The organism is Hansschlegelia beijingensis, assembly GCF_014196425.1.
GTDB lineage: Bacteria > Pseudomonadota > Alphaproteobacteria > Rhizobiales > Methylopilaceae > Methylopila > Methylopila beijingensis.
Genome location: NZ_JACIDR010000002.1, coordinates 279,622 through 498,516, shown reverse-complemented (window position 1 = coordinate 498,516; position 218,895 = coordinate 279,622). Strand labels below are relative to the sequence as shown.

Below are 218,895 nucleotides of genomic sequence, written 5' to 3'. Positions count from 1 at the left end.
CGGACATCCTCGTGAACAATGTCGGGATCTTCAATCCGCAGGACTTCTTCGAGGTCCCGGACGAGGAATGGACGCGGTTCTTCGAGGTCAACGTGATGTCCGGCGTGCGCCTGTCGCGCGCCTATGCGCAGGGCATGGCGGAGCGCGGCTGGGGCCGCATCGTGTTCATCTCCTCGGAGTCGGCGATCAACATCCCGGTCGAGATGGTGCATTACGGCTTCACCAAGACCGCGCAGCTCGCGGTCGCGCGCGGCCTCGCCAAGCGCATGGCGGGGACCGGCGTGACGGTGAACTCGGTGCTGCCCGGCCCGACGCTGTCGGAAGGCGTCGCCGAGATGCTGAAGGACGAGGTGGCGAAGACCGGCCACAGCCTTGAGGAGGCCGGCGCGGCCTTCGTGAAGGCCCACCGGCCGAGCTCGATCATCCAGCGGGCCGCGACCGTCGAGGAGGTCGCCAACATGGTCGTCTATGTCTGCTCGAAGGAGGCCTCGGCGACCACCGGCGCAGCCCTGAGGGTCGACGGCGGCGTCGTGGACACGATCTGACAGGCGCCTTTCGCGCGCCCTCCCTGCTAGTCTGCCGCCCGCCTGATTCAGCCCAAGGACGAACCATTGACCGGACCCCATCGCGCGCCGATCGACGACGCCGCCCTCGACACGCTGTTCCGCGCCGCCCGCACGCACAATTCGTTCCGGCCGGAGCCGGTCTCGGACACGACGCTCCGGGCGTTGTTCGAGCTGGTGAAGATGGGGCCCACCAGCGCCAACGGCCTGCCGGGCCGCTTCGTGTTCGTGACCTCGCAGGAGGGCAAGGAGAAGCTCAAGCCCGCGCTGTCGGCCAACAACCGTGACAAGACCATGGCCGCGCCCGTCACGGCGATCGTCGCCCATGACATGCGGTGGCTCGACAATCTGCCGCGCTTCTTCCCGCATGTGGACGCCAAGAGCTGGTTCGAGGGCGACCAGGCGCTGATCGAGGAGACCGCCTTCCGCAACGGCTCGCTGATGGGCGGCTACCTGATCCTCGCGGCGCGGGCGCTGGGGCTCGACTGCGGCCCGATGTCGGGCTTCGACAAGCAGAAGGTCGACGAGGCCTTCTTCGCCGGCACGACGTTCCGGACGAACTTCCTCGTCAACCTGGGCTATGGCGACGGACAGGGCTTCAAGGACCGCCTGCCGCGGCCCGACTTCGATGAGTTCTGCAAGATCGTCTGAGGCGAAGCGGCGCGGCGGCTTCTGCTCCGCCCGAAACCTGCTACTCAGCCGACATGCGCGTGCTAGCGATCGACACCGCCCTCGGAGCCTGCTCGGCCGCCGTCGTTGATACGGCGAGCGGCGCGGGCCATGTCGCCTCGCTTCCGATGGAGCGCGGCCACGCCGAGGCGCTGATGCCGGAGGTGAAGCGCGTTCTGGACGCCGCCGGCGGCCTCGCCGGGGTCGAACGCGTCGTGGTGACCGTCGGCCCGGGCAGCTTCACGGGGCTGAGGGTGGGGCTCGCCTGCGCGCGGGCGATCGGCCTCGGCGCGGACCTGCCGGTGGTCGGCGTCACCACGCTGTCGGCGCTCGCCGCGCCCGTGCTCGACGGCGGCGACGGCGCGACGCCGGTCGCGGCCGCGATCGACGCCCGGCACGGCCGGGTGTTCTTCCAGGCTTTCGCGGGCGACGGCCGCTCCCTCGTCTCGCCCCGGCTGATCGACGCGCGCGAGGCCGCCCGCGCGCTCGGAGAGGGTCCGGCCCTGGTGGTCGGCTCCGGCGCGGACCTCGTGATCGCCGCCGCGCAGGACCCCCTGATCCGAAAGGCTCATGCGCGACACGAGGCGCCGGAGCCGGTCTGGGTCGCGCGACTCGGAGCCGCGTGCGATCCTGCCGACCAGCCGCCGCGTCCGCTTTACCTCAAGGCGGCGGACGCGCATCCGCAGCAGGGGGGCCGGATCGCGCGCCGGTGAACGGGACGTCGATGTACTGGTGGTTCTGGGACGCCTACCTGTCACGCTCCGCCGCCTGGGCGGTCGAGGACGCCGACGCCGGCGACGCTGACGAGCTGTCGGAGCTTCATCGGGCGGCCTTCGCCCGCGGCTGGACCGTCGACGAGATGGACGCGCTGCTGAACGACCGCGCGGTGGTCGGCTGCGTGCTTCGGCGGGAGGGCCGCGAGCGCGCCTACGGCTTCGCGCTGTCCAGGGTGGCGGAGGACGAGGCCGAGGTGCTGTCGATCGCGGTCGCGGAGGCGCGGCGCGGCGCCGGCGGCGGCGCGACGCTTCTCAGCCACCATCTCGGCAGGCTCTGCGGCCGCGGGGTGCGCCGCATCGTGCTCGAGGTCGACGAGGACAACGCCGCCGCGCTCGCCCTCTACCGGCGCTTCGGGTTCGAACAGGTCGGCCGCCGGCCGGCCTATTACGCGCGCGCCGACGGAACGCGCGGCGCCGCCAAGGTGCTCGCGCTCGAGCTGCCCTGAGCACGTGTTTACGCCGCGGCGCGCCGCTCCTATAAGCGACCCGATGGCCATGTCGCCCTTGAGGGCCGCAAGACGACCGGGGACGAGGCCCGAAGTGTCCACGCCGAAAACCGAATCGATCGAGCAGCTCTGCGCCGCCAAGGGCATGCGGATGACCGAGCAGCGCCGCGTCATCGCCCGCGTGGTGGGCGAGGCGGACGACCACCCGGACGTCGAGGAGCTCTATCGCCGCGCCTCCGCGATCGACGCGCGGATCTCGATCTCGACCGTCTATCGCACCGTGAAGCTGTTCGAGGACGCAGGCATCATCGCGCGCCTCGACTTCCGCGACGGCCGCTCGCGCTACGAGCCGCAGCCGGACGAGCACCACGACCATCTGATCGACCTCAGAAGCGGCAAGATCATCGAGTTCCGCGACGAGGGCATCGAGGAGCTGCAGGCCGAGATCGCCCGCCGGCTGGGCTACCGGCTCGTCGATCACCGGCTCGAGCTTTACGCCATCCCGCTCGACGACGAGGGCTGAGCTTGGCGCACAGGCGGCTCCGCGCGGCGGCTTCGGCGGTCGCGCTCATCGTGGCGGTCGTGGCGCTCGCCCCCGTCCAGATGCTGATGCTGCGCCTCGGCCGGCCATCGGCGGAGACCATCCCGCTCCGGTTCCACCGCCTCGCCCTCCGCATCGTGGGGATGCGGGTGCGGGTGATCGGCGCGCCCGCCAGCGCCCGGCCGCTGCTCATCGCCTCGAACCACTGCTCCTGGCTCGACATCCCGGTGCTCGGCTCGGTCTGCCGCATGTGCTTCGTGGCGAAGTCCGAGATCGCGGACTGGCCGGTGTTCGGCCAGCTCGCCAAGCTGCAGCGCTCGATCTTCGTCGACCGCTCCCGCCGCACCGCGACCGCCGCCGTCAACCGCCAGATGGCGGAGCGCATGGCGGCCGGGCAGCCCGTCGTGCTGTTCGCCGAGGGCACGTCCAGCGACGGCAACCGCGTGCTGCCGTTCCGGACCGCGCTGCTCGGCGCCACCCGGAACGCGCTGGCGGCGAGCGGCGAGGCCGCCGTCGTCTGGGTCCAGCCGGTCTCGATCGCCTACACCCATCGCAACGGCCTGCCGCTCGGCCGGCTCGGGCGCCCGTTCGTGGCCTGGTATGGCGACATGGGCTTTCCGCGCCACCTGTGGTCGATCCTGCGCGACGGCGCGATCGACGCGACCGTCACCTTCGGCGAGCCGATCGCGGCGGAGCAGGCGACCGACCGCAAGCGGCTCGCCGCCACGATCGAGCGCGAGGTGCGCCGGCTGACCAACGCCGCCCTGCTGGGACGGCCGGAGGAGCCCGCCCGCCCCGCTGAAGACGTGGCCTGAGGGCGGCGCGATGTGGGACGCGGCGATCAAGGCGGCGCGGCAGACCTTCTCGCCCGAGTTCCGCGCGGTTCTGTGGAAGTCGATCGGCATCACGCTCGCGCTGCTGGTGCTCGGCTGGTTCGGGCTTCAGGCCGCCGCCGACCGCCTCGTCACGCTGCCGAACCCGACCGCGAACTGGATCGCGCATCTGGTCGCGGGGCTCGGGGCCGCGTTCGGGCTGCTGTTCCTGGTGACGCCCGTGACCGCCATGGTGGCGGGTCTGTTCCTCGACGACATCGCCGCCCACGTCGAGCGCACGCACTACCCGAACGATCCGCCGGGCGTCGCCCTGCCGTTCTGGCGCGGCCTGCTGCTGTCGGCGCGCTTCGCGCTGCTCGTGCTCGGCATGAACCTGCTGCTGCTGGTGCTGCTGTTCGTGCCGGGGGTGAACCTCGTCGCCTGGCTCGGCGTGAACGGCTACCTGCTCAGCCGCGAGTATTTTTCGCTCGCCGCGCTGCGCTTCCGCGACGAGGCGGAGGCGACGGCGTTGCGCCGCCGTCACAGGGGCAAGGTGTTCGTCGGGGGGCTGATGGTGGCCGGGCTCGCGGTCATTCCGTTCGCGAACCTGCTCACGCCTCTGTTCGCAACGGCTTTCTTCGTCCACCTGCACAAGCAGGCGGCCGCGAGCGACGCCAAACGCCTCGGAACCCAAGGGGTCCGCGGACGTTTGGGCCCGTAACGGCCCTTAAACCTGCCGCATTCAAAGTCCAACCGATGGAACATGGGACGGTCGCTCTCCGGGAGCGGCCGCGGCGTGCGGCGTGACGAGGTTCTGGCGACATGGGCATTGGACGGGGGCGGGAGGAACGACGCGAGCCGCGTTTCGACGTCCGGCCCGACGCCCCGGACCTGCGTCTGTCGCCGGAGGATCGCCCGACCGGCGGACCCGCTCCGCGAGCGGAGGCGAACGCCCGGCGCGACGAGCCGCTGTTCGACGCGCGTCCCGGGGACGGCCGCCGCGAGCCCGGCTTCGGGGCGCCGGACGATGACGCGCCGCGAGACCCTCCGCGTGAGAAAACCTCGTACTGGGACTGGGTGATGGGCCGCAGCCGCCCTTCGCGCAAGCGCCGCGAGCCGAGCCGTCGGCCCCGTCGCCGGGGGAGCTTCCTCGGCCGCTTCGCGGCCCTCGCCCTGACGCTCTGCCTGTTCGGCGCGGTCGGGGCGGGCGGCGTCGTGGCCTATTACACGTCCCGCCTGCCGCCGATCCAGAACCTCGAGATCCCGAAGCGGCCGCCGAACGTCCAGATCGTCTCGCTGGACGGCAAGCCGATCGCCAACCGCGGCGAGACCGGCGGCGCCAACGTGCCGCTGTCGGAGATGCCGAAATTCGTGCCCCAGGCGTTCATCGCCATCGAGGACAGGCGCTTCTACGACCACTGGGGCGTCGACGTCTTCGGACTGGCGCGCGCGCTCAAGGCCAACATCGAGCGCGGCGGGGTCGCCCAGGGCGGCTCGACGCTGACCCAGCAGCTCGCCAAGAACCTGTTCCTGACGCCCGCGCGCTCGCTCGAGCGCAAGGTGCAGGAGGCCGTGCTGGCGTTCTGGCTGGAGCGCAAGTTCGGCAAGCAGAAGATCCTTGAGATGTACCTCAACCGCGTCTATTTCGGCGCGGGCGCCTATGGCGTGGAGGCGGCGTCCCAGCGCTATTTCGGCAAGTCGATCCGCAAGGTGAACATCACCGAGGCGGCCATCCTGGCCGGCCTCGTGAAGGCGCCGTCGCGGCTCTCGCCGAGCCACGATCCGGAGGCCGCGCGGGCGCGCGCCGACCTCGTGCTGCAGGCGATGGCGGACGAGGGCTACATCACCCGCGACCAGGCCCAGACGGCCTTCCGCACCTCGCCCCCCGCGCCGCTGCCCAAGCCCGAGGGGGCGGTCGGCTATGTGGCCGACTGGGTGATGGACCAGCTCGACTCGCTGGTCGGCCTCTATGACGAGGACCTCGTGGTCGAGACCACGATCGACACCGCCCTCGAGGCCGAGGCGGAGCGCGATCTCGCCGAGGGCATCGCCAAGCGCGGCGGCAAGCTCAAGGTCAGCCAGGGCGTTCTGGTGGCGATGGAGCCGGACGGCGCGGTGCGCGCGCTCGTCGGCGGCAAATCCTACGCCGAGAGCCAGTTCAACCGGGCCGTCGAGGCCAGGCGTCAGCCGGGCTCTGCGTTCAAGCCCTTCGTGTACCTCACGGCGCTCGAGCTCGGACTGACCCCCGACTCCATCCGGGTCGACGAGCCGGTCCAGCTCAAGGGCTGGAACCCCGAGAATTACACGCGCCGCTACGAAGGCCCGATGACGCTGACCCGCGCGCTGTCGCAGTCGATCAACACGGTCGCGGTGCGGCTCGGCGTCGAGGTCGGTCCCGAGAACGTCGTGAACACCGCGCATCGCGTCGGCATCACCTCGCAGCTCGCGCCCAACCCGTCGATCGCGCTCGGCACCTCGGAGGTCAGCCCGCTCGAGCTTGCGGCCGCCTACGCCCCCTTCGCGAACGGCGGCTTCGAGGCCAAGCCCTATGTGGTGCGCTCGGTCAGGACGACCGACGGCGAGTCGCTTTACCAGCGCCGCGTCGAGCCGCCGAAGGAGATCGTCGATCCGGAGCGGGTCGGCATGATGAACGCGATGCTGCAGGAGACGGTGCGCTCCGGCACGGCGCGTTCGGCGAAGCTCGCCGGCTGGCCCGCCGCCGGCAAGACGGGCACCAGCCAGGAGTTCCGCGACGCCTGGTTCGTCGGCTACACGTCCCGCATGGTCACGGTCGTCTGGCTCGGCAATGACGACAACAGCCCGACCCGGCACGCCTCCGGCGGCGGATTGCCGGTCGAGATCTGGAGCCGCTTCATGACGCGCGCCCATGAGGGCGCGGAGGTCGCGGCGCTGCCGGGCGACTGGAGCCCGCGCGTCGCCGGCTATGACGATCGCCAGCCCGGCGACGTCTACCAGACCGGCCCCGGCCAGGGCCCGCCGCGCGACGAGGAGCCCTACGCCGGCTCCTACCCGCGCGAGGAATATGTGGTCCGCGAGCGCCGCGCCCCGAACCCGATCCGCGAGCCGCTCGGCTTCCTGAAGAAGCTGTTTGGCGGCTGAGCCGGCGCGCCCGCAGAGACGCCGCCGGCAGGATCCCGCCCGCCCCGCTTGCCTCCGAGGCCTTCATGGCTAGAGTGCGCCGCGCTCGCTCACCCCTCTTCCGGACTCCCCGATGACCGAACCCAAATCCGTCAAGAAGGTCGTTCTCGCCTATTCGGGCGGCCTCGACACTTCGGTGATCCTGAAGTGGCTGCAGACCACCTATGGCTGCGAGGTCGTGACCTTCACGGCCGATCTCGGCCAGGGCGAAGAGCTGGAGCCGGCCCGCAAGAAGGCCGAGCTGCTCGGGGTCAAGCCGGACAACATCTATGTCGACGACCTGCGCGAGGAGTTCGTCCGCGACTACGTGTTCCCGATGTTCCGGGCGAACACGGTCTATGAGGGCCAGTACCTGCTCGGCACCTCGATCGCGCGGCCGCTGATCGCCAAGCGGCAGATCGAGATCCTGCGGGCCACCGGCGCGGACGCCGTCTGCCACGGCGCCACCGGCAAGGGCAACGACCAGGTCCGCTTCGAGCTTTCCTATTATGCGCTCGAGCCGGACGTCACCGTGATCGCCCCGTGGCGCGAATGGGACCTGACCTCGCGCACCAGGCTCATCGAGTTCGCCGAGCAGCACCAGATCCCGATCGCCAAGGACAAGCGCGGCGAGGCGCCGTTCTCGGTCGACGCCAACCTGCTGCACTCCTCCTCGGAGGGGAAGGTGCTGGAGGATCCGAGCCTGCCGGCGCCGGAAGACGTCCACATGCGCACCATCGCGCCCGAGGACGCGCCCGACGAGCCGACGCTGATGTCGATCGACTTCGAGCAGGGCGACGCGGTGGCGATCGACGGCGAGAAGCTGTCCCCGGCCACGCTGCTGGCGCGCCTCAACGAACTCGGCCGCGCCAACGGCATCGGCCGGCTCGACCTCGTCGAGAACCGCTTCGTCGGCATGAAGTCGCGCGGCGTCTACGAGACGCCCGGCGGCACGATCCTGCTCGCGGCGCACCGCGCGATCGAATCCATCACGCTCGACCGCGGCGCGGCGCACCTCAAGGACGAGCTGATGCCGCGCTATGCGGAGCTGATCTACAACGGCTTCTGGTTCTCGCCCGAGCGCGAGATGCTGCAGGCCGCGATCGACCTCAGCCAGAAGGAAGTCTCGGGCCGCGTACGGCTCAAGCTCTACAAGGGCAACGTCATCGTCACCGGCCGGGAGAGCCCGAACTCGCTCTACGACCAGGAGCTCGTGACGTTCGAGGACGGCGCGGTGGCCTATGACCACCGCGACGCGGCCGGCTTCATCAAGCTCAACGCGCTCCGCCTGCGCACGCTGGGCGCCCGGCGTCGTCGCGGCGCCTGAGCCGCGACGTTCTCGACCGATGATCCTCGACCTGCTCCGCCGTAAGGCGCCCCGCACGGCGGAGCGGGTCTGCTACCTGCATATCGGGCCGCACAAGACCGGCTCGACCTCGATCCAGCACGCGCTTTACGTGAACGCGAAGCGGCTGGCGCGGCTCGGGCTGTACTATCCCACGACGCTGAGCGCCGAGGGCAGGCGGCGGCGCAACCACTCGCCGCTCGCGCGCAAGACCTATCTGCGGCTGCCGGGCGAGCTTCGAGATGCGCCGGCGTGGAGCGAATTCAGCGCGCTGCTCGACACGACGCCCGGCTCGATCGTGGTGTCGAGCGAGCACTTCGCGATCCTGTTGCGGCGTGACCGCTGGTTCGAGCGCATCATCGGCTTCTTCGAGGAGCACGGATTCCGGGTGGAGATCGTCGCCTTCGTGCGCGACCAGCCGATCTGGATGAACTCCTGGTACACGCAGGATCAGAAGAACTTCGCCTCGCGCCGCAGCTTCGCGGAGTTCGAGGCGCATGTGATCAAGCGCGGCTACATGGACCCGTGGGTCTTCCTGAAGCGCGCCATGGACCATCCGAGGATCGCCGTGCGTCCGATCTCGTTCGAGCGCGCGGTGAAGCATGGCCTCGCGCGCAGCGTGCTGGACGTGATCGGGGTGCCGCCAAGCTTCAAGCTGGAGGAGCCGCCCCGGATCAACCCGAACTTCGGCGTGAAGGGCATGTTCGCCGCGCAGGAGATCATGCGCCGGGTCGACGTGCGCATCCGCTCGCTGCCGAACTACATCGATCTCTACGAGCACTTCCTGAAGCTGATGGAGGGCCGCAACTGGGAGGCCCAGCCCTATGTGGGCCTGACCCAGGAGGGCTACCGGGCGATCCGCGAGCGCTTCGCGCCCGCGAACGAAGCTTTCGCCCAGGCCTATTTCGGCGTCCCGTGGACCGAGCTCTGCCCCGAACGCCGCTACGAGCCGTCCGTGTTCGACTTCGAGACGGCGTCCCCGGAGGACCGCGCGGACGTCCTCGAGGTGGTCGAGGAGATGGTCGCGCGGGTGCAGGAGAGCCCGAAAGCCTCCGCCGCCTGAGGCCGATTGACCGCCTACCCCTTGCGTTTTGCGGGGTTCTCCCGCATCTGTTGCGCCGCACATCAGACAATCAGATCGAAGGGCGGCCCGCGCGGCTCGCGGGCCTAGAGGCACGTCTTTTCCATGAAGCTTCGCAACATCGCGATCATCGCGCACGTCGACCACGGCAAAACGACCCTGGTGGACAAGCTCCTGCAGCAATCCGGCTCGTTCCGCGAGAACCAGCGCGTCGCTGAACGCGTCATGGATTCCAACGACCTGGAGAAGGAGCGCGGCATCACGATCCTGGCCAAGGCGACCTCGGTCGTCTGGAAGGACACCCGCATCAACATCGTCGACACGCCCGGCCACGCCGACTTCGGCGGCGAGGTGGAGCGCATCCTGTCGATGGTCGACGGCGTGATCGTGCTGGTGGACGCGGCCGAAGGCCCGATGCCGCAGACCAAGTTCGTGGTGTCGAAGGCGCTGAAGATCGGCCTCAAGCCGATCGTCGCGGTCAACAAGGTCGACCGTCCCGACGCCCGCGCCTCCGAGGTCATCAACGAGGTGTTCGACCTGTTCGCGGCGCTCGACGCCAATGACGAGCAGCTCGACTTCCCGATCCTCTACGGCTCGGGCCGCGACGGCTGGCTCGCGGCCTCCCCGGAAGGCCCGAAGGACGAGGGCCTCGCGCCGCTGTTCGACCTGATCCTCAAGCACGTGCCGGAGGCGAAGGTCGAGGAAGGCCCGTTCCGGATGCTCGGCACGCTGCTCGAGGCCAACCAGTTCCTCGGCCGCATCATCACCGGCCGCATCGCGTCCGGCACCGTGAAGCCGAACCAGACGGTCAAGGTGCTCGACCGCGAGGGCAACCTCGTCGAGACCGGCCGCGTCTCCAAGATCCTCGCCTTCCGGGGCATCGAGCGGCAGCCGATCGACGTCGGCGAGGCGGGCGACATCGTCTCGATCGCCGGCCTGGTGAAGGCCTCGGTCGCCGACACCTTCTGCGACCCGGCCGTCACCGAGCCGATCCAGGCGCAGCCGATCGACCCGCCCACCGTGTCGATGACCTTCCTCGTCAACGACAGCCCGCTCGCCGGCACCGAAGGCGACAAGGTGACGAGCCGCGTCATCCGCGACCGCCTGCTCAAGGAGGCCGAGGGCAACGTCGCGCTCAAGGTCGAGGAGACGGCCGAGAAGGACAGCTTCATCGTCTCCGGCCGCGGCGAGCTGCAGCTTGCGATCCTGATCGAGACCATGCGCCGCGAGGGCTTCGAGCTCGGCGTGTCGCGTCCGCGCGTCGTGATGCAGCGGAACGAGGCCGGCGAGCTGGTCGAGCCGATCGAAGAGGTCGTGATCGACGTCGACGAGGAGCACTCCGGCATCGTCGTGCAGAAGATGTCGGAGCGTAAGGCCGAGATGCTCGAGATGCGGCCTTCGGGCGGCAATCGGCTGCGGCTGGTGTTCCACGCCCCGACCCGCGGCCTGATCGGCTACCAGGGCGAGCTGCTGACCGACACCAAGGGCACGGCGATCATGAACCGCCTATTCCACTCCTACGGCCCGTACAAGGGCGAGATCGCCGGCCGCAACAACGGCGTGCTGATCGCCAACGAGCCGGGCGAGGCGGTGGCCTACGCGCTCTGGAACCTCGAGGACCGCGGCCCGATGATCATCGAGCCGGGCTGGAAGGTCTATCAGGGCATGCTGATCGGCATCCACAGCCGCGACAACGACCTCGAGGTCAACGTCCTCAAGGGCAAGAAGCTCACCAACATCCGCACCCAGTCGAAGGACGAGGCCGTCCGGCTCACGCCTCCGATCCGGATGACGCTGGAGCGGTCGCTCGCCTGGATCCAGGACGACGAGCTGGTCGAGGTGACGCCGAAGTCGATCCGGCTGCGCAAGCGCCTGCTCGACCCGAACGATCGCAAGCGCGAGAGCCGCAAGGCCGAAGCCGAGGTGGCCTGAGGCCCCTCAGGCCTCGCTCGCCAGCTCCCCGACGGGGATGACGTCGACCGAGTGGCTCGTCTTCTGCGAGCCGGCGGTCAGCACCACCCCGTCGATCGGCGCGACGTCCGAATAGTCGCGCCCGACCGCGACGACCACGTGGTCGTCCAGCACCGTGACGCCGTTGGTGGGATCGAAGCCCCGCCAGCCGAGATCCGGCCCCAGCCAGACGTCGACCCAGGCGTGCATCGCGTCTGCGCCCTGGAGGCGCGGGCGGCCCGGCGGCGGCGACGTCCTGAGGAAGCCGCTCACATAGGCGGCCGGCACTCCGACGCCGCGCAGCGCGGCGATCATCACATGCGCGAAGTCCTGGCAGACGCCCTCGCGCCGGGCGAACGCCTCCTCGAGCGGGGTGTCGACCGTGGTCGCGCCCGGCGCGAACTGGAAATCCGCCTTCATGCTGCAGGCGAAGGCCAGCACCGCCTCGCCCGCGGGCGAGGCCGGATCGATCAGATCCCGCGCATAGGCCGTGACGGCCTCGCTCTTCCGCGCCATCCGGCTGTCGCCGAGGAAATGCATCGGCCCTGCCGGCCCGCAGTCGCGCGCCGTGGCGGCGGCGGCGGCCAGCTCGGCGACCGTCGGGGTCGCCTCCAGGTCGGGAAGCGCGCGGCGGACCTCGACCCGCGCCTGCATGGCCACCGAGAAGGCGTCGTGCCCCGGCAGGATCAGCAGCTGGTCGAGCGCGTTGCCGAAGAAGTCGAGCTCGCGCCAGGCCTCGTCCGGCTGCGGCGTCACCGTCACGCGCGTCGACCGCACGCTCTGGCCCTCGAGCTCGCGCGGGCGGACCCGCAGGACGTGGCGGGCCTCCTTCACGGCGGCCGGGTAGTCGTAGGCGATGTTGAGCGAGAGGTCGTAGATCATTCGCTTTCCGACCGCTCCGTCTGGACGCCCGGCGCCGCACTGAAGAACTGCTGGGCGAGAAGGTCGGAGATGTCGCCGAGATCGGTCGCGACGCGCTGCAGGAACAGCTCGTTGACCTCGGTCAGGTCGCCGGTCGCGAGCCGCACCTGAAGCCGGGCGGCGCGGCGCACCACGTCGGCGGGCGTCTCGCCGCGCCGCATGCCGGGCAGTTCGTCCAGCAGGGTCTTGAAGCCGTTCACCTGGAACGCGATCGAGCGCGGGTTGAGCGGATCGAGCACGGTCAGGTCGACCACCGTCTCGCGCGACAGGGTGACGGAGTAGCGCCGCCGGTAGGTGATGCGGCTGTCGGCGAATTCGAGCAGCGCCTCCAGCGCGCCCTCGGGCGGCTCGTCGCGGGTCAGGGCCGCCGCGATCCGGGCCGTCAGCTGGCCGCGCTCCAGCAGCCGGCCGGCCTGCAGGAAGCGCCAGCCGGTGAACTGGTACATGTTCTCGCGGACGAGCCCGGTGAATCCCGACAGCCGGATCAGCACCTCGCTCGCGAGCCCCGGCAGGTCCTCGGGCTCGTCCTGCGCGAGCCGCCGCTCCATCAGGTCAACCAGATCGCCCAGCACGCGCCAGCCGTCGGGCGAGAAACGGTCGCGGATGCGCGAGGCGGTCTCGAAAGCCGCGCGCACCCGCCTGAGCAGCCCCTCGGCCGGGTCGCCCAGCGCCACCTCCACCCCGATCCCGGCGAGCAGCTCCGCCACTTCGGCCTCGAGGGGGCCGCGCCGTTCGCCCTCGGCGAGCCGCGCGGCGTGCAGCCGGACGAGCCGGGTCGCCGCCTCGGCGCGCTCCACATAGCGGCCGAGCCAGAACAGATTGTCCGCCGCGCGGGCCGGGGGAGCGCTGGGCAGCCGGCGGGCGAAGCCCTGCGCGGTCCCGAGCAGGGAGACCGGCCGCTCCGGCCGGTCCGACGTCACCCACACGTCCACCGAGCGGCCGCCGGACTGCATCGTGACCGCGAGCGGGTCCGTCGAGCTCGACACCCGGGCGAAGCCGCCCGGCATCACGCTCCAGCCATCCGCGTGGCGCGCGAGGTAAACCCGCAGCGTCACCGGCCGCGGCTCAAGCCTGCCTTCGGAGAACATCGGCGCCGTCGAGAGCCCGACGAGCTCCTGCGCGACGACGTTTCCGGGATCGTTCGCAAGGTCGTCGAGCAGCCGTTCGGACGGCGTGCGCCGCATGCCGAGATCGAGCGGGCGACGATGCTCCTCGTCCTCCACCGTCTGCGGAAAGGCGCGCGCGATCGACAGCCGCTCGAGATGCGTCTTGACGTAGTCCCGCTCGGCCTCCTGGCCGCACCACCAGGTCGCGACCGTGGGCAGCCGGAGCTCCTCGCCCAGCAGGGCCTGCGCGAGCGCCGGCTGGAACGCGAGCAGCGCGCGCGTCTCGAGGATTCCCGATCCGAGCGCGTTGACCATCTCGACCGCGCCGTCCCGCACGGCCCGCGCGAGGCCGGGCGTTCCGATGCGCGAACGCGGGTGCAGTTCGAGCGGGTCGGCGAAATCCGCGTCGAGGCGGCGCCACAGCACCCGGATGGGCTTGGCGCCGTCGACCGTCCTGACGACCACCGAGGAGCCGTGGACCGCCAAGTCGCCGCCCTCGAGCAGCAGGAAGCCGAGATAGCGGGCGAGATAGGCGTGCTCGAAATAGGTCTCGTTGTGCGGCCCGGGCGAGAGCACGCCGACGCGCGCGCCGCGGCCGTCATCGAGCGCGTTCAGGGTCTCGCGGAACTTCTGGAAGAAGCGGGCGAGCCGCTGGACCTTCAGGTCGCGGATCAGCTCCGGGAAGGCGCGCGCGGTCGCGACGCGGTTCTCCAGCGCGAAGCCCGCGCCGGAGGGCGCCTGGGCGCGGTCGCCGAGCACCCACCAGCGGCCGTCGGGACCGCGGCCGAGATCGACCGCGATGAAGCGGATCAGCGGCGATCCGGATGCGGCCTGGTTCGCGAGCGGCCGCAGGAATTCGGGATTCCGCCCGAGCAGCGCCGGGGGCAGGACGCCGTCCGTGAGCAGCCGGCGCTCGCCATAAAGGTCCGCGATCAGCCTTTCCAGCAGGAGCGCGCGCTGCGCGAGGCCGGCGGCGAGCTCGGTCCATTCCTGCTGCGCGATGATCAGCGGCGGCTGCGCCAGCGGCCAGGCCCGGACGTCCTCGCCGCCGCGCTCCGGGCCGCCATAGACCCGATAGTAGACGCCGGCCTCGCGCAGATATTGCGCGGCGCTGGAGAAGCGCCGCTCCCGCTCCGGCTCGTCCATCGCGGCGAGCGCGGCGATCAGCGGGCGGTAGTGCGGCCGCACGCCGCCCATGTCGTCGACCGCCTCGTCGAAGACGCCCGCCGGCGGCCGGTAGCCGCGGAGCAGGCCCGCGGACGGCCGTTCGTCGTGAACGGATGGCGTCGGCGCGTCGGCGGTTGACGATCGGGGCACCGGCTGGGGCTCCAGGGCGAGCGGACGGCGTCATGCCGCCCGCCGGCGAAACTTGGCGACCGCGAGCGGTCAGCCCGTGAGGCCCGCCGGCCGCCTCAGATCGAGCGTGAGCGGGAATTGGGCGTTGAGCGGCTCGCGCGCCGGCTCGAAGGCCCCGGGCGTATGCCCGATGTCCTGGAAGCGGGCAAGCCGGCGCGCCTCCGCCTCGTATGAATTCACCGGGAACGAGTCGTAGTTCCGGCCGCCCGGATGGGCGACGTGGTAGACGCAGCCGCCGATCGAGCGCTTCGACCAGCGATCGTAGATGTCGAAGGTCAGCGGCGCGTGCACCGGCGTGGTGGGATGCAGGCCCGTCGCGGGCTGCCACGCCTTGAAGCGCACCCCGGCGACCAGTTCGCCGCTGACGCCCGTGGGAGCGAGCGGCACGAGGCGGCCGTTGCAGGTGACGGCGTGGCGCGCCGGATCGGCGTTCTGGAGCTTCACCTGCAGCCGCTCGACGGACGAGTCGACGAACCGGACCGTGCCGCCGATCGCGCCGGTCTCGCCCATCACGTGCCACGGCTCGAGCGCCTGCCGCAGCTCCAGCGCAAGCCCTTCGCGCTCGATCCGCCCGCAGAACGGGAAGCGGAACTCGGCCTGCGCCTCGAACCATTCGGGCCGCAGCGGATAGCCGGCCCAGCCGAGGTCCGCGAGGACGTCGAGGAAGTCCGCCCACACGAAGGCCGGCAGCATGAAGCGGTCGTGCAGCTGCGTGCCCCAGCGGGCGAAGCAGCCTTCCGCCGGCTTCTTCCAGAAGCGGGCGATCAGCGCCCGGATCAGCAGCTGCTGCGCGAGGCTCATGCGCGCGTCCGGCGGCATCTCGAAGCCGCGGAACTCGACCAGCCCGAGCCGGCCGGTGGGCCCGTCCGGGGAATAGAGCTTGTCGATGCAGATCTCGGAGCGGTGGGTGTTGCCGGTGACGTCGATCAGCAGGTTGCGGAACAGCCGGTCGACCAGCCAGGGCGGCGGCGGCGCGCCGGCGCCCGGCGGCGGCACGTTCGCCATCGCGATCTCGAGCTCGTAGAGCCCGTCATGGCGGGCCTCGTCGACGCGGGGCGCCTGGCTGGTCGGTCCGATGAACAGGCCGGAGAACAGGTAGGACAGCGACGGATGGCGCTGCCAGTGCAGGATCAGCGACTTCAGCAGGTCCGGCCGGCGCAGGAAAGGGCTGTCGAGCGGCGTCGCGCCGCCCACGACGACGTGGTTCCCGCCGCCGGTGCCGGAATGCTTGCCGTCGATCATGAACTTGTCGGCGCCGAGCCGCGACAGCCGCGCCTCCTGATAGACGCCGGTGGTGATCGCCACCGCCTCGCGCCATGAGCCGGCGGGATGCACGTTGACCTCGATGACGCCCGGATCAGGCGCGACCCGGATGACGTTGACGCGGGGGTCGGGCGGCGGCGCGTAGCCCTCGATCTGGATCGGCAGCCCCTGCGCCTCGGCGGCGCCCTCGATCGCCGTCAGCAGATCGAGATAGGCCTCGATCGACTCCATCGGCGGGATGAACACCGAAAGCTTGCCGTCGCGCGGCTCGACGGTCAGGGCCGTGCGCACATAGCCGACGATCTCGTCCTGCGCGGCCGGCAGCGCCGCGGCGGTCGAGGGCTGCTCCGGAACGTGGATCTGCCGCTGCTCGTGGCCAAGCGCGATCTGGTCCGGGTCCGGCAGCGGGACGAGCGGCCCCGTCGGATCGGCCGGGAAGAAGTAGGGGAACTCGGACTTCGTCAGATAGGAGAGCGAGCCGAGCGGCAGGCGGTAGCCGACCGGACTGTCGCCGGGGGTGAGGAACAGCTTGTCGCGGCGCGTCGACCAGCGCTCCGACACCCAGCGGATCGCCGGCTCGGCCTGCCAGGGCTGGATCGGCAGCACGTAGCCGGTCGGCGCATTGAGCCCGCGGTCGAACACGCGGGCGATGCGGGCGCGCTCCTCCGGGTCGGCGAGCCTGGAATTGCTGGGGTCCACGTTCTCCGGAAGCTGCGCCTCGCGCGTCAGCCAGTACGCCGGATCCTCATAGGCCGCCGTGACGTTCGCGGCCGGCACGCCGAGCCGCGTGGCGACGTCGGTCGCGAGCGCCTCGGCGGCGCGGGCGTCCGCGGCGTTCGAGGCGCGCTCGCGGGCGATCAGCTCGGCGTTCCGCCAGATCGGCTTGCCGTCCTTCCGCCAGTACAGCGAGAAGGTCCAGCGCGGCAGGGTCTCGCCCGGATACCACTTGCCCTGGCCGTAATGCAGGAAGCCGCCGGGCGCGAAGCGGTCGCGCAGCCGGCGGATCAGCTCGTCCGCCAGCGCCCGCTTCTGCGGTCCCGTGGCGTCCGCGTTCCACTCGGGCGACTGGAAGTCGTCGATCGACACGAAGGTCGGCTCGCCGCCCATGGTGAGCCGCACGTCGTTGCGCACGAGCTCGGCGTCGACCGCCTCGCCCAGCCGGTCGAGCTCCTTCCAGCTTTCCTCGGAGAACGGATAGGAGACGCGCGGCCGCTCCGCGATGCGGGCGACCGACATGGAGAAGTCGAAATCGACCTCCGCATAGCCGGCGGCGCCCGAGATCGGCGCGGCCGAGCGGTAGTGCGGGGTCGCCGCGAGCGGCACATGGCTTTCGCCGGTCAGCAGGCCGGAGGTGGGGTCGAGCCCGATCCAGCCGGCGCCCGGCAGATAGACCTCCGTCCAGGCGTGCAGGTCGGTGAAGTCGTGGTCGGTGCCGGCCGGCCCGTCGAGGGCGACGAGGTCGGGCTTCAGCTGGATCAGGTAGCCGGAGACGAAGCGCGCCGCGAAGCCGAGATTGCGCAGCACATGGACCAGCAGCCAGGTGGAGTCGCGGCAGGAGCCCGACGCCTTCCGGAGCGTCTCGTCGGGCGTCTGCACGCCGGGCTCCATGCGGATCAGGTAGCGGACCGCCTGCGAGACGGTCCGGTTGAGGCCGACCAGAAAGTCGATGGTGCGCGGCTCGCTGCGGTCGAGGCCGGAGAGGAAGGCCTGCAGCTCCGGCCCGGCCGGCGGCGTCTCGAGATAGGGCGCGAGGTCGGTCCGCAACGTCTCCTCATATGCGAGGGGCCAGGTCTCCGCGCCCTCCTCCAGGAAGAAGTCGAACGGGTTGTAGACCGTCATGTCGGCGAGAAGATCGACCTCGATCTTCAGCTCCGTGGTCGTCTCGGGGAAGACGACCCGGGCGAGGTAGTTGCCGAACGGGTCCTGCTGCCAGTTGATGAAGTGGTTCGCGGGCGAGATTTTCAGCGAGAAGGACGGCACGCGGGTGCGCGAATGCGGCGCCGGCCGCAGCCGGATGACCTGCGGCCCGAGAACCACCGGGCGATCGTATTTGTAGTGCGTGACATGGTGGAGAGCTGCGAGGATCGACATGCGTAGCGCGGCGCTCCGGGTTGGCGGCGTGCAGCTTAGTGGGCTTTCGCGGCGCAGCAAGGCGGATCGCCGCGGCCGGCGCGGGATGTCCGGAACTGTTTAACGTCCCGCGGCATTGTCGGGCGCCGGACACAAACCGCCGCGTGCAAAGGACGTTCGATGAAACTGTTTTCCTGCCCGTCCTGCGACCAGGTGGTGTTCTTCGAGAACGTCCTGTGCGAGCGCTGCAACCACGCGCTCGGCTATGAGCCGGAGACCAACGCGATGCTGGCGCTGGAGCCGGCCGACGACGGCGGCTGGATCTCGGTCGGCCGCCACGCGGACGGCAGGCCCTGGCGGTATTGCGAGAACTATACGCACGGCGCCTGCAACTGGCTGGTGCCGGGCGAGGGCGAGGGCGGCTTCTGCCTCGCCTGCCGGCACAACCTCGTCGTGCCCAATCTGGGCGAGGCCTCCAACGTCGCGCTCTGGCAGAAGATGGAGATCGCCAAGCGGCGGCTGTTCTACACGCTGCTGCGCCTGAAGCTCCCGCTGGTGACGCGCGAAGAAGATCCCGAAGGGCTCGGCTTCGAGTTCCTCAGCCACGATCCCGAGAATGGCGGCCACGTCATGACCGGGCACGACAACGGCCTGATCACCATCGCGCTCGCCGAGGCCGACGACGCCGAGCGCGAGCGCCGGCGCACCGCGATGGGCGAGCCCTACCGCACGCTGCTCGGCCATTTCCGGCACGAGATCGGCCACTGGTACTGGGACCGGCTGGTGCGCGACGGCGGCAGGCTGTCGGCGTGCCGGGCCGTGTTCGGCGACGACTCGCAGGATTACGGCGAGGCGCTGAAGCGGCACTACGCCAACGGGCCCAAGCCCGACTGGCAGCTGCACTTCGTGTCGTCCTACGCGGCCGCGCATCCGTGGGAGGGCTTCGCCGAGACCTGGGCGCACTACTTCCACATCACCGACACGCTCGACACCGGGCGGGCCTGGGGCTTCGTGGTCAACCCGCGCGAGGACCGCGACGACCTCCTCACCGCGATGATCAATTTCGACGTCTATTCGCCGAACACCACCATGGCGAACATCGCCGAGTCCTGGCTCGCCCTGTCGGCGGCGCTGAACGCGCTGAACAGGTCGATGGGCGCGCCCGACCCGTACCCGTTCGTCCTGACCGAGCCTGTGATCCACAAGCTCGGCTTCATCCACGACCTCGTCCACGGCCGCGTGCCTCAGGATGAGTCCGCGGGCTGAACCGAGGCCGCGTCACCCCGCCGCTGGCCCGCCCCGCGGGAGCCAGGCGTCCCGCAAACCGACGGGCGGCGAGAGACCAGCTCAGGCCGTAGGCGGCGAGCAGCGGGAAGTAGTAGCGGGGATAAAGATCGCCGAGCCAGCCATGCTCGGCGTAGCGCTGGTAGGCGAAGGCGAGGTGGACCGCGAGCGTCGCGACCGTCGCCAGCGTCGCGGCCCGCACCAGCGTCGTCGCCGCCGGCCGCGCCTCCCTCTCGCCGGGCAGAAAGGCCACGATCGCCGTCGCGCACATCGCCATCAGCAGCGCGAGGTGAGCGAAGCTCCGCCCGAGCTGCACCGCGAACAGCGACGGCGCGTCGGCCAGATAGGCGGCGAGGCCCACGCGCGGGACTTTTTCCCAGCCGAATTCGGCGATGTAGTCCCGGAGCATCTGCGTCTGGCCGGCGGTGCTCGGCGCCGGCGAGCCGTAGCTTCGCCACAGGATCAGGTAGGGAACCGCCAGGATCACGCCGGCCGCCGCCAGCGCGGCGAGTCCCTTCAGGTCCGGCTTCCGGCCGGGCGCAAGCAGCAGGCAGAGGACCGCGAAGCCGCCCGCCAGCATCAGCGCCGTGAGCTTCACCGAACAGAGCGCGACGCCGGCCAGCAGCAGCGCGAGGCCTGCGCGGTCCGTGCTCGACGAGACCCGCCGCGCCGCCCCGAGGCAGGCGAGCGCGCCGCCCAGCATCGCCATCTGGTCGTTGCTGAAGGCGCCCGCGAGCGCCGCGAAATCCAGGAACGCCGCGCCGGCGAACAGCACGGCGAAGCCCGCGGCGCCGATCCGCATGCGCAGCCCGAAGGCTGCGATCGCCGCGAAGGCCGCGGTCGCGAGCGCCGCCGGATAGACCCTCAACCACCCGAAGTCCGCATGGCGCGCCGCGAGCGCGTCATGGAGCGGCAGCGCGGTCCAGTAGAACAGGGGCGGATGATTGATGAAGTTCGCCCGCCCGGTCGGCGCGCCGGCCGGATCGTAGAGCGGCATGGCGCCAAGGTCGGGCCACAGGCGGTCGCTCCGGGAGAGGTGGGCCACATAGGAGAAGTGGCCCTGCTCGTCCGCCCCGCGAAACGGAAACGGCTTGTCGGCGATGGAGACCAGCATGAGCGCCGTCAGCGCGGCGACGAACAGCGCCGCCGCCGCCCGTTCCAGCCGCCTGCCGCGCCTCTCGCCGACCTCAGCGGCCATGCCGCCCCCCTGCCTGTTCGGGGCAGCGTGAGGCGGCCGCGTTGACAGGCGGTTAGCGGGCCTGCGCTGCGCTCTGCGCTGCCACCGCGTCGGCGATCTGGTCGATGTTGTGGCGCATCATCGCCAGATAGGTCGACGCCGGCCCGTCCGGTCCCGACAGGGCCTCCGGGTAGAGCTCGCCGCCCGGCCGCGCGCCGGTCGCCTCGGCGATCTGGCGCATCAGCCGCGGATCGTTGGAGTTCTCCAGGAAGTAGACCTTCACGCCCTCGCTCCTGATCTGCCGGATCAGGGCCGCGACGCCGCCGGCCGACGGTTCGGCTTCGGTCGAGATCCCCTGCGGCGACAGGAAGGTCACGCCGTATTCGCGCCCGAGATAGCCGAACGCCTCATGGCTGGTCAGCACCCTGCGCTTCTCCGGCGGCACGGCGTCGAAGCGCGAATGGCCATAGGCGTTGAGCGCCCTCAGCTCCTCCGAATAGCGCGCCGCATTGGCCTTGAAGGCGGCGGCGTTCTCCGGATCGGCCGCGGCCAGCGCCTTCTCGATGTTGGCGACCCAGACCAGCACGTTGGACGGGCTGTTCCAGACATGCGGGTCGGTGACCGTCTCGCCGTGCTCCTCCATGGTCGCGGTCTTCACCCCGGCCGAGACCGCGACCGGCCGGCCCTTGTAGCCGGCGGCCTTGGCGAGCCGCTCGAACCAGCCCTCGAGCCCGTCGCCCGCCACGAAGGCGACGTCGGCGTTCTTGAGCGCGCGGGCATGGTCGGGGGCCGGCTCGAACTCGTGCGGATCGCCGTTCGGCGGCACCAGGCTGCGGACCTCGACATGCGCGCCGCCGACGTTCTTCACGACGTCGGCCAGCACCGTGAAGCTCACCACCGCCTTCAGCGGCTCGGCGGAGGCGGCGGCCGGGGCGCACAGCGCCGCGACCGCCAGGAGGGCTGCGGACAGCCTCGACACTGCGTTCATGGAAAGCGTCCTCTCAGGCGGAGAGATGGGGCCGACGGACGAGCCGGCGCAGCGCGCTCGAGGGCCCGGCGAGCAACGACGCGGCGTAGATCACGCTCGCGGTCAGGATGATGGTCGGGCCGGAGGCGACCCCGAGATGGAACGAGACGATCAGCCCGACGAGGCCCGAGACCGCGCCCACCGCGACCGCCACCGCGAACATCGCCGGAAGCGTCTGCGCCCAGAGCCGCGCCACCACGGCCGGAAGCGTCATCATGCCGACCGCCATCAGGGTGCCGAGCGCCTGGAAGCCGGCGACGAGATTGATCACCACCAGGAACATGAAGAGCAGGTGGTAGACGGGCCCGCGGCCGCCGACCGCACGCAGGAAACCGGGATCGAAGCACTCCGCCACCAGCGGCCGGTACACAACCGCGAGCGTGAGCAGGGTGAGCGAGGCGATGCCGCCGACCAGGCAGAGCGACTCCGCGTCGATCGCGAGGATCGTGCCGAACAGCACGTGCAGCAGGTCGACGTTCGAGCCGCGCAGCGAGACGATCAGCACGCCGAGCGCGAGCGACGACAGGTAGAAGCTCGCGAAGCTCGCGTCCTCGCTGAGCGCGGTCGTCCGGCTGACGAGACCCGACAGCAGCGCGACGCTGAGGCCCGCCACCAGGCCGCCGAGCCCCATCATTGGCAGCGACAGGCCGCCGGCGATCAGGAAGCCGATCGCGGCCCCGGGCAGCACGGCGTGCGCCATGGCGTCGCCCACGAGGCTCATCCGGCGCAGCATCAGCAGCACGCCGATCGGCGCGGAGCCGAGGCTGAGCGCGAGCGTCGCGACCAGCGCGCGGCGCATGAAGCCGTAGTCCACGAACGGCTCCAGGAGCGCGGAATAGAGCGTCATGCGTGGTCGTGCGCGCGGGCGTGGGCGTGACCGTGCGCATGGGCGTCCGGCCGGCAGGGCTGCGCGCCCTCGTCCCAGCTTTCCGCCATCGCGCGGGCGCGCAGCAGGTTCGCGGGGGACAGGGCGGAGGCGGTCGCGCCCCATTCGATCGGCTCGCGGGCGAGCAGCAGCGTCTCGGGGAAATGCGCCCGCACCTGCTCGAAATCGTGCAGCACCGCGATCACGGTGCGGCCGTCGCTGCGCCAGCGCCGGATGATCTCCAGCAGGTCGCGCGTGGTGCGGGCGTCGATCGCCGTGAAGGGCTCGTCGAGCAGGATGACCTTGGCGTCCTGCATCAGCAGGCGCGCGAACAGCACGCGCTGGAACTGCCCGGCGGAGAGCGAACCGACATGGCGCCGCTCGAAGCCCTCGAGGCCGACCGCGCTCAGCGCCCGCCGCGCTTCTTCGGCGATCCCGCGCGTCATGCCCCCGAACGCGCCGGTGCGCCGCCAGGCGCCGAGCGTCACCGCGTCCGCGACCGAGATCGGAAAACGCCGCTCGATCTCCGCGGCCTGCGGCAGATAGCCGAACTCCCGCACGGAGAGCTGGCCGCGGTCGATCGCGCCCTCGCTCACCGGCAGCTCACCCATCAGGGCCTTGAGCAGCGTCGACTTGCCGGCCCCGTTGGGCCCGGCGATCGCGGTCAGGCTGCCGGGCGCGAACGAGCCCGAAAGATGATGCACGGCCGGGTGGCGGTCGTAGGCGACGGTGACGTCGCGCAGGCTGATCGCGCCGACGCTCATGGCAGCGCGATCGCCCATGCGATCGCCCCCCACAGCAGCACGAGGACAGCCGCCGCGGCCGCGACGCGGCGCGCCGCCGGCTGGGCCAGCATCGAAGACAGGAACGGATCGCGAGACGCCATGCGGGCTCCTTCTCCACGACCGATATATGTAACATTATAACATTACAAGCCGTGGACCCCGCCGGGCGGCCGCGGCGCGGCGCCGCGGCCGGCCCCCGCGGCTCAGCCCGGCGTCGGCGCGTCCCTGGGCAACAGGCCGGCGTCCTTGAGGTCGCTCCACAGCGCGGCCGGGATCGGCTCGCGCATCAGCCGGGCGTTCTCGCGCACCTTCGCGGCGCGCTTGGCGCCCGGAATGACCGCCGCCACCGCCGGATGCGCGGCGCAGAACTGCAGCGCGGCCGCCCGGATGTCGACGCCGTGCCGTTCGCAGAGCTCCGCGATCCTGTCGCGTCGGGCGATCATCTCGGACGGCGCGTCGGCGTATTCGAAGGTGTCGCCGCCGGCCAGCAGGCCGGAATTGTATGGCCCGCCCACGACGACATGGACCCCGCGCTCGAGGCACATCGGGAACAGCCGGCCGAGCGCCGGCTGGTTCAGCAGGCTGTAGCGGCCGGCGAGCAGGAAGACGTCCGGGTCGGACTGTTCGAGCGCCAGCACGCAGGGCTCGACCCGGTTCACCCCGAGCCCCCAGGCCTTGATCACGCCCTGGTCGCGCAGCGCCATCAGCGCCCGCGCCGCGCCCGTCATGGCCTCCGCGAACACCTCTTCCCACGCCGCGCCGTGATGGTCCTCCGCGACGTCGTGGATATAGGCGACGTCGATCCGGGCGAGGCCGAGTCGCTGGCAGCTGTCCTCGATCGACCGCATCGTCCCGTCATAGGAGTAGTCGTGCTCCACCCGGAACGGGAGGCCCTGCACGAAGGGCGGGTTCTCGGGCCGGCCCGGGTCCGGCAGCAGCAGCCGGCCCACCTTGGTGGACAGGGTGAACTCCTCGCGCGGCCGGGCGCGGAGCATGTTCCCGAAGCGATGCTCCGAGAGGCCGCTGCCGTAATGCGGCGCGGTGTCGAAATAGCGCACGCCCGTGTCCCAGGCGGCCGCGAGCGCCTCCTCGGCGGTGGCGTCGTCCACGACGTCGAACATGTTGCCGAGCGGCGCGCCGCCGAAGCCGAGCGGGCCGGGGGGCGCGAAGCGGGAATCGGTCATGGGCGTTCTCCCTGGAAGGCGTCCGTCAGCCCGGCGCGGCCGCGCCGCACGACCGGACGCGACGGCGCAGTACCCCTGCTCGCCTCACCGACGGCCGAGCGAGCCCGGGCGGTCACCGACGGATATCTGTCGGAGCCGAGCGTCTTCCAGTCCGGACGGCCGCAGGCGCAGGCCGGCGCGCAGCGCGGACGGCTTCCGGAAGCTCTCGATTTTCGAGGAAGAGAATGGCGCGCCCGAAAGGATTCGAACCTCTGACCCCCAGATTCGTAGTCTGGTGCTCTATCCAGCTGAGCTACGGGCGCGCGTCCGGGACGGCCTCAATGGCCGCGGCGGAGGCGACGTGTTAGCCGCTCGGCGGCGGCTTGGCAAGGGGCTGGCGAGCGCCTCGAGAGCGCCCGCGTCACGCTCGCGCGCGTTCGCGGGCGCGCGCCTGCAGATCGATGGGGCGGTCCGGGATGGTGATGCGGAAGGTCGCGCCCATCGTGCCCTCCACGAGCGCGATCGAGCCGCCATGGGCGCGCACGAGCTCCGCCGCGATCGCCAGTCCGAGGCCCGAGCCGCCCGGCCGGGTCGAGCCCTGGAACGGCTCGAACAGGTGTTCGCGCGCCTTGGACGGCAGGCCGGGGCCGGTGTCCGAGACCTCGATCACCACCACCGCGCCCTCGCGGCGGCCGGAGATGCGGATCTGGTCGCGCGCCGGGTCCGGCGTGCCGCGGTTCTCGAAGGCCTGCGTCGCGTTGCGGCCGAGATTGAGCAGGATCCGGAAGATGTGATCGGGGTCGGCGTCGATCAGCAGGCCGCGCTCCACCGCGGTCGTGAAGCCGATCTGCGCGTCCTCGGTCGCGAGCCCGAGCGCCGTGCGGGTCTCCTCGACGATGTCGGCGAGCGACGCCATGCGGCGGGCCGGCGGCGTCTCCTGCGCGGCGCCGTAGGACAGCGTCGACTGGCAGAAGCTGATGGCGCGGTCGAGGGTGGCGACCAGCTTCGGCGCGAGCTTCTGAACGGTCGGGTCGGAGACCGTGCCGAGCCGGTCGGACATCAGCTGGGCCGCCGCCAGCAGGTTGCGGAGGTCGTGATTGATCTTGCTGACCGCGAGGCCGAGCGCGGCCAGCCGCGACTTCTGCTGGAGCTGGCCGTGGATCTCGCTCTGCATCCGCTCGAGCTCGCTCTCCGCGACGCCGATCTCGTCGGCGCGGCCCGAGGCCACCACGATGCGGCTCGCGTCCTCCGGCGCCTCGGCGAAGCCCACCATGGTGGCGGTGAGCCGCCGCACCGGCCGCACGATCATCAGGTCGAGCGCGAGATAGACGAGCGCCGCGGTGACGAGGGAGATCACCAGCGCCACCAGCAGCACGTTGCGGGCGAAGCCCAGCATCGCGTTGCGCAGCGCGGTCTCGTCGACCACGATTTCGATGAAGTCGCCCTGCTCGGGGGCCTCGGCGACGACGCGCGCCAGCCGCTTCTTGCCGTTCAGCATGACGTCGAAGGCGTCGAGGATCGCGCTGACGCCCGCCGGCTCGCGCCGGTCGATGGTGATCGCGACCTCGGGCGGCATGTCGGCGACCGCGAGCAGCCGGCGGGCCTCCCCGGATTTCAGCACGAGCGCGCGCGCGCCGATGCTCGCGAGCAGCTTGCGCGCCAGCGGCTCGGCCACCGCGCCGTCCGGCGCCGCGTCGAGCGCGAGCGCGGCGGTGCGGGCGCGGTTCATCTCGTCGTCGATGTAGTTCAGCCGGAAATTCGCGACCGACGGCACGAAGATCATGATTTCCGACACCATGACGAACAGCGCCGTCAGCGCGAGCAGCTTGCCGGAGAGGCCGAGGCGTCCGGTGGTGGCTTCCGCGTTGGTCGACTGGTCTGTCATGATCTTGTTGGCGCGACGAAGCGCGTGCGCGCGGCCGGATGATGCGGCTCCGGGCCCGCTTCGTCAACGGCGCGCCCGGGAGCGCCGCGGGCCTTCCGCCGCCCCCCGGGGCCGACGCGCCGTTGACTTGCGACGCCGCGCTCCCGTATAAGCCGGCCGTGATCGCGCCCGCGTCCGCCGCGGGCTTTTTCGTTTTGGCCGCGCCGCAAGCCTGTCGCCCTCGGGGCGTCCGGCGGTTCGGCGACCGGAGACTACGTTCGTGAAACGGACCTATCAGCCCAGCAAGCTCGTCCGCAAGCGCCGCCACGGCTTCCGCGCGCGCATGGCGACGGTCGGCGGCCGCAAGGTCATCGCCGCGCGTCGCGCCAAGGGCCGCAAGCGGCTGAGCGCCTGACGCGCGAGCTCGCAGGCGCACCGAACGGCGCGCCCATGCCGGCTCCGCTCGAGACCATCCGCCAGAGGCGCGACTTCGTCGCCGCCTCGCATGACGGCGTCAAGATCGGCGGCCCGATCATCGGGCTGCAGATGCGCGATCGTGGAGAGCCGGGCGCCCAGGCGCGCGTCGGCTTCACGGCCACCAAGCGCGTCGGCGGCGCCGTCGAACGGAACCGAATGAAACGGCGGCTGCGCGCCGCCGCCCGCGCCGTCCTCACGGACGTGGCGCGACCAGGCTGCGACTACGTGCTGATCGCCCGCCGCGCTGTTCTCGACGTTCCGTTCGAGCGCATCCTGCGGGACATCCAAGAAGCGGCGAAGCGCGCCCATGGGCGCAGCCGACCCGCCGGCCCGGCGGACGCCGGGTCTTCTCCGGCGCCGGGCGGCCGGCGCGAAAGCGGACGGTGATGGACACTCGCAACACGATTATCGCGGTCGCCCTGTCGATCTGCGTCCTCATCGGCTGGCAGTATTTCTTCGCGCGACCCCAACTCGAAGCGCAGCGCCAGCAACAGGCGACCCAGCAGGCGCTCAGCGCCGACACGCGCGACCTCGGGCCGATGATCGGCGAGCAGGCCGCGCCGCGGCCGGACGCGCCGGCCGCCGCCGCGACCACGGCCGCCCCCCGCTCCCGCGAGGACATCCTCAAGCAGGGCGTCCGGGTGGCGATCGACAGCGAGCGCCTGAACGGCTCGATCTCGCTCACCGGCGCCCGGATCGACGACGTTTCGCTCAAGGACTACCGCGAGACCGTCAACCCCAAGAGCCCCGAGATCGTGCTGTTCGCGCCGCTCGGCAGCCCGCAGCCCTATTACGCCGAGTTCGGCTTCGTGAACGCCCCGGGCGGCACGGTGAAGCTGCCGGACGGCCAGACCGAGTGGAAGGCCGAGACGACCGGCGCGCTCACCTCCACCACGCCCGTGGTGCTGAGCTGGGACAATGGCGAGGGCCTGACGTTCCGGCGCACGATCTCGCTCGACGACGACTACATGTTCACGGTCAAGGACACGGTGTCGAACGCCGGCGCCGCGGCCCAGACGCTTTATCCCTACGCGCTGATCTCGCGGCGCGGCGAGCCGCACGTCGAGGGCTACTACATCCTGCATGAAGGCCTGATCGGCTTCCTGGGCGACGAGGGGCTGCAGGAGCTGTCCTACAAGAAGGTCTCCGAGGGCGCCCGCACCTTCAAGGTGACCGGCGGCTGGCTCGGCATCACGGACAAGTACTGGGCCTCGGCGCTGATCCCGCCGCAGGACAAGCCCTATACGGGCCGCTTCGCCGCCACCACCGAGGGCGGCAAGGCCTACCAGAGCGACTATCTGCTCGAGCCCGTCACGCTCGCGCCCGGCGCGACCGCCGAGACCTCGAACCGGCTGTTCGCCGGCGCCAAGCAGGTCTCGGTGCTCGACCGCTACGAGAAGGAAGGCGGCGTCGAGCGCTTCGAGCTGCTGATCGACTGGGGCTGGTTCCACTTCATCACCCGGCCGATGTTCTATGCGCTCGACTTCTTCTACAAGCTCGTGGGCAATTTCGGCGTCTCGATCCTGATCGTGACGGTGATCGTGAAGCTGCTGTTCTTCCCGCTCGCCAACAAGTCCTACGTCTCGATGTCGAAGATGAAGCTGGTGCAGCCCGAGATGCAGCGGCTGCGCGAGCAGTACAAGGACGACAGGGCGAAGCAGCAGCAGGAGCTGATGGAGCTCTACAAGCGGGAGAAGATCAATCCGCTGGCGGGCTGCCTGCCGGTGCTGGTGCAGATCCCGGTGTTCTTCTCGCTCTACAAGGTGCTGTTCATCACCATCGAGATGCGGCATGCGCCGTTCTTCGGCTGGATCCACGACCTGGCGGCGCCCGATCCCACCACGCTGTTCAACCTGTTCGGCCTGATCCCCTGGGACCCGCCGCACTTCCTGATGATCGGCATCTGGCCGCTGATCATGGGCGTGACGATGTTCGTGCAGATGCGGCTCAACCCCGCGCCGGCGGACCCGGCCCAGCAGTTCGTGTTCAACTGGATGCCGGTGTTCTTCACCTTCCTGCTGGCGTCGTTCCCGGCGGGTCTGGTGATCTACTGGTCGTGGAACAACACGCTGTCGATCATCCAGCAGTCCATCATCATGAAGCGCCAGGGCGTGAAGGTGGACCTGTTCGGCAACATCCGGGACGCGTTCCGGAAGAAGCCGGCGGACGCCACGAAGAGCTAGGCGCGGCGCGCCGTCCTCCCGGACCGCCGCACGGGCGGGTCCGGGACAGTCCCGCTTCGTCATGGTCCGGCCGCAGGCCGGACCATTCGCGTTCGACGTCGAGCCCGACGCTCAGGCCGGAGGACGACGGCGCAGGTTCCGGCCGCGCAGCCGGAAAGGAGAGCCGTCCATGGCCGACGAGATCGAAGTCCCCGAAGATCCTTATCCGGAGATCGGCCGAAAGCTGTTCGCCGGCCGCTGCGATTTCGTGATGGGCGCCGCGAAGCTCGCGCAGCTGCCCGAGATGGACCGGCCGGAGATCGCCTTCGCGGGCCGCTCCAATGTCGGCAAGTCGAGCCTCGTCAACGCGCTCACCGGCCGCAAGACGCTCGCCAAGACCTCGAACACGCCGGGCCGCACGCAGCAGCTCAACTATTTCGACCTCGGCGGGCGCGCCTACATGGTCGACATGCCGGGCTATGGCTACGCCCAGGCCCCCGTCGAGCAGGTGCGCGCCTGGACCTATCTGGTGAAGTCCTATCTGCGCGGCCGCGCGAGCCTCGCGCGGGTGTTCGTGCTGATTGACTCCCGGCACGGGCTGAAGGAGGTCGACCGCGAGGCGCTCGACCTGCTCGACCAGGCCGCGACCTCCTACCAGATCGTGCTCACCAAGCTCGACCAGCTGAAGCTTCCCGAGCAGGCGGAGCGCATCGAGCAGACCGCCGCCGCCCTCATCCGCCGCCCGGCCGCCTTCCCGGTGGTGCTGGCGACGTCGAGCCGCGAGGGAACCGGCGTCGCCGACCTCCGCGCCGCGATCGCGCGCCTGATCGACGAGCGCAGCTGAGCCGCCGCGCCTCGGACGAACGGCGCTCTTTCCCTCCCTCGCAGAGGGGAGGGTGGACGGCGCAGCCGGCCGGGTGGGGTGATCACAGGACAGAGCGCTACGCCGGAGAACCCCACCCGACCCTTCGCTGCGCGAAGGGCCACCCTCCCCACGCTGCGCGCGAGGAGGGAGAGGAGGCGTCGCGCCTCGAATGAAGGGCGCTCTTCTCCCTCCCTCGCAGAGGGGAGGGTGGACGGCGAAGCCGGCCGGGTGGGGTGGGGCGGGAGCGCTCGCCCGAACCTCTCCGCGTCATGCCCGGCCGCAGGCCGGGTATCCACGACTTGGACGTCGAGCGGCGCGGCTGGAGGTAAGTCGTGGATGCCCGCGAAGGCGGGCATGACGGCTGGGGAGGTTATAGGCTTTTATTCCTTGACATTCCGTCTCCCTCATGCTCTCCTTCCGCTGTCCTTCCCCGACAGGAAGGCGTGTCCGGACCGGCCGGCCATGCGGGGGAGGAGCGGCGCCTGCGCCTGCGAGCACCGGAGCTTGCGGTCCCGGGACGTCGGCTGCGGGCCTGGTGGGGAGCTTGCTTCCCAACGGGATTACAGGCCGCCCGCCCCGCACTAGGACGGGGCCGCGCCGTCGAGCGCCTTAAGGCGCGGGATGGGTTTTGGGCCACGGCGCTTCTTCGGAGGCGGCGAACTCCAAAATCCGCAAAGGGACCGACCCCGAAAGGGGCTGCGGGCCGCCCGCGGCCGGAGCGCGGCTTCCGCGACCGATGAACAAGCCGCCGCGCGTGGAGCGCCGGGCGACCGGCAAAGATTACGCGTAAAACCACGGTGGCCCGGCGCTCCGCGCCTTCCGCTGTCGCTGTTTGAACCGGATGAGGATTTTGCGCCGTGCGACCCGGCGGATGGCGCGCGTCTGCGGCGTTGCGCTCTACGCCCAACGGCCCCACCCGGCCGCGCTGCGCGCGTCCACCCTCCCCACGGCTTCGCCGTGAGGAGGGAGAAGAAGAGGCGGGGCCGGCGCGAAGGGCGCTCTGTCCCTCCCTCGCAGAGGGGAGGGTGGACGCGCGCAGCGCGGCCGGGTGGGGTGGTCTCAGGACAGCGCCCCACGCCCGAAGACCCCACCCGACCTCGGCCTGTCGGCCGAGGCCACCCTCCCCACGGCTGCGCCGTGAGGAGGGAGAAGAGCCGGCCGCCGGCGGGACTAGGCCCGTCTGAGCCGGCGGGACTAGGCCCGTCTGAAAAGTCCGATGATCAACAGCAGCACGACCGCGCCGATGGTGGCGCCGACGATCGCTCCCAGGACGCCGTTGCCGACGAAGATGCCGAGCCGGCCGAGCAGCCAGGCGCCGATGAAGGCGCCGACGACGCCGACCGCGATGTTGCCGATGATGCCGAGGCCGTAGCCGCGGACGATCAGGCCCGCGAGCCAGCCCGCGATGCCGCCGATGATCAGGATCGCGATGATGCCGAAGCCTGCGAAAGGTTCCATGTGCGCCTCAATCTCCGCGGAGAGCGGCCTATCCCGCCTCCGCGGATGGAGATAAGGCGGCCGGCCGCGGCGGCCATGCCGCAGCGCGGCGCCCGGCTATGGTCGCATTGCGCGGGCCTCCGGGCGAAGCATATTGCCTTGCACATCGCCCCCTGACGGAGAGCAGCGCATGACCGCGTCCGCCGAGCGCAAAGACCTCTATGACCTCGGCGAGATGCCGCCGCTCGGCCATGTGCCCGCGAACATGCACGCCTGGGTGGTCCGCAAGGAGCGCCACGGCCCGCCCGAGAGCGCGAACGAGCTCGAGGTGGTGCCGACCTGGCCGCTCGGCGACGAGGACGTGCTGGTCTACGTCATGGCCGCCGGCGTCAACTACAACCACGTCTGGGCGTCGCTCGGCGAGCCGATCTCGCCGATCGACCGGCACGGCTCGCCGTTCCACATCGGCGGCTCGGACGCCTCCGGGATCGTGTGGGCGGTCGGCGGCAAGGTGAAGCGCTGGAAGGTCGGCGACGAGGTCGTCATCCACTGCAACCAGGATGACGGCGACGACGAGGAGTGCAACGGCGGCGACCCGATGTTCTCCAACTCCCAGCGGATCTGGGGCTACGAGACGCCGGACGGCTCCTTCGCGCAGTTCTGCCGGGTGCAGTCGCGCCAGCTGATGGAGCGGCCGAAGCACCTGACCTGGGAGGAGGCGGCCTGCTACACGCTGACGCTCGCCACCGCATACCGGATGCTGTTCGGGCACGCGCCGCACGCGCTGAAGCCGAACGACAACGTGCTGGTGTGGGGCGCCTCGGGCGGCCTCGGCGTGTTCGCGGTGCAGCTGATCGCGGCCTCGGGCGGCAACGCGATCGGGGTGATCTCGGACGAGTCGAAGCGCGACTACGTCATGAGCCTCGGCGCCAAGGGCGTGATCAACCGCAAGGATTTCGACTGCTGGGGCCAGATGCCCAAGGTCAACAGCCCCGAATACAATGTGTGGGTGAAGAACGCCCGCGCCTTCGGCAAGGCGATCTGGGAGATCACCGGCAAGGGCGTCGACGTCGACATGGTGTTCGAGCATCCGGGCGAGTCGACCTTCCCGGTCTCCTGCCTGGTGGTGAAGCGCGGCGGCATGGTGGTGTTCTGCGCCGGCACCACCGGCTACAACATCACCTTCGACGCCCGCTATGTCTGGATGCGGCAGAAGCGCATCCAGGGCTCGCACTTCGCCCATCTCAAGCAGGCCTCCGCGGCCAACAGGTTCGTGCTCGAGCAGCGCGTCGATCCCTGCATGTCCGAGGTGTTCGCGTTCAAGGACATCCCGGCCGCGCACACCAAGATGTGGAAGAACCAGCACGCGCCCGGCAACATGGCCGTGCTGGTGAACGCGCCGCGGGCCGGGCTGCGCACCGTAGAGGACGTGGTCGAGGCTTATCAGGCGTCGAAATCCGCGGCTGCGGCGTGATGCAGCGTTTCGTCCGCGCCAAGCTGCACGGCCTGCGGGTCACCGGGGCCGACCTGAACTACCATGGCTCGATCACGCTCGACCCGGAGATCTGCCGGCGGGCCGGCCTCGACCCGCTGGAGTTCGTGGAGATCTGGAACAAGAACTCGGGCGCGCGGATCTCGACCTATGTGCTCTACGGCGTCGCCGGCTCGCGCTGCTGCATCCTGAACGGCGCGGCGGCGCGCACCTGCCAGATCGGCGACGAGGTGATCATCGCCTCCGCCACCTATGGCGCGGTCGACGACGTGATCGCGGCGCAGCCCACGGTGCTGACCTTCCGGCCCGACAACGAGGTGGCGGAGGAGATCGCCTATCGGGTCTTCCGCAATGAGGCGGGCGAGCTCGACATGACGATCGAGAGCGACGGCGCAGTCGTGCCGATCCGCGCGCTGGTCGGCTGATGGCGGCTTGACGGTCGGCCGCCGCGACCGCACGGTCCGGCCATGGTCGCCATCAAAGCCTCCGCGGTCGACGCCTTCCTGGCGCGGCCCCAGCCTGACGTGTTCGCCGTGCTGCTCTACGGTCCCGACGCGGGGCTGGTGGCCGAGCGCGCGGAGCGTCTCGCGGTCAGGGCGCTCGAGGGTTCGGACGATCCGTTCGGGCTGATCCGGCTGGAGGGCGACGAACTCGCCTCCGATCCGGGCCGCCTCGCGGACGAAGCCCGCACCATCGCGCTGTTCGGCGGCAAGCGAGTCATACGCGTCCGCGCCGGCGGCCGCGCGATCACGGCCGCCGTCGACGGCCTCCTCAACGGTCCCGCGCCGGAATCGCTGATCATTCTGGAGGCCGGCGACCTGAAGAAGAGCGCGCCGCTGAGGGCGCTGTTCGAGAAGAGCCCGCGCGGCGCGGCCCTGCCCTGCTACCCGGACGAGGCCGCCGGGCGGGACCGCCTGATCGATGACGAGATGCGCGCCGCGGGATTGTCGATCGCCCCGGAGGCCCGCGCCCTGCTCGTCGCCCACCTCGCGGGCGACCGGATGGCGGCGCGCGAAGAGGTCCGGAAGCTCTGCCTCTATGCGATGGACCAGGGACGCATCGAGCCGGACGACGTCGCCGCCGTCATCGCCGACGCCGGCGATGTCGGAATGGACCAGGCGGTGGACGCGGCCTTCACGGGCAGGACGGCCGAGACCGCGGCGCTGCTGCGCTCGCTCAAGATCGGCGGCACGCCCGCCTCCGTGGTGGTCGGCGCGGCGCTGCGGCACGCCCTGTCGCTTCACCGCATGCGCGGCGACGTCGACGGCGGGCGCACCGCCCGCTCGGTGGTCGAGGGCGCAGGCGGGGCGATCCACTTCCGCCGCAAGGAGGCGGTGGAGCGCGCGCTGTCACGCTGGACCTCGGAGCGGCTGCTGGGCGCCGTGTCCCGGTTCGCCGACGCGGTGGCGCTGACCCGCAGACATCCGACCCTCGGCGAGGCGGCGTCGGAACGCGCCTTGCTCGCCGCCGCCGCCGAGGCAGCCCGAGCCAATCGATAACTCTCGCTGTGGTTGTGCGGCCGGCCGGGACAACCGCCTCACAGAGACTCGCTGGCGGCGATTTTGACCCCGCGCGGTGTGATCGGACCTCCGCGGCGCCGACGCCGCCAGCGGCCCCTCCAGAGGCCGATGGAGTCAAACGCCCCTTCTGCGGCCCCCGCCCCTGCCCGGAAAACCCGAAAACGACCTAACCGCGCAGGCGCCTGACGATCAGGTCGAGCTGATCGAGGCTGCGATAGCGGATTGCGATCTCGCCGCCGACGGCGCGCGCCGTCAGCGTCACATCGAGACCCAAAGCCTCGCCGAGCTCGGCCTCAAGGGCGCGGACGTCCGCGTCCTTCTCCGCGGCGCGCGGCTTCCTGGCGGAGCCCTTGACCTCCGGCGCGCGGGCCATGGCCTCCACCTCGCGCACCGACAGGCCCTTCGCCACCACCTTGGCCGCCGCAGCCTCCGGGTCCGGCAGAGCGAGCAGCGCCCGGGCGTGGCCGGCGGTGAGCGCGCCGTTCGCCAGATGCTCCTTCACCGCGTCAGGCAGCTTGAGCAGACGCAGCGTGTTGGCGATGTGGCTGCGGCTCTTTCCGATGACGCGCGCGAGGTCCTCCTGGGTGTAGGAGAACTGCCCCATCAGCTGGTCGTAACCGGCGGCCTCATCCACCGCGTTGAGATCGGCGCGCTGCACGTTTTCGACGATCGCGATCTCGAGCGCCTCGCGCTCCGTGACGTCGAGCACCACGATCGGAGCGTCGTGCACGCCCGCCCGCTGAGCGGCCCGCCATCTGCGTTCGCCGGCGATGATCTCGTAGGTCTCGCGCTCTTCCGGCACGCGGCGCACGAGGATCGGCTGGATCACGCCCTTCTCGCGGACCGAGGCCGTCAGCTCCTCAAGGTCCTCCTCGCGGAAGCTGCGGCGCGGGTTGGCCTTGCTGGGGCGGAGCTGCGCGATCGGCGCGCGGCGCTGGGGGCGAGACCGCTCCATCACCGCGGACTCGTCGCCGACGTCCCCGATCAGAGCCGCGAGCCCCCGGCCCAGCCTAGAGCGCTGAGGCTCTTCCATCTTGGTCTCCGCCATCGCCGTCTCCTCAGGCCGCCCGCAGGACGCGCTCGCGCTGGATGACCTCCGAAGCGAGCTTCAGATAGGCCTGCGACCCCATGCACTTGAAGTCGTAGAGCAGCACCGGCTTGCCATAGGACGGCGCCTCGGAGACCCGAACGTTGCGGGGGATCATGGTCTCGTAGACCTTGTCGCCCATGAAGCGGCGGACGTCCTCCACCACCTGGCTGGACAGGTTGTTGCGCGGGTCGAACATGGTCAGCACCACGCCATGGATGGCGAGCTTCGGATTGAGCGAGCCGCGCACCTGCTCGACCGTCCGGAGGAGCTGACTAAGTCCCTCCAGCGCGAAGAACTCGCACTGCAGCGGCACCACGATCGCGTTCGCGGCCGCCATGGCGTTGATCGTCAGAAGATTGAGCGAAGGCGGGCAGTCGACCAGCACATAGGTGAAGCGCGGCTCGCCTTCGGATGCGTGCAGCGCCGCGATCGCGTCCCGCAGCCGAAAGGCGCGATCCTTGGCGGAGGCGATCTCCAGCTCGACGCCAAGCAGATCCATGGTCGACGGCGCGACATGCAGCCGGGGCACCGCGGTGTCGTGGATCGCCTCGCGCAAGCCGGCGTCGCCGACCAGCACGTCGTAGGTCGACAGCTTGCGAGCCTTGCGGTCGATGCCGAGCCCGGTCGAGGCGTTGCCCTGCGGATCAAGATCGACGATCAGCACGGTCTCGCCGATCGCCGCGAGCGCCGTGCCCAGATTGATCGCCGTCGTGGTCTTCCCGACGCCGCCCTTCTGGTTGGCGAGCGTGAGCACGCGTGGCGCGCCCGGAGGAAAATTGCTGGAGAGCATGAGCGACGACTCCGGCGCGAGGTTGTGCGCCAAGCCTCTATCTAGGCCCTTCGAACCCGTCGATCCGCACGATGCAGGCTGCGGGGTCCGTGAGGCTCGGATGGAGCGAGGCTTTGAATCTCCAGGATTCCTGCGCCTGGGTCAATTCGGCTTCGGCCTCCTTCCCCTTGGGGAACAGGCCGAGCGCCCCTGTTTTCAACAGCGGCGCGGCGAGGCCCAGCAACTGGACGAGCGGCGCGAGCGCGCGTGCGCTCACGACATCGGCCGTCGTCACTGTCTGACCGAGCACGTCTTCGGCCCGTTGGGCGTGGATCACCGTGCGCGCTGAAAGCGTGCGGGCGACCTCTCGCAGGAAGGCGGCCTTTTTCAGATTGCTCTCGACAAGATGGACCTCGCTCTCAGGCCCGAGCGTGGCGGCGACCACCAGTCCGGGGAACCCGCCGCCCGAGCCCATGTCGAGCCATGTCCGAGGGGCTGACGGCCCGAGACGCAACAGCTGCAGACTGTCTGCGACGTGGCGGGTCCAGATCACCGGAAGCGTCGCAGGCGAGACCAGATTGGTCTTCGCCTGCCAGCGGTCGAGCGCCGCCACGAGGCTCTCCAGCCGCGCCCATGTTTCACGTGGAACATCGACGAGCCGTCTGGCGGCTGCGAGGTCTTCGGTTCTATCCAACGGCCTGACGCTCCCGCCGAAGGCGCGACGCCACGAGCGCCAGAGCGGCCGGGGTCATGCCCTCGATGCGCCCGGCCTGCCCAAGCGTGCGCGGCGCGACTGCCACGAGTTTCTCGCGAAGCTCAGCGGACAGCCCCGGGATGCTTCGGTAGTCGATGTCCGCCGGCAGCGCGGCCTCCTCCTCGGCCGCGCGGCGACGGATGTCAGCCTCCTGTCGGTCGAGATAGAGGGCATACCCGGCTTCGATCTCAAGCTGGGCGAGCGTGGCGTCGTCCACGCTTGCGAAGGCCGGCCACAGGCGTCGCAGATCCGCTGCGTCGAAACCCGGCAGCGAGAGCAGATCGAAGGCCGTCCGCCGGCGGCCGTCCTGGTTCACGGCGACGCCGGCGCGCTGGGCCTCGTTGGGAGTGAGGCTGAGCGAGCGTGCGAGCTTCTCCGCCGCCGCAAGCCTCTCGGCCCTGATCGTGAAGGCCTGAGCCCGGCCAGCGCCGACACAACCGAGCGCCATTCCCTTTCGCGTCAGCCGGAGATCGGCGTTGTCGGCTCGCAGCGACAGCCGGTACTCCGCGCGCGACGTGAACATCCGGTAGGGCTCGGTCACTCCGAGCGTCACCAGATCGTCCACCATCACGCCGAGATAGGCCTCGGATCGACGCAGAACGACGCCTTCCCCGTCGCCCGCCCGACGGGCCGCGTTCAGTCCGGCGAGCAACCCTTGCGCCGCCGCTTCCTCATAACCGGTCGTGCCGTTGATCTGGCCGGCCAGGAACAAACCGCGGAGCCGCTTGAGCTCGAGCGTCGGGTCCAGCTCGCGCGGATCCACATAATCATACTCGATCGCATAGCCGGGCCGGAGGATCTCCGCACGGCTCAGGCCCGGCATGGTCCGGACAAGCGCGAGCTGCGTCGCCTCGGGCAGCGAGGTCGAGATGCCGTTCGGATAGATCGTGGGGTCGTCGAGTCCCTCGGGCTCAAGAAAGACCTGGTGGCTCTCGCGGTCCGCGAAGCGGACCACCTTGTCCTCAATCGAGGGACAGTATCGCGGACCGCGGCTTTCGATGCGGCCGGAGTAGAGCGGCGAGCGACCGAGATCGGCACGAATGAGCGCGTGGGTCTCAGCCGTCGTGCGCGTGACATGACAGGCGACCTGCGGGCGATCGATCGCAGCCGTCAGGGTCGAGAACGGCTCCGGCGGGGCGTCGCCGGGCTGCGCCTCCAGCGCGGCGAAGTCGATGGTGCGGCCGTCGAGCCGGGGAGGCGTGCCGGTCTTCAGACGGCCGAGCCGCAGGCCGAGCGCCAGCAGACGATCCGACAGGCCGAGGGCCGGGGCCTCTCCGGCGCGACCGCCGGACATTGTGGTTTCCCCGATGTGGATCAGTCCCCGCAGGAACGTTCCCGTCGTGAGGACGACCGCCCCGGCCGCGATCCGACGGCCATCCTTCAGCGTCACGCCCTCGACGTGTCCGTCGCGAACGCGGAGATCGTCGACTTCGCCCTCGACCAGATCGAGGCCGGAATGTTCCGCGAGCGCGCGGCGCACCGCCGCGGCGTAGAGCGCGCGGTCCTGCTGCGCGCGCGGTCCGCGCACCGCCGCACCCTTGCTGCGGTTCAGGACGCGGAACTGGATGCCGCCTTCATCGGCGCAACGGCCCATCAGGCCGTCGAGCGCATCAATCTCGCGGACGAGATGCCCCTTGCCGAGACCGCCGATGGCCGGGTTGCACGACATGGCGCCGACGGTGGCGACGCGATGCGTCACGAGCGCGGTCGACGCGCCCATGCGCGCCGCGGCGGCGGCGGCCTCACAGCCGGCGTGGCCGCCGCCGACGACGACGACGTCATAGCGCGCCGCCGGGGCGGCAGGAGCGATCTCGGTCATGGGCGCTGCTTTAGGTTCTCCGGCCCGGGACGGCAATGTTTCACGTGAAACAGCCGCTCACTTGCCGATGCAGAAGCTTGCGAACAGCCGGTCGAGCACGTCCTCGACGCCCACCTTGCCGGTGATGCGGCCGAGTTCCCCTGCGGCCCGCCGGAGCAACTCGGCCGCCAGTTCCTCCGGGAGCGGGTGGTCAAGGCACTCGCGGAGGGCGGCGACGGCCGCGCTCAGGGCGTCCCGGTGCCGAGCGCGCGTCAGCCCGATCGCCTCGCCTGAGGCGCCCGCTCGCGCAGCTTCGGTGAGCGCAGCGATCAACTCCTCGACGCCAAGCCCGGAGCGCACCGATATCAGATGATCGGCCTCTCCCTTCTTGGCCCCGGCGAGATCCGCCTTGTTCGCCACCCGCCACAGCGCGCTTGAAGCCTCGATGGAGGGCTGGGTCGGGTCCGCTGCGTCCTCCAGCCAGATGACGAGATCGGCTGCACGGGCCTGGAGCGTGGAGCGCCGCACCCCCTCCTGTTCGGCGGCGTCGGCGGTCTCGCGCAGGCCCGCCGTGTCGGCCACGATCACCGGCACGCCCCCCAGGTCGAGATGCGTCTCGATGACGTCCCGGGTCGTGCCGGGAGCGTCCGCGACGATCGCGGCCTCGCGTCGGGCGAGCAGGTTGAGCAGGGATGACTTGCCCGCATTGGGCGGCCCGACGAGCGCCACCCGGAAGCCGTCACGCAAACGCTCGGCCCGCGTGTCCGCGAGCGCCGCCGAAAGATCCTGGGCGAGCCGGCCGATCTCCTCCTGGGCCCGCTCCCGCAACCCGGCTGGGACATCGTCCTCGTCGGAAAAGTCGATCGCGGCCTCCAGCAGCGCCATCGCGCCGATCAGGCGCTCGCGCCAGGCCTCCACGCGGGCCGAGAGTTCGCCGGAACTCTGCCTCAACGCCTGGCGGCGCTGCGCCTCCGTTTCAGCCTCGATGAGATCGGCGAGACCTTCGACCTCCGCGAGGTCCATGCGCCCTGCGAGAAAGGCGCGCCGGGTAAACTCTCCGGGCTCCGCCATCCGCACCCCGGGAACGCTGAGCGCCGCCTCGAGAGCGGCGGCCACCACAGCCCGCCCACCATGGATATGCAGTTCGGCGATATCCTCTCCGGTGGCGCTGCCGGGGCCGGGAAGCCAGAGAGCCAATCCCCTGTCGATCACCTCCCCGCCGGTCGGGCTCCGAAAGGTCCTGTAGGATGCGCGGCGAGGCGCGGGACGGGCCCCCGCGATCGCGTCGAGCGCCGGCCCCGCGCGCGACCCCGACAGCCGGACGACCGCCACCGCCGCGCGGCCGGCGGCCGTCGAGAGCGCCACGATCGTGTCGCGCGGCTCACCCGCGCTAGGTGAACCGTCGTCCCGATCACGGAAGAGCGCCGTCTCCGTCATGCCAAACCGCCTCGCCAACTCGGCAAGCCCCTATCTGCTCCAGCACGCGGAGAACCCGGTGGATTGGTGGGAATGGTCACCCGAAGCCTTTGCGGAAGCCAAGCGGCTGAACCGGCCCGTTCTTCTGTCGATCGGCTACGCGGCCTGCCACTGGTGCCATGTCATGGCGCATGAGAACTTCGAGGACGAAGCTGTCGCGGCCGTGATGAACGAGCATGTCGTCTCGATCAAGGTCGACAGGGAGGAGCGACCGGACGTCGACCAGATCTACATGGCGGCGCTCCATGCGCTCGGGCAGCAAGGCGGCTGGCCCCTGACCATGTTCCTGACGCCGGACGGCGAGCCTTTCTGGGGCGGGACCTACTTCCCCAAGACGGCGCAATATGGCCGCCCCGGCTTTCCCGATGTCGTGCGAACCGTCGCGGAGGTCTTCGCGAAGGAGCCCGAAACGGTCGCGCAGAACCGGACCGCCATCGCGGAGAGGCTGAAGCCGAAGGCGGCCCCCGCCGGCGTCGCCTTCGGGGCGACGGAGCTGGACGGCCTCGCGCGGCGGATCGCGGACGTCCTCGACCCCCAGAACGGCGGTTTCCAGGGGGCGCCGAAATTTCCGCAGCCGGGCGTGCTCGAGCTACTGCTGCGCGCGTCGCGGCGCGCCGGTCAGCCCGAGCTCGCCGCTCCCGTCGCGCTCACGCTCCGCCAGATGGCTAAGGGCGGCGTTCACGACCAGGTCGGCGGGGGCTTCGCGCGCTACTCGGTGGACGAGCGCTGGCTGGTCCCGCATTTCGAGAAGATGCTCTATGACAACGCTCAGCTCCTGCCGCTGCTCGCGGACGTCGGGAGCGCCGCCGGCGATGCGTGGATGCTGGACGCCGCCCACGGGATCATCGACTGGGCGGCGCGCGAGATGCGCGTGGAGGACGCCTTCGCGTCGAGCCTCGACGCCGACAGCGAGGGCGTCGAAGGCAGGTTCTACCTCTGGCGCCCTGAGGAGCTGGCGGAGGCGCTCGATCCCGCCGACGCGGCGTTCGCGGCCGAGAGCCTGGGAATTTCGCCATCCGGCAACTGGGAAGGCGTCTCGATCCCGAACCGCCTTCACCAGAGCGACGGAGCCCCGGTCGACGAGGAACGGCTGCGGCGCGTCAAAGACCGGATGCTGGCCTATCGCGAGGGGCGGGTCCGACCCGGCCGCGACGACAAGATCCTCGCCGACTGGAACGGGCTGATGATCGCGGCTCTCGCGGAGACGGCCTCGGCCCTGCGACGCCCGGACGCTCTGGCGCTCGCCCGCTCAGCCTTTGACGCCGTGGTCGCCCGAATGGCTCGCGAGGATCGCCTCGGACACGCGTGGCGGCAGGGCCGCCTCGTCTTTCCAGGCTTCGCGACCGACCATGGCGCAATGGCGCTGGCCGGAATGGCGCTCGCCGGCGCCACAGGGGAGCAGGCCTACCGCGACCTCGCCGCCCGCTGGATCGACGCGGCCTGGGCCAATTACCGCAATCCGAATGGTCCGGGTCTCGCCATGGACGCCGACGACGCGCCGCAGCTTGTGGTGCGCCCCGAGGCGATCGTCGACGAGGCGCTTCCGAGCGGCACGGCGCTGTTGCTGAACGCGGCGCTCCGCCTCGCGGCGTTCGACGCGGACGATGAACGGCTCGCCCGGCTCGACGGCGAACTGGCCGCCCTGATGGGCAGGATGGCGCAGAACCCGATCGGGCATGCCGGGCTGCTGAACGCGCTCGACATGCGGATGCGGCTGGCGTCGATCGTGGTCGTCGGAGACGACGAGGTCGCTGAAGCGCTTCATCAGGAAGCGCTCGCGCTTCCCTGGACGGAGCGGGTGGTGCGGCGCGCACCCACGCCCGCCGCCCTTCCGGAGCGTCATCCGGTGCGCGCGGCGCGCCTCTCCGGCTCCGCAGCCTTCGTGTGCGCCGGAGCTCGCTGTTCGGCTCCGGTCAACGAGGCCAGCCGGCTGGCGACGACGGTGGCCGAGACGGTCGGCTCCTGAACTAGCGGATATCCGCGCGACGGTCCCGGAGCATGGGGATGCGGGCCGGCTCCGGAGCATATTCGGGGTCGGCGGTCTCCGCGGAAAGCGGCGCAGGCTCCAGCGCCTGAACGGGCGGCTGTTCGGCCAGCACCGGCGCCGAGGCGCCTTCCGGATCCTGGAAGTCGACCGGCACGCCTGGCTGGACCAGACCGGCGAGTTCGCGCGCGTCCCAGTTGGTCAGCCGGACGCAGCCGTGACTGTTGGTCTTGTCGATCTTCGACGGCTCCGGCGTGCCGTGGAGTCCATAGGTGGGCTTGTCCAGACCGATCCAGGTCGCGCCGACCGGGCCGTTCGGCCCCGGCGGCAGGCGAAGCGCCTTGGTGTTGGAGCCCTGAACGAAATTGACCTTTGGCCGGTACCAGTAGTCGGGGTTCACGGCGATCGCCTTGACGGCGTGGACGCCGCTCGGCGACGGCAGATCGGAGCTGCCGATCGTGGCCGGATAGGCGACGATGAGCCGCCCCGCGGCGTCATAACCTCGCAGCTGCTTGCGGCCCTTGTCGGCGACGATGTTCGCCACCTTGGCCTTCAGCGGCTTCCCGACATTCGCGACCACGATCTCGGCGCCCGCCTCGGTGAAGCTGACCTCGGGGTTGAGGCGGCGGAGAAAAGCCTCGTCCATGTGGAAGCGCTCGGCCAGCATCTCAGCCGCATCCCTGTAGGATAGGCCCGGAAGCTCGGCCTGAAGCGCGTAGTCCTGGGGCAACTCGGGAATAAACGGGCCAGCCACGTCCTCGGGCGTGATGGTGTAGGCCACAAGCACCGGCTCGGCCGAGGTCTTTTCGAGCGCGGCCCAAAGCTCGGCGTCGAGCTGACCGTCGACCTTGTGGCCGACCATCTCCTCGAACGCCATGACGGCCTTCACGACGTTGTCGCCGAACAGCCCGTCGATAACGCCCGGCGAGGCGTTGTTGCGGTCCAGCAGAACCTGAAGCTTGATCATCCGCGGATCGGACCGCCGGCCCTTGGGGTAGGGGTCCGGCGTGAAGACGGCGTCGTTGGCGAGGGAGATCAGAAGGTCGACCGGGTAGGCGTCCGACGCCTCGCGCGCAGCCGCTGGCGCGCGCGGCGCAGGAGCGACGGCGATCGGGGGCGGAGCGAGCGGCGGCGTCGACGGCGATTGATCTCCGTCCACGGAGCCGGTGGTCTCGGGCTCGGCCAGTTGCGCCTGGCCGACGATCAGCCGCCCGATGTCGTCATCCTGCGCCGCCTGGACGCCGCCGCTCATCGCCAGAGCAGCGATAACGACCGCTACGCCTCGCACTATGTCCGTCACGTCTCGACCTCGCCTCTGCGCCGAGGCCGATGCTTGTCGAACAAGGTAAACAATCGGCGCCAAACCCGCCCAAAACGCAGAGCAGGCGCCTGATCGCGAAAGCATGTCGACAGCGCGCGGCGCGCTGCCTACTTATGACCGAACCGTTCGGTCAATAGGGCCGAGCTATCGGAATGTAGCCGCCATGCCTGTCCCTTTCGGCGATTGCGCAACCCCTCGCGCTAGGCGAGGGTCCGGGGCCAGCTCCCCATCCGGGTCGGCTGGGGCAGGATCGAACACCGACAGGACCATGCAGCCCACCCCCGCGGAAACCTCGCTGCACGCCGCGCTCGACAGCGCGAAGCGGCGTCAGATCGTCGACGGCGCCCGGCAAGTCTTCCTCGCGCAGGGGTTCGACGCGGCCAGCATGGGCGAGATCGCACGGGCCGCGGGCGTGTCCAAGGGCACCCTCTACGTCTACTTCGAGAGCAAGGAGGAGCTGTTCGCCGCTCTGGTGAAGAGCCAGTGCGCCCTGACGGCGGAGCGCCTTTTCGAGCTCGACGTCGACAATCATGACCTCCGCGATGTGTTGACCCGTCTGGGCCTCAGCTTCGTCAACGCGATGATCGAGCCGAGGCACGTCGCGACCATCCGGATGGTGATCGGTTCCGCCGACCGGAAGCCCGAGATCGGCCGGCTGTTCGTCGAGGCGGGCCCGCGGGCTGGCGTGCGGCGGCTTTCCAAGTGGATCGAGGCCAAGATCGCGCAAGGCGAACTCGACTGCCGGGACCCGGAACTCGCCGCCTGGCAGTTCCTGACGATGTGCCATACGGCGGTGACGATGCCGGTCCTGGTCGGCGGCGAGGCGCCGCCGCCGCAGGAGCGGATCGCCTATGTGGTCGATTCCGCGGTCGAGACGTTTCTCCGGGCCTTCACGCCACCCGCATCCTGAGTCGCGCGGTCGATTTGCAAGCCGCTTCGTGCTAGAAGCCGCGGACTCCAGAAGCCAAACGAACGCTCCCGCAGCCGATGACCACGATCGAGCTTCCCTCACGCGCATCCGCGGCGCCGCCTCCGGCGCCCGCCCCCGCAAAGCCGTCGCTTGTCGGGCTGACCCGGGAGCGGCTGGCCGAGGCCCTGTCCGAAGCAGGCGTGCCGGAACGGCAGCTGAAGATGCGCTCGGCTCAGCTCAATCACTGGCTGCACAACCGCGGCGCGGCCTCGTTCGATGCGATGACGAACGTCTCGAAGGACCTGCGGGGGGCGCTCGCCGAGCGCTTCACGCTGGCTCGGCCCGAGATCGTCTCCGAACAGATCTCGGTGGACGGGACGCGGAAGTGGCTGCTCCGGCTGCCGGCGCAGGGGCCGCGCGCCCGCCCCGCCGAAATCGAGACCGTCTACATCCCCGAAGAGGGCCGCGGCACGCTCTGCGTTTCGAGTCAGGTCGGCTGCACCCTGACCTGCAGCTTCTGCCACACCGGTACGCAGACGCTGGTTCGCAACCTCACCGCGGCCGAAATCGTCGGCCAGTTGGTTCTGGCGCGCGACCGCCTCGGAGACTGGTCGGGCGGAGCCGCGCCTGAAGGCGCGGTCGTGCCCGGAGACGGCGGTCGTTTCGTCACCAACATCGTGTTCATGGGAATGGGCGAGCCGCTCTACAATCTCGACGCCGTCCGCGACGCCGTCGAGGTGATGGCGGATGGCGAGGGGCTCGGGGTGGGCCGCCGAAAGATCACCGTCTCGACCTCCGGCGTCGTGCCTGAGATGCGCCGGCTTGGCGAGGAGACCGGCGCGCAGCTGGCGATCTCGCTGCACGCGGTTCGGGACGAACTGCGCGACGTCCTGGTGCCGATCAACCGCAAATATCCGATCGCGGAGTTGCTCGAGGCCTGCCGGACCTACCCGGGCGCCTCGAACGCGCGCCGCATCACGTTCGAATACGTCATGCTGAAGGGCGTCAACGACAGTCCCGCCGAGGCGCGGGAGCTGGTGCGGCTGCTCAAGGGAATTCCCGCGAAGATCAACCTGATCCCGTTCAACCCCTGGCCGGCGAGCCCCTATGAGTGCTCGGACTGGGAGACGATCGAGAAGTTCTCCGAGATCGTGTTCCGTGCAGGCTACGCCAGTCCGGTTCGCACGCCTCGTGGCCGGGACATCTCGGCCGCCTGCGGCCAGCTGAAATCCGAGACGCAGCGGATGAGAGCGAAAGAGCGTCTCGCGCTCGCGGCCGAGTGATCGACCGCTCCGGCGCAACGGAGCAGGGCGGCGGACGTTCTGAGTTCATGCTCGCACGTCTCGCAGCCCGCCTTCTGCTCGCGCCTCTCGGCTTCGCCTGCGCCGTGCTGGCGGGATTCGCGACGCTGGCGATCCTGACGACCAGGGCTCTTACGCCGATGATCGAGCTGCCGGACGAGATCGTCCTGCTCGGCTACGACATGTCGGTGAACGCGGCGACCGCCCTCTTTCTGCTCGCCCCGCTGATGGCGGCGCCGGCGATCGTGGCGGTTCTGATCGCCGAAATGTTCTCGATCCGCTCCTGGGCCTACCATGTGGTCGCGGGGGCTGTGACCGCCACGCTGCCCTGGGCGCTCAGCCCGGGCGGTTTCGACGGCCCGATCTTCACCGCGCCTGACATCATCGCCTGCGGCGTGGTCGCGGGCTTTGTCCACTGGCTGATCGCAGGCCGAAGCTCCGGCCTGGCGCCGCGGCAGAGCTAGCCGACCGTCCGGAAAGCAAAAAGGGCGCGGCCGAAGCCGCGCCCTTTGGCGTCTCTGGCCCGAAGGCCGCGGATCACTTCGCGGCGGCGGCCGCGCCCTTGTTCTTCGCGGCCACAGCCTTCTGGCTGCGATCCTGCTTTTCCACGATGCGCGCCGACTTGCCGCGACGCTCGCGCAGATAATAGAGCTTGGCGCGGCGGACCTTGCCGCGACGCACCACCTTCACGCTGTCGATCAGCGGCGAATAAAGCGGGAAGACGCGCTCGACGCCCTCGCCATAGGAGATCTTCCGAACCGTGAAGCTCTCGTTCAGGCCGCCGCCCGAGCGCGCGATCACCACGCCCTCGTAGGCCTGCACGCGCACGCGCTCGCCTTCCTTGACCTTCACGTTGACCGTGACGGTGTCTCCGGGCGCAAACTCCGGAATCTGCCGCTTCTCCGCGACAGCCTGCATCTGCTCGCGATCGAGCTGTTCGATAATGTTCATGGCGTGGTCTCCGCGTCACCCGCATGGCGGGGCGCACGAGAGTTTTGAGGATCTCGTGATGTGGCGCGGCTATTACTCGGTTTGAGCGGGTTTGTCGACGGTCTCGGCGACATATTTCGCCCAGAGGTCGGGCCGGCGGAGGCGCGTGTCCCGCAGCGCGGCCGCCCGCCGCCATCGGCGCACCGCTGCGTGGTCGCCTCCAAGAAGGTCCTGCGGGATCGACCGGCCTTCGAACTCGCGCGGCCGGGTGTATTGCGGGTGCTCCAGCAGCCCGGCCTCAAAACTCTCTTCATCGCCCGACTCGGCGTGGCCCATCACGCCCGGCAGCAGCCGCACGCAGGCGTCGAGCAGCAGCAAGGCCGCCGCCTCGCCGCCCGACAGAACCACGTCCCCAACCGCGACCTCTTCGAGCCGGCGCGCGTCGATCACCCGCTGGTCTACGCCTTCGAACCGACCGCAGACGAGCGTCACGCCCGGACCGGCGGCGAGTTCTCGGACCCGCGCCTGATCGAGCGGCCTGCCGCGCGGCGTCAGGAGGATCGTGGGCCGCGGGCCGGTCTCCTTCTCTGCGGCGTCGATCGCGGCCGCGACCACGTCCGGCCGCATGACCATGCCCGGGCCGCCGCCCGCCGGCGTGTCATCCACCGATCCATGGCGATCGAGCGCGTGCGCCCGGATGTCGCGCGTCTCCAGCCGCCAAAGGCGGCCGAGCGCCCGGCCCGCGAGGGCATGCCCCAGAGGACCCGGAAACATCTCGGGATAGAGGGTGAGGACGGTCGCGCGCCACATCGGGAGACACAGCTTTTCTGATGGTTTCCCGTCCCTATTCAGCTCTTTCAACGATGGCGTCCACACTTTCGGGCGAGAAGCGTCGAGCGGCGCGTTTCCGTGCTTGTCCGGATGCGAAACCGCGGCTTACTCTCATCGGGTGAGCACAGTCGCCATCGAGATCAGGCCTGCGCATACGGAAGACGCCGCTTCGATCGCCGGCGTTCATGACTCGGCTTGGCGCAACGCCTACCGCGGCCTGATCCCGGGCCGCGAGTTGGAGCGAATGATCGAGCGTCGCGGTCCATCGTGGTGGGCGGGCGCCATCCGCCGCGGCAGCCGCGTCAGTCTGCTGATCTTCGCCGGCGAGACCGTCGGCTATGCGAGCTCCGGCCGCAACCGCGCCTCGTCCCTCGCAGTCGGCGGAGAGATTTACGAGCTCTATCTGAAGCCCGAGTATCAGGGGCTCGGCCTCGGTCGGCGCCTGTTCTCGGCCGCGCGCAGCGAGCTGGCGGCGCGGGGGCTCTCCGGCGCTTCGGCATGGTCCCTCGCCGGCAACGAGCCCGCCTGCGGCTTTTACGCCAGGCTCGGCGGCAAGCTCGCCGCGCGAGGCGTCGAGCACTTCGGCGACATCACCCTGGAGAAGTTCGCCTACGTCTGGCGGTGAGCTCGCCGGACGGCCGGAGTCTTTGCGGGCCGGCTCCCGGCGCGCTAGAGGTGGCGCGAACCGCTACGTCTCTGGAGAGCCTCCATGTTCGTCGCCATGAACCGCTTCAAGGTGTTCGCCAAGGACGCCGAGGCTTTCGAGGCCGTGTGGCGCGACCGCGATCGGCGCCTTGACGAGGTGCCCGGCTTCGTCGAGTTCGCGCTCCTGAAGGGCCCTGAGGCCGAGGACACCGTGCTTTATGCGAGCCACACGATCTGGCGTTCGCGCGCGGACTTCGAGGCGTGGACCCGGTCTGAGGCGTTCCGGGCCGCCCACCGCAACGCGGGCGACAACAAGCCGATGTACGCCGGCCATCCCCAGTTCGAGGGTTTCGAGTCCGTGCTCGTCGAGAAGAAGCAGAAAGACGCCGCGTGAACGAGAATTTTTATCGGATCGGCCGCATGAACGAGCCTTCGCTTCCTTCCCGTGACGACATCGGCCGCCGCGTCGCCCGCATGATGCTCGAGGTGGGCGCCATCCATGTGCGGCCCGAAGAGCCCTTCATCTTCACGTCGGGCTGGGCGAGCCCCGTCTACACCGACTGCCGCAAGCTGATCTCCTACCCCCGCCTGCGCCGCCAGCTGATGGACGACGCGGCCGCCACCATCCTGCGTGAGGTCGGCTATGAGAGCCTCGACGCGGTCGCGGGCGGCGAGACCGCGGGCATTCCGTTCGCGGCGTGGATCGCGGAGCGGCTGATGCTGCCGATGCTGTATGTGCGGAAGAAGCCGAAGGGTTTTGGCCGCAACGCCAGAATCGAAGGGGCGGTCACCGAGGGCGCCCGCACGCTGCTGATCGAGGATCTCGCGACTGACGGCCGCTCGAAGGTCGCGTTCTGCGAGGCCCTGCGCGAGGCCGGACAGATCGTGGAGCACGCCTTCGTGGTCTTCCACTACGGCATCTTCCCGGAAAGCCGCGCCACGATGGAGCGGATCGGGGTCAAGTTCCACGAGCTCGCGACCTTCTGGGACGTGCTCGCGGTGGCGAAGGAGGATGGCCGGATCGACTCGGGCAAGCTGGCCGAGGTCGAGGCCTTCCTGAATGAGCCCGCCCAGTGGTCGGCCGCCCATGGCGGCGCCTCGACCTTTGGCGCGAGCTGAGGCCCATCAGGCGGCGGGCTTGGGCTTCGCCGCCTTGGCGGCCTTCGCGGCCAGCGCCGGATCGCCGCGCTTGAGGCTCAGCACCAGCGCGAGGTTCGCCCGCACGGCGGCGTCGGCCTTGGGGCTCGAGGCGGCCTGCTGCAGCGTCGCCTCGGCCTTGGCCAGATCCTTCGTCAACGCATAGGACAGGCCCAGATTGGACAGGATGGAGGGTTCTCCGGGAGCGATCTTGAGCGCCGCCGCATAGTAGCCCCGGGCGTCGCCGCTCCGGCCAAGTTGGTCGAGGATCGCGCCCTGCGCGTTCAGGATGCGCCAGTCCGGATTGTCGGGCGTATGGGCGCGCTCGAGCACGGAGAGCGCCTCGTCCAGCCGTCCCACATCGGCCAGGGCGCGGCCATAGGCGGCGAGGATCTGCTTCTGCTGAGGATGCTTGATGCTGGCGGACTCAAGCACCGCGACAGCCTGCGCCCTCTGGCCGAGCGCCCGCAGCGCCAGTCCGTAGCCATAGGCCGTCGCCGCGTCGGCCGGGTTCTTCTGGTAGGCCGCGCCATAGGAGACGGCGAGCTTCCGCCAGCGGGCCTCCCGCTGCTCGGGCGTCACCTCGTGCGAGGGGCTGGTCTTCATGATCGAGCCGGTGACGTCCCGGTCCGCCATGCAGCCGCCGAGCGCCGCCGCAAGGGCCACGACGCCAAGGCCGCGGATCAGGAATGACGTGCGGATCGGCATCAGCGGGCTCCCGTCTCGGACGCGCGGGTGAACAAGAGGGTGATATTTCGTTAACCCTAACACCGGGTTAACGGGTGGGCTGCGTTGCGGCCGTCGGCCGCCGCGCCCACATCGCCGACGCCAGGACGGAGACGCCATGCACCGCCGGATCATCCTTGGACTGGTCTTCGCGCTGTCGGTTCAGGCCGCGGTCGGCCAGGAGGCTCCTCAAACCTCCGCCCGGCTCCCGCCGGAGATCGCGACCGGCTTTACGCCCAAGCCGCTGGTCGAGGCCAAACGCTGGATGGCGGCGGTCGCCAATCCGTATGCCGCCGCGGCCGCCGCCGAGATGCTGCGGGAAGGCGGGAGCGCGGTCGACGCGGCGATCGCGGCGCAGCTTGTGCTGGGTCTGGTCGAGCCACAATCCTCCGGCCTGGGCGGCGGCGCCTTCCTGGTCGCCTGGGATGCGGCGGGCAAGGAGCTGACGACCTTCGACGGGCGGGAGACCGCCCCGGCGGCCGCGACCGCGTCGCTGTTTCAGGACGAGCGCGGCGAGCCGCTCGCTTTCATGGAAGCAGTGGTCGGCGGCCGCTCGGTTGGGACGCCGGGGGCCCCGCGCCTGCTCGAGGCGGCGCATCGCCGCTTCGGCAAGCTCCCCTGGGCCCGCCTGTTCGGCCCGGCGGTGACGCTTGCGGAGAATGGCTTCGACGTGTCGCCGCGGCTCGCCGCCCAGATCGCGGCGGATGCGCCGCGGCTGGCCCGCGACCCGGCGGCGCGCGCTTACTTCCTGCCGGAAGGCCGCCCCCTGGAAGCGGGTCAGCGCCTGAACAACCCGGCCTACGCGGAAACCCTCAGGACGCTTCGCGACCTTGGCGCCGACGCCTTCTACGAGGGCCCGATCGCCGCCGACGTCGTCGCGACCGTGCGCGGCGCGCAAAACCCCGGGGCGCTGTCAGCCGCGGATCTTGCAAATTATCGCGCGATCGAACGACCAGCTGTCTGCGGCGCCTACCGGGTCTATCAGATCTGCGGCATGGGGCCGCCCTCCTCCGGGGGCGTCGCGGTCGCCGAGATCCTCGGCCTTCTCGAACCGACGAACATCGCCGCGCTCGGGCCGAACAGCCCTCAGGCCTGGCGGCTGATCGGCGACGCCTCCCGACTCGCCTTCGCGGATCGCGACCGTTATCTCGCGGACCCCGCCTTCGCGCCGCAGCCCACAGCCGGCTTGCTGGCCCGGGATTACCTGGAGTCGAGGAGCCGCCTTCTCGACGGCTCGCGGGCCCTGCCCGCCGTCGAGCCAGGCTCTCCCAAGGGCACGCGCGCCGAGAACTTCACGCCGGACGCGGCGATCGAGTTCCCGGGCACGAGCCATCTCTCGATCGCGGACGCCGACGGCAATGTCGTCTCGATGACGACGACCATCGAGGCCGGCTTCGGCTCGCGGCTGATGACGCGAGGCTTCCTGCTCAACAACGAACTGACCGACTTCTCCTTTCTGGCCGAAAAGGACGGCCGTCCCGTCCTGAACCGGGTGGAGCCGGGGAAGCGGCCGCGCTCCTCGATGGCGCCCACCATCGTGCTGAAGGACGGCCGCCCCGTCCTTGCGATCGGTTCCCCCGGAGGCAGCCAGATCATCGGCTTCGTGGTGAAGGCGCTGATCGCGCATCTGGATTGGGGCATGGACATCGCAGCCGCCGTCGCGCTGCCGAACATGCTGAACCGGAACGGCCCGTTCGAGCTCGAAAGAGGGACGTCGGCCGAAGCCATGGCGGCGCCGCTGCGGGACCTCGGCTACGAGATCCGCCTCACCGATCTCACCTCGGGACTCCAGGCGGTCGCGATAGGCCCCGACGGCCTCGCGGGCGCCGCCGATCCGCGGCGCGAGGGCGTCGCGGTCGGCGAATAGGCGCTCACGGCGCCAGCAACCGCTCCAGATAGTCCAGCTCCTCGCGCGAACGATCGGTGTCCCCGAGGCGGCGGCGCAACTCGTCCAGCACCCGCCGCGCCCGCTGAGCGTCGATCTCGCCCGGAACCCGGGTGGTCGCGCCGTCGCTTTCGCGACGCCGGGAGGGCCGGCCGAGCGGATCGTCGTCGCCATTGCCCTCCTCGCCGTTCTGCGCGCCCTGCTGGCCTTGCCGCCCCTTCTGTCCGGGCTGCTGGCCTTCGCCCTCCATCGCCTGCGCCATGGCTTGCGCGCCCTTGCGCATGTTCTCCAGAGCCTGCTGCTGCTGATCCAGCGCCTCGCCGCTCTCGCCCTGCCCGAGCGCGCCCTGGGCCTGGCCCATGCTCTCCCCGGCCTGCCCCAGCGCCTCCGAGCCCGGTTGCTCTCCGGGCGCGCCCGGCTGCTTGCCCGGCCCCTTCTGCTGACCTTTCTGCTGGCCCTGCTCGCGCTGCTGCTGCTGCCCCTGCTGCATCTCCTTCGTCATCTGCTCAAGCTTCTGCCGGAGCCGCCGCTGCTGCTCGGCGAGATCCCGCATCGCCTTCTCGCCTTCCTTGGCCTGCTCCTTCCGCCGCTGTTGCGGCTGGCCCCACATGTTGCGTTCGGTCTGCTGGTTCTGCCGGTACTGCTGGAACGTCTTGTCGCGCAGCTTGCTCTGCTCGCGGATCATGTCCTGCAGCTTGTCGAGCCGCTCCTGCTGGGCCTGAGCGTTCGGATCGGGCTGCTGCTGCCCGTTCTGCAGGTTGTCGAGCATGTTGCGCAGGTCGGCGAGCGCCTGCTTGGCGGCGTCGCGGGAGCCCTGCTGCGCGAGCCTTTCCATGCGATCGATCATGCTGCGGAGGTCCTGCGGCCGGATCTGCTGCGCGCCCCTCTGAGCATCGCGCCGCGGGCTTTGCGGCTGCTGCCGCGCCTGCTGGGCCATCTCCTGCATGAACTTCTCGAGCGCCTGCCGGAGATCCTGCGTGAGCTTCTGGATCTCCTGCTCGGAGGCGTTGTTCTCGAGCGCCTTCCGCAGCGCCTCCTCGGCGGCGCGAAGCGCGCGCTCCGCGTCCGGCAGGTCGCCGTCCTCGATCCGGAGCGCGATCTCCCAGAGGTAGTCGGCAGCGCCGCGGAGCTCATCGTCGCTGAGCGCGTTCTCGAGCCGCCGGTAAGCCGTGGTCAGGCCGAGATAGACGCCCGCCTGCGGGGTGAACTCCTCCGGGAACATCATCAGCGCGCGCAGCGCCTGCAGAACCTCCGGCTTCGCGTTGGCGTCAGACGCCAGCAGCCGGCGCTGCTCGACGAGCGCCCGCGCGAGCGGCTTCTTGAAGCTGCGCGCCGGCAGCCGGACCTGCAGCGGTTCGCTGCTCCCTTCCTGGCCGGCCTCGTCGCGGGCGTAGAGCGTCATCGTCGCGTCCGCGCCCGCGAACGGGTGCTCCATGACGTCGAGTGGAGTCTCGGCGCGACCCTCGCGCGCCTTGGCGCGCGGCAGCGCCAGCGCGACCTTCGGAGCTTCATAGAGAGGCCGAGGCGCAGCCGCGGGCGGAGCTTCCTCAGCCGCAGCGGCCGCTCGCGGCGGCGGAGGCGCGCGCCTGAGTTCGAATCGGGCCTCGGCGGCCGCGACGCCGTAGTCGTCCTTGACCTCATAAGCGACCGTCGCGGTGCCGCGCGCGTTCGGCTGAGGCGGACCATCGAGCTTGATCGAGGGCGGCGCGTCCGGGATCGCCGCGAACCGCCAGGTCCGGTCGGGCGTTCCGGCCGCAGCGACGGCAAGCTCGCCCTCGCCCGCCAGCCTGAAACGGCGCTCCGTCACGCCCTCGGGCTGCTTCTCGTCGGCTTCCACCGGCTCGAATCGGCCCGTCGTCGCGATGTCCGCGGTTCCGCCGGCGACCCGCACCACGACCACCGAGTTCTGCGGCGCCCGGATGACCTCGACGGCCGTAGGCGCGGCCGCCGGTCCGTCCGGCGCAGCCTGGCGCGAGGTCAGGAAGATCGGCGGACGTCCGGTGTAACCGGGGGGCGCGAGCCAGGCGTCGATGCGAACGGGCGTGACATCGGCGGCGGGGTCGCGCCAGTCGAACGCCGCCAGCACGCGGTCGCCGCGGTCCGCGCCCGCGAAGGCGAACGCTGCCACCGCCACGAGACCGAGCAGGAAGCGCAGCGCGTAGGGATCCCGGGCGGCGAGCCGCGGAGTCGGGGCGCCGGCCCGCAGGCGATCGGCCTCCTGCGCCTTCCTCTGCTGGTGCGCGCCCCACAGGGCGCGCGTGAGGGGGTCCTCCGACGCGGCGGCCAGCGAGTCGTCGAGGCTCGTGGCCGGCCGGTGAGGCACGCCGCTTTCGCGATCGACCCTGCTCAGCGCTGCGCGGCGGTCAGGCGCGGCGGCGCGGACGAGCGGCGCCAGCGCGGCCGCCAGGGCGAGAGCGAACAGCGCGACGCCCGCCATCCGCCCTATGGGTGGGAGCGCGTCCCACAGCCCGAGCCACGACACGGTGAGAAACAGGACGACCACCGCCAGGGCGGCGGCGAGCCAAGGCCAGGCGCTCTCCCAGAACAGAGCGAAGCGCGCTCGCCAGATGAGCGCCTCCAGCCTGGTTTCGCGCGGCGCGCCGCGCTCTTCGATCGCCAATCGCCGGTCTCCGACCCCCGCCGAGAACGCCCCGAGGAGACATTAACACGGACCGTCGGGCGGCCACCACTGGCGCCCTGGCCGGGCGCCGCCGGTCAGGCGAGCCAGTCGGGCACGCGGTCCAAGGCGATCAGATCCTCGACCGAGGGGCGCGGCCGGATCAGCGCGTAATTCGCCCCGTCGACGAGCGTTTCCGCCACCAGAGGGCGCGAATTGTAGGTCGACGCCTGGACGGAGCCGTAGGCCCCCGCCGTCATCACCGCCAGCAGGTCGCCCGGCTTCGGCAGCGGCATCTCGCGGTCGAGGGCGAGATAGTCGCCCGTCTCGCAGACGGGTCCCACCACGTCGACGCGCGCGCGCGGGGCGTCGGGAGCAGCCTCGGAGACCGGCCAAATCTCATGATGGGCTTCGTACAGCGTCGGCCGGATCAGGTCGTTCATGCCCGCGTCGACGATCACGAAGGTCTTCTGCGCGCCCTGCTTCACGTAGATCACGCGAGTGAGCAGGATCCCCGCATTGCCGACGATCAGCCGGCCCGGCTCGAAAATGAGCTTGGCGTCGATTCCGGCCGTAAGCCGCTTCACCATCTCCGCATAGGCCGCCGGCAGCGGCGGCGGCTCGTTGCTGAGGCGGTAGGGAATGCCCAGGCCGCCGCCCAAATCCACGTGATGGATCGCGTGACCGTCGGACCGGAGCTCGCCCACGAAAGCTACGAGCCGCGCGATCGCCTTCTCGAACGGCTCGAGGTCGGTGATCTGGCTGCCGATATGCATGTCGACGCCCGCGACCGTCACGCCCCGCATCGCCGCCGCCTCGGCGTAGACCCTGCGGGCGACGTCGATCGGAACGCCGAACTTGGTCTCCGCCGATCCCGTGGAGATCTTGGCGTGGCTCTTGGCGTCGACGTCCGGATTCACGCGCAGCGCCACGGGAGCCCGGACGCCCTTCTGCTCGGCGATCTGCGACAGCAGCCGCAATTCGGGCTCGCTCTCGACGTTGAAGCAGAGGATGCCGGCGTCGAGCGCGGCCGCGAGCTCCTCCGCCGTCTTGCCGACGCCCGAGAAGGTGATCCGGTCTGCGGGCGCGCCGGCCCGAAGGGCGCGGGTGAGTTCGCCGCCCGAGACCACGTCCATGCCGGCCCCGAGGCGCGCAATGGTGGTCAGCACCGCCTGATTGGAGTTCGCCTTCACGGCGTAGCAGACGAGGTGGTCGACCCCTGCGAACGCCTCGTCGAAAACCCGAACGTGTCGGGTCAGGGTCGCGGTCGAATAGACATAGGTCGGCGTGCCGGCCTCTTCGGCGATACGCGCGAGCGGCACGCCTTCGGCGCTGAGCGCGCCGTCCTGATAGTCGAAATGATGCATTCGGTCGGCCGTCCGGCGATCAGTTCAGCAGGCCGTCGAGGGCGAAAGGCCGCTGCGGCTTCTTCGGGCGCTTCTCGAGTTTCCCCTGCGCGTTCGGGACGGTCTCGAACTGCGTTCCAGGCGGAAACTCCGGATCGCCCTTCTTGCCGCAGGCGGAAAGCGCCAGCGCGGCGGCCAGCGCGGCGGCGACAGCTATGGTGCGGCTCGGCAAGGCTTTCCCCCTTACGCGCTTCACGCAGCCTTCAGCGCGCGAACGCTACGCCTTCTTTTCCAGCCCGGAGAGCTGTTTCGCAAGCGTGCGGCGCCAGCGCGCCGCCTGACGGCGGACATTCGCCGGCGCGGTGCCGCCGTAGCTGGTGCGGCTGCGCACCGAATTCCTGACCCCGAGCACGCCGAACACCTCCTCGGTGATCCGCGGCTCGATCTCCTGCATGACCTCGAGCGGCAGCTTCTCCAGGGCGACCTTGCGTTCGGCGGCGGCCGCGACCACCCGGCCGGTGACGTGATGCGCCTCGCGGAACGGCATGCCGAGCGCCCGCACCAGCCAGTCCGCCAGGTCGGTCGCAGTGGCGTAGCCTGCGCCCGCGGCGCGCCGCATGGCGGCCACGTCGGGCGTCATGTCCGTCACCATGCCGGCGGTCGCCGCGATGCAGAGGTCGAGCGTGTCGAGCGCATCGAACAGGCCCTCCTTGTCCTCCTGCATATCCTTCGAATAGGCGAGCGGCAGACCCTTCATGACCGTGAGCAGTCCCACGAGCGCGCCGACTACGCGGCCGGTCTTGCCGCGAACGAGCTCGGCCGCATCCGGATTGCGCTTCTGCGGCATGATGGACGAACCGGTGGAGAACCGGTCGGACAGGCGGATGAAGCCGAACTGCGGCGTCGACCACAGCACGATCTCCTCCGCGAAGCGCGACAGGTGGCCGGCGCAGATCGAGGCGGCGGCCAGCGTCTCCAGCGCGAAATCGCGGTCGGCGACCGCGTCGAGCGAATTCGCGGTCGGGCGGTCGAAACCGAGCGCCTTCGCGGTCATCTCGCGATCGATCGGGAAGGAGGTGCCCGCCAGCGCGGCGGAGCCGAGCGGCGACTCGTTGAGGCGCTTGCGGGCGTCCGCAAGCCGGCCTCGGTCGCGGCCGATCATCTCGACATAGGCCAGCAGGTGGTGACCGAACGTCACCGGCTGCGCGCTCTGCAGATGGGTGAAGCCCGGCATGACGTCGCCGGCGTGCTTCTCCGCCTTCTCGACCAGCGCCTGCTGCAGCCGCAGCAGGGATAAGCCGAGCGCGTCGAGCGCGTCGCGGACGAACAGGCGGAAGTCGGTCGCCACCTGGTCGTTGCGGGAGCGCGCGGTGTGCAACCGCCCCGCCGCCGGGCCGACGATCTCGGCCAGCCGGCTCTCGACATTCATATGGATGTCTTCGAGGGCTCGCGAGAAGGTGAAGCGGCCGCTCTCGATCTCGCCCAATACCTGGTCCAGACCCTCGGCGATCGCGGCGGCGTCCTCCTGAGAAACCACGCCGGTCGCGGCGAGCATGGCGACGTGAGCCTTTGAGCCGCGGATGTCCTGGGCATAGAAACGGCGGTCGAAATCGATCGACGCGTTGATCGCCTCGAGGACCGCATCCGGCCCCTCGGCGAAACGGCCGCCCCACATCGCGTTGCTCATTGTCTGTCGCGTTCCTGGCCGGCTCCGGCGCCGCGCCGATCGAGGTTGAAGCCTATGTCCGAACCGCCGGTCCGCCCGCGCCGCTCCTCTGCCCGCTGGGGCGCAGTCGCGGTCGTTCTCGCTCTTGGAGCAGGCGCGTTCGCCCTATACGGGATCGGCGGCCGGGACAAGGCCGCGGCCTGCGAAGCGCGGCCCGAGACGCTGGCGGCGATCCGCGCCGCCGCGGTCGGTGAACTCGCGGGAGTGGTGACGCCCTCCGCTCCGCGGCCGTTGCCCGCGGTGTCATTCAAGGACGAGAACGGCGCGGATGTGGGCCTTGACCGGTTCCGAGGCAAGATCGTGCTGCTGAACCTCTGGGCGACCTGGTGCGCGCCGTGCCGCCGCGAAATGCCGGCTCTGGACGCGCTCGAGCAGCAGAAAGGCGGGGCGGACTTCGCCGTCGTGCCGGTGTCTTTCGACCTCGGTTCTGCGGACAAGCCCAAGGCCTTCCTCAAGGAGATCGGGGCGCAAAACCTGCCGCTCTACGCCGACCCCTCGGGCAAGATGCTTCAGACGATGAAATCGGTCGGGCGCGGCAGCGGCCTTCCCACCACCCTGATCCTCGACCGTTCCGGTTGCGAGATCGCCTATCTGCCGGGTCCCGCCGAATGGGCGAGCGCCGAGGGAATGAAGCTCATCGACGCCGCGCTCGGCAGGTAGCTCCTCACGGCCTGACCAGGATCTTGCCGCGCGCCTCGCGCCTCGCGATGCGAGCGATCGCCTCGGGCGTCTCGGCTAGCGGCAGCACGGCGTCGACATGGGCGGAAATCTGATCGTCGACCGCCCAGTCGAACAGCCGCGCGAGTTCGGCCGCGTGCGCCTGCGGCTCCCGCCGCGCGTGCTCGCTCCAGAACACGCCGCGAATGTCGGCGCCTTTCAGCATCGGCAGGTTGAGCGGCAGTCTGGGTATGTCGCCGGCGGCGAAACCGATCACCAGCAGACGTCCCCGCCACGCGAGCGCGCGAACCGCCTGCTCGGTGAACGCGCCGCCGACCGGATCGTAGACCACGTCCGCGCCCGCGCCTCCGGTCAGTTCCTTCAGCCGCGTCTTCAGGTCCTCGGACGCGTAATCGATGGTCTCGTCGGCGCCGCGTTCGCGCGCGAAGGCCAGCCTGTCGGCTGACGAGGCGCAGGCGATGACCCGCGCGCCGAGGAGCTTGCCGATCTCGACCGCCGCGAGCCCGACCCCGCCGCTCGCGCCCAGCACCGCCAGCGTCTCGCCCGGCCGAAGCTCGCCGCGATCCGCAAGCGCATGCAGCGTCGTTCCATAGGCGATGATAAGCCCGGCGGCCCGGTCGAGATCGAGCTCCTCGGGCACCAGCGTCAGCGCCTCGGGACGCGCCACGACCTTCTCGCGGCAGCCGCCATAGCCCAGATAGCCCGCGACGCGGTCTCCGACGACCAGTCCCTCGACCCTGGAGCCGACCGCGGAGATCCAGCCCGAAACCTCGCCTCCAGGCGAGAATGGCAGCGTCGGCTTCGTCTGGTACTTGCCCTGGATGATCAGGGTGTCGAAGAAATTCAGCGCCGCGTAGGCGACGTCGATCACCACCTCGTCTGGGCCGGGCTCCGGGTCCGGCAACTCGACCAGTTGGAGACGCTCAGGCGGACCGAGTTCGACGCAGGCGACGGCTTTCACGGGTGATCCTTCAGACAGGGGGCGGGAAGGCCGCCGAGTTCAGGCTTCCGGCGCAAGCGCCGGGACGCGACGCCGGCACTTCGTGATCCGTGCAGGACCCGATCGCCTCCTCGGCGGTGTCGGCCTCCCGCCGCAGCCGGCGTCGCCTCCTGCCCTATCTCGGAGAAGCGGGCCGACCATCACGGCTTCGCGAAACCGTCCTCCAGCGCCGGACGCTCTGCGGAGCGGCACTAAAGCACGACCTTTTCGCCGAGGCTAACCTGCGCCGCATGGTCGAATTTTCTAAACTTTTCGACGTAATCTCATGCGCGACATGGGGCTTCAGCGCCGAATGCGCCTTCGCAGCGCGCCCACTCTTCAATGCCCCGGCGGCCTAGCGCGCCGGGCGCCTGAAACGAAAGCGACGCCATGACAGACCGCCTCCGTCCTGCTCTCCTGCTCGCCGCTGGCCTGGCCGTCTGCGGCGTCGGCGGCGCCCTGGCTCAGGGCGCGCCAGCCGGCGTTCAGCCGACGCTGCTCGGTGAATTCAAGGACTGGAACGCCTACGCGGCGCCCGTGAAGGGCGGCAAGGTCTGCTACGCGCTCGCCACGCCCGAAAAAGGCCGGCGCAGATCGGCCAATCCGCCCGCCGGCGCGTACTTCTTCATCTCGAACCGCCCGCAGGACGGCGTAGTCAACGAGGTCAGCGTGATGCCCGGCTTCGCGCTGAAGCCCGACAGCCAGGTGGAGCTCGACGTCGACGACGCGAAGTTCACGCTGTTCGTGCGCGGCGACGGCGCCTTCATGAGCTCGAACGAGGAGCAGCAGGCGCTGGTGAAAGCCATGCGCGAGGGCCGCAAGGACATGACCGTGAAGGCGGTTCCGGCGCGCGGGCGGCAGGCGACGCAGAGCTACTCGCTGGCGGGCATCTCGGCGGCTCTCGACAAGATCAACGCGGAGTGCCGGCCGACGGCGCTCAAGGCGCGCTAGGTCGGGGAAGCCTCACCCGCATCCGGATAATCGACCTGCACGAGCGTCAGCCCGTCGGGCGGCGCGACGGGGCCGCAGGCGGAGCGGTCCGCCCGGGCGAGCGCGGTCGCCAGGTCGTCGGCGCTCCAGCGGCCAAGCCCGACCTGGACCAGAGAACCCGCCATCGACCGCACCTGATTGTGCAAGAACGAGCGCGCGTTGGTGCTGATCAGCACGGCGTCGCCCGAGCGCTCCACGTCGAGCCGGTCGAGGGTTCGCAGCGGGCTCGAGGCCTGGCAGGCCGCCGATCGGAAGGTCGTGAAGTCGTGACGGCCGAGAAGCCTCTTGGCCGCGGCGTCCATCGCGGCGACGTCGAGCCGCTTCGGGACCCGCCAGGCGCGCCCGAGATCGAGCGCGAGCGGCGGCCTGCGATCCACGATGCGATAGACGTAATGCCGGCGGATCGCCGAGAAGCGGGCGTCGAACGCCTCAGGGACGGCGGACGCCTCGAGCACCGCCACCGGGTGCGGGCGAAGATGCGCATTGGCGGCGTCCCGCAGCACGTCCGGGCGCACGTCACGGGCGAGATCGACATGCGCCACCTGGCCCGAGGCATGAACGCCCGCATCGGTGCGGCCGGCGCCTTTTACGGTCACGGTCTCATGCGTGAACGCCGCGATCGCCGCTTCCAGCGCGCCTTGCACGGAGAGGCCGTTCGCCTGACGCTGCCATCCGACGAACGGGCGTCCGTCATATTCGATGACCATGCGGTAGCGCGGCATCGCGTCAGCCGAGCCGTGCGCCCGGCCCGAGACGCGCGCCGTTCAGGAACGCGCCTGCGTCCACGGGGGCCTTGCCGGCGCGTTGCAGCAGCAGAAGCCGCACCGCGCCCTCCCCGCAGGCCACGGTCAGCCGGTCGTCGATGAGCTCGCCCGGTTGGCCTGAGCCTTCCGCGCGCGTTGCGCGCAAAACCTTCACCCGCTCCGGGCCGCGCGGTCCCGGCGCCTCGAACCACGCGCCCGGGAACGGCGAAAGCCCGCGGATCTGGTTATGGACCACGCTGGCCGGGCGGCTCCAGTCGATCCGGGCCTCCGCCTTCTCGATCTTCGCCGCGTAGGTGACGCCGTCCTGGTCCTGCGGTTGAAAGGCGAGCCCGCCGCGCTCCAGCGCGCCGACGGCGCGCCCCATCAGGTCGGCGCCGAGCCGGCTGAGCCGGTCGTGCAGTTCTCCGGCCGTTTCGTCCGGTCCGATCGGAAGGCGCTCCGCAGCCGCGACAGGCCCGGTGTCCAGCCCTTCCTCCATGCGCATCACCATCACGCCCGTCTCCGTGTCCCCGGCCATGACAGCCCGCTGGATCGGCGCAGCGCCGCGCCAGCGCGGCAGCAGGGAGGCGTGCAGATTCAGGCAGCCGAGCCGCGGCGCTTCGAGCGCCGCCTTCGGCAGGATCAGCCCGTAGGCGACCACCACGGCCGCGTCCGCTTGGTGCGCTGAGAAGACGTCGAGCGTGTCCTCCTCGCGCAGCGTCCGCGGCGTGTGGACCGGGAGACCGCAGCTCTCGGCGAACAGGTGGACGGGAGTCTTGGTGAGCTCCATGCCGCGGCGGCCTGCGGCCTTCGGCGCCCGCGTGTAGACGGCCGCGATCTCGTGTCCCTGGCCGACGAGTTCCGACAGCGTCGGGACGGCGAAGTCCGGCGTCCCCATGAAGACGAGACGCAGCGTCATCCCTGCGCGCCCCGACCGCTCAGGACGCGACGGGCTCCGGCTCGCGCCGGTCGCGCTCCCGCTTCGGGAAAGAAGGCAGCTCCCCGACCGCGCGCGCCTTCTCGAACTTGCGGGTCACGCGATCCCGCTTGAGGCGCGAGATGTGGTCGATGAACAGCACGCCGTTCAGATGGTCGATCTCGTGCTGCACGCAGACCGCCAGCAGGCCGTCGGCCTCGAGCTCCTGCGGCTTCGCCTCGACGTCGAGATAACGCACCGTGACGCGGGCCGGGCGCTCGACCTCCTCGAAATACTCCGGGATCGAGAGGCAGCCCTCGTCATAGACCTGCCGCTCATCCGAGGCCCTGACGATCTCGGGATTGATCAGCACGAGCGGCTTCGGCTCCTCGTCCTGGCCTGCGAGGTCGATCGTCACCACGCGCTTCTGCACGCCGATCTGGATCGCCGCGAGCCCGATCCCGGCCGAATCGTACATCGTGTCGAACATGGTCTGGACGAGCGCCCGCACCTCGGCGTCGCTGCGCTCGACGGGAGCGCTGACGAGCCTGAGCTTCGGGTCGGGCAGATAAACGAGCGGCGCGACTGCCATGTCTCAACGGGGGTGCGTGCGGGAAGGTTGAAGACCGCCGATAGGGCCTTGCGTCCTGCGCGTCAACATGTTCATTATTTGTTCCGCATTCAAGGTCCGACATGGCTGAACAGGTCCTCTTCGTAGTCGCTGGCCGCCCGGTGTCGTCCGGCGAGGCGCTGGCGGGGCTCGCCGCCGCCGCAGTGGCCGCGCTGTGCCTGCTGCTGATCATTCTGCTGCGGGCCGGAGCCGCCCGGCGGGCGGAGGCGCGGGAGGCCGCGTTCCGGGCCGAGGAGGCCGACCGACGGCTCGCCGCAGTCGAACGGCTGCAGTCCGAGGCGATGGGGCGCCTGCAGGCGTTCGCCTCGGCCCTCGGCGCGCGTCAGGCCGATCTCGCGCGCGGCGTCGCCGAACGGCTGGACGCCGTAGGCGCGCGCGTCGGAGACGGACTTGCGGCGAACGGCCAGGCCACGGCCGAACAGCTTTCGAGGCTGGAGGCCCGGCTCGCGGTGATCGACGCCGCAGGCGCCAGCATCGGGGCGCTCGCAGGCCAGGTGACGGACCTCAAGGCGATCCTGGCCAACAAGCCGGCGCGCGGCGCCTTCGGCCAGGGCCGCATGGAGGCCATCCTGAAGGACGCGCTTCCGCCCTCCGCCTACGCGTTCCAGCCTCAGCTCTCGACCGGCGTCAGGCCGGACGCGCTCATCCGGCTGCCGGGCGACGACCGGCCGCTCGTGATCGACGCAAAGTTCCCGCTCGAAGGTTTCGAGCGGCTTCGCTCAGCGGACGGGCCCGACGCCCAGAAGGCGGCGGAAGCGCGAGTGCGCGGCGACGTCGGCAAGCACGTCTCGGACGTGGCCGCCAAATATCTCCTGCCGGGGGAAACCCAGGACGTCGCGCTGCTTTTCGTGCCCTCGGAGCAGATCCACGCGGAGCTCGCCGAACGGTTCGAGGACATGGTCGGGCGCGCGCACCGGGCCCGCGTGCTGATCGTCTCGCCTTCGCTGCTGATGCTGGCCGTTCAGGTCGTGCAGGGGCTGACCCGCGACGCCGCGATGCGCGATCAGGCGCATCTCCTGCAGGCGGAGGTCGGCCGCCTGCTCGACGACGTCAGGCGCATTGGCGAACGCGTCGAGAAGCTCAAAGGGCATTTTGGGCAGACGGTCGCCGACCTCGACCAGATCGCGATCTCGGCCGAGAAAATCTCGCGGCGAGGGGCGCGGCTCGAGCAACTGGAGCTGGGCGCCGCTGCGCCCGCCGAAACCCTGCCGAACCCGCTCCGGAGAGAGGCGGCGGAATAGCGCGAGGATCGCCTCTGCGGCCTCGCAGCTTCAGAACGCCGTCCGGCTCCGGATCGCGGCCGCCAGCGTGCCGTCGTCCAGGTAATCGAGCTCGCCGCCGACCGGCACGCCATGGGCGAGCCGGGTGACCTTGACGTCGGCCCCGGCGAGCAGATCGGTGACGTAATGCGCCGTGGTCTGTCCCTCGACGGTGGCGTTCACCGCGAGAATCACCTCGCGCACCTCCGGAGCCGCCGCGCGACCGGGCAGGGTCGCGAGATTCAGGTCCTCCGGTCCCCGTCCGTCGAGCGGCGACAGCGTGCCGCCGAGCACATGATAGCGCGCCGAAACCGCGCCGGACCGCTCGAGCGCCCAGAGGTCCGAGACGTCCTCGACCACCACGATCGTCGCCCCGTCGCGGCGCGGGTCGCGGCAGATCGCGCACGGATCCTGGGTGTCGACATTGCCGCACGCCGAGCAGGTCGTGACGCGCTCGCAGGCGAGCCGCATCGCGTCCGACAGCGGCGCGAGCAGCTTGTCCTTGCGCGTGAGCAGGTGCAGCGCCGCCCTCCGGGCGGAGCGAGGGCCCAGCCCCGGCAACTTGCCCAGAAGCTGGATCAGGCGCTCGATCTCGGGGCCGGCGGCGGAGCGGGACATCAGGGCGAGGGGCTTATCCGTCCCGCGAGGTTCGGGAGGGACAGAGGGGCTCAGAACAGCTTCATGCCGGGCGGAATCGGAAGACCGGCGGTGAGGCCCTGCATCTTCTCCTGAGCGGCGGCCTCGGCCTTGCCGCGCGCATCCGAATGGGCTGCGACCAGAAGGTCCTCGAGGATTTCGGCCTCTTCGGGCTTCAGCAGGCTGGGTTCGATCTTGACGCTGCGCAGGTCGCCCTTCGCGGACAGGGTGACGCGGACCGCGCCGCCGCCGGACGCGCCCTCGACCTCGATGCGCTCGAGTTCGGCCTGGGCGTCCTGCATCTTCTGCTGGAGCTCCTTGGCCTTCGCCATCATCCCCATGAGGTCGCGCATCGGCGCTCCTTCCGCGTCAGAATTCGTCGTCGTCTTCGATCGCAGGTAGGGCGTCGCTTTCCGCCGCGTCAAGCTCCGCGTCCGCAGCCCGAGCGCGTGGCCGCACGTCGACGATCACGGCGCCGGGCATGCGGTCGAGGATCGCCCGGACGTCCGGATGCGCCTGGACCCCGGCCAGCCGCGCCGCGGCCTCGGCGTCGGCGCGTTCGCGCAGCGTGGGCGCGCCTTCGCCGGCCGCGACGGCGACCATCCAGCGGGCGCCGGTCCATTCCTGCAGCTTCTTCGAGATGGCTCCGGCGAGATCCGGCTGCGCATCAGCGGTCGGCTGGAACTCGAGTATCTCGTCCTCGAACCGGATGACGCGCACCTGCCGCATCAGGGCGTCCTGCATGAGGATGTCGCGGTTCTTGGCCGCGAGCGCCACGAGATCCTCGAAGCGTTGCAGCCGCACCGTGGGCTGCGCCTCGGCGCGCGGCGGCGCCTGGGCGGCCTCCGGAGCGCGGGCGAAGTCGCGCGCGGCGGCGAGCGCAGGACCGCCGCGGCTCGGCGCCATCGGCTCGGGCGCGCGGTGGCCGCCCGAAGGCCCGCTCGGCCCCGGATCGCGCGGCGTGGCCGGCTCGCTTTCGGCGAGCGTGCGGAGCAGTTCGTCCGGCGTCGGCAGATCCGCCGCATAGGCGAGCCGCACGAGCACCATGTCGGCCGCCTGCGCGGGCTTCGGCGCCGCCTGCACCTCGGGCACGCCCTTGAGCAGCATCTGCCAGGCCCGCGACAGCGACCGCATCGACAGCCGCTCGGCGAACTCGCGTCCCCGCTTGCGCTCGCTTTCGCTCAGCGCCGGGTCGTCCGCGGTCTTGGGCGCGATCTTGATCCGCGTGACGAGATGCGTCGTCTCGGCGAGGTCCGCCAGCACGGAAGCCGGGTCGGCGCCGGCCGCATGCTGGGCGTGGAACGCATCGAGCGCCGCGCCGGCGTCGCCGCTCATCACCGCCTCGAACAGGTCGAGCACGCCGGCGCGGTCGGCGAGTCCGAGCATGCCGCGCACCGCGGCTGCCTCGACCCGGCCCTCTCCATGCGCCATCGCCTGGTCGAGCAGCGACAGGGCGTCGCGCACCGAGCCCTCCGAGGCGCGCGCGATCACGGCGAGCGCCTCGTCCTCGATCGCGACCTCTTCGGCCGCGCAGATGCGTGTCAGATGTGCGGACATCTCGTCGGCCGCGACGCGCCGCAGAGCGAAGCTCTGGCAGCGCGACATGACCGTCACCGGCACCTTGCGGATCTCGGTCGTGGCGAAGATGAACTTGACGTGCGGCGGCGGCTCTTCGAGCGTCTTCAGAAACGCGTTGAACGCGCTCGTCGAGAGCATGTGCACTTCGTCGATGATGAACACCTTGTACCGCGCCGTGACGGGCGCGTAGTGCACCGTCTCGAGGATCGCGCGCACATCCGCGACCCCGGTGTGGGACGCCGCGTCCATCTCGACGACGTCGACGTGGCGCGACTCCATGATCGCTTCGCAATGCACGCCGAGTTCGGAGAGATCGGTGGTCGGGCCGCCGGTCCCGTCCGCGCGTTCGTAATTCAGGGCCCGCGCCAGGATGCGCGCCGTGGTCGTCTTGCCGACGCCGCGGACGCCGGTGAGGATCCAGGCTTGGGCGATGCGGCCGGACGCGAAGCCGTTGCGCAGCGTGCGGACCATCGGCTCCTGCCCGATCAGGTCCTCGAAACGCTGCGGGCGATATTTGCGGGCAAGGACGCGGTAGGGAACAGCGCTCATGCGGCCCGGCGCTCCGGGTCGGCGGCGGAGAGAGAGGCGCCGGCCGTCGCCGTCATCACGCAGGGGCCTCGTCGCAGAGAGGGGTGGGAGGTCGGACGACGACCCGTATCGGTCTCGTTGGGGCTGCTTCCTTTCGGACCTGACCCGGTTGGCGAGGGACACGTCCACCGCCAACCTCCCGGCCCTATATGGGCCACCGCGCGGGTCAGATGCAAGCCGCGCGACCCTCATCCGGAACTTTGCCGCTCATGGTCCACGAAGACTCCCCGGGCGATCACCCTGATCTCGGCTATGCGGGCTTCGCGCTCGACCGCCTGGGCGACCGCCGCAACGATCCCGCGGTCATCGCCGCCGAAGCCCTGAACCCGGCGCGCCGGACAGCGCTGTTCTCCGGCGACAGGGTGGCGCTGCGCCCGGATGCGGCCGGCGTTCCCCGCCTGCTGTTCGGGACCGCGGAGGCCGCCCGGTTCGGCGCAGGCGAGCCGCAGGTCTTTCTGGGCCGCTCGCCCGAGGGGCCCGTCTTCGCCACGACGGTTGCGAAGGACGCCGTCGCCGACGGCGCCGCGCTGGAGGACCTGCGGGCGCTCGCAAATGACGGCCGCCTCGCGGGCGCGGACCTCGCGCTCGCAGGGTGCGGCAAGGGGCTGCTCTCGTGGCACGCGCGTAATGGCTTCTGCGCCAATTGCGGATCGGCCACAGGGCAGGCCGCGGGCGGCTGGCGGCGCGATTGCCCGGTCTGCGGGGCGCATCATTTTCCGCGCGTCGACCCGGTGGTGATCATGCTGGTGACGCGCGGCGAGCGCTGCCTGCTCGGGCGGCAGCCGCGTTTCCCGGCGGGCATGTGGTCGTGCCTCGCGGGCTTCGTGGAGCCCGGAGAGACGCTGGAGGAGGCGGTGCGGCGCGAGACGCTCGAGGAGGCCGGGGTCGCGATCGGCCGCGTGCGCTACGAACTGTCGCAGCCATGGCCGTTCCCGTCGCAGCTGATGGTCGGAATGCGAGCCGAGGCGCTCGGCGAGGAGCTACGCCCGGACGACGCGGAGCTCGACGACGCCCGCTGGTTCGACCGGGCGGAAGCGGCGGCGATGCTGGAGCGCCGCCACCCGCAAGGCTGGTTCGCGCCGCCCGCGGCGGCGATCGCGCATCACCTGCTGCGCCGGTTCGTGAGCGGCTAGCGCCCGCGCTTCGCCTGCGCCTTCTCGGCCTCGGCGCGGCGCGCCGCGATCCGGAAGTCGTGGGCGCGATAGACGCCCAGGATCGTGAGTTCGGTCGAGAAGAAGGCGAGCTCGTCGAGCGCCCGCTTCAGCGCCGGATCGTCCGGATGGCCCTCGACGTCGGCGTAGAACTGGGTGGCCACGAAGGCGCCGTCGAGCTGGTAGCTCTCGAGCTTCGTCATGTTGACGCCGTTCGTCGCGAAACCGCCCAGCGCCTTGTAGAGCGCGGCCGGGATGTTGCGCACCTTGAACACGAAGGTGGTGACCGTCAGCCCGCCCTCGGGCGCCGCCCACGCCTGCTCGGGCGAGAGGATGAGGAAGCGCGTCGTGTTGTTGGCGAAATCCTCGATGTCGGCGGCGAGGATCTCCAGCCCGTACTCCTGCGCGGCGAGCGGCGAGGCGATCGCCGCCCGGCTCGGATCGCGCGCCTGAGCGATCTCGCGCGCCGAGCCCGCCGTGTCGGCCCCGATGACCGGCGTCAGCCCGAGCTCGCGGAGCTTGCGGCGGCACTGTCCGAGGGCCTGCACATGGCTCTGCGCGGTCCTGACCGAGGCCAGCGTCGCGCCCGGCGCGGCCAGCAGCTGGTGGTGGATCGGCATGAAATATTCGCCGACGATGTGCAGCCGCGCGGTCGGCATCAGGTGATGGACGTCAGCCACCCGGCCGTTCGCCGAATTTTCGATCGGGATCATGCCGAGCGCCGCCTCGCCGGAGGCGACAGCGTCGAGCGCATCCTCGAAGCTCGCGCACGGAACCGCCTCCATCTCGGGAAAGACGGCGGCGCAGGCCATGTGGGAGTTCGCGCCCGGCTCGCCCTGATAGGCGATCCTGCCCTGCCCGTTCATCGTCCGGCTCCCGCCATGATCTCGCGCGCCCGTTCGAGGTCCTCTGGCGTGTCGACGCCGAGCGGGACGACGTCCACCGCGACGGCGTCGATGCGCATGCCGGCCTCGAGCGCCCGCAGCTGCTCGAGCTTCTCGCGCAGCTCGAGCGGCGACGGCTTGAGCCGCACGAAGCGCTCCAGCGCCTCGCGCCGGTAACAGTAGAGGCCGATGTGGTGATAGAGCGCCCCGGGCCCGGCGGGCGCGGTCGCGCGCGTGAAATACAGGCAGCGGAAGCGGCCGGGCGCGATCTCCGCGCCCACCATCTTGACCACGCTCGGGGCGGTCTTCTCCTCCTCGCGGCGGATCTCGGCGACCAGCGTGGCGACCTCGACCTCCGGATCCTCGAGCGGGACGAGGCTCCTGCGGATCGCCTCGGGGTCGAGCGTCGGCAGGTCGCCCTGGACGTTGACCACGAGGTTGAAGTCGCGGTCCGGGTCGATCGCCGTCAGGGCCTCGTGGATGCGGTCGGAGCCCGAGGCGTGGTCGGCGCGGGTCAGCACGGCCTGGCCGCCGACGCGGGAGACGGCCTCGGCGACTTCCGGCGAATCGGTCGCCACCACCACCGGCCCGACGCCGGCCTCGCTCGCCCGGCGCCAGACATGGGCGATCATCGGCTCCCCGGCGATCTCCGCCAGCGGCTTGTTCGGCAGCCGGGTCGCCCCAAGCCGCGCAGGAATCAGCACGAGAGGCCGCAACGGCCCGCGCAGGCTGGGCATCGGGATGCACTCCGGAGGGCCCGGCCGCGCCCGTCCGGACCGTCATGGCGCCAAGGTTTAAAGCGCCGCGGTCATAGCCGAGTTGCGGGCGTTCGGCAAAAGCGGCTAGCGTCGCGCGCCTTTGGGGAAAGCCCTGCGGTTTGACTATGTCGATCAGCCTTTTTGGAGGAAGCCTAACCGCGCGGAGCAGCGGGGGCTTTGTCCGGAGACCGATAAGCCGGAGCCGATATGAACGCGTATGAACTGAACAAAATCGCAGGCGCGATTCTGGGGACGCTGACCGTCATTCTGGGCGTGAATGCGATAGCCCATGGGCTCTTCCATGAGGAAAAGCCCGAGAAGCCCGGCTACGAAGTGGCTGTGAAGGACGAAAAGAGCGGCGGCGACGCCGCTGCGGCGGGCGGCGCCGGCGCCGGGGGCGGCGACTTCCACGCCCTGCTGGCGTCCGCAGACCCGGTCAAGGGCGAGCAGGTCGCGAAGCGCTGCGGCGCCTGCCATTCCTTCGGCAAGGGCGAAGCGCCCAAGATGGGGCCGAATCTCTACGGCGTCGTCGGGGCCAAGCACGCCCACGAGGAAGGCTTCGCTTATTCGGACCCGATGAAGAAGTCGGGCGGGAACTGGGACTTCGATTCGCTGAACAAGTGGCTCGAGAACCCCAAGGGCTACATCCCCGGCACCACGATGGCCTTCGCGGGCATCAAGAGCCCGCAGGAGCGGGCCGACCTCGTGGCCTATATGAACAAGAACTCGGACAGCCCCCAGCCGCTGCCGAAGGATTCCGGCAGCAAGCCGGATGACAACACGCCCGGCGGCCAGAAGGCGCCCGGCGACCAGGCCGGCGCGGCAGGATCCGACAAGGCGGTCGCCAAGGCGAGCGGCGCCGGCGACCTCGACGCCAAGGTCGCGGCGGCCGATCCGGCCAAGGGCCAGCAGATCGCCAAGCGCTGCTCCGCCTGCCACTCCTTCGGCAAGGGCGAGCCGGCCAAGGCGGGTCCGAACCTCTACGGCGTCGTCGGCGCCAAGCACGCCCACCAGGACGGCTTCGCCTATTCGGAGCCGATGAAGAAGTCGGGCGGCAACTGGGACATCGCCTCGCTCGACAAGTGGCTCGAGAACCCGAAGGGCTACATCCCCGGGACCACGATGGCGTTCGCGGGCATCAAGAGCGCCGACGAACGCGCGGCCCTGATCGCCTATATGAACAAGAACTCGGACAGCCCCCTGCAGCTCTCCGGCGGCGTGAGCCCGGAACCGGCCGCTCCGGCCGCTCCGGCAGCGTCGACCGAGCCGGCGACCCCCGAGGCCCCAAAGCCGGCCAATGAGCAGGCCGGCGGCGACCAGGAGCAGGCCAAGCCCGCTCCGGCGCCTGCGCCCGAGGGTCAGCCCGCTCCGGAAGCCCAGCCGGCTCCGGAGGCTCAGCCGGCCCCGGCGCCCTCCGCCGAACCGGCTCCTCAGGCGCCGGCCGCGCCGGATGCGCCGCCTGCGGACGCCCCGAAGCAGCCGTGAGCCCCGGCGACTGACGTCACGGAAAGGCCGGGCCGAGCGCCCGGCCTTTTCACATGATGAGGACGTGATCCCGGCGAGCGGCCGATCTGCCTGGAAGCCGCCGCCTTTAACGACATAATGGCGCCGCGACACGCCTCCGAGGATCAGCCCGCTGACGATGACCTTCCGCGCCGCAGCTCTCGCCGCCGTTCTTGCCTTCGCCACGCCAGCGGCGGCCCAGCAGACGCCTCAGGCGGACGGCTGGCGGCACGGCCTGTCGCTTCTCGGCGACGTGAAGTACCCGGCCGACTTCAAGCATTTCGACTACGTCAATCCGGACGCGCCGAAGGGCGGCTCCGTGCGGCTCGGGGCGTTCGGCACCTTCGACAGCTTCAACGGGTTCATACCGAAGGGCAGCGAGGCCGCGGGCCTGAGCCTGCTCTACGACACGCTTCTGACGGAGTCGGCGGACGAGCCCGCGACCGAATACGGCCTGGTGGCCGAGAGCGTCCGCTATCCGGCGGACTTCTCCTCCGTCACTTATCGCCTCCGGCCGGAGGCCCGTTTCAACGACGGCTCTCCCATCACGGTCGAAGACGTCATCTGGTCGTTCGAGACGCTGAAGCGCATCAGCCCGCTGCGCGCGCGCTACTACCACGACGTCGTCAGGGCGGAGCAGACCGGCGACCGGGAGGTCACCTTCACCTTCTCGGGCCCGGGCAACCGCGAGCTCCCCCAGATCACCGGCCAGTTCCCGATCCTGCCGAAGCGCTGGTGGGAAGGCGTCGACGCGCAGGGCAGGAAGCGCAACATCGAGGAGGGGACGCTCGAGAAGCCGCTCGGCTCCGGCCCCTACCGGATCAAGGACTTCGCGCCCGGCCGCTGGATCTCCTACGAGCGGGCCCCGGACTACTGGGCGGCGAAGCTGCCGGTCCGGGTGGGGACGAACAATTTCGACGAGATGCGCTGGGACTATTTCCGCGACACGACCGTCCTGCTCGAAGCGTTCAAGGGCGACCAGATCGACTACCGCATGGAGAACAGCGCCAAGAACTGGGCGACCGCATATGACTTCCCGGCGGTCCGGCAGAAGCGCGTGATCCTGGAGAAGTTCGCGGACAGCCAGTCCGGCCGGATGCAGGCCTATGCGTTCAACATCCGCCGCGACAAGTTCAAGGACCCGAGGGTTCGCCGAGCGTTCAACCTCGCCTTCGACTTCGAGGAGATCAACAAGACGATCATGTTCGGACAGTATGTCCGGATCGACAGCTTCTTCTTCGGAACGGATCTGGCGGCGCCCAAGGCGCCCCCGGAGGGGCTGGAGAAGGAGATCCTCGAAAGCGTGAGGGACAAGGTTCCGCCGGAGGTCTTCACGACGCCCTACCGCAACCCCGTCGGCGGGTCTCCGGAGGCGGCGCGCGCCAATCTGCGCGAGGCGTTCGACCTGCTGAAGCAGGCCGGCTGGACCGTGTCACGGGGCCCCGGGGGCAAGCCCGCGCTGCGCAACGCCAAGGGCGAGACGTTCACGGTCGAGTTCATCTACGGCGATCCGAGCGCGGAGCGCATCCTGAGCTTCTATGCGCCCGCTCTCGAACGGCTCGGGGTGCAGGTGACCCAGCGGCTGCTCGACGACAGCCAGTACGTCAATCGCGTGCGCTCCTTCGACTTCGACGTCATCACCATGGGCTGGGGCCAGTCCCTGTCGCCCGGCAACGAGCAGCGCGACCAATGGGGTTCGCAGGCCGCGGACACGCCGGGCTCGCAGAACGTGGTCGGCATCAAGGACCCCGGGGTCGACGCCCTGATCGACCGGGTGATCTACGCGAAGAGCCGGGAGGAGCTCACCGCGGCGACCCACGCCCTCGACCGCGTGCTGCTCGCGCACGACTATGTCGTTCCGCAGTTCACCAGCCTCGAGGACCGCACCGCGCGCTGGAACCGGTTCTCGCGGCCCGACAAGCTGCCGCCGCGCGGCTCGATGTTCCCCACGGTGTGGTGGTGGGACGCGGAGAAGGCCAAGGCCGCCGGAGGCCGGTCTTGAGCGATTTTCGGGACGACGCGGGTTCGCCGCGACTGACGCGCCGCCGCGCGCTGGTCTGTGTCGGCGCGGCGGCCGCCGCCGGGGCGCTCTGGTCCGTCAAGGCCCGTGGCGAGCAACAGGCGGCGGCGCCCTCGCCCGGCGCGGGCGCGGCGTTCGGACCCGAGCGGCATGGCCTCTCGGCCTTCGGCGACCTGAAATACGGCCCGGACTTCCCCCATTTCGGCTACGTGAACCCCGCCGCCCCCAAGGGCGGAACGTTCAGCCAGATTCCGCCGACGCGGGAGCTCAATCAGAGCTTCACCACCTTCAACACGCTCAACGCCTACATCCTGAAGGGCGACGGGGCCCAGGGCATGGGGCTCACCTTCGACACGCTGATGGCGCGCGCCACCGACGAGCCCGACGCGCTCTATGGCCTGGTCGCGCGCTCCGTGGCCGTGTCCGACGACGGCCTCGCCTATCGCTTCCGGCTGCGGCCCGAGGCGCGCTTCCACGACGGCTCCAGGCTCACCGCCGGGGACGTCAAATGGTCGCTCGATACGCTGAAGCAGAAGGGCCATCCGCTGGTCGCGCAGGCGATCCGCGATCTTCAGGCCGTGGAGGCGGAGTCGGAAGACTCCGTCGTGCTGCGCCTCGCGCCGAGCCGCACGCGCGACCTGCCGCTGACGCTCGCGGCGCTGCCGATCTTCTCGAGCAAGTATTACGCCGGCAAACCTTTCGACGCCGCGACGCTCGAGCCGCCGCTCGGCTCCGGTCCCTACCGGGTCGGCCGCTTCGAGCAGGGCCGCTTCATCGAGTTCGAGCGGGTCGCGGACTACTGGGCGAAGGACCTGCCGGTGAATGTCGGGCAGAACAATTTCGACAAGGTCCGCTTCGAGTTCTTCCGGGACCGGGACGTCGGGTTCGAGGCCTTCAAGGCCCGGGCCTACCTGTTCCGCGAGGAGTTCACCTCCCGGACCTGGGCGACCGGCTATGATTTCCCGGGCGTGCGCGACGGCAGGGTCAAGCGGGAGACGCTGGCGGACCTGACGCCCTCGGGCGGCCAGGGCTGGTTCTTCAATCTGCGCCGCCGGAAGTTCCAGGATCCGCGAGTGCGCGAGGCGCTGAACCTCGCCTTCGATTTCGAGTGGATGAACAGGAACCTGATGTTCGGCGCCTACAAGCGCACGTCGTCGGTGTTCCAGGGCGCGCCGGAGATGATGGCCGCGGGCAGGCCCGAAGGGGCGGAGCTCGCGCTGCTGGAGCCGTTCCGCGGCCGGATCCCCGACGAGGCGTTCGGCGAGCCCTATGTTCCGCCGGTCAGCGACGGGTCGGGGCAGGACCGCGCTCTGCTTCGCCAGGCGATGAAGCTGCTGCGCGAGGCGGGCTTCGTGAGCAGGAACGGCCGCGCGACCAACGCCGACGGCGAGACGCTGACGATCGAGTTCCTGGAGTTCGATCCGGGACTCGATCCGCACGTCTCGGCCTACATCAAAAACCTGAAGGTGATCGGCGTCGAAGCCACGATCCGGCTGGTCGACGCCGCCCAGTTCCAGCAGCGCGTCAACGCCTTCGACTTCGACGTCGTCAGCCAGCGGATGAGCATGTCGGCGACCCCCGGCGAAGGGCTGCGACAGGCCTATTCGTCGAGCTCCGCGGAGCTGCCCGGGTCCAACAACCTGTCCGGCGTCGCCAATCCGGCGGTCGACGCGCTGGTCGAGGCGATCGTGGCGGCGAAGTCGCGCGACGAGCTCAACGTCGCCTGCCGCGCGCTCGACCGGGTGCTGCGCTCGCTGCGCAACTGGATTCCCGCCTGGTACAAGGACACGCACACGCTCGCGTACTGGGACGCGTTCGGTCGCCCCGCCGAGAAGCCGCGCTACGTCCGCGGCGCTCCGGAGACCTGGTGGTGGGACGCGGCGAAGGCCGAGGCGTCGGGGGTCAAGGCATGACAGGCCGCGTCGCCCTGAGCCGCTCGGGAGCGCCCTAGGCCGTGCTGGTCTATATCGCGCGCCGCGTGCTGCTGATGATCCCGACGCTGGTCGGGATCATGCTCGTCTCCTTCGTGATCATCCAGTTCGCGCCCGGCGGGCCGATCGAGCGCATCATCGCGCAGGTCACCGGCCAGGGCACCAACGCCACCGACCGGTTCTCGGGCGGCTCGGGCAACGATCTCGCGAACTCGCTGCAGAGCCAGCGGGCGGCCTCGAACGACCCGGTCTCCTCGAAATACCGCGGCGCCCAGGGCCTCGACCCCGAATTCATCAAGCAGCTCGAGAAGCAGTTCGGCTTCGACAAGCCGGCGCCCGAGCGGTTCGCGAAGATGATGTGGGACTACGCCCGGTTCGATTTCGGCCGGAGCTATTTCCGCGACATCGACGTCGTCGACCTCATCCTGGAGAAGATGCCGGTCTCGATCTCGCTCGGTCTGTGGATGACGCTGATCTCCTACGCGATCTCGATCCCGCTGGGCATCGCCAAGGCGGTGCGGGACGGCTCCCGTTTCGACGTCTGGACCTCGACCGTGATCGTCGTCGGCTATGCGATCCCGAGCTTCCTGTTCGCCATCCTGCTCATCGTGCTGTTCGCGGGCGGCACCTTCGTGGACTGGTTTCCGCTGCGCGGGCTCACATCCGACAACTGGGCCGAGCTTTCGCTGTGGGGCAAGATCGTCGACTACGCCTGGCACATGGCCCTGCCGCTCGCCGCCCTGGCGATCAGCGCGTTCGCGACCACGACCCTGCTGACCAAGAACTCGTTCCTCGACGAGATCCGGAAGCAGTACGTCCAGACGGCGCGCATGAAGGGCCTGACCGAGCGGCAGGTGCTCTACGGCCATGTCTTCCGCAACGCGATGCTGATCCTGATCGCCGGCTTCCCGGGCGCGTTCATCGGCGCCTTCTTCAGCGGCGCCTTGCTGATCGAGACGATCTTCTCGCTCGACGGCCTCGGGCTGCTGGGCTTCGAGTCGATCGTCAACCGCGACTACGCGGTGGTGTTCGCGAACCTCTACATCTTCTCCCTGCTCGGCCTCGTCGTCACGCTGATCTCCGACCTCAGCTACATGTGGGTCGACCCCCGCATCGACTTCGAGACCCGGGAGGTCTGATGGCCGTGGCTGTCGCCTCCAGCGCCGCCGACCTGCCCGCAGGCGTCCCCGAATGACGGAGGCCCTCGTCGTTCCTCCGCCGTCTCCGGGAGCAGCGCCCATGCCCCCGCCGCGGCGACGGCTGAGCCCGATCAACCGCCGGCGGTGGGCCAACTTCCGCGCGAACAGCCGCGGCTACTGGTCGTTCCTGGTGTTCTCCGTCCTGTTCGTGCTGAGCCTGTTCGCGGAGTTCATCGCCAACGACAAGCCCTTCCTGGTGAAGTACGACGGCGCGTTCTATGTCCCTGCCCTGAATTACTATCCGGAGACGACCTTCGGCGGAGACTTCGAGACCGAGGCCGATTACCGGGACCCCTATCTGCAGGACCTCATCAAGAAGTCGAGCGGCTACATGATCTGGCCGCCGGTGCGCTACAGCTACGACACCATCAACTACAATCTGCCGACGCCGGCGCCGTCTCCGCCGACCTGGCTGCTCGACGACGCGACCTGCGAGAAGGCCGCCGCGGCGCGCACCCCCGCAGGGGACGCCACGCGCGTCGACGCCGCCGCGCCGCGGGCCAAGACCTGCAGCGACGTCGAATGGAACTGGCTCGGCACGGACGACCAGGGCCGCGACGTCTTCGCCCGCCTGCTCTACGGCTTCCGTCTCTCGGTGCTGTTCGGGCTCGCGCTCGCGGTGCTGTCCTCGATCATCGGCGTGATGGCGGGCGCAGTGCAGGGCTATTTCGGCGGCTGGACCGACCTGCTGTTCCAGCGCTTCATCGAAATCTGGACCTCCGTACCGACGCTCTACCTGCTGATCATCCTGTCCGCGGTTCTGGCGCCGAGCGTCTGGGTGCTGCTCGGCATTCTGCTGCTGTTCTCGTGGACCGCGCTGGTCGGGGTGGTGCGGGCGGAGTTCCTGAGAGGCCGCAACTTCGAATATGTCCGGGCGGCGCGGGCGCTCGGCGCCTCGAACGGGGCGATCATGTTCCGCCACCTGCTGCCCAACGCCATGGTGGCGACGCTGACCTTCATGCCCTTCATCCTGTCGGGATCGATCACCACCCTGACCGCGCTCGACTTCCTGGGCTTCGGCCTGCCGCCCGGCTCGCCGTCGCTGGGCGAGCTGCTCGCTCAGGGCAAGTCGAACCTTCAGGCGCCCTGGCTCGGCATCTCGGGCTTCCTGGTGATCGCCGTGATGCTGTCGCTGCTGATCTTCATCGGCGAGGCCGTGCGCGACGCCTTCGACCCGCGGAAGACGTTCCGGTGAGCCCGCTGCTCTCGGTGCGCGATCTCTCCGTCGCCTTCATGGGCGAGGGCGGAGCCATGCGCGCGGTCGAGGGCGCCTCCTTCGATCTGGCCAAGGGCGAGACCCTGGCGCTCGTCGGGGAAAGCGGGTCGGGCAAGTCCGTGACCGCGCTCTCGATCGTTCGGCTGCTGCCCTATCCGGCCGCTAGCCACCCGTCGGGCGAGATCCTGTTCGGCGGCAAGGACCTCCTGAAGGCGCCGGAGCGCGAGCTTCGGAAGGTCCGCGGCGCCGACATCTCCATGGTGTTCCAGGAGCCGATGACCTCGCTCAACCCGCTGCACACCATCGAGCGGCAGGTCGGCGAGATTCTGGCGGTCCACCGCGGCTGGTCGGCCCCCAGGCGCCGGGCGCGGGTCCTCGAGCTTCTGGAGCAGGTCGGAATTCCGCGGCCCGAGGAGCGGCTCGACGCCTTTCCTCATCAGCTTTCCGGCGGCCAGCGCCAGCGCGTGATGATCGCGATGGCGCTCGCCAACGAGCCCGACCTGCTGATCGCGGACGAGCCCACGACTGCGCTCGACGTGACCGTGCAGGCGCAGATTCTGGCGCTTCTGAAGGAGCTGCAGAGCAGGCTCGGCATGGCGATGCTGTTCATCACCCATGACCTCGGCATCGTCCGGAAGATCGCCGACCGCGTCTGCGTCATGACGGGCGGCAAGATCGTCGAGCAGGGCGCGACGCAGGACGTCTTCCTCCGGCCGCAGCACGCCTACACGAAGAAGCTTCTGGCGGCCGAGCCCAAGGGCGCGCCCCCGGCGTTCGACGGCGCGGCGCGGCCGCTCGTCGAGGTCGAGGACCTGAAGGTCTGGTTTCCGATCAAGAGGGGCTTCTTTCGCAAGACGGTGGGCCATGTGAAAGCCGTCGACGGCGTCAGCGTGACGGTGCGCGAGGGTCAGACCGTCGGCGTCGTGGGTGAATCCGGGTCCGGAAAGACGACCCTGGGGCTGGCCATCCTGCGGCTGATCGCGAGCGAGGGCCGGATCGCCTTCCTGGGCAAGCCTCTCCAGGGTCTCGGCTTCTCCGCCATGCGGCCGATCCGCAAGGAGATGCAGATCGTCTTCCAGGATCCCTATGGTTCGCTCAGCCCCCGGATGCCGGTGCTGGACATCGTTTCGGAGGGCCTCCGCATTCAGGGCGCGCGGCTGACGACCGCCGAGCGGCGCGACGCGGTGGCGCGCGCGCTGAGCGACGTCGGCCTCGACCCCTCCGTCATGGATCGCTATCCGCACGAGTTCTCCGGGGGCCAGCGGCAGCGCATCGCGATCGCCCGGGCGCTCGCTCTGGAGCCGCGCTTCATCGTGCTCGACGAGCCGACGAGCGCGCTCGACATGTCCGTCCAGGCGCAGATCGTCGACCTCCTGCGCGCCGTGCAGGCGCGCCGGAAGCTGTCCTTCCTGTTCATCAGCCACGACCTCAAGGTCGTCCGGGCGCTCGCGAACGAGGTGGTGGTGATGCGCGAAGGCAAGGTGGTGGAGCAGGGCCCGGCGAGCGAGGTGCTGAGCGCGCCCCGGACCGACTACACCAAGGCGCTGCTGGCCGCGGCTTTCGACCTCGACGCGCGGCAGCCGGCCGCGGTCCGTCAATGAGCGGCGGCCGCGATGACCGGCTGGCCGACGCCGAGGCCGCGGCGGAGCTCGAAGGGCCCGAGCTCATCCATGCGGGCTACCGCCGCCTCGAGCGCTGGCGCGTGACGCTGCCGGAAGCCGCCGGGCGCGGCCGCATCGTGCAGGAGCGCGAAGTGCTGCGCGCGGGACCCTGCGTGGCCGCGCTGGCGGTCGACGTCGAGCGCGACCTGCTGGTGCTGATCCGGCAGTTCCGGCTCCCGGCGGCGCTCGCCACCGGAAAGGGCGATCTCGTCGAGGTCGTGGCCGGCCGGGTCGAGCCCGGCGAGGCGGCCGAGGCCGCCGTGGTCCGGGAGATCGAGGAGGAGGCCGGGATCACGGCCCGAAAGATCGTCCGCCTGTTCGACTTCCTGCCGACGCCCGGCATCGTCGACGAGAGCGCGACCCTGTTCCTCGTCTCGGTGGACGCCGCCGACCTGCCGGACCATTCCGGCGCCGCGGCCGAAAACGAGCTCACGCGCCCGTTCGCCGTCACCATAGACGAGGCGATCGAAAGCCTTTCGAATCCGGCGCCTCGGAACGGCTATCTGCTGCTCGCCCTGCAATGGCTCGCGCTCAACCGAGGCCAGCTCCGGCGGCTGCTCGCGGCCTGAACGGGACGCGCTTGCGCCGTTCCGGTTTCGTGCCATACTAGAACGTATGCAGAACGCCATCACCACCTTGCAGGACGGACCGGGGCCCAGAACGGGGTCGCTTGCGGGCGTGTCCGCCGGAATCGCGCGCGGCGTGTGCCGCTACCTTGCGGCCGCCGGCTATGGCTGCCTGCTGGAGACGCCGCTGAGGTCCGGCCGCCGAGCGGACGTGATGGCTATCGGTCCGCAGGGCGAGATCGTCATCGTCGAGATAAAGTCGGGCCCGCAGGACTTCCGCACCGATCGCAAATGGCCGGACTACCGCGAGTTCTGCGACCGTTTCTACTTCGCGGTCGACCAGGCCTTTCCGGTGGCGCTGATACCGGAGGAGGTCGGGCTGCTGATCGCCGACCGCTACGGCGCCGCCGAGCTGCGAGCGAGCGCCCGACACCCTCTCCCGGGCGCCAGACGCAAGGCCGTGTCGCTCGGTTTCGCGCGGCTCGCCGCGCTTCGACTGCAGGCGACGCTGGATCCTCAGGCGCCGCATGGCCTGCTTTGAGGCTCTGATGAGCCGCCACAATTCGCGCACCTTGCGGTCTCAATTCGGAACAATCTGCGCCCGACCTTCGTATTCGGGTGATTCGCAAAGGTGATCTGAAATCTGCTCTCTCGAGGCGCGAACCAACAGCCCCGCGCCGGACGTCCTGCGCGTTGGAGATTTCGATGTCGAACGATGACGTGAACGCGGTGATCCTGCGTCTCGCGCGCACGCTTCAGCGCTGCGGCGAGGACCCGAGGGTGATTTTCTCCGCCCTGATCGGCGCCGCGGCCACGATCTCGGCGGACTTCGGCGTCGACCTCGACCGGCCGGAGGATCTTCGCCGCGCGATCGACGCCGTCATCGAATTCGGCGAGATCAGAGAGCCCGGCGAGGCCAAGGCCACGCTCGGCGCGTCCGTGATCCCGTTCCGGCCCGCGCGCGTCGCCTGACTTCGGCGCGACCCGAGGCATGATCATCCGCGGGGACGGAATCCCGGCGGCCCAAGGCTCCAGTGATGTTTTGACGCCGATGCGCGACGTCGACCATGCGGCCGACGTCGCCGTCGTTCAGCGCGGCGCGCGCTTCGCCAGAATGCGCTGAAGCGTCCGGCGGTGCATGTTCAGCCGGCGCGCCGTCTCCGAGACGTTCCGTCCGCACAGCTCGTAGACGCGCTGGATGTGCTCCCACCGCACGCGATCGGCCGACATCGGGTTCTCGGGCGGCTCGGGCTTGTGATCGCCCGCGCTGAGCGCGCTGTGGATCTCGTCCGCGTCGGCGGGCTTCGCCAGATAGTCGACCGCGCCCAGCTTCACCGCCGTGACGGCCGTCGCGATGTTCCCGTAGCCCGTGAGCACGATGCCCCGGGCCTCGGGCCGCCGGGTCTTCAGGGCCTGGATCACGTCGAGGCCGGAGCCGTCGCCGAGCCGCATGTCGACCACGGCGAAGGCCGGCGGCTTCTTCTCGACAGCCTCCAGCCCGTCCCGGATCGTCTCGGCCACGGTCACGGCGTAGCCGCGCGCCTCCATCGCCCGTCCAAGCCGTTGAACGAATGCGCGGTCGTCGTCGACGATGAGGAGGCTCATCTCCTCGACGGGCTGCGGCGCCGAGGCCGCCACCTGATCAACCATCATCTGCATCGCGTCACTCCGCGATCCGCCGTCCAGTTTGCCAGTCGCGTAGGCGGGCCGCGACCAATCGAAGCACTATACCCCGCGATATGCCGGATCAACCGCGCCGGGCGCAGCCCAGCCGCCCGGCTGCTGCGGACCGCGGGCATAGCGCGCGCGCCCCGCCTCAACGCGGGGCGAGCACCATGGTCATCTGCCGCCCTTCGAGGGACGGATCGCTCTCGACCTTCGCGAGCTCGCCGACTTCCTCGCGGACCTTCACCAGAAGCTTCAGGCCGAGATCCTGGTGCGCCATCTCGCGGCCGCGGAACCGCAAGGTCACCTTGACCTTGTCGCCTTCCTCGAAGAAACGCCGCATCGCCCGGAGCTTCACGTCGTAGTCATGATCATCGATGTTCGGCCGCATCTTGATCTCTTTGACTTCGACGATCTTCTGGTTCTTGCGCGCCTCGGCGGCCTTCTTCTGATTCTGATACTTGTACTTGCCGTAGTCGAGCAGCTTGCAGACCGGCGGGACGGAGTTCGGCGCGATTTCGACGAGATCGAGCCCTGCGTCCTCGGCCGCCTGGAGCGCATCGTTGATCTTCGTGGGGCCGAGATTGCGCCCCTCAGCATCGATGAGCTGAACTTCGAGGACGCGGATCTCCTTGTTGACGCGCGGACCGTCCTTCTGGACCGGCGCGAGAGGCCTCATGGGTCGACGAATGGCGGAATTCTCCTCTGAAGACAAAACAGCGACGGATTTCCAACGCAAATGGCCCCGTGGTCCAGGCACGAGGCTGACGCGTCGCCGGCGCAGCACACGCCGCCCGTCAATCGCCAAGATCGTGACAAACTCTTGCGAAGTCAACGTCAGCCGGGCATCCCGCCGCTGATCGTCGTCCAGAGGAGACCCGCGCCCCTTGAGCCAGTCACCCCCGCTTCCGACGGTGTTCATCGACGGGGACGCCTGCCCGGTGAAGTCCGAAGTCTACCGGGTCGCCGAACGCCACGGGCTGCAGACGGTGGTGGTCGCGAACCGCTTCATCTTCACCCCGCGCGACGCGAAGGTGCGCCTTGAGGTGGTGCCGGCCGGCCCGGACGTCGCCGATGACTGGATCGCCGAGAACGCGAAGGCTCACGACATCGTGGTCACCGCGGACGTGCCGCTCGCCGCGCGCTGCCTGGCCAAGGGCGCGGCGGCGCTCGGTCCGTCCGGCCGCGCCTTCACCGAGGCGAACATCGGAGCCGCGCTCGCGAGCCGCGAACTGATGAGCCATCTGCGGGAGGTCGGGGAGATCACCGGCGGCCCGGGCGCCTTCCGGCCGCAGGACCGTTCGCGCTTCCTGCAGCAGCTGGAGCACGCGGTGGTCCGCGCGCGGCGCGCGCTCGAAGCGCAGGACGGCGCATGACCCGTCGTCGTCTGCTGGCTCTTCTGGGGGCGGCGCCGCTCGCCGCGGCCGGCTGGTTCGGCTGGGCCCGCGGGCGCAACCCGTATTATGACGGGCCGCCTTCGGACCACTTCGACGGCCTGCGCTTCTTCCACCCGGAACAGCCGCCGGACAAGTCGCCGATCCAGGCGTTCCGGGCGCTCCGTCTCGCCGAGAAGGCGCCCTGGCCGGAAAACTGGCCGAGCCCCTTCGCCGACCGGCCGCCGCCGGAAGTCACGGGCCCCGGGCTGCGGGTGGTCTCGATCGGCCACGCCACCCACCTGATCCAGGCCGCGGGCCTCAACATACTGACCGACCCGGTCTGGTCCGAGCGGTGCTCGCCGGTCAGCTTCGCAGGCCCCAAGAGGGTCTGTCCGCCGGGCGTCGCGTTCGAAGACCTGCCCAGGATCGACGTCGTGCTGCTGTCGCACAATCACTACGACCACCTCGACACGGCGACGCTCGCGCGGCTGGTCGCTCGCGACGATCCGCGGATCGTGACCGCGCTCGGCAACGACGTGATCGTGCGGGCGGACGCCCCGCGCGCCCGGGTCGAGGCCCATGACTGGGGCGATCGGGTCGAGCTCGGCCACGGCGTGACCGCTTCGCTCGTCACCGCCTGCCACTGGTCGGCGCGCGGCGTGACCGATCGGCGGAAGGCGCTGTGGACGGCGTTCGCGATCGATGCGGGGGAGGCTGGCCGCGTCTATTTCGCGGGCGACACGGGGTTCTTCAGCGGAGCGCATTTCCGCAAGGCGGCCGCCGAGCATGGCCCGTTCCGCCTCGCGATCCTTCCGATCGGCGCCTATGAGCCGCGCTGGTTCATGAAGGACCAGCACCTGAACCCCGCCGAGGCCGTGGAGGCCTTCAGGCTGCTCGGCGCGGAGCACGCGATCGGCTGTCACTGGGGCGTCTTCCGCCTGACCGCGGAGGCGATCGACGCCCCGGCGGCGGAACTCGCGACCGCGCTTCGTGCGCGCGGCGTCCCGCCTGAGCGCTTCCGCGCGCTCAGGCCAGGAGAGGCATGGGAGGCCTGAGGCTCAGAGGCCTTCGAACAGAGCCGTCGACAGATAGCGTTCGGCGAAGCTCGGGATGATCGTCACGATCGTCTTGCCCGCGGCCTCGGGCCGTCCGCCGACCTCGAGCGCCGCCGCAAGCGCCGCGCCGGACGAGATGCCCACCGGAACGCCTTCAAGCCGCGCGACCAGCCGCGCGGTCTCGAACGACGTCTGGTTTCCGACGGTCACGACCTCGTCGATGACGGACCGATCCAGCACGCCGGGCACGAAGCCGGCGCCGATGCCCTGGATCTTGTGCGGGCCCGGCTGGCCGCCGGAGAGAACCGGAGAATCCTCGGGCTCGACCGCCACGATCCTGAGCGAAGGCTTCCGCGGCTTCAGAACCTGGCCGACGCCCGTGATGGTGCCCCCGGTGCCGACGCCGGACACGACGTAGTCGACCTCGCCGGCGGTGTCGTTCCAGATCTCCTCCGCCGTCGTCCGACGGTGGATCTCGGGATTGGCCGGGTTCTCGAACTGCTGAGGTATGATGGCGTTCGGGATCTCACGCACCAGTTCCTGGGCGCGCGCGACGGCGCCCTTCATGCCTTTGGCGCCCTCGGTCAGGACGAGTTCCGCGCCGAGAAGCGCCAGCATCTTGCGGCGCTCGAGCGACATGGTCTCGGGCATGACCAGGATCAGGCGATAGCCGCGCGCGGCGGCCACGAAGGCCAGCGCGATGCCGGTGTTGCCCGAGGTCGGCTCGATCAGCACGCTGTCCGGCCGCAGGATGCCGTCACGCTCCAGCGCGTCGACCATCGCGACGCCGATGCGGTCCTTCACGCTCGCGATCGGATTGAAGAACTCGAGCTTCGCCAGGATGGTGGCCTTTGCGCCCTTGTGGGCCGCGAGCCGGTCCAGCCGCACCAGAGGCGTGTCGCCGATCGTGTCGGTGATCGAATCGTAGATGCGGCCGCGACCCGGCGCATGCGCGGCGGGCTCGGAAAGTTTGAAAGCGGGCTCGCTCATGCGGATCATCCTCCAGGAACGTCGCGCCGCTCTAGGGCGCGGCGGTTCGGGTCACCGCAAGATAGGCATGACACAGAGGAATGTCGATAAAAGCTAGATTGCCATAATCAGATTGTAAAATCATAGGTCGGGCGGCTGTCCTCGAAGACCGATCGGCGTTCGGCCTCCAGGCAGAGATCCTCCACGGTGATCTCGTCCAGCCGCTCCAGGAAGCTTTCGGAGGCCGACCGGATCATCGGCGTGACGACGTCGGAAACGAGCGGCGAGGGGATGATCTTGCCGTCCGGTTCGCGTCCGCGCCCGTCCGGCTCATCCTCCGGCTCCCCGAGCGCGCCCCGGACGATGTCGGCGATCGAGATGCGGCGGCGTTCGCGGGCAAGCTCGTAGCCGCCGCGAGGGCCGCGCACGCCCTTGAGAATGCCGGCGCGAACCAGAACCTGAAGCAGTGTCTCGAGGTGGCGGGGCGGCAGGCCGTGGCGCGCAGCGAGCGTCTTGGCGGCGATCGGAGTCGGGCGCGCGTGATACGCGATGTCCACGACGGCGGCGACAGCCAACAGACTCCGACGCGGCAGCAAGTTCATGACGTCTCCTCGCGGGATCACCGCCCCGTTGAGCCGAATCCGCCTTCTCCCCTCGCGGTGGGATCGAGCGTCTCGGCCGTCACCACCTTCGCCTGAACGACCGGAGCGACGACAAGTTGCGCGATCCGGGCCCCCCGCGCGACGGCGAACGGCTCGCTTCCAAGATTGACCAGAAGAACTCCGACCTCGCCGCGATAGTCCGCATCCACCGTCCCGGGAGCATTCAGAACCGTAATCCCGTGTCGGAGCGCCAGCCCCGAACGCGGCCGGATCTGGGCCTCAAACCCAAGCGGGAATTGGAGCGCTAGCCCTGTCGGGACAAGAGCGCGGCCCCCGGGAGAAATCACGATCGGCTCCGACTCCGGAACGGCCGCGCGCAGATCCATGCCGGCGGCCGCCGCGGTCTCGTAGGCCGGCGCAGGCAGCCCCTCGGCGTGCGGCAGCATCAGGACGCGCAGCTCCATCACGCCGGCCCAAGCAGCGCGGCCAGACGGTCGACGAGCCGTTCCGCCACCGCGGCCTTGGAAAGCGCCGGCCAGTCCTCGACGCCGTCGGCGGTGACGATGTGCACCCGGTTGTCGTCGCCGCCCATCACGCCGCTGCCCGTGGAGACATCGTTCGCGACGATCATGTCGGCGCGTTTCCGGATGAGCTTGGCGCGGGCGTGCTCGACCACGTTCTCGGTCTCGGCCGCGAAGCCGACGACCAGCGCCGGCCGTCGCAGGCCGTGGGCGACCGTCGCCAGCACGTCAGGGTTCTCGACGAGCGTCAGGGCCGGCGGGCCGCCAGCGCCTTTCTTGATCTTCTGAGCCGCGCCGTCCGCGACCCGCCAGTCGGCGACCGCCGCGGCGAAGACGGCGAGATCGACCGGCAGCGCGGCCTCGACCGCGTTCAGCATCTCTCGCGCCGTCTCGACCCTGACGACCGTCACGCCGGCGGGATCCGGGATCGCCACCGGGCCGGACACCAGCGTGACCTCCGCGCCGGCGCGGGCGGCCGCGGCCGCGATGGCGTGGCCCTGGCGGCCCGAGGACCGGTTCGCCAGCACGCGCACGGGGTCGATCGGCTCATGGGTCGGTCCGGAGGTGACAAGCACCCGGCGGCCGGCGAGCGGGCCGGCCGTGTTCGCGGGGCGCAGCAGCGCTTCGACGGCGGCCACGATCTCCAGCGGCTCGCTCATGCGGCCGAGCCCGCTTTCTCCACGCTCGGCCATCAGGCCGGTCCCCGGCCCGACGAAACGGACGCCGTCGGCTTCGAGGCGCGCCACGTTCCGGCGGGTGGCCGGATGCGCCCACATCGTGGGGTTCATGGCCGGCGCGGCCAGCACCGGAGCCGTGGTGGCGATCAGCGCGGTGGAGGCGAGATCGTTGGCGAGCCCGTTCGCCATCCTGGCCAGAAGATCGGCGGTGGCGGGCGCGACCACCACCAGATCGGCGTCGCGCGCCAGCCGGATGTGGCCGACGTCGTGTTCGTCGGTCAGGTCGAACAGGTTCTGGAAGGCGCGCTCGCCCGTGAGCGTCGCGACCGACAGCGGCGTCACGAACTCGGCGGCGGCCGAAGTCGGGATCGCCCGGACCGAGCAGCCGCGCTCTTTCAGCCGGCGGATCAGGTCGAGCGACTTATAGGCCGCGATGCCGCCGCCGATGATGAGAAGAATGCGCGTCTCGCGCGCGGCGCCGCCCAAGCCTGTCACGGTGAACTCCGGGGTCACCCGAACACATAGAACACGAACGTGATGGCGATCACCCACAGCGCGAGATCGCCCCAGAACGCGCGGCGCTGGACGGCGTGAGCGATCGCCTGGATGCTTTCGTCCGAGAAGGTGAAGCCCCCGCGCACGACGTCCTCGAGCTCCACCGAGGTGCGGTTGACCCGCAGCAGCAGATCCGGGAGGCCCGAGACGCCCCTCGCCAGCTTCCGCAGCTCGTCCGTGGCGCGCTCCGCGATCCCGACGGGGCCGAGATTGCGCTCGATCCATTCCCGCACCACGGGGTCCGCGGTGCGCCACATGTCGAGCTTCGGGTCCAGCGTGCGCGCGACGCCCTCGACCACCACCATGGTTTTCTGAAGCATCAGGAGCTCCGGCCGCGTCTGCATCCGGAACAGTTCGGTGACCTCGAACAGCAGCGTCAGCAGGCGCGCCATGGAGATCTGGTCGGCGGTGCGCGAATAGATCGGCTCCCCGATGGCCCGGAGCGCCCGCGCGAACTCGTCGACGGACTCGTCCGCCGGGACATAGCCCGCCTCGAAATGGACCTCGGCGATCCGCCGGTAGTCCCGCACGATGAAGCCGTAGAGGATCTCCGCGAGGAACCTGCGTTCCTTCATGCCGAGCCGGCCCGTGATGCCGAAGTCCACCGCGATCAGGGTGCCGGCGGAATCCACGAACAGATTTCCCGGATGCATGTCGGCGTGGAAGAAGCCGTCCCGCATCGCGTGGCGCAGGAAAGTCTGCATCAGGTGGCGTCCGAGCGCGGGCAGGTCGTGCCCCGCAGCCGCCAGGCCGGCGCGGTCGGAGAGCTTCACGCCGTCGATCCACTCCAGCGTCAGCACGCCGCGGGTGGTCCTCTCCCAGTCGACCGCCGGCACGCGGAAGCCGGGATCGCCGGCGGTGTTTTCGGCGATCTCCGAGAGCGCGGCCGCCTCCAGACGCAGATCCATCTCGATCGCGACGGAGCGCGCCAGCGTCCGGACCACCTCGAGCGGCCTCAGCCGGCGGGTCTTGGGGACCCAGCGCTCCAGCAGGCGCGCGACGGCGAAGACGGCCGACAGGTCGCGGGAGAAGCGGCGCGCCACATCGGGCCGCACGATCTTGACAGCGACCGCGCGCTCGCCGCCATCCTCGGTCCGCACCACCGCGCGGTGCACCTGGGCGATCGACGCCGCCGCGACCGCCGGCCCGAGCGAGACGAAGCTTGCGGAGAGCGGCGCCCCGAGCGCCTCCACGATGGCCGCCTCAGCGACCTCGTGCGGGAAGGGCGGCACGCTGTCATGCAGCCGTTCGAGGTCGCGCGCGGTCTTGAACCCGACCACGTCGGGCCGCGTGGCGAGGAACTGGCCGAGCTTCACATAGGACGGCCCGAGCCGCTCCAGCGCGTTGGCGAGACCTTCGCCGCCATCCTTGGCGGAGCGTTTCTCGATCAGCCTGCCGAGGCGCAGCAGGGTGCGGGCGAGGGGCGGAAGCTCGAGCGGATCAGCGAGCCGCAGCGCGCCTTCGCGCGCCATGACGAAGCCCCCGCGGGCGAGCCGGAACAGATTCGGGACGGCGCTCAGAACGGGCATCGTCGCGGCCTAGGCGCCCGAACCGGCGCGGAGTGTCCTGAAGCAGGCCACGTCTAGATCCTGAAGCCGACATGGAGCGCCGCGACGCCGCCCGTCATGGGCGTCGCGGCGACCTGCTCGAATCCGGCCTCGCGCATCATGTCCGCGAAGGTCTCGGCGTCCGGAAACTTGCGGATCGACTCGACGAGATAGCGATAAGGCTCGGCGTCGCCCGCCACCATCCGGCCAAGCTGCGGGATGACCCTGAACGAGAACGCGTCGTAGATCCGGTCGAAGCCGGGCACGTCCACCTTCGAGAACTCGAGCACCAGCAGGCGCCCGCCGGGCTTGAGCACGCGGCGCATCTCCTTCAGCGCAAGCGGGACGCGGGGGACGTTCCGGATGCCGAAGGCGATCGTCACGGCGTCGAAGGAGCGGTCGGGAAAAGGCAGGTCCTCGGCGTTCCCCTGGATGAAGGTGACGCGATCGGAGAGCCGCTTCTTGGCCGCGCGCGCGGCGCCGACCTCGAGCATGGCGCCGTTGATGTCCAGCACCGTGACGGCCACCCCCGCCCCGCCGGCGTCGATCGCCCGGAAGGCGATGTCGCCCGTGCCGCCGGCGACGTCCAGCAGGTCGAACCTGCGCGGGCCGCGCGGCAGTCCGATCGACGTGGTCATCACGGACTTCCAGGCCCGATGCAGCCCGCCCGACATCAGGTCGTTCATCAGGTCGTAGCGGGACGCCACCTTGTGGAAGACGTCGTCGACCAGGCCCTGCTTCTCGCTGAGCGGAACGTCGGTGAATCCGAAATGGGTGTCGGTCCCGGCGTCGGGGCCGTGCTGTCGGTCCATGGGCGTCGCAATCCTCGGGCGGGGCGCGCGGACCCTAGCGCGGGGGCGGAGGCGGCGCCAGTCGCGAACGGCCGGACTTGAGCCGCGAGCCCTGCGGCCCGACATTCAGCGCCCCGCCCGCCGCGCCTCCCGAAAGCATCCCGTCATGCCTGAACTTCCCGAAGTCGAGACTGTGCGCCGCGGGCTCGCGCCCGTCATGGAAGGCCGCCGGATCGAGCGGGTGGAGGCCCGTCGGCCGGATCTGCGCTTCCCGTTCCCCGAGCGCTTCGCCGAGCGGCTCGCCGGCCGCACCGTCACCTCGCTCGGCCGACGCGCCAAATATCTGCTGGCCGATCTCGACGACGGCGAGACGCTGGTGATGCATCTCGGCATGTCCGGATCGTTCCGCGTCACCCTGCCGGAGGCCGAGCAGGCGCCTGGCGCGTTCCATCATCCGCGCTCGAAGGCGGCGGCGCACGATCATGTGGCGTTCGCCCTGTCGGGCGGCGCGACCGTGACCTACAACGATCCGCGGCGCTTCGGCTTCATGGCGCTGATCCCGCGAGCCGGCCTCGAGGCGCACCCGCTGTTCCGGCATGTCGGGATCGAACCCCTGGGCAACGAACTCGACGGCGCCCTGCTGGCGCGGCTGTTTCACCGCAGACAGACCAGCCTGAAGGCTGCGCTGCTCGACCAGCGCCTGATCGCAGGGCTCGGCAACATCTATGTCTGCGAGGCGCTGCACCGCGCCCGGCTGTCCCCAAAGCGCCTCGCGGGCTCGATCGCCAGCAAGAACGGCGGCCCCACGGCGCGTTCGGAGCGGCTGGCGCTTGCGATCCGCGAGGTGCTGCAGGCCGCGATCGCGGCCGGCGGCTCGACCTTGCGCGACTTCTCCCACGCTGATGGCGAGCTCGGCTATTTCCAGCATTCGTTCCGGGTCTATGACCGGGAGGATGAGCCCTGCCCGACGCCGGGCTGCCGCGGCGTCGTGAGGCGGATCACGCAGACGGGACGTTCGACCTTCTTCTGCCCCGTCTGCCAGAAATGACGCGACGTCGCCGGCGCCCGCCCCGACAAGCCGCGACGCGGAACCTGATCGTCATCGGGACGGAGCGCCCTATGCTGCCCCGATGATCCGGGCGAGCTCCGGCCGGATGACGCCTGTCGCCCAAGAGGTCTCATGACGCCATCTTTCGAAACCGTCCTGGTCGAGACCCGCGGCGCGGTCGGCCTCGTCACTCTCAACCGACCGAAGGCGATGAACGCGCTCAACGCCCAGCTCGTCCGCGAACTCGGCGATGCGGTGGCGGCGTTCGACGCCGACGACGCCATCGGCGCCGTGGTGATCCGGGGCGGCGAAAAGGCCTTCGCGGCGGGCGCGGACATCCGCGAGATGGCGGAGCAGAGCTTTTCGGACGTCTACCTCGCCGATCTCGGGGCCGCCTGGCGCAGGCTGCTCGACTGCCGCAAGCCGCTGGTCGCCGCGGTTTCGGGTTACGCGCTCGGCGGCGGCTGCGAACTGGCGATGATGTGCGACATCATCATCGCGGCGGAGGACGCCAGGTTCGGCCAGCCCGAGATCACGCTCGGGATCATTCCGGGGTTTGGCGGAACGCAGCGCCTGGCGCGCGCGGTCGGCAAGGCGAAGGCCATGGACCTCGTCCTGACGGGCCGGATGATGGACGCGCAGGAAGCGGAGCGTTCGGGGCTGGTCGCTCGCCTCGTTCCGGCCGAGCGCCTGACCGAGGAGGCGATCGCGATCGCGGACCGCATCGCCTCGCTGCCGCGGGTCGCGACGCTCTCCGCCAAGGAGGCCGTCAACGCCGCCTTCGAGAGCCCTCTGTCCGAGGGCGCCCGCGCCGAGCGCCGCTCGTTCCAGGCGCTGTTCGCGACCGAGGACCAGAAAGAGGGAATGGCGGCGTTCCTGGAGAAGCGGAAGCCGCAGTTCAGGAACCGGTGACGCTCAGCGCGTCACGGGTTCATTGGGCAGTTCGTCCCCGAGGCCGGGCTGCGGCGGCAGGACGTCGGCGAGCGCGTCGCCGCAGCGCTCCACCGCCGCCACGATCCCGTCCGCCAGCCGCCCCTGTTTCGCAGCCGCCACGATCGCCATGACGGTCTCGCGCCAGGTCTCGGGCGCGACGGCGGTGTGCACTCCCTGGTCCGCGATGACCTCGACATGTCTTTCGGCCAGCGCCACGTGGATCAGCACTCCCGTGCGCTCCTTGGTGCGGCCGAGCTTAAGCTCCAGAAAGGCGCGCTCCGCAGCGCGGCGCGCGGCCGACGCCGGCAGCCTGTCCAGGCGCAGAGCGGCCCGCACCCTCGGCGCCGCCGCAAGGGCGGCGAGCGCGGCGAAGATCGCGGCCTGTCCGATGACGATCGACTCCAGCCGCAGGTTGAGCAGCGACAGCGGCCCGGCCGCGAGGATCGCGAGAAAGCCCGCGATGATCAGCGCGACGGCGACGTCGCGCTCCTCGCAAGGCTCGGTCTCGATCACCACCACGATCTCGCCCGCGGTGCGGGCTTCGGCCGCCATCACGGCCTCCGTGATGCGCTTCCGGTCGGCGTCCGTCAGGGCCGACTCATCCTGAGCGCAAGGCGTTTCTCTCACCATCCGCCGGAAGCTCCGCCGCCGCCCGAAGAGCCGCCCCCGCCGCCCCCGAAACCGCCTCCGCCGCCTCCGGACCAGCCCCCGCCGTAACCGCCGGGGCCGCCGATGACCCAGGGGCCATGGCGCCTCGAACTCCCGCCGCCGCCACGCATCGAGCGCCAGAGCACATAGAGGAAGAACAACAGGAACAGGATCATGAAGATGTCGACGACGACCGGAGGCTCTTCCTCCTCGCTCAACTGCGCCGCGCGGGCCTTGTAGTCTTCGGCCTGCCCGGAGAACACCGCCATCACGTCGTCGGCGCCGCGCTCGATGCCGCGCGGTATGTCGCCGGCGCGGAACCGCGGCAGGATCGCGTTCTCGATGATCAGTCGTGAAACGGCATCCGTCAGGTCGCCCTCGAGGCCATAGCCGACCTCGACCCTCACCTTGCGGTCAGCGGGCGCGACGAGCAGGAGCGCCCCGTCATTGCGCTTGGCGTCGCCGAGCTTCCAGGCGCGGAACAGGCGGTTGGCGAAATCCTCGACGCTGGTTCCCTGCAGGGACGGCACCGTCGCGATCGCGAACTGGTGGCCCGTGCGTTCCTGAAAGGATTTGAGCCTGGCGATCAGCGCCTGTTCTTCGGCCGGCGGCAGCACGTCCGCCGCATCCACCACATAATTGGTGAAGGCCGGGAAGGAGAGATCCGCGCGGACGGGCCCGATCGCCGCCAGCACGAGAAGCGTGAGCGCAAGCAGCCTGCCGAGAACGCGCGTTGGCATCATGGCGCAAGCTTAGCCCAAGGGGCCGCCGTCCTCCGGGTCATCCGAAGGACGCGACCAAAGGGAAACGCTCGGCGCCTGAGGCGTCGAGCGGCCCGGTTCAGGTGTTCATCGACTCGAAGAAGTCGGCGTTGGTCTTGGTGGAGCGCAGCTTGTCCAGCAGGAACTCGATCGCGTCGACCGTGCCCATCGGGTTCAGGATGCGGCGCAGAACGTACATCTTCTTGAGCTGGTCGGCCGGGACGATGAGCTCTTCCTTGCGGGTGCCGGACCGCGTGATGTCCATCGACGGGAACACGCGCTTGTCCGAGACCTTGCGGTCCAGGATGATCTCGGAATTGCCGGTGCCCTTGAACTCCTCGAAGATGACCTCGTCCATGCGCGAGCCGGTGTCGATCAGCGCCGAGGCGATGATCGTGAGCGAGCCGCCTTCCTCGATGTTGCGGGCCGCGCCGAAGAAGCGCTTCGGCCGCTGCAGGGCGTTGGCGTCGACGCCGCCTGTCAGCACCTTGCCGGACGACGGCACCACGGTGTTGTAGGCGCGGCCGAGGCGGGTGATCGAGTCGAGCAGGATGACGACGTCGCGCCCGTGCTCCACGAGGCGCTTGGCCTTCTCGATCACCATCTCGGCGACCTGGACGTGGCGCTGCGCCGGCTCGTCGAAGGTCGAGGAGATGACCTCGCCCTTCACGGAGCGCTGCATGTCCGTGACTTCCTCGGGCCGCTCGTCGATCAGCAGGACGATGAGGTAGCACTCGGGATGGTTGGCGGCGATCGCGGTCGCGATGTTCTGCATCATGACCGTCTTGCCCGTCCGGGGCGGCGCGACGATCAGCGCGCGCTGGCCCTTTCCGAGCGGGGCGACGATGTCGATCACGCGGGTCGACATGTCCTTCTTGGTCGGGTTCTCGATCTCCATCCTGAGCCGCTCGTCGGGATAGAGCGGGGTCAGGTTGTCGAAATGGACCTTGTGGCGCGCCTTGTCCGGGTCCTCGAAGTTGATCGTGTTGACCTTGAGCAGAGCGAAGTAACGCTCGCTCTCCTTCGGGCTGCGGATCTGGCCCTCGACGGTGTCGCCGGTGCGCAGCGAGAAGCGCCTGATCTGCGAAGGCGAGATGTAGATGTCGTCGGGGCCCGGCAGGTAGTTCGCGTCCGGCGACCTCAGGAAGCCGAAGCCGTCCTGGAGAACCTCCACGACGCCGCCGCCGATGATGTCGACGTCGCGCGCAGCGAGCTGCTTCAGGATGGCGAACAGCAGTTCCTGCTTGCGCAGGGTGCTCGCGTTCTCGACCTCGAGCTCCTCGGCCTGGGCGAGAATTTCGGTCGGCGACTTGGCCTTGAGATCGAAGAGCCTGACTTCTGGCATCGGTGGCCTTTGGCAGTGGGGTCCGGCGCAGGTCGCCGGGCGGAAGGAAGGAGAGAGGAGACGGACGATCGCCGGGCGGCGCGTCGGCGGAGGACCGGCCGGTCTTCCGTGGTCGTGGCGTCGGAGGGCCTTGGCCCCGCTTACGGGACGTGACGAGCTCTGAGCTGAACCCGCGCGCCGACAACCGACTCTTGAGAGGAATTCCTCTTACCGGGAGACGGGCCGCTCCACAAGGGGCATGCGCGCGGTCACGAGGAATTGGACCGTCAGAAAGGCTTCACGATCACGAGGATGACGATCGCCAGCATCAGCACCGCCGGAACCTCGTTGATGATCCGGTAGAAGCGTGCGGAGCGGACGTTCCGGTCATTCGCGAAATCGCGCGTGTAGCGGGCCAGCATCCCATGGATCCCCGAGAGGATCAGAACCAGCAGCAACTTGGCGTGCAGCCAGCCCGACGTCATCCAGCCGCCCTGCCAGACCAGCGTGAGGCCGGCGAGCCAGGTGACGATCATCGAGGGCGTGGCGATGCCTCTCAGCAGCCGCCGCTCCATGACCTTGAAGGTCTCGGAGGTCTCGGAGCCGGCCGCGGCGCCGACGTGATAGACGAACAGGCGCGGCAGATAGAGCATCGCCGCCATCCAAGCGATCACCGCGGCGACGTGCAGCGCCTTGATCCAGAGATAGACGTCCATCTGCCCTCGAATCGGACCGCGCGCGGAAACGGCGTGCGCAGCGGCAGCCTACCGGTTTCGCCGGACGCGCGCCACGAGCTGGCCGACATGCTCCGGCGGCGTGTGCTGCCGCACCCCGTGCCCGAGATTGACCACGAGCGGCGCGCCGCCGAGCTCCTCGAGCACCCGGTCCACCGCCCGATCGAGCGCGGCGCCGCCTGCCATCAGGGCCAAGGGATCGATCGCCCCCTGCAGCGCGACCCCGGCGGGAACGGCCGCGCGGGCGGCCCGCAGGTCCTCGGAGGTCGCGAGCCCGAAGGCGTTGGCCGGAACGGCGCGGGCGAAGCCGGCGAGCTTCGCCCCTGCGCCGCGCGGAAACGCGAGGATCTTCGCGTCCGGAACCCTGGCCCTGACCCGTTCGCAGAGCGCCCTGATCGGCTCGGTCGACCAGCGGGTGAACTCGTCGGGCGGCAGGTCGCCGCTCCAGCTGTCGAAGATCTGGACGGCGTCGGCGCCGGCCTCGAGCTGCGCGACCAAGTGAGCCGCGGAGGCTTCGACGAGACGATCGATGAGTTCGCTGAAGGCCTCCGGATCACGATAGGCGAGCAGCCGGGCGGGCGCCTGCTCGTCGCCGCCGCGGCCGGCGACCATGTAGGTCGCGACCGTGTAGGGCGCGCCGCAGAAGCCGATCAGCGCCTTCTCCGGCGCGAGCTCGGAGCGGACGCGGCTCACCGTCTCGTAGACCGGGGCCAGCATCGCCAGATCGATCTCGTCCCGCAGGCGTCCGAACTCGGCGCGCGACGTCACCGGCTCGAGCCGCGGACCTTCGCCTTCGACGAAACCGACGTGCTGCCCGAGCGCGTGCGGGACGACGAGGATGTCGGAGAACAGGATGGCGGCGTCGAAGCCGAACCGGCGGATCGGCTGCAGCGTCACTTCGGTCGCGAGAGCGGGCGTGTAGCAGAGATCGAGGAAGCCGCCGGCCCTGGCCCTGAGCTCCCGGTACTCCGGCAGGTAGCGCCCCGCCTGCCGCATCAGCCAGACCGGAGGCGTCGGGAGCGCTTCGCCGGAGAGCGTCCTGAGGAAGAGGGACCCGTCTCTCGGAGGCGTTTCTCTTCTCTCGACCACAGGCGCGCTCACTCGAGCCTCTCTTCCAGACTCTAAGATTCGAGTCTTTCTGCTTCTTTTTCTAGGCAGGCGGATTACAGCCGTTACGAGCCCTCCACAACCCGTCCACAGCCAAGCGCGCGTTAACCATCCGTTAACGCCTGTGGCGAGCCGTGCTTCGCCGGGCGGTTAAGGAGTTGTTCACCATTTCCACGGCGCCGCCTTTCACGGCTCTCCCGCCGCGCAGGGGTGTTGATGAAAATGGCCGCCTCGGCGACAGTACGGTCTCGCCTCGCGGAAGCGGCTCAGTTCATCCACAGCCGTCCACCGCCTCCTCGACAGCCTTTCGCTAGGCCGTCCCTCCGCGCTGCAGCCTCCATGTCGTCGCCGAACTCCTTCCACTTCCATCTCGTATCCGACGCGACGGGCGAGACGCTCGTCGCGGTCGCGCGCGCCGCCGCCTCGCAATATGCGGGGATCTCGAGCGTCGAGCATGTCTACCCGCTGGTGCGCTCGGTCCGTCAGCTCGAGCGGGTGCTGGACGAGATCCAGTCGGAGCCCGGCATCGTGCTCTACACGCTGGTCGAGGCCGAGCTGATCGAGATGCTGGAGAGCCGCTGCCGCGATCTCGGCTGTCCGTGCCTGTCCGTGCTCGCGCCGGTGTTCCAGATGTTGCGGTCCTATCTGGGAGCCGAGCAGGCCAACACGCCGGGCGCCCAGCACGCGCTGAACGCGGGCTACTTCCAGCGAATCGAGGCGCTCAACTACACCATGGCGCATGACGACGGTCAGGAGGCCGGCGGTCTCGCCGAAGCCGACGTCGTGCTTCTCGGGGTGAGCCGCACCTCCAAGACGCCGACCTCGATCTACCTCGCCAATCGCGGCGTGAAGACCGCCAACATCCCGCTGGTGCCCAACCTGCCGCCGCCCTTCGGCCTCGACAAGCTCAAGGGTCCGCTGATCGTGGGGCTTGTGGCGACGCCCGAGCGGATCGTCGCGATGCGCCACAATCGCATTCTCGGCCTCGAGGGCCAGGCCGCCGGCGTTCTGGGGGACGGCGCCTATGTGGATCCGGAGGCCGTGGCGTCCGAGGTGATGGAGTCGCGCCGGTTCTGCGCCCGCCATGGCTGGCCGACCATCGACGTCACCCGCCGTTCGATCGAGGAGACCGCCGCGTCCGTGATCGCGATGCTGACCGAACACCGGGCGAAGCGCGCGGCGGAAGCGCGATGAGCGGGCTTTGGCTCGAGCAGGCGCCGCCGGCGCTTGCCTCGAAGAGCGAGATAAGAGCGCACATCCTGCGGGAAGCAGGGCTCGCGCCCGAGGTCCGTCCCTCCCAGGTCGACGAGCGTGACGTGGAGGCGCGCCTGGGCGCCGCGGAGACGACGCCGCCCGGCGTCGCGCGCGCCCTCGCGGGCGCCAAGGCCGCGGAGGTGTCCGGGCGCTATCCCGACCGGCTGGTGATCGGCGCCGACCAGACGCTCGCGCTTGGCGCCGAACGCTTCACCAAGCCGGTCGATGCGGCGGCCGGACGCGAGCAGCTTCGGCGGCTCTCCGGGCGCACCCACAGCCTGTTCTCCGGGGTCGCGCTGGCCCGGAAGGGTCAGGTGCTGTGGAGCTTCGTGGACGAGGCGCGGCTGACCATGAGGCCGCTGTCCGGCGATTTCATCGAGGCCTACCTCGCGGCGGCCGGCCCGGACATCCTGAAGAGCGTCGGCGGGTATCAGTTCGAAGGGCTCGGGGCCCATCTTTTCGATCATGTCTCGGGGGACTTCCGGACCATTCTCGGACTGCCTCTCCTGCCGCTGTTGTCCGCCTTGCGTGACCTGGGAGCGATACGGGCGTGAGCGGTCCGAAAGCCTGCGTGATCGGCTGGCCGGTGCGGCAGTCGCGCTCTCCGATGATTCACCGGTACTGGCTGCGGCTCTATGGCGTCGCAGGGGCCTATGAGCTCGCCGAAGTCCCGCCGGAAGAGTTCGAGAGCTTCGTGGGGAACCTGGCCGACCGGGGCTTCGTCGGCGGCAACGTGACGGTCCCGCACAAGGAGGCGGCGTTCCGCGCTCTCGGGGCGTCCGAGCCCAGCGCCTCGGCGCTCGAGGCGGCGAACACCCTCTGGCTGCAGAACGGGGTTCTCTGTGGCGCGAACACCGACGGCTTCGGGTTCCTCGCCAATCTGGACGCCGCGGCCGCCGGCTGGGAAGGCCGCCGCCGCCTCGCCGTGGTTCTCGGCGCAGGGGGCGCGGCCCGCGCGGTCGCGGCCGCGCTCGCCGAGCGGGATTTCGCGCGCGTCACGGTGGTGAACAGGACCGCGTCCCGCGCCTTCGAGGTCGCGCGCCTCGCGGGCCGGGCCGGCGAGGCCTATGGGCCGGACGATCTGCCCGAGCTGCTGGCGGAGGCGGACCTTCTGGTCAACGCGACGTCGCTCGGCATGACGGGCAAGCCGCCGCTGGAGATCGAGCTCGCGCCGCTTTCCCGCACGGCCGTGGTGACCGATCTGGTCTATGCGCCGCTCGAGACCGATCTGCTCGCTGCCGCCCGCGCCCGAGGAAACGTGGTGGTCGACGGCCTCGGCATGTTGCTCCATCAGGCCGCGCCGGGCTTCGAGCGCTGGTTCGGCGTCCGGCCGGAGGTGACCGACGAACTGCGCCGGATCGTCGTCGACGACCTGCTCGGCCGATGATCGGGGCGAATGACGCCTCCCCGGACATGCTCGTCATCGGCCTGACAGGCTCGATCGGCATGGGCAAGACCACCACCGCCCGGCTGTTCGCGGAGGAGGGCGCCGCCGTGCATGACGCCGACGCGGCGGTCCACGCGCTCTACAGGGGAAAGGCTGCGCCGCTGATCGAGGCCGCGTTCCCGGGCACGACGCGCGCCGGCGAGGTGGACCGAAAGGAACTGGGGAAGAGAGTGCTGGGCGACGCGGCGGCCCTCGCGAAACTGGAGGCGATCGTCCATCCTCTGGTGCGCGAGGCGGAGGCCGAGTTCCTGCGCGACGCCCGCGCAAGAGGCGTGCGGGTGGCGGTGCTGGACATCCCGCTGCTGTTCGAGAGCGGTCGCGCCCGGCAGATGGACGCGGTCGTGGTGGTGAGCGCCGGCGAGGCGGAGCAGCGACGCCGGGTGATGGAAAGACCGGGAATGACGGAAGAGACCTTCCGGCGCGTGCTCTCGCGGCAGATGCCGGACGCCGAGAAGCGCGCCCGCGCGGACATCGTCATCGACACTTCGGGCGGCGTCGAGGACGCGCGCGCTCAGGTTCGCGCGGCTCTCGCGCGCCTTCTGGGGCGCTGACGCATGCGGGAGATCGTGCTCGACACCGAGACGACCGGGCTCGATCCGCTGACCGGCGATCGGGTGGTCGAGATCGGCTGCGTGGAGCTCCTCAACCGCATCCCGACGGGCGCGACGTTCCACGTCTACCTCAACCCCGAGCGCGACATGCCCGAGGAGGCCTTTCGCGTTCACGGGCTGTCAGCCGAGTTCCTGTCGGACAAGCCGCGTTTTGCGGACGTGGCGGATGAGTTCCTGGCGTTCGTGGCCGAAGGCGCGCTGGTCATCCACAACGCCTCGTTCGACATGGCCTTCCTGGACGCCGAACTGAAGCGCCTGGGCCGCGCGCCGATCGGTCGGGAGCGCGTCGTCGACACGCTGATGCTGGCGCGCAGGAAGAATCCGGGCGGCGCGAACTCGCTCGACGCCTTGTGCCAGCGTTACGGGATCGACAATTCGCGCCGGACCAAGCACGGCGCGCTGCTCGACAGCGAGATCCTCGCCGAGGTCTATCTCGAGCTGCTGGGAGGCCGGCAGGCGTCCCTTGGGCTGTCGCATCTCGCCGGCCGGGCGCTTGCGCGCGGCGCTGGCGTGGCGGCCCGGCCGACGCCGCTCGCTCCACGTCTGACGGAGGCCGAGGTCGCGGAGCATCTCGCCTTCGTGGCGACGCTCGGCGGCGAACCGATCTGGCGGGAATACATGGCCGCCGCCGAGGCGGCGGCCTGAGGCCCGAAGCTCAGGCGTTGCCCTGAGCTTCTTCGGCGCGTGCGCGGTAGAGAGCCGCGAAGTCGACCGGATCGATCATCAGCGGCGGGAAACCGCCGTTGCGGACGGCGTCGGCGACGATCTGGCGCGCGAACGGGAACAGCAGGCGCGGGCACTCGATCATCACCACCGGATGCAGCTGCTCCTCCGGGATGTTGATGACCCGGAACACGCCGCCGTAGGAGAGGTCGACGCGGAAGACGAGGCTGTCGTCATCCTTGGCCTGGCCTTCGATCGCGAGCTCGACGTCGAAATCCGCCTCGCCGACCTGGCGCGCGTTGACGTTGACCTTGATCTCGATCTGCGGCGCGGTCGTGCGCGGCGCGAGCGAGCGGGGGGCGTTCGGGTTCTCGAACGACAGATCCTTGACGTACTGCGCCAGGACGTTGATGGCGGGGGCGTTGTTCTCGCCCGCGGGCGCGCCGTTGTTGCTGGCCATGCGTCTCGTCTCTATCGGCTCGAGGGAACGTCGGGCGCATCACATGAGGCCGCGACGGTGGCGCGGCGTAGCATGACGTTCGCGCGCGTCGCAAGGCGGTCAACCGTGTCCCGACGAAGAGCCTGTCAGACTTCCCGCCTGCCGGTGGGCTGCACTTCGCGCCACTCCTGCCGGTCGAGGTCGAGCATCTCGGCCTGGGCGCGGCCCGCCTCGCGGCGCGGCGCCCGCGGCGGCACGGGCTCCGCGCCGCCGATCAGCCGACGCAGCCGCTCCCGGACTTCCGGCACCAGAGCCAGAACCCCGAGCGCGTCCGTGATGAAGCCCGGGATGGTGAACAGCAGACCTGCGAGGCCGCGGAGACTGTGGGATTTGTCGAGCGCGATCGACATCAGTCCGCCGCCGCTTCGGGCGCGGACCTTCGCCTCGCTGAACAGGGAGCCGAGCATTGCGACCCCGATCAGCGAGATGCCGAGCTGAAGCAGGACCGCCTTGCCGAAGCCGATGGCGCTCGCGACCAGCACGAACGCGATCAGCTCCGCGACCGGCAGGATGAGTATCATAGCGAGGATGCGAGGCATGACGTGTCCGTGAAGATCCTTGATGCCGAACGACTTAGGTCATCATGTGGGAGCTGATGTGCGTGTGATTCAAGCGCTGCCGCGATAGCGTGACTGGAATCGGGCGCCGCGTTCATCACATATAGGGTGCTACGGCGAAAATCGCCGTAAGCACGGCCCGACAGACTGCGAGACGAGATGAGCGACGGCTTCGACATCTACACTGTGATCATTCTCGTGCTGGCGGTGTTCATCTTCCTCCGGCTGCGGTCGGTGCTGGGCACCCGGACCGGCAACGAGCGGAGGCCGAGCGACCCCTTCGTGGGCCGCCCGCAAGCCAAGCCCGAGCCGGCGAACGACAAGGTGATTCCGCTGCCGCAGCGGAACTCCGAGCCGCAGCGGCCAGCCGCGGAAGCGGTGGAGCCAGAGCCTGGACCGCGCTGGGAGGGCCTCGTCGAGGCCGACAGCCCCGCGGCCGGCGGCCTCGACCAGATCGCCCAGGAGGAGAACGGCTTCGACGCCCGTGGTTTCGTGGCCGGAGCGCGCAGCGCCTATGAGATGATCGTGACGGCCTTCGCGGCCGGTGACCGCAAGACCCTGAAGCCGCTGCTGGCCCGCGACGTCTTCGAGAGCTTCTCGAACGCGATCGCCGAGCGCGAGAATCGCGGCGAGACGATGGAGTCGAACTTCGTCTCGATCGACAAGTCCGAGATCACGGGGGCCGAGGTGGTCGGGCGGACGGCGCAGATCACCCTGCGCTTCGTCTCGAAGCTCATCACCGTGACCCGCGACCGCAGCGGCGCGGTGATCGACGGAAGCCCGACCGAGATCGTCGATCTCGTGGATGTGTGGACCTTCGCGCGGGAGCTCAACTCCCGCGACCCGAACTGGCGCCTGGTGGCCACCGGCTCCTGACGGCGGCGCATCCGGTGCGCGGCTGGCGCGCCGCGATCGCGGCCTGCGTTGCGCTGGCCGCGGCGTCCGGGGCGGAGGCGGCGTCGCCTCCGCTCACCCCCCTCTCATTCTCCGAACTCAACGGCTGGGCGCAGGACGACCACGCGGCCGCCTTCGCGACTTTCGCCGCGTCGTGCCGGGCGATCCGTGACAAGGTCTCGCCGTCGCGGGCCGCGCTTCCGCCGAGCGCCGCGCTTCAGCAGACCTGCGAGGAGGCGATCTCGCTCGGCGAGCCGGACGCGGCTGGCGCGCGCGCCTTCTTCGAGCGGGCGTTCCGGCCTTTCCTCGTGGGCGAGGGGATGCTCACCGGATATTACGAGCCGGAGGTCGCCGGCTCGAGGACGCCGGTCGGGAGACTGGACACGCCCCTCCTGGCGCGGCCAGCAGATCTCGTCACGATCCCGGACGGAGAAACCCTGCCCGGCGTCCCGGCAGGGCTGGGGGGCGCGCGCAAGACCAGCGGCGGCGGCTTCGAGCCTTATCCGGATCGCGCGGCGATCGAGGACGGCGCTCTGGCGGGCCAGGGCCTCGAACTGGTGTATCTGGACCGGATCGACGCATTCTTCGTCCACATCCAGGGTTCGACCCGCGTGCGGCTTCCGGACGGCTCCTCCGTCAGGCTGGCGTTCGATGGCCGCAACGGGCGCAAGTTCAGCGGGATCGGTCGACTCCTGGTCGAACGGGGCGCGATGACGAAAGCCGGCGCGTCGATGGCCGGGATCCGGGCATGGCTTGCGGCCAACCCGCAGCAAGGCCGTGAACTGATGCGCCAGAACGCCTCCTACATCTTCTTCCGCATCGACGACGCGCTCCAGGACAGCGACGGCCCGCGCGGCGCCCAGAACGTGCCGCTGACTCCGGAGCGCAGCATCGCGGTCGATCGCGGCCTGTGGTCGTACGGGCTGCCTTTCTGGCTCGACAGCCGCTTCCCCGACGGCAAGCCGATCCGCAGGCTGACGGTCGCCCAGGACACGGGGTCGGCGATCCTGGGCGCCGCGCGCGCGGATTATTTCGCCGGGACCGGAGACACGGCCGGCGCGGTCGCGGGCGGCATGAAGCAACAGACCCGCTTTGTCGTGCTGCTGCCGCGTGGCGACGCGGCTGCGGGACAATGAGCGGCGGAAGGCGCCGCCGGGTCGTCTCCGAGGCCGAGCTCGCGCTGTGGATGAAGGTCGCCGAGACGGTCGAGCCGCTCCCCGGCCGCGCTCTCCCCGAACCTGCGGCGCAGCCAGCCGCGCCCAAGCCGATCGAAGAGCGTCCCGCCCCGCCGCCATCGGCTCCTGTCGTCGCGCCAAGATCCGTCCGCCAGCCTGCGCCGCCGCCGCTGGCGCCCCTTGAGGCGAGGCTGCGGCGGAGGCTGGCGCGCGGCGTGGTCGACATCGACGCTCGCGTCGACCTCCACGGCCTGAGGCAGGACGAGGCGCACCGGCGGCTCGCCTCGTTCCTGATCCGCGCCCAGGCGCAGGGTCACAGGGTGGTGCTGGTGATCACCGGCAAAGGCCGCCCGGGCGCCGAAGACGCCTTCGGCTCCGAACGCGGCGTGCTTCGCCGGTCCGTGCCGCACTGGCTGAGCTCTCCGGCCGCCCGTGACGTCGTGATCGGCTTCGAGCCCGCCGACCCCGTCCATGGCGGCGCCGGCGCGCTCTATGTCCGGATCAGGAAGAGCGGCCGGCGCTGAAGCCGCCTCACAGGATGAAGCGGCTCAGGTCGGCGTTCTTGGCGAGGTCGCCGACATATTTGCGGACGTAGTCGCCGTCGACCACGACCGTCTCGCCGCCGCGGTCGGCGGCGGTGAAGCTGATCTCGTCCAGCACCCGCTCCATCACGGTCTGCAGCCGGCGCGCGCCGATGTTCTCGACGCTGGCGTTGACCTCGACCGCGATGTCGGCGAGCGCCGCGACGCCGTCCTCGGTGATGTCGAGCGTCACGCCTTCCGTCGCCATCAGGGCCACGTACTGCTTGACGAGGCTCGCCTCGGTGTCGGTCAGGATCCGGACGAAGTCCTCGCGGGTGAGCGCGTTGAGCTCGACGCGGATCGGCAGCCGCCCCTGCAGTTCCGGCAGCAGGTCGGAGGGCTTGGCGACGTGGAAGGCGCCCGACGCGATGAACAGGATGTGGTCGGTCTTCACCGGCCCGTGCTTGGTCGCGACCGTGGTGCCCTCGATCAGCGGCAGCAGGTCGCGCTGCACGCCTTCGCGGCTGACGTCGCCGGCGCGGCCCTCGCGGGCGCAGATCTTGTCGATTTCGTCGAGGAACACGATGCCGGCGTTCTCGACGGCCTTGATGGCCTCCGCCGTGAGCTGCTCCTGGTCGAGCAGCTTGTCGGACTCGTCGGCGATGAGCTGGTCGCGCGCGTCCCTGACGAGCACGCGCCGCGCCTTTTTCTGGCCCTGGAAGGCTTTGCCCATGAGGTCGCCGAGCGAGATCATGCCGACCTGTCCGGGCATGCCGGGGATCTCCATCATGGCCGGCCCGGAGGACGCGACCTCGATCTCGATCTCCTTGTCCTCCATCTCGCCCGCCATCAGCTTCCGGCGGAAAGACTCGCGGGTCGCGGGGCTCGCGGCGGGCCCGACCAGCGCCACCAGGATGCGCTCCTCGGCGGCGAGCTCCGCCTTCGCGCGGACGTCCTTGCGCCGGGTCTCGCGCACCAGGCCGATCGCCACTTCGACCAGGTCGCGGACGATCTGCTCGACGTCGCGGCCGACATAGCCGACCTCGGTGAACTTGGTGGCCTCGACCTTCAGGAAGGGGGCGTTGGCGAGCCGGGCGAGCCTGCGCGAGATCTCGGTCTTCCCGACGCCGGTCGGGCCGATCATCAGGATGTTCTTCGGCAGCACCTCTTCCCGCAGCGCGCCCGTCAGCTGCAGGCGACGCCAGCGATTCCTGAGCGCGATCGCGACGGCGCGCTTGGCGTCGCGCTGGCCGACGATGTGGCGGTCGAGCTCGGAAACGATTTCACGGGGGGAAAGATCGGTCATGCGGGTGTTCGGGATCTCAGGACGATGAGGGAACGGCGGCGCGCAGCGAAGGCGGCAGCGGCGCCAGCGCGAGGCGACGGGCGGGACGCCATCCGGCGCCGAGCGCCACGACGACGACGCCCAGGATGACGAGCGTCAGAGCGAAGATCGTGGCCGAATCGAACTGCGCGCGGGTGATCAGCGCTCCGATCGCCGCGCCGAAATAGATCAGGCCCGACATCAGCAGGGCGCGGCGGTCGACGACCAGCGCGACCAGCGCCAGCGCCGCCAGGATCGCGACCGCGACAGCCGCCTCCGACGGCGTGGGGCTGGCCGGGTCGGCGACCACGAAGCTCAGCAGCGCGTGCACGATCATCGGCGCCGCCAGCAGATGCAGCCAGAAGCCGTTGTCGCTCGCGAGCGTCCGCCGCTCCGGGTCGCGCAGGTCGAAGGTCATGGCGGCGCCGAACACGAGCAGGCCAAGGACCAGCAGCAGCTCGCGCCAGCGTTGCTCCAGAAGCGCCTCGGCGTGCAGCCCCAGCAGGGCGAGCCCGAGCCCGATCGCGCTGGCCGCGACCAGAAGCGTCGAGAACGGCAGCCGGAAGCGCAGGCGGAACGCCGCCGCGGCCGCGAGGGCCGCCGTCGCGACCCAGGGCGCCTGCGCGCTCAGCGGATCGTCGAGCTCGCGCCCTTCCAGCGCCAGCGACGCGCTCATGGCGGCGTAGATCGAGAACGCCGTGGCGAGGACGATGCTCGGCAGCACCAGACGCTGCCGGCGCGTGAAAACCTCCGCGAGCGCCCAGATGAGCGCTGCGCCCGCGGCCATCCCGGCCGCCATCGCCTGCGGCGGCAGGAGCGCGGACATGGCGAGCTGAAGCCCCGCCAGCAGGGCGACGAGTCCGACGCTCATGAAGACGTCGTGGAAGCCGCGCACGAAGCGCACGTCCTCGCGGTCGGGCGCGTCCAGCGCGTCCGGCGCCGCCTCGGCCCGACCGGCGAGGAAGGCCCGCAGCCGCTCCGCCTGGCCGGCGTCGATCACGCCCGCCGCCACGGCGGAGTCCAGATCGTCAGCCGACGGTCTCAAGGCTCTCAACAGTCAGGTTGTCGTTGGTGTAGACGCAGATCTCGGCGGCGATCTTCATCGCCTTGCGCACGATGGTTTCGGCGTCGGCCTCGGTGTCGATCAGCGCGCGCGCGGCGGACAGCGCGTAGTTGCCGCCGGAGCCGATCGCCGCGACGCCGTTCTCGGGCTCCAGCACGTCGCCATTGCCGGTGATGACTAGCGCCGTGTTCTTGTCGGCGACCAGCATCATCGCCTCGAGATGGCGGAGATAGCGGTCGGTCCGCCAGTCCTTGGCGAGTTCGACCGCGGCGCGCAGCAACTGTCCGGGATACTGTTCGAGCTTCGCCTCGAGCCGTTCGAACAGCGTGAAGGCGTCGGCGGTGGCGCCCGCGAAGCCTGCGATGACCTCGCCCTTGGCGATCCTGCGGACCTTTCGCGCAGTGGCCTTCATCACGGTCTGGCCGAGGCTGACCTGGCCGTCGCCGCCGATCACGACACGGCCGCCCTTGCGCACGAGCAGGATCGTCGTGCCATGCATCTGATTGTCGGACATTGAGGCTCCGGAGGAGAATTCGGAGCCTCAAGTAATCATTCGCGAGCGGTTCGCAACTTGGCCGTACGGGCCCGGGCGGGAGCCGGGCCCGGCGCCCCGGGACGGTGGAACCCGGACGCCGGGCGGCAGCGATCGATTGGTGCGGTCAGTGGCCGCTCGACAGGCCCCGCGAGGCCTCGAACAGGAACCAGGCGCGACGCTCGGCGTCGTCGATCCAGTTCTCGAGCAGGCTCTCGCTCGCGACGTCGTCATGATCGTCGCAGAGGTCATGGACCTCCTTCATGCGCACCACCATGTCGAGATTGTCCTGGCGGAGCTCGGCCAGCATGTCGAGCGGCTCCACGAAGTCCGCGTCGTTGTCGGCGAGCCGCTGCAGCCGGGCGATGTGGCCGATCGAGCGGAGCGTCGTGCCGCCGATCTTGCGCACGCGCTCCGCCATGTCGTCGGTGGTCGCGAGGATCTGCGCCGCCTGCTCGTCCAGCATCAGATGGTAGTCGCGGAAGTGCGGTCCGCTGACGTGCCAGTGGAAGTTCTTGGTCTTGAGGTACAGCGCGAAGGTGTCGGCGAGCAGCGCGTTCATCGCGCCTTCGATGTCGCGCGTGGCGTTCGAGCCGAGCCGCGTCGGGGTGGCGAGCGGCGCCTTCCGACGGGTCTTGGCGTCCTGGACCTCGGTTTCGGGCGTCTTGGCGCCGGCGGCCTTGCCGCTCGCGCTTTTGCTCTGCGTGTTCTTCGCCATTGGAGGCGGCTCCGGATTGAAAGCCCGTCGCGCCGAGGGGGCCTTGGGGTCGAGCATGAGGAGGGCCGCGGCGCCGGCTTCAGGCGAGGTATGTTTTGCGTCGGCGATGTCGAGGGTCCCGGACGCCTTGATTTTCGAGGGGCCGGCGGGCATTGGGTCCGTCTGGGCGTCGGACCATGGCTCTGACGCGCAGGCCGTGATAGTCACGCGCCGTTCCGATCCCAGACATGCGCGCCAGACGCGCCCGGAGACGCGCCCATGCGACGGGGCGAAGTGACGAGGAAAACCGCCGAGACCGAGATCGAGCTGTCGCTCGACCTCGATGGCGTCGGCGCGTCGAAGATCTCGACGGGCGTCGGCTTCCTCGACCACATGCTCGAGCTTCTCTCGCGCCACGCGATGATCGATCTCGAGGTTCGGGCGCAGGGCGACACGCATGTCGACTTTCACCACACCACCGAGGATGTCGGCATCGCGCTCGGACAGGCGGTGCGGCAGGCGCTCGGCGACATGAAGGGCCTGACGCGCTACGCGGACGTCCACATGCCGATGGACGAGACGCTGACGCGCGTCGCGATCGACGTCTCGGGCCGGCCGTTCCTGGTCTGGCGGACGGAGTTCACCGCCCCCAAGATCGGCGAGTTCGACACCGAACTGGTGCGGGAGTTCTTCCAGGCTTTCGCCAGCCATGCGGCTGTGACGTTGCATGTCGAGACGCTCTATGGCGTCAACGCCCATCACATCGCGGAGTCCTGCTTCAAGGGGCTTGCGCGCTGCCTGAAGGCGGCGCTTGCGATCGATCCTCGCGCCGGCGACCGGCTGCCCTCGACCAAGGGCCGGATCGGCGACTGACAAGGTTTTCGGAATGCGGAACTGGCTGATCTATGAACCGCCGGGCGGCGTGCGGCCGACGCTTGAGGGCGTCGAGGCGTTCGTCACCGTCCGGGAGGGCTTCTCCAAATTCGCGTTCCTGGTCCCGCTGGTCTGGCTCGTCTGGCGCAGGTGCTGGGCGGCCCTCGTGATCTACGTGCTGGTCGAGATCGCCCTCGCCTTCATCGTCCGATGGGCGGGCGTCGGACCCGGCGGGACGATCGTGCTCGCCTTCCTGCCGAATCTGGCGGTGGGCCTGGAAGCCGCATGGCTGCGCGCGCGTTCCCTCGAGCGGCGCGGCTACCGGCTCGCAGGGTCCGCCCTCGCCCGCACCCAGGAGGAGGCGGAAGCGCACTTCTTCCAGGAGTGGCTCGGCGAGACGGCGCATGAGCGCGCGACCCCGCCGCGTGACGCCGGCGGCTACCGGCCGCATCCCTCCATGGTCCTTGGGCTCTTCCCGCAGCCGGGCGGCGCGCGGTGACGACCGCCATCGTCGACTACGGAGCCGGCAATCTCCGCTCGGTGGAGAAGGCCCTGGAGCGCGCAGGCGCGCGCGACATCCGGATCACCAGCGATCCTGAGGCGATCGCCGGCGCCGACCGCATCGTCCTGCCCGGCGACGGGGCCTTCCCGGACTGCCGCGCTGCGCTCGGCGACGTGTCGGGGCTGGGAGACGCCCTGCATGAGGCGGTGAAGGTCCGGGGGCGTCCTTTCCTCGGCATCTGTATCGGCATGCAGATGCTCGCCACCGAAGGCGAGGAGTACCGGCCGACGCCGGGCCTCGGCTGGATTCCCGGCCGGGTGATGCGGATCGAGCCGGGCGAAGCCGATCTGAAGGTCCCGCATATGGGCTGGAACACGCTAGAGGCGCGCCGGCCGCATCCGCTGCTCGACGGCCTCGCGCTTGGGCCGCAGGGCCTGCACGCCTATTTCCTGCACGCCTACCACCTTGTTCCCGACGATCCTGCGGACGTGGTGGCTACGGCGTCCTATGGCGGTCCGGTGACCGCTCTGGTCGCGCGCGACAATGTCGCTGGCGTCCAGTTCCATCCCGAGAAGAGCCAGCGCCTCGGCCTGGCCCTGCTCGAAGCATTTCTGCGGTGGCGTCCGTGATCCTTTATCCTGCGATCGATCTGAAGGGCGGCTCCGTGGTGCGCCTCAAGGAAGGCGACATGGAGCGGGCCACCGTCTACGGCCGCGATCCCGGCCAGCAGGCGCGCGCCTTCGCCGAGATTGGCTTCTCCTGGGTGCATGTCGTCGACCTCGACGGCGCTTTCGCCGGCGCGAGCGTCAACGCCGCGGCGGTGGACGCGATCCTGGACGCGGTGGAACTCCCCGTGCAGCTCGGCGGCGGCATCCGCGACATGAAGGCCGTGGAGGCCTGGCTGAACCGCGGCGTGCGGCGGGTGATTCTGGGCACCGCCGCGGTCCGCAATCCGGACTTCGTGAAACAGGCCGCGAAGGCGCATCCGGGCCGGGTCGCGGTCGGGATCGACGCCCGTGACGGCCGGGTCGCGGTTCAGGGCTGGGCCGAAGTCTCGGACATGACCGCGCTCGACCTGGCGCGTCGCTTCGAGGACGCGGGCGTCGCCGCGATCATCTACACCGACATCGCGCGCGACGGTCTGCTCAAGGGTCTGAACCTCGAGTCAACCCGCGAGCTCGCGGCCGCCGTCACGATCCCGGTGATCGCCTCCGGCGGCCTCGCCGACATCGAGGACGTGCGCAGGCTGCTCGCCCCCGAGAACGCGGCCATCGCGGGCGCGATCACCGGCCGCGCGCTCTACGACGGCCGCCTCGACGGCCGCGAGGCCCTCGCCTTCGTCAAGGCGGCGGGAGCGGCGTGACATGCTGAAGGTCCGCGTCATCCCCTGCCTCGACGTCAAGGACGGCCGGGTCGTGAAGGGCGTGCGGTTCGTCGACCTGCGCGACGCCGGCGATCCGGTCGAGGCCGCGATCGCCTATGACGCGGCGGGCGCAGACGAGCTCTGCTTCCTCGACATCACCGCGAGCCATGAGGAGCGGGCGATCCTGCTCGACGTCGTGGCCCGCACAGCCGAGAACTGCTTCATGCCGGTGACGGTCGGCGGCGGCGTGCGCTCGGTCGCGGACGTGCGGGCGCTGATGCTCGCCGGGGCCGACAAGGTGTCGATCATGTCGGCGGCGGTGAACGACCGCGCGGTCGTGGCGCGCGCGGCGGAAAAGTTCGGATCGCAGGCGATCACGGTCGCGGTCGACGCCAAGAAGGTCTCCGGGCCCGACGAGGCCGACCGCTGGGAGGTCTTCACCCATGGCGGCCGGCGGCCGACCGGGCTCGACGCCGTGGCCTATGCGGCGGAGGTCGCAAGCCTCGGGGCCGGCGAGATTCTTCTGACCTCGATGGACCGCGACGGCACCCGTGACGGTTACGATCTGGCGCTCACCCGCGCCGTCGCGGACGCGGTGCCGGTGCCGGTGGTCGCCTCCGGAGGCGTCGGCTCGCTCGACCATCTGGTGGAAGGCGTAAGGGACGGAGGCGCCAGCGCGGTGCTGGCGGCCTCGATCTTCCATTTCGGCGAGCACACCATCGGCGAGGCGAAAGCCCGCATGGCCGCCGCAGGTCTGCCGGTCCGGCTCGATCCGGGCGTCTGACAGCGCCGGGCCGCAAGCAGAAGAGGCTGCCGCATGACAGGCTTCACCCTCGAGGATCTCGAACGCATCGTGGGGACGCGCGCCTCGGCCGCGGCCACCGATTCCTACACGCGCGCCCTTGTCGACGCAGGACCGGCGCGCTGCGCCAAGAAGCTGGGGGAGGAGGGCGTCGAGGCGGCGCTCGCGACGGTCGCCGGCACGAAGGTCGAACTCGCCTCCGAGGCCGCCGACGTGCTCTACCACCTGCTGGTGGCGCTCAAGGTCCGCGGCGTCACCCTTGCCGAGGTGATGCGCGTGCTTGAACAGCGTACCGGGCAGTCAGGTCTGGCGGAGAAGGCGTCCCGGAAGGAGCCCTGATGGACGACGCGCCGCGCCTCGGGAGCCCTTCGCCCTACGCGACCTTCCGGCGCCGTGACTGGGCCGCCCTGCGCGCCGACACGCCGATGACGCTCGACGACGCCGACATCGATCGGCTCGCCTCCGTCGGCGATCCGATCGACATGGACGAGGTCGAGGAGATCTATCTCCCGATCTCGCGTCTGCTGGCGTTCTATGTCGCGGCCCGCCAGGAGCTGTACCGCGCCACCCAGCGCTTCCTCGGCCACAGCGAGACCCGCGTGCCCTTCCTGGTGGCGGTCGCGGGCTCCGTTGCGGTCGGCAAGTCGACCACCGCGCGCGTGCTGCGCGCGCTGCTGGCGCGCTGGCCCGACATGCCGAAGGTCGATCTCGTCACCACAGACGGCTTCCTGCTGCCCAACGCGATCCTGGCCCGGGAGAACCTGATGGGCCGCAAGGGATTTCCGGAGAGCTACGACGTCCAGGGCCTGCTGCGCTTCGTCTCCGACATCAAGGCCGGCAAGCCGCGCGTGACCGCCCCGGTGTACAGCCACCTCGTCTATGACGTGGTGCCGGGCGAGGAGACCGTGATCGAGAAGCCGGACATCGTCATTCTGGAGGGGCTCAACGTTCTCCAGGTCGGCGACAAGCCGAGGAACGGCCGGGTCCAGCCATTCGTCTCCGACTTTATCGACTTCGGCATCTATCTCGACGCCGACGAGGCGCTGCTGCGGCGCTGGTACGTCGAGCGCTTCATGCGCCTGCGCGAAACGGCGTTCCGCGATCCGCAGTCCTACTTCCGCAAATATGCGCAGGTTTCGCAGGAAGAGGCGCTCGAGACGGCCGAGACGCTGTGGAGCGACATCAACCTTCCGAACCTGCGCGAGAACATCCGCCCCACGCGGCCCCGCGCGGATCTCATCCTGATGAAGGGCGAGAGCCACCGCATCGAAGAGGTGCGGCTCCGCAAGATCTGAGGGCCGCCGTCAGAGCGTCTCCGCCCGGGCCAGAACGTTCTCGTAGATGCGGGTCAGCCGCTCGAGATCCGCGACCGCCACGCGCTCGTCCACCTGGTGCATGGTGCGGCCGACGAGGCCGAACTCCACCACCGGGCAGTAGGACTTGATGAAGCGCGCGTCCGACGTGCCGCCGCTGGTCGAAAGCTCCGGGCGGCGACCGGTCTCGGCCTCGATCGCCGCCGACACCAGCTCGACGAACGCACCCGGAGGGGTCAGGAAGGCGTCCCCGCTGGGCGGCTCGAAAGCGAGCTGGTAGGCGGCCGGGCCGATCGCGGCGTCGAGCCGGGCGGCGATGAGCGCCATCAGCTCCTGCGCCGTGTGGCGGTCGTTGTAGCGGATGTTGAACCTGACCCGGACCTCTCCGGGGATGACGTTGAAGGCGCCCGCGCCGCTTTCCAGCCCCACGATCTCGAGGTTCGACGGCTGGAAGCGCTCGGCGCCATGGTCCAGCGGCTCGTCCAGCAGCGCCGCAAGCGCCTCGGGCAGCTTTCGGATGGGGTTGTCGGCGAGCTGCGGGTAGGCGACGTGGCCCTGGACGCCGCGGATCGTGAAAGTTCCCGACAGGCTGCCGCGGCGGCCGACTTTCACGGCGTCTCCGAGGGCCTCCGGATTGGTCGGCTCGCCCAGCAGGCAGGCCGAGAAGCGCTCGCCGCGCCCCGCCGCCCATTCGAGCAGCGCCCTGGTGCCGTTGACCGCAGGTCCTTCCTCGTCGCCGGTGATCAGGAAAACCACCGGCGTCCGGAGATCGGGCCGGCGCGCCACGGCCGCGACCATGCAGGCGATCGCGCCCTTCATGTCGACCGCTCCGCGGCCGAAGAGCTCGCCGTCGACGACCTCGCCCGAAAACGGCCCGCGGCTCCAGCGTCCGGCGTCGCCGGGCGGCACCACGTCGGTGTGGCCGGCGAACACGAAGGCGTCGCCCTCGCCCCTGCGCGCGAAGAGGTTCTCCACGTCGGGCGTCCCGTCGGCGGAGAACACCGGGCGGTGAACCTCGAACCCGAGCGGCCGGAGCAGGCCTTCAAGCAGCGCGAGCGCGCCGCCTTCCTCGGGCGTGACGCTCGGGCAGGCGATCAGCGCCTGCGCGACGGCGACGGGATCGCGAGGATCGAGGCTCATCGCGGTCATCCTCGTGGTGGCGGGCGGCGCGCCCTCTTCAGTCTCTGAGCAGCTCGTTGATGCCGGTCTTGGAGCGGGTCTTTTCGTCGACCCGCTTGACGATCACGGCGCAGGACAGCGCCGGCCCCGGCGAGCCGTCCTTCAGCGGCTTGCCGGGCAGCGCGCCCGGAACCACGACAGAGTATTCAGGCACCTCTCCGACGAAAACCTCGCCGGTGGCGCGATCGACGATCTTGGTCGAGGCGCCGAGGAAGACGCCCATCGAAAGCACGGAGCCCTTCCGGACGATCACGCCTTCGGCGACCTCCGAGCGCGCCCCGATGAAGCAGTTGTCCTCGATGATCACCGGACCGGCCTGCAGCGGCTCCAGCACCCCGCCGATGCCGACGCCGCCGGAGATGTGGCAGTCCTTGCCGATCTGCGCGCAGGAGCCAATCGTCACCCAGGTGTCGACCATGGTGCCGCTGTCCACATAGGCGCCCACGTTCACGAAGGACGGCATCAGCACCACGCCCGGCGCCACATAGGCCGAGCGCCGCACGATCGAGCCCGGCACGGCCCTGAAGCCCGCCTGCCTGAAGCGGGCCTCGTCCCAGCCGTCGAACTTCGAGGCGACCTTGTCCCACCAGGCGGCCTGGCCGGGTCCGCCGGGGATGCGCTCCATGTCGTTCAGGCGGAACGACAGCAGCACGGCCTTCTTGAGCCACTGGCGCACCGTCCATTCGCCGTTCTCGGACGTCGCCACGCGCAGTTCGCCGGCGTCCATCGCGGCGAGCGCGGCCTCGACGGCGTCGCGTTCCGGGCCGGTGGTCGACGGACCGATTTCGGCGCGGCGCTCCCAGGCGGCCTCGATGACGGAGGCGAGATCGGCGTGGCTCATGGGCGCATACTCCTGACGTGCGGGCGCGGGACGTTTGCGGTCCCGCGGAGGAGCTTGTCAATCACGGGCGGCGGCTTCGGGCAGATTGGCCGGACCGAAGCTCTCCGGCAGCAGCTCGCCAAGCGTGAAGCGGGCCCGTACGCCCTCCGGCCCCGCGACGAGGACGGGCGCGGCCGGTTCGGCGAATTCCCGGATGCGCTGCCGGCAGGCGCCGCAGGGCGTGCAGAGCGCCTCGCCGCCGGCCATGACGACGATCGCCAGGATCTTGCGGCCCCCTGAGGCGGCCAGCGCCGAGATCGCCCCGGCCTCGGCGCAGACCCCCACCGGATAGGCGGCGTTCTCGACGTTGCAGCCGGCGTGGATCGAGCCGTCCGCGGCCAGCAGGGCGGCGCCGACCGCAAACCCCGAATAGGGCGCATAGGCGCGGTCGCGAGCGAGCGAGGCCGCGTCGAACAACGCCCCGATAACCTCTTCGTCGATCATTCCGCCTCCGGCCGCAGCAACGGGCCAACGGTAGCGCGCGCCGCGCAGAGCGACAGCGACAATCTCCCCTACCTGACGCCGGGGTTCGCCGGTGCTATCAGCAATGCCTCCCGCCTCGGCCCCGGTCCCGGATGTCGATCCCGCCCGAAACCCTGCTCCTGTTCGCGCTTTCGGGCGTCGTCTCCGGCACTGTCGACGCCATCGCAGGCGGCGGGGGGCTGATCGCGCTCCCCGTGCTGATCCTCGGCGGCCTCGACCCTGCGGCCGCGGTCGCCACCAACAAGCTGCAGGGCACGCTCGGAACCGCGACCGCCACCACCCGGTTCGCGCGCGCCGGCCTGCTCGACTTCCGCGCCGCCGAGACCTGGGGGCTCGCGGCGTCGTCCTTCGCCGGCTCCATCCTTGGCGCGCTCTGCATCGCCTTCGCGCCGATCGACGTGATGCGGGTGGGGCTGCCTTTCCTGCTGATCGCGGTCGCGCTGTATTTCGCCTTCGGCCCCCGGATGTCGGACATCGACGTGTCCGCCCGTCTGTCGCCGCGCGCTTTCGCGCTATGCGCGGCCTTCCCCATCGGGTTCTACGACGGTCTGTTCGGCCCCGGCGCCGGATCCTTCTTCATGATCGCGATCGTGGCTCTTGCGGGCCTCGGCGCCCTTCGCGCCGTGGCGCGGACCAAGCTCCTCAACCTCGCCTCCAACGTCGCGAGCCTGCTCGTCTTCCTGGCCGCTGGCGCCATCGTCTGGTCGGCGGGACTGGCGATGGCGGCCGGCGCCTTCGTGGGCGCGCGCCTCGGCTCGGCGCTGGCGCTGAAGCATGGCGTCACCCTCGTGAAGCCCCTGCTGGTCGTCGTCGCGCTTGCCCTCGCGCTCAGGCTGATGTTGGATTCGAGCCACCCGGTCGGGGCGGCCCTCGGCGCCATGCTCGGCGCGTCCTCCTGAACCGACGGCCGCAGGTGGCCGAAAGGAAGGCGTCACATCCCGTGAAGACCCTTCGACCAGGCTTCCAGATCATCGTCGGCCTCGCAGGCATCCTGCTCGCCGCGCCGGCCGGCGCGGCCCAGACCGGGGGCTGCGGCGCTTTCGCTTGGCCGATCGCGGCCGACCTCGAACTGCTCGCGCAGCCGCGCTGGGTGAAGAGCGGCGCGACCGCCGACGTCGCAGGCCCGGTCGGATTTCGCCTCGAGCTGAAGGAGGACGCCTCGGCGGATTTCGTCCTTCCGCCGCAGCGGCGGTCTGCGCCCCGATCGCAGGGCGGGACGCTGCGCTTCGAGGCGCGGCCCGGCGTCTATCAGATCACCCTGACCGAAACCGCCTGGACCGATCTGGTGCAGGGCGGGCAGGCGCTTCAGCCGACCGAGTTCTCCGGCGTCACGGATTGCGAGGGCGCGCGCAAGACGCTGCGTTACGAGCTTTCGGCCGGTCCGGCGACGCTGCAGATCAGCAATGCGCCCGGGCGCAGCATCGGCCTCGCGCTGACGCCGCCCAGATAGCCGCCGGAGAGAGGCGGCTGCGCGCTCTCGACCGTTGCAAATCGGCGGGCTGCGGCCTATAAGCCCCGCTTCCGCGCGGGCCCGGCCAGTATGGGCTGCCGTGGCGCGCCCCATGCTCGAGGCTTTGCGCCTGATTTCTCCGTCTCCGGTTCGCTGGCGGCGGCGCGATCGTTCAGCGAGGCCTCTCCTCACTTCGGAGAGCGAAATGCCCAAGATCAAGTCGAAGTCGGCGGCGAAGAAACGCTTCCGCTTCACCGGGACCGGCAAGGTCATCTCTGCCCAGGCTGGCAAGCGCCACGGCATGATCAAGCGCACCAACAAGCAGATCCGCAATCAGCGGGGCACCACCATCCTGACGCCGCAGGACGCGCGGATCGTCAGGACGTTCCTGCCCTACGGCTGACGCTGCTTCCCGCCACAGACGCTTGAGAGATTAGACCATGGCTCGCGTGAAACGGGGCGTTACGTCCCACGCAAAACACAAGAAGACCCTCGCCGCCGCGAAGGGCTTCTACGGCCGCCGCAAGAACACGATCCGCGCCGCCAAGGCGGCCGTCGATCGGTCGATGCAGTACGCCTACCGGGACCGCAAGAACAAGAAGCGGACCTTCCGGGCGCTCTGGATCCAGCGCATCAACGCCGCCGTGCGCGAGCACGGCCTGACCTATTCGCGCTTCATCGACGGCCTCTCCAGGGCCGGCATCGAGATGGACCGCCGGACGATGTCGGAGCTCGCGATCGCCGAGCCGGCCGCGTTCGCCGCGCTCGCCGAGAAGGCGAAGGCCGCGCTTCCGGCGTGAGGCCCTGAGGCCGGCTCCGCGCCGGCCTTCCCCCATAGAGCTCGTCATCCTCCGGCTCGTCCGGAGGATCCATCTCAGGCGTAGAGCTCCGGACCCGACATGGGTCCTCCGGTCGGACCGGAGGACGACGCCGCGGGTGGAGGCGCCGTTGTCGCGAACACGGCGCCGTATCGGGATCCGGCGCCCTCCATGTCCGACATCGACAGCCTGAACTCCCTCGAAGCCGAAATCCTTGCGTCTGTCGGCGCGGCGTCCGACGAGGCCGCGCTCGAAGCCGTGCGCGTCGCGGCGCTCGGCAAGAAGGGCTCCGTCTCCGAGAAGATGAAGACGCTCGGCGGCATGGACCCCGAGCAGCGCAAGACCGTGGGCCCGGCGCTGAACGCGCTGCGCGACCGCGTCGCCGCCGCCATCGCGGAGAAGAAGACGGCGCTCGCGGACGCCGCGCTCGAGGCGCGGCTCGCCGCCGAAACGCTCGACGTCTCGCTCCCGGTGCGCGAGAGCCCGCTCGAGACCGGCCGCATCCATCCGGTCAGCCAGGTCACCGACGAGCTCGTGGCGATCTTCTCCGCGATGGGGTTCTCGGTCGCCGAAGGTCCGGACATCGAGACCGACGATCTCAACTTCACCAAGCTGAACTTCCCCGTCGGGCATCCGGCGCGCGAGATGCACGACACCTTCTTCCTGCCGGAGAAGGAGAACGGCGAACGTCTGCTGCTGCGGACGCACACCAGCCCGGTGCAGATCCGCACGATGCAGTCCCAGGAGCCGCCGATCCGGGTGATCTGCCCCGGCCGCACCTACCGCTTCGACATGGACCAGACGCACACGCCGATGTTCCATCAGGTCGAGGGGCTGGTGATCGACCGCGGCGCCCATCTCGGCCACCTGAAGTGGGTTCTGGAGGAGTTCCTCAAGACCTTCTTCGAGGTGCCGTCGGTCGAGCTGCGCTTCCGCCCGTCCTTCTTCCCCTTCACCGAACCCTCGATGGAAGTCGACGTCCGCTGCCGCAAGCTGCCGAACGAGATCCGCATCGGCGAGGGCGACGACTGGCTCGAGATTCTCGGTTGCGGCATGGTGCACCCCAACGTGCTCAGGAACTGTGGTCTCGACCCTGACGTCTGGCAGGGCTTCGCCTGGGGCATCGGCATCGACCGCATCGCGATGCTGAAATACGGCATGCCCGATCTGCGCGACCTGTTCGGCGCCGACGCCCGCTGGCTCTCGCATTACGGGTTCCGTGCGCTCGACTTCCCGACGCTCGCGGGAGGGCTGTCGTCGTGAAGTTCTCCCTCTCCTGGCTGAAAGAGCACCTTGGCGGCGACGCTGACCTCAAGACGGTCACCGACACGCTGACGCGCGTCGGGCTCGAGGTCGAGGACGTCGAGGACAAGGCGGGCGATCTGTCGGCCTTCATCGTCGGCCACATCCTGGAGGCCAGGCGGCACCCGAACGCCGACAAGCTCCAGGTCTGCATGGTCGACGTCGGCAAGGGCGCGCCGTTGCAGGTGGTGTGCGGCGCTCCGAACGCGCGGCAGGGCCTCAAGGTGGTGTTCGCCGCGCCCGGCACGGTGATCCCGGCGAGCGGCGTCAAGCTCGGCGCGTCCGAGATCCGCGGCGTCGCCTCGGGCGGCATGCTGTGCTCCTCGCGCGAGCTCGGCCTCGGCGACGACCATGACGGCATCATGGAGCTGCCCGAGAACGCGCCGGTCGGCCGACCCTTCGCGCCCATGGTGGGGCTGGACGATCCGGTGATCGAGATCGCCGTCACGCCGAACCGGCCGGACTGCCTCGGCGTCCACGGCGTCGCGCGTGACCTCGCGGCCGCCGAGATCGGCGAACTGCGCGACCCCGTCATCAAGCCGGTCGCGGGCGCCTTCCCGTGCCCGACCGCTGTGCGCTTCGATTTCGGCGACGCGGAGCCGCTGTCGCCGTTCTTCGCCCTACGCCTGGTGCGCGGGGTCCGGAACGGCCAGTCGCCCGAGTGGTTGCGCCGACGCCTCAAGGCGATCGGCCAGAAGCCTATCAACGCGCTGGTGGACGTCACCAACTACATGACGTTCGACCGCAACCGGCCGCTGCACGTGTTCGACGCCGCCAAGGTGAAGGGCGACCTCGTGGTGCGCCGTGGCCGCCGCGGCGAAAGCTTCCTCGCGCTCGACGGCAAGACCTATGCGGTCGACGAGACGATGTGCGTCATCGCCGACGACAACGGCGTGCAGTCGCTCGCGGGCGTCATCGGCGGCGCCGCCACCGGCTGTGACCAGGACACGACCGACGTCCTGATCGAGAGCGCCCTCTGGGACCCGCTCAACATCGCCCGCACCGGCCGCGCGCTGAACGTCAATTCCGACGCCCGCTACCGCTTCGAGCGCGGCGTCGATCCGGCCTTCGCGCTGCCCGGCCTCGAGCTCGCGACCCAGCTTGTGCTGGAGTTCTGCGGCGGAGAGGCCTCCGAGATCGTCTCGGCCGGCGCCGTTCCCGAGCGGAACCTGATCATCGACTTCCCCGTCTCCGAGGTGCGACGGCTCGCCGGTCTCGATCTCGCTCCGGCGGAGATCAAGGCGACGCTCAGCATGCTGGGCTTCTGGGTCACCGGCCAGGGGGACCGCCTCAAGGTCGCCGTTCCGAGCTGGCGGCCCGACGTCGAGGGCAAGGCTGACCTGGTCGAGGAGGTCGTGCGGATCATCGGGCTCGACCGCGTGGCCGCGACGCCGCTGCCGGCGGGCGCCAGCGTTTCGGGCGCAAGGCTCAGCCTGATCCAGCGCCGCGCGCGCAACGCCCGGCGCACGCTTGCGGCCCGCGGCCTGGTCGAGGCCGTGACGTGGTCCTTCGTGTCGCGCAAGGAGGCGGAAGCCTTCGGGGGCGGCAGGGCGGAGCTCGCGCTCGCCAATCCCATCTCGGCGGACCTCTCGGACATGCGGCCGAGCCTGCTGCCGGCCCTGATCGCGGCGGCGCAGCGCAACGCCGACCGCGGCGTCGGAGACGTGGCGCTGTTCGAGGTCGGCCAGACCTTCCTGGGCGACCGTCCCGAGGACCAGCGCATGTCGGCGGCCGGCGTCCGCCGCGGGACCGCGAAGGCGCGCGGCGCCGGCAGGCATTGGGGCGAGGCGACGCTGCCCGTCGACGCGTTCGACGCCAAGGGCGACGCGCTTGCGGCGCTCGCGGCGCTCGGCGTGTCTCCCACGGCGGTCCAGATCGCGCAGGGCGCGGCGCCGGCCTGGTTCCACCCGGGCCGCTCGGCAGCCTTGCAGCTGGGGCCAAAGGTCGTTCTCGGCGCTTTCGGTGAGCTCCACCCGCGCGCTCTTCAGGCCCTTGGCGCTTCAGGACCGCTGGTCGGCTTCGAGCTCATCCTTGACGCGCTTCCGCAGCCGAAGGCGAAGCCGACGCGCGCCAAGCCGCCCTTCGAGGGCTCGGCGCTGCAGCCGCTTTCGCGCGACTTCGCCTTCCTCGCCGACCGCGACACGCCAGCCGCCGAGCTGATCCGCGCCGCCCAGGCCGCGGACCGCAAGCTCGTCACGCGGGTCGATCTGTTCGATCGCTACGAGGGACCGGGGGTGCCGGAGGGCAAGGTCTCGCTCGCGCTCGCGGTCACCCTGCAGCCGCGCGAGAAGACGCTGACCGACGCCGAGATCGAAGCGGTCGCGGAGCGCATCGTGGCGCAGGTCGCCAAGGCCACCGGCGCGACGCTTCGCGGCTGAGACGAGCAGGGCCAGAGTCCTGAGGCGCGGCCCGAGAGTATTCGGGCGATCGACGAGGCGCGTCGCTGAGTCTCCGGCGCCGTCGTGCCCGGCGGCTCAGAGTCGAATCACGATTCGTTCCATGAAGAACGAATCGCGGACGAATCGCTGATTCCCGATTCGTTCGCATCTCGACTCGGCGCGGGCCTCATACTGCAAGGCATTGTTAACCACGGTCTTTGAAAGACTCCGGTCCGGGCGAGATGAACGCCCGGGCCGGACGAGGTCAAAGCTCACTCGGCGGCCAGCATCAGCCCGAGTTCCGACGCTTTGGCGTGGACGTCGGATTGCGACCTGCGCAGGCGCATGGCGATCAGGGCGGCCGGCGCCTTTTCCCGCGCGAGCTCCTGCAGCTGCTGCACGTTTTCGAGCGTCCAGGGATGATCCTGCTCGACGGAGTCGTTCATTGCACCCTCCCTTGCCCATGTGGACCACAGGGAGCTAAGGGCGCGCCCGCAGCGCGTCGACCGGTAGGCACGCCTAAATTATCGGCGCACGCGCGGGCGAGGCCGACCAGCGGGGCGGGTCTCGTCCGGCTCCAGGCTGCTCAGAACTGCCGCGCGACCATCAGCTGCTTGATCTGCGCGATCGCCTTCGCGGGGTTCAGGCCCTTCGGACAGGTCTTGGCGCAGTTCATGATGGTGTGGCAGCGGTAGAGGCGGAACGGGTCCTCGAGCTCGTCCAGGCGTTGGCCGGTGCGCTCGTCGCGGCTGTCGACCAGCCAGCGATAGGCCTGCAGCAGCGCCGCGGGGCCCAGATAGCGGTCGCCGTTCCACCAGTAGCTCGGGCACGACGTGGTGCAGCAGGCGCACAGGATGCACTCGTAAAGGCCGTCGAGCTTCGCCCGGTCCTCGCGCGACTGCCGCCACTCGGCGCCCGGCTCGCGGGTGTCGGTCTTGAGCCAGGGCTCGATCGAGGCGTGCTGGGCGTAGAACTGGGTGAGGTCGGGGACGAGGTCCTTGACCACCGGCATGTGCGGCAGCGGGTAGATCTTGACGATCTTGCCGCCTGCGCAGTCGTCCATGCCCTTGGTGCATGCGAGCGTGTTGGTCCCGTCGATGTTCATCGCGCAGGAGCCGCAGATGCCCTCACGGCAGGAGCGCCGGAAGGTCAGCGTCGAGTCGACGTTCGACTTGATCCAGATGAGGCCGTCCAGAACCATCGGGCCGCAGTCGTCCCGGTCGACCCAGAAGGTGTCGACGCGCGGGTTCATGCCGTCGTCCGGGTTCCAGCGATAGACCTTGAACGGCGTGACGTTCTTGGCCTGAGGCTTCGGCCAGGTCTTGCCTTCGGTGATCCGCGAATTCTTCGGGAGGGTGAGCTGGACCATGTTCCTTCAGGCCCCGACCGGGATCGGAGCGCCTCTCGATGCGCCGGCCGACGCGGACGCGCTCAATAAACCCGCGCCTTCGGCTCGATGTACTGGATGTCGTTCGTCATCGTGTAGGTATGCACGGGCCGGTAGTCGATCGAGACCTCACGGGTCTCCATGTCGGCCCAGGCCAGCGTATGCTTCATCCACTGCTTGTCGTCGCGGTCCGGGAAGTCCTCGCGGGCGTGGGCGCCGCGGCTTTCCTGACGGTTCGCGGCGCTCTCCATCGTCACGACGGCCTGCGCGATCAGATTGTCGAATTCCAGCGTCTCGATCAGGTCCGAGTTCCAGATCAGCGAGCGGTCCGTGATGCCGACGTCGTCGGAGCCGGACCAGACGTCGTGGATCAGGCCGCGGCCTTCCTCCAGCACCTCGCCGGTGCGGAAGACGGCGCAGTTCGACTGCATCACCTTCTGCATCTTCAGGCGGAGCTGGGCCGTCGGCGTGCCGCCGGAGGCGTGCCGCAGCCGGTCCAGCCGGGCGAGCGCGGGGTCCGACGCCCCGCGCGGCAGCTCCGGATGCCGGCTGTTCGGCTCGACCAGCTCGGCGCAGCGGTCGGCCGTCGCGCGGCCGAACACCACGAGGTCGATCAGCGAGTTGGAGCCAAGCCGGTTCGCGCCGTGCACCGACACGCAGGCCGCCTCGCCGATCGCCATCAGGCCCTGCACCACCGAATCCGGATCGCCGTCGACCTTGGTCAGCACCTCGCCGTGGAAGTTCGTCGGGATGCCGCCCATGTTGTAGTGCACCGTCGGCAGCACCGGGATCGGCTCCCGCGTCAGGTCCACGCCGGCGAAGATCTGGGCGCTCTCGGAGATGCCCGGCAGCCGCTCGTGCAGGATCGCGGGATCGAGGTGGTCGAGGTGCAGGTAGATGTGGTCCTTGTTCTTGCCGACCCCACGGCCTTCGCGGATCTCGATGGTCATCGAGCGCGAGACCACGTCGCGTGAGGCGAGGTCCTTGGCCGACGGCGCGTAGCGCTCCATGAAGCGCTCGCCCTCGGAATTGGTCAGGTAGCCGCCTTCGCCGCGCGCGCCTTCGGTGATCAGGCAGCCCGCGCCATAGATGCCGGTCGGGTGGAACTGCACGAACTCCATGTCCTGCAGCGGCAGGCCGGCGCGCAGCACCATGGCGTTGCCGTCGCCCGTGCAGGTGTGGGCGGAGGTCGCGGAGAAGTAGGCGCGGCCGTAGCCGCCGGTCGCCAGAATCGTGCGCTTCGCCTGGAAGCGGTGCAGCGTCCCGTCATCCATCCTGAGGGCCACGACGCCGACGCAGGCGCCTTCCTCGTCCATCATCAGGTCGATCGCGAAGTACTCGATGAAGAACTGCGCGTTCGCCTTCAGAGCCGCGCCGTAAAGCGTGTGCAGGATGGCGTGGCCGGTGCGGTCGGCGGCCGCGCAGGTGCGCTGCGCGGTGCCCTTGCCGTAATGGGTCGTCATGCCGCCGAACGGCCGCTGGTAGATCTTGCCGTCCTCGGTGCGCGAGAACGGCACGCCCCAGTGCTCGAGCTCGTAGACGGCGGCCGGCGCGTTGCGGACGAGGTACTCGATCGCGTCCTGGTCCCCGAGCCAGTCGGAGCCCTTGACGGTGTCGTACATGTGGAAGCGCCAGTCGTCCTCGCCCATGTTGCCGAGCGCGGCCGAGATGCCGCCCTGCGCGGCCACCGTGTGGCTGCGCGTCGGAAACACCTTGGTGATGCAGCCGGTCTTGAGCCCCGCCTCCGAGCAGCCGACGACGGCCCGCAGGCCGGCGCCGCCGGCGCCCACCACCAGAACGTCGAACATGTGGTCGGTGAACGGATAGGCGCGGCCGTTCACGGCCGGCGCGGCGACATTCCTGAAGGAGCTTGCGGGTCCGGCCACGGCTCAGACCCCGAAACTGATCTTGAGCAGCGCGAACACGCTGGCGAGCCCGACAGCCACGGCGAAGAAGCTGTTCGCCATGATGGCGATCGGCTTCAGCAGCTCGTCATGCACGTAATCCTCGATGATGACCTGCATGCCGATGCGCATGTGGAAGGTCACCGAGAGGGTGAGGAGCAGCATCGGGATCGCGATCCAGGGCGAGCCGAGCATCGCGGTCGCGCCCGCGTGGCTCGACCCGGACAGGGCGACCACGACGGCCACGAAGAGGAGCGTCAGCGGGAGGTTCGCCACCGCGGTCATGCGCTGCATCCAGAAATGCTCGGTGCCGGCCTTCGCGGCGCCGAGTCCGCGGACGTGGCCGAGGGGCGTCCTCATGAGCGTCTCCTTCAGCCTGCGCCGCCGCGGACCAGGTAGCCGACCGTCCAGATCAACAGCGTCAGCGCGACCGAGCCGCCGAGCGTCAGCCGATAGAGCAGTTCGCGCTCCCGGGGCTCGAAGCCGTGGCCGGTGTCCCAGATCAGGTGCCGCACGCCGCCGAGCGCATGATGGATAAGCGCCCAGGTGTAGAAAAACAGGACCAGCAGACCGGGTATCGACCCGTAGATCCCCTGGACGGTGGCGAACGCGGAAGGTCCCGAGGCCGCCGCGACCAGCCAGATCGCGATCAGAGCGGTTCCGAAGTAAAGCGCGCCTCCGGTGATGCGATGCACGATCGACATCATCATCGACAGCATCGGCCGATAGATCTGCAGATGCGGAGACAGCGGCCGGGCCCCCGTAGGAGCCGCTTTCGGCGAGTCCATCTGTTTTGGACCTTCTCGAAGTGCGCGGACAGCAACTAACCGATGGTGCGGCGCAGCGCAACGCTCCCGCCTCGGCGCAGAGGGCCTCTTTGGTAGAAGGCGAATCGCCGGCGCGCCCCACGAAAGGAAAATTTCATCGGACCTGCGTCATAGTGTCGCTAAGGGGCGGCCCTAACTGTTACGCCGGTTCGACTTCCTTTCTCTTCAAGCTGCGGGCGCACTCGGACGCGGGAGTAGACATGACGGTCACGGCGATCATGGGCCGCGACGAACCGGCTGCCCGGCCCCGGGCCGCACGGCTCGCCGGCGACGTGCGACGGGCGCAGATCATCGCGGCCGCCTGTCAGTTCTTCGCAGAAAACGGCTTCAGCGGACCGACCCGCGACCTGGCCGCCTCGATCGGGGTGACGCAGGCGCTGCTTTACCGCTATTTCGGCAGCAAGAACGAGCTGATCGACGCCGTGTTCGTCGAGGTGTTCCAGGAGCACTGGAGCGTCGGCGCGCTCGAGCGTTTCGAGGAGTCGGCCGGCGCGCCCATGGTGGACCGCGTCGCGGAGGTCTACGGCCACATGCTGCCGCGCATGACGCCGACCGCCACCCGTCTGTTCTTCCGCGCCGGGCTCGACGCCTATCCGGAGCCGATCCACCTCAGCGCGAGGAAGAGCCTGCCGCTCTGGACCGCCATGCTGGCCGAGTGGCGCCGGGAGGAGGGCCTCCCGACGCTGGCCGGCAAGCCGATGCTGGAGGGCGAGCGCATGCTGATGATCGCCCTGCAGAACGCGATGACCATGATCCGGGTGCGCGAGCATGTCTTCCGCACGCCGCGCTGGCTCAGCGACGCCGACGAGATCCGGCAGATCGCGGAGACGCAGGATGCGGGGGTCCGCGCCGTGCTCCGCCGGCTGCATTCGGGGGACGGCAGCGAACGACGCCGCGCCCCGGCCAGCGATCCCGCGCTGGAGGCAGCCTGAGCCGCTAGCGCGGGATCAGGAGCCAGAGATCCAGATCGAGCACCACCGCCGGATGATCCTTCCCGTCCGGCGTGGCGCGCGGGAAATCCGTCGGCGGGCAGTCCTTCAGGCCGGTGACGCGCACCCGCAAGGCCCCGACGTCGTCGCGGCCCGGAAGGGGCTGCTTGTCGACGATCTCGGACCAGGCGTAGAGCGTGTCTCCGGCGAAGATCGGCGCGACGTGCCGGCCGCCATTGACGCCGGCGATGTGAAACGCGTTCTCCAGGCCGTTGAAGCTCAGGCTCCGGGCCAGGCTGATGACGTGGCCGCCATAGACCAGCCGGCGGCCCAGCTTGCTGTTCTTCTGCGCGTAGCCGTCGAAATGCACCCGGGCCGTGTTCTGCCACAGCCGGGTCGCGAGCTGGTGCTCGGCCTCTTCGATCGTCATGCCGTCGACATGGTCGATCTTCTCGCCGACCGCGTAGTCGTCGAAGCGCCGCGCGCCGCCCGCCTGGACGTCGTCCCACGCGGCGCGGTCGATGCGCGGGCACGCCCCGCCGAGCTCTGACGGATCGACCGCGCTCGGGAGGGTCGGGACGACGGGCTCCGGCAGCGGCCGGCCGCCCTGCACGCGGACCAGAACCCAGCGGACATATTCCAGCACCGGCGCGCCGTCGGCGCGGGCGCCCCTCGTGCGGACCCAGACGACGCCCGCGTCCCCCTTGGACGTCGGCCGCACGCCGATCACCTCCGAGGTCGAGACGAGCGTGTCGCCCGGAAACACCGGCGCCAGGAAGCGGCCGGCGGCGTAGCCCAGATTGGCGAAGGCGTTCAGCGACACGTCCGGGACGGTCTTGCCGAACACCACATGGAAGGCGATCAGGTCGTCGACCGGGCTGCGCGGATAACCGACCGCCTGCGCGAACGCGTCGGAGGACTGCACCACGAAGCGGTTGCCGTAGAGCGCCTGGTTGAGCGCGACGTCGCCGACCGTGACGGTCCGCGGGGTGGCGTGCCTGATCACGTCGCCGACCACGAAGTCCTCGAAGAAACGACCTGCTCCGGCCATGCCCCGCTCCGTCCTGGTTGCGGCGCGGTATGTGGCACGGCCCGTCCGTCGAGGCGACATCGACATTCGTCGTCGCAACTGCCTTTCCGGACGGTGAAGAGGATCGGGCGATTGCGACCCGTTCGCTTCACGCGGCTTTCAAGCCGGGTGCGCCAATGTCTGCCGACCGGCGGGGAGCCGCCGTTCGACGACACAATGAGGATGCGAGATGGCGCGCGACGCAGCAGAACGGCCCGTACCGACCGGGGCGCAGTCGCCGATCGCCGCCCTGGCGCGTCTGGCGCTCGCCCATGAGCGGGCCGGCCGGTACCGCGACGCCTGGGCGGCCTGGGAAGAATTGCGGTCCTCCCACCCGGAGCGCTCCGACTGGAACGCCCCGCTCGCCGCGAGCTATCTGCGGTTCGCGCTGGAGTGGACCGCCGACGCCGAGGAGGGCTCGCTGCGCGAGGCCGAGGAGGCGCTGGTGCGCGGCGTCGCGATCCTGACCGTGGATCTCGCCGCCCAGTCCGACGACGTGGCGCGGCTGATGCTGGTGGCCCGCGCCTGCGAGCAGCGCTGCATCCTGCGCGCCTTCGGGGAGGGCTGGACCCGCTCGGTCCGGGACGCTCTCGACGCCGGCGCTCCGGTCAGCGCGACCGGCGACCGGCGGCAGGTGTCGGCGGCCGGCGCCGCCGCGACCGTGGCGCTCGACCTCGTGGCGATCTCGGCGCCGTCGCTCGCGCCGCTCGCGCCCGAACTCGCCCAGAGCTGCCTGCGGCTCGCCGCCACTCTTCAGGCGGTGGGGTCGCAGACCCAGGCCAAGGAGCTGCTGCTGCGCGCCGAGACCGTGCTGCGCGGCCCGCGGCCCGCGCCCTCGCGGCCGAAGCTGGTCGCGATCGACGGGGACCTTCAGGAGGGCGACGACAGGACCCCGCCGCGCCGGCCGGCCCTGTCGATCGTCACCAGTCTGACAGCTTGATCTCGTCCGACCATTCCACGCCGACGATCTCCTTGGTGATCGCCTGGCCGCAGATCACCGTCTTCTTCTCCGGATCGTAGGTCAGGGTCGGATCGCCCTGCAGCGTCCAGCCCTTGTTGATCGCGTCCGAGACGCGCCGGCAGAACGCGGCGTCGTCCGGACCGGTGAGCAGACGGTAGAGCTTCATCGCGCCCTCACGCCGCCTGCTTGAGCAGGCCGCGATTGGCGAGGCATTCGGCGATCTGGACCGCGTTGAGCGCCGCGCCCTTGCGCAGATTGTCCGAGACGATCCACATCGCCAGCCCGTTGTCGACCGTCGGATCCTCGCGGATGCGGCTGACGAAGGTCGCGAAATCGCCGACGCACTCGACCGGGGTCACGTAGCCGCCGGGCTCGCGCTTGTCGACGACCAGCAGCCCCGGCGCCTCGCGCAGGATGTCCCGGGCCTCGTCGGCCGAGAGCGGGTTCTCGAACTCGATGTTCACGGCCTCGGAATGGCCGACGAACACCGGCACGCGCACGGCGGTCGCGGTCAGCTTGATCTTCGGGTCGAGGATCTTCTTGGTCTCCGCGACCATCTTCCATTCCTCCTTCGTGTAGCCGTCCTCCATGAAGACGTCGATGTGAGGAATGACGTTGAACGCGATCTGCTTCGGGAACTTGCCGCCTTCGTGCTCGGGCGCCTGGTTCACGTAGATGCCCTTGGTCTGGTTCCAGAGCTCGTCCATCGCGTCCTTGCCGGCGCCCGAGACCGACTGGTAGGTCGAGACCACGACGCGCTTGATCTTGGCCGCGTCGTGCAGCGGCTTGAGCGCCACCACGAGCTGGGCGGTCGAGCAGTTCGGATTGGCGATGATGCCCTTCTTGGCGTAGCCGCCGACCGCGTCGGCGTTGACCTCGGGCACCACCAGCGGCACGTCCGGGTCCATGCGCCAGACCGAGGAATTGTCGATCACGATCGCGCCCTGGGCGGCGATCTTCGGCGACCATTCCTTGGAGATCGCGCCGCCGGCCGACATCAGGCAGATGTCGGTCTTCGAGAAGTCGAACATCTCGAGCGTCTGGCACTTCAGGGTGCGGTCGCCGAAGGACACTTCCGTGCCCTGGCTGCGGCGCGAGGCGAGCGCGACGATCTCGTCGACCGGGAACTCCCGCTCGTCGAGGATGCTCAGCATTTCGCGGCCCACATTGCCCGTGGCGCCCACGACGGCGATCCGATAACCCATTTTCCGCTCCATGGGCCGCGCGCCGGCGGCCCCTCACTTCCGCAGCGTCAAGCCGCGGGGTTCCAATGCCGCGAAACGCGGGAGAATTCAACGGCGGCCGGCGACGCGCCGCAACCAAATCGCCTCGACCGCGTTCAGGGATTGTGGCACTCAGGCGCCGGAGCCAGACATGTCCTTTCCCCTGACGCGTTCATTCATCTTCGCCGCGGCGATCGCAGCGGTCCCGCTGATCGCGTCCTTCGCGTCGGCCGAGCCCTGGGAGCCCGCCCGCGACGGCGGCGTGTCCGTCACGATCACCCGGCAGCCGAGCTATCTGAACACCCGGACCACGCCGGACAGCCCGCCCTCCGCCGCCAAATACAACACGTCCGCTGTCTATCAGCCGACCTACCAGGCCCGGAACAGCATCAGCTTCAGCCGCTCGCCGCTGCCCTCGAGCCTCGACCTCCCCGGCTACTGAGCCGGCTCGACCTCTCCCCTATCTCGTGACGGCGTCCGCCGGCGTCAACCGCTCGGCCGGGTGCGAAGCTCAGCCTCTTCTTCTCCCTCCTCACGCTTGGCGCGGGGAGGGCGGCTCTTCGCGCAGCGAAGGGTCGGGTGGGGTCTTCGGGCGTAGAGCTCCGTCCTGAGACCACCCCACCCGGCCGGCTGCGCCGTCCACCCTCCCCTCTGCGAGGGAGGGAAAGAGCGCCCTTCGTCCGAGGCGCGACGCCTCTTCTCCCTCCTCGCGCGCAGCGCGGGGAGGGTGGCCCTTCGCGCAGCGAAGGGTCGGGTGGGGCTCTTGGGCGTAGCGCTCTGTCCTGAGAACACCCCACCCGGCCGGCTGCGCCGTCCACCCTCCCCTCTGCGAGGGAGGGAAAGAGCGCCCTTCGTCCGAGGCGCGACGCCTCCCCTCCCTCCTCACGCGCAGCGTGGGGAGGGTGGCCCTCCGCGCAGCGGAGGGTCGGGTGGGGTCTTCGAGCGTAGCGCTCTGTCCTGCGGCCACCCCACCCGGCCGGCTTCGCCGTCCACCCTCCCCTCTGCGAGGGAGGGAAAGGGCGCCCTTCGTTCGAGGCCGGCTCTCTTCTTCGTCCGAGGAGGACGGGGCGACGAAAAGAAAAGGCCCGGCGGGGGGCGCCGGGCCTTCTTCATGCGGCGGACCTGCGGTCGTCTCAGGCGGACAGCAGGGTCTCGAACTTCTTGAGCACGGCGCCGCCCATCTCGGAGGTGCCGACCTTGGTCATGCCCTCGGTCCAGATGTCGCCGGTGCGCAGGCCGTCGGCCAGGACTTCGGAGATCGCCCGATCGAGCACGTTGGCGAGCTCCGGCTTGCCGAGCGAATATTTGAGCGCCATCGCGAGGCTCGCGATCATCGCGATCGGGTTGGCGAGGCCCTTGCCGGCGATGTCCGGGGCCGAACCGTGCACCGGCTCGTAGAGCGCCTTGCGCTTGCCGGTCGCCGGATCCTCGGCGCCGAGCGAGGCGGAGGGCAGCATGCCGAGCGAGCCGGTCAGCATCGAGGCGACGTCGGACAGGATGTCGCCGAACAGATTGTCGGTGACGATGACGTCGAACTGCTTGGGCGCGCGCACCAGCTGCATGCCGAGCGCGTCCGCCAGCATGTGGTCGAGCTTGACGTCCTCGTAGCCGGCCTTGTGGGTCGCGGTGACGACCTGGTTCCACAGCAGGCCGGACTTCATGACGTTGCGCTTCTCGGCGGAGGTCACGCGGTTCGAGCGCACGCGGGCGAGCTCGAACGCCACCTTGGCGATGCGCTCGATCTCGTAGGTCTCGTAGACCTGGGTGTCGACGGCGCGCTTCTGGCCGTTCGGGAGATCGGTGATCTCCTTCGGCTCGCCGAAATAGACGCCGCCGGTGAGTTCGCGGACGATGACGATGTCGAGGCCGTCGACCAGCTCGCGCTTCAGCGCGGAGGCGTCGGCGAGCGCCGGATAGCAGATCGCCGGGCGCAGATTGGCGAACAGCTCGAGCTCCTTGCGCAGCCGCAGCAGGCCGGCTTCCGGCCGCACGTCGTAGGGCACGCCGTCCCACTGCGGGCCGCCGACCGCGCCGAACAGGATCGCGTCCGCGGCCTTGGCCTTCTGCATGGCGGCGTCCGTGATCGCCACGCCATGCGCGTCATAGGCGGCGCCGCCCACGAGGTCTTCCTCAATCTCGAAGGAGAGGATCCCCTTCTGCTCGATGAAGGCGAGGATGCGACGAACCTCGGCGAGAACTTCGACGCCGATGCCGTCGCCGGGCAGAAGAAGAAGTTTATGGGCCGCCATTAGGATCCTCGTCATCTGTGTATGCCAGAGAGCCGCCCGGGTTTTGAACCCGGCGCCGCCCGGTGGCAAGCGTCTTGGCCGAGAACGGGAGGGAACCGGAGTGTCGCAGCTCGCAGCAAATCACGAAGCCTTCGTGCACGTCCGGATGATCGTGGGCGTGGTGGTCGGACTGGGCGTCGGGCGTCTGCTGACGGGGCTCGCGCGCTTCGTGCAGCATCCCTCGCGCGAGACGATCTACCCCGTGCACCTCGGCTGGGCGCTGTTCGTCCTGCTCGGCATCGCGCATTTCTGGTGGTTCGAGTACCGGCTGTCGGCCGCGCCGGTGTGGTCGTTCCAGCTCTACCTGTTCCTGATCTTCTACGCCTGCCTGCTGTTCCTGGCGACCACGCTGCTGTTCCCGGACAAGATGGACGAGTACGCCGGCTACCGGGACTACTTCATGTCCCGGCGGGCGTGGTTCTTCGGGCTGCTGGCGCTGATCTTCATCGTCGACTTCGCCGACACCAGCCTCAAGGGCGGCGCCTATCTGGACACGCTGGGGCCGGTCTACCCGTACAGGAACGCGGGCTTCATCCTGGCCTTCGCGCTGGGCGCCTTCTCCAGCGACCGGCGCCTGCACGCGGCGCTGGTCTCCCTGGCGCTCGCGGCGCAGCTGTCCTGGATCTTCTGGCTCTACGACGTGCTCTGAGGCGTCACTGGAAGCGGCCGCCGCGCTCCAGCACCTCGATCTTGTAGCCGTCCGGATCGGACACGAAGAAGAACCGCGCGAAGGGCTCGCCGTCGCGCTCCATGGTCTTGAGCGGGTTCGGCTTCAGCCCCGCGGCCTCGAACCGGGCGTGCTCGGCCGCGAGGTCGTCGACCGAGACCGCGAGATGGCCGTAGCCGTCGCCGAGATCGTAAGCGGCGTCGCGGCCGGCGTTGACGGTGAGCTCAAGCTCGAAGCCCGTCTCGGGATTGGCCATGTAGATCAGCGTGAAGCCGTCGAACGGGTAGCGGTCCGCCACCTCGAGCCCGAACGCGGTCCGGTAGAACGCGACGGAGCGTTCCTCGTCGCGCACGCGGATCATCGTGTGGATCATCTTCGCCATGGCGGCCTCCTGCAGTCCTGTCGCGCCGGAAGATGCAGCCTCCCGGGCGGGACGCAAGCGGCCGACATGAAAAAGGCCCCGACGTCTCCGCCGGGGCCTTGGTTCCGTCCGTCCGGCCGGGGCCGGAAGGCTTGGCTTACTCGCGGTTGCTGCCGAACAGCGACAGCAGCATCGTGAACAGGTTGATGAAGTCGAGGTAGAGCGACAGCGCGCCGAGGATGGCCTTGCGGCTCATCGTGTCGCTGTCGTCGAGCTCGTAATACATCTCCTTGATGCGCTGCGTGTCGTAGGCGGTCAGACCCGAGAAGATCAGCACGCCGAGCACCGACACGACGAACTGCACCATGCTCGAGCCGAGGAAGATGTTCACCAGGCTGGCGATGATGATGCCGAACAGGCCCATCACCAGGAACGAGCCCATGCCGGTCAGGTCGCGCTTCGTGGTGTAGCCCCACAGGCTGAGCGCGCCGAACGCCGCCGCGGTGATGAAGAACACCCGCCCGATCGACGCCCCGGTGTAGACCAGGAAGATCGACGACAGCGAGAGGCCCATCAGGCCGGCGAATACGTAGAACGCGATCTGGCCGCCCGCCGCGCTCATCTTGTGGATGCGCGCGGAGAGGAAGAACACCATGCCGAGCGGAGCGAGCAGCACCACCCACTTCAGCGGGCTCGCGAACAGCGCGTAGCCGAACTGGGTCAGGTGCATGCCGCGCGCGGTGGCGACCGCGGAGGCGGGATCGCTCGTCACGGCCATCATGAAGGCGCCGATCGCGGCGAAGCCCGTGATGGCGAGGCCGAGCGACATGTAGTTGTAGACGCTCAGCATGTAGGACCGGAGGCCCGGGTCGATCGCAGCGCTCGGCGCAGCGACCCCGCCGAAGCCGGCTCGGCCGTAAGCGTTGCGGTTAAAGTCGGACATCGTCTGCAATCCTCGCGAATTGTCCCGTCGCGGCCGCCGCGGCGCGGCGGTCCCTTTGGGCACGAAGGATATGGGGATCGCGGCCGCTCGCACAAGTTCGCGAGGGTCGGCGATTGCTGACATCTTCGTCAGAGCAGCCGGCTGATCAGGAAGTATTAAGCGCGATCGCGCCGCAGCTTACGCGGCCGCGGTCCGATCCGCAGCAGGGTTTGCGGCCCGAGCCGCGCGATCAGCCGGCGCAGCGCGGCCGGCGCGAGCGCCACGCAGCCGGCGGTCGGGGCGAAGCCCGGCCGGGCGGCGTGCATGAAGATCGCGCTGCCGCGGCCCGGACGCGGCGGCCGGTCGTTCCAGCCGAGCTCGACCACCAGATCGTAGAGGCCGTCCTCGCGCCACATTCGCTCGTGCGACGCCCGGAAGGGCGACCGGACCGGGCGGTTGTAGCACGGGCTCTCCGGCGCGTCGCACCAGCCGTCGTCCGGCCGCGTGGTCCGCACCGCGAGCGCGGTCGCCGGCCGGGGGCCGCGGTCGGCGCGCCGCCACACCCTGCGGAGCGGCAGGTCGGCGCGCGGGGTCGCGCCGTCGCCCTCGCGCTTGCGCGTCACGATCCCGGCCGGGCCGAGCGCACACCGAAGCGTGAGCGGGCCCGCCAGAAGCCGTCCTCCGCCGCGATCGCCGGGCGATTGCAACACCCGGACCGCGTTCAAAACACGCTTCTTGCAGGCGCGACGATTGGCCAAATTGCGTCTCTGACTTGCGGAATGAGGGAACGGCGCCCTACTTGAAAGGCGCCTGCGCCGTCTTGACGGCTTGACCCTCAGAGATTGCTGAATGCCCACGAAGCGCAAGATCCTTCTCGTCGAAGACGACGCCGACCTCCGCACCGAACTCGCCGAGCAGCTCGACCTTCACGAGGAATTCGAGGCCTCCCAGGCAGCCACCGCGTCCGAGGGCGTCGAAGCGGTCAAGACCGATCACGTCGACCTCGTGCTGATGGATGTCGGCCTGCCGGACATGGACGGCCGCGAGGCGGTCAGGATCATGCGCCGCAACGGCTTCCGCGGGCCGGTGATCATGCTGACCGGGCAGGATTCGGATTCCGACACGATCCTCGGGCTCGAGGCGGGCGCCAACGACTACGTCGCCAAGCCGGTGCGGTTCGCGGTGCTGCTGGCGCGCGTCCGGGCGCAGCTGCGCAGCCACGAGGCGAGCGAGGACGCGATCTTCTCGATCGGGCCCTATACGTTCCGGCCCGGCGCGAAGATGCTGCTGACCGAGAAGAACGCCAAGATCCGCCTCACCGAGAAGGAGACGGCGATCCTGCGGTATCTGTACCGCGCCGGCTCGTCCGTGGTCGGGCGCGAAACGCTTCTTCAGGAAGTGTGGGGGTATAATTCGGGCGTGACGACTCACACGCTCGAGACGCACGTCTATCGACTTCGCCAGAAGATCGAGGCCGATCCGTCCAATGCGCGTCTGCTGGTCACGGAGGCAGGTGGCTACAAGCTCGTCCCATAGGGCGGCGTAGCAATGGCGAAGGCGGGGGTGCGTGGCGCTCGAGGACGACATCCGGACGCTGGGCAAGACGCCGCTGTTCGACGAACTCGGGCGTGACGCGTTGCGGCTGGTCGCGTTCTCGGCCGACCGGCTGCGCCTCGGCGCGGGCGACGTGCTGTTTCGCGAGGGCGAGGCGGCGGATTCCGGGTTCGTGGTGGTCTCGGGCGCGCTTACCGTGGCGCGCGCGGGCGGCCCCGAGCGTGCGGTCGGCTCCGGCGCGCTGCTCGGCGAGCTCGCGCTGATCTGCGACACCACAAGGCCCGCGACCGCCACCGCTCAGGAACCCTCCGAGGTCCTGAGGATCGCGCGCGGGCTGTTTTCGCGCCTGTTCGACGAGTATCCGGACCTCGCCCGGAAGCTGCACGGCCGGCTTGCGGCGCGCGTGCAGGCCGATATCGCCGAGCTCAGATCCGTCGAGGCGCTGCTGCGGAGATAGCCCGCGTCAGGCGATCGTGACCACGACCGGGACGTGGTCCGAGGGCCGCTCCCAGCCGCGGGCTTCCCGCACCGTCCGCACGTCGATCAACCGGTCCGCGACGTCGGCGCTGCCCCAGACGTGATCGAGGCGCCGGCCGCGGTCCGAGGCCTGCCAGTCCGCCGCCCGGTAGCTCCACCACGAGAACAGTTTTTCGGGGTGCGGCGTGCGCCGGCGGACAAGGTCGACCCAGCGCCCGGCCGCCTGCATCCGGTTCATCCCCTCGGTCTCGACCGGCGTGTGGCTGACCACGCGAAGCAGCTGCTTGTGGCTCCAGACGTCGCTCTCATGCGGCGCCACGTTGAGGTCGCCGACCATGATGCGTGCGCCGGTCGCGGCGATGCGGCCGGACCACTGCGTCAGCTCGTCGAGGAACTGCAGCTTGTGCGCGAATTTCGGGTTGATGGCCGGGTCCGGCTCGTCGCCGCCTGCGGGCACGTAGAAATTGTGCAGCGTCACCCCGGCGAGCGGCCCGTCGGCGAAGGTGGTGGCGAGGTGGCGGGCGTCGTCCTTGTCCGCCCAGCGCTCCCGGACAGTCTCGGCGAACGGGAAGCGGGAGAAGGTCGCCACGCCGTGGTAGCCCTTCTGGCCGTGGATCGCGACGTGCTCATAGCCGAGCTTGCGCACCGCGCTCAGCGGGAAGCAGTCGTCGGCGCATTTGGTTTCCTGCAGGCACAGGACGTCGGGCGCATGCTCGTCGACGAGCTTCGCCACGAGGCCGATGCGCAGGCGCACGGAATTGATGTTCCAGGTGGCGAGACGGACAGGCATTGGCGACCGGGGAGGAGAGGGCAGGCCGCTCGCTCTAGCGCGGATCAGCGCCGCCGGGGAAGCCGTCGGGGCGAGAAGCCAAGACAGCCATGCCCGGAACGCAAGACGCCCGGCCTCCGGGGGGAAAGGCCGGGCGTCCGCGCGCTGGGCGCTCCGCCGATCGGAGGAACGGCGGAAACGAGGCGCCTTGGCCAAGGCCGCGACGGGGGAACGCAGCCTGTTTGGCGACGCCTCGCTCGCAATCCGAGATGGGGGGTCGCGCGCGGGAGTTCAAGCGCACGACTGCGTGAGCGCGCGCGAGACGTTCGTCAGGGCCGCCCCTGGCTCGGCCAGCGCGGCTGAACGATCTTGAACAGGTTCTGGTCGAGCTTCGCGACGCGGGTCATGTCCGACAGCACGACCGAGGTGTCCATGCCTTGCGCGTCCGTCACCGTCCACTGCTTCAGCTCGTAATTCTGCCCGCTGAACAGCAGCTGGATCTGCGCCTTGCCGCCGATCGCGTTCTTCTCCTCCAGCACCACGGAGACCATCTCGGGCTCCTGGTAGACCGCCTTGACGTTGGCGTCCTTCAGCAGGTCGATCTTGTCCTCGAGCAGGAAGCGCAGCGGCGTCTGGCTGAGCGGCCACAGCTCCTGGGTGGCGAGCCGGCGGTTCTTGACGATCACCGAGCTGCCGTTCGAGACGATCTCGAGCGGGCTCGGCGGCGCGTACTGGAAGCGGATCTTGCCGGGCCGGGACAGATAGAGCTTGCCGACGGAGCGGGAGCCGTCGGGGCCGGTCTGCTCGAAGTTCGCCGTGATGTCCTGGAGCGAATTGAAATAGCCGTTGACGCGCTGAAGCGTGGCGCGCTGCGCCGGATCGAGCTGGGTGACCGGCACGCCCTTCTTCTTGCCTCCGAACAGGCCGCCGAACAGCGGCTCGGCGGCGGCCGGCGCGGCCGCGAGCGCGGCGGTCAGGAGGAGGAGGCCGGCAAGCGGGCGGAGACGGAGCATCTGAAAGGGCGTCCTGCAGTGAATGGCGGGAGATCGGCTCGACATGGTCCCGGACTTAGGGTCCGTTCATGGCGATTTCACGTGGGGGCCCAGGTGGAGCGCCGGAAGTGTTGATCTCGTTGCGCATGGAGTGGGCGAGGGTCGAGGACCCCGACGCCTACCCGTACAACCTTCCCGCGATCGCCCGGCTGCAGGAGCTCGACCTCGACGCGCCCATCGTGCTGTTCGTCGGCCCGAACGGTTCTGGAAAGTCGACGCTGATCGAGGCGATCGCCGCCCATCTCGGCTGCAACCCGGAAGGCGGCTCGCCGAACTTCACCTTCGACACCGCGCAGACGCTCTCGCCGCTCCACAAGGTCACGCGGCTCGTGCGCCGGATACCGTCGAAGACCGACCGCTACTTCTACCGGGCCGACGCCTTCCACATCCTGGCGACCGAGATCCGCAGGCTCGAACTCGCCGGGCGCTACGGCGGCGATCTCCACGAGATGTCGCACGGCCAGGCCGTGATGCGGCTGCTCAACGAGCGGTTCGGCGCCCGCGGGCTCTATTTGCTCGACGAGCCGGAGGCGGCGCTGGCGCCCGAGACCCAGCTCGAGGTCATCGCCCGCATCGTGCAACTCGTCCAGCAGGGCGCGCGCTTCGTGCTGGCGACCCACTCGCCGCTGCTGATGGCGCTGCCCAACGCGCTGATCTACGAGCTCACCGAAGAGGGCGCCGCGCGCCGCAGCTATCAGGAGCTCGGTCACGTCCGGCTCTACCGCCGCTTCCTGGGAGACCCGGAGAGCGTGGTCAGCCGTCTGCTCTCCGAGGACTGATTCTCACGCCGCGTCGTCGTCGGCGTCATGGGTCGCGAGCAGGATCTCGCGCTTGCCGGCGTGGTTCGCCGGGCCCACCACGCCTTCCTTCTCCATGCGTTCGACCAGAGAGGCTGCGCGGTTGTAGCCGATCTGCAGCCGGCGCTGGATGTAGGAGGTCGAGCACTTCTTGTCGCGCAGCACGATCGCGACGGCCTGGTCGTACACGTCCGCGCTCTCGTCGCCGAACGAGCCCTTGTCGAACACCGCGCCGTCATCCCCGGCGCCGGTCTCGTCGTCCTCGGCCAGCACCGAATCCAGATAGTCCGGCCGTCCCTGGCGCTTCAGGTGCTGCACGACCGCCTCGACCTCGGCGTCGGAGCAGAACGGGCCGTGCACGCGGCTGATGCGGCCGCCGCCCTGCATGTGCAGCATGTCGCCCTGACCGAGCAGCTGCTCGGCGCCCATCTCGCCGAGGATGGTGCGGCTGTCGATCTTGCTGGTGACCTGGAAGGAGATGCGGGTCGGGAAGTTCGCCTTGATGGTGCCGGTGATGACGTCGACCGACGGGCGCTGGGTCGCCATCACGATATGGATGCCGGCCGCGCGCGCCATCTGGGCGAGCCGCTGGATCGCGCCCTCGATCTCCTTGCCCGCGACCATCATCAGGTCGGCCATCTCGTCGACGATGATGACGATGTACGGGAGCTTCCCGATCTCCATCACCTCCTGCTCGTAGATCGCCTCGCCGGTCTCGCGGTCGAAGCCGGTCTGCACGGTGCGGGTGATGGCCTCGCCCTTGGCGAGCGCCTGTTCGGCGCGGGCGTTGAAGCCGTCGATGTTGCGGACGCCGAGCTTCGACATCTTCTTGTAGCGGTCCTCCATCTCGCGGACCGCCCATTTGAGCGCGACCACCGCCTTCCGGGGGTCGGTCACGACGGGCGTCAGCAGATGGGGGATCTCGTCATAGACCGAGAGCTCCAGCATCTTCGGGTCGATCATGATCAGCCGGCACTCTTCGGGCTTCAGCCGGTAGAGCAGCGACAGGATCATGGTGTTGATGGCGACCGACTTGCCCGAGCCGGTGGTGCCGGCGATCAGCAGATGCGGCATGCGGGCGAGCTCGGCGATCACCGGCTCGCCGCCGATCGTCTTTCCGAGGCAGAGCGGCAGCCGCATCTTGGCCTTCTCGAAGTCGGCCGAGGCCAGCAGCTCGCGCAGATAGACCGTCTCGCGCCGGGCGTTCGGCAGCTCGATGCCGATCGCGTTGCGGCCGGGGATGACGGCGACGCGCGCCGCGACCGCGCTCATCGAGCGGGCGATGTCGTCGGCCAGCCCGATGACGCGCGACGACTTGATGCCGGGCGCAGGCTCCAGCTCGTAGAGCGTGACGACCGGGCCGGGCCGCACATTGCCGATCTTGCCGCGGACGCCGTAATCCTCGAGCACGCCTTCGAGCAGCCGCGCGTTCTGCTCGAGCGCGTCCTGGCTGATGACCGGGCCTGCGCCCTTGCGGGACTCGGCCAGCAGCGCGAGCGGCGGAAGCTCGTAGTCGTCGCGGTCGAGGAGGGAGGGCTGCGCCTCGCGGACCGCGCGGCGGCCGGGCCGGACGGGGCCGGCGGGCGGCGCGATGCGCGCCGGCTTCAGGGGCCCGGGCTCCTCGCCGTCATAGGACGGTCGCGGGCTGGCCCGCAGCACCGGAGCGCCGTCGAGCCCGACGTCGCCGGCGCTGAACTCCGGCTCGCGCCGCGGCGCGGTGAAATCCTCAGGGTCGCGGCTCGCGCGGGCGAGAATGCGCGACAGCGCGCGCTCGTCGTCCTCGCGCCGGGAGCCGCCGCGCGACAGCGCCCGCCCCAGCGCGGCGCGCGCCGACAGCGCCCAATGCGCCACCAGCCCGAGCGAGACCAGCCGGCGGTCGTCCTCGTCCTCCTCCTCGAACGCGTCCGCCTCAGGCTCCGGCCGGCGGCCGGGCGCCACCGCGGGCTCGCGCCGGGGCGCGTCCTCGTCCGCGTCGTCCGCGAAGGCGCCGGGGCTCGGCGCGATCGCGCCCATCGCGAGCGCCAGCGCGACGGCGCCCGCGACGCCGAGCGCGCCGGCGGCCGCGATGCGGCCGAGGCCGGAGCCGAGGCCGACCGCGTTCGCGACCACCGAGAACAGGTCGCCGAGACAGCCGCCGAGCCCGGTGGGCACGGGCCAGGAGGCCGGCGCGGGGATCAGGCCGGCGAGGCCCGCCAGCAGCACCGAGCCGAGCGCCCAGGAGATGAGCTTCAGCCTCTCGCCCTGGACCACGCGGCGGGTCAGCAGGGTCCAGCCCCACACGCCGATCGGCAGCACGAAGGCCGCGGCCGCGAGGCCGAACAGCTGGGTCAGCAGGTCCGCGACGATCGCGCCCGCGGGGCCGAGAAGATTATGGACCGGGCCGTCGGTGGCGTGGCTCAGGCTCGGGTCCTGCACCGACCAGGTGGCGAGCGCGACGCCGCACAGCGCCGCGAGCGCGACGAGCGACAGGCCGCCGAGTTCGGTGGCGCGCCGCAGCAGCATGGCGCGCATGCCGTCCGGGAGCATCGCCACCGGCTGGAAGCCGCGCGGGCGCGTCCTGATCGCGCGCAGGGTCATCGGATGCTCCCGCCCGGACCGCGACAGACCCGAGGCGCCGCGGCGGCCGCCGCCGCGCCTGCTGCTCCGCCCGATGCCCGCATCTGCGACGTCGATCCCTTGTGAACGCTTGATCGCTCTTCTCCGATCTCGAGGCGGACGGTAGCCGAAGAGGGTTAAGGCCCGCTTACCCGATGCCCGCCCGACGGGCCGCCCGGGGCCCGTGTCCGAGCCGAAATGATCTTGAAGCGCAATGAAAAAAGGCCCCGGCGATGCCGGGGCCTTCTGAGGTTGGGCGGCCCGGGGGCCGCCCAGGGAGTCCGCTCAGCTGTGGTAGGCCCGCTCGCCATGGGAGACGAGGTCGAGACCTTCCTGCTCGGCTTCCGGGCTCACGCGGAGGCCGATCAGCACGTCGACGATCTTGAACAGGATGAAGCTGACGACGCCGGTCCAGACGATGGTGACGAGCACCGCCTTGATCTGGGTGACGACCTGTCCGCCCATCGCGTAGTCGTCCACGCCGACGCCGCCGAGGGCCGGAGCGACCACGATGCCGGTGCCGATCGCGCCCACGATGCCGCCGACGCCGTGGATGCCGAACACGTCGAGGCTGTCGTCATAGCCGAGGGCGTTCTTCACGCTCGTGCAGAAGATGAAGCAGACGACGCCGGCGACGAGGCCGAGAACGATCGCGCCCATCGGGCCCGAGAGGCCGGCCGCCGGGGTGATGGCGACGAGACCCGCGACAATGCCGGAGGCGAGGCCCAGCATGCTCGGCTTGCCCTTGGACATCCACTCGGAGAGCATCCAGGCCACGCCCGCGGCGGCGGTCGCCACGAAGGTGTTGAGGACCGCGAGCGTGGTCGTGGCGTTGGCCTCGAGGTTCGAGCCGGCGTTGAAGCCGAACCAGCCGACCCACAGCAGGCCGGCGCCGATGAGGGTCATCGGCAGGTTGTGCGGCGCGAGAATGTCGCGGCCGTAGCCGACCCGCTTGCCGATGACGATGGCGCCGACCAGCGCCGCGACGCCCGAGTTGATGTGCACGACCGTGCCGCCCGCGAAGTCGAGCGCGCCCCATCCGAAGATCAGGCCGTTCGACGCCCACACCATGTGGGCGACGGGGAAGTACACGAAGGTGGCCCAGAGCACGGCGAACACCACCGCGGCCGAGAACTTGATGCGCTCGGCGAAGCCGCCGATGATCAGGGCGGGCGTGATGGCCGCGAAGGTCATCTGGAACGCGATGAAGACGAATTCGGGGATCTTCACGCCTTCGGAGAAGGTGTCGGCGAGCGAGTCGGTGGTGACGCCGGCGAGGAACACCTTGGACAGGTCGCCGATGAAGGCGTTGCCGCCGCTGAAGGCGAGGCTGTAGCCGTAGACGACCCACACCAGCATCATCACGCAGGCGATGGTCGAGACCTGCATCAGGACCGACAGCATGTTCTTGGCGCGCACGAGGCCGCCGTAGAACAGCGCGAGGCCAGGCACGGTCATGAGCAGGACAAGGATCGCGGACGTCATCATCCAGGTGACGTCGCCCTTGTCGACGGTCGGCGCGGGCGCAGGCGCGGCGGCCGCGGCCGGATCCTGCGCGTAGGCGGCGGCCGAGATCAGCAGGCCGGCGGCCAGAGCCGGCGCTCCCCAGCGGAGTACGGAACCCAGTTTCATCGAGTGAACTCCCGAGACTTCTTGAAAAGGGAAAGGGGCGTCGGTCGCGGCTTAGAGCGCGTCGACATCCGTCTCGCCGGTGCGGATACGCAGGGCCTGTTCGATCGCGTAGACGAAGATCTTGCCGTCGCCGATCTGGCCGGTCTTCGCCGCGGCCGCGATGGCCTCGACGACCTTGTCGACCGAGGCGGCGGCCACCGCGACCTCGATCTTCAGCTTCGGAAGAAAGCTGACCGCGTACTCTGCGCCGCGGTAGATTTCGGTGTGCCCCTTCTGGCGCCCGTAGCCCTTCACTTCGGTGACGGTCAGCCCGTGGACTCCGATGCCAGTCAGCGCGTCGCGCACCTCGTCCAGCTTGAACGGCTTGATGATGGCCATCACGAGTTTCATGCGTCTCGTTCCCCCGTTGGCCCACCGTCCGCGCCAGCACCGCTCGAACGGTCGACAGTTGATGATCAGACCGCGGCTCTCTGGCCGCCGCGCCTCGCGGCCCTCTGCAATCAAGCCGCGTGCCAACTCGGGCCCGGACGCGCGGCCGGGGAATTTTGAGGCGATCCGGAGGCAAGAAGCCGCCGGAGCCGCCGTTCGAGGCGGCCAAGCGCACAGTTAGACGGCGATATGCCTACTTACTGGGCATTTGTTGCCGAAGCGGTCCCGGCCGGCGACCGCGTGGCGCATTCTTCGGCAGGGTGTCACGATTTTGCGCGACGCCGGATCAGGCCCTCCTGCGCCACTGAGGCGACGAGCTCCCCGGCCTCGGTGTAGATGCGGCCGCGGGTAAGCGCGCGCGCGCCGCCCGCGAACGGCGTGTCCTGGACGTAGAGCAGCCACTGGTCGGCCCTGAACGGCCTGTGGAACCACAGCGAGTGATCGAGGCTCGCGGCCTGGATCTCGCTGGAGAACACCGAGGAGCCGTGCGGCGCCAGGGAGGAATCCAGCAGCGTCATGTCGGAGGCGTAGGCCAGCACGCATTGGTGCACGGCCGCGTCGTCCGGCAGCGGACCCGTGGCGCGGAGCCATACGTTCTGCCCGAGCCCGCGCGGCTTGCCGTCGACATATCGCATCGGGTCGGCGTGCCGCAGCTCGATCGGCCGCTCCTGCTCGAAATAGTCGCGGATCGGCCCGGGCATCTCGGGCAGCAGGCGCTCCTTCAGCATCCGTTCGTCCGGCAGTTCGCTCGGCCGCGGCGCGTCGGGCATGTCCATCTGGTGCTCGAAGCCTTCCTCTTCCCGATGGAACGAGGCCGACATCGAGAAGATCGCATGGCCATGCTGGATCGCCACGACGCGGCGCGTGGCGAAGCTCCGGCCGTCCCGGATGCGGTCGACGTCGTAGATGATCGGCACGGACGGATCGCCGGGCAGCATGAAGTAGCCATGCAGCGAATGCGGCGAGCGGCCCTCCACCGTCCGGGTGGCGGCCACGAGCGCCTGGCCGATCACCAGCCCTCCGAACACGCGCTGCCAGCCCGTCTGCGGGCTGCGGCCGCGGAACAGGTTCCGCTCCAGCGGTTCGAGGTCGAGGATGTCGAGCAGTTTCGAGATGGCGAACACGAGGCGATTCCCCTGCGGGCGGGCGGGAGAGGAGGAGACGGACGGACGGGCGCCGCCGTCAACCGCCGATGTTGCCCCCGACCGCGCGCCCTAGAACCTCGCCGAGACGCGGCGGGCCGATCGCCGGCCGGCGTCGGACCCGGAGGCGAGACCATGCTGTTCGCGGTGCTGATGAATGTCTGTCTCCAGGCCGATGCCGAGCGGCGCCGGGAGGAGCGCATCGAGTTCTCCGGGCCCGCGATGGGGTGCCTGGTGCAGGTCCAGAGCGTGATCGTGGAGTGGGGCCAGGACCACCCGGGCTGGCTCGTCAAATCCTGGAAATGCGGGCCCGCATGAGGGCCGGCGCGCGGTCTTCGTGCTATGCCTCGCGGATGACTTCCGGAAACCCCCAGACGCTGGACGTCGCGATCGCGGGCGCAGGCCCGACAGGGATCACGCTCGCGCTCGCCCTGAAGGCGGAGCTCGGGCCGTCCCTGAGGGTCACGGTGTTCGACCCGGCGCTCGGCCGCACGACGGCGCGCGACGCCCGCGCCTCGATGATCGCCGCAGACGGGCGGGCGCTGCTGGAGCGCATCGGCGCCTGGCCCGACGACGCCGCGCCGGTGGCGGGCCTGCGCATCACCGACAGCGGGCTCGACGCGGCGATCCGCCCGATCTTCCTGGAGCTCGGCGAGGCGCGCCCGGACGGCGAGCCCTTCGCCCACATGGTTTCGGACGCCGAGCTTCGCGCGCGGCTCGCCGAACGGGCGCGGGCCGAGGCGGTCGGGCTGGTCGCGCAGCCGATCGAAAGCCACGCCCGCGAGCCCGGCCGGGTTCGCCTGCGGCTGGCGGATGGCGGGGAGGCGACGGCGCGCCTGCTGGTCGCCGCGGACGGCGCCGGATCGCCGCTGCGCGCCCGCGAGCGGATCCCCACATACGCCTTCGCCTACGACCAGACGGCGCTGGTGGCCACGCTCGGCCATGAGGCGCCGCATGGCGGCGTCGCGGTCCAGCATTTCCTGCCCGGCGGGCCGTTCGCGATGCTGCCGCTCGCCGGAAACGTCTGCTCGCTGGTCTGGAGCGAGCGCCGGTCGGAGGCCGAGCGCATCGCGCAGGCGGACGACGAGACCTTCCTGCGCGAGGCGGAGCGGCGCGCCGGCCCGGACTTTGGCCGCCTGAGCCTCGCCGGCCGGCGGGGCGCGTTCCCGCTGCGCTTCGTGCTGGCGCGGCGCTTCGTCGGGTCACGGTTCGCCCTGGTGGGCGACGCCGGCCACGTCGTCCATCCCCTCGCGGGCCAGGGCTTCAACCTCGCTCTTCGCGACGTGAAGGCGCTGGCGCGGATCGTGGCCGAGGCGGCGCGCGCCGGCGAGGACATCGGCTCGGATGCGGTTCTGGGCGGCTACGAGTCCGCGCGGCGCTTCGAGGTCGCGAGCGTGGCGGCCGCGACGGACGCGCTCTACCGGCTGTTCGCCGCGCCGGGCGCGCGCGGGCTGCGGGACGTCGGCATGGGGCTGGTGGACCGGGCGCCGGCGCTCAAGCGCAGGATCGTGACGGCGGCCTCGGGTCTCTGAGGCTCAGTCGTCGAGCGGGCGGGCCTCGTCCGGCAGCATGATCGGTATGCCGTCGCGGATCGGATAGGCGAGCTTCGCAGGCCGCGAGATCAGCTCCTGGCGCTCCGCGTCATAGATCAGCGTCGCCTTGGTGAGCGGGCAGACCAGGATCTCCAGCAGCTTGGGGTCGACGCCGGCGGGGCGGCGTGCGTCTTCGGGCGCGTCGGTCATTGCAGCGACGAACTCGCGTCTCCTCTGGCGCGCGCAAGCTCCATCTCGGTCACGGCGACCAGGATCTCCGCACGCGATTTCAGGTCGGCGGCCTCCAGCAGGGCCTGCTTCTCGCGCGGGCCGAACGGGCTCATCATGGCGAGCGCGTTGACCAGCGCCTCGTTCGGGGCGCGGCGGATGCCGTCCCAGTCGGCCTCGAGACTGTTGGCCGTCAGGTAGTCCTTCAGCGTCTTCAGGAGCGCTTCACGGTCGACGTTCTCCTGCCCTTCGCCGGGCGCGAGGTCGGCGACGAACTCCTCGAACGACACGCGCGCCTTGCGATAGGGCGCGTCGTCCCGCAGCTCCTCCAGCAGGCGGAAGCGCGACACGCCGGTGAGCGTCACCAGATAGCGCCCGTCGCCGGTCTCCCCGAACGCCGTGAGGCGCCCGGCGCAGCCGACCCGCACGAGCTCGGGGCGCTCTTCGTCCTCAGAGGATTCCGGGTCGGGCTGGATCATGCCGATGATCCGCTCGCCACGGATCGCGTCGTCGATCATCGCGAGATAGCGCGGCTCGAAGATGTTGAGCGGCATCTCGCCCCGCGGCAGCAGCAGCGCGGCGCGCAGCGGGAACACCGGAATGACCTCCGGCAGCTCCTCGGTCTTGTGGTAGGTGACGTTCGAAGCCATGCGCTTGTTAAATCACGCGAACAGCAGAGAGGACAGCCGCTTTCTGCCGGCGATCGTGTGTTCGTCCTTCGGGCCCCACGCCTCGAACAGCTTCACCAGCTCCTTGCGGGCGCCGTCGTCGTTCCAGGCGCGGTCGCGCCGGACGATCTCCAGCAGGTGGCCGAGCGCCTCCTTGCGCAGGCCGGCGGCCGCGAGGCCCACCGCGAGATCGAACCGGGACTGGTGGTCCGCGGGATCGGCCGCCACCCGGGCCTCGAGCGGCGCGAGGTCGCCGATCGCGGCGGCCCGTTCGGCGATCTCGATCTGCGTCGCGACGGCGGCGATCGCCGGGTCCTTGGCCTTCTCGGCCGGCGCGGCGGCGAGCGTCGCCTTGGCCTGCTCGAGATCGCCGGCGGCGACATGGCACCGCGCGAGGCCCGCGATCGCGGGGGCTGAGTCGGGCTCCTCGACGAGCAGTTCGGAATAGATCGCCGCGGCTCCTGCGACGTCGCCCGCCTCGAGCGCGGCCTCCGCCTCGGCGAGCAGGTCGCCCGCCTCGTCCGGCAGCGGCTCGCCGAGGATGCGCTCAACGAAGGACTGGATCTGGCTTTCCGGAAGCGCGCCCATGAAGCCGTCGACCGGCTGGCCGCGCGTGAAGGCGATCACGGCCGGAATCGACTGGATGCCGAGCTGCCCGGCGATCTGCGGATGATCGTCGATGTTCATCTTGGCGAGCTTGACCTTGCCGCCCGCGGCCCGGACGACCTTCTCGAGCACGGGGGTCAGCTGCCGGCACGGCCCGCACCAGGGGGCCCAGAAGTCCACCAGCACAGGCGTCCGGGTCGAAGCCTGAACGACGTCCGTCATGAAGGTCTGGGTCGTGGTCTCGACGATCAGATCGTCGGGCGCGGTGGCCAGAACGTCATCCCCGGCGGCCATGCGAACGTCTCCTTCTGCGAAGCCCTGTGCGGCGCCTGCGCGGTCGGGCCCACACATGGGGGAACCCGCCCGTGAATGCAATCGGGCCCCGGCGTCCGACGAAGCGCGGAGCGCGGCGCCGCTGGCGCCGGCCTTCAGCCGCCCTTAATGAAGACCGGTCAGTTTTGCAGTTCCGCCCGGCGTCCCCGAGGGGCGCCGCCGTCATGACCAGAGTCCTATATACAGCCGCCGTCACGGGGCGGCTTTTCCTTGAAAGGAGCAGACAGGATGGACGTCGCAGAGCCGAGGCGGCCCAGAGTGGTGATCGTCGGGGCCGGCTTCGGCGGGCTCACAGTCGCGACGAAGCTCGCCAAGGCAGATGTCGACGTCACGGTTCTGGACCGCCACAACTACCACTGCTTCCAGCCGCTGCTCTACCAGGTCGCCACCGCGGAGCTGTCGCCCGCCGACATCGCCTGGCCGATCCGCCACGTGCTGCGGCGGCAGAAGAACGTGCGCGTGCTGCTCGGCACGGTCGACAGCATCGACCTCGAGAACAGACAGGTCGTCGCCGACACGGTCACGCTGCCCTATGACGAGCTGGTGCTCGCGACCGGGGTGACGCACTCCTATTTCGGCAATGACGAGTGGGAGAAGTGGGCGCCCGGCCTCAAGCGCGTCGAGGACGCGACCATCATCCGCCGTCGGCTGCTGATCGCCTTCGAGCGCGCCGAACTCTCGGACGATCCGGCCGAACGCGAGCGGCTGCTGACCTTCGCGATCGTGGGCGCGGGCCCCACCGGCGTCGAGCTCGCGGGCTCGATCATCGAGGTCGCCCGGCACGTGATGCCGAACGAGTTCCGCCACATCGACCCGCGGACCGCCCGCGTCATCCTGATCGAGGCCGGGCCGCGCGTGCTGCCGGCGTTCCCGGAGAACCTCTCCGCCTACACCCGCGAGTCGCTGGAGCGCATGGGGGTCGAGGTGATGACCAGCACCCGGGTGACGAACTGCGACGAGACCGGCGTCGACCTCGAGGGCGGCCGTCTCGAGGCCGCGACGGTGATCTGGGCCGCGGGCGTCGTCGCCTCGGAAGCCGGCCGCTGGATCGGGGCGCAGTGCGACAACGCGGGCCGGGTGATCGTCAACAAGGACCTCAGCGTGCCCGGCCGCCAGGAAGTGTTCGTCATCGGCGACACCGCGTCGGTCAAGCGCGAGGACGGCAGCCCGGTGCCGGGCGTCGCGCCCGCCGCGAAGCAGATGGGGGCCTATGTGGCGGACGTGATCGCGTCGCGCGCCCGCGGGGCGGTGCCGCCGCCGCCCTTCAAGTACCGCCACCAGGGCGACATCGCCACGATCGGGCGCCGCTCGGCCGTGCTGAAGCTCGGCTACATGAACCTGACCGGCCTGATCGCCTGGCTGTTCTGGTGCGTGGCGCACATCTACTTCCTGATCGGCGCCCGCAACCGGATCGCGGTGGCGTTCAAGTGGGTGTGGGACTTCGCCACCTTCCAGCGCGGCGCCCGGCTCATCACCGATCAGCGCGACCAGATCTGAGGCCTGGTCGGTCCGGCATTCACGCAAACGCGACGAGGCGGGAACGCTGTCCTATCCTGCGCGTTGACTCGCCGGACATGGAGGCGAGTGATGCTCAAGGGTGGACTTCTCTGGCTGATCGGCATTCCGCTGCCGATCATCATCGTGCTCTGGCTGCTCGGCTTCCTGCACTGAGCTGAGCGCGGAACCTCAGGAAAGGGCGTCTGCGGCCGAGGCCGCAGGCGCCCTTCCTCTTTGGCGGCCGTGGCCGGCCGTCACATGTTCCGCAGATGGCGGGCCGGCTTCTCGCCCAGGATGCGCCACGTGCCGGCGAGGCCGAGCACGATCGTGAGGGCGAGCGCGCCGAGCGCCGCAAGGCCCGCGCCGAGCGGGTCGAACGCGAAGTCGATCCCCATCACGCCCTCGGTCACGCCCCAGGCGGCGAGCGACCCGACCGCCAGGCCGAAGGCGGCCGTGATCAGCCCCAGGAACGCGTACTCGGCCGCGAAGGCCGAGAGCAGCCGTTTCCGCGTCGCGCCGAGCGTCTTCAGGATCACCGCCTCGTAGACCCGCCGCCGATGGCCGGCCGCGAGCGCCCCGGCCAGCACCAGCACGCTGGCTGCGAGCGTCACGCCGCTCGCGGCGCGGATCGCGAGCGCAAGGTTGCCGATGACCTCGGACAGCGAGCTGAGCGCGTCCTTGACCCGGATGGCGGTGATCGAGGGGAAGGCGCCGGTGGCCTCGCGCAGCAGCGCGAACTCCTGCGCGTCGCTCCCGCCGCCGGGGAACGAGACCGTGGCGAGGTTCATGTAGGGCGCGCCCGCGAAGGCGTTCGGCGAGAACACCATGAAGAAATTGATGCCGAGCGTCTCCCAGGCGATCTTCCGGAAGTTCGCCACCTTGGCCGTGATGGCGCGGCCGAGCACGTTCACGGCGATCTCGTCGCCGATCTTCAGTCCGAGCGCCTTGCCGAGCTTCTCGTCGAACGAGACCAGCGGCTCGCCCGCATAGTCCGCCGGCCACCATTCGCCCTCGACCACGCTCGAGCCCTTCGGGACGTCGGCCGCGAAGGTCACGCCGCGGTCGCCGCGCAGCGCCCAGCGATATTCCGGATCGACCTTCAGCTCCTCCGCCGGCGTTCCCTTGATGGACGCGAACGAGCCGCGCAGCATCGGTACGCTCTCCATCGTGGCGCCCGGGGCGTCCTGGCGGATCAGCTGGGCGAACCGGTCGCGGTCGCCCGAGGGGATGTCGAGGAAGAAGAAGGACGGCGCGCGCGCCGGCAGCTCGTTGGCGATCTGGCGGCGGATCGAGGCGTCGATCAGGGTCAGCGTGACGAGCAGCACCAGGCCGAGGCCGAGCGACAGCACCACGGAGGGCGTCAGCGCGCCCGGCCGGTGGATGTTGGCGAGCGCGAGCTTGAGTTCGATGCGCCTCGGCCGAGGCAGGCGCGCCGCGCCCCACATGATGCCCCAGGCGACGAGCCGCAGCGCCACGAAGGCCGCGATCGCGGCGGCGACGAAGATCAGCGCGATGCGGCGGTCATAGGCGGCGAACACCGCGAGCGCCGCGAGCCCCGCCGCGAACGCCGCGGTGGCGGCCATATAGGCCGGCCGCGGCAGGCGCCGTTCGGGCGCGACATGCTCGCGGAACAGCGCGGCCACCGGAACGTCATGGGCGCGGCCGAGCGGCCAGACCGCGAAGGCGAGCGTCGTGAGCGTCCCATAGGCGAAGGCGAGCGCGAGCTCGCGCGGGTAAAGCGACGGCGCGAGCGGCAGCGGCACGATCTCCCTGAGCGCCGCGACCGCCCCGAACGGCAGGGCGGCGCCGACCGCCAGCCCGAGCGCGGTGCCGAGCGCGCCGAGCGCCGCCACCTCGGCGAGATGAATCAGGAACACCGTCCGTCCCGAGGCGCCGACGCTCTTCAGGATCGCGATCGTGGCGCGCTTGCGCTCCACGAAGCTCGACACCGCGTTGGCGACGCCGACGCCCCCGACCACGAGGGCCGCGAGCCCGACGATCGTCAGGAACTCCGTGAAGCGCCCCACATTGCGTTCGAGCTGCGGGGCGGCGTTGAGTCGCGAGCGCGCCTCGAAGCCCGTGTCCGGCGCCTCGCGCTCGACCGCGGTCACGAGATCACGGACGGCCTGGTCGCCGCGCGCGCCGTCCGGCAGCGCGACCCGGTAGGTCCAGCGCACGAGACTGCCGGGCTGGATCAGCCCGGAGGCGCGCAGCGCGGCCTCGCCGATCACCACGCGCGGTCCGAAGCCGACCCCGCCGGACAGCCGGTCGGGTTCGCTTGTCAGCCGGGTCCGCACCTCGAAATCGGCCGAGCCGATCGCGAAGCGGTCGCCGGGCTTGAGCTCGAGCCGGGCGAGCAGCGCGGGGTCGACCGCCGCGCCCCAGACGCCGTCGCGCTCCGCCAGCGCGTCGCCGAGCGGAACGACCGGATCGAGCCCCGCCGCGCCGACCAGCGGCCAGCCGCCGTCGACGGCCTTGAGCTCGACCAGCGCCGCGTCCCCGGAGGGCGCGCGCGCCATCGCGCGCAGCGTGGCGATCGAGGAGACGCGGCCCTTCGACTCCAGCAGCGCGCGCTCGTCCGCCGAGGCCTCGCGGTGGACCAACGCGAACGCCGCGTCGCCGCCCAGAATGGCGCGGCCTTCCCGCGAAAGCCCCTCGGTCAGGCTGCGCGCCAGCGACCCCACGCTCGCGATGGCGGCGACCCCCAGGGCGAGACACAGCAGGAAGACCGCAAAGCCGCGGACGCCGCCGCGCAGCTCGCGGGCGGCGAGCCGCAGCACGACGGGCAGCGGCGGGCGGTGCGGACCCGGCCTGGAGCGCGCGGCCGAAGCCTCGCCGGCGGAGGATGCGTGGGTGGACGCCAAGACCGGAACGCTCCTCAGGCCGCCTGCGCTTCAGGCTCGATCCGGCCCGACCGGAGCCGGACCATCCGGCCGCAGCGGCTTGCGAGGTTCGGGTCATGGGTCACGACCACGAGGGTCGCGCCGCGTTCGGCGGTCTTGGCGAACAGCAGCTCCGCCACCTGGCGGCCGGTCGCCTCGTCGAGATTTCCGGTCGGCTCGTCGGCGACCACGATCGCGGGCTTCGGCGCGAGCGCCCGGGCGAGCGCCACGCGTTGCTGCTCGCCGCCGGACAGCTCGGCCGGACGATGCTGGAGCCGCTCCGCGAGGCCCACCGAGGCGAGCTCGGCGCGCGCCCGCTCGAACGCGTCGCCCACGCCGGCGAGCTCCAGCGGCGTCGCGACGTTCTCGAGCGCCGTCATGGTCGGGATGAGGTGGAAGGACTGGAACACGACTCCTATGTTCCGGCCTCGGAATTGCGCCAGCCCGTCCTCGTCCAGCCGCGACAGATCCTGATCCAGAACCCGCACCACGCCGGAATCGGGCCGCTCGAGCCCCGCCAGCGTCATCAGCAGCGTCGATTTGCCGGAGCCCGAGGGGCCGACCAGCCCTACGGTCTCGCCGGCGGCGACCGTGAGACTTACGTCTTTCAGGATGTGCACGCGCGCAGCGCCTTGGCCGAGCGCCAGATTGACGCCTTGGAGATCGATCGCCGCCATGAAGCTCTTCGTCTCTGAGGGGAGCGGGCCGGAAGCTCGGCCGGACCCCGCATATATTGATCGCGCGGCCGAGCGCCACCCGTCGCGCCGCGTCGTAATCGCCGGAGCCCTGGCGTCTCTCGCAACAGTGATGACGCCGCGCTGGGCCCGCGCGGCCCCGCCGCTGAAGATCGTGGCGCTCGGCGACAGCCTCACGGCGGGCTTCGGGCTGCCCCCGCAGGACGGTTTCGTGCCCCGGCTGCAGGCGGCGCTCAGGGCGGCGGGGCGGTCGGTCACGATCACCAACGCCGGCGTGTCGGGCGACACCGCGACCGGCGGCGCCGAGCGCGTCGACTGGTCGGTGCCCGACGGGACCGACGGCGTGATCGTCGAACTCGGGGCGAACGACATGCTGCGCGGGGTCGATCCGAAGGTCACGCGCGCCGCGCTCGCCCGCATCCTCGACCGGCTGGCGCAGCGCCGCATCCCGGCGATGCTGGTCGGCATGCGCGCGCTTCCCAATCTGGGCGAGGACTACGCCAGGCGGTTCGAGGCGGTCTACGCCGATCTCGCCCGCGAGCGCGGCCTGATCTTCTATCCGTTCTTCCTTGAAGGGGTCGCGGGGGACCGCAGTCTCAATCAGGGCGACGGCGTGCATCCCAACGCCAAGGGCGTGGCCGCCATGGTGCGCGCCATCACGCCGGCCGTCGAACGCTTCCTCGACCAGATTTCCGCCAACCGCGCCTGAGGATCCCGCATGGAACGACGCCGGCTCGGCCGCACCGGGCTCGAGGTCAGCCTCTGCTGCCTCGGAACCATGACCTTCGGCGAACAGAACACCGAGGCCGAGGGCCACGCGCAGCTCGATCGCGCGCGCGCCGCCGGCGTCAACTTCCTCGACGCCGCCGAGCTCTACCCGATCCCGCCGAAGCCCGAGACGCAGGGCCGCACGGAGGAGATCATCGGCACGTGGCTGAAGTCCCGCGGCGGCCGCGCGGAGACGATCGTGGCCACCAAGGCCGCAGGGCGCACCACCGCGATGGAGTGGCTGCGCGATCCGCCCGGTCCGGCGGAGCTCTCGCGCGCGCAGCTCCGCGAGGCGGTGGAGGGCAGCCTCCGGCGGCTGCAGACCGACTATATCGACCTCTATCAGCTGCACTGGCCCGACCGGCCGATCAGCCAGTTCGGCGCCAATCCGACGATCTACCGGCGGCCCGAGCCGGCGCTGGAGCATTCGATCCGCGAGACCCTCGAGGCGCTGTGCGAACTGCAGCGGGAGGGCAAGATCCGCCATGTCGGGCTCTCGAACGAAAGCGCCTGGGGGGTGATGCGCTTCCTCGCCGAGTCCCAGGCCTGGGATCTGCCGCGCGTCGCCTCCATCCAGAACGCCTACAACCTGCTCAACCGCACCTTCGAGTGCGGCCTCGCCGAGATCGCTCTGCGGGAGGATGTCGGCCTGCTCGCCTATTCGCCGCTGGCGCAGGGCTATCTGACCGGAAAGTACCGCGACGGCGCGCGGCCGGCCGGCGCCCGCAAGACGCTGTTCAACCGGCTGCAGCGCTACGAGACGCCCGGCGCGGAGGCCGCGATCTCGGCCTATGTCGATCTAGCTGGGGAGATCGGGCTTTCGCCCGCCCATCTCGCCTTGAAGTTCGCCGCCACCCGTCCTTTCGTGACGTCTGTGATCATCGGGGCGACGAACCTCGAGCAGCTCGAGCACGACCTCGCGGCCTTCGACGCGCCGTGGAGCACGGAGACTGAGGAGCGGGTGGACGCGATCCATCTGCTGCGGACCAATCCCTGCCCCTGAGCGGCGCCGCCGCCGGGGGAGGGCGGCAGGGAGGCCAGCGTGCCGCGGTTGTTCACCGCTCTCGAAGTGCCGGACGACGTCGGCGCGGCCTTGTCGAGCTATCGCGGCGGCCTGTCGGGCGCGCGCTGGCTCGACGTCGAGAACTACCACGTCACGCTGCGCTTCCTCGGCGACGTCGATGAGGACACGGCGCAGGAGGCCGCCTATCTGCTGGGGCAGGTCCGCCGGGCGCCGTTCGCGGTCACGCTCGAGGGCCTCGACGCCTTCGGCGGTTCGCGTCCGCGCGCGCTGATCGCCCGGGTGGCGCCGTCCCCGGCGATCGTGGATCTGCAGGCCGAGCACGAGCGGCTGATGCGCCGGGCGGGGCTGCCGGCCGAGCGACGCAAGTTCACGCCGCACGTCACGCTGGCGCGGCTGCGGGACAGCTCCTCGCGCGCCGTCGCGGACTATCTCGGCCTCAGGGGCGGGCCGCCCGGCCTGTCGTTCCGGGCCGAGCGCTTCGTGCTGTACTCGTCGCGCGACTCGGTCGGGGGCGGCCCCTATGTGGTCGAGGCCGCCTACCCGCTGCGGTGAGCGCTCAGGACGCCTTGCGGATCAGCCGGCGCACGATGCCGGTGCCGGCGGCCTTCGGGCGCTCCGGCGTCTCCACCGCCTGCGCGGCCGCCACGCGGTCGATCATCAGGCGAAGCCCTTCGGCGTAGAGGTTGATGTCCTCGCGGTTCAGGGCGTGCAGCTTGGCGATCTCGCGCGGCGTGACGTCGACGCGCTCGTTGATCGCGTTGTAGCGGCGGTTGAGCTGCGGGGCGTCTGCGCCGAACAGCAGCGCGAGCCCGAGCTCGAACCGCTCGGTGATGCCGACGAAGGCGAAGTCCTTGAGCTCCACTCCGCTCAGGAAGGTGGAATGGATGTTGCGGATCCTGTTCTTGCGGGCGAAGCCCGTCAGCGGCAGAGTCCCGGCCTTGATCTCCTTGTCGAAGGCCCACTTGGTCGGGCGCTCCTTGATGAAGGAGTAGTGCGAGATCACCCGCTCGACCGGATCGCGCAGCCAGGTCCAAAGCTGCCGGCGCGGATCGACGATCGCGGATTCGACCAGGCTGAGATGGTAGTGCCCGTGCAGAACCTCGACGCCGGCGTCGGCGAGCGCCGGCAGGCGGGAGGCGAGCTCCGCGCGCGGCACGCGCAGCAGCGGATGCGTCGCGGGATCGTTCGCGCCGTAGAACAGCGCGAGCCGGTCGCCGTAGAGTTCCTTGAGCGCGTTCCGGAAGCTGGTGCCGGCGGTTTTCGGGATGTGGATCGAGAAAATCATTCGGCGGGAGGTCTCCGGACCGGGAACTGCGTGACTGTCGCGCCTGCGATGCGAGGGCGCCGATGGGGTTGACCGCCGTTTCGGGCGGGAGCATGACACGGGCCTCAGGAGCCAGAGAAATGCAGAAGTTCGATACCCTGACCGGCGTCGCCGCGCCCCTGCCGATGATCAACATCGACACGGACATGATCATCCCTAAGCAATACCTGAAGACGATCAAGCGGACCGGCCTCGGCAAGGGACTCTTCTCGGAGCTGCGCTACAACGCGGACGGCAGCGAGAACCCGGACTTCGTCCTGAACAAGCCCGCCTACCGGGACGCCCAGATCCTCGTCGCCGGGGACAATTTCGGCTGCGGGTCTTCGCGCGAACACGCGCCCTGGGCGTTGCTCGACAAGGGCATCCGCTGCGTGATCTCGACCTCCTTCGCGGACATTTTCTACAACAACTGCTTCAAGAACGGCATCCTGCCGATCGTGGTCTCGCCCGAGGACCACGCCAAGCTGATGGACGACGCCGAGCGTGGCGCGAACGCCCGCCTCACCGTCGACCTCGAGGCGCAGGAGATCCGCGGCCCCGACGGCGGCGTCGTCCGGTTCGACATCGACCCGTTCCGCAAGCGCTGCCTCCTCGAGGGCCTCGACGACATCGGCCTGACCATGCAGAAGGCCGATCGCATCTCCGGCTTCGAGGCCAAGCTGGCCGCCGAGCGGCCCTGGGCCTGACCCGGACGGCCCGCCGGGGCCGATCCTCCGACTCCTGACGCCCATGGCCGCCTCGCTTGGCGCGGCCACGCCACATCTTCGCGTCCATCCGAGACAGCTCCATGACACGTCGCCTGATCTCCACCGGTTCGCCTTTCGAGAAGACGGCCGGCTACAGCCGCGCCGTGGTCGACGGGGACCTCGTCTTCGTCTCGGGGACGACCGGCTATGACTACGCCACCATGTCGATGCCGGAGGACGTCGAGGCGCAGGCCCGCAACGCCTTCGCGACGATCGCCAAGGCGCTCGCCGAGGCCGGCGCCTCCTTCGAGGACGTGGTGCAGACGCGCTATTACCTGGTCGAGCCGTCGGACGCCGAGGCGCTGTTCCGGGTCACGGGCGAGATCTTCGGAGAGATCCGGCCGGCCAACACGCTGATCGTGTGCCGCCTGCTGAAGCCCGAGATGAAGATCGAGATCGAGGTGACGGCCCGCCTCAGGAGCTGACGAGCCGCAGCGACCCGCGGTCGATGGCGGCGAGCACGCGCTTCAGCTCCGGGCCCCGTTTCAGGATCAGCCCGGTGGTCGCGACCACCGCGTACTCGCCCTGCTTGCGCGCGAGCCGCGGCGTCTTCTCGATCCGGTACAGCGCGAGCTCGCCGGCGCGCCGGAACACCGAGAAGACCGCCCGGTCCTTGAGGAAGTCGATGGCGTAGTCGCGCCATTCGCCGGCCGAGACCATGCGGCCGTAGAGATTGAGAATCTCGTTGAGTTCCTGCCGGTTGAACGTGACCTGGCTGGACGAGACTTCCGGTGCCGCCGCCGAAGACGCGTGACGCGGGATCAGCCGTATAGGCTCCGGATCGATCATTGAGCCTCCCGGGGACTCGCCCCGCTCACGATGCCATGATCGCGGAGCCGGCGGACCGACGCAAGCCGCGCCTCGCCGTCACTGCGCGAGCGCCTTGAGGAGCGCCGCCTCGAAGGTCTCCGGGTCCTCGATCTGCGGCGCGTGGCCGAGGCCGGGGAACTCCACGAGCTTCGCGCCCGGGATCGAGGCCGCGGCGCGGCGGCCGAGCGCCGGATAATCGCCGAGGCGCTTCGCGACCTCGGGCGCCGCACGGTTGGCGCCGGGCGCGGTGCGGTCGTCCTGGCCGATCATCAGCGTGGTCGGAACGGCGATCCGCGGGAACTCGTAGACCACGGGCTGGGCATAGATCATCTCGGAGGTCCGGGCGCCGATCCAGGCGATCCGGTCGCGGCCGGGCCCGGCATACATGCCGGCGTTCATCTCGACCCAGCGGTCGTAGGCGGGCTTCCACTCGCCCCCGTAATAGAACTTGGTCTGGTACGCCTTGACGGTGTCGAAGCTGGTCTTCAGCTCGTTCGCGTGGAGGGCGTCGATCGTGGCGTAGGGCACGCCCTCGGCCTTCCAGTCCTCGAGGCCCAGCGGGTTGACCATAACGAGGCGCTCGGTCGCCTCCGGGTAGGACAGCGCGTAGCGCGCCGCCAGCATGCCGCCCATCGAATGGCCGAGGATCGCGGCCTTCCGGACGCCGAGGCTTTCGAGCAGCGCATGCGTGTTCGCCGCGAGCTGCGCGAAGCTGAACTGGTAGCCCTCGGGCTTGGAGGATTTGCAGAAGCCGATCTGGTCGACCGCGATCGTCCGGTAGCCCGCCCCGGTCAGCGCCCTGATCACGCCCTCATAGGTCGCCGCGCAGAAGTTCTTGCCGTGGAGCAGGACCACCGTCCGGCCGTTCGGACGCGCGGGCGCGACGTCAATATAGGCCATGGCGAGGCGCTGCCCCTGCGACACGAGCTCGAAGCGCCGCACCTCGTGCGGGTAGTCGAAGCCTTCGAGCTCGGGCCCGTAGGAAGGATGGTCGGCCGCCAGGGCCGCGGCCGGGAGAAGGATCGCGCCGAGCAGCGCGGCGATGAGGCGGCGCGTCCTCAATAGGGCTCGCGCGCCAGCCGGGCCGCGGTCGTGGTCACGTCCAGCACCGCGATCTCGGTCTCCGCTGCGCCCAGGATGGGCCCGGGCTGGCCGCCGGTGCCGGACTGGACCAGCACCGCCAGACCGTCGGCGCCTGCGCTCAGGACCTCTTCGGCCGGCGCCGCGAACCGGGCGTCCGCGCCGTCCCAGGCGCCGAGCCGCGTCATGTGCCGCACCACATTGACGTAGGTGGCGGTGCGGCCGGCGTTCTCGCCGCGCCCGATCTGGACCTCGCGGGCGCGCTCGAAGGAGAAGGCCCAGACCTCGGCGTGCGGATGGGCGAGCGGCTGGCGCGGCGCCGAGACCGCGACTTCCACGCGGCCGTCGCGGACCTTCAGGCTCACCGGCAAAGCGAGCCCGCCGGCCGCGTCGGCCCGCGAGATCGCCCCCATGACGGCCGCGCCGTCGCCCCCGACGGTCGCCTCGCCGCCGTTCACGACGATCTGCGGCGTGTAGACCTTGCGGTCGCCGCGGGCGAGCGCATAGGCGCGCTGCCTCGCCGTGTTGGCCGGGCTCGCGAGCGTGTCCTTCCAGCCGAGATAGTCCCAGTAGTCGACCGGGAGGGTCAGCACGAGGGTCCGGCCGTCATGCGCGAGCTCGCCCGCCAGCCGGTCGGCCGGCGGACAGGAGGAGCACCCCTGGCTGGTGAAGAGCTCGACGACGCCCCGGGGCGCCTGGTCGCCGGCCGTCGCGCCGCCCGCCCATGTCAGGCATCCAGCGAGGAGAGCGGCGAGGGCGATGCGCATAAGGTTCCGGCCGGTTGAATGAACCAGAGGCAGTTATGGGTACGGGCGTCGCGGCTCGCCACTCACATGGCGGTGACGCGCGCCGACGTGATGAGCGCTCACGCCGCCAGACTCCGCAACACGTAGTGCAGGATGCCGCCGTTGCGGAAGTAGTCGAGCTCGTCGAGCGTATCGATCCGGCAGAGCAGCGGGACCTTGCGGACCGTGCCGTCCGCCGAGGCGATCTCCGCCTCCAGGGTGACGCGCGGGCGAAGCCCGTCCGCGAGGCCGTGGATGGTCACGGTCTCGTCGCCCTTCAGGCCGAGCGTCTGCCAGGACGTGCCCTCCTCGAAGGTCAGCGGGACGACGCCCATGCCGACGAGGTTGGAGCGGTGGATGCGCTCGAAGGACTGCGCGATCACGGCGCGCACGCCGAGCAGGTTGGTGCCCTTCGCGGCCCAGTCGCGCGACGAGCCGGTGCCGTATTCGCGCCCGGCGAACACCACCAGCGGCACGCCCTCGGCCTTGTAGCGCATCGCGGCGTCGTAGATCGGAAGCTGCTCGCCGCTCGGATAGTGGATCGTGACGCCGCCCTCGACCCCCGGGACCATCTGGTTCTTGATCCGGATGTTGGCGAAGGTGCCGCGCATCATGACCTCATGATTGCCGCGGCGCGTGCCGTACTGGTTGAAGTCCTGCGGCCGGACCTGGTGGTCGCGCAGATACTCGCCCGCCGGGCTCGCGAGCTTGATCGAGCCGGCCGGGGAGATGTGGTCGGTGGTGATCGAGTCGAGGAACAGGCCGAGCACCCGCGCGCCTTCGATGTCCGTGACAGGCTTCGGCTCGCGGTCCATGCCCTCGAAGTAGGGCGGGTTCTGCACATAGGTCGAGGAGCTGACCCATTCATAGGTCATGCCGCCCGAGACCTCGATGCCCTGCCAGTTCGCGTCGCCCTTGAAGACGTCGGCGTATTTCGACTGGAACAGCTCGCGGTTGATCGTCTTGCGGATGAAGTCGGCGACCTCGGCGGAGGACGGCCAGATGTCCCGCAGATAGACCGGCTGGCCATCGGAGCCGACGCCGAGCGGCTCGGTCGCGAGATCGACCTGCATGGAGCCCGCGAGCGCGTAGGCGACCACCAGCGGCGGGGAGGCGAGGTAGTTCGCCCGCACGTCCGGGTTCACGCGGCCCTCGAAATTGCGGTTGCCGGACAGCACGGCGGCGGCGACCAGGTCGGCCTCGTTGATCGTGTCCGAGATCTCCTCCGGCAGGGGGCCCGAATTGCCAATGCAGGTCGTGCAGCCGAAGCCGACGAGGTTGAAGCCGATCTTGTCGAGCTCGGCCTGCAGGCCGGATTTCTCAAGATAGCCCGCCACCACCTGGCTGCCGGGCGCGAGCGAGGTCTTCACCCACGGCTTGCGCGTCAGGCCCCTGGCGGCGGCGTTGCGCGCCAGCAGCCCGGCGCCGATCATCACGCTCGGGTTGGAGGTGTTAGTGCAGGACGTGATGGCGGCGATCACCACGTCGCCATGGCCGAGATCATGGTCGCGGCCCGCGACAGCCGCGCGCTTGCCGGCTTCGCCCGGCTTCTTGAACTCGCCCTCGAGCGAGGCGAGGAAGCCCGCCTTGGCCTCCTTCAGCAGCACGCGGTCCTGCGGCCGCTTCGGCCCGGCGATCGACGGCTCGACCGAGGCGAGATCGAGCTCCAGCGTGTCGCTGAACACCGGATCCGGCGTGTCGGAGGTGCGGAACATGCCCTGCGCCTTGGCGTAGGCCTCGACCAGCGCGACGCGCGCCTCGTCCCGGCCGGTTTCGCGCAGGTAGCGGATGGTGTCGGCGTCGATCGGGAAGAAGCCGCAGGTCGCGCCGTATTCGGGCGCCATGTTGCCGATCGTGGCGCGATCCTCGAGCGCCATGTTGTCGAGGCCGGGGCCGTAGAACTCGACGAACTTGCCCACCACGCCCTTCTTGCGGAGCATCTGGGTCACGGTCAGCACGAGGTCGGTCGCCGTCACGCCCTCGCGCAGCGCGCCCGTGATCTTGAAGCCGATCACCTCCGGGATGAGCATCGAGATCGGCTGGCCCAGCATCGCCGCCTCCGCCTCGATGCCGCCGACGCCCCAGCCGAGCACCGCGAGGCCGTTGACCATGGTGGTGTGGCTGTCGGTGCCGACCAGCGTGTCCGGATAGGCGACCTTCTCGCCGCCCTCGTCCTTCGTCCAGACGGTCTGCGACAGGTATTCCAGGTTCACCTGGTGGCAGATGCCGGTGCCGGGCGGCACCACGCGGAAATTGTCGAACGCCTGCGCGCCCCAGCGCAGGAAGCGATAGCGCTCGCCATTGCGCTCATACTCGAGCTCGACATTGCGGCCGAAGGCGCGCGCATTGCCGAACTCGTCCACGATCACCGAATGGTCGATGACCAGGTCGACCGGGACCAGCGGGTTGATCTTCTTCGGGTCGCCGCCGAGATGCTTCATGGCGTCGCGCATCGCGGCGAGATCGACCACCGCCGGCACGCCGGTGAAGTCCTGCATCAGCACCCGCGCCGGCCGGAAGGCGATCTCCCGGTCCGAGCGCCGGTCGGCGAGCCAGCCCGTCATGGCCCGGGCGTCGTCCGCCACCACGGTGCGGCCGTCCTCGAAACGCAGCAGGTTCTCCAGCAGCACCTTCATCGAGAACGGCAGGCGGGACACGCCCGCGAGCCCGTTCGCCTCGGCGTCGGGGATGCTGTAGTAGCGATAGGTCTCGCCGCCCACCGACAGGGACTTGGCCGAACGGAAGCTGTCGGGATGGGACACGGGCGGTTCGCTCCTCGGAATGCGCGGCGGCGCGGCCGGCCCGAAGCCGGCGCGGGTGCGCTGCACAAGATGGACGTGAGGTCCTTATAGGTGAAGTCTTGCCCGGGTTGAAGACGCTTGAGCCCCGAGCGCGCCTCGCGAAAACCGCCGGGCTTCGAGGGATTCCAACATCCCGGCCGGAGGCCCGATGAGGCTGGTGGCCGAGGCGCTGGCGGTCGCGCGCGGCGGCCGTCCGATCCTGGAAGGGGTGAGCCTCGCGGTCCCGGCGGGCGGCGCGCTCGCGGTCGTCGGTCCGAACGGCGCCGGCAAGTCCACGCTGCTGCGGACGCTCGCGGGCCTGATCAGGCCGCTTTCGGGCGCGATCAGGATCGAGGGCGACGATCCTGAAATTCCGCCTCGCGAGCGCATGCACCTGCTCGGCCATCTGGACGCCGTGAAGTCCGCGCTCAGCGTGGAGCGCAACCTCGCCTTCGCCCGGGACGTGCTGGGCGGCGAGGGGGATCTGTCGGAGGCGCTGGAGCGCGTCGGGCTCGGGCGGATCGCCGATCTTCCGGGCGCGGCGCTGTCGGCGGGCCAGCGACGCAGGCTCGCGCTGGCGCGGCTGATCGCTGCCCCGCGGCCGGTGTGGCTGCTGGACGAGCCGACGGCCGCGCTCGACGCGGGCGGACAGGCGCTGCTCGGCCGCCTGGTGGGGGAGCACCGCGCGCGCGGCGGCATGGTGGTGGCCGCGACGCACGCGGAGCTCGGCTTCGAGGGCGGCGCGACGCTCGACCTCGGGGCGAGCGCCGCGCGGTCCGGCCCGCGTCAGTCGTCGACGACGACCTTGCCGACGGCGTCGACCGTGACGTCCTTGGAGCCCTGATCGGTGAGCACGTCGATCTCATAGGCGACGGCGTCGCCCGAGCGCTCGACCTCGGCGCTGGTCGCCTTGCCCATGGCGGCCTTCTCGGCGGCCATGATGGCGTCCTTCAGCTGGACCTGGGCCTTCTGGAAGTCGGCCGGCTTCAGCGTGGTCCAGTACTTCTCGAAGGTCTGCTCCTCCTCGCCGACCACCTCGCCGGTGTTCGGATCGACGAAGTACTTGATGAGCGTGTCGCCGCCCGGGCTCAGCACCTTGACCTCCCAGCGGCCGCCGTAATCGTCCTCGAATTCGACCTCGGTGGCCTTGCCTTTGGCCTTCGTCTCCGCCGCCTCGACGGCCTGCGAGATCGACACCTTGGCGTTCTTCGCCATCTCCTCCTCGTTGGCGGCCAGGGCCGGCCCCGCCAGCACGCCAGCGAACGCCAGGGCGGAAAGCGCGTACGTGAGGCTCATTTTCATTGGTTGATCTCCCATTCCGGTCAGGCGAAATCCCTGATTGCATGACCAACGCGCATCCTCCCGGTCGGTTCGGCCCTGGCAGTGAAATGCCTGTGACGCCGCGCCCTTTGCCGGCTTTCAACCTATGGTGGAGTCCCGCATGAGGACGCCCCTCGGCGCCGTGCTGTCGCGCGACCTGGCCCTCGCCCGCGGGGGAGGAGCCGGGCTCGGCGTGATGTTCTTCCTGCTGGTCGTCACGCTGACGCCGTTCGCGATCGGCCCGGACCTCGCGCTGCTCGCGCGCATCGGGCCGGCGATCCTCTGGCTCGGGGCGCTGCTCGCCAGCCTGCTCGGCCTCGACCGGCTGCTGCAGGCCGATCACGAGGACGGCAGCCTCGACCTGATGCATCTCGCGCCTGCGCCGCTCGAGCTGCAGGTCGCCGCCAAGATCCTCGCCCACTGGCTCGCCACCGGGCTGCCGCTGGTGCTGGCGGCGCCGCTGTTCGGGGTGATGCTGGACGTCGGGCCGGAGGTCTCGGTCCGGGTGGCGCTGGCGCTGCTCGTCGGCACGCCGGCGCTCGCCTGCCTGGGCGCGGTCGGCGCCGCGCTGACGGTCGGGCTGCGGCGCGGCGGGCTGCTGGTGCCGGTGCTGATCCTGCCGCTCGCCGTGCCGGTGCTGATCTTCGGCGTCGCGGCCTGCGACGCCGCGCGCGGCGGCTGGGCGCCGCTCAGCGTTCTGGCCGGGCTCGCGCTCGGCTATGCGGTCCTCGGCCCGGTCGCGGCCGCGGGCGCGCTGCGGCTGCTGCGCGACTGAGGCGAGGCCGCGGGGTCAGTATCTCCCGTCGAGCCGCCCGCGGTGGCCGCGGCCGTCGTCGCCGAGCCGGTCCGGCCCGTCGTAGCGCCCGTCGCGGCGCCCCTCATGCCGTCCCTCGTGGCGGCGGCCTTCGTGCCGGCTGCGCTGATAGCGGCCGTCGCCATGGCGGTAGCGGTCCCGGTCGCGATAGCCGCGGCCGCCTTCGATGAACGTGCGGTCGTGATAGCCGTAGCCGCGGGGCCGGTCATGCTGGCAGGCGGCCAGCGCCAGCGTCGCCGCCGAGATCGCGAGCAGGGGGATGAGTTTCATGGGATCGGCTCCTTGAGGTTCGAGGCCTACATGGCCTGCGGACGCTCGGCGGCCACCCGCGCGGCGGCGGCGGACGCCTGAAGCCGGAGCGCGAGAGCGGTTCGGGGCGGTTCTTATCTGAAGTGATCAGGGCCGGCGGCGAGGCCACGCGGATTTTCGCCACGGACGTCTGTTTTGAGGATCGCGTTCGACATAAAAGGCCCAGCCATGGCCCTGCTCTCCTCCATAACGGCGCTCGCCAATCCGGCCCGCTTCTCGGCCTTCGCGACCCGCGTGCTGCCATGGCTCGCCGCCGCGACCGCCGCCATGCTGGCGCTCGGCCTCTATCTCGGCCTGGTGGTCGCTCCGGCCGACTACCAGCAGGGCGAGACCGTCCGCATCATGTTCCTGCACGTGCCGTCCGCCTGGCTCGGCATGATGGGCTACACCATCATGGCGGTGGCGAGCCTCGGCGTGCTGATCTGGCGCCATCCGCTCGCCGACGTCGCCGCCAAGGCCGCGGCCCCGCTCGGCGCCGCCTTCACGTTTCTCGCGCTCGCCACGGGCTCGCTCTGGGGCAAGCCGATGTGGGGAACCTACTGGGTGTGGGACGCCCGGCTGACCTCGTTCCTCATCCTGTTCCTGATGTATCTCGGCCTGATGGCGCTGCGCTCGGCCATCGAGGAGCCGTCGCGCGCCGCCAAGGCCTGCGCCGTGCTGACGCTGGTCGGTTCGGTCAACATCCCGATCATCAAGTTCTCGGTCGACTGGTGGAACACGCTGCACCAGCCCGCCTCCGTCACCCGGATGGGCAAGCCCGCCATGGATCCCACGATCCTCTGGCCGTTGCTCGCCAACGCGCTCGCCTTCACGCTGCTATTCGTCGTCCTGCACCTCGCCGCGATGCGCACCGAGCTGATCCGGCGCCGGCTGCGGACGCTCAGGATCACCGCGGCGGCGTCGGCCGCCTTCGCGCCGGAGCCCGCCGAATGAACGATCCGCATCTCGGCTTCATCGTCGCCTCCTATGCGATCGGCCTTACGGTGGTCGTCGCGCTGATCGGCTGGACGATCCTCGACTATCGCGCGCAGTCCCGCGCGCTGGCTGAGCTCGAGGCGCGCTCCGGCCGCCGCCGGAGCCGGCCGTGAGCGCAGGGTCCGGCGCGGGCGCGCCGCCGGCGGGCGGGCGGGGCCGGCGGGCCTTCGTGGTCGTCCCGGTCCTGGCGTTCCTGGCGCTCGCGGCGCTGCTCTATGTGCGCCTCTACAGCGGCGATCCTTCGGCGCTTCCGTCCGCGCTGATCGGCCGGCCCGCGCCCGACCTCACGCTCCCGGCGCTCGGAGGGCTGAAAGGCGACGACGGCGCCGTTCCGGGCTTCTCGCGGGCCGACCTCGCGACCGGCGAGGTGACGGTCGTCAACGTGTTCGCGTCCTGGTGCGCGCCCTGCCGCGAGGAGCACCCGTCGCTGCTCAGGCTCAAGGAGAGCGGCGTGCGGATGTTCGGCCTGAACTACAAGGACGCCTCCGAGAACGCTCGGCGCTTCCTCGGCGGCCTCGGCAATCCGTACCAGAAGGTCGGCGTCGATCCGGGCGGCCGGGCCGCGATCGAGTGGGGCGTCTACGGCGTGCCGGAGACCTTCGTGGTCGACGGCGAGGGGCGCATCGCCTTCAAGTTCGTCGGCCCGCTGACCGACGACGCCGTCGAGAAGACGCTCAGGCCGCAGATCGAGAAGGCCAGGGCGGCGAACCAGAGGCCCGCCGCCGCGTCCTGAGACTCGATTACTCGTCGACGATCTCGGTCTTCTCGATCGCGATGCCGAAGCCCGCGATGCCGACATACTGCCGCTCATGGCCGGCGAGCAGGGAGATCTGGCGCACGCCGAGGTCGCGCAGGATCTGCGCGCCGACGCCGATCTCGCGCCAGCGCTGGCGGCGCTGTCGGGCCGACATGTGGCGCTCGGCGGCCGGATCGCTGGAATCCGGCTCGCCTGCGCCGTTCTGGCCGTCGCGCGGCGTGCGCAGCACGGCCGGGTCGCGGATGAGGATGAACACCCCGCGGCCGGTGTCGCTGAAGCGCGCCAGCGCATTGTCGAGCCAGCCCTTCGAGGTCGCCGCGCCGCGCAGCAGATCGGTCAGGAGATGCTCGCGATGGATGCGGCAGGGCACGGCCCCTTCGCCGCTGACGTCTCCGACCGAGATCGCGAGATGCTGCGTCTGCTCGAAGGGCGTGTCGTAGACCGTGATCACGGCGTCGCGGCCGCCGATCGGGCGTTCGAACCGGTCGACCCGGCGCACGAAGGTCTCGCGACGGGACCGGTGATCGATGAGATCCTCGATCGAGACGATCTTCAGCCCGTGCTCGCGCGCGAACGCGATCAGCTCCGGCAGCCGCTTGACCGTGCCGTCGTCGTTGACGACCTCCGCCAGCACGCCGACCGGCGGAAGGCCCGCGAGCGCCGCGAGATCGGTCGCGGCTTCGGTGTGGCCGGAGCGGGTCAGGACGCCGCCCTCGCGGGCGATCAGCGGGAAGACGTGGCCCGGCCGCAGGAAGTCGGTCGCGATCGCGTTGTCGGAGCCGAGCGCGCGCACCGTGTTGGCGCGCTCCTCGGCCGAGATGCCGGTGGTGAGCCCGATCTTGTAGTCGACCGAGACCGTGAAGGCGGTCCGCATCGGGTCGAGATTGGTCGCGACCATCGGGGCGAGGTTCAACGCCTCGGCCCGCTCGGCGGTCAGCGGCGCGCAGATGATGCCGCTGGTGTGCCGGATCATGAAGGCCAGCGTCTCGGGCGTCGCCTTGGCGGCCGCCATGATGAGGTCGCCCTCGTTCTCGCGATCGGTGTCATCCACCACCACGACCAGTTCGCCTGCGGCGATCGCGGCGATCGCCTGGTCCATGCTGTCGAGTTCCAATGCGGCTCCGATCGATCGCTGCGGCTGAAAGCCTGTCGGCGGGTCGAATGCACCCGCGGCCTTGCGCGGGTCAAGCGGCGGGGAGCGCAGGGCTGTCAGAAGCGTGCGGAGACGCAGGCCTCGAGCCCGCGCCTGAGCGTGGCGCCGTCAAACGGCTTGGTGACGACCGCCACCGGCCCGGTCGCCGCCAGCAGCGGCGGCGCCTGGAAATCATCGCGCCCGGTCGCGAACAGGATCGGCAGCCGGGGCCTGAGGCCGCGGCTCCACTCGGCCAGGGCCTCGCCGTCCATGTCCGGCAGGCCGAGGTCGGTCAGCATCAGGTCGATGCCGGCGTCGTTCGCGAGCGCCGCCTTGGCGGCGGCGGCGTTGTGCGCCTGCGTGACCGTGTGGCCGAAGCTCTCGAGCAGGTCCGCGACGCCCATCGCGATGAGCGGCTCGTCCTCGACCAGCAGCACGCGGAGCGGGGCGGCCTTCTGCGGGGCGTGGGGCGTCCGGTCGTCGAGCAGCTGGCGCAGCTTCAGCGCGAGCGCCTCCTTGGGATACGGCTTCTCGATCAGATGCACGTCGGCGTCCACGCGTCCCTGGTGGACGATCGCGTTCTCCGCATAGCCCGACATGAACAGCACTTTGAGGCCCGGGCGGCGCAGCAGGGCCAGGCGGGCGAGTTCGGGCGGTTTGGGCGAGCCGGGCATCACGACGTCCGAAAGCAGCAGGTCGAACGCCTGCTGGCTGTCGATCAGCGGGGCCGCCTCGGCCGTGGAGGCGACCGCGACGACCTCGTAGCCGAGCGCCGCGAGCAGGTCCGCGACCGCCGTCCTGACGCCGTCGTCGTCCTCCAGCAGCAGAATCCGCTCGCCGCGTCCGCGCAGGTCGGCGCCGATCACGGCGTCGGCCTCTTCCGGCGGCGCGGCTTCGCTGCGCGGCAGAGTGAGGCGCACGACGGTGCCTTTCCCGGGCTCGCTCTCGATTTCGACGGCTCCATGGGACTGCTCGATGAAGCCCTGCACCTGGGGCAGCCCGAGACCGGTGCCGCGCCCTTCGGGCTTGGTCGAGAAGAAGGGTTCGAACACCCGGGCCAGCACCGCCGGCGGCATGCCCGCGCCGGCGTCCGCGACGGCGATCTCGATCCGCTCGGCGGCGCCCTCGGCGGCCGGGAGGTTCCTGACCGAGATGGTCAGCTTGCCGCCGTCCGGCATCGCGTCGCGGCCGTTGATCGCAAGATTCAGCACCGCGTTCTCGAGCTGGATCGGGTCGACCAGCGCCGCCCACGGCTCCGGATCGCAGGTGATCTCGATCTCGACCTGTTCGCCGAGCGTGCGGTCGAGCAGGTCGGTCATGGACGCCACCAGCCCGCCCACATGGGTCGGCTTCGGCGTCAGCGGCTGGCGGCGGGAGAAGGCCAGCAGCTGGCGCGTGAGCTTGGCCCCTCTGGCCGCGCCCGCCATGGCGTCTCGCAGGCGCCGCGCGGTCTTCGGCGTCATGGAGCCTGCAAGCTCCTCGGCCAGCAGGTCGAGATTGCCCTTCACCACCTGCAGCAGATTGTTGAAGTCGTGCGCGACGCCGCCGGTGAGCTGGCCGATCGCCTCCATCTTCTGGGCCTGCCGCAACTGGCGCTCGGCCTCGCGCCTCTCGGTCAGGTCCCGGGCCGAGCCGACCACGCGCTGGGTCGCCCCGGCGAGCGCCTCCACGGGCGCCAGCATCACCTCGAACACCCTTTCGACGCCCAGGATCTCCGCGGTCTCCTCGTACCGGAGCGGCGCGCCTGAGGCGACGCATTCGTCGATCTTGCGGGTCAGCCGGGCGGCCATCGGCGCGGGCATGAACTCGGTCAGGCGGCGGCCCTGCACGCCGCCCTCGCCGACTTCGAGCGCCCGCTCCAGCACGCGGTTCATGGTCTCGGCCGCGATCGTCCCGTCGGGCGCGATCGAGACCACGAAGACGCCGTCGGGCGTGTTGTCCACATAGGCCGCGTAGAGCGCGTTGATGTCGCGTCGCGCGCTCTCCTCGTGGCGGCGGCCGGCGGCCTCGGCTGCGACGCGCTGATAGGCGTGGGCGAGGTCCGCGGTCCGCTGCGCGACGAGGCGTTCGAGCTCGGTCTCCTGCCGCGCGGCCGCCTCGCGCAGGCGCGCGGCCTCGTCGATGTCGTCGCCGACGCAGAACCAGCGGGTGACGGCGCCCCGCTCGTCGCGCACCGGCCAGCCGCGGCTGAGGAACCAGCGCCAGCCGCCGTCGCCGTTCGCGAGGCGATGTTCGAGCAGGAAGGGCTCGCCCAGGGCGAGGCTTCGGCTCCAGCGAACCGCGCAGGCGTCGCGGTCATCGGGATGGATGCGCGACAGCCAGGCCTCCCGGCCCGTCTCCGTGTCGGGCGCTCCGGTCAGGCGGCGCCAGTGCGGATTGAAATAATCGTGCTCGCCGCTGGGAGGCGCGGACCAGACGGTCTGCGGCGCGTCATCGGTCAGAGCCTTGAGCCAGACGTCGCGCGAACCCGGCAGGTCGAAGGCCTCCGCGCCGCTCTCCGTGGAAGCGGCAGGATCGTTCCAGAAGGTCGCACGCATGGACGTCATCTGGCGGCCCGCTAGCTCCCCGCCGGCGAAACGATGGGCCCGGCGGACGGCGGGAACGTCCCGCCACACGGAAGGCTAGCATGAAACCGCGGCGGGTTGGGCAGCCCTGGCGCCCACGAACGCGTGCGCAAACGCGCGCTCTCGACGGCGGACCGCTCCGGCCCCCAGCTTCAGCTTGGGCCGCCGAGGGTCTAGGCTGAAGCTTCAAGAGCTGACTGGCGCCAGATGATCTCCGACAACACGATCGAGCTGCTCGGGCGACTGATCGCGTTCGACACCACGAGCCGCAATTCGAACCTGCCGCTCATCGAGCATGTGGAGGGCTATCTCGACAGCCTCGGAATCCCTCATGAGCGGGCCGCCGGCGCGCATGGCGACAAATCCAACCTGTTCGCCACCATCGGTCCGGCCGACCGGCCGGGGATCGTGCTTTCCGGGCACACCGACGTGGTGCCGGTCGACGGCCAGCGCTGGCCCAGCGACCCGTTCAGCCTGACCCGCCGCGACGGGCGGCTCTATGGCCGCGGCGCCTGCGACATGAAGGGTTTTCTGGCCGTCTGCCTCGCGCTCGCGCCCGAGATGGCGGCGGCGAAGCTCGAGATCCCGATCCACTTCGCCTTCTCCTACGACGAGGAGGTCGGCTGCCTCGGCGTCCGCGAACTGCTGGAGATGCTGGCGGCGCGGCCGGTGAGGCCGCTCGGCTGCATCGTGGGCGAGCCGACCGGGATGCAGGTGGTGATCGCGCACAAGGCCAAGCGCTCTCTCGGCGTGGTGGTGCGCGGGACCGGCGGCCATTCCTCCCGCGCGCCGGAGGCCGTCAACGCCGTCGAATACGCCGCCCGGCTGGTGACGCGCACGACCGAGATCGGGAAGCGGCTCGCATCGTCCGGGCTGCGCGACGCGCTCTACGACATCCCGCACTCGACCGCCCATGTGGGCGTGTTCCACGGCGGGGTCGCGCTCAACATCGTGCCGGACGAGGCGGTCGTGGAGCTCGAGTTCCGGGTGCTGCCCGAGGAGGACGCCGACGCCCTCGTGGCAGAGTTCCGCTCCTTCGCGGGGCAGCTCGAAGCCGAGATGAAGGCGCGCGACCCGCGCGCGGCGGTCGAGGTCTCGATGAAGTCGGAGTTCCCGGGGCTCTCAACCGCGCCCGAGGCCGACATCGTGACGCTCGTCAAACGGCTCGCCGGCCGGAACGACCACGCCAAGGTCGCCTATGGCACCGAGGCGGGGCTGTTCGTCGAGACCGCCGGCATCCCCACGGTGGTCTGCGGGCCGGGCTCGATCGCGCAGGCGCACCGCGCCGACGAGTTCGTCGAGGACGAGCAACTGGCGCAGTGCGAGGCCTTCATCCGCAGGCTGATCCGGCACTGCGCGAGCTGAGCTCAGCGCGCCTTGCGGCTCCGCCGCGCGCGCACGGGCTTGGGCTGCGGACGGAGCGCCGCCGGAAACCACAGTTCGACCAGGCGCCGGTTCGTCTCGGCGAGCCACGCCTCCTGCGCGCGCCGGGCTTCCGAACAGGCTTTTCCGCGCGCAGCGCCCGACCAGGCGTTCGCCGCGCTCAGCCACGCGCTCATCCAGGGATTCTTCATCGGAGTCCTCCGCTCACCGGCACAACGCGGCGGCGCCTGTCATGTTCCGCCGCCTCAGGCCGCCGGCGCGTCGGCCGGCGCGCCCAGCGGCACGATCGGCCGCATCACGATGGCGGCGGCGGGCAGCGCCTCGTAGCGCAGGGGGCAGGTCTCGCGGCTGAGCTCGCCGTCGGTCGCGACCCAGACGCGCCGCCGCCGGAGCTTCGTCACCACCGCTTCATGGGCGCGGAAAGCCTCGATCAGCGGATTGTCGCGCCAGCCGCCGGTCATCACGTCGATGGCGAGCCGCAGCCGCTCCCGCATCCCGCCGGCGTGCGCCACCACCACCTCGATCTCGCCGCCGTCAAGCCGCGGCCGCCGCCAGCTTCGGTCGGCGAAGGCGTTGTTGGTCACGAGCACGGCGGTGGCGTCCACACGGCGCGCCTGGCCGTCGATCACGAGTTCATAGCGCGACCGCCCGGAGCGGAAGAACGCGCGGAAGGCGGCGATCGCAAAGCCGAGGTAGCGGCCGAGGCCGTGGTTCCCGCGCGCCGCCTCGCGGGCGCGCGCCATCTGGGCGAAGAAGCCGAGCCCGGAGATCGAGTGGAACGGCCGGCCGTTGACCGAGGCGAGGTCGATGCGCCGCGGCTCCGCATGGGCCAGAGCGGCGATCGCGGCCTCCAGCGGCTGGGGCACGCCGAGGTCGCGCGCCAGCAGGTTCACCGTGCCGAGCGGCAGCACGCCGAAGGTCTTGCGGAGCGCGAGCAGGCGGCCGAGCGAACGGGACACGGACCCGTCGCCGCCGCCCACGATCACCTCGTCATGGCTGTCGTCGCGCGCGATCGCGTCCAGGGCGGCGTCGAGATCGCGCGGCGGGACCATGCGGATGTCGACCTGCTTTCCGGCCGCCGCGAACGCCTCGGCGATGCGCTCGGCCGCGGTCTGCGGCCCCGGCGCGCGCTCCAGGTCCTTGAGCGCGCCGGCGCGCGGGTTCAGCAGCACGAGGCAGCGCGCCATCGGGGTCAGGAGGTTTCCTCCGGGACGGACAGGCGAGGTTCCGGCGCCTCCCAGCCAAGCGCCGTGAACGTCGCGGCCATATGGGGCGGCAGCGGCGCTTCGGCTTCGATCGGCGGCCTGCTCTCGCGCATCGGGACCGAGACGGCCCGGGCGTGGAGGTGCAGCGGCGGCCCGCCCTGCGGCGCGGCGCCGTAGATCGGATCGCCGAGCAGCGGCATGCCGACATGCGCCGCATGGGCGCGGATCTGGTGGGTGCGCCCGGTCAGCGGCGTGAAGGCGACCCATGCGAGCCCGGCGCCGCGCGCCATCACCTTCCACTCGGTGACGGAGGGCAGTCCCGCGGGATCGACCGCCATCCACCAGCCGCGATGCGGATCGCGCTTGGCGAGCGGGGCGTCGATGCGCCCCTCGTCAGCCGTCGGCGCGCCCTGCACGACCGCCCAGTAGGTCTTTCCGACGCGGCCCGAGGAGAACAGCTTCCCGAGCCGCGCCAGCGCCTTGCGGTGGCGGCCCAGCACCAGGCAGCCGCTGGTGTCCTTGTCGAGCCGGTGCGCGAGCGCCGGGTCGCGCGGGAGCCCGAAGCGCAGCGCGCCGAAGGCCGCCTCGAGATTCGGGCCGCCCTTCGGCCCGGCATGGACCGGGACCCCCGCCGGCTTGTCGAGGATCAGAATGAGGCCGTCGCGGTGGAGCACGCGGGAGACGAGGGCGTCGGGAGACAAGACGGAAGCGCTGGACATGGAACTCTGCTGCGACGCCGAGTATGGGCGGACGGCGGGGCCGCACTATGTCGCGGCCATGAAGCTGGTTTCCACCGTTTTCGAGGTCGCGCCGGAACATGCGGCCGCCTTCAGGGCGGCCGTGTTCGCGAACGCGAACGCCGTGGAGCGCAACGACCCGGCCTGCCGCGGCGTCGCGATCGCGGAGGATCCGTCGACTCCGGGCTTTTTTCTGACGTCCGCCCTGTACGAAACCGAGGCCGCGGCCGCCGCCCGCCACGCCACCGAGGCCGGCCGCGCCTTCGAGGAGGCGGTCAAGCCCTATGTCAGGCGCCAGCGCGTACGGTTGCTCGATCTTGGCTGAGGCGCGCGTCGGGGACCTGCTGGTGGGCGACGTCGGCGGCACCAACTGCCGCTTCGGGATCGTCCGGCCCGGGGACCTTCAGGCCTCCGCGATCGAGACGATGAAGGACGACCGCTTCGCGGCCTTCGAGGACGCCGTCGCGGCCTATCTGGAGATGACGGGCGCGCGGCCCGAACGGGCGGTCGTCGCCGTCGCCGGGCCGGTGAGGGACGCCGCCGCGAGCCTCACCAACCGCGCCTGGACGATCGACGCCGCGGCGCTCGCGCGCCGCTTCGGCCTCGGCGCGGTCGAACTGGTCAACGACTTCGTCGCGCAGGCGGCGTCGCTGCCGCACCTGCCACCGGACGCGTTGCGGCGCATCGGCGGTCCGGAGCCCCGGCCGGACGCCGCCAAGGCGGCGGTCGGGCCCGGCACCGGGCTCGGGGTGGCGGCGCTGCTCCGCGCGGGCGGCGAGTGGCTTCCGGTTCCGAGCGAGGGCGGCCACGTCGAACTCGCGGCGGTCAACGATCGGGAGGCCGCCGCCTTCGCGCAGATCAGGCGCGCCCGCGGCCGGGTCTCGGCCGAACATGTGCTGTCCGGGCCGGGCCTCGCCCGTCTTCACCAGGCGTTGCATGGCGGGGCGGAGCTGCCGGCCGCGCAGGTGAGCGAGCGCGCAGCGCAGCAGGACCCGGCGGCGCTGGAGACGGTGCGGATCTTCCTCAGCATCCTCGCCCGGTTCTCCGGCGACGTCGCCCTGACGTTCGGCGCCGGCGCGGTCTATTTCTGCGGCGGCGTGCTGCCGAAGCTCATCGGTTTCGTCGATCCGGAGGCCTTCCGGTCGGGCTTCGAGGCGAAGGGGCCGCATGCGGAGATGATGCGCGAGACCGCGACGCTGCTGGTGACCTCGCCCGTCGCGGGCCTGATCGGCTGCGCCGCGCTGGCGCGACAGGCGTGAAATCGGCCGCCGTGCGCCGCCCCCGCGGTTAACCACGCGCGCAGATCGCGGCCGTCACCGCTCGAATCGAGTCGAATTCTATTGAACGGCCGACCGGCGTGCTTCTACGTCTTGGCGGTCGAATACGGCTCCGGTCAGCCATTCCCGCCGGAGTCGGGGCGAGGCGGCGGTCGCACAGGCCCCGCCTCGCAGGCATCCCGCCGGCAGGTCCCTCCTTCGGGAGCTCAGGCGGCGGTCCAGCCGCCATCCATCGAGAGCATCGCGCCGGTGATCTGCGCCGCGGCGTCGGAACACAGGAACACGGCGAGCGCCGCCACCTGTTCGGGCGTGACGAACTCCTTCGTGGGCTGGGCCGCCAGGATCACGTCTCGCTTGACCTCGTCCTCGGTCATGCCCCGCGCCTTCATGGTGTCGGGGATCTGACGCTCCACGAGCGGCGTCCAGACATATCCCGGGCAGATCGCGTTCACGGTGATCTTCTGCTGCGCCACTTCGAGGGCGCAGGACTTGGTGAAGCCCGCGATGCCGTGCTTGGCCGCCACATAGGCGGACTTGAACGGCGAGGCCACCAGCGCGTGCGCGGAGGCCGTATTGACGATGCGGCCCCAGCCTCTCCGCTTCATGCCCGGCAGCGCCGCCTTGGTGGCGTGGAACGTGGCCGACAGGTTGATCGCGATGATCTCGTCCCATTTGTCGTCGGGGAACTCGTCGACCGGCGAGACGTGCTGGATGCCGGCGTTGTTGACCAGGATGTCGACCGACCCGAAGCGCTCCTCGGCGGCGCGGATCATGTCCGCGATCTCCTGCGGCTTCAGCATGTTCGCGCCGTCATAGGCGACGGAGACGCCGTGCTCGGCCTCCATCGAGGACCGGATCTGCTCGATCTCCGCCTTGTCGCCGAAGCCGTTGATCACGACGTTAGCGCCGGCCCCGGCCAGCGCCCGGGCGATCGCGAGCCCGATGCCGCTGGTGGAGCCGGTGACGACGGCGGTCTTGTCCTGCGGCATGAAGGGGTCTCCTGGGCGCGGCGCGGGTCCTGCTGCGGGTAAGCTGGAGCGCGCGGCCGCGATGCGCAATGCAGGCCTCCCGGATGACGCAACGATCGGCGCTTCGTGCTAAGGGATCGGGCGAGATGACGCACTCCGAGACTGTCTCCGGCCGCCCCTTCGCCGAGCCGGGCCACAACCACCACGCCTGCGCGCGGGAGGTTCTGCAGCGCGCCGAGAGGCTCTGCGCGGAACGCGGGGCGCGGCTGACCGACATCCGCCGCCGCGTGCTGGAGGCGCTCGCGGCCGATCATGCGCCCGCCGGCGCCTATGAGGTGATCGAGCGGCTGTCGCGGCCGGGCGAGCGCCCGCCGGCGCCGATCACGGTCTATCGCGCGCTGGACTTCCTGCAGGAGCAGGGTTTCGTGCACCGGATCGAGAGCCGCAACGCCTTCGTGGCGTGCAGCCATGATCATGCCGCCACAGGCGACGCGCCGGTGGTGTTCCTGATCTGCGAGGATTGCGGCGCGGTCGGAGAGGCCGCCACCGAGGCTTTCGCCAGCGCGCTGCAGGGGCTGGTCCGCGCGTCGGGCTTTCGCCCACGCGCGCGGGTGATCGAAGTCTCCGGCGAATGCGCCCACTGCCGGACCAAGCTCAAGCTGAGAAGCGCCGATGTCGTTGACGCCTGATCCCTCGCCCGCGCCGGTGGACTGTCCCGCCACGCTCGCCGCGCGCCGCGCGTCGCGGCCCGTGCGGGTGGGCGACGTCACGGTCGGCGGCGGCGCCCCGATCGTCGTGCAGTCGATGACCAACACCGACACCGCCGACATCGCCGGGACGGTCGTCCAGGTCGCGGCGCTGGCGCGCGCCGGCTCGGAGCTCGTCCGCATCACGGTCGATCGCGCGGAGGCCGCGGCCGCCGTGCCGCACATCCGCGACGAGCTCGCCCGGCGCGGCGTGAACGTGCCGCTGGTCGGCGACTTCCACTATATCGGCCACACCTTGCTCGCCGAGCATCCGGCCTGCGCGGAGGCGCTCGCCAAGTACCGGATCAACCCCGGCAACGTCGGCTTCGGGGCCAAGCGCGACCGGCACTTCGCCGAAATCATCGAGATCGCGGCGCGCAACGACAAGCCTGTTCGGATCGGCGGCAACTGGGGTTCGCTCGACGGCGAGCTGCTCACCCGGCTGATGGACGAGAACGCCGCCGCCCCGCAGCCGAAGGACGCGCGCGAGGTGACGCGCGAAGCCCTGATCCGTTCGGTTCTGCTGTCCGCCGCCCGGGCCGAGGAGCTTGGCCTGCCGCGCGAGAAGATCATCCTGTCCGCCAAGGTCTCGGCGGTCCAGGACCTGATCGCGGTCTATGCGGAGCTCGCCCGCCGGGCGGACTACGCGCTGCATCTCGGCCTCACAGAGGCCGGCATGGGCTCGAAGGGGATCGTGGCGTCCTCGGCCGCGCTCGGCGTGCTGCTGCAGCAGGGCGTCGGCGACACGATCCGCGTCTCGCTCACCCCGGAGCCGGGCGGCGACCGCACGGTCGAGGTCAAGGTCGCGCAGGAGATCCTGCAGACCATGGGTTTCCGCACCTTCGTGCCGCTGGTCGCGGCCTGCCCGGGCTGCGGGCGGACGACCTCGACCGTGTTCCAGGAGCTCGCCCGCGAGGTCCAGGACCACATCGTCGCCCGCATGCCGGAGTGGAAGACGCTCTATCCGGGCGCGGAGACGCTCAACGTCGCCGTCATGGGCTGCATCGTGAACGGCCCGGGCGAGTCCAAGCACGCCGACATCGGCATCTCGCTGCCCGGCACCGGAGAGAGCCCGACCGCGCCGGTGTTCGTGGACGGCAAGAAGGTCGCGACCCTGCGCGGGCCCGGCCTGGTCGCCGAGTTCAAGGCGATGGTCGAGGACTATGTGGCGCGTCGCTTCGGCGCCGGCTCGGGCCGGGACGCGGCGGAGTAGCTCAGGCGAGCTGCGGCGCGGCCAGCAACTCGCCCTGCAGATAGGTCGCGCCCCACGCGGTCAGCATGTCCGCGGCCGCCCTGGTCTCGATCTGCTCGGCGACCGTCTCGAAGCCGAGCTCGCGCGCGAGCGCCAGCAGCGCCCGCACGAAGGCGCCCGAACGGGGGTCGGTCTCCAGATCGCGCACGAAGGAGCCGTCGATCTTGACGAGATCGACGGAGAGCTCCCGGAGCGCCTTGAACGAGGTGTGTCCGGCCCCGAAGTCGTCGATCGCGACCCTCACGCCGCGGGCGTGGAGCTCGGTCACGAAGGCGGAGGTCACGCCGAGATCCGCGATCGCCGCCGTCTCGGTCACCTCCACCATCAGCCGGTCGGCGAGGTCCGGCCGCATCGCGAGCCACGAGGTCAGCGCCTCGAGCCAGCTTGCGTCCGCCGTGGTGGCGGCCGAGACGTTCACCGCGACGCGGGCCTCCGGCAGGCTCGACAGATGCGCCGCCGCGAGATCGAGCGCGCGGCGGTCGAGCATGTGGATCAGCCCGACCTGCTCGGCGGCGCTCGCAAGCGGCCCGCCCGAGATGATCTCGCCGTCCTTCGTGACGATCCGCACCAGCGCCTCGCTCCAGACATGTTCGCCGGTCGCGGCCCGGAACACCGGCTGGAAGGCGAGCCGCACCCGCCGCTCGCCGAGCGCGGACACCAGCTGCTCGGCGAGCCGCATGTGCGTGCGGCGGGCGGCCTCGCGCTCCGGATCGGGCGCATAGACATGGATCGCGCCCGGGATCGCGGCGGCGCGCGCCAGCGCCGCGCGCGCTTTGGCGACGAATTCGGCGACGTCGCGCGCGTGACGCGGCGCGACCACGCCGCCCACCGCCAGGCGCACCGAGACGGGGCCCGCCGGCGTGACGATCGGCTCGTCGTGGATCGCCGCCGCGAGCCGCCGCAGCACGACGTCGAGGTCGCCGCGGTCGCACTCCTGCAGCACGAACCCGAAGGTGGAGGTCGAGAACCGCCCGAGCGTGTCGCCGCCGCGCATGGCCAGCCTGAAGCGGCGCGCGACCTCGACCACCGCGAGGTCGCCGACGTCGTAGCCGTAGGATTCGTTGATCGCGCCCAGATTGGTCAGCGAGGCGAGCACCAGGCAGCAGGCGGTCTGCATCCGCAGGCTGGCGGCGAGCGTCGCGCCGGCGATCTCGAGCAGCCGGGCGCGCGAGAGCTGCCCGGTGAGCGGATCGAAGCGGGCGAGCGTCGCGGCGTTGTGGGCGTGCTCGTAATGGGCGCCGAGCCGGCTGACGACGCCGACCACGCGGGTCGGCCGGCCCTCGGGCCCGGCGTACCAGCGGCCGCGGTCCTGCACCCACAGGCGCTTGGCGCGCCCGCCGGGCGTGAGCGGATACTCCACCTCGAACGGGACGCCGTGGCCGTGATCCGGGGCGCTCGCGCCGAACACCGCCTCGCGCCGGGTCGTCAGCGCGTCGGGATCGAACAGCGCGGCGAACCGGCTGGCGGAGTCGATCGGGGTCGTGGCGGCGAGCCCCAGGACCTCATGCGCCGCGTCCGTCCATTCAAGACGGTCGGTCTCGATGTCCCAGACATAGGCGGCCTGGCCGACCGCCGTCAGCAATTCCGCGATCGGCGAGCCGTCGCTGAGGCCGGGCTGAACCATCGTTCGGGCTTCCGCCATACCCGGGGTTTCCGCGCATAGATGTGGAGGACGAATCAGGAGCCTAGACTCCACTCACAAACACTCTAGCTTCGTAAGCGAAGATGACCGCGCCGGGCGGTCACGATACTTGGTTAATAGCCGGTATTGGGCCAAAGCGATAGAAATTCCACGAGCGGGACAGCAGTTCGATGCTGATGTTGCCTCCGGTTCAAAGACCCGGCGCCGCGGAGCGGGGCCGGACGAGGCCCGAGAAGGCCAGGCGGGCGGGGGAGGCGGCCTCCGCGGCCGAGACGCCGCGCGTCGATCCCGTCGAGGAGACGCCGGCGGCGGGCGCCTCGTCGACGCGGAGCGAAGCCCGTGGGGCCGGAAGAAGCTGGGCGGGCCGCAGCTATGCGCCGCTGGTCGCGCAGCTGATCGCGGGCGCGCTCGGCTTCGGGCAGACCCGCACCCGCCGGCGCGCCGCGATGGCCGACGCCCTGGCGGCCTACCGCAGGCCGCGCGACAAGCCGAAGAGCGATCTGGGCGTCGCCTGACGCGCGGGCGGAAACGAAAAAGGCCGGCGCTGGGCCGGCCTTTCGTCATTCAGAACTGGCGCGAAGCGTCAGGCGTCGGTCTTCGGCGACAGGATCTGCCGGCCGCGATACATGCCGGTCTTCAGGTCGAGGTGGTGCGGCCGGCGCAGCTCGCCGGAGTCCTTGTCCTCGATGTAGGTCGGCGACTTGAGCGCGTCCGCGGAGCGGCGGTGGCCGCGCTTCATCGGGGACGTCTTTCGCTTCGGAACGGCCATTTCGCAAACTCCGTCAATTCGGTGCGCAGCCTGTTCGGCGCGCGAAAAAGCGGGCGGAGCTCAGTCGCCGCCTCGGTCAGGGCGGGCTTATAGCGGCATCCGGACCGGAACGCCAGAAGGAATCGGCCGCCCGCCGCTCATCGCAGGCAGGCGGTGAGCGCGCCGGCCGCGCGCGCCCGGCTCGCCACGATGGTGGCGTGCGCGCGCGCCGACCGGCTCGGCTTCTTGGCGTCGCGCAGCACGGGGTTGGGCAGGGCGGCGGCCATCATGGCGGCCTCCCGCGCCGTCAGCGCCTTGGCGTCCTTGCCGAAGGCGCGGCGGGCGGCGGCCTGCGCGCCGAAAACGCCGCCGGGGCCCCATTCGGCGATGTTGAGATAGACCTCCATCACCCGGCGCTTGCTCCAGACCAGATCGATCCAGTGCGCGAGCGCGATCTCGAGCGGTTTGCGCAGATAGGCGCCGCCCTGCCAGAGGAACAGGTTCTTGGCGACCTGCATGGCGATGGTCGAGGCGCCGCGGCCCGGCCCGGAGTCGCCGCCCGCCTTCAGGACGCCGCCGATCGCGCCCCAGTCCACGCCGTGGTGCTGGCAGAAGCGCGCGTCCTCCGAGACCAGCACGGCGCGCTGCAGCGCCGGCGAGATCTGGTCGAGCGGCGTCCAGACGCGCTCGACGGGCCGTCCGGTCGCCCAGCGCGCGAGCATCAGCGTCGAGACCGGCGGCACGACCGAATAGACCGGCACAAGGATGATCGGCAGCGCGATCAGGACGAGGAGGATGCGCATCACGACGGCGGCCGCGGACGTCCTCGGCCGAAGCCTGCGGTCCGAGGACGCGCGCGCCAAGAACGCCATCAACCATCTGCTCCCCGTCTGCCCGCTCCCCGCAACCTAGCAGACGGCGCGGGTCAAGCCACGCAGAGCCGCCGCTTGACGGGCCGGCCCCGGTCGGGCGACCCAGACGTCGCAACGCGACCGGCGCCGGAACCCGCTCATGCAGCAGTCCTCGTTCGATGACCTTCGCGCCGATGTGGCGCGGCGCGCCGAGGCGGCGCTCGAGGCGCTGTTGTCGCCGCAGGCGCAGCCGGGCGAACTCGCGCGTCCCGCCCGCCTGATCGAGGCCATGCGCTACGCGATGCTGGGCGGCGGCAAGCGGCTGCGCCCGGCGCTGGTCGTGGCGGCCGCCCGCATGTTCGGCGCGGAGGGCGACGGACCGCTGGCGGCGGGCCTCGCGATCGAGTGCGTGCATGGCTACAGCCTGATCCATGACGACCTGCCGGCGATGGACGACGACGATCTGCGCCGCGGCCGGCCGACGATCCACCGCGCCTTCGACGAGGCCACCGCGATCCTGGCGGGCGACGCCCTGCAGACGCTCGCCTTCGAGACCCTGGCGAGCGACCGGGTCCATGCCGACCCCGCCGTCAGGGTGGAGCTCGTCGTCACGCTCGCGCGCGCGGCGGGGCTCGGCGGCATGGCGGGCGGCCAGATGCTCGACCTCGCGGCGGAGGGCCGTTTCGGCGGGGCGGCCCTCGTCGACGCGGACATCAGCCGGATGCAGGCGATGAAGACCGGCGCCCTGATCGAGGCCGCCGTCGAGATGGGGGCCATCGTGGGCGGGGCCGGCTCGCGGGCGCGTCAGGCGCTGCGCCGCTATGCGCGCGCGCTCGGGGAGGCGTTCCAGGTGGCGGACGACCTGCTCGACGCCGAGGGCGCCGCCGCGGTCGTGGGCAAGAAGACCGGCAAGGACGCGGCCGCCGGCAAGGCGACCCTGGTAGCCGTCCACGGCGTCGCGGGCGCCAGGCGTCGGCTGGAGACGCTCACGGAGGAAGCGACCGGGGCGCTTTCGGGCTTTGGAGACGAAGCGGAGCCGCTGCGATCCGCGGCGCGGTTCGTGGCCGCGCGGGACCGCTGAGCCGGGGGCTAGTTCTTGGCCGGCGCCATCTTGTCCAGACGGGCGCGCATCTCGGCCATCTCGCGACGCAGCGTGTCCAGGTCGTTGGGGCTGGTCTCGCGCGGGGCGGGCTGGCTCGCCGGCGCCTCCGGAGCCGGCTCCCCGGAGGCCGGGAACACCGAGAACATCCGGAACGCGCGCTCCATCATGGCGACGTTGGTGCGCATCTGCTCTTCGACCGCGGACTGGAACGAACCGGCGCCGAAGGTCTTCATGGTTTCGCGCATCTTGTCCTGGTCACGCGTCAGCGCGCCCATGGAGAGTTCAAGATACTTCGGCACGAAGCTCTGTACGCTGTCGCCATAGAATCGGATGAGCTGCCGCAGGAAGGTGATCGGCAGCAGGTTCTGCCCCTTGTTCTCCTGCTCGAAGATGATCTGCGTCAGCACCTGATGCGTTATGTCATCGTTCGTCTTGGCGTCGACGACCTGGAAATCTTCGCCGCGCTTCACCATCGCGGCGAGATCTTCGAGGGTGACGTAAGTGCTCGTCCCGGTGTTGTAGAGCCGGCGATTGGCGTATTTCTTGATCGTGATCGCGTTGTTGGTGCTCGACATGTCGCGCTGATCTCTCGCCGGCGAGGGTTTCATTGGTCGTTCTTCCGCGGCGCGATAGCCGCAAAAGCGGCCACGAGAACGGGAACGATAAGGCGAAATCAGCAAACCGGCCAGATTTTTGTGCAGTGCAGAGTAGAACCTTAGGCGGATGAACAAGCATGCGGCTGAAGCTCACGGGTGACCGATCGGTCCAGGCGGCGGGAGCCGCGACGCTCGCGCTCACGGCGGCCGCGCTGCTGGCCGGGCCAGCGCCCGCGGCCGCGGCGCCCGCGCTCGATCTCAAGCCGAGCACCTTCACGCGGCACGACTACAAGAAGTGCCCCGCGGCGCCGGCGGCCGGCGAGGGGCCGGACGCCCGCATGTGCCTCGGCGTCGCCAATGTGCCGGTGGTCTGGAGTTCCGACGGCGCCTCGGCGGCGCTGTGGTTCGGGCGCAAGCCCCTCAAGGAGTCCCTCAATCTCGGTACGGTGTTCCGGCCCGAGCCGAGCGTCGAATGGCGCGCGACCGAGCAGTCTCAGGGCCGCCCGGTGGCGGCCATCGTGCGTTACCGGGTCGGCGAACGCGCGGGCGCGCTCTCGGGCAGCCGGATCGTGGTCTATCGGCTGGAGCCCTCCGGCGCCGGCTGCGTGATGGCGGTGCTTCCTTCCGGAGACGCGAAGAAAGCGCGTGCCCTGGCGGACGAAACAGCGAATTCTTTCCGCTGCGGAAGCAGTCGCCGGCTCGCCGGATAAGCCTTTCTTCCAACTCCGAAGGTCGTCTTGCGCTGTTCCGACCCGGGTCCCATTAACCAGCGACATTCGCGGCCGCCGCGACGGCCCGCCGATCAGGGAGACTTCCATGGCAGACACCGATGTCGTCATCGTTGGGGCCGCGCGCACCCCGGTCGGCGCCTTCAACGGCGGCCTCTCCTCGCTGCCGGCGCATGAGCTCGGCAAGGTGGCGATCCTCGCCGCGCTGGAACGCGCGGGCGTCGAGGCCGGCGAGGTCTCCGAGACGATCCTCGGGCAGGTGCTGACCGCCGCGCAGGGCCAGAACCCGGCGCGTCAGGCCTCGATCGCGGCCGGCATCCCGATCGGGGCGCCGGCGTGGGGCGTCAACCAGGTGTGCGGCTCCGGCCTGCGCGCGGTGGCGCTCGCCGCCCAGGCGATCCGCAACGGCGACAGCGACATCGTGGTCGCCGGCGGCCAGGAGAGCATGAGCCAGTCGGCGCACGCGGCGCACATGCGCTCGGGCACCAAGATGGGCGACATCAAGTTCATCGACACGATGATCAAGGACGGCCTGTGGGACGCCTTCAACGGCTACCACATGGGCACGACCGCCGAGAACGTCGCCGAGAAGTGGCAGATCACCCGCGAGCAGCAGGACCAGTTCGCGGTGGCCTCCCAGAACAAGGCCGAGGCCGCGCAGAAGGCTGGCCGCTTCAAGGACGAGATCGCCCCGGTGACGATCTCGGGCAAGAAGGGCGACACGGTCGTCGACAGCGACGAGTACATCCGCCACGGCGCGACGCTCGACTCGGTCGCCAAGCTGCGCCCGGCCTTCTCCAAGGACGGCACGGTCACGGCCGGCAACGCCTCCGGCATCAATGACGGCGCGGCCGCCCTGGTGGTGACGTCGGCGTCGCGGGCGTCCTCGAAGGGCCTGAAGCCGCTCGCCCGCGTCGTCAGCTGGGCGCAGGCGGGCGTCGATCCCGCCGTCATGGGCTCCGGCCCGATACCGGCCTCGCGCCGCGCGCTCGAGAAGGCCGGCTGGTCGATCGGCGATCTCGACCTGATCGAGGCCAACGAGGCGTTCGCCGCCCAGGCCTGCGCGGTCAACAAGGACCTCGGCTGGGACACCGACAAGGTCAACGTCAATGGCGGCGCGATCGCGATCGGGCACCCGATCGGGGCCTCGGGGGCGCGCGTCCTGACCACGCTGATCTACGAGATGATCCGTCGCGACGCCAAGAAGGGCCTCGCGACGCTGTGCATCGGCGGCGGCATGGGCATCGCCATGTGCGTCGCGCGGGACTGACCACCCAGTTCCCGGAACTTCACGCTCGGACGGCAGGCAGGGCGGGGGCGCGGCGCTCCCGCTCAGGGGCGGCTTGCGCCCTGATTTCCACGGGAGGACGACATGGCGCGCACCGCGCTCGTGACTGGCGGCACTCGCGGCATCGGCGAGGCGATCTCGATCGCCCTGAAGAAGGCCGGCTACAACGTCGCCGCCACCTACGCCGGCAATGACGAGAAGGCGCAGGCCTTCAAGGCCGACCACGGGGTCGCGGTGTTCAAGTGGGACGTGGGCGATCCGGAAGCCTGCACGGCCGGCGTCGCCAAGGTGGAGGCCGAGCTCGGGCCGGTCGACATCCTGGTCAACAACGCCGGCATCACCCGCGACGGCATGTTCCACAAGATGACCTTCGACCAGTGGCGCGACGTCATGCGCACCAACCTGGACTCGATGTTCACGATGACCAGGCCGGTGATCGACGGCATGCGCGAGCGCGGCTTCGGCCGCATCATCAACATCACCTCGATCAACGGCCAGAAGGGCCAGATGGGCCAGGCCAACTACTCCGCCGCCAAGGCCGGCGTGATCGGCTTCACCAAGGCGCTCGCGCAGGAGAACGCCAAGAAGGGCATCACGGTGAACGCCATCGCGCCCGGCTACATAGCGACCGAGATGGTGATGGCGGTGCCGGAGAAGGTGCGCGAGTCGATCGTCGCCACCATCCCGGTCGGGCGGCTCGGCGAATCGGACGAGATCGCCGACGCGGTGCTCTATCTCGCGGGCGACAAGGCGGGCTTCGTGACCGGCTCCACGCTCACGATCAACGGCGGCCAGTACATCGCCTGACGGCGCGGGCCGCGACGTCCGCGCCAAGTGACGGCGGCGGCATGGCGGGCTAAGGACCGCGCCATGCCGCCCGCCCGCGCCACCGCCATCGGCCTCATCGCGATCGGCCTCTGGTCGACGCTCGCCCTGCTCACCGCCGCGACGGGGGCGACGCCGCCCTTCCTGCTGACGGCGCTGACGTTCGCGATCGCGGGCGCGGCGGGGCTGGCGGTCGCCGCGTTCCGGCCCGGCGGTCTGGCGGCGCTGCGCCAGCCTTGGCCGGCCTGGCTGCATGGCGTCGGCGGCCTGTTCGGCTTCCACTTCTTCTATTTCACGGCGCTGCGGCTCAGCCCCCCGGCGGAGGCCAGCCTCGTCGCCTATCTGTGGCCGCTGCTGATCGTGCTGTTCTCGGCCGCCCTGCCGGGCGAGCGGCTGGCGCCGCGCCATGTGCTCGGGGCGCTGTGCGGCCTCGCGGGGGCGGCTCTGCTCATCGGTGGCCGCGGCGGCGGCTTCGCCTTCGGCGGCGCCCACCTCGCCGGCTACGCCTCGGCGCTCGTCTGCGCGGTGATCTGGGCCGCCTATTCGGTCTCCGGCCGGCTGCTCGCGCGCGTTCCCACCCAGGCGCTCGCCGGTTTCTGTCTCGCGACCGCAGCGCTGGCGGGGCTCTGCCACCTCGCGCTGGAGCCGACGATCTGGCCCGCATCCGCCGGCGAATGGCTGGCGGTGGCGGCGCTCGGCCTCGGCCCGGTCGGGCTCGCCTTCTTCGCCTGGGACGTGGGGATGAAGCGCGGCGACGTGCGTCTTCTCGGGGTCGCGGCCTATGCGGCGCCGCTGTTCTCGACGCTGCTGCTGGTGGCGTTCGGCTATGCGCAGCCGAGCGGCGCGCTGGCGCTCGGCTGCGCGCTCATCGTCGGCGGCGCGCTGATTGCGACGCTCGGCCGGCGGCGGCCGGGAGGCCGGGGCTGAGCCTCAGCCGCCGGACGGCCGCCAGTCCGGCGGGGCGAGCTCGAAGCCCGCGAAATCGAACCCTGGCGCGACCGTGCAGCCGACCAGCGTCCAGCGCCCGAGCGGCCGCGCGGCCTGCCACCAGCCGGAGGGCGCCACCAGCTGCGGGGCCTCGCCGGCCGCGATGTCGGCGCCGAGCCGCAAGGTCTGCGTCTCGCCGCCGTCGGCCGACAGGCTGAGCTCCAGGGGATCGCCTGCATAGAAGTGCCACATCTCGACCGCGTCGACGCGGTGCCAGGCCGACCGCTCTCCGGCCGCGAGCAGGAAATAGATCGCGGTCGAGCGGCTGCGGCCGGCGGCGTCGGTCGCCGGGTCGCGGTAGGTCTCGCGGAAATGCCCGCCTTCGGGGTGGGGCTTGAGGTCGAGCAGCCGCACGACCTCCGCGGCCGAGAGGCCGTCGAGGGCGGTCATGCGCGGTTCTTCCGTGCGCGCAGTTCGGTGAAGACCGCCACCGGGTCGCCGGGCGGCAGCCCCAGCGCGGCCGCGACCTTGTCCTCGCCGGCGCGGAGAAAGAGGTTGGTCGCCTTCTCGGCGCCGATCGTCGTCGGCACCGTCGGCCGGCCGGCCGCGCGCGCGGCCTCGATCTTCTTCAGCCGCTCCCCGATCGCGGCGTCCTCCGGCAGCACGGAGGCGCAGAAGCGCGCGTTCGACGCGGTGTATTCGTGGCCGCACCAGACCGTCGTGTCGCTCGGCAGCCGGGCGAGCTTCGACAGCGAGCCCCACATGGCGGCGGGCGTGTCCTCGAACAGCCGGCCGCAGCCCATCACGAACAGGGTGTCGCCGGCGAACAGCCATTTCTCCGCCGGCTCGTGGAACACGACGTGGCCCTTGGTGTGGCCCGGCGTCGCGATGGTCTCGAACCGCCAGGCGCCGACCTCGGCCACGTCGCCTTCGGAGAGGGTCCGGTCCAGGCCGGGAATCGCATCCGCCTCCGCGGCGGGACCGAAGGCGGTCGCGCCGAAACGGCTCTTCAGCTCGGCGAGCCCGTCGATGTGGTCGGGGTGCTTGTGCGTGATCAGGATGTGGCTGAGGCCCCAGCCGCAGCTCTCGAGCGCCTGGGCGATCGGCGCGGCCTCGGGCGCATCGACCAGCGCGACGACGTCGCTCCCGGGATCGCGCAGCAGCACCGCGTAATTGTCTGACAGGCAGGGGACGAGGACGATCTCGGCGGGCATGACGTCTCCAGTTCGGGCGGGCGCACAGGCTATAGGCGACCGCCTCGCGGTCAAGCTTGCGGGATCGTCCCGGCCGCCAGTCGAATGATGGCCTCCAGCCGGCTACAGTCTCCTCATGGCCATGGACATCCTCGATCTCCGCGACTTCTACAGCCGTCCGCTGGGCGAGTTCGCGCGCCGCATCCTGCGCGGCAAGCTGCGCGAGCGCTGGAGCGACGTCCGCGGCATGCGGGTGCTCGGAATCGGGTTCGCGACGCCGTTCGTGGGCGTGTTTCGCGAGGATGCGGAGCGGGTGCTGGCGTTCTCGCCGTCGCAGCAGGGCGTCGCCGGCTGGCCGCTGGACCGGCCGAACGCCGCCGGACTGGTGGACGACGAGATGTGGCCGCTGCCGGACGCCGCCGTCGACCGGATCGTGGCGGTCCACGCGCTCGAAACCTGCGGCAGCGCGACGGAATTCCTGAACGAGGCCTGGCGCTGCCTCGCCCCCGGCGGCCGGCTGATCGCCATCGTCCCGAACCGCCGGGGCGCCTGGGCGAAGCTGGACACCACGCCGTTCGGCTATGGCCGGCCGTTCAGCCGCAGCCAGCTGACGGAGCTGCTCCGCGAGGCGCTGTTCGCCCCGGAGGGGTGGGACGAGGCGCTGTTCATGCCTCCGGTCGAACGCGGGCTGGTGTTTCGCTCCGCGGCGCCGCTGGAGCGTCTCGGCGCCCGGCTGTGGGCGCCGTTCGCCGGGGTGCACATCGTGGAGGCCAGCAAGCAGGCGGTGCGGCCGCTGCCGGCCCGTTCGCCGCGGCGCGTGGCGCCGGCGCGGGCTCTCAGGCCGGCGCCCCTCGGGGTTCCGGCGCCCGCGCCGCGCCGGGACACTATTTCCGGCTGAGCAGAAACACGCCCTGGGCGCCGAACAGGTTCCAGAACCACCAGGGCGCGTTCACCGGCGCGGGGCGGCCGGTGGCGTCGAGCGCGACCGCCCGCTCCATGCGCGCGCCGAGCAGATCCACGAGGTCGACGAAGTCGCGGATCGTGCAGAGATGGATGTTCGGGGTCTCGTACCAGGGGTCGGGCAGGTTCGCGGTCTGCGGCATGCGGCCCTCGAGCAGGAACTGCATCCGCACCCGCCAGTGGCCGAAATTCGGGAACGACACGATCGCGCGGCGGCCGATCCGCAGCAGATCCTCCACCACCGCCTTCGGCCGCCTCGTGGCCTGCAGGGTCTGCGAGAGGATCACGTAATCGAAGGCGTCGTCGGGGTAATGCGCGAGATCGGCGTCCGCGTCGCCCTGGACGACCGAGAGCCCGTGCGCCACCGAGGCGTTCACCCCCGACTGGGAAATCTCGATGCCGCGGCCGTCGACGCCGCGCCGGGCGATCAGAAGCCGCAGCAGCGCCCCGTCTCCGCAACCGACGTCGAGCACGCGCGAGCCCGGCTGCACCATCTCGGCGACCAGCAGATGGTCCGGGCGCGGCGCGGCCGCGAGGGTCTCGGCGGGCACGGGGGAGGCGGCGTCGAGAACGGTCATCGGGTTCTCACATGCGGCGGACGCGCTGCGCCTGACTGAGGCGAGCGCCGTCCGATACGCCATTCGGCGCAGCCGGCAAAGCGCGGAGAACCGCTGCGCGGCGGCAAGATCGAGAGCAGGCGAACATCGGGCAACGGGACCGAGCCCTCGCATGCCGCCCGTGGAGGCGCCTCGCGCCCCGCCCGATCGGAAAACGCGTCAAAGCGTCCCATCAGCGACAGCACCCTGTGGACCCGCCGGGCCGTCGCGCAGGGCGTCGCGTTTCCTCGTCCGGGAACGGCGCTGCTGAAAGCTCGACGGAGACGGCACAGGCTACCCCCTTAGGAAACGCGTCGCCTCGGCATCCTCTGCGCTTCGACGGTGGTGAGCTTCGCGGACCAGACCTTCCGCTTGACGAGATCCGCGATCACGTCCGCGGTGATCTGCGCCGTCAGGTCCGCGATGCGCGGACTCAACGTCCGCTTTGAGACCACGACCGACAGCCGCCACGACGGCGTCGGGTCGACGATGCGGACGGTTTCGAGCTCCCCGCGCGCGATCTCGTCGGCGAAGGCGAAGTGCGGCATCACGCCGAGGAAACGGCCGCCGCTGACCATCTTGGCGATCGCCGGCAGGCTGTCGCAGTCGACCGCGCGGGGCGTCAGGTCCTGCCGCGCGGCGAGCCGGTGGAGCACCGTCCGCAGCACGTTCGGCCGGCCCGGCAGGACGAGCGGCAGATCGAACAGGCGCGCGAAGGGGATCTCGCCGCGCGCCGCCAGCGCATGGCCTTTCGGCACGAACAGCAGCAGCTCCTCGACCATCATCTCGGTCCAGGCGACGTTCTCGAAGGCCTTGTGGTCGTAGAGCAGGGCGACGTCGATCCGCCCGGCCTGGATCAGCTCGTCGAGATAACCGCTCATCGCCTCGACGACCCGCAGGTCGACGTTCGGCAGGCGCTGCGCGAAGGCGGCGTAGAGATCGGGCGCGAGACCGCGCGCCGCGGAGGTCGGCAGACCGACCAGAACGCGGCCCGACGGGCTCTCGGTGAGCGATCGCAGATCAGCCTTGGCGTCGTCGGCCTCCTCGAGGATGCGCCGGGCGCGCTCGCTGAAGCGCAGACCGAGCTCGGTGGGCGTGACGCCGCGGGCATGGCGCACCAGAAGCTCGACGCCGAGCTCCTCCTCGAGGTTGCGCACCTGCTGGCTGAGCGAGGGCTGCGCCACGCGCAGGATCTCCGCCGCACGCGAGAAATTGCCGCTGTCGACGATCTGCACGAAGTAGCGAAGCTGCCTGAGATCCACGGCTTCTAACGGTCCTGTGTTGACATTTTTGAACCTGCCTAATATTTGATCATTCGCCCATTTTATGGGTCTTTTCCAGGAAAAAATCACTTTAATCAGCGCGTTAGGCAGCCTCATGGCGTGCTTGGCCGTGAGTAAACGGCAAGCCATAGGTTGGGGCAATAGCTGTGATCGGAAAACCGTCTTTGATTGCGTTCGGGCGGTCCGTCAGCTTTCACGCGATCTTTAAGTCGATCACCCTTCGTCACCGCGCTGCGGCTTGATGTCCGAGAGGTTCAACATGGCGTCGACAAGACTATCGCGCAGCTCCGGCTGGCTGGCGGCTGCGGCCGTCGCGCTCTTCCCGTCCGCCGTGCTTGCCCAGAAGGCGCCCTGCATTGGCAATTCTGTCGCGACCACTGGTCCGGCGGCGTTTGGCGGCGCGGCGATCAAGATGGGCGCCGAGATCGCCATTGAAGAGATCAATGCGAAAGGCGGCGTGCTGGGTCAGAAGCTGAAGCTCATCCAGTATGACGACGCCGGCGCGCCGCCCCGCGGCGTCGACAACACCCGCCGCGTCGCGCTCGCCGACAAGTGCGTGGCGATCCTCGGCGGCTACCACTCCACCGTCACGGTGGCGCAGGCCGAGCCCGTGAACGCGATCGGCATTCCGTTCATCGGCGTGCTCGCCGCCAACACCAAGGCGATCGAGAACGGCAAGTCGCCGAACTTCATGTTCCGCGTTTCGGCCAAGGACAAATGGGTCGCGCGCTTCCTCGTCGAGAAGGCGGTCGCGCAGTCGAAGACCGGCAAGATCGCGTTCTTCTACGAGAACACCGGCTGGGGCAACGGCGCGCTGCCGGACGTCCAGGCGGCGATGAAGGCCGCCGGCAAGGAGCTGGTCGCGACCGAGACCTTCAACTGGAACGACCAGGACATGACGCCCCAGGCGATCCGCGCCCGCGACGCCGGCGCCGACGTGGTGCTGTTCTGGGCGCTCGACCGCGAAGGCAACCAGATCCTCCGCTCGATGGACAAGGTCGGCTTCAAGCCGACGATCATCGGCGCCTGGGGCATCGCGGGCAATCTCGGCGAGCTCGCCGGTCCGCTCGCGAACGGCGTCCAGGTGGTCCAGACCTATACCTTCATGGGCGAGATGGACCCGAAGAAGAAGGCGCTCTGGGACAAGATCTCCGCGAAGTACGGTCTCAAGGACCCGCAGGAGATCAAGATGAGCTCCGGCGTCGGCAACGCCTATGACGCCATCTACATCATCGCGCAGGCGATCGAGAAGGCCGGCGCGTTCGACTGGGGCAAGGTTCGCGAGGCGCTCTACCAGGTGAAGCTGGAAGGTCTTGTGGCGAACTACGACCCGGCCTTCGACGCCTCCGATCCGGAGCGGCAGGATGCGATCCTTCCGCAGTACTACAAGGTCACGGCCTGGCAGGACGGCAAGCTGCTCCCGATCGAGCAGACCCCCTACGGCAAGAGCAACTGAGGCTTCGGACGGCGGCGCCTGGCGCGCGCCGTCCACCGCCAACCGTTCGGCAGGGGGGCTGCGGATCCCCGGCCGGCCGGACGCGGGCGGCTCCTCCCCCGGAACCGCCCGCGACATCCGAAAGCAGCGGAGTACATGACCACAATCCTGCAATACACGCTGTCAGGCCTCGCCATAGGCGGCGTCTACGCGCTCGTGGCGCTCGGCTTCCACATCATGTGGTCGACGGCCAAGGCCGTGAACTTCGCGCATGGCGACACCCTGATGATCGGCGCCGTGCTCGCCGTCATGGGCGTCGACGCCGGGATGCCGGTGTGGCTTGCCTGCTCGCTCGCCATCCTCGCCGGCGCGGTCTTCGGCGTGGCGCTGGAGCGGGTCGCGGTGCGGCCCTTCACGGCCCAGGCGAACTCCATCGGCTGGATGCTCTCCACGATCGCCATCGGCATCATGGCGGAGAGCCTCGCCACCATGCAGTTCGGCGGCTTCTCGCGGCCGCTGCCCTCTCCGGGCGTCGATCGCCCGATCAACGTCTTCGGCGCCGGCGTCTACCCGCAGGAACTGCTGATCCCCGCGGTCGCGATCGTGCTCACCCTCGGCCTCGGCCTGATGCAGAAGCGGACGCTGGTCGGCCGCGCCATGCGCGCCGTCGCCCATGACAAGCGCGCCGCCGCCCTGATGGGCATCAACGTCAACCGCATCGTCGCCCTGTCGTTCGGCCTTTCCGCGCTGCTCGGCGCCGGCGCGGGCGTGCTGGTCGCGCCGGTGATCCAGGCCTCCGCCACCATGGGCGTCCTGCTCGGCCTCAAGGGCTTCGCGGTCGCCATCATCGGCGGCATCACGAGCGCCCCGGGCGTGCTGGTGGCGGGCCTCGCCTTCGGCGTCCTCGAGAAATTCGTCGAGGGCTACATCTCGACCGCCGCCCGCGAGATCGTCGCCTTCGGCGTCATGATCGCGGTGCTGCTGGTGTTCCCGCAGGGTCTGTTCGGCAAGCGTGAGACGGTGAAGGTATGAGCCGGTCGCATCTCCTCGGCTTCCTGGCCTTCGCCGCGCTCCTCGTCGCGGTGCCGCTCACGGCGGAGAACGAGTACGAACTCCGCCTGTTCATGCTGTTCCTGATCTACGGCCTGATCGCCGTCGGCCTGAACGTTCTGGTCGGCCTGACGGGGCTCGTCTCGCTGGGACAGGCCGGCCTGTTCGCGCTCGGCTCCTACACCGGGGCGATCCTCGCCGTCCGGCTCGGCGCCGACCTCGTCACCGCGTCGATCGGCGCGGCCGTCGTGGCGGCCCTGTTCGGCGTCGCGCTCGCCTATCCCACGGTGCGCGTCCGCGGCGTCTATCTCGCGGTCGTCACCATCGCGTTCGGCATCATCGTCGAGAACGTCGCGATCGAGTGGACCGCGCTCACGGGCGGCACCACGGGCCTTTCCGGCATCCCGACGCCGAGCGTGTTCGGCTACGAGCTCACGGGCTACGGCTTCTACGGCGTGCTTGCGGCGACGCTGCTTCTGGCGACGCTTGCGGCCCACAACCTCACGGACAGCCGCTACGGCCGCGCCATGCTCGCGGTCTCGCAGAGCGAGATCGCGGCCCGCTCGCTCGGCGTCAACGCCACCGCGATGCGCATTCTCGCCTTCGTGGCGGCGGCGGTGACGGCAGGCGTCGCCGGCGTGTTCTACAGCTTCCTGAACCAGTACATCTCGCCGGACATCTTCACCTTCTCCGACAGCGTGCGCTTCCTGCTGATGGTCATCCTCGGCGGCGCGGCGACGACCTTCGGCCCGGTGCTCGGCGCGTTCGTGCTCACCTACCTCCCGGAGTACCTGCAGGACTTCCAGCTCTGGCAGAAGTTCGCCTATGGCGCGCTGCTGCTCGCCGTGATGTTCGTGCTGCCGCGCGGCGTCATGGGCACGCTCGGGCTCGGCCTCAAGCGGCTGCGCCCTGCGGCCCGCGGGCTCGACCCCGCGGAGGTGGCCGCGGCGGGGGCCGGACTGCCCGCGGCGTCCCGCGCCACGACGGCGGAGCTGGTCACGCAGGGGCTCACCGTGCGCTTCGGCGGGCTGACCGCCCTCTCCCACGCCAATGTCCGCGTCAAGGGAGGCGAGGTCCACGCGCTGATCGGGCCGAACGGCGCCGGCAAGTCCACCTTCGTCAACGCCATCTCGGGCGTGTACCGGCCGAGCGAAGGCGCGTTCGGGATCGACGGCGAGGATCTGACCGGCAAGAGCCAGCACGAGATCGCCCGCCTCGGCCTCGCCCGCACCTTCCAGAACACCGAGCTGTTCGGCGAACTCACGGTGCTGGAGAACGTCCTGGTCGGCGGCCAGTCCAGGCTTCGCTACGGCCTCGTCGACGCCCTGCTGCGCACGCCGCGGCGCAGGCGCGAGGAGCGCGAGCTTCGCGCGGCGGCGGTCGGGCTCCTGGCCTTCGTCGGGCTGACCGACCACGCCAACGAGGCCGCGCGCTACCTGCCCTTCGGCCTGCAGCGCCGGCTGGAGATCGCCCGCGCGCTCGCCGCCCGGCCGCGGCTGCTGCTGCTCGACGAGCCCGCGGCCGGCCTCACCAGCCAGGAGATCGACGAGCTCGCGGCGATGATCCGCAAGATCGCGGCCTCCGGCGTCTCGGTGCTGCTGATCGAGCACCATGTCGACCTGATCATGGCGGTCGCCGACACCGTGACCGTGCTCGACTACGGCCAGGTGATCGCCAGCGACCGTCCGGGCGTGGTGCAGAACGATCCGCGGGTGATCGAGGCCTATTTCGGCTCGCCCGTGGCCCATGGCGAGCTTTCGGAGGCCTCGGCATGAGCGCGAACGAGACCCTTCTCGAGATCCGGAATCTCGAGATCCGCTATGGCGCGGCCGTCGCCGTGCGCGACGTGTCGATGACCGTGAAGCGCGGCCAGCTGGTCGCGGTGATCGGCGCCAACGGGGCGGGCAAGTCCTCGCTGGTGCGCGGCGCGACCGGGCTGGTGCGCCCGAGCAGGGGCGAGGTGATCTTCCGCGGCGAGGACACCACCCGGCTCTCGGCCGACGCCAAGGTCCGGCGCGGCCTGGCGATGGCGCCGGAGGGGCGGCTGCTGTTTCCCGACCAGACGGTCGAGGACAATCTGATCCTCGGCGCCTACGTCCATGGCGGGCTGAAGGGCGCCCGCGCCCGGGAGACGCGCGAGCGGGTGCTGGAGATGTTCCCGCGCCTGCGCGAGCGGCTCGGCCAGCTCGCGGGCAGCATGTCGGGCGGCGAGCAGCAGATGCTGGCGATCGCCCGCGGCCTGATGGCGGAGCCCGAGCTGTTCGTCATCGACGAGCTCTCGCTCGGCCTCGCGCCCAAGATCGTCGACCAGCTGATCGGCGTGCTGCGCGAGCTCAACAGGCAGGGCCTGACCATCCTGCTCGTCGAGCAGCTCGCGGCGCACGCCCTGAGCATCGCCGACCACGCCTACGTCATCTCCAACGGGATCGTCGCGAAGGAGGGGCCGTCCGCGGCGCTCGCCCGTGATCCCGAGGTGATGGCGGCCTTCCTCGGCAAGGCCGCCTGAGCCTGTCTAAACGACACCTCATCCAAGGAGCATCCATGTCCCGCGTCGTCGACCTCAGCCTCACCGTCGAAGACAACATGCCGGCCCACAAGCTGTTTCAGCGGCCGGTCATCACCACCCACCTCAGCCATGAGAGCTCGGCCGCGTTCAATCTGGGCGTGCCCGGCGACGCGATGACGTTCCAGACCAACTTCATCGCGATGCTCGACCACGTCGGCACCCATGTGGACGCCTTCAAGCACGTGAACCCGAACGGCGCGCCGATCGACGAGATGCCGCTCGAGATGTTCATGGGCAAGGCGCTGTGCTTCGACCTGCGCCACATCCCGGACCTCGGCGACATCACCGTCGCCGACATGGAGGCGGCCGAGGAGAAGTGCGGCGTCAAGGTCGATGGCCACATCGTGCTGCTCTGCACCGGCTTCCACGCCCGCAACTATCCGGGCCTCGACTCCGTGTGGAAGAACCCGCTGCTGACCGTCGAAGCCACCCAGTGGCTCTATGACCGCGGCTCCAAGATGCACGGCGTCGAAGGTCCTTCGACCGACAAGCCGACCGACAACATCTTCGCGCAGCATCGCCTCTGCCGCGACCTCGGCGTCAGCCACTGGGAGTGGCTGGTCAACCTCGAGGAGCTCGTCGGCGCCGGCGAATTCCAGTTCTTCGGCGTGCCGATCAAGTTCAAGGGCGGCTCCGGCTCCCCGGTCCGCGCCTTCGCGATCGTCAACTGATCCCGTCGAGATAGCCCACCATCGTCATGCCCGGCGGCAGCCGGGCATGACGGCCGAGGCGGGCCGCCTCTTTAAGACCGCACCCGCCCGGAGAGCGACCATGTCCGCCGACTTCGACTTCATGAGCGCGACCGCGCTCGCGCGGATGGTGGCGACCAGGGCCGTCTCGCCGGTCGAGCTCACGCGCCGCGCGCTGGACCGCGCGGCGGCGACGCAAGGCTCGCTCAACGCCTTCTTCCTGCTGATGGAGAACGAGGCGCTGGACGCCGCGCGCGAGGCTGAGGCCGCGGTGCTGCGCGGCGACGCGCTCGGCCCGCTCCACGGCGTGCCGTTCTCGGCCAAGGACCTGATGGCCGTGAAGGGCCAGCGCTATGCGTCCGGCTCGCGCGCCACGGCGGACAACGTCGCGGACGTCGACGCGCCCGCGGTCGAGCGCGCCAAGGCCGCCGGCGCGATCCTGATCGGCAAGACCACGACCTCGGAGTTCGGCTGCAAGCCGGTCGGCGACAGCCCGCTCACCGGCGTGACGCGCCACCCCTGGGACCTGACGAAGACGCCCGGCGGATCGAGCGCCGGCGCCGCGGCTTCGGTCGCGGCGGGGATCACGCCGCTCGCGCTCGGCACCGACGGCGGCGGCTCGATCCGCATTCCCTGCAGCCTGACGGGCCTCGCCGGCATCAAGGGCCAGTTCGGGCGCGTCGCCGTATGGCCGACCTCGGCGACGCCGACGCTGGCCCATGTCGGGCCGATCGCGCGCTCGATCGAGGACGCGGCGCTGATGTTCTCCGCGATCGCCGGCTACGACCCGCGCGATCCCTTCTCGGTGGCGGGGCCGGTCCCGGACGTGCAGGGCGCGGTGGCGCGCGGCGTCGAAGGCCTGCGCGTGGCCTGGAGCCCGACGCTCGGCTACGCCCGCCCCGATCCGGAGGTGGTGGCCATCGCGGAGGCCGCGGCCAGGCGGCTCGCTGACGAGGGCGCGATCGTCGAGGAGGTCGACGGCGTGTTCGAAGGCGATCCGGGCGACCTCTGGATGGCGGAGTTCTACGCCGGCGTCGGCACGCGCCTGCGCAGCGTGGTGGAGACCAAGCGCGAACTGCTCGATCCGGCGGTCGCGGTGGTGCTCGAGGCGGCGCTGGCGCAGGAGATGCGCGGCTACTACGCCACGGTGTTCGAGCGCTATGCGCTGCGCGACAAGGTGCGCCGCTTCTTCGAGGGCTACGACCTGCTGCTGTCGCCGACGCTGCCCAAGGCGAGCGTGCCGGCCGGCGTGGACGTGCCGGAGGGCCTGGAGGACCGCACGCTGGTGAGCTGGGTGTTCTACACCTACCCGTTCAACCTCACCGGAAACCCGGCGGCCTCTGTGCGGGCCGGCCTCGCCGCCGACGGCATGCCGGTCGGTCTCCAGATCGTCGGGCGCGCGCTCGGCGAGGACGACGTGGTGGCGGCCGCCGCCGCGATCGAACGCGCCCAGCCCGACGACGCCGGCCTGTTCGCGAAGCGCCTCGCGCCGGAACTTCGCTCCTGAACCGAGGCGGGCGTCAGCGTCGAAGCCGCTGACGCTCCGACGCCTTCCTGCGCGCAGGAACACGTCTCGGCGGGAACGGCCGTCACGCAGGCGCTGGTGATTTCAGAAAAATCTGGAGCGGGCGAAGGGAATCGAACCCTCGTATGCAGCTTGGGAAGCTGCCGTTCTACCATTGAACTACGCCCGCGGCGGCGAGACCATAAGATGGCCGGCGGCGGCGGACAAGAGTCTGCTGAGGCGTCTCCGTCCCCGAAACGCGGGGTTTTGATCGGCGGCGCGTCGACGCGGGGACGCGAGAGGCGTAGGAAGCGCCGGCGGAACGCCGCAGTCGAGGAGCCGCATGAGCGGAGGTCGGGTTCAGCCGGAGAGCGCCGCGACGGGGTCGCGGCTCGCCGTGGCCTCCTGGATCGCGGCGGGCCTCGGCGCGGCGATGCTCGCCCTCGGCGGCGCCGCGCTTTGGGCGTCGGAAGGCGCTTCGGTGTTCATGCAGGCCGCGTTCTCCGCGCTGGCCGCGTGCTTCTGACGGAGTTCGGTCATGTCCCCTCGAAACGCGTTCTTCGCCGGCGCGGTCGTGTTCGCCCTCGGGGCGGTCGGCCTCGGAGCGGGGCTTCTGCACTTCCAGGACCGCGGGCTGACCGCCACGCAGACCTCGACGGTCGGCGGCCCGTTCAGGCTGGTGGATCAGGAGGGGCGGACGGTCACCGAGGCGGACATGAAGGGCAAGCCGCACCTCGTGTTCTTCGGCTTCACGCACTGCCCGGACGTGTGCCCCACCGCGCTCTACGAGATGACCCAGGCGCTCAACGCCATGGGCGCGGACGCCGAGAAGACCGAGGCGTTCTTCGTCACGGTCGACCCGGAGAGGGACACGCCGCAGGCGCTCAGGGACTACCTCAAGAGCTTCTCGCCGCGCATCCGCGGGCTGACGGGCACGCAGGAGCAGGTCGACGCCATGGTCAAGGCCTACAAGGCCTACGCCAAGAAGCAGCCGCTCGAAGGCGGCGACTACACGATGGACCACACCGCGGTGATCTATCTGATGGACCGCAACGGAAACTTCGTGGCGCCGATCAATCCGAAGCGCCCGCCGGAGGAGCTCGCGGCGGAGATCCGCCGCTACACCTGATCGGGCTGCGCGCGGCGGCGGGAGACGCCATGGGCCGTCTTCTCCCAGTGCGTCGTCCGCGCGACCGCGATCTGGTAGAGCGCGCGCCACGCCGCGACGCCCACCAGGAGCCAGTAGAACGGCATCGTGAACAGGTCCTGCGCCAGTCCGGAGGGGCCGCGCCGGTCGATTCCCATCCAGCCGCAGGCGAGACCGGCCGAGTAGCCCACGATCAGGTTGGTGACGTGGAGGCCGGCGAAGGCCGCGCCTGCGAGGCTCTCGGCCGGGGCCAGCAGCGAGCCGTCCAGCCCGCGCCACAGGATGAGCGCGAGCACGACCGGATAGGCGAGGGCGGTCGCCGCGACCCCGCCGATCAGCAGCTGAGCGGCCGCGAAGCTCAGCGGATCGAGCCGCCGGGCGAGGCCTGGCAGATCGCGGCCGTGAACCACCGCGGTCACCATGAAGCCCTTGATCCAGCGCGTCCGCTGCTTGAGCCACGGCCACAGCCGCAGCGGCGCTTCCTCCCAGGTGGTCGAGGCGATGGTGCGCGTCGACCAGCCGAGCCGCGCCAGCCTCAGCCCGAGATCGGCGTCCTCGGTGACGTTGCCCGGGTCCCAGCCGCCGACCGATCTCAGAGCCGCCGTCCGGAAGTGATTGGACGTGCCGCCGAGCGCGATCGGCAGGCCGAGCGTGCCGAGCGCCGGCAGCACGACGTCGAACAGCGCGGCGTACTCGATGGCGAACTGGCGGGCGAGCCAGCCGTCGGCGACATTGTCGATCGCGAGGCGCGCCTGGACGCAGGCGAGCTCGGGAGGCCCGCAGCGGAAGGCCTCGAGCGCCACGCGGAGCTGGTCGGGGTCCGGCCGGTCCTCGGCGTCGAACACGGTCAGGAACTGGCCGCGCGCGCCGAGCAGCCCCGCATTGAGCGCCCGCGGCTTCGTCTTCGGCCCGCCGGGCGGCAGGACGAGCACCTCCGTGCCCGGCCGCGGCGGGCGCGCCTCGAGCGCCCCGAGCGTCTCGCGGTCGCCCTCCTCGATCAGCAGCTTGATGTCGAGCTTGGCCGCCGGGTAGTCGAGAGCCTCAAGAGCGTCCAGCAGCCCCGGGACGACCGCCGCCTCCTTCGCGAGCGCGACCAGCACCGTATAGAGCGGCAGATCCCGGTCGGCGGTCCGCCGCTGCGGCTTGCGGTCGCTCGGCGGGGTGCAGGCGAGCCACAGCCGGAAGCCGTTGAGGGTCGCGAACAGCAGCCCCGAGCCGGCGATCACCGCGAGGCCCACCGCGTCGAACCAGAAGGCGCAGAGCGCCGCCGCCAGCAGCGTCGCTGAGGCGGCGTAGCGAAGGACCGGCGCGACCGCCGGCAGCCCGGCGACCGTGAGCTTCGGGAAGGTCAGCCCAGGGCCCTGACAGGCGCGCTCTGCGAGCGCGGCCCCGGCGCGCGCGGTCAGAAGATCCGCGAAGGCGCGCGTCCCCGCGAGGGCCACGTTGATCTGGCGGGCGCGTCCGCGTCCCACGAGCGCCAGCCGCCCGATCCGCGGCCCGCGCGCCGCGATGATCAGCCGGCTCCGACCGTCCGCCGTGGTCGCCCGCAGCACGCCTGTGCGGAGCGCGAGCGCATACGCGTCGGCGTCGATGGGCTCGCCCTCGAAATCCTCCGGGCCGACGAGCCCGACGCCGAGGCTCGCGGCGAGCGTCGCCGTCAGCGCGTCCTCCTCGAGCCCGCAGGACGCCGCCAGCGCGTCGAACGGCGCGACGCCTGCCCGCTCCGCCTCCGCGAGCGCATGCATGAGAGGACCGGGCGGGAAGCCGTTGGCGGCGAGCGCGGCGAACTCGGGCGGCAGGGCGGGCGTCGCCGCGTGCGGCCGCGCCTCCGGGCCGCGTGCTGCAGGCCGCGCGGCCGGCCAGGCAAGACGCGCGGCCTCGGCGCGCCCAGCGCTCTCTTGAGCTGGACCGATGTACAAGCTGACGCGAGCCTCGCCCCCCGGAGCGCCGCGCGAGCGGCGCGTGCACGCCAAGCCAAGGCCGAAAGTGTAAGATTGGCCCGGGCGAGGAGTCGAGTCGAATGCAACCTCTAGGTGTTTCCGCGTACCTGCTGAGAAGCGCGCTGGCTGTGGTCGCCCTGGCTTGCCTCGCCGTCTCGTCCGGCCGCGCAGCGGCTCCTGCGCCCGCAGGAGCCGCGCAAGCGGCCGCGGGAGCCGCGCAACCGGCCGTCGTCATCCCGCGCTTCTCCGACCCGAACGCGCGGATCGAAGGCCCGAACCTGCCCGCCGGCCGGGTCGTCCGGTGGGCGACGGGCGACGATTACGCGCCGTTCCACTACATCGACGCCGACGGTCAGCCCGCCGGCTTCGCGGTCGATCTGGCTCGGGCGGTCTGCAGCGAGCTCAAGATCGCCTGCACGTTGCAGGCATGGCGCTGGGACGCGCTGCTCGACACGATCGACAAGCGCCAGGCGGACGTCATCCTGGCGATGGTCCGGCCGTCGCCGGAGCTCCGATCGCGCTTCGCCATGTCGGCGCGCGTGCATCAGACGCCTGCGCGCTTCGTGGCGCGGCGCGACAAGGCGCCCGCGGAGGCGACGCCCGAAGCGCTCGCCGGCCGCGCCGTCGCGGTCGTGACGGGCTCGGCGCACGAGGCCTTTCTCAAGGCCTTCTTTCCCAAGGCGCAGCTCAAGACCTTCGAGAAGGCGGACGCCGCGCGGGCGGCGGTCCGGGACGGCGAGGCCGAGCTGGCGTTCGGCGACGCGGTCGCGCTCGCCTTCTGGCTCAACGGCACCTCGTCCAACGGCTGCTGCCGCTTCGTCGGGGGACCCTATGTGGACGCGCGCTATTTCGGCGAGGGGGTGGGGGTCCTGCTCAAGCCCGGAGACGAGAAGCTGCGGCAGGCGATCGACTACGCGCTGCAGCGCCTGGACGAGTCCGGCGCCTATGCGGAGATCTACCTGAAGCACTTCCCCATCGGGATCTGGTGACCCGCGCGTCATTGACGCGTGCGGGAAGCCGTTCTTAACGTGCGCCCCCTTTCGACCGGACCCCGCATGCAGATGACGATCGCCGATCCCGCAGCTCTCGCCGAACTCGCCCGCACCTCGAACGCCTGGCCGTTCGAGGAAGCGAAAAAGCTCGTCGAGCGGCTGAAGAAGCGGCCGAAGGACGGTCCGGTGCTGTTCGAGACCGGCTATGGCCCCTCGGGCCTGCCGCATATCGGCACCTTCGGCGAGGTCGCCCGCACCACCATGGTGCGGAACGCCTTCCGGACGCTGACCGAGGACAAGGTCCCGACGCGGCTGCTGTGCTTCTCGGACGACATGGACGGGCTGCGCAAGGTTCCGGACAACGTCCCGAACCAGGAGCTGCTGCGCGCCAATCTGGGCAAGCCGCTGACCGAGGTGCCGGACCCGTTCGGCAGCCCCGAGGGATCCTTCGGCGCCGCCAACAATGCGCGGCTGCGGGCGTTCCTGGATCAGTTCGGCTTCGACTACGAGTTCGCCTCCTCGACCGAATACTACCGCTCGGGCCGTTTCGACGAGACGCTGCTGCTGATGCTGGAGCGCTTCGAGCGGGTCATGGAGATCATGCTGCCCTCGCTCCGCGAGGAGCGGTCCGCGACCTATTCGCCCTTCCTGCCGATCCATCCGAAGACGCGCGTGGTCATGCAGGTGCCGATCGAGGAGCGGAACGTCTCCGCCGGCACGATCGTGTGGCGCGATCCCGAGACCGGCGAGCGGTTCGAGAGCCCGGTGACGGGCGGCCATGTGAAGCTGCAGTGGAAGCCCGACTGGGCGATGCGCTGGACCGCGCTCGAGGTCGACTACGAGATGTCCGGCAAGGACCTGATCGACTCCGTCAAGCTCGCGAACCAGATCTGCCGCGCGCTCGACGGAACGCCGCCGGAGGGCTTCAACTACGAGCTGTTCCTCGATGAGAAGGGGCAGAAGATCTCGAAGTCCAAGGGCAACGGGCTGACGATCGACGAGTGGCTCACCTATGCGAGCCCGGAGAGCCTGTCGCTCTACATGTTCCAGAAGCCGCGCGAGGCGAAGAAGCTGCACTTCGACGTCATTCCGCGCGCGGTCGACGAGTATTTCCAGTTCCTCGGCGGCTTCCCGCGGCAGGAGCCGAAGCAGCAGCTCGGCAACCCGGTCTGGCACATCCATGGCGGCCGCCCGCCGGTGATCGACATGCCGGTGACCTTCGCCCTGCTGCTGAACCTGGTCTCCGCCTCCAACGCCGAGAACCGGTCCGTGCTGTGGGGCTTCATCGGCCGCTACGCGCCGGGCGTCAGCCCCGAGACCCATCCGAAGCTCGACGAACTCGTCGGCTACGCGCTGCGCTACTACGAAGACCATGTGAAGCCGACCAAGCGCTTCTCGGCGCCGGACGAGGTCGAGCGCGAGGCGCTCGAGCGGCTGGCCGACGCGCTGGGCCAGCTCGACGCCGATCCGACCCCCGAGCAGGTCCAGGAGGCGCTCTACGACGTCGGCCGGGCCGTGCCGCGCTACCAGGACTTCAAGGCCAAGGGCGCCACGCCCGAGCGGCCCGGCGTGTCGCAGGAATGGTTCTCGGCGCTGTACCGGATCCTGATCGGGCAGGAGAAGGGGCCGCGCTTCGGCTCCTTCGCGGCGCTTTACGGCGTCGAGGAGACCCGCGAACTTATCCGTCGCGCGCTCGACGGCGAGCTGGCGCGGTCGGCCACGCCCGCCGAGGAGCCGGTCACATGATCTTCCGCCGCGACGGGGAGCCAGGACGCATGCGCTACGGATCGGCCGGCCTCACCCGCGTGTTCGGCGGCTCGCCGATCGGCGTTCTGGCCCGGCTCGCGCTGCTTTGCGTGATCGTCGGGCTGGTGCTCGACCAGCTCGACCTCGACGCCTTCGAGATCTTCCGCTGGGCGAGCCATCTGGTCAGGGACGCGATCGCCAACAGCGCGGACCTGCTGCGTCTGATCGGGCGCTATTTCCTGATCGGCGCCGTGGTGGTCGTGCCGATCTGGATCCTGCTGCGGGTCTTCCGCATCGGCTCCGGCCGCTAGGCGCTCAGCCGCCCGGCCCCGCCGCGGCGACCGCCGCGGCGTCCCGGCCGGTCAGGGAGGCGAGCGAGCCGGCCCCGGAGGGCAGCGCCGCCAGCAGATCCGCCTTGATGGCCTGAACCAGTCCGGGGCCCTCGAAAACCAGCGCGCTGTAGAGCTCGACCAGGGTCGCGCCCGCGCGCAGCTTGGCGAGCGCGTCGGCGCCCGACGCGATCCCGCCGACGCCGACGAGCGGCATCGCGCCCTCCATGCGCAGGAAGGCCTCGGCGAGCATCCAGGTGGAGCGGCGGAACAGCGGCGCCCCCGAAAGGCCGCCGGCTTCCTTCGCGGCCGGATCGCGCAGCGAGGCGGGCCGCGCGAGCGTCGTGTTCGAGACGATCAGCCCGTCGAGCCCGCGGGCGCGCGCCACCGCGACGACGTCGTCGAGGCCGGGCAGGTCGAGGTCCGGCGCGATCTTCAGCAGGACGGGGCGGCGGCCGGAGGCCGCCGCGGCCTCGTCCCGCGCCGCGATGACGCGCGCGACCAGATCGTCGAGCGCCGCGCGCGCCTGCAGGTCGCGCAGGCCGGGCGTGTTCGGCGACGAGATGTTGACGGTGAAGAAGGACGCGTAGGGCGCGAAGGTCCTCACCCCGGCCACATAGTCCGCCGTGCGGTCCGCGGCGTCCTTGTTCGCGCCGATGTTGACGCCGATGAGGCCCGGTCTCCCGGCGCGGGCCGCCAGCCGCCTGCGGGCCGCCTCCGCGCCCTCATTGTTGAACCCCATGCGGTTCACGATCGCGCCGTCCTGCGTCAGCCGGAACAGGCGCGGCTTGGGATTGCCGGGCTGCGGGCGGGGCGTGACGGAGCCGATCTCCACGAAGCCGAAGCCGAGCCCGAGCAGAGCGTCCGGCGCGCGCGCGTCCTTGTCGAAGCCCGCGGCGAGGCCGATCGGATTCGGAAAGTCGAGCCCGAAGGCGCGCACCGCGAGCCGCGGGTCGTCCGGGGGCGGAGCGCGGCGCGGCAGCCGCTCCAGCGCCGCGAGCGTCGCGAGATGCGCAGGTTCGGGCGACAGCGCATGCAGCGCGGCGCGCAGCAGCGGCCAGAAGGGGGCGATCACCGCATGTGCTCCGGAAAGACGTGCAGCCCGTCCGGCCCGAGCGGCAGCGGCTTCGCCCACATCACCGCGGAAAGCGGCAGCTCCCCGTAAAGGTGCGGGAACAGGGCGCCGCCGCGGGACGGCTCCCACTTGAGATCCGTCCCGAGCGCCGCCGCGTCGACCGCGACCAGCAGCAGCTCCTGCTGGCCGGCGAAGTGCTTCGCGGCCGTCTCCCGCGCCTGTTCGGCGGTCGAGAAGTGGATGTAGCCGTCGGCGTGGTCGACCGGCGCGCCCGTGAAGCGGCCGATGCGGTCGGCTTCGGCCCACAGGCCGGACGGCGCGATCTTGTAGATCACAGGAGGCATCGCTCGCTCCGGCTTCGCCCTGCGCGGCGCAGGGCGGAACACGTTCCGCCGCAGAACGTTGTGCGGCGACGCGGGAGCTTTAGGACCGCTCGGATCGTCGGACAAGCCCGGCCTCCCCGGAAGGTGGACACCGGCCTGAAAAGGTACTAATTCCTATCAAACAGGTCTCGCCTCGCGGCGGCCAGGGGACCATCAGGAACATGCTAGGCCACGGCCAGATCTGGGCTGCGATCGACGCCCTCGCGGCGAAGAACGGGCTGTCGGCGTCCGGGCTCGCCCGGAAGTCGGGCCTCGATCCGACGACGTTCAACCGCTCCAAGCGCATCGCGCCGGACGGCCGGCCGCGCTGGCCTTCGACCGAGTCGATCGCCAAGGCGCTCGAGGCGACCGCGACGAACCTCGACAGCTTCATGAGCCTGCTTGTGGAAGGCTCGCCGCGGCTGCGCCAGAACGTCCCGCTGATCGGGCTGGCCCAGGCCGGGCAGGGCGGCTTCTTCGACGACGCCGGGTTTCCGACCGGCCAGGGCTGGGACGAGATCGCGTTTCCGGACGTGGATCGCGAGCACGTCTATGCGCTGGAGATCTCGGGCGACTCCATGGCGCCCGCGTTCCGCGAGGGCGACGTGGTGCTGGTGGCGCCCGGCGCGGCCGTGAGGCGGGGCGACCGCGTGATCGTCAAGACCATGGACGGCGAGGTGATGGCGAAGGAGCTCGCGCGGCGCACCGCCAAGCAGGTCGAGCTGCGCTCGCTCAACCACGAATATCCTGATCGCTCCTTCGCCCCGAGCGAGATCGCCTGGATCGCCCGGATCGTCTGGGCGAGCCAGTAGGGCTTCAGAGGCCGCGCTTCACCCAGCCTTCGGTCATGGCGACGCCGCGATCGAGATCGGCCGGGAAATCGAGTTCGCTCCACTCGAGCCCTTCGATAGACCGCACCCCGACATTGCTGTGGTAGCGGGCGATGCCGTCGATCGCGGAGAGATACCAGCGCTTGAGGCCTTCCTCCGAGCGCATCAGGCGCTCGATCTCGCTCACGAAGGCGCGGCAGCCTTCCTCGGTGAAGCGCAGGAAGCCGATGGATTCGCCGGTGACGAGATCGTTCGGCAGCGTCTTGCCGATCGCGAGCAGCCGGTCGCCCTCGGTGCGGACCTTCATGTCGTCGGTGTCGTACTCGGCCTTGCGGTCGATCGTGACCGTGATCGGCGCGGTGGCCGGATCGGCGAGGACGCGGCGGGCGATCTCGGGCTCGATCAGCGTGTCGCCGTTCAGGATGAGGAACGGCCCCTTCATCTCGTGGCGCGCGATCCAGCAGCTCGCCAGATTGTCGGCCAGCTCGAAGAACGGGTTGTGGGTCGCCCGGACGGTCACGCCCGGCAGGCGGATGGCGTCGAGCGCGGCCTCGACCTTGCCGGCCTCGAACCCGGTCACGACCACGATGTCGGTAACGCCCGCCTCCGCGAGCGCGCGGACCTGCCACTCGACCAGCGGACGGCCCGCGAACGGGATCAGGCACTTCGGCGTCTCGGCCGTAAGCGGCAGCAGTCTCCGGCCTTGGCCTGCGCTCAGAATGATGGCTTTCACGTCGGCGCCTTCCTAAAGCCCGCCTCGGGGCGAGGCGCGTCCGATACCGCCATCGCGACGGCGAGGCAAACCGCCGCCGCGGCTCCGCTCAGCCTTCCTGCCGGGCTCTCTCGAACTGGCCGGCCCTGCGGAACCGCCAGAGATAGCTCGGCGCGACGGCGTCGAACGGGGTCGGGACGATGCCGAGGCCTTCCAGGGTGCGGCCGGCGGCGCGCGCCTCCTGGGACACGACGTTGTCGGTCTCCAGCATCGCCACCTGATCCGCCGTCAACGGCGCATTGGGGAGAATCTGGAGAACGCGTCCGGCCATGCGCGCCAGCCCGAACGGCAGCGGCGCGAGCAGGCGTCGCCGGCAGGTGGTCTTCAGCACGTAGCGCAGGATGTCCTTGAAGCTCAGGGTCTCGGGTCCGCCAAGCTCGTAGGCCTGCGGGCCGCCCGGAACCGCGCCCGAGACGGCGCGCGCCACGACCTCGGCGACGTCGCCCACGAACACGGGCTGGAACAGGGTGCGGCCGCCGCCGACCAGCGGCAGCGCCGGAGACATCCGCGCCATGGCGGCGAAGCGATTGAAGAACTGGTCCTCCGGGCCGAACACCACCGAGGGACGCAGGATCACGGCGTCCGGATAGACGGCCAGGACCGCCTCCTCGCCCGCAGCCTTGCTGCGCCCGTAGAGGCCGCGGCTGGCGCGGTCGGCGCCGATCGCCGACATCTGCACGAACCGGGCGACGCCGGCGGCGCGCGCGGCCGCCGCCACGACGCCCGGAGCGCGGGCCTGCACGGCGTCGAAGCTCTGCTTGCCGCTCTCGGACAGGATGCCGACGAGGTTCACCACGGCGTCCGCGCCCTGCACCGCCTGCGCGACCGATTCGGGGAAGCGGACATTGGCCTGCACGGCCACGATCTGGCCGACGCCGCCGAGCGGCTGCAGATGACCGGCGAGATCCGGCCGGCGGACCGCGACTCGGACGCGCCAGCCGTCGCGGGCGAGCGCGCGCACCACGTGCCGGCCGATGAAACCGGAGCCGCCGAACACGGTGACGAGCTTGTCCCCGACCGGCCGGCGGACTTCAGCGATCGTCATTCTTCTGGTCTCCTTGCGGCCTCGCGCCGCGGGCAGGCCAGACCTAAGACAGAAGCCGGGGGCCGTAAAGCGACCGCCGCGTCGCCTACGCCATTGACACGGCGGCCTCCGGCCCCCTAAGACCCGCCGCGAGCCCAGGTGGCGGAACTGGTAGACGCGCACGGTTCAGGTCCGTGTGGGTAACACCGTGGAGGTTCGAGTCCTCTCCTGGGCACCAAGCCGCTGACCGGCGCCGCGAGATTTCGCGGCGCCGGGGCGGCCTCTCCCCTTCAGGGCCGCCGTCGGCGCGCGTCCGATCCTTCCAGAGGCGGCAGCATGACGATCCGGTTCCACCGCGGCGATCTTCCCGACGGCTATGCGGCGGGCGCCGCCGTCGCGATCGACACCGAAACCCTCGGCCTCAATCCCAATCGCGACCGGCTCTGCCTGGTGCAGCTCTCGACCGGCGACGGCTCCGCGGATCTCGTGCAGATCGCGCCGGGCCAGAACAGCGCGCCCAATCTCGAGCGCCTGCTGCGCGACCGCTCGGTCCAGAAGCTCTTCCACTTCGCGCGCTTCGACGTCGCCGCGCTCTACAAGGCGTTCGGCGTGATGACCGAGCCGGTCTACTGCACCAAGATCGCCTCCAAGCTGGTGCGCACCTACACCGACCGGCACGGCCTCAAGGACCTCGTGCGCGAGCTTCTCGGCGTCGAGATCTCCAAGCAGCAGCAGTCGTCCGACTGGGGCGCGGAGGAGCTTTCGGAAGCGCAGCTCAATTATGCGGCGAGCGACGTGCTCTATCTCCACGCACTTCGCGAGCGGCTCGACACGCTGCTTGCGCGCGAGGGTCGCTCGGCCTTCGCAGACGCCTGCTTCGCCTTCGTGCCGGTGCGCGCCGCGCTTGACCTCGCGGGCTGGGCCGACAGCGACATCTTCGCCCACACCTGAGCGCGGCCGGGACGCTTGTCGCAGGCGCGTCCTCTTCATACCTCGCAAGGCGTCCGGCGTCGCAAGAACGTCACGAGACCAGTTGACGGCGCCCGGCAAGCCGGACACGAAAGACGGCGCTGCGCGGGCAGGCGCAGAGGGAAGCCTGTCCCGGCCGCGGACGAGGAGTCGACGATGAGATTTCAGCTTGCCGTGCTTGCCGTGCTCGCCGTCTCTTCGCCCGCTGCGGCGCAACAGCAGCAGGGCGTCACCAGCGCCTTTTCCGGCTTCTCGCTGAAGTCCGACGAGCCCGTGAACATCGAGGCCGACAATCTCGAGGTGCGGGACCAGGAGCAGTCGGCGATCTTCACCGGCAACGTGGTGATGAAGCAGGGCGAGTCGACCCTGACCTCACGCAAGCTGACGATCTTCTACTACGACAAGAACAAGTCTCCCGCCAACGCCGGCGGGGTGAAGCCGACCCAGGGCGAGACCAAGGCTCCGGCCGGCGGAGCGACGCCCGAAGCCGGCCGCGACATCCGTCGCATGGAGGCCGAGGGCGACGTCGTCGTCACGCAGAAGGATCAGCGGGCGACCGGCGCGCGCGGCGTGTTCGACACGCAGGCGAACACCGCGGATCTCACCGGCGGCGTGGTGGTGACCCAGAACGGCAACGTCGTGCGGGGCGACCGGCTCCACGTCAACATGACCACGCAGACCTCGCGCGTGGAAAGCGGCGGCAGCGGGCGCGTCCAGGGCGTCTTCAAGCCGCGCCAGCGGGATCAGGCCGGGTCCGCCAAGAACTGAACGACGCGATCGTCAAGAAGCCCGAATGGAGCCGACCTTGTCCGTGATTTCGCGCGGCGCCTCCAGCCGCCCTGCGCTCGCGGCGCCTGATGGCTCGGGCGGCGGCGCGTCGAGCCGCAACATGACGGAGTTCGACTACGCGACCACCGGCGGGGACGGCGCGCTTTCCGCCACCAACCTCGCCAAGAGCTACGGCGCGCGCTCCGTCGTGAAGGACGTGAGCCTGTGGGTCCGCAGGGGCGAGGCGGTCGGCCTGCTCGGGCCCAACGGCGCGGGCAAGACGACGGTGTTCTACATGATCACCGGCCTTGTGCCGGTGGACCGCGGCCGCATCGAGCTCGACGGGGCCGACGTGACGCGGCTGCCGATGTTCCGGCGCGCCCGGCTCGGCATCGGCTATCTGCCGCAGGAGGCCTCGATCTTTCGCGGGCTCTCGGTCGAGGACAACATCCGCGCGGTGCTGGAGGTGGTCGAGCCCGACCGCGCCAAGCGCAAGCACGACCTCGACGCGCTGCTGGACGAGTTCGGCCTCACAGGGCTGCGCAAATCCCCGTCCATCGCGCTGTCGGGCGGCGAGCGCCGCCGCGTCGAGATCGCCCGGGCGCTCGCCAGCCGGCCGAGCTTCATGCTGCTGGACGAGCCGTTCGCCGGCATCGATCCGATCGCGGTCGGCGACATCCAGGCCCTGGTGCGTCATCTCACCAACCGCGGGATCGGCGTCCTGATCACCGACCACAATGTGCGCGAGACGCTCGGGCTGATCGACCGCGCCTACATCATCCATGCCGGGGGCGTGCTGATGGAGGGCTCGCCGGAGCAGATCGTCGAGAACCAGGACGTGCGGCGGCTTTACCTCGGGGAGGAATTTCGGCTTTAAGAGACGCGCAGGCCATCCTCATGCAAGAATTGGCCCACTGGGCGTCCGCCGCCCGCGCGTAACGAATTTAGGTTCGAGCCGGCTCGTCGTCATCGCACGACCGGCGGCTCGCGCCGGAGAGCACTCGCCTGATGGCTCTGACCCCGAAGCTTCAGCTGCGCCAATCCCAGTCGCTGGTGATGACGCCGCAGCTGATGCAGGCGATCAAGCTGTTGCAGCTCTCGAGCCTCGACCTCGCCGCCTATGTGGATCGCGAGCTCGAGCAGAACCCCCTTCTGGAGCTCCACGATGGCCAGCAGGCCGCGCCGGAGGCGTCCGGGGCGAGCTCCGCCGAGCGCGAGGCCGACGAGTCGTGGGGCGACGCGGTCGAACCCGAATCCCGCTCCTCCATCGAGGCCCGGCTCGACACCGACTTCGGAAACGTCTTTCCGGATGACGCGCCTCAGTCCGCGGAGCGGCCGACGCTTCCGGCCACGCCCGAGCCCGGGGATTGGTCCGGCCTCGGCGCCGGCGGCGCCTATTCGGGCGAAGGCGCCGACCTCGAGGCCTATGTGGCCGAGCGGACCACGCTGGCCGACCATCTGGAGCGCCAGCTCGCCCTCACGGTCACGGATCCGACCGAGCGGCTGATCGGCGCGCATCTGATCGATCTGGTGGACCCTGCGGGCTATCTGCGGGAGCCTCTGGAGACCGTCGCGGAGCGGCTGGCCGCGCCGCTCCCGGCGGTGGAGCGGGTGCTGGCGGTCATCCAGACCTTCGAGCCGACCGGAGTCGGCGCGCGCTCGCTGCAGGAGTGCCTGGCCCTCCAGCTCCGCGAGCGAGACCGCTTCGACCCGGCGATGCAGGCGCTGGTGGAGAATCTCGAACTCGCCGCCCGGCGCGATTACGCCGCGCTCCGCCGGCTGTGCGGCGTCGACGACGAGGATCTTCTGGACATGCTGGCCGAGATCCGCCGGCTCGACCCGAAGCCCGGGCACATGTTCGGCGCCGAGATCGTCCAGCCGGTCGTGCCGGACGTGATCGTCCGCGCCGCCCCCGACGGCTCCTGGATCGTCGAGCTGGTGGCGGACTCGCTGCCGCGCGTGCTGGTGAACCAGTCCTACTACGCGAAGGTCGTGAAGATCGCGAAGAACGAGGTCGAGAAAACCTTCCTGACCGAGTGCCTTCAGACCGCGAACTGGCTGACCCGCAGCCTCGAGCAGCGCGCCCGCACCATCCTCAAGGTCGCGACCGAGATCGTGCGGCAGCAGGACGGCTTCCTGACCCGCGGCGTGGCGCATCTGCGGCCGCTCAATCTCAGGATGATCGCCGACGCCATCGGCATGCACGAGTCGACGGTCTCGCGCGTCACCGCGAACAAGTACATCGCGACGCCGCGGGGCGTTTTCGAGCTCAAGTACTTCTTCACGGCCGCGATCGCGAACGCGGAAGGCGGCGAGGCGCATTCGGCGGAAGCCGTCCGGCACCGCATCAAGCTCATGATCGACGCGGAGAGTCCGGACGACGTGCTGTCCGACGACACCATCGTGAAACGGCTCCACGACAGCGGGGTCGAGATCGCCCGCCGCACCGTCGCGAAATATCGCGAAAGCCTGCGCATCCCGTCCTCGGTCCAAAGGCGGCGTGAGAAGAAGGCGGCGGCCGAATCGGTCTAGTTCAGTTTTTAGTGTAATCGCAGTGGTTTAGAGGTCTCCACAGGCGCCGGGAGGCTTGATTGACTTCGCGTGCCGCCGCTCTTACTCCTTGACCAACCCTCGCTGGCGCTGCCGATCCAGCCTGCTGCCGGACGTCCTGAGTGGAGCGGACTACATGGGCTTGCGCATTTCCGGGAAGAACCTCGATCTCGGCGAGGCCCTTCGCGGACAGGTTCAGGACCGGATTTCCGACGCGATGACGAAATATTTCGGCGGGGGATTCTCCGGCCATGTGACCGTCAGCAAGGACGGCGCGGGCTTCCGGACCGAATGTTCGCTTCATCTCGACAGCGGAATCGTGCTGCAGTCGGCCGGCGAGGCGCCGGACGCGTATGCGAGCTTCGACCAGGCCGCGGACCGGATCGAGACGCGGCTCAAGCGGTACAAGAATCGCCTGCGCGACCATCACGCCGACGCCGACAACAGCGACCCGCTGTCCTATGTGGTGTTCGAGTCGCCCTCCGACGGCGTGGAGGAGGCGGAAGGCTGGAGCCCTGTGATCGTGGCGGAAACCACCAAGCCTCTGCGTCGCATGACGGTCGGCTTCGCGGTGATGGAGCTTGACCTCACCGGCGCGCCGGTCGTGGTGTTCCGGCATGCGAGCCATGGACGCGTAAACATCGTGTATCGACGGTCAGACGGGAACGTCGGTTGGATCGATCCGCCCTCGGGCGGCGCCGACGGCCATTGAGACATTCAGCGGCCCATTGACGGAGCGGAAGCCTGGAGGCTTCGTCTCTGAGCGCCGCGACGCAAGGTTGAGACGTCTGATGCCCCTGAGCGATCTCATAGCGCCGAACGCCGTGTTGCCGGCGCTGAAGGTGAACTCGAAGAAACAGGCGCTGCAGGAGCTCGCCGCGCGCGCGGCCGAGCTCACCGGCCTGCCGGAGCGGGAAGTCTTCGACACGCTGCTGCAGCGCGAGAGGCTGGGCTCGACAGGCGTGGGGGCCGGCATCGCGATCCCGCACGGCAAGCTGCCGAGCTTCGATCATCTGTTCGGGTTGTTCGCGCGGCTCGACCGCCCGATCGACTTCGACGCGCTCGATGGCGAGCCGGTCGATCTGGTCTTCCTGCTGCTCGCGCCGGAAACCGCCGGGGCGGATCATCTGAAGGCGCTGGCGCGGGTCGCCCGCGTGCTGCGGGATCCGCTGACCGCCCAGAAGCTGCGCGCCTCGCGCGACGCAAGCGCGCTGCACGCCGTGCTCACACAGGTCGTCGCCTCGAACGCTGCGTGAGGCGCAGACGAAGGCGCCCCGGGGGGCGCCTTCCTTCAGTGCAGGCTGACGGTGACCAGCTCGTGCTCGCGCGCGCTTTCGATCAGCGCCTCACGCGTGTCGGCGACCACGATCGGGACGCCGTCCGCGCCGAGAAGAGCGAACAGTTCGAGGCCGGGCTCGAGTTCCGGAGCTTCCGGAAACAGCGCGTTGAGATCCTGCGAGAGGATCGGCTTCACATAAGCGATGTGACCGTCGCCGATCGCGGCGAATTCCGCGGGGGTCAGCGGATTGCGGGCTTCGTTGCCTGAATTTCCACGCACCATGACTCACTCCTTCTCCGCGATGCGGCGGTTTTCATCGCGCGCCCTTATCGCGATACGCTGGACCGAACGCTTCGGTTCCGGCCGCGCGAGGTCGACCACCAGAAGCCCCGTCGCAAGATCCGCGCCGAGAACCTCCATGCCTTCGGCGAGAACGAAGGCGCGGGTGAACTGGCGCGCCGCGATTCCCCGGTGGAGAAACTGTCGATCCTCCCGTTCCGCCGGCGGGCGGCCGCGTATGACGAGTTCGTTCTTCTCGAGCGTGACCTCGATCTGGTCGGGGGCGAAGCCTGCGACCGCCAGCGTGATCCGCAGCCGCTCAGGCTCCCCGTCCTTCGGCGTGAGGCGCTCGATATTGTAGGGGGGATAGCCGTCGGCGCTCTTGGCCACACGGTCGAGCACGCGTTCCAGCCCGTCAAAACCGAGCAGGAACGGACTCTGTAGACTCGTCAGACGCGACATCGCTCAAAGTCCTCGCAGGAAGCGACTTTGACGGAGCCTCGTAAATAAAGCGCTCCGATGGCCGGGGCCCGGCCAAGCGTCAAGATGGTTTCAATACGATCCGCTTTCAAGCGACCGTAGCGGGGGGCTGACCCGCGTCGCCCCTAGAGGCGCTCGCCGCTTTCGACGTCGAACATGTGGAGATGCTCGCGCCGGGCGCCGAGGACCACCCGGCCGTCCGGGCCGATCTCGGGACGGCCTGTCAGGCGGGCCGTGACCGGGTGCGCGCCGACCCGGCCGTGGACGTAGACGTCCGCCCCCGCGGCTTCGACCTCCTCCACCGTGACGGGAAGCTTCGCGCCGGGCTGTGGCGACGCGTCATCGAGGACGAAGAGCCTCTCGGGACGGACGCCCAGATAAGCGTAGACGGCCGTGGTCATGACGCTCGCGCCGCCGAGATGCGTGCCGTCCTCGAGCGACAGTCCCGTCTGGTTCGCCCGCACCGGAAGGATGTTCATCGGCGGCGCGCCGAGGAGTTCGGCCGCGCGCCGACGCCGGGGGCGGTCGTAGAGCTCGGCGGGCGGCCCGGCCTCCACCACGGCGCCGTTCTCCATCACCACGAGCAGGTCGGCCAGGGCGAGCGCGTCGGCGACGTCATGCGTGGCGTAGACCGTCGTGACGCCCGAGGCCCTGTGCAGTTCACGGATCCGGCGCCGAAGCGCCAGGCGCTCGCGCGGCTCCAGGTTCGCCAGAGGCTCGTCGAACAGAAGCGCGCGCGGCCGCCGCGTGAAGGCGCGGGCGAGCGCGGCCCGGCTGCGCTCGCCCGCCGACACCTGGGCGGGGCGGCGGGCCAAGGCCGGCGCCAGCGCGAGGTCGTCGGCGGCTCGCAGGACCCGTTCCTGGGCGTCCTTCCTGCTCAGCCCATGGGTGGTCAGCCCGTGTGACATGTTGTCGTAGAGCGTCCGCCGCGGCCGCAGCGACTGCGGGTCGACCAGTTCGGCGACGTCGTCGCGTCCGGCGCGCCAGGACTGCCGGACCGCGTCGCCGATCTCGATGACGCCCGCCGTCAGCGGCTCCACGCCCGCGATCAGGCGCAGCAGGGTGGACTTGCCGCTCCCCGCCGGCCCGGTCAGCACGCAGAAGGCGCCCGCGGGAATCTCGAGCGACAGGTTCGCGACGGCGGGCGCTCCGCCGCGGTGGATCCTGGTGACGTCGGTCAGCACGATGCCGGTCACGGGCGCGCCTCCTCCGCCGGCCGGCGGGTCATCCGTAGACCATCAGGCCCGCGAGACCGGCGGCCCCGACGATCATCCGCCACCAGGCGAAGGCGGCGAAGCCGTGGCGCGAGATGAAGTCGAGCACGTAGCGCACCACGATCAGCGCGGTCACGAAGGCGAAGACGAAGCCCACCACGATCAGCGTCGCGTCGTTGAAGTTCAGCTCGTGACGGGTCTTGTAGAGGTCGTAGGCGAACGCCCCCGACATGGTCGGGATCGCGAGAAAGAAGGAGAACTCCGCCGCGGCGCGCTTGCTGGCGCCGAGCAGCAGGCCGGCCACGATGGTCGAGCCGGAGCGCGACACGCCGGGCACAAGGGCGAAGCACTGGCAGAGGCCGATCACGAGGCAGACCGGCAGCGGGAAGCGCATCGCGTCGTCATAGAGAACGGGCCGCGCCCCGTCCGGCCGCAGGACCGCGCCCCCTGAGCCGACCGGGGGCTCGTCGGCCTGAGGATGCCGCATGTCGACCCAGAGCAGCACAAGGCCGCCCAGGATGAGGGCCACGCAGACCACCGCGGGGGTCTCGAACAGCACGCTCTTGATGAAACCGTGCATCGTCGCGCCGATCACCGCCGCGGGCAGGAAGGCGATCAGCACGCCGAGGACGAAGCGCCGCGCGGCCGGATCGTAGGGCACGCGGACCGCGACGTCGGTCAGCCGGCGCGAATAGACCACCAGAATCGCCAGGATGGCGCCGAGCTGGATCAGCACCTCGAACGTCTTGCCCTTGGCCTCGAAGCCGAGGAAATGACCGAGCAGCAGGAGGTGTCCGGTGGACGACACCGGGAGGAACTCGGTGAGCCCTTCAACCACCCCGAGCAGGGCGGCCTCCATCAGGTTCACCACCGTCATGCCGAACTCCCCGAAACCCGCGGCCGATTCGTTGTTGTCGCGGGGCTAGGCCGGTTCTATACGGGGCTTCTGCGCCGCGCCATCAAACGCCCGGCGTTCCGGCGCGGGCCGCTGCGCGCCGGCCACACCCCCCTACAGCGCACCGGCATTAATGGCCATCCTCTACCACCATCCGCTTTGTCCGCATTCGCGTTTCGTGCGCCTCGCCATGGGCGAGTACGGGCTCGACGCCGATCTGGTCGAGGAGCGCGTCTGGGAGCGCCGTGAGCCGTTCCTGGCCCTCAACCCGGCGGGCACGACGCCGGTCCTGGTCGAGGCCAGCATGCCCTCGGTGCCCGGCGCCGACGTGATCGCGGAATATCTCGACGAGACCCGTGGTCTCGCGCTCGGCGACCGCCGCCTGCTGCCGGAATCGCCGCGCGAGCGGGTCGAGACCCGGCGCCTGACGGACTGGTTCAACCGGAAGTTCTTCGAGGAGGTCTCGAGCCACCTCGTGACCGAGAAGATCTACAAGCGGTTCATGCCGACCAATCTCGGCGGCGGCGCGCCCGAAATGGCGGCGATCCGCGCAGGCCGGGCCAACATCCGCTATCATCTCAAATATGTCGGCTACCTGATCCGGCAGCGGAAATGGCTGGCGGGCGATCGGCTCACCTATGCCGATCTGGCGGCCGCGGCCCATTTCTCGGTCGTGGACTATCTGGGCGACGTGCCGTGGGACGAGGACGAGACCGCAAGAGGCTGGTATGCGCGGGTGAAGTCGCGCCCGTCGTTCCGCCCGCTCCTGGCCGAGTCCGTGCCCGGCACCGCCGCCGCGCCACATTACGCGGACCTGGATTTCTGATCGAAGACCTCGCGGGCTCCGCGAGGGCGGCGACGCCCGGAGAGGCGCGGTGACGCCCGCTGGCCTCAAGGCCCGGCTCGCCGAGCGCGCCCGCAGCCTCGGCTTCGACGTCGTCGCGGTCACGACGCCCGACGCCATTCCCCAGGCTGCGCCGCGGCTCGCCCGCGCGCTCGCCGAAGGCCATCACGCCACCATGGGCTGGCTTGCGGCCCGCGCCGAGTGGCGCGGCGACCCGGCCGCGCTGTGGCCGGAGGCCCGATCGGTGATCATGCTCGGCATGAACTACGGGCCTGACCACGATCCAAGGGCCGCAGTGACGCGGCGGGAGCGCGCGGCGATCTCGGTCTACGCCCAGGGCGACGACTACCACGAGGTCATCAAGGGGCGGCTCAAGCAGGTCGCGGGCGCGCTCGCCTCGGCGGGGGCCGAGATCAAGGTGTTCGTCGACACCGCGCCGGTGATGGAGAAGCCGCTCGCCGAGGCGGCGGGCCTCGGCTGGCAGGGCAAGCACACCAACCTGGTGTCGCGCGAGTTCGGCTCCTGGCTGTTCCTCGGCGCGATCTTCACCACCGCCGAGCTGCCGCCGGACGCGCCGGAGGCCGATCATTGCGGCTCCTGCCGCGCCTGTCTGGACGCCTGCCCGACCAACGCATTCCCCGCGCCCTATCGGCTCGACGCAAGGCGCTGCATCTCCTACCTCACGATCGAGCACGCCGGTCCGATCCCGCTCGAGTTCCGCCCCGCGATCGGCAACCGGGTCTATGGCTGCGACGACTGCCTCGCTGCCTGCCCCTGGAACAAGTTCGCCCAGGCCTCGCGGGAGGCCCGGCTGTTCGCGCGGGACGAGCTGCGCGCGCCCCCGTTGGCCGAACTTGCGGGTCTCGACGACGCCGGGTTCCGCAAGCTGTTCGCGAAGTCCCCCGTGAAGCGGATCGGTCGCGACCGGTTCGTCCGTAACGTGGCGATCGCGATCGGAAATTCGGGCGCGCCGGAGCTGGCGCCGGTTCTGGCTGGCTTGCTCCGCGACCGCTCGCCTCTGGTTCGCGGGGCGGCGGTGTGGGGGCTGGGGCGGCTCGACCCCGCGCGACTTGCGGGGCTGGAGGCGAGCGAGCGGACGGCGGAGCGCGAAGCTTCGGTCCGCGGCGAATGGGACGTGGCGATGGCTCGGGAGGCGGCTTGAAGCGGCTTGTGGTGTTCGGCTGCGGCTATTCGGCGCGGCGTTTCGTTGAGCTTCATCGCGGCGGCTTCGACGCCGTCGACGTCACCACGCGGAGCGAGGCGACCGCCGCCGCTCTCCGCGCGGAAGGGCTGCGCACACATCTCTTCGACGGAGGGCCGGTCGGGGATGGCCTCCGGGGGGCCATCGCCGAAGCCAGCCACGTGCTGGTCTCGGCGCCGCCCGACGCCGCCGGCGATCCGACGCTGCGCGGGGCCGGCGAAGCCTTGCAGGCGGCGGGCGAGCTGCGATGGGTCGGCTATCTGTCGACGATCGGCGTCTACCCGGACGCCGGCGGCGGCTGGGTGGACGAGGCGACGCCGCCGGACTCCGACAGCGACCGCGGCCGGCGCCGCGTGACGGCCGAGGGAAGCTGGCTCGCCTTCGGGGCCGTGAAGCGCGTTCAGGTCCAGATCTTCCGGCTCGCCGGCATCTATGGACCCGGCCGGGGCCCGGTCGAGCATCTGCGCGCGGGGACGGCGAAGCGGCTGGTCAAGCAGGGTCAGGTGTTCAACCGCATCCACGTCGACGACATCGCGGCGGCGATCGCGGCGGGGATCGAGCGTCCGCTCGTCGGACCTGTGATCAACGTGACCGACGACGAGCCGGCGCCGCCGCAGGACGTGATCGCCTACGCGGCCGAGCTCATGGGCGTCGCTCCGCCGCCGGAGACCGCCTTCGAGACCGCCGAGCTCTCGCCGATGCAGCGGAGCTTCTATTCCTCCAACAAGCGGGTCGCGAACCGCGTGCTGCGCGAGCGGCTGGGGGTGCAGCTGGCCTATCCGACCTATCGCGAAGGGATGGCGGCGCTCGCGCGGTGAACGGCGCGCCCCCGCGGCCTTGCCCGCGCCTTCGCGCCGTGGTCTGGAATCGCGCAAAGCAAGATCGAGGGAAGAATGCCCATGCGCCGTTTCATGATCCTCCTCCCGCTGATGGCCGTCGCGGCGCCTGTGGCGGCCGCCGGCTTCAACCTGCCGCCGCGCAAGCCCGGCCAGTGGGAGATGAAGATCCAGGTCGACACCGCCGCGATGCCGCCGCAGATCATCCGGATGTGCCTGGACGCTGAGACCGACAAGATGCTGAACGACCGTTTCGGCGGCATGGCGGCCAGCATGTGCTCCAAGCAGGAGCAGCGCACCGATGGCGATTCGATCATCCTCGACAGCCAGTGCAGCCTCGGTCAGATGCACGCCGTGACCCACTCGGTGATCACCGGCGACTTCAACAGCGCCTATACGATGAAGACCTCGGTGGAGATGACCGGCCAGCGCGACGCGCCCGGGGCGCTCGACAGGGTCTCGCCGCAGGGGCCGAGCACGCAGCAGACGACGATCGAGGCGACGCATGTCGGCGAATGCCAGGCGGGCATGAAGCCGGGCGACATCGATCTCGGGAGCGGCCGCACCATGAACGTGCGCGACATGCCGGCGCCGCAGATCCAGTAGGCTCAGTCGGGCAGGGCGAACTGCATCAGCAGGGTCCGCTCGAAGACGAAGAAGTTGTCGTCGGCCAGGAGGGTCAGGACGGTGCGGCCGTCCGGCCCTCGGTGCGCCGAGATCGCCTCGAAATTGTCGATCGCCTGGGACAGCGTCGCCTCCATCAGCACCGGGCCGTCGACCAGCCCGCCGGCGCGAATCTCGGCCGCCGGCAGGCGCCGCACGCGCACGCTGAGCGACAGCGGCCGCCGGTAGCGCCGTTCGAGCAGTACGAAGTCGCCGTCCGGCAGCCGCGCGAGGTCGGTCGGCGAGAAATCCTCGGTGCGGCGGACGCTGAAGGCGAATGATTTCGCGCCTGCCGCGAAGGCCCGGTTGTTGCCGTCCGGGTCCAGGAACCGTTCCGCCACGAGGAGCAGAACG

Annotated in this window: 229 protein-coding genes, 3 tRNA genes and 1 other RNA gene (2 of these 233 cut by a window edge); 120 read left to right on the top strand and 113 right to left on the bottom strand. The window is 70.4% G+C overall.

Annotated features, from left to right (window positions below):
* From GGR24_RS08865 to typA, 11 genes are all read left to right on the top strand, one after another.
* Positions 1-545, top strand: the 3' portion of a protein-coding gene (locus tag GGR24_RS08865) for an SDR family NAD(P)-dependent oxidoreductase (protein ID WP_183394971.1). 247 nt of this gene lie to the left of the window's left edge; 545 of the gene's 792 nt are visible here — the last part of the coding sequence; its start codon lies off the left edge, out of view; the stop codon is at positions 543-545.
* A gap of 66 nt (positions 546-611) precedes the next feature.
* Positions 612-1,214 (top strand): malonic semialdehyde reductase, encoded by a 603-nt coding sequence (locus GGR24_RS08860; RefSeq protein ID WP_210286091.1) that lies wholly within the window; start codon positions 612-614, stop codon positions 1,212-1,214.
* A gap of 53 nt (positions 1,215-1,267) precedes the next feature.
* Entirely contained in the window at positions 1,268-1,945 is a 678-nt protein-coding gene (tsaB, locus tag GGR24_RS08855; RefSeq protein WP_183394970.1) for a tRNA (adenosine(37)-N6)-threonylcarbamoyltransferase complex dimerization subunit type 1 TsaB, read from the top strand.
* A complete protein-coding gene (locus tag GGR24_RS08850) occupies positions 1,942-2,454 on the top strand; it encodes a GNAT family N-acetyltransferase (RefSeq protein WP_343066227.1) in 513 nt (170 codons plus the stop codon). The genes tsaB and GGR24_RS08850 overlap by 4 nt, the downstream gene beginning before the upstream one ends.
* Before the next feature lie 145 nt (positions 2,455-2,599).
* A complete protein-coding gene (locus GGR24_RS08845) occupies positions 2,600-2,977 on the top strand; it encodes a Fur family transcriptional regulator (protein WP_246398268.1) in 378 nt (125 codons plus the stop codon).
* Positions 2,978-2,979: 2 nt separating this feature from the next.
* Entirely contained in the window at positions 2,980-3,810 is an 831-nt protein-coding gene (gene olsA, locus GGR24_RS08840; protein WP_343066226.1) for a lyso-ornithine lipid O-acyltransferase, read from the top strand.
* A 10-nt stretch (positions 3,811-3,820) separates the two neighbouring features.
* Positions 3,821-4,528, top strand: a complete 708-nt coding sequence (locus tag GGR24_RS08835; protein ID WP_183394968.1) for a sulfate transporter family protein — start codon at positions 3,821-3,823, stop codon at positions 4,526-4,528.
* A gap of 101 nt (positions 4,529-4,629) precedes the next feature.
* Positions 4,630-6,927 (top strand): transglycosylase domain-containing protein, encoded by a 2,298-nt coding sequence (locus GGR24_RS08830; protein WP_183394967.1) that lies wholly within the window; start codon positions 4,630-4,632, stop codon positions 6,925-6,927.
* Positions 6,928-7,039: 112 nt separating this feature from the next.
* On the top strand, positions 7,040-8,272 hold the full coding sequence (locus GGR24_RS08825; protein ID WP_183394966.1) for an argininosuccinate synthase: 1,233 nt from the start codon (positions 7,040-7,042) through the stop codon (positions 8,270-8,272).
* A 19-nt stretch (positions 8,273-8,291) separates the two neighbouring features.
* Positions 8,292-9,353: a hypothetical protein gene (locus tag GGR24_RS08820; protein WP_183394965.1), complete on the top strand. Its 1,062-nt coding sequence runs from the start codon at positions 8,292-8,294 to the stop codon at positions 9,351-9,353.
* A 123-nt stretch (positions 9,354-9,476) separates the two neighbouring features.
* A complete protein-coding gene (gene typA, locus GGR24_RS08815) occupies positions 9,477-11,303 on the top strand; it encodes a translational GTPase TypA (RefSeq protein ID WP_183394964.1) in 1,827 nt (608 codons plus the stop codon).
* A 6-nt stretch (positions 11,304-11,309) separates the two neighbouring features.
* On the opposite strand, the gene GGR24_RS08810 is transcribed toward typA, so the two are convergent.
* The 3 genes from GGR24_RS08810 to GGR24_RS08800 all read right to left on the bottom strand — a co-directional run bounded on the left by GGR24_RS08810 (position 11,310) and on the right by GGR24_RS08800 (position 18,058).
* The gene (locus tag GGR24_RS08810) at positions 11,310-12,203 is read right to left on the bottom strand and encodes a transglutaminase family protein (RefSeq protein WP_183394963.1); all 894 of its coding nucleotides are present in this window, start codon (positions 12,201-12,203) and stop codon (positions 11,310-11,312) included.
* The gene (locus GGR24_RS08805; RefSeq protein ID WP_343066225.1) at positions 12,200-14,665 is read right to left on the bottom strand and encodes a circularly permuted type 2 ATP-grasp protein; all 2,466 of its coding nucleotides are present in this window, start codon (positions 14,663-14,665) and stop codon (positions 12,200-12,202) included. Before GGR24_RS08805 ends, GGR24_RS08810 begins: the two co-directional genes overlap by 4 nt.
* Positions 14,666-14,734: 69 nt before the next feature.
* Positions 14,735-18,058 carry a transglutaminase family protein gene (locus GGR24_RS08800; RefSeq protein ID WP_183394962.1) on the bottom strand — a complete coding sequence of 1,108 codons (3,324 nt, stop codon included), beginning with the start codon at positions 18,056-18,058 and terminating at the stop codon, positions 14,735-14,737.
* Positions 18,059-18,217: 159 nt separating this feature from the next.
* On the opposite strand from GGR24_RS08800, the gene GGR24_RS08795 reads away from it, so the two are divergent.
* A complete protein-coding gene (locus tag GGR24_RS08795; RefSeq protein WP_183394961.1) occupies positions 18,218-19,303 on the top strand; it encodes a zinc-binding metallopeptidase family protein in 1,086 nt (361 codons plus the stop codon).
* On the opposite strand, the gene GGR24_RS08790 is transcribed toward GGR24_RS08795, so the two are convergent.
* The 8 genes from GGR24_RS08790 to GGR24_RS08760 form a co-directional block, all read right to left on the bottom strand.
* Positions 19,251-20,519, bottom strand: coding sequence for a hypothetical protein (locus tag GGR24_RS08790; protein ID WP_183394960.1), 1,269 nt, complete (start codon positions 20,517-20,519; stop codon positions 19,251-19,253). The genes GGR24_RS08795 and GGR24_RS08790 overlap by 53 nt on opposite strands.
* Before the next feature lie 52 nt (positions 20,520-20,571).
* Positions 20,572-21,486 carry a metal ABC transporter solute-binding protein, Zn/Mn family gene (locus tag GGR24_RS08785; RefSeq protein ID WP_183394959.1) on the bottom strand — a complete coding sequence of 305 codons (915 nt, stop codon included), beginning with the start codon at positions 21,484-21,486 and terminating at the stop codon, positions 20,572-20,574.
* Between the two features lie 13 nt (positions 21,487-21,499).
* Positions 21,500-22,372: a metal ABC transporter permease gene (locus GGR24_RS08780; RefSeq protein WP_183394958.1), complete on the bottom strand. Its 873-nt coding sequence runs from the start codon at positions 22,370-22,372 to the stop codon at positions 21,500-21,502.
* Entirely contained in the window at positions 22,369-23,154 is a 786-nt protein-coding gene (locus GGR24_RS08775; RefSeq protein ID WP_210286128.1) for a metal ABC transporter ATP-binding protein, read from the bottom strand. Before GGR24_RS08775 ends, GGR24_RS08780 begins: the two co-directional genes overlap by 4 nt.
* Positions 23,151-23,276 carry a hypothetical protein gene (locus GGR24_RS17770; protein ID WP_281375324.1) on the bottom strand — a complete coding sequence of 42 codons (126 nt, stop codon included), beginning with the start codon at positions 23,274-23,276 and terminating at the stop codon, positions 23,151-23,153. The genes GGR24_RS08775 and GGR24_RS17770 overlap by 4 nt, the downstream gene beginning before the upstream one ends.
* 102 nt (positions 23,277-23,378) lie before the next feature.
* A complete protein-coding gene (locus tag GGR24_RS08770; RefSeq protein ID WP_183394956.1) occupies positions 23,379-24,359 on the bottom strand; it encodes an aldo/keto reductase in 981 nt (326 codons plus the stop codon).
* Positions 24,360-24,584: 225 nt separating this feature from the next.
* Positions 24,585-24,661, bottom strand: a tRNA-Arg gene (locus GGR24_RS08765).
* A gap of 98 nt (positions 24,662-24,759) precedes the next feature.
* Positions 24,760-26,223: a sensor histidine kinase gene (locus GGR24_RS08760; protein ID WP_183394955.1), complete on the bottom strand. Its 1,464-nt coding sequence runs from the start codon at positions 26,221-26,223 to the stop codon at positions 24,760-24,762.
* A gap of 259 nt (positions 26,224-26,482) precedes the next feature.
* On the opposite strand from GGR24_RS08760, the gene rpmH reads away from it, so the two are divergent.
* The 4 genes from rpmH to yihA all read left to right on the top strand — a co-directional run bounded on the left by rpmH (position 26,483) and on the right by yihA (position 29,685).
* The gene (rpmH, locus tag GGR24_RS08755) at positions 26,483-26,617 is read left to right on the top strand and encodes a 50S ribosomal protein L34 (protein ID WP_020179492.1); all 135 of its coding nucleotides are present in this window, start codon (positions 26,483-26,485) and stop codon (positions 26,615-26,617) included.
* Positions 26,618-26,652: 35 nt separating this feature from the next.
* Positions 26,653-27,066 carry a ribonuclease P protein component gene (gene rnpA, locus GGR24_RS08750; RefSeq protein WP_183394954.1) on the top strand — a complete coding sequence of 138 codons (414 nt, stop codon included), beginning with the start codon at positions 26,653-26,655 and terminating at the stop codon, positions 27,064-27,066.
* Entirely contained in the window at positions 27,066-28,862 is a 1,797-nt protein-coding gene (yidC, locus tag GGR24_RS08745) for a membrane protein insertase YidC (RefSeq protein ID WP_210286090.1), read from the top strand. The genes rnpA and yidC overlap by 1 nt, the downstream gene beginning before the upstream one ends.
* A 169-nt stretch (positions 28,863-29,031) precedes the next feature.
* Positions 29,032-29,685 (top strand): ribosome biogenesis GTP-binding protein YihA/YsxC, encoded by a 654-nt coding sequence (yihA, locus tag GGR24_RS08740; RefSeq protein ID WP_183394952.1) that lies wholly within the window; start codon positions 29,032-29,034, stop codon positions 29,683-29,685.
* A gap of 1,215 nt (positions 29,686-30,900) precedes the next feature.
* On the opposite strand, the gene GGR24_RS08735 is transcribed toward yihA, so the two are convergent.
* Positions 30,901-31,164 carry a GlsB/YeaQ/YmgE family stress response membrane protein gene (locus GGR24_RS08735; RefSeq protein WP_183394951.1) on the bottom strand — a complete coding sequence of 88 codons (264 nt, stop codon included), beginning with the start codon at positions 31,162-31,164 and terminating at the stop codon, positions 30,901-30,903.
* A gap of 169 nt (positions 31,165-31,333) precedes the next feature.
* Here GGR24_RS08735 and ccrA point away from each other — a divergent pair, with 169 nt between their 5' ends.
* From ccrA to holA, 3 genes are read left to right on the top strand one after another with little or no spacing between them, the layout of a single operon-like run.
* Positions 31,334-32,617, top strand: coding sequence for a crotonyl-CoA carboxylase/reductase (gene ccrA, locus GGR24_RS08730; RefSeq protein WP_183394950.1), 1,284 nt, complete (start codon positions 31,334-31,336; stop codon positions 32,615-32,617).
* Entirely contained in the window at positions 32,617-33,060 is a 444-nt protein-coding gene (locus tag GGR24_RS08725; RefSeq protein ID WP_183394949.1) for an aspartate 1-decarboxylase, read from the top strand. The genes ccrA and GGR24_RS08725 overlap by 1 nt, the downstream gene beginning before the upstream one ends.
* Before the next feature lie 42 nt (positions 33,061-33,102).
* Positions 33,103-34,134: a DNA polymerase III subunit delta gene (holA, locus tag GGR24_RS08720; RefSeq protein ID WP_183394948.1), complete on the top strand. Its 1,032-nt coding sequence runs from the start codon at positions 33,103-33,105 to the stop codon at positions 34,132-34,134.
* A 187-nt stretch (positions 34,135-34,321) separates the two neighbouring features.
* Here holA and GGR24_RS08715 read toward each other — a convergent pair whose 3' ends face one another.
* Genes GGR24_RS08715 through mnmE form a run of 5 tightly spaced genes read right to left on the bottom strand, consistent with a single transcriptional unit; the run spans position 34,322 to position 40,003 of the window.
* Positions 34,322-35,203 (bottom strand): ParB/RepB/Spo0J family partition protein, encoded by an 882-nt coding sequence (locus GGR24_RS08715; protein ID WP_246398177.1) that lies wholly within the window; start codon positions 35,201-35,203, stop codon positions 34,322-34,324.
* A gap of 10 nt (positions 35,204-35,213) precedes the next feature.
* The gene (locus tag GGR24_RS08710; protein WP_183394947.1) at positions 35,214-36,035 is read right to left on the bottom strand and encodes a ParA family protein; all 822 of its coding nucleotides are present in this window, start codon (positions 36,033-36,035) and stop codon (positions 35,214-35,216) included.
* A 37-nt stretch (positions 36,036-36,072) separates the two neighbouring features.
* Positions 36,073-36,708: a 16S rRNA (guanine(527)-N(7))-methyltransferase RsmG gene (gene rsmG, locus GGR24_RS08705; RefSeq protein ID WP_183394946.1), complete on the bottom strand. Its 636-nt coding sequence runs from the start codon at positions 36,706-36,708 to the stop codon at positions 36,073-36,075.
* On the bottom strand, positions 36,701-38,587 hold the full coding sequence (gene mnmG / locus GGR24_RS08700; RefSeq protein WP_183394945.1) for a tRNA uridine-5-carboxymethylaminomethyl(34) synthesis enzyme MnmG: 1,887 nt from the start codon (positions 38,585-38,587) through the stop codon (positions 36,701-36,703). The genes rsmG and mnmG overlap by 8 nt, the downstream gene beginning before the upstream one ends.
* Positions 38,588-38,644: 57 nt before the next feature.
* Positions 38,645-40,003 carry a tRNA uridine-5-carboxymethylaminomethyl(34) synthesis GTPase MnmE gene (mnmE, locus tag GGR24_RS08695; RefSeq protein ID WP_183394944.1) on the bottom strand — a complete coding sequence of 453 codons (1,359 nt, stop codon included), beginning with the start codon at positions 40,001-40,003 and terminating at the stop codon, positions 38,645-38,647.
* On the opposite strand from mnmE, the gene GGR24_RS08690 reads away from it, so the two are divergent.
* Positions 40,002-42,008: a thioredoxin domain-containing protein gene (locus tag GGR24_RS08690; RefSeq protein WP_183394943.1), complete on the top strand. Its 2,007-nt coding sequence runs from the start codon at positions 40,002-40,004 to the stop codon at positions 42,006-42,008. The genes mnmE and GGR24_RS08690 overlap by 2 nt on opposite strands.
* A gap of 1 nt (position 42,009) precedes the next feature.
* On the opposite strand, the gene GGR24_RS08685 is transcribed toward GGR24_RS08690, so the two are convergent.
* A complete protein-coding gene (locus GGR24_RS08685; RefSeq protein ID WP_343066224.1) occupies positions 42,010-43,326 on the bottom strand; it encodes a L,D-transpeptidase family protein in 1,317 nt (438 codons plus the stop codon).
* A 289-nt stretch (positions 43,327-43,615) separates the two neighbouring features.
* On the opposite strand from GGR24_RS08685, the gene GGR24_RS08680 reads away from it, so the two are divergent.
* From GGR24_RS08680 to GGR24_RS08670, 3 genes are all read left to right on the top strand, one after another.
* A complete protein-coding gene (locus GGR24_RS08680; RefSeq protein ID WP_183394941.1) occupies positions 43,616-44,257 on the top strand; it encodes a TetR/AcrR family transcriptional regulator in 642 nt (213 codons plus the stop codon).
* A 77-nt stretch (positions 44,258-44,334) separates the two neighbouring features.
* Positions 44,335-45,540 (top strand): dual-specificity RNA methyltransferase RlmN, encoded by a 1,206-nt coding sequence (gene rlmN / locus GGR24_RS08675; protein WP_183394940.1) that lies wholly within the window; start codon positions 44,335-44,337, stop codon positions 45,538-45,540.
* Positions 45,541-45,587: 47 nt separating this feature from the next.
* Positions 45,588-46,022, top strand: a complete 435-nt coding sequence (locus GGR24_RS08670; RefSeq protein ID WP_183394939.1) for a hypothetical protein — start codon at positions 45,588-45,590, stop codon at positions 46,020-46,022.
* A gap of 73 nt (positions 46,023-46,095) precedes the next feature.
* Here the strand turns inward: GGR24_RS08670 and rplS are convergent, their stop codons facing one another.
* Both rplS and trmD read right to left on the bottom strand, forming a co-directional pair.
* A complete protein-coding gene (rplS, locus tag GGR24_RS08665) occupies positions 46,096-46,509 on the bottom strand; it encodes a 50S ribosomal protein L19 (protein ID WP_183394938.1) in 414 nt (137 codons plus the stop codon).
* 72 nt (positions 46,510-46,581) lie between these two features.
* Positions 46,582-47,298 carry a tRNA (guanosine(37)-N1)-methyltransferase TrmD gene (trmD, locus tag GGR24_RS08660; RefSeq protein WP_183394937.1) on the bottom strand — a complete coding sequence of 239 codons (717 nt, stop codon included), beginning with the start codon at positions 47,296-47,298 and terminating at the stop codon, positions 46,582-46,584.
* Between the two features lie 139 nt (positions 47,299-47,437).
* On the opposite strand from trmD, the gene GGR24_RS08655 reads away from it, so the two are divergent.
* From GGR24_RS08655 to GGR24_RS08645, 3 genes are all read left to right on the top strand, one after another.
* The gene (locus GGR24_RS08655; protein ID WP_183394936.1) at positions 47,438-47,944 is read left to right on the top strand and encodes a GNAT family N-acetyltransferase; all 507 of its coding nucleotides are present in this window, start codon (positions 47,438-47,440) and stop codon (positions 47,942-47,944) included.
* Between the two features lie 84 nt (positions 47,945-48,028).
* A complete protein-coding gene (gene hmuQ / locus GGR24_RS08650; protein WP_183394935.1) occupies positions 48,029-48,358 on the top strand; it encodes a heme-degrading protein HmuQ in 330 nt (109 codons plus the stop codon).
* 26 nt (positions 48,359-48,384) lie between these two features.
* The gene (locus GGR24_RS08645; protein ID WP_183395214.1) at positions 48,385-49,083 is read left to right on the top strand and encodes an orotate phosphoribosyltransferase; all 699 of its coding nucleotides are present in this window, start codon (positions 48,385-48,387) and stop codon (positions 49,081-49,083) included.
* Positions 49,084-49,089: 6 nt separating this feature from the next.
* On the opposite strand, the gene GGR24_RS08640 is transcribed toward GGR24_RS08645, so the two are convergent.
* Positions 49,090-49,809, bottom strand: coding sequence for a tetratricopeptide repeat protein (locus GGR24_RS08640; RefSeq protein ID WP_183394934.1), 720 nt, complete (start codon positions 49,807-49,809; stop codon positions 49,090-49,092).
* Positions 49,810-49,945: 136 nt separating this feature from the next.
* On the opposite strand from GGR24_RS08640, the gene ggt reads away from it, so the two are divergent.
* Positions 49,946-51,694, top strand: coding sequence for a gamma-glutamyltransferase (gene ggt / locus GGR24_RS08635; RefSeq protein ID WP_183394933.1), 1,749 nt, complete (start codon positions 49,946-49,948; stop codon positions 51,692-51,694).
* A gap of 4 nt (positions 51,695-51,698) precedes the next feature.
* On the opposite strand, the gene GGR24_RS08630 is transcribed toward ggt, so the two are convergent.
* The 4 genes from GGR24_RS08630 to argH all read right to left on the bottom strand — a co-directional run bounded on the left by GGR24_RS08630 (position 51,699) and on the right by argH (position 57,362).
* A complete protein-coding gene (locus GGR24_RS08630; protein WP_183394932.1) occupies positions 51,699-54,332 on the bottom strand; it encodes a TIGR02302 family protein in 2,634 nt (877 codons plus the stop codon).
* Positions 54,333-54,427: 95 nt separating this feature from the next.
* The gene (gene lysA / locus GGR24_RS08625) at positions 54,428-55,696 is read right to left on the bottom strand and encodes a diaminopimelate decarboxylase (RefSeq protein WP_183394931.1); all 1,269 of its coding nucleotides are present in this window, start codon (positions 55,694-55,696) and stop codon (positions 54,428-54,430) included.
* Positions 55,697-55,715: 19 nt separating this feature from the next.
* Positions 55,716-55,907: an LPS translocon maturation chaperone LptM gene (gene lptM, locus GGR24_RS08620; RefSeq protein WP_183394930.1), complete on the bottom strand. Its 192-nt coding sequence runs from the start codon at positions 55,905-55,907 to the stop codon at positions 55,716-55,718.
* 45 nt (positions 55,908-55,952) lie between these two features.
* Positions 55,953-57,362 carry an argininosuccinate lyase gene (gene argH, locus GGR24_RS08615; RefSeq protein ID WP_183394929.1) on the bottom strand — a complete coding sequence of 470 codons (1,410 nt, stop codon included), beginning with the start codon at positions 57,360-57,362 and terminating at the stop codon, positions 55,953-55,955.
* A gap of 54 nt (positions 57,363-57,416) precedes the next feature.
* Here argH and tlpA point away from each other — a divergent pair, with 54 nt between their 5' ends.
* A complete protein-coding gene (tlpA, locus tag GGR24_RS08610) occupies positions 57,417-58,061 on the top strand; it encodes a thiol:disulfide interchange protein TlpA (protein ID WP_183394928.1) in 645 nt (214 codons plus the stop codon).
* Positions 58,062-58,065: 4 nt separating this feature from the next.
* Here the strand turns inward: tlpA and GGR24_RS08605 are convergent, their stop codons facing one another.
* On the bottom strand, positions 58,066-59,040 hold the full coding sequence (locus GGR24_RS08605; protein WP_183394927.1) for a zinc-binding dehydrogenase: 975 nt from the start codon (positions 59,038-59,040) through the stop codon (positions 58,066-58,068).
* A 408-nt stretch (positions 59,041-59,448) separates the two neighbouring features.
* Here GGR24_RS08605 and GGR24_RS08600 point away from each other — a divergent pair, with 408 nt between their 5' ends.
* Complete coding sequence (locus GGR24_RS08600; protein ID WP_183394926.1) at positions 59,449-60,009, top strand: invasion associated locus B family protein; 561 nt, start codon at positions 59,449-59,451, stop codon at positions 60,007-60,009.
* Here GGR24_RS08600 and truA read toward each other — a convergent pair.
* The 3 genes from truA to def are packed head-to-tail and all read right to left on the bottom strand — an operon-like array spanning position 60,006 to position 62,299.
* Positions 60,006-60,770, bottom strand: coding sequence for a tRNA pseudouridine(38-40) synthase TruA (gene truA / locus GGR24_RS08595; protein WP_183394925.1), 765 nt, complete (start codon positions 60,768-60,770; stop codon positions 60,006-60,008). The two genes, GGR24_RS08600 and truA, sit on opposite strands and share 4 nt — an antisense overlap.
* 4 nt (positions 60,771-60,774) lie before the next feature.
* Positions 60,775-61,710 (bottom strand): methionyl-tRNA formyltransferase, encoded by a 936-nt coding sequence (gene fmt, locus GGR24_RS08590; protein WP_183394924.1) that lies wholly within the window; start codon positions 61,708-61,710, stop codon positions 60,775-60,777.
* 19 nt (positions 61,711-61,729) lie between these two features.
* Positions 61,730-62,299, bottom strand: a complete 570-nt coding sequence (def, locus tag GGR24_RS08585) for a peptide deformylase (RefSeq protein ID WP_183394923.1) — start codon at positions 62,297-62,299, stop codon at positions 61,730-61,732.
* A 101-nt stretch (positions 62,300-62,400) separates the two neighbouring features.
* On the opposite strand from def, the gene GGR24_RS08580 reads away from it, so the two are divergent.
* On the top strand, positions 62,401-63,579 hold the full coding sequence (locus tag GGR24_RS08580; RefSeq protein ID WP_183394922.1) for a DNA recombination protein RmuC: 1,179 nt from the start codon (positions 62,401-62,403) through the stop codon (positions 63,577-63,579).
* A 30-nt stretch (positions 63,580-63,609) separates the two neighbouring features.
* On the opposite strand, the gene recR is transcribed toward GGR24_RS08580, so the two are convergent.
* The 4 genes from recR to ffs all read right to left on the bottom strand — a co-directional run bounded on the left by recR (position 63,610) and on the right by ffs (position 66,540).
* Entirely contained in the window at positions 63,610-64,215 is a 606-nt protein-coding gene (gene recR / locus GGR24_RS08575) for a recombination mediator RecR (protein ID WP_183394921.1), read from the bottom strand.
* 50 nt (positions 64,216-64,265) lie between these two features.
* A complete protein-coding gene (locus GGR24_RS08570) occupies positions 64,266-64,586 on the bottom strand; it encodes a YbaB/EbfC family nucleoid-associated protein (RefSeq protein WP_183394920.1) in 321 nt (106 codons plus the stop codon).
* A 16-nt stretch (positions 64,587-64,602) separates the two neighbouring features.
* Positions 64,603-66,360, bottom strand: a complete 1,758-nt coding sequence (locus tag GGR24_RS08565) for a DNA polymerase III subunit gamma/tau (RefSeq protein ID WP_183394919.1) — start codon at positions 66,358-66,360, stop codon at positions 64,603-64,605.
* Positions 66,361-66,442: 82 nt separating this feature from the next.
* Positions 66,443-66,540: signal recognition particle sRNA small type (gene ffs, locus GGR24_RS08560), an RNA gene on the bottom strand.
* Between the two features lie 68 nt (positions 66,541-66,608).
* Here ffs and nudC point away from each other — a divergent pair.
* Complete coding sequence (gene nudC / locus GGR24_RS08555; protein ID WP_183394918.1) at positions 66,609-67,532, top strand: NAD(+) diphosphatase; 924 nt, start codon at positions 66,609-66,611, stop codon at positions 67,530-67,532.
* Here the strand turns inward: nudC and GGR24_RS08550 are convergent.
* A complete protein-coding gene (locus GGR24_RS08550) occupies positions 67,529-68,416 on the bottom strand; it encodes a prephenate dehydratase (RefSeq protein WP_183394917.1) in 888 nt (295 codons plus the stop codon). The genes nudC and GGR24_RS08550 overlap by 4 nt on opposite strands.
* On the bottom strand, positions 68,413-69,171 hold the full coding sequence (locus GGR24_RS08545) for a 3-deoxy-manno-octulosonate cytidylyltransferase (protein ID WP_183394916.1): 759 nt from the start codon (positions 69,169-69,171) through the stop codon (positions 68,413-68,415). Before GGR24_RS08545 ends, GGR24_RS08550 begins: the two co-directional genes overlap by 4 nt.
* Positions 69,172-69,399: 228 nt before the next feature.
* On the opposite strand from GGR24_RS08545, the gene GGR24_RS08540 reads away from it, so the two are divergent.
* From GGR24_RS08540 to GGR24_RS08500, 9 genes are all read left to right on the top strand, one after another.
* On the top strand, positions 69,400-70,677 hold the full coding sequence (locus tag GGR24_RS08540) for a c-type cytochrome (RefSeq protein WP_183394915.1): 1,278 nt from the start codon (positions 69,400-69,402) through the stop codon (positions 70,675-70,677).
* A 157-nt stretch (positions 70,678-70,834) separates the two neighbouring features.
* Positions 70,835-72,697, top strand: a complete 1,863-nt coding sequence (locus tag GGR24_RS08535; RefSeq protein WP_183394914.1) for an extracellular solute-binding protein — start codon at positions 70,835-70,837, stop codon at positions 72,695-72,697.
* Entirely contained in the window at positions 72,694-74,628 is a 1,935-nt protein-coding gene (locus GGR24_RS08530; protein ID WP_246398176.1) for an extracellular solute-binding protein, read from the top strand. The genes GGR24_RS08535 and GGR24_RS08530 overlap by 4 nt, the downstream gene beginning before the upstream one ends.
* 41 nt (positions 74,629-74,669) lie before the next feature.
* Positions 74,670-75,785 carry a microcin C ABC transporter permease YejB gene (locus GGR24_RS08525; protein ID WP_183394913.1) on the top strand — a complete coding sequence of 372 codons (1,116 nt, stop codon included), beginning with the start codon at positions 74,670-74,672 and terminating at the stop codon, positions 75,783-75,785.
* 52 nt (positions 75,786-75,837) lie between these two features.
* A complete protein-coding gene (locus tag GGR24_RS08520; RefSeq protein WP_183394912.1) occupies positions 75,838-77,040 on the top strand; it encodes an ABC transporter permease in 1,203 nt (400 codons plus the stop codon).
* A 38-nt stretch (positions 77,041-77,078) separates the two neighbouring features.
* Positions 77,079-78,662: an ABC transporter ATP-binding protein gene (locus tag GGR24_RS08515; protein ID WP_183395212.1), complete on the top strand. Its 1,584-nt coding sequence runs from the start codon at positions 77,079-77,081 to the stop codon at positions 78,660-78,662.
* A complete protein-coding gene (locus GGR24_RS08510) occupies positions 78,659-79,291 on the top strand; it encodes an NUDIX domain-containing protein (RefSeq protein WP_183394911.1) in 633 nt (210 codons plus the stop codon). The genes GGR24_RS08515 and GGR24_RS08510 overlap by 4 nt, the downstream gene beginning before the upstream one ends.
* Before the next feature lie 46 nt (positions 79,292-79,337).
* The gene (locus GGR24_RS08505; RefSeq protein ID WP_183394910.1) at positions 79,338-79,829 is read left to right on the top strand and encodes an MmcB family DNA repair protein; all 492 of its coding nucleotides are present in this window, start codon (positions 79,338-79,340) and stop codon (positions 79,827-79,829) included.
* A gap of 164 nt (positions 79,830-79,993) precedes the next feature.
* The gene (locus GGR24_RS08500) at positions 79,994-80,260 is read left to right on the top strand and encodes a hypothetical protein (protein WP_183394909.1); all 267 of its coding nucleotides are present in this window, start codon (positions 79,994-79,996) and stop codon (positions 80,258-80,260) included.
* A 117-nt stretch (positions 80,261-80,377) separates the two neighbouring features.
* Here the strand turns inward: GGR24_RS08500 and GGR24_RS08495 are convergent, their stop codons facing one another.
* Together GGR24_RS08495 and infC are read right to left on the bottom strand one after the other, a co-directional pair.
* Positions 80,378-80,947: an ActR/PrrA/RegA family redox response regulator transcription factor gene (locus GGR24_RS08495; protein WP_281375322.1), complete on the bottom strand. Its 570-nt coding sequence runs from the start codon at positions 80,945-80,947 to the stop codon at positions 80,378-80,380.
* A 157-nt stretch (positions 80,948-81,104) separates the two neighbouring features.
* Positions 81,105-81,644, bottom strand: a complete 540-nt coding sequence (gene infC / locus GGR24_RS08490) for a translation initiation factor IF-3 (protein ID WP_183395210.1) — start codon at positions 81,642-81,644, stop codon at positions 81,105-81,107.
* A gap of 196 nt (positions 81,645-81,840) precedes the next feature.
* On the opposite strand from infC, the gene GGR24_RS08485 reads away from it, so the two are divergent.
* Together GGR24_RS08485 and GGR24_RS08480 are read left to right on the top strand one after the other, a co-directional pair.
* Complete coding sequence (locus GGR24_RS08485) at positions 81,841-82,329, top strand: YaiI/YqxD family protein (protein ID WP_183394908.1); 489 nt, start codon at positions 81,841-81,843, stop codon at positions 82,327-82,329.
* The gene (locus GGR24_RS08480; protein WP_183394907.1) at positions 82,326-83,384 is read left to right on the top strand and encodes an MBL fold metallo-hydrolase; all 1,059 of its coding nucleotides are present in this window, start codon (positions 82,326-82,328) and stop codon (positions 83,382-83,384) included. Before GGR24_RS08485 ends, GGR24_RS08480 begins: the two co-directional genes overlap by 4 nt.
* Before the next feature lie 3 nt (positions 83,385-83,387).
* On the opposite strand, the gene cysK is transcribed toward GGR24_RS08480, so the two are convergent.
* From cysK to ubiE, 6 genes are all read right to left on the bottom strand, one after another.
* Complete coding sequence (gene cysK, locus GGR24_RS08475) at positions 83,388-84,374, bottom strand: cysteine synthase A (protein ID WP_183394906.1); 987 nt, start codon at positions 84,372-84,374, stop codon at positions 83,388-83,390.
* A gap of 107 nt (positions 84,375-84,481) precedes the next feature.
* Positions 84,482-84,955, bottom strand: a complete 474-nt coding sequence (locus tag GGR24_RS08470) for an RrF2 family transcriptional regulator (RefSeq protein ID WP_183394905.1) — start codon at positions 84,953-84,955, stop codon at positions 84,482-84,484.
* 17 nt (positions 84,956-84,972) lie between these two features.
* The gene (gene dut, locus GGR24_RS08465) at positions 84,973-85,419 is read right to left on the bottom strand and encodes a dUTP diphosphatase (protein ID WP_183394904.1); all 447 of its coding nucleotides are present in this window, start codon (positions 85,417-85,419) and stop codon (positions 84,973-84,975) included.
* Positions 85,419-86,648 carry a bifunctional phosphopantothenoylcysteine decarboxylase/phosphopantothenate--cysteine ligase CoaBC gene (coaBC, locus tag GGR24_RS08460; RefSeq protein WP_343066223.1) on the bottom strand — a complete coding sequence of 410 codons (1,230 nt, stop codon included), beginning with the start codon at positions 86,646-86,648 and terminating at the stop codon, positions 85,419-85,421. The genes dut and coaBC overlap by 1 nt, the downstream gene beginning before the upstream one ends.
* Positions 86,649-86,662: 14 nt before the next feature.
* Entirely contained in the window at positions 86,663-88,237 is a 1,575-nt protein-coding gene (gene ubiB / locus GGR24_RS08455) for a 2-polyprenylphenol 6-hydroxylase (RefSeq protein ID WP_183394903.1), read from the bottom strand.
* Positions 88,238-88,290: 53 nt separating this feature from the next.
* A complete protein-coding gene (gene ubiE / locus GGR24_RS08450; RefSeq protein ID WP_183394902.1) occupies positions 88,291-89,067 on the bottom strand; it encodes a bifunctional demethylmenaquinone methyltransferase/2-methoxy-6-polyprenyl-1,4-benzoquinol methylase UbiE in 777 nt (258 codons plus the stop codon).
* Positions 89,068-89,212: 145 nt separating this feature from the next.
* Between ubiE and mutM the strand changes: the two genes are divergently transcribed.
* Together mutM and GGR24_RS08440 are read left to right on the top strand one after the other, a co-directional pair.
* On the top strand, positions 89,213-90,094 hold the full coding sequence (mutM, locus tag GGR24_RS08445; RefSeq protein WP_183394901.1) for a bifunctional DNA-formamidopyrimidine glycosylase/DNA-(apurinic or apyrimidinic site) lyase: 882 nt from the start codon (positions 89,213-89,215) through the stop codon (positions 90,092-90,094).
* Between the two features lie 132 nt (positions 90,095-90,226).
* Positions 90,227-91,006, top strand: coding sequence for an enoyl-CoA hydratase (locus tag GGR24_RS08440; protein WP_183394900.1), 780 nt, complete (start codon positions 90,227-90,229; stop codon positions 91,004-91,006).
* Positions 91,007-91,009: 3 nt separating this feature from the next.
* Here the strand turns inward: GGR24_RS08440 and GGR24_RS08435 are convergent, their stop codons facing one another.
* The 5 genes from GGR24_RS08435 to hemE form a co-directional block, all read right to left on the bottom strand.
* Entirely contained in the window at positions 91,010-91,579 is a 570-nt protein-coding gene (locus tag GGR24_RS08435) for a TPM domain-containing protein (protein ID WP_246398172.1), read from the bottom strand.
* Between the two features lie 71 nt (positions 91,580-91,650).
* A complete protein-coding gene (locus GGR24_RS08430; RefSeq protein WP_183394898.1) occupies positions 91,651-92,418 on the bottom strand; it encodes a TPM domain-containing protein in 768 nt (255 codons plus the stop codon).
* A gap of 97 nt (positions 92,419-92,515) precedes the next feature.
* On the bottom strand, positions 92,516-93,781 hold the full coding sequence (gene rho / locus GGR24_RS08425; protein ID WP_183394897.1) for a transcription termination factor Rho: 1,266 nt from the start codon (positions 93,779-93,781) through the stop codon (positions 92,516-92,518).
* Positions 93,782-94,047: 266 nt separating this feature from the next.
* On the bottom strand, positions 94,048-94,476 hold the full coding sequence (hemJ, locus tag GGR24_RS08420; protein ID WP_183394896.1) for a protoporphyrinogen oxidase HemJ: 429 nt from the start codon (positions 94,474-94,476) through the stop codon (positions 94,048-94,050).
* Positions 94,477-94,524: 48 nt separating this feature from the next.
* On the bottom strand, positions 94,525-95,595 hold the full coding sequence (gene hemE, locus GGR24_RS08415) for a uroporphyrinogen decarboxylase (protein WP_343066222.1): 1,071 nt from the start codon (positions 95,593-95,595) through the stop codon (positions 94,525-94,527).
* Between the two features lie 345 nt (positions 95,596-95,940).
* Here hemE and GGR24_RS08410 point away from each other — a divergent pair, with 345 nt between their 5' ends.
* The 5 genes from GGR24_RS08410 to dnaQ are packed head-to-tail and all read left to right on the top strand — an operon-like array spanning position 95,941 to position 99,558.
* Complete coding sequence (locus GGR24_RS08410) at positions 95,941-96,795, top strand: pyruvate, water dikinase regulatory protein (RefSeq protein WP_183394895.1); 855 nt, start codon at positions 95,941-95,943, stop codon at positions 96,793-96,795.
* The gene (locus GGR24_RS08405; protein WP_183394894.1) at positions 96,792-97,409 is read left to right on the top strand and encodes a Maf family protein; all 618 of its coding nucleotides are present in this window, start codon (positions 96,792-96,794) and stop codon (positions 97,407-97,409) included. The genes GGR24_RS08410 and GGR24_RS08405 overlap by 4 nt, the downstream gene beginning before the upstream one ends.
* Complete coding sequence (locus GGR24_RS08400) at positions 97,406-98,242, top strand: shikimate dehydrogenase (protein ID WP_183394893.1); 837 nt, start codon at positions 97,406-97,408, stop codon at positions 98,240-98,242. Before GGR24_RS08405 ends, GGR24_RS08400 begins: the two co-directional genes overlap by 4 nt.
* A gap of 26 nt (positions 98,243-98,268) precedes the next feature.
* Positions 98,269-98,853, top strand: coding sequence for a dephospho-CoA kinase (gene coaE, locus GGR24_RS08395; protein ID WP_183395207.1), 585 nt, complete (start codon positions 98,269-98,271; stop codon positions 98,851-98,853).
* A gap of 3 nt (positions 98,854-98,856) precedes the next feature.
* Positions 98,857-99,558, top strand: coding sequence for a DNA polymerase III subunit epsilon (dnaQ, locus tag GGR24_RS08390; protein WP_183394892.1), 702 nt, complete (start codon positions 98,857-98,859; stop codon positions 99,556-99,558).
* A gap of 10 nt (positions 99,559-99,568) precedes the next feature.
* Here the strand turns inward: dnaQ and secB are convergent, their stop codons facing one another.
* Both secB and GGR24_RS08380 read right to left on the bottom strand, forming a co-directional pair.
* Positions 99,569-100,036, bottom strand: coding sequence for a protein-export chaperone SecB (secB, locus tag GGR24_RS08385; RefSeq protein WP_183394891.1), 468 nt, complete (start codon positions 100,034-100,036; stop codon positions 99,569-99,571).
* Between the two features lie 125 nt (positions 100,037-100,161).
* Complete coding sequence (locus GGR24_RS08380; RefSeq protein ID WP_183394890.1) at positions 100,162-100,614, bottom strand: FxsA family protein; 453 nt, start codon at positions 100,612-100,614, stop codon at positions 100,162-100,164.
* A 177-nt stretch (positions 100,615-100,791) separates the two neighbouring features.
* On the opposite strand from GGR24_RS08380, the gene GGR24_RS08375 reads away from it, so the two are divergent.
* Genes GGR24_RS08375 through GGR24_RS08365 form a run of 3 tightly spaced genes read left to right on the top strand, consistent with a single transcriptional unit; the run spans position 100,792 to position 103,225 of the window.
* A complete protein-coding gene (locus GGR24_RS08375; RefSeq protein WP_183394889.1) occupies positions 100,792-101,508 on the top strand; it encodes a Tim44/TimA family putative adaptor protein in 717 nt (238 codons plus the stop codon).
* A 14-nt stretch (positions 101,509-101,522) separates the two neighbouring features.
* Positions 101,523-102,662, top strand: a complete 1,140-nt coding sequence (gene mltA, locus GGR24_RS08370; RefSeq protein ID WP_183394888.1) for an MltA domain-containing protein — start codon at positions 101,523-101,525, stop codon at positions 102,660-102,662.
* The gene (locus tag GGR24_RS08365; protein WP_183394887.1) at positions 102,659-103,225 is read left to right on the top strand and encodes a Smr/MutS family protein; all 567 of its coding nucleotides are present in this window, start codon (positions 102,659-102,661) and stop codon (positions 103,223-103,225) included. The genes mltA and GGR24_RS08365 overlap by 4 nt, the downstream gene beginning before the upstream one ends.
* Positions 103,226-103,232: 7 nt before the next feature.
* Here GGR24_RS08365 and hslU read toward each other — a convergent pair whose 3' ends face one another.
* The 4 genes from hslU to GGR24_RS08345 all read right to left on the bottom strand — a co-directional run bounded on the left by hslU (position 103,233) and on the right by GGR24_RS08345 (position 106,859).
* The gene (gene hslU, locus GGR24_RS08360) at positions 103,233-104,528 is read right to left on the bottom strand and encodes an ATP-dependent protease ATPase subunit HslU (protein WP_183394886.1); all 1,296 of its coding nucleotides are present in this window, start codon (positions 104,526-104,528) and stop codon (positions 103,233-103,235) included.
* A 16-nt stretch (positions 104,529-104,544) separates the two neighbouring features.
* On the bottom strand, positions 104,545-105,591 hold the full coding sequence (locus GGR24_RS08355; RefSeq protein WP_183394885.1) for a hypothetical protein: 1,047 nt from the start codon (positions 105,589-105,591) through the stop codon (positions 104,545-104,547).
* A complete protein-coding gene (hslV, locus tag GGR24_RS08350; RefSeq protein ID WP_183394884.1) occupies positions 105,575-106,123 on the bottom strand; it encodes an ATP-dependent protease subunit HslV in 549 nt (182 codons plus the stop codon). Before hslV ends, GGR24_RS08355 begins: the two co-directional genes overlap by 17 nt.
* A gap of 145 nt (positions 106,124-106,268) precedes the next feature.
* Positions 106,269-106,859 carry a Dps family protein gene (locus GGR24_RS08345; RefSeq protein WP_183394883.1) on the bottom strand — a complete coding sequence of 197 codons (591 nt, stop codon included), beginning with the start codon at positions 106,857-106,859 and terminating at the stop codon, positions 106,269-106,271.
* Between the two features lie 258 nt (positions 106,860-107,117).
* Between GGR24_RS08345 and hisB the strand changes: the two genes are divergently transcribed.
* From hisB to coaA, 7 genes are read left to right on the top strand one after another with little or no spacing between them, the layout of a single operon-like run.
* Positions 107,118-107,711 carry an imidazoleglycerol-phosphate dehydratase HisB gene (hisB, locus tag GGR24_RS08340; protein ID WP_183394882.1) on the top strand — a complete coding sequence of 198 codons (594 nt, stop codon included), beginning with the start codon at positions 107,118-107,120 and terminating at the stop codon, positions 107,709-107,711.
* Between the two features lie 13 nt (positions 107,712-107,724).
* Positions 107,725-108,210 carry a DUF2628 domain-containing protein gene (locus GGR24_RS08335; RefSeq protein ID WP_183394881.1) on the top strand — a complete coding sequence of 162 codons (486 nt, stop codon included), beginning with the start codon at positions 107,725-107,727 and terminating at the stop codon, positions 108,208-108,210.
* Positions 108,207-108,842, top strand: a complete 636-nt coding sequence (gene hisH / locus GGR24_RS08330) for an imidazole glycerol phosphate synthase subunit HisH (RefSeq protein WP_183394880.1) — start codon at positions 108,207-108,209, stop codon at positions 108,840-108,842. The genes GGR24_RS08335 and hisH overlap by 4 nt, the downstream gene beginning before the upstream one ends.
* Positions 108,830-109,576 carry a 1-(5-phosphoribosyl)-5-[(5-phosphoribosylamino)methylideneamino]imidazole-4-carboxamide isomerase gene (hisA, locus tag GGR24_RS08325; protein WP_183394879.1) on the top strand — a complete coding sequence of 249 codons (747 nt, stop codon included), beginning with the start codon at positions 108,830-108,832 and terminating at the stop codon, positions 109,574-109,576. The genes hisH and hisA overlap by 13 nt, the downstream gene beginning before the upstream one ends.
* Position 109,577: 1 nt before the next feature.
* Complete coding sequence (gene hisF, locus GGR24_RS08320) at positions 109,578-110,360, top strand: imidazole glycerol phosphate synthase subunit HisF (RefSeq protein WP_183394878.1); 783 nt, start codon at positions 109,578-109,580, stop codon at positions 110,358-110,360.
* Between the two features lie 33 nt (positions 110,361-110,393).
* On the top strand, positions 110,394-110,717 hold the full coding sequence (locus tag GGR24_RS08315) for a phosphoribosyl-ATP diphosphatase (RefSeq protein ID WP_183394877.1): 324 nt from the start codon (positions 110,394-110,396) through the stop codon (positions 110,715-110,717).
* Entirely contained in the window at positions 110,717-111,673 is a 957-nt protein-coding gene (gene coaA / locus GGR24_RS08310; protein WP_183394876.1) for a type I pantothenate kinase, read from the top strand. Before GGR24_RS08315 ends, coaA begins: the two co-directional genes overlap by 1 nt.
* 9 nt (positions 111,674-111,682) lie before the next feature.
* On the opposite strand, the gene dapE is transcribed toward coaA, so the two are convergent.
* The 3 genes from dapE to GGR24_RS08295 are packed head-to-tail and all read right to left on the bottom strand — an operon-like array spanning position 111,683 to position 114,194.
* Positions 111,683-112,831, bottom strand: coding sequence for a succinyl-diaminopimelate desuccinylase (gene dapE, locus GGR24_RS08305; protein ID WP_183394875.1), 1,149 nt, complete (start codon positions 112,829-112,831; stop codon positions 111,683-111,685).
* Between the two features lie 37 nt (positions 112,832-112,868).
* Positions 112,869-113,711 carry a 2,3,4,5-tetrahydropyridine-2,6-dicarboxylate N-succinyltransferase gene (gene dapD, locus GGR24_RS08300; protein WP_183394874.1) on the bottom strand — a complete coding sequence of 281 codons (843 nt, stop codon included), beginning with the start codon at positions 113,709-113,711 and terminating at the stop codon, positions 112,869-112,871.
* 57 nt (positions 113,712-113,768) lie between these two features.
* Positions 113,769-114,194, bottom strand: coding sequence for a cytidine deaminase (locus GGR24_RS08295; protein WP_183394873.1), 426 nt, complete (start codon positions 114,192-114,194; stop codon positions 113,769-113,771).
* Positions 114,195-114,325: 131 nt separating this feature from the next.
* Here GGR24_RS08295 and GGR24_RS08290 point away from each other — a divergent pair, with 131 nt between their 5' ends.
* From GGR24_RS08290 to pheT, 6 genes are all read left to right on the top strand, one after another.
* Complete coding sequence (locus tag GGR24_RS08290; protein WP_183394872.1) at positions 114,326-115,132, top strand: TSUP family transporter; 807 nt, start codon at positions 114,326-114,328, stop codon at positions 115,130-115,132.
* A 41-nt stretch (positions 115,133-115,173) separates the two neighbouring features.
* Positions 115,174-115,683 (top strand): hypothetical protein, encoded by a 510-nt coding sequence (locus GGR24_RS08285; RefSeq protein ID WP_183394871.1) that lies wholly within the window; start codon positions 115,174-115,176, stop codon positions 115,681-115,683.
* A 205-nt stretch (positions 115,684-115,888) separates the two neighbouring features.
* Positions 115,889-116,086, top strand: coding sequence for a 50S ribosomal protein L35 (rpmI, locus tag GGR24_RS08280; protein WP_131003061.1), 198 nt, complete (start codon positions 115,889-115,891; stop codon positions 116,084-116,086).
* A gap of 37 nt (positions 116,087-116,123) precedes the next feature.
* Positions 116,124-116,483, top strand: coding sequence for a 50S ribosomal protein L20 (gene rplT, locus GGR24_RS08275; RefSeq protein WP_183394870.1), 360 nt, complete (start codon positions 116,124-116,126; stop codon positions 116,481-116,483).
* Between the two features lie 189 nt (positions 116,484-116,672).
* Complete coding sequence (pheS, locus tag GGR24_RS08270; RefSeq protein WP_183394869.1) at positions 116,673-117,764, top strand: phenylalanine--tRNA ligase subunit alpha; 1,092 nt, start codon at positions 116,673-116,675, stop codon at positions 117,762-117,764.
* Entirely contained in the window at positions 117,761-120,181 is a 2,421-nt protein-coding gene (gene pheT / locus GGR24_RS08265; protein WP_183394868.1) for a phenylalanine--tRNA ligase subunit beta, read from the top strand. Before pheS ends, pheT begins: the two co-directional genes overlap by 4 nt.
* 272 nt (positions 120,182-120,453) lie before the next feature.
* Here the strand turns inward: pheT and GGR24_RS08260 are convergent, their stop codons facing one another.
* From GGR24_RS08260 to sdhC, 5 genes are all read right to left on the bottom strand, one after another.
* Positions 120,454-120,627, bottom strand: a complete 174-nt coding sequence (locus GGR24_RS08260; RefSeq protein WP_183394867.1) for a hypothetical protein — start codon at positions 120,625-120,627, stop codon at positions 120,454-120,456.
* Positions 120,628-120,767: 140 nt separating this feature from the next.
* Positions 120,768-121,550 carry a succinate dehydrogenase iron-sulfur subunit gene (locus GGR24_RS08255; protein ID WP_183394866.1) on the bottom strand — a complete coding sequence of 261 codons (783 nt, stop codon included), beginning with the start codon at positions 121,548-121,550 and terminating at the stop codon, positions 120,768-120,770.
* A 62-nt stretch (positions 121,551-121,612) separates the two neighbouring features.
* Positions 121,613-123,376 carry a succinate dehydrogenase flavoprotein subunit gene (gene sdhA / locus GGR24_RS08250; RefSeq protein WP_210286119.1) on the bottom strand — a complete coding sequence of 588 codons (1,764 nt, stop codon included), beginning with the start codon at positions 123,374-123,376 and terminating at the stop codon, positions 121,613-121,615.
* Between the two features lie 81 nt (positions 123,377-123,457).
* A complete protein-coding gene (gene sdhD / locus GGR24_RS08245; protein ID WP_183394864.1) occupies positions 123,458-123,832 on the bottom strand; it encodes a succinate dehydrogenase, hydrophobic membrane anchor protein in 375 nt (124 codons plus the stop codon).
* Positions 123,833-123,843: 11 nt separating this feature from the next.
* Complete coding sequence (gene sdhC, locus GGR24_RS08240; protein ID WP_183394863.1) at positions 123,844-124,260, bottom strand: succinate dehydrogenase, cytochrome b556 subunit; 417 nt, start codon at positions 124,258-124,260, stop codon at positions 123,844-123,846.
* 239 nt (positions 124,261-124,499) lie between these two features.
* Here sdhC and GGR24_RS08235 point away from each other — a divergent pair, with 239 nt between their 5' ends.
* Positions 124,500-125,231, top strand: coding sequence for a TetR/AcrR family transcriptional regulator (locus GGR24_RS08235; protein WP_183394862.1), 732 nt, complete (start codon positions 124,500-124,502; stop codon positions 125,229-125,231).
* A 4-nt stretch (positions 125,232-125,235) separates the two neighbouring features.
* Here the strand turns inward: GGR24_RS08235 and GGR24_RS08230 are convergent, their stop codons facing one another.
* Positions 125,236-126,279 (bottom strand): MaoC family dehydratase, encoded by a 1,044-nt coding sequence (locus tag GGR24_RS08230; protein ID WP_183394861.1) that lies wholly within the window; start codon positions 126,277-126,279, stop codon positions 125,236-125,238.
* 208 nt (positions 126,280-126,487) lie between these two features.
* Here GGR24_RS08230 and GGR24_RS08225 point away from each other — a divergent pair, with 208 nt between their 5' ends.
* Positions 126,488-127,237, top strand: a complete 750-nt coding sequence (locus tag GGR24_RS08225) for a hypothetical protein (protein WP_183394860.1) — start codon at positions 126,488-126,490, stop codon at positions 127,235-127,237.
* Here the strand turns inward: GGR24_RS08225 and GGR24_RS08220 are convergent.
* Positions 127,218-127,424: a DUF1737 domain-containing protein gene (locus tag GGR24_RS08220; RefSeq protein WP_183394859.1), complete on the bottom strand. Its 207-nt coding sequence runs from the start codon at positions 127,422-127,424 to the stop codon at positions 127,218-127,220. The two genes, GGR24_RS08225 and GGR24_RS08220, sit on opposite strands and share 20 nt — an antisense overlap.
* Before the next feature lie 7 nt (positions 127,425-127,431).
* Positions 127,432-128,463, bottom strand: a complete 1,032-nt coding sequence (locus tag GGR24_RS08215) for an aspartate-semialdehyde dehydrogenase (RefSeq protein WP_183394858.1) — start codon at positions 128,461-128,463, stop codon at positions 127,432-127,434.
* Between the two features lie 169 nt (positions 128,464-128,632).
* On the opposite strand from GGR24_RS08215, the gene GGR24_RS08210 reads away from it, so the two are divergent.
* The gene (locus GGR24_RS08210) at positions 128,633-128,923 is read left to right on the top strand and encodes a hypothetical protein (RefSeq protein ID WP_183394857.1); all 291 of its coding nucleotides are present in this window, start codon (positions 128,633-128,635) and stop codon (positions 128,921-128,923) included.
* Positions 128,924-129,614: 691 nt separating this feature from the next.
* Here GGR24_RS08210 and leuB read toward each other — a convergent pair.
* Positions 129,615-130,730, bottom strand: a complete 1,116-nt coding sequence (gene leuB, locus GGR24_RS08205; protein WP_183394856.1) for a 3-isopropylmalate dehydrogenase — start codon at positions 130,728-130,730, stop codon at positions 129,615-129,617.
* 100 nt (positions 130,731-130,830) lie between these two features.
* Between leuB and GGR24_RS08200 the strand changes: the two genes are divergently transcribed.
* On the top strand, positions 130,831-131,418 hold the full coding sequence (locus tag GGR24_RS08200) for a hypothetical protein (protein WP_428978221.1): 588 nt from the start codon (positions 130,831-130,833) through the stop codon (positions 131,416-131,418).
* A gap of 4 nt (positions 131,419-131,422) precedes the next feature.
* Here GGR24_RS08200 and GGR24_RS08195 read toward each other — a convergent pair whose 3' ends face one another.
* From GGR24_RS08195 to GGR24_RS08185, 3 genes are all read right to left on the bottom strand, one after another.
* On the bottom strand, positions 131,423-131,818 hold the full coding sequence (locus GGR24_RS08195) for a VOC family protein (protein ID WP_183394855.1): 396 nt from the start codon (positions 131,816-131,818) through the stop codon (positions 131,423-131,425).
* 136 nt (positions 131,819-131,954) lie between these two features.
* On the bottom strand, positions 131,955-132,740 hold the full coding sequence (locus GGR24_RS08190) for a Bax inhibitor-1/YccA family protein (RefSeq protein WP_183394854.1): 786 nt from the start codon (positions 132,738-132,740) through the stop codon (positions 131,955-131,957).
* A gap of 155 nt (positions 132,741-132,895) precedes the next feature.
* Entirely contained in the window at positions 132,896-133,429 is a 534-nt protein-coding gene (locus tag GGR24_RS08185) for a L,D-transpeptidase family protein (protein ID WP_183395205.1), read from the bottom strand.
* A 139-nt stretch (positions 133,430-133,568) separates the two neighbouring features.
* On the opposite strand from GGR24_RS08185, the gene GGR24_RS08180 reads away from it, so the two are divergent.
* Positions 133,569-134,255: a response regulator transcription factor gene (locus GGR24_RS08180; protein ID WP_183394853.1), complete on the top strand. Its 687-nt coding sequence runs from the start codon at positions 133,569-133,571 to the stop codon at positions 134,253-134,255.
* A gap of 31 nt (positions 134,256-134,286) precedes the next feature.
* Positions 134,287-134,730 (top strand): cyclic nucleotide-binding domain-containing protein, encoded by a 444-nt coding sequence (locus GGR24_RS08175; RefSeq protein WP_183394852.1) that lies wholly within the window; start codon positions 134,287-134,289, stop codon positions 134,728-134,730.
* Positions 134,731-134,736: 6 nt separating this feature from the next.
* Here the strand turns inward: GGR24_RS08175 and GGR24_RS08170 are convergent, their stop codons facing one another.
* Together GGR24_RS08170 and GGR24_RS08165 are read right to left on the bottom strand one after the other, a co-directional pair.
* Complete coding sequence (locus GGR24_RS08170; RefSeq protein ID WP_183394851.1) at positions 134,737-135,540, bottom strand: exodeoxyribonuclease III; 804 nt, start codon at positions 135,538-135,540, stop codon at positions 134,737-134,739.
* A gap of 308 nt (positions 135,541-135,848) precedes the next feature.
* A complete protein-coding gene (locus tag GGR24_RS08165; protein WP_183394850.1) occupies positions 135,849-136,532 on the bottom strand; it encodes an outer-membrane lipoprotein carrier protein LolA in 684 nt (227 codons plus the stop codon).
* A gap of 107 nt (positions 136,533-136,639) precedes the next feature.
* Here GGR24_RS08165 and GGR24_RS08160 point away from each other — a divergent pair, with 107 nt between their 5' ends.
* On the top strand, positions 136,640-137,350 hold the full coding sequence (locus GGR24_RS08160; RefSeq protein ID WP_183394849.1) for an AAA family ATPase: 711 nt from the start codon (positions 136,640-136,642) through the stop codon (positions 137,348-137,350).
* Between the two features lie 3 nt (positions 137,351-137,353).
* On the opposite strand, the gene GGR24_RS08155 is transcribed toward GGR24_RS08160, so the two are convergent.
* From GGR24_RS08155 to tesB, 4 genes are all read right to left on the bottom strand, one after another.
* Complete coding sequence (locus tag GGR24_RS08155) at positions 137,354-139,945, bottom strand: DNA translocase FtsK 4TM domain-containing protein (RefSeq protein ID WP_183394848.1); 2,592 nt, start codon at positions 139,943-139,945, stop codon at positions 137,354-137,356.
* Between the two features lie 303 nt (positions 139,946-140,248).
* Entirely contained in the window at positions 140,249-141,595 is a 1,347-nt protein-coding gene (locus GGR24_RS08150; protein WP_183394847.1) for an ammonium transporter, read from the bottom strand.
* Positions 141,596-141,646: 51 nt separating this feature from the next.
* Positions 141,647-141,985 carry a P-II family nitrogen regulator gene (locus GGR24_RS08145; protein ID WP_183394846.1) on the bottom strand — a complete coding sequence of 113 codons (339 nt, stop codon included), beginning with the start codon at positions 141,983-141,985 and terminating at the stop codon, positions 141,647-141,649.
* Between the two features lie 302 nt (positions 141,986-142,287).
* Entirely contained in the window at positions 142,288-143,148 is an 861-nt protein-coding gene (gene tesB, locus GGR24_RS08140) for an acyl-CoA thioesterase II (RefSeq protein ID WP_183394845.1), read from the bottom strand.
* Between the two features lie 153 nt (positions 143,149-143,301).
* Here tesB and GGR24_RS08135 point away from each other — a divergent pair, with 153 nt between their 5' ends.
* Both GGR24_RS08135 and GGR24_RS08130 read left to right on the top strand, forming a co-directional pair.
* Complete coding sequence (locus GGR24_RS08135; protein WP_183394844.1) at positions 143,302-143,484, top strand: hypothetical protein; 183 nt, start codon at positions 143,302-143,304, stop codon at positions 143,482-143,484.
* A 35-nt stretch (positions 143,485-143,519) separates the two neighbouring features.
* The gene (locus GGR24_RS08130; protein ID WP_183394843.1) at positions 143,520-144,698 is read left to right on the top strand and encodes an FAD-dependent monooxygenase; all 1,179 of its coding nucleotides are present in this window, start codon (positions 143,520-143,522) and stop codon (positions 144,696-144,698) included.
* A 3-nt stretch (positions 144,699-144,701) separates the two neighbouring features.
* On the opposite strand, the gene GGR24_RS08125 is transcribed toward GGR24_RS08130, so the two are convergent.
* Genes GGR24_RS08125 through trxA form a run of 3 tightly spaced genes read right to left on the bottom strand, consistent with a single transcriptional unit; the run spans position 144,702 to position 146,494 of the window.
* The gene (locus tag GGR24_RS08125) at positions 144,702-144,908 is read right to left on the bottom strand and encodes a Trm112 family protein (RefSeq protein ID WP_183394842.1); all 207 of its coding nucleotides are present in this window, start codon (positions 144,906-144,908) and stop codon (positions 144,702-144,704) included.
* A complete protein-coding gene (locus tag GGR24_RS08120; protein WP_183394841.1) occupies positions 144,905-145,576 on the bottom strand; it encodes an LON peptidase substrate-binding domain-containing protein in 672 nt (223 codons plus the stop codon). The genes GGR24_RS08125 and GGR24_RS08120 overlap by 4 nt, the downstream gene beginning before the upstream one ends.
* A 12-nt stretch (positions 145,577-145,588) precedes the next feature.
* On the bottom strand, positions 145,589-146,494 hold the full coding sequence (gene trxA, locus GGR24_RS08115) for a thioredoxin (RefSeq protein ID WP_183394840.1): 906 nt from the start codon (positions 146,492-146,494) through the stop codon (positions 145,589-145,591).
* A gap of 267 nt (positions 146,495-146,761) precedes the next feature.
* On the opposite strand from trxA, the gene GGR24_RS08110 reads away from it, so the two are divergent.
* Positions 146,762-148,030 (top strand): NAD(P)/FAD-dependent oxidoreductase, encoded by a 1,269-nt coding sequence (locus GGR24_RS08110; protein ID WP_183394839.1) that lies wholly within the window; start codon positions 146,762-146,764, stop codon positions 148,028-148,030.
* Between the two features lie 254 nt (positions 148,031-148,284).
* Here GGR24_RS08110 and GGR24_RS08105 read toward each other — a convergent pair whose 3' ends face one another.
* Together GGR24_RS08105 and GGR24_RS08100 are read right to left on the bottom strand one after the other, a co-directional pair.
* Positions 148,285-150,894 (bottom strand): ABC transporter permease, encoded by a 2,610-nt coding sequence (locus tag GGR24_RS08105; RefSeq protein ID WP_183394838.1) that lies wholly within the window; start codon positions 150,892-150,894, stop codon positions 148,285-148,287.
* 14 nt (positions 150,895-150,908) lie between these two features.
* The gene (locus GGR24_RS08100; RefSeq protein WP_183394837.1) at positions 150,909-151,589 is read right to left on the bottom strand and encodes an ABC transporter ATP-binding protein; all 681 of its coding nucleotides are present in this window, start codon (positions 151,587-151,589) and stop codon (positions 150,909-150,911) included.
* Positions 151,590-151,719: 130 nt separating this feature from the next.
* Between GGR24_RS08100 and GGR24_RS08095 the strand changes: the two genes are divergently transcribed.
* The 3 genes from GGR24_RS08095 to thpR are packed head-to-tail and all read left to right on the top strand — an operon-like array spanning position 151,720 to position 153,951.
* Positions 151,720-152,316, top strand: a complete 597-nt coding sequence (locus GGR24_RS08095) for an arylesterase (RefSeq protein WP_183394836.1) — start codon at positions 151,720-151,722, stop codon at positions 152,314-152,316.
* A 9-nt stretch (positions 152,317-152,325) separates the two neighbouring features.
* A complete protein-coding gene (locus GGR24_RS08090) occupies positions 152,326-153,378 on the top strand; it encodes an aldo/keto reductase (RefSeq protein WP_183394835.1) in 1,053 nt (350 codons plus the stop codon).
* Positions 153,379-153,417: 39 nt separating this feature from the next.
* Positions 153,418-153,951, top strand: coding sequence for an RNA 2',3'-cyclic phosphodiesterase (gene thpR / locus GGR24_RS08085; RefSeq protein WP_183394834.1), 534 nt, complete (start codon positions 153,418-153,420; stop codon positions 153,949-153,951).
* A 4-nt stretch (positions 153,952-153,955) separates the two neighbouring features.
* On the opposite strand, the gene GGR24_RS08080 is transcribed toward thpR, so the two are convergent.
* Entirely contained in the window at positions 153,956-154,684 is a 729-nt protein-coding gene (locus GGR24_RS08080) for a sulfotransferase family protein (protein ID WP_183394833.1), read from the bottom strand.
* 119 nt (positions 154,685-154,803) lie between these two features.
* Here GGR24_RS08080 and leuD point away from each other — a divergent pair, with 119 nt between their 5' ends.
* Entirely contained in the window at positions 154,804-155,409 is a 606-nt protein-coding gene (leuD, locus tag GGR24_RS08075; RefSeq protein ID WP_183394832.1) for a 3-isopropylmalate dehydratase small subunit, read from the top strand.
* 101 nt (positions 155,410-155,510) lie between these two features.
* A complete protein-coding gene (locus GGR24_RS08070) occupies positions 155,511-155,894 on the top strand; it encodes a RidA family protein (RefSeq protein WP_183394831.1) in 384 nt (127 codons plus the stop codon).
* On the opposite strand, the gene GGR24_RS08065 is transcribed toward GGR24_RS08070, so the two are convergent.
* The 4 genes from GGR24_RS08065 to acnA form a co-directional block, all read right to left on the bottom strand.
* Positions 155,884-156,258 carry a DUF2794 domain-containing protein gene (locus GGR24_RS08065; RefSeq protein ID WP_183394830.1) on the bottom strand — a complete coding sequence of 125 codons (375 nt, stop codon included), beginning with the start codon at positions 156,256-156,258 and terminating at the stop codon, positions 155,884-155,886. The two genes, GGR24_RS08070 and GGR24_RS08065, sit on opposite strands and share 11 nt — an antisense overlap.
* A 78-nt stretch (positions 156,259-156,336) precedes the next feature.
* A complete protein-coding gene (locus GGR24_RS08060) occupies positions 156,337-157,341 on the bottom strand; it encodes an alpha/beta fold hydrolase (RefSeq protein ID WP_183394829.1) in 1,005 nt (334 codons plus the stop codon).
* Entirely contained in the window at positions 157,338-158,126 is a 789-nt protein-coding gene (locus GGR24_RS08055) for a DUF1223 domain-containing protein (protein ID WP_183394828.1), read from the bottom strand. Before GGR24_RS08055 ends, GGR24_RS08060 begins: the two co-directional genes overlap by 4 nt.
* Positions 158,127-158,224: 98 nt before the next feature.
* Complete coding sequence (acnA, locus tag GGR24_RS08050; protein ID WP_183394827.1) at positions 158,225-160,906, bottom strand: aconitate hydratase AcnA; 2,682 nt, start codon at positions 160,904-160,906, stop codon at positions 158,225-158,227.
* Between the two features lie 187 nt (positions 160,907-161,093).
* Here acnA and ccmA point away from each other — a divergent pair, with 187 nt between their 5' ends.
* Positions 161,094-161,768 carry a heme ABC exporter ATP-binding protein CcmA gene (gene ccmA / locus GGR24_RS08045; protein WP_183394826.1) on the top strand — a complete coding sequence of 225 codons (675 nt, stop codon included), beginning with the start codon at positions 161,094-161,096 and terminating at the stop codon, positions 161,766-161,768.
* Here ccmA and GGR24_RS08040 read toward each other — a convergent pair.
* Positions 161,711-162,220 (bottom strand): PepSY domain-containing protein, encoded by a 510-nt coding sequence (locus GGR24_RS08040; RefSeq protein ID WP_246398170.1) that lies wholly within the window; start codon positions 162,218-162,220, stop codon positions 161,711-161,713. The genes ccmA and GGR24_RS08040 overlap by 58 nt on opposite strands.
* A gap of 145 nt (positions 162,221-162,365) precedes the next feature.
* Between GGR24_RS08040 and ccmB the strand changes: the two genes are divergently transcribed.
* Positions 162,366-163,019: a heme exporter protein CcmB gene (gene ccmB / locus GGR24_RS08035; protein WP_183394824.1), complete on the top strand. Its 654-nt coding sequence runs from the start codon at positions 162,366-162,368 to the stop codon at positions 163,017-163,019.
* 15 nt (positions 163,020-163,034) lie between these two features.
* Here the strand turns inward: ccmB and GGR24_RS08030 are convergent, their stop codons facing one another.
* The gene (locus GGR24_RS08030) at positions 163,035-163,328 is read right to left on the bottom strand and encodes a hypothetical protein (RefSeq protein WP_183394823.1); all 294 of its coding nucleotides are present in this window, start codon (positions 163,326-163,328) and stop codon (positions 163,035-163,037) included.
* A gap of 207 nt (positions 163,329-163,535) precedes the next feature.
* Here GGR24_RS08030 and GGR24_RS08025 point away from each other — a divergent pair, with 207 nt between their 5' ends.
* The 3 genes from GGR24_RS08025 to GGR24_RS08015 are packed head-to-tail and all read left to right on the top strand — an operon-like array spanning position 163,536 to position 165,075.
* Positions 163,536-164,300: a heme ABC transporter permease gene (locus GGR24_RS08025; RefSeq protein ID WP_183394822.1), complete on the top strand. Its 765-nt coding sequence runs from the start codon at positions 163,536-163,538 to the stop codon at positions 164,298-164,300.
* Positions 164,297-164,455, top strand: a complete 159-nt coding sequence (gene ccmD, locus GGR24_RS08020; protein WP_183394821.1) for a heme exporter protein CcmD — start codon at positions 164,297-164,299, stop codon at positions 164,453-164,455. Before GGR24_RS08025 ends, ccmD begins: the two co-directional genes overlap by 4 nt.
* Entirely contained in the window at positions 164,452-165,075 is a 624-nt protein-coding gene (locus tag GGR24_RS08015; protein WP_183394820.1) for a DsbE family thiol:disulfide interchange protein, read from the top strand. Before ccmD ends, GGR24_RS08015 begins: the two co-directional genes overlap by 4 nt.
* Before the next feature lie 7 nt (positions 165,076-165,082).
* On the opposite strand, the gene ribB is transcribed toward GGR24_RS08015, so the two are convergent.
* A complete protein-coding gene (ribB, locus tag GGR24_RS08010) occupies positions 165,083-166,213 on the bottom strand; it encodes a 3,4-dihydroxy-2-butanone-4-phosphate synthase (protein WP_183394819.1) in 1,131 nt (376 codons plus the stop codon).
* A 95-nt stretch (positions 166,214-166,308) separates the two neighbouring features.
* Complete coding sequence (locus GGR24_RS08005; protein WP_183394818.1) at positions 166,309-168,777, bottom strand: response regulator; 2,469 nt, start codon at positions 168,775-168,777, stop codon at positions 166,309-166,311.
* A 225-nt stretch (positions 168,778-169,002) separates the two neighbouring features.
* Between GGR24_RS08005 and argE the strand changes: the two genes are divergently transcribed.
* A complete protein-coding gene (argE, locus tag GGR24_RS08000) occupies positions 169,003-170,160 on the top strand; it encodes an acetylornithine deacetylase (protein ID WP_183394817.1) in 1,158 nt (385 codons plus the stop codon).
* A 2-nt stretch (positions 170,161-170,162) separates the two neighbouring features.
* Here argE and GGR24_RS07995 read toward each other — a convergent pair whose 3' ends face one another.
* Genes GGR24_RS07995 through GGR24_RS07985 form a run of 3 tightly spaced genes read right to left on the bottom strand, consistent with a single transcriptional unit; the run spans position 170,163 to position 172,102 of the window.
* Complete coding sequence (locus GGR24_RS07995) at positions 170,163-170,369, bottom strand: hypothetical protein (protein ID WP_183394816.1); 207 nt, start codon at positions 170,367-170,369, stop codon at positions 170,163-170,165.
* Positions 170,370-170,423: 54 nt separating this feature from the next.
* Positions 170,424-171,365 (bottom strand): diacylglycerol/lipid kinase family protein, encoded by a 942-nt coding sequence (locus tag GGR24_RS07990; RefSeq protein ID WP_183394815.1) that lies wholly within the window; start codon positions 171,363-171,365, stop codon positions 170,424-170,426.
* A gap of 5 nt (positions 171,366-171,370) precedes the next feature.
* Positions 171,371-172,102 (bottom strand): RluA family pseudouridine synthase, encoded by a 732-nt coding sequence (locus GGR24_RS07985; RefSeq protein ID WP_183394814.1) that lies wholly within the window; start codon positions 172,100-172,102, stop codon positions 171,371-171,373.
* Between GGR24_RS07985 and GGR24_RS07980 the strand changes: the two genes are divergently transcribed.
* Together GGR24_RS07980 and GGR24_RS07975 are read left to right on the top strand one after the other, a co-directional pair.
* Positions 172,101-172,445 carry an antibiotic biosynthesis monooxygenase gene (locus tag GGR24_RS07980; RefSeq protein WP_246398168.1) on the top strand — a complete coding sequence of 115 codons (345 nt, stop codon included), beginning with the start codon at positions 172,101-172,103 and terminating at the stop codon, positions 172,443-172,445. The genes GGR24_RS07985 and GGR24_RS07980 overlap by 2 nt on opposite strands.
* Complete coding sequence (locus tag GGR24_RS07975) at positions 172,438-173,379, top strand: glucokinase (RefSeq protein WP_183394813.1); 942 nt, start codon at positions 172,438-172,440, stop codon at positions 173,377-173,379. Before GGR24_RS07980 ends, GGR24_RS07975 begins: the two co-directional genes overlap by 8 nt.
* A 224-nt stretch (positions 173,380-173,603) precedes the next feature.
* On the opposite strand, the gene GGR24_RS07970 is transcribed toward GGR24_RS07975, so the two are convergent.
* The gene (locus GGR24_RS07970) at positions 173,604-174,386 is read right to left on the bottom strand and encodes a 3-hydroxybutyrate dehydrogenase (protein WP_183394812.1); all 783 of its coding nucleotides are present in this window, start codon (positions 174,384-174,386) and stop codon (positions 173,604-173,606) included.
* A gap of 125 nt (positions 174,387-174,511) precedes the next feature.
* Between GGR24_RS07970 and GGR24_RS07965 the strand changes: the two genes are divergently transcribed.
* Together GGR24_RS07965 and ispG are read left to right on the top strand one after the other, a co-directional pair.
* Positions 174,512-175,054, top strand: a complete 543-nt coding sequence (locus tag GGR24_RS07965) for a transcriptional repressor (protein WP_183394811.1) — start codon at positions 174,512-174,514, stop codon at positions 175,052-175,054.
* Positions 175,038-176,324, top strand: coding sequence for a flavodoxin-dependent (E)-4-hydroxy-3-methylbut-2-enyl-diphosphate synthase (gene ispG, locus GGR24_RS07960; protein ID WP_183394810.1), 1,287 nt, complete (start codon positions 175,038-175,040; stop codon positions 176,322-176,324). Before GGR24_RS07965 ends, ispG begins: the two co-directional genes overlap by 17 nt.
* A 1-nt stretch (position 176,325) precedes the next feature.
* Here ispG and GGR24_RS07955 read toward each other — a convergent pair whose 3' ends face one another.
* Positions 176,326-178,005: a bifunctional diguanylate cyclase/phosphodiesterase gene (locus tag GGR24_RS07955; RefSeq protein ID WP_183394809.1), complete on the bottom strand. Its 1,680-nt coding sequence runs from the start codon at positions 178,003-178,005 to the stop codon at positions 176,326-176,328.
* Between the two features lie 170 nt (positions 178,006-178,175).
* Here GGR24_RS07955 and GGR24_RS07950 point away from each other — a divergent pair, with 170 nt between their 5' ends.
* Positions 178,176-178,520, top strand: a complete 345-nt coding sequence (locus GGR24_RS07950) for a hypothetical protein (RefSeq protein WP_183394808.1) — start codon at positions 178,176-178,178, stop codon at positions 178,518-178,520.
* Between the two features lie 68 nt (positions 178,521-178,588).
* On the opposite strand, the gene rpmF is transcribed toward GGR24_RS07950, so the two are convergent.
* Both rpmF and mtgA read right to left on the bottom strand, forming a co-directional pair.
* Positions 178,589-178,774 carry a 50S ribosomal protein L32 gene (gene rpmF / locus GGR24_RS07945; protein ID WP_183394807.1) on the bottom strand — a complete coding sequence of 62 codons (186 nt, stop codon included), beginning with the start codon at positions 178,772-178,774 and terminating at the stop codon, positions 178,589-178,591.
* Positions 178,775-178,911: 137 nt separating this feature from the next.
* A complete protein-coding gene (mtgA, locus tag GGR24_RS07940) occupies positions 178,912-179,625 on the bottom strand; it encodes a monofunctional biosynthetic peptidoglycan transglycosylase (protein WP_183394806.1) in 714 nt (237 codons plus the stop codon).
* A 139-nt stretch (positions 179,626-179,764) separates the two neighbouring features.
* On the opposite strand from mtgA, the gene GGR24_RS07935 reads away from it, so the two are divergent.
* Positions 179,765-180,685: a polyprenyl synthetase family protein gene (locus GGR24_RS07935; RefSeq protein ID WP_183394805.1), complete on the top strand. Its 921-nt coding sequence runs from the start codon at positions 179,765-179,767 to the stop codon at positions 180,683-180,685.
* An 8-nt stretch (positions 180,686-180,693) separates the two neighbouring features.
* Here GGR24_RS07935 and phaR read toward each other — a convergent pair whose 3' ends face one another.
* Positions 180,694-181,281, bottom strand: coding sequence for a polyhydroxyalkanoate synthesis repressor PhaR (gene phaR / locus GGR24_RS07930; RefSeq protein ID WP_183394804.1), 588 nt, complete (start codon positions 181,279-181,281; stop codon positions 180,694-180,696).
* A gap of 158 nt (positions 181,282-181,439) precedes the next feature.
* On the opposite strand from phaR, the gene GGR24_RS07925 reads away from it, so the two are divergent.
* The 4 genes from GGR24_RS07925 (at position 181,440) to yddG (ending at position 185,070) form a co-directional block, all read left to right on the top strand.
* Positions 181,440-182,012 carry a hypothetical protein gene (locus tag GGR24_RS07925; RefSeq protein WP_183394803.1) on the top strand — a complete coding sequence of 191 codons (573 nt, stop codon included), beginning with the start codon at positions 181,440-181,442 and terminating at the stop codon, positions 182,010-182,012.
* Between the two features lie 106 nt (positions 182,013-182,118).
* Positions 182,119-183,300, top strand: coding sequence for an acetyl-CoA C-acetyltransferase (locus GGR24_RS07920; RefSeq protein WP_183394802.1), 1,182 nt, complete (start codon positions 182,119-182,121; stop codon positions 183,298-183,300).
* 102 nt (positions 183,301-183,402) lie between these two features.
* On the top strand, positions 183,403-184,125 hold the full coding sequence (phbB, locus tag GGR24_RS07915; protein ID WP_183394801.1) for an acetoacetyl-CoA reductase: 723 nt from the start codon (positions 183,403-183,405) through the stop codon (positions 184,123-184,125).
* A 63-nt stretch (positions 184,126-184,188) separates the two neighbouring features.
* The gene (gene yddG / locus GGR24_RS07910) at positions 184,189-185,070 is read left to right on the top strand and encodes an aromatic amino acid exporter YddG (RefSeq protein ID WP_183394800.1); all 882 of its coding nucleotides are present in this window, start codon (positions 184,189-184,191) and stop codon (positions 185,068-185,070) included.
* Positions 185,071-185,073: 3 nt separating this feature from the next.
* Here yddG and GGR24_RS07905 read toward each other — a convergent pair whose 3' ends face one another.
* Both GGR24_RS07905 and gloB read right to left on the bottom strand, forming a co-directional pair.
* Complete coding sequence (locus tag GGR24_RS07905; protein ID WP_183394799.1) at positions 185,074-185,520, bottom strand: cupin domain-containing protein; 447 nt, start codon at positions 185,518-185,520, stop codon at positions 185,074-185,076.
* A complete protein-coding gene (gloB, locus tag GGR24_RS07900) occupies positions 185,517-186,284 on the bottom strand; it encodes a hydroxyacylglutathione hydrolase (RefSeq protein WP_183394798.1) in 768 nt (255 codons plus the stop codon). The genes GGR24_RS07905 and gloB overlap by 4 nt, the downstream gene beginning before the upstream one ends.
* 115 nt (positions 186,285-186,399) lie before the next feature.
* Between gloB and GGR24_RS07895 the strand changes: the two genes are divergently transcribed.
* A complete protein-coding gene (locus GGR24_RS07895; protein ID WP_183394797.1) occupies positions 186,400-187,161 on the top strand; it encodes a class I SAM-dependent methyltransferase in 762 nt (253 codons plus the stop codon).
* Here the strand turns inward: GGR24_RS07895 and metW are convergent.
* The 3 genes from metW to GGR24_RS17850 form a co-directional block, all read right to left on the bottom strand.
* Entirely contained in the window at positions 187,148-187,801 is a 654-nt protein-coding gene (gene metW, locus GGR24_RS07890; RefSeq protein WP_183394796.1) for a methionine biosynthesis protein MetW, read from the bottom strand. The two genes, GGR24_RS07895 and metW, sit on opposite strands and share 14 nt — an antisense overlap.
* A 320-nt stretch (positions 187,802-188,121) precedes the next feature.
* The gene (locus GGR24_RS07885; protein WP_183394795.1) at positions 188,122-189,081 is read right to left on the bottom strand and encodes a LysR substrate-binding domain-containing protein; all 960 of its coding nucleotides are present in this window, start codon (positions 189,079-189,081) and stop codon (positions 188,122-188,124) included.
* 234 nt (positions 189,082-189,315) lie between these two features.
* Positions 189,316-189,534: a hypothetical protein gene (locus GGR24_RS17850; protein ID WP_343066234.1), complete on the bottom strand. Its 219-nt coding sequence runs from the start codon at positions 189,532-189,534 to the stop codon at positions 189,316-189,318.
* On the opposite strand from GGR24_RS17850, the gene GGR24_RS07880 reads away from it, so the two are divergent.
* The 6 genes from GGR24_RS07880 to GGR24_RS07855 all read left to right on the top strand — a co-directional run bounded on the left by GGR24_RS07880 (position 189,434) and on the right by GGR24_RS07855 (position 196,349).
* Positions 189,434-190,558, top strand: coding sequence for an ABC transporter substrate-binding protein (locus GGR24_RS07880; RefSeq protein ID WP_343066233.1), 1,125 nt, complete (start codon positions 189,434-189,436; stop codon positions 190,556-190,558). The genes GGR24_RS17850 and GGR24_RS07880 overlap by 101 nt on opposite strands.
* A gap of 135 nt (positions 190,559-190,693) precedes the next feature.
* Entirely contained in the window at positions 190,694-191,569 is an 876-nt protein-coding gene (locus GGR24_RS07875) for a branched-chain amino acid ABC transporter permease (RefSeq protein ID WP_183394794.1), read from the top strand.
* Entirely contained in the window at positions 191,566-193,362 is a 1,797-nt protein-coding gene (locus GGR24_RS07870; RefSeq protein ID WP_183394793.1) for a branched-chain amino acid ABC transporter ATP-binding protein/permease, read from the top strand. Before GGR24_RS07875 ends, GGR24_RS07870 begins: the two co-directional genes overlap by 4 nt.
* Positions 193,359-194,093, top strand: coding sequence for an ABC transporter ATP-binding protein (locus tag GGR24_RS07865; protein WP_183394792.1), 735 nt, complete (start codon positions 193,359-193,361; stop codon positions 194,091-194,093). Before GGR24_RS07870 ends, GGR24_RS07865 begins: the two co-directional genes overlap by 4 nt.
* 35 nt (positions 194,094-194,128) lie before the next feature.
* Positions 194,129-194,824 (top strand): cyclase family protein, encoded by a 696-nt coding sequence (locus GGR24_RS07860; protein ID WP_183394791.1) that lies wholly within the window; start codon positions 194,129-194,131, stop codon positions 194,822-194,824.
* 100 nt (positions 194,825-194,924) lie between these two features.
* A complete protein-coding gene (locus GGR24_RS07855; protein ID WP_183394790.1) occupies positions 194,925-196,349 on the top strand; it encodes an amidase family protein in 1,425 nt (474 codons plus the stop codon).
* A gap of 113 nt (positions 196,350-196,462) precedes the next feature.
* On the opposite strand, the gene GGR24_RS07850 is transcribed toward GGR24_RS07855, so the two are convergent.
* Positions 196,463-196,536 (bottom strand) — tRNA-Gly (locus GGR24_RS07850).
* Positions 196,537-196,689: 153 nt separating this feature from the next.
* Here GGR24_RS07850 and GGR24_RS07845 point away from each other — a divergent pair.
* Together GGR24_RS07845 and GGR24_RS07840 are read left to right on the top strand one after the other, a co-directional pair.
* Entirely contained in the window at positions 196,690-196,872 is a 183-nt protein-coding gene (locus GGR24_RS07845) for a hypothetical protein (protein ID WP_183394789.1), read from the top strand.
* Between the two features lie 12 nt (positions 196,873-196,884).
* The gene (locus GGR24_RS07840; RefSeq protein ID WP_183394788.1) at positions 196,885-197,475 is read left to right on the top strand and encodes an SCO family protein; all 591 of its coding nucleotides are present in this window, start codon (positions 196,885-196,887) and stop codon (positions 197,473-197,475) included.
* Here the strand turns inward: GGR24_RS07840 and GGR24_RS07835 are convergent.
* Positions 197,466-199,238 carry a glycosyltransferase family 2 protein gene (locus GGR24_RS07835; RefSeq protein ID WP_183394787.1) on the bottom strand — a complete coding sequence of 591 codons (1,773 nt, stop codon included), beginning with the start codon at positions 199,236-199,238 and terminating at the stop codon, positions 197,466-197,468. The genes GGR24_RS07840 and GGR24_RS07835 overlap by 10 nt on opposite strands.
* Before the next feature lie 275 nt (positions 199,239-199,513).
* On the opposite strand from GGR24_RS07835, the gene GGR24_RS07830 reads away from it, so the two are divergent.
* From GGR24_RS07830 to GGR24_RS07820, 3 genes are all read left to right on the top strand, one after another.
* Positions 199,514-200,422 (top strand): transporter substrate-binding domain-containing protein, encoded by a 909-nt coding sequence (locus GGR24_RS07830; RefSeq protein WP_183394786.1) that lies wholly within the window; start codon positions 199,514-199,516, stop codon positions 200,420-200,422.
* A 72-nt stretch (positions 200,423-200,494) separates the two neighbouring features.
* Positions 200,495-202,171: a lysine--tRNA ligase gene (locus GGR24_RS07825; protein ID WP_183395202.1), complete on the top strand. Its 1,677-nt coding sequence runs from the start codon at positions 200,495-200,497 to the stop codon at positions 202,169-202,171.
* The gene (locus GGR24_RS07820; RefSeq protein ID WP_183394785.1) at positions 202,168-202,482 is read left to right on the top strand and encodes a DUF6460 domain-containing protein; all 315 of its coding nucleotides are present in this window, start codon (positions 202,168-202,170) and stop codon (positions 202,480-202,482) included. Before GGR24_RS07825 ends, GGR24_RS07820 begins: the two co-directional genes overlap by 4 nt.
* A 4-nt stretch (positions 202,483-202,486) precedes the next feature.
* Here GGR24_RS07820 and GGR24_RS07815 read toward each other — a convergent pair whose 3' ends face one another.
* Together GGR24_RS07815 and GGR24_RS07810 are read right to left on the bottom strand one after the other, a co-directional pair.
* Positions 202,487-203,575 carry a quinone-dependent dihydroorotate dehydrogenase gene (locus tag GGR24_RS07815; protein ID WP_183394784.1) on the bottom strand — a complete coding sequence of 363 codons (1,089 nt, stop codon included), beginning with the start codon at positions 203,573-203,575 and terminating at the stop codon, positions 202,487-202,489.
* Positions 203,572-203,919: a DUF952 domain-containing protein gene (locus tag GGR24_RS07810; RefSeq protein ID WP_183394783.1), complete on the bottom strand. Its 348-nt coding sequence runs from the start codon at positions 203,917-203,919 to the stop codon at positions 203,572-203,574. The genes GGR24_RS07815 and GGR24_RS07810 overlap by 4 nt, the downstream gene beginning before the upstream one ends.
* A 200-nt stretch (positions 203,920-204,119) precedes the next feature.
* Between GGR24_RS07810 and GGR24_RS07805 the strand changes: the two genes are divergently transcribed.
* On the top strand, positions 204,120-204,749 hold the full coding sequence (locus tag GGR24_RS07805; RefSeq protein WP_183394782.1) for a S24 family peptidase: 630 nt from the start codon (positions 204,120-204,122) through the stop codon (positions 204,747-204,749).
* A 4-nt stretch (positions 204,750-204,753) separates the two neighbouring features.
* Here the strand turns inward: GGR24_RS07805 and GGR24_RS07800 are convergent, their stop codons facing one another.
* The gene (locus GGR24_RS07800) at positions 204,754-205,500 is read right to left on the bottom strand and encodes a sugar phosphate nucleotidyltransferase (RefSeq protein WP_183394781.1); all 747 of its coding nucleotides are present in this window, start codon (positions 205,498-205,500) and stop codon (positions 204,754-204,756) included.
* An 88-nt stretch (positions 205,501-205,588) separates the two neighbouring features.
* A complete protein-coding gene (locus tag GGR24_RS07795; RefSeq protein WP_183394780.1) occupies positions 205,589-206,584 on the bottom strand; it encodes a complex I NDUFA9 subunit family protein in 996 nt (331 codons plus the stop codon).
* Between the two features lie 132 nt (positions 206,585-206,716).
* Between GGR24_RS07795 and GGR24_RS07790 the strand changes: the two genes are divergently transcribed.
* The 7 genes from GGR24_RS07790 (at position 206,717) to ptsN (ending at position 212,106) form a co-directional block, all read left to right on the top strand.
* Positions 206,717-206,801: transfer RNA gene (locus tag GGR24_RS07790), tRNA-Leu, on the top strand.
* Positions 206,802-206,899: 98 nt separating this feature from the next.
* Positions 206,900-207,514 carry a ribonuclease D gene (locus tag GGR24_RS07785; RefSeq protein ID WP_183394779.1) on the top strand — a complete coding sequence of 205 codons (615 nt, stop codon included), beginning with the start codon at positions 206,900-206,902 and terminating at the stop codon, positions 207,512-207,514.
* A 174-nt stretch (positions 207,515-207,688) separates the two neighbouring features.
* Positions 207,689-208,300 carry an LptA/OstA family protein gene (locus GGR24_RS07780; RefSeq protein WP_183394778.1) on the top strand — a complete coding sequence of 204 codons (612 nt, stop codon included), beginning with the start codon at positions 207,689-207,691 and terminating at the stop codon, positions 208,298-208,300.
* Between the two features lie 25 nt (positions 208,301-208,325).
* Positions 208,326-209,177 (top strand): LPS export ABC transporter ATP-binding protein, encoded by an 852-nt coding sequence (lptB, locus tag GGR24_RS07775; protein ID WP_246398164.1) that lies wholly within the window; start codon positions 208,326-208,328, stop codon positions 209,175-209,177.
* 131 nt (positions 209,178-209,308) lie between these two features.
* A complete protein-coding gene (gene rpoN / locus GGR24_RS07770) occupies positions 209,309-210,832 on the top strand; it encodes an RNA polymerase factor sigma-54 (RefSeq protein WP_183394777.1) in 1,524 nt (507 codons plus the stop codon).
* Between the two features lie 154 nt (positions 210,833-210,986).
* Entirely contained in the window at positions 210,987-211,562 is a 576-nt protein-coding gene (hpf, locus tag GGR24_RS07765; protein ID WP_183394776.1) for a ribosome hibernation-promoting factor, HPF/YfiA family, read from the top strand.
* Between the two features lie 79 nt (positions 211,563-211,641).
* Positions 211,642-212,106: a PTS IIA-like nitrogen regulatory protein PtsN gene (gene ptsN / locus GGR24_RS07760; protein WP_183394775.1), complete on the top strand. Its 465-nt coding sequence runs from the start codon at positions 211,642-211,644 to the stop codon at positions 212,104-212,106.
* A 35-nt stretch (positions 212,107-212,141) separates the two neighbouring features.
* Here the strand turns inward: ptsN and GGR24_RS07755 are convergent, their stop codons facing one another.
* From GGR24_RS07755 to GGR24_RS07740, 4 genes are all read right to left on the bottom strand, one after another.
* On the bottom strand, positions 212,142-212,411 hold the full coding sequence (locus GGR24_RS07755) for a BQ00720 family protein (RefSeq protein ID WP_183394774.1): 270 nt from the start codon (positions 212,409-212,411) through the stop codon (positions 212,142-212,144).
* A 3-nt stretch (positions 212,412-212,414) separates the two neighbouring features.
* Positions 212,415-212,870 (bottom strand): Hsp20 family protein, encoded by a 456-nt coding sequence (locus GGR24_RS07750; protein WP_183394773.1) that lies wholly within the window; start codon positions 212,868-212,870, stop codon positions 212,415-212,417.
* 143 nt (positions 212,871-213,013) lie between these two features.
* Complete coding sequence (locus GGR24_RS07745; RefSeq protein WP_183394772.1) at positions 213,014-214,084, bottom strand: ATP-binding cassette domain-containing protein; 1,071 nt, start codon at positions 214,082-214,084, stop codon at positions 213,014-213,016.
* A 28-nt stretch (positions 214,085-214,112) separates the two neighbouring features.
* On the bottom strand, positions 214,113-214,979 hold the full coding sequence (locus tag GGR24_RS07740) for an undecaprenyl-diphosphate phosphatase (RefSeq protein ID WP_183394771.1): 867 nt from the start codon (positions 214,977-214,979) through the stop codon (positions 214,113-214,115).
* 151 nt (positions 214,980-215,130) lie between these two features.
* Between GGR24_RS07740 and GGR24_RS07735 the strand changes: the two genes are divergently transcribed.
* The 4 genes from GGR24_RS07735 (at position 215,131) to GGR24_RS07720 (ending at position 218,484) form a co-directional block, all read left to right on the top strand.
* Positions 215,131-215,823: a glutathione S-transferase family protein gene (locus GGR24_RS07735; RefSeq protein WP_183394770.1), complete on the top strand. Its 693-nt coding sequence runs from the start codon at positions 215,131-215,133 to the stop codon at positions 215,821-215,823.
* Positions 215,824-215,872: 49 nt separating this feature from the next.
* Complete coding sequence (gene queG, locus GGR24_RS07730; protein ID WP_183394769.1) at positions 215,873-217,003, top strand: tRNA epoxyqueuosine(34) reductase QueG; 1,131 nt, start codon at positions 215,873-215,875, stop codon at positions 217,001-217,003.
* Positions 217,000-217,860, top strand: a complete 861-nt coding sequence (locus GGR24_RS07725) for an SDR family oxidoreductase (protein ID WP_246398162.1) — start codon at positions 217,000-217,002, stop codon at positions 217,858-217,860. Before queG ends, GGR24_RS07725 begins: the two co-directional genes overlap by 4 nt.
* 75 nt (positions 217,861-217,935) lie before the next feature.
* A complete protein-coding gene (locus tag GGR24_RS07720; RefSeq protein ID WP_246398160.1) occupies positions 217,936-218,484 on the top strand; it encodes a DUF3617 domain-containing protein in 549 nt (182 codons plus the stop codon).
* A 2-nt stretch (positions 218,485-218,486) separates the two neighbouring features.
* Here GGR24_RS07720 and GGR24_RS07715 read toward each other — a convergent pair whose 3' ends face one another.
* Positions 218,487-218,895: the 3' end of an esterase-like activity of phytase family protein gene (locus tag GGR24_RS07715; RefSeq protein WP_183394767.1), read on the bottom strand. The gene runs 584 nt beyond the window's last position; 409 of the gene's 993 nt are visible here — the last part of the coding sequence; its start codon lies beyond the right edge, outside the window; the stop codon is at positions 218,487-218,489.

Coding starts and splice junctions, on each gene's coding strand:
- GGR24_RS07735 (WP_183394770.1), top strand. CDS start 215,131: ATGGCCATCCTCTACCACCATCCGCTTTGTCCGCATTCGCGTTTCGTG.
- GGR24_RS08260 (WP_183394867.1), bottom strand. CDS start 120,627: ATGAACGACTCCGTCGAGCAGGATCATCCCTGGACGCTCGAAAACGTG.
- phaR (WP_183394804.1), bottom strand. CDS start 181,281: ATGTCGAGCACCAACAACGCGATCACGATCAAGAAATACGCCAATCGC.
- typA (WP_183394964.1), top strand. CDS start 9,477: ATGAAGCTTCGCAACATCGCGATCATCGCGCACGTCGACCACGGCAAA.
- GGR24_RS08110 (WP_183394839.1), top strand. CDS start 146,762: ATGGACGTCGCAGAGCCGAGGCGGCCCAGAGTGGTGATCGTCGGGGCC.
- GGR24_RS08735 (WP_183394951.1), bottom strand. CDS start 31,164: ATGGAACCTTTCGCAGGCTTCGGCATCATCGCGATCCTGATCATCGGC.
- truA (WP_183394925.1), bottom strand. CDS start 60,770: ATGCCGCGCTACCGCATGGTCATCGAATATGACGGACGCCCGTTCGTC.
- GGR24_RS17770 (WP_281375324.1), bottom strand. CDS start 23,276: ATGGCGTCTCGCGATCCGTTCCTGTCTTCGATGCTGGCCCAGCCGGCG.
- GGR24_RS08315 (WP_183394877.1), top strand. CDS start 110,394: ATGACAGGCTTCACCCTCGAGGATCTCGAACGCATCGTGGGGACGCGC.
- GGR24_RS07780 (WP_183394778.1), top strand. CDS start 207,689: ATGAGATTTCAGCTTGCCGTGCTTGCCGTGCTCGCCGTCTCTTCGCCC.
- GGR24_RS08495 (WP_281375322.1), bottom strand. CDS start 80,947: ATGCAGATGATGGTTGATCAGGTGGCGGCCTCGGCGCCGCAGCCCGTC.
- ccmD (WP_183394821.1), top strand. CDS start 164,297: ATGAACGATCCGCATCTCGGCTTCATCGTCGCCTCCTATGCGATCGGC.
- rpoN (WP_183394777.1), top strand. CDS start 209,309: ATGGCTCTGACCCCGAAGCTTCAGCTGCGCCAATCCCAGTCGCTGGTG.
- GGR24_RS07825 (WP_183395202.1), top strand. CDS start 200,495: ATGACGATCGCCGATCCCGCAGCTCTCGCCGAACTCGCCCGCACCTCG.
- GGR24_RS07985 (WP_183394814.1), bottom strand. CDS start 172,102: ATGTCCAGCGCTTCCGTCTTGTCTCCCGACGCCCTCGTCTCCCGCGTG.
- leuD (WP_183394832.1), top strand. CDS start 154,804: ATGCAGAAGTTCGATACCCTGACCGGCGTCGCCGCGCCCCTGCCGATG.
- GGR24_RS08125 (WP_183394842.1), bottom strand. CDS start 144,908: ATGACCGACGCGCCCGAAGACGCACGCCGCCCCGCCGGCGTCGACCCC.
- GGR24_RS08070 (WP_183394831.1), top strand. CDS start 155,511: ATGACACGTCGCCTGATCTCCACCGGTTCGCCTTTCGAGAAGACGGCC.
- rpmF (WP_183394807.1), bottom strand. CDS start 178,774: ATGGCCGTTCCGAAGCGAAAGACGTCCCCGATGAAGCGCGGCCACCGC.
- sdhC (WP_183394863.1), bottom strand. CDS start 124,260: ATGGACTCGCCGAAAGCGGCTCCTACGGGGGCCCGGCCGCTGTCTCCG.
- GGR24_RS08690 (WP_183394943.1), top strand. CDS start 40,002: ATGCCAAACCGCCTCGCCAACTCGGCAAGCCCCTATCTGCTCCAGCAC.
- GGR24_RS08150 (WP_183394847.1), bottom strand. CDS start 141,595: ATGAAACTGGGTTCCGTACTCCGCTGGGGAGCGCCGGCTCTGGCCGCC.
- GGR24_RS08775 (WP_210286128.1), bottom strand. CDS start 23,154: ATGAGCGTCGGCGCGATCAGCCTGCGCGACGTCACCGTCGCCTACGAC.
- GGR24_RS08760 (WP_183394955.1), bottom strand. CDS start 26,223: ATGACAGACCAGTCGACCAACGCGGAAGCCACCACCGGACGCCTCGGC.
- recR (WP_183394921.1), bottom strand. CDS start 64,215: ATGTCCCGCTCCGCCGCCGGCCCCGAGATCGAGCGCCTGATCCAGCTT.
- ccmA (WP_183394826.1), top strand. CDS start 161,094: ATGAGGCTGGTGGCCGAGGCGCTGGCGGTCGCGCGCGGCGGCCGTCCG.
- hmuQ (WP_183394935.1), top strand. CDS start 48,029: ATGTTCGTCGCCATGAACCGCTTCAAGGTGTTCGCCAAGGACGCCGAG.
- GGR24_RS08830 (WP_183394967.1), top strand. CDS start 4,630: ATGGGCATTGGACGGGGGCGGGAGGAACGACGCGAGCCGCGTTTCGAC.
- dapD (WP_183394874.1), bottom strand. CDS start 113,711: ATGAGCCACGCCGATCTCGCCTCCGTCATCGAGGCCGCCTGGGAGCGC.
- GGR24_RS08410 (WP_183394895.1), top strand. CDS start 95,941: ATGTCGTCGCCGAACTCCTTCCACTTCCATCTCGTATCCGACGCGACG.
- GGR24_RS07830 (WP_183394786.1), top strand. CDS start 199,514: ATGCAACCTCTAGGTGTTTCCGCGTACCTGCTGAGAAGCGCGCTGGCT.
- ccrA (WP_183394950.1), top strand. CDS start 31,334: ATGACCGCGTCCGCCGAGCGCAAAGACCTCTATGACCTCGGCGAGATG.
- rplS (WP_183394938.1), bottom strand. CDS start 46,509: ATGAACATTATCGAACAGCTCGATCGCGAGCAGATGCAGGCTGTCGCG.
- yddG (WP_183394800.1), top strand. CDS start 184,189: ATGCCGCCCGCCCGCGCCACCGCCATCGGCCTCATCGCGATCGGCCTC.
- GGR24_RS08535 (WP_183394914.1), top strand. CDS start 70,835: ATGACCTTCCGCGCCGCAGCTCTCGCCGCCGTTCTTGCCTTCGCCACG.
- rpmI (WP_131003061.1), top strand. CDS start 115,889: ATGCCCAAGATCAAGTCGAAGTCGGCGGCGAAGAAACGCTTCCGCTTC.
- GGR24_RS08790 (WP_183394960.1), bottom strand. CDS start 20,519: ATGGCCGCTGAGGTCGGCGAGAGGCGCGGCAGGCGGCTGGAACGGGCG.
- GGR24_RS08335 (WP_183394881.1), top strand. CDS start 107,725: ATGCGGAACTGGCTGATCTATGAACCGCCGGGCGGCGTGCGGCCGACG.
- GGR24_RS07980 (WP_246398168.1), top strand. CDS start 172,101: ATGGAACTCTGCTGCGACGCCGAGTATGGGCGGACGGCGGGGCCGCAC.
- GGR24_RS08435 (WP_246398172.1), bottom strand. CDS start 91,579: ATGGCGGCCGAAGCCCGCACCGCGGGCGAGATCGTGGTGGTGATCGAG.
- hslU (WP_183394886.1), bottom strand. CDS start 104,528: ATGACCGATCTTTCCCCCCGTGAAATCGTTTCCGAGCTCGACCGCCAC.
- GGR24_RS08030 (WP_183394823.1), bottom strand. CDS start 163,328: ATGAAACTCATCCCCCTGCTCGCGATCTCGGCGGCGACGCTGGCGCTG.
- GGR24_RS07750 (WP_183394773.1), bottom strand. CDS start 212,870: ATGTCGCGTCTGACGAGTCTACAGAGTCCGTTCCTGCTCGGTTTTGAC.
- GGR24_RS08210 (WP_183394857.1), top strand. CDS start 128,633: ATGTCCTTTCCCCTGACGCGTTCATTCATCTTCGCCGCGGCGATCGCA.
- ptsN (WP_183394775.1), top strand. CDS start 211,642: ATGCCCCTGAGCGATCTCATAGCGCCGAACGCCGTGTTGCCGGCGCTG.
- tsaB (WP_183394970.1), top strand. CDS start 1,268: ATGCGCGTGCTAGCGATCGACACCGCCCTCGGAGCCTGCTCGGCCGCC.
- GGR24_RS08235 (WP_183394862.1), top strand. CDS start 124,500: ATGACGGTCACGGCGATCATGGGCCGCGACGAACCGGCTGCCCGGCCC.
- cysK (WP_183394906.1), bottom strand. CDS start 84,374: ATGAGCGAGCCCGCTTTCAAACTTTCCGAGCCCGCCGCGCATGCGCCG.
- GGR24_RS07845 (WP_183394789.1), top strand. CDS start 196,690: ATGAGCGGAGGTCGGGTTCAGCCGGAGAGCGCCGCGACGGGGTCGCGG.
- GGR24_RS07950 (WP_183394808.1), top strand. CDS start 178,176: ATGCTGATGTTGCCTCCGGTTCAAAGACCCGGCGCCGCGGAGCGGGGC.
- fmt (WP_183394924.1), bottom strand. CDS start 61,710: ATGACGCTGCGTCTCGTCTTCATGGGGACGCCGGACTTCGCCGTCCCG.
- GGR24_RS07820 (WP_183394785.1), top strand. CDS start 202,168: ATGATCTTCCGCCGCGACGGGGAGCCAGGACGCATGCGCTACGGATCG.
- ubiE (WP_183394902.1), bottom strand. CDS start 89,067: ATGGACCGACAGCACGGCCCCGACGCCGGGACCGACACCCATTTCGGA.
- coaE (WP_183395207.1), top strand. CDS start 98,269: ATGCTCGTCATCGGCCTGACAGGCTCGATCGGCATGGGCAAGACCACC.
- GGR24_RS08095 (WP_183394836.1), top strand. CDS start 151,720: ATGACGCCGCGCTGGGCCCGCGCGGCCCCGCCGCTGAAGATCGTGGCG.
- mtgA (WP_183394806.1), bottom strand. CDS start 179,625: ATGGCGTTCTTGGCGCGCGCGTCCTCGGACCGCAGGCTTCGGCCGAGG.
- GGR24_RS08170 (WP_183394851.1), bottom strand. CDS start 135,540: ATGCCTGTCCGTCTCGCCACCTGGAACATCAATTCCGTGCGCCTGCGC.
- holA (WP_183394948.1), top strand. CDS start 33,103: ATGGTCGCCATCAAAGCCTCCGCGGTCGACGCCTTCCTGGCGCGGCCC.
- GGR24_RS08640 (WP_183394934.1), bottom strand. CDS start 49,809: ATGCCGATCCGCACGTCATTCCTGATCCGCGGCCTTGGCGTCGTGGCC.
- GGR24_RS07895 (WP_183394797.1), top strand. CDS start 186,400: ATGGCCATGGACATCCTCGATCTCCGCGACTTCTACAGCCGTCCGCTG.
- ggt (WP_183394933.1), top strand. CDS start 49,946: ATGCACCGCCGGATCATCCTTGGACTGGTCTTCGCGCTGTCGGTTCAG.
- GGR24_RS08345 (WP_183394883.1), bottom strand. CDS start 106,859: ATGGCGAAGAACACGCAGAGCAAAAGCGCGAGCGGCAAGGCCGCCGGC.
- GGR24_RS08190 (WP_183394854.1), bottom strand. CDS start 132,740: ATGTCCGACTTTAACCGCAACGCTTACGGCCGAGCCGGCTTCGGCGGG.
- GGR24_RS08645 (WP_183395214.1), top strand. CDS start 48,385: ATGAACGAGCCTTCGCTTCCTTCCCGTGACGACATCGGCCGCCGCGTC.
- GGR24_RS08440 (WP_183394900.1), top strand. CDS start 90,227: ATGACGCCATCTTTCGAAACCGTCCTGGTCGAGACCCGCGGCGCGGTC.
- GGR24_RS07840 (WP_183394788.1), top strand. CDS start 196,885: ATGTCCCCTCGAAACGCGTTCTTCGCCGGCGCGGTCGTGTTCGCCCTC.
- rlmN (WP_183394940.1), top strand. CDS start 44,335: ATGACCACGATCGAGCTTCCCTCACGCGCATCCGCGGCGCCGCCTCCG.
- GGR24_RS07970 (WP_183394812.1), bottom strand. CDS start 174,386: ATGCCGCAGGACAAGACCGCCGTCGTCACCGGCTCCACCAGCGGCATC.
- ubiB (WP_183394903.1), bottom strand. CDS start 88,237: ATGCCCGTTCTGAGCGCCGTCCCGAATCTGTTCCGGCTCGCCCGCGGG.
- GGR24_RS08405 (WP_183394894.1), top strand. CDS start 96,792: ATGAGCGGGCTTTGGCTCGAGCAGGCGCCGCCGGCGCTTGCCTCGAAG.
- leuB (WP_183394856.1), bottom strand. CDS start 130,730: ATGGCGGCCCATAAACTTCTTCTTCTGCCCGGCGACGGCATCGGCGTC.
- hslV (WP_183394884.1), bottom strand. CDS start 106,123: ATGTCCGACAATCAGATGCATGGCACGACGATCCTGCTCGTGCGCAAG.
- GGR24_RS08540 (WP_183394915.1), top strand. CDS start 69,400: ATGAACGCGTATGAACTGAACAAAATCGCAGGCGCGATTCTGGGGACG.
- yihA (WP_183394952.1), top strand. CDS start 29,032: ATGGCCGACGAGATCGAAGTCCCCGAAGATCCTTATCCGGAGATCGGC.
- GGR24_RS08365 (WP_183394887.1), top strand. CDS start 102,659: ATGAGCGGCGGAAGGCGCCGCCGGGTCGTCTCCGAGGCCGAGCTCGCG.
- GGR24_RS08810 (WP_183394963.1), bottom strand. CDS start 12,203: ATGATCTACGACCTCTCGCTCAACATCGCCTACGACTACCCGGCCGCC.
- phbB (WP_183394801.1), top strand. CDS start 183,403: ATGGCGCGCACCGCGCTCGTGACTGGCGGCACTCGCGGCATCGGCGAG.
- GGR24_RS17850 (WP_343066234.1), bottom strand. CDS start 189,534: ATGGCGATCTCGGCGCCCATCTTGATCGCCGCGCCGCCAAACGCCGCC.
- GGR24_RS08225 (WP_183394860.1), top strand. CDS start 126,488: ATGGCGCGCGACGCAGCAGAACGGCCCGTACCGACCGGGGCGCAGTCG.
- hemJ (WP_183394896.1), bottom strand. CDS start 94,476: ATGGACGTCTATCTCTGGATCAAGGCGCTGCACGTCGCCGCGGTGATC.
- mnmG (WP_183394945.1), bottom strand. CDS start 38,587: ATGACCGAGATCGCTCCTGCCGCCCCGGCGGCGCGCTATGACGTCGTC.
- GGR24_RS08680 (WP_183394941.1), top strand. CDS start 43,616: ATGCAGCCCACCCCCGCGGAAACCTCGCTGCACGCCGCGCTCGACAGC.
- mnmE (WP_183394944.1), bottom strand. CDS start 40,003: ATGACGGAGACGGCGCTCTTCCGTGATCGGGACGACGGTTCACCTAGC.
- GGR24_RS08480 (WP_183394907.1), top strand. CDS start 82,326: ATGACCCGTCGTCGTCTGCTGGCTCTTCTGGGGGCGGCGCCGCTCGCC.
- argH (WP_183394929.1), bottom strand. CDS start 57,362: ATGAGCAACGCGATGTGGGGCGGCCGTTTCGCCGAGGGGCCGGATGCG.
- GGR24_RS08080 (WP_183394833.1), bottom strand. CDS start 154,684: ATGATTTTCTCGATCCACATCCCGAAAACCGCCGGCACCAGCTTCCGG.
- pheS (WP_183394869.1), top strand. CDS start 116,673: ATGTCCGACATCGACAGCCTGAACTCCCTCGAAGCCGAAATCCTTGCG.
- GGR24_RS08715 (WP_246398177.1), bottom strand. CDS start 35,203: ATGGCGGAGACCAAGATGGAAGAGCCTCAGCGCTCTAGGCTGGGCCGG.
- GGR24_RS08515 (WP_183395212.1), top strand. CDS start 77,079: ATGGGCGAGGGCGGAGCCATGCGCGCGGTCGAGGGCGCCTCCTTCGAT.
- GGR24_RS07925 (WP_183394803.1), top strand. CDS start 181,440: ATGCGGCTGAAGCTCACGGGTGACCGATCGGTCCAGGCGGCGGGAGCC.
- GGR24_RS08565 (WP_183394919.1), bottom strand. CDS start 66,360: ATGAGCGCTGTTCCCTACCGCGTCCTTGCCCGCAAATATCGCCCGCAG.
- GGR24_RS08545 (WP_183394916.1), bottom strand. CDS start 69,171: ATGCCCAGCCTGCGCGGGCCGTTGCGGCCTCTCGTGCTGATTCCTGCG.
- rnpA (WP_183394954.1), top strand. CDS start 26,653: ATGCCGGCTCCGCTCGAGACCATCCGCCAGAGGCGCGACTTCGTCGCC.
- argE (WP_183394817.1), top strand. CDS start 169,003: ATGATCTCCGACAACACGATCGAGCTGCTCGGGCGACTGATCGCGTTC.
- GGR24_RS07785 (WP_183394779.1), top strand. CDS start 206,900: ATGACGATCCGGTTCCACCGCGGCGATCTTCCCGACGGCTATGCGGCG.
- GGR24_RS08290 (WP_183394872.1), top strand. CDS start 114,326: ATGTCGATCCCGCCCGAAACCCTGCTCCTGTTCGCGCTTTCGGGCGTC.
- GGR24_RS07920 (WP_183394802.1), top strand. CDS start 182,119: ATGGCAGACACCGATGTCGTCATCGTTGGGGCCGCGCGCACCCCGGTC.
- GGR24_RS07955 (WP_183394809.1), bottom strand. CDS start 178,005: ATGGCGGAAGCCCGAACGATGGTTCAGCCCGGCCTCAGCGACGGCTCG.
- GGR24_RS07990 (WP_183394815.1), bottom strand. CDS start 171,365: ATGGCGCGCTGCCTCGTGCTGCTGAACCCGCGCGCCGGCGCGCTCAAG.
- trmD (WP_183394937.1), bottom strand. CDS start 47,298: ATGTGGCGCGCGACCGTCCTCACCCTCTATCCCGAGATGTTTCCGGGT.
- GGR24_RS08710 (WP_183394947.1), bottom strand. CDS start 36,035: ATGCTCTCCAGCAATTTTCCTCCGGGCGCGCCACGCGTGCTCACGCTC.
- sdhD (WP_183394864.1), bottom strand. CDS start 123,832: ATGAGGACGCCCCTCGGCCACGTCCGCGGACTCGGCGCCGCGAAGGCC.
- GGR24_RS08845 (WP_246398268.1), top strand. CDS start 2,600: ATGCGGATGACCGAGCAGCGCCGCGTCATCGCCCGCGTGGTGGGCGAG.
- GGR24_RS08220 (WP_183394859.1), bottom strand. CDS start 127,424: ATGAAGCTCTACCGTCTGCTCACCGGTCCGGACGACGCCGCGTTCTGC.
- GGR24_RS08470 (WP_183394905.1), bottom strand. CDS start 84,955: ATGAACTTGCTGCCGCGTCGGAGTCTGTTGGCTGTCGCCGCCGTCGTG.
- hisB (WP_183394882.1), top strand. CDS start 107,118: ATGCGACGGGGCGAAGTGACGAGGAAAACCGCCGAGACCGAGATCGAG.
- dnaQ (WP_183394892.1), top strand. CDS start 98,857: ATGCGGGAGATCGTGCTCGACACCGAGACGACCGGGCTCGATCCGCTG.
- lysA (WP_183394931.1), bottom strand. CDS start 55,696: ATGCATCATTTCGACTATCAGGACGGCGCGCTCAGCGCCGAAGGCGTG.
- GGR24_RS08380 (WP_183394890.1), bottom strand. CDS start 100,614: ATGCCTCGCATCCTCGCTATGATACTCATCCTGCCGGTCGCGGAGCTG.
- ispG (WP_183394810.1), top strand. CDS start 175,038: ATGTCGTTGACGCCTGATCCCTCGCCCGCGCCGGTGGACTGTCCCGCC.
- GGR24_RS08510 (WP_183394911.1), top strand. CDS start 78,659: ATGAGCGGCGGCCGCGATGACCGGCTGGCCGACGCCGAGGCCGCGGCG.
- tlpA (WP_183394928.1), top strand. CDS start 57,417: ATGTCCGAACCGCCGGTCCGCCCGCGCCGCTCCTCTGCCCGCTGGGGC.
- GGR24_RS08090 (WP_183394835.1), top strand. CDS start 152,326: ATGGAACGACGCCGGCTCGGCCGCACCGGGCTCGAGGTCAGCCTCTGC.
- GGR24_RS08215 (WP_183394858.1), bottom strand. CDS start 128,463: ATGGGTTATCGGATCGCCGTCGTGGGCGCCACGGGCAATGTGGGCCGC.
- GGR24_RS07855 (WP_183394790.1), top strand. CDS start 194,925: ATGTCCGCCGACTTCGACTTCATGAGCGCGACCGCGCTCGCGCGGATG.
- nudC (WP_183394918.1), top strand. CDS start 66,609: ATGGTCCACGAAGACTCCCCGGGCGATCACCCTGATCTCGGCTATGCG.
- GGR24_RS08780 (WP_183394958.1), bottom strand. CDS start 22,372: ATGACGCTCTATTCCGCGCTCCTGGAGCCGTTCGTGGACTACGGCTTC.
- GGR24_RS07795 (WP_183394780.1), bottom strand. CDS start 206,584: ATGACGATCGCTGAAGTCCGCCGGCCGGTCGGGGACAAGCTCGTCACC.
- GGR24_RS08580 (WP_183394922.1), top strand. CDS start 62,401: ATGGCTGAACAGGTCCTCTTCGTAGTCGCTGGCCGCCCGGTGTCGTCC.
- GGR24_RS08825 (WP_183394966.1), top strand. CDS start 7,040: ATGACCGAACCCAAATCCGTCAAGAAGGTCGTTCTCGCCTATTCGGGC.
- gloB (WP_183394798.1), bottom strand. CDS start 186,284: ATGCCCGCCGAGATCGTCCTCGTCCCCTGCCTGTCAGACAATTACGCG.
- coaA (WP_183394876.1), top strand. CDS start 110,717: ATGGACGACGCGCCGCGCCTCGGGAGCCCTTCGCCCTACGCGACCTTC.
- metW (WP_183394796.1), bottom strand. CDS start 187,801: ATGACCGTTCTCGACGCCGCCTCCCCCGTGCCCGCCGAGACCCTCGCG.
- GGR24_RS08130 (WP_183394843.1), top strand. CDS start 143,520: ATGACTTCCGGAAACCCCCAGACGCTGGACGTCGCGATCGCGGGCGCA.
- GGR24_RS08120 (WP_183394841.1), bottom strand. CDS start 145,576: ATGGCTTCGAACGTCACCTACCACAAGACCGAGGAGCTGCCGGAGGTC.
- lptB (WP_246398164.1), top strand. CDS start 208,326: ATGGAGCCGACCTTGTCCGTGATTTCGCGCGGCGCCTCCAGCCGCCCT.
- GGR24_RS08230 (WP_183394861.1), bottom strand. CDS start 126,279: ATGGCCGGAGCAGGTCGTTTCTTCGAGGACTTCGTGGTCGGCGACGTG.
- GGR24_RS07755 (WP_183394774.1), bottom strand. CDS start 212,411: ATGGTGCGTGGAAATTCAGGCAACGAAGCCCGCAATCCGCTGACCCCC.
- GGR24_RS07965 (WP_183394811.1), top strand. CDS start 174,512: ATGACGCACTCCGAGACTGTCTCCGGCCGCCCCTTCGCCGAGCCGGGC.
- GGR24_RS07995 (WP_183394816.1), bottom strand. CDS start 170,369: ATGAAGAATCCCTGGATGAGCGCGTGGCTGAGCGCGGCGAACGCCTGG.
- def (WP_183394923.1), bottom strand. CDS start 62,299: ATGGCAGTCGCGCCGCTCGTTTATCTGCCCGACCCGAAGCTCAGGCTC.
- GGR24_RS08135 (WP_183394844.1), top strand. CDS start 143,302: ATGCTGTTCGCGGTGCTGATGAATGTCTGTCTCCAGGCCGATGCCGAG.
- GGR24_RS08785 (WP_183394959.1), bottom strand. CDS start 21,486: ATGAACGCAGTGTCGAGGCTGTCCGCAGCCCTCCTGGCGGTCGCGGCG.
- GGR24_RS08430 (WP_183394898.1), bottom strand. CDS start 92,418: ATGATGCCAACGCGCGTTCTCGGCAGGCTGCTTGCGCTCACGCTTCTC.
- GGR24_RS08100 (WP_183394837.1), bottom strand. CDS start 151,589: ATGGCGGCGATCGATCTCCAAGGCGTCAATCTGGCGCTCGGCCAAGGC.
- GGR24_RS08550 (WP_183394917.1), bottom strand. CDS start 68,416: ATGAACGGGCAGGGCAGGATCGCCTATCAGGGCGAGCCGGGCGCGAAC.
- GGR24_RS08520 (WP_183394912.1), top strand. CDS start 75,838: ATGACGGAGGCCCTCGTCGTTCCTCCGCCGTCTCCGGGAGCAGCGCCC.
- GGR24_RS08155 (WP_183394848.1), bottom strand. CDS start 139,945: ATGACCCTGCGCGCGATCAGGACGCGCCCGCGCGGCTTCCAGCCGGTG.
- GGR24_RS08725 (WP_183394949.1), top strand. CDS start 32,617: ATGCAGCGTTTCGTCCGCGCCAAGCTGCACGGCCTGCGGGTCACCGGG.
- GGR24_RS07905 (WP_183394799.1), bottom strand. CDS start 185,520: ATGACCGCCCTCGACGGCCTCTCGGCCGCGGAGGTCGTGCGGCTGCTC.
- secB (WP_183394891.1), bottom strand. CDS start 100,036: ATGGCCAGCAACAACGGCGCGCCCGCGGGCGAGAACAACGCCCCCGCC.
- GGR24_RS08770 (WP_183394956.1), bottom strand. CDS start 24,359: ATGACCGATTCCCGCTTCGCGCCCCCCGGCCCGCTCGGCTTCGGCGGC.
- GGR24_RS07805 (WP_183394782.1), top strand. CDS start 204,120: ATGCTAGGCCACGGCCAGATCTGGGCTGCGATCGACGCCCTCGCGGCG.
- GGR24_RS08800 (WP_183394962.1), bottom strand. CDS start 18,058: ATGTCGATCCTCGCAGCTCTCCACCATGTCACGCACTACAAATACGAT.
- ccmB (WP_183394824.1), top strand. CDS start 162,366: ATGAGGACGCCCCTCGGCGCCGTGCTGTCGCGCGACCTGGCCCTCGCC.
- GGR24_RS08500 (WP_183394909.1), top strand. CDS start 79,994: ATGTCGAACGATGACGTGAACGCGGTGATCCTGCGTCTCGCGCGCACG.
- hpf (WP_183394776.1), top strand. CDS start 210,987: ATGGGCTTGCGCATTTCCGGGAAGAACCTCGATCTCGGCGAGGCCCTT.
- GGR24_RS07875 (WP_183394794.1), top strand. CDS start 190,694: ATGACCACAATCCTGCAATACACGCTGTCAGGCCTCGCCATAGGCGGC.
- trxA (WP_183394840.1), bottom strand. CDS start 146,494: ATGGCCGCCGGGGATGACGTTCTGGCCACCGCGCCCGACGATCTGATC.
- GGR24_RS08505 (WP_183394910.1), top strand. CDS start 79,338: ATGCAGAACGCCATCACCACCTTGCAGGACGGACCGGGGCCCAGAACG.
- GGR24_RS08025 (WP_183394822.1), top strand. CDS start 163,536: ATGGCCCTGCTCTCCTCCATAACGGCGCTCGCCAATCCGGCCCGCTTC.
- dapE (WP_183394875.1), bottom strand. CDS start 112,831: ATGAGCCTCGATCCTCGCGATCCCGTCGCCGTCGCGCAGGCGCTGATC.
- GGR24_RS08165 (WP_183394850.1), bottom strand. CDS start 136,532: ATGCTCCGTCTCCGCCCGCTTGCCGGCCTCCTCCTCCTGACCGCCGCG.
- GGR24_RS07865 (WP_183394792.1), top strand. CDS start 193,359: ATGAGCGCGAACGAGACCCTTCTCGAGATCCGGAATCTCGAGATCCGC.
- GGR24_RS08570 (WP_183394920.1), bottom strand. CDS start 64,586: ATGCGCGACCTCATGGGGATGATGGCGAAGGCCAAGGAGCTCCAGCAG.
- GGR24_RS08145 (WP_183394846.1), bottom strand. CDS start 141,985: ATGAAACTCGTGATGGCCATCATCAAGCCGTTCAAGCTGGACGAGGTG.
- yidC (WP_210286090.1), top strand. CDS start 27,066: ATGGACACTCGCAACACGATTATCGCGGTCGCCCTGTCGATCTGCGTC.
- GGR24_RS08670 (WP_183394939.1), top strand. CDS start 45,588: ATGCTCGCACGTCTCGCAGCCCGCCTTCTGCTCGCGCCTCTCGGCTTC.
- GGR24_RS08795 (WP_183394961.1), top strand. CDS start 18,218: ATGAAACTGTTTTCCTGCCCGTCCTGCGACCAGGTGGTGTTCTTCGAG.
- mutM (WP_183394901.1), top strand. CDS start 89,213: ATGCCTGAACTTCCCGAAGTCGAGACTGTGCGCCGCGGGCTCGCGCCC.
- GGR24_RS07720 (WP_246398160.1), top strand. CDS start 217,936: ATGCCCATGCGCCGTTTCATGATCCTCCTCCCGCTGATGGCCGTCGCG.
- GGR24_RS08180 (WP_183394853.1), top strand. CDS start 133,569: ATGCCCACGAAGCGCAAGATCCTTCTCGTCGAAGACGACGCCGACCTC.
- GGR24_RS08295 (WP_183394873.1), bottom strand. CDS start 114,194: ATGATCGACGAAGAGGTTATCGGGGCGTTGTTCGACGCGGCCTCGCTC.
- GGR24_RS07740 (WP_183394771.1), bottom strand. CDS start 214,979: ATGACGGTGGTGAACCTGATGGAGGCCGCCCTGCTCGGGGTGGTTGAA.
- GGR24_RS08195 (WP_183394855.1), bottom strand. CDS start 131,818: ATGGCGAAGATGATCCACACGATGATCCGCGTGCGCGACGAGGAACGC.
- GGR24_RS07810 (WP_183394783.1), bottom strand. CDS start 203,919: ATGCCTCCTGTGATCTACAAGATCGCGCCGTCCGGCCTGTGGGCCGAA.
- GGR24_RS08255 (WP_183394866.1), bottom strand. CDS start 121,550: ATGGTCCAGCTCACCCTCCCGAAGAATTCGCGGATCACCGAAGGCAAG.
- GGR24_RS08600 (WP_183394926.1), top strand. CDS start 59,449: ATGACAGACCGCCTCCGTCCTGCTCTCCTGCTCGCCGCTGGCCTGGCC.
- GGR24_RS08835 (WP_183394968.1), top strand. CDS start 3,821: ATGTGGGACGCGGCGATCAAGGCGGCGCGGCAGACCTTCTCGCCCGAG.
- dut (WP_183394904.1), bottom strand. CDS start 85,419: ATGGAGCTGCGCGTCCTGATGCTGCCGCACGCCGAGGGGCTGCCTGCG.
- GGR24_RS08065 (WP_183394830.1), bottom strand. CDS start 156,258: ATGATCGATCCGGAGCCTATACGGCTGATCCCGCGTCACGCGTCTTCG.
- rplT (WP_183394870.1), top strand. CDS start 116,124: ATGGCTCGCGTGAAACGGGGCGTTACGTCCCACGCAAAACACAAGAAG.
- GGR24_RS08005 (WP_183394818.1), bottom strand. CDS start 168,777: ATGACGTCCATGCGTGCGACCTTCTGGAACGATCCTGCCGCTTCCACG.
- hisF (WP_183394878.1), top strand. CDS start 109,578: ATGCTGAAGGTCCGCGTCATCCCCTGCCTCGACGTCAAGGACGGCCGG.
- GGR24_RS07935 (WP_183394805.1), top strand. CDS start 179,765: ATGCAGCAGTCCTCGTTCGATGACCTTCGCGCCGATGTGGCGCGGCGC.
- GGR24_RS08375 (WP_183394889.1), top strand. CDS start 100,792: ATGAGCGACGGCTTCGACATCTACACTGTGATCATTCTCGTGCTGGCG.
- GGR24_RS08820 (WP_183394965.1), top strand. CDS start 8,292: ATGATCCTCGACCTGCTCCGCCGTAAGGCGCCCCGCACGGCGGAGCGG.
- GGR24_RS07870 (WP_183394793.1), top strand. CDS start 191,566: ATGAGCCGGTCGCATCTCCTCGGCTTCCTGGCCTTCGCCGCGCTCCTC.
- rho (WP_183394897.1), bottom strand. CDS start 93,781: ATGCCAGAAGTCAGGCTCTTCGATCTCAAGGCCAAGTCGCCGACCGAA.
- GGR24_RS08040 (WP_246398170.1), bottom strand. CDS start 162,220: ATGAGCCTCACGTACGCGCTTTCCGCCCTGGCGTTCGCTGGCGTGCTG.
- GGR24_RS07860 (WP_183394791.1), top strand. CDS start 194,129: ATGTCCCGCGTCGTCGACCTCAGCCTCACCGTCGAAGACAACATGCCG.
- GGR24_RS08055 (WP_183394828.1), bottom strand. CDS start 158,126: ATGCGCATCGCCCTCGCCGCTCTCCTCGCTGGATGCCTGACATGGGCG.
- GGR24_RS07835 (WP_183394787.1), bottom strand. CDS start 199,238: ATGCATGCGCTCGCGGAGGCGGAGCGGGCAGGCGTCGCGCCGTTCGAC.
- sdhA (WP_210286119.1), bottom strand. CDS start 123,376: ATGTTCGACGTTCTGGTGGTGGGCGCCGGCGGCGCCGGCCTGCGGGCC.